At 69.3% G+C, this 227,791-nt stretch carries 200 protein-coding genes, 2 pseudogenes and 1 riboswitch (1 of these 203 only partly in view); of the genes and pseudogenes, 87 read left to right on the forward strand and 115 right to left on the reverse strand.

Features of this window, described 5'->3' with window-relative positions; translation table 11 throughout:
* Nucleotides 1–16 precede the first annotated feature (16 nt).
* Genes APAU_RS10155 through APAU_RS10175 form a run of 5 tightly spaced genes read left to right on the forward strand, consistent with a single transcriptional unit; the run spans nt 17 to nt 4,085 of the window.
* The gene (locus tag APAU_RS10155; protein WP_006301656.1) at nt 17–1,378 is read left to right on the forward strand and encodes an FAD-dependent oxidoreductase; all 1,362 of its coding nucleotides are present in this window, start codon (nt 17–19) and stop codon (nt 1,376–1,378) included.
* A 35-nt stretch (nt 1,379–1,413) separates the two neighbouring features.
* Nucleotides 1,414–2,475, forward strand: coding sequence for an FAD:protein FMN transferase (locus APAU_RS10160; protein ID WP_006301657.1), 1,062 nt, complete (start codon nt 1,414–1,416; stop codon nt 2,473–2,475).
* Nucleotides 2,472–2,858, forward strand: coding sequence for a NusG domain II-containing protein (locus APAU_RS10165; protein ID WP_006301658.1), 387 nt, complete (start codon nt 2,472–2,474; stop codon nt 2,856–2,858). Before APAU_RS10160 ends, APAU_RS10165 begins: the two co-directional genes overlap by 4 nt.
* A complete protein-coding gene (locus tag APAU_RS10170; RefSeq protein WP_006301659.1) occupies nt 2,842–3,387 on the forward strand; it encodes a Gx transporter family protein in 546 nt (181 codons plus the stop codon). Before APAU_RS10165 ends, APAU_RS10170 begins: the two co-directional genes overlap by 17 nt.
* Nucleotides 3,384–4,085 carry a B3/B4 domain-containing protein gene (locus tag APAU_RS10175; RefSeq protein ID WP_006301660.1) on the forward strand — a complete coding sequence of 234 codons (702 nt, stop codon included), beginning with the start codon at nt 3,384–3,386 and terminating at the stop codon, nt 4,083–4,085. The genes APAU_RS10170 and APAU_RS10175 overlap by 4 nt, the downstream gene beginning before the upstream one ends.
* A gap of 74 nt (nt 4,086–4,159) precedes the next feature.
* Here the strand turns inward: APAU_RS10175 and rnfB are convergent, their stop codons facing one another.
* The 10 genes from rnfB to APAU_RS10225 all read right to left on the reverse strand — a co-directional run bounded on the left by rnfB (nt 4,160) and on the right by APAU_RS10225 (nt 14,554).
* The gene (rnfB, locus tag APAU_RS10180; protein WP_006301661.1) at nt 4,160–4,975 is read right to left on the reverse strand and encodes an RnfABCDGE type electron transport complex subunit B; all 816 of its coding nucleotides are present in this window, start codon (nt 4,973–4,975) and stop codon (nt 4,160–4,162) included.
* Nucleotides 4,976–4,985: 10 nt separating this feature from the next.
* A complete protein-coding gene (locus APAU_RS10185; RefSeq protein ID WP_006301662.1) occupies nt 4,986–5,561 on the reverse strand; it encodes an electron transport complex protein RnfA in 576 nt (191 codons plus the stop codon).
* Nucleotides 5,558–6,286 carry an electron transport complex subunit RsxE gene (gene rsxE, locus APAU_RS10190; protein WP_006301663.1) on the reverse strand — a complete coding sequence of 243 codons (729 nt, stop codon included), beginning with the start codon at nt 6,284–6,286 and terminating at the stop codon, nt 5,558–5,560. Before rsxE ends, APAU_RS10185 begins: the two co-directional genes overlap by 4 nt.
* Nucleotides 6,283–6,849: an RnfABCDGE type electron transport complex subunit G gene (locus APAU_RS10195; protein WP_006301664.1), complete on the reverse strand. Its 567-nt coding sequence runs from the start codon at nt 6,847–6,849 to the stop codon at nt 6,283–6,285. The genes rsxE and APAU_RS10195 overlap by 4 nt, the downstream gene beginning before the upstream one ends.
* A gap of 1 nt (nt 6,850) precedes the next feature.
* Nucleotides 6,851–7,798 carry an RnfABCDGE type electron transport complex subunit D gene (locus tag APAU_RS10200; RefSeq protein WP_006301665.1) on the reverse strand — a complete coding sequence of 316 codons (948 nt, stop codon included), beginning with the start codon at nt 7,796–7,798 and terminating at the stop codon, nt 6,851–6,853.
* Between the two features lie 3 nt (nt 7,799–7,801).
* A complete protein-coding gene (gene rsxC / locus APAU_RS10205) occupies nt 7,802–9,133 on the reverse strand; it encodes an electron transport complex subunit RsxC (protein ID WP_006301666.1) in 1,332 nt (443 codons plus the stop codon).
* Nucleotides 9,134–9,266: 133 nt separating this feature from the next.
* Complete coding sequence (locus tag APAU_RS10210; RefSeq protein ID WP_006301667.1) at nt 9,267–9,944, reverse strand: protein-L-isoaspartate(D-aspartate) O-methyltransferase; 678 nt, start codon at nt 9,942–9,944, stop codon at nt 9,267–9,269.
* Between the two features lie 9 nt (nt 9,945–9,953).
* Nucleotides 9,954–10,757: an EFR1 family ferrodoxin gene (locus APAU_RS10215; protein ID WP_006301668.1), complete on the reverse strand. Its 804-nt coding sequence runs from the start codon at nt 10,755–10,757 to the stop codon at nt 9,954–9,956.
* Nucleotides 10,758–10,760: 3 nt separating this feature from the next.
* Nucleotides 10,761–13,406: an acyl-CoA reductase gene (locus APAU_RS10220; protein ID WP_006301669.1), complete on the reverse strand. Its 2,646-nt coding sequence runs from the start codon at nt 13,404–13,406 to the stop codon at nt 10,761–10,763.
* Nucleotides 13,403–14,554 carry a LuxE/PaaK family acyltransferase gene (locus APAU_RS10225; RefSeq protein ID WP_006301670.1) on the reverse strand — a complete coding sequence of 384 codons (1,152 nt, stop codon included), beginning with the start codon at nt 14,552–14,554 and terminating at the stop codon, nt 13,403–13,405. The genes APAU_RS10220 and APAU_RS10225 overlap by 4 nt, the downstream gene beginning before the upstream one ends.
* A gap of 173 nt (nt 14,555–14,727) precedes the next feature.
* On the opposite strand from APAU_RS10225, the gene pap reads away from it, so the two are divergent.
* Nucleotides 14,728–16,206, forward strand: coding sequence for a polyphosphate:AMP phosphotransferase (gene pap / locus APAU_RS10230; protein ID WP_006301671.1), 1,479 nt, complete (start codon nt 14,728–14,730; stop codon nt 16,204–16,206).
* On the opposite strand, the gene APAU_RS10235 is transcribed toward pap, so the two are convergent.
* Both APAU_RS10235 and APAU_RS10240 read right to left on the reverse strand, forming a co-directional pair.
* A complete protein-coding gene (locus APAU_RS10235; RefSeq protein ID WP_006301672.1) occupies nt 16,151–17,797 on the reverse strand; it encodes a Na/Pi cotransporter family protein in 1,647 nt (548 codons plus the stop codon). The two genes, pap and APAU_RS10235, sit on opposite strands and share 56 nt — an antisense overlap.
* Before the next feature lie 5 nt (nt 17,798–17,802).
* A complete protein-coding gene (locus APAU_RS10240) occupies nt 17,803–18,738 on the reverse strand; it encodes a Ppx/GppA phosphatase family protein (protein ID WP_006301673.1) in 936 nt (311 codons plus the stop codon).
* 95 nt (nt 18,739–18,833) lie between these two features.
* Between APAU_RS10240 and APAU_RS10245 the strand changes: the two genes are divergently transcribed.
* Both APAU_RS10245 and APAU_RS10250 read left to right on the forward strand, forming a co-directional pair.
* Nucleotides 18,834–19,490: a metallophosphoesterase family protein gene (locus tag APAU_RS10245; RefSeq protein WP_006301674.1), complete on the forward strand. Its 657-nt coding sequence runs from the start codon at nt 18,834–18,836 to the stop codon at nt 19,488–19,490.
* Between the two features lie 30 nt (nt 19,491–19,520).
* Nucleotides 19,521–20,525, forward strand: a complete 1,005-nt coding sequence (locus APAU_RS10250) for a hypothetical protein (RefSeq protein WP_006301675.1) — start codon at nt 19,521–19,523, stop codon at nt 20,523–20,525.
* Nucleotides 20,526–20,537: 12 nt separating this feature from the next.
* Here the strand turns inward: APAU_RS10250 and APAU_RS10255 are convergent, their stop codons facing one another.
* Together APAU_RS10255 and APAU_RS10260 are read right to left on the reverse strand one after the other, a co-directional pair.
* The gene (locus tag APAU_RS10255; RefSeq protein WP_006301676.1) at nt 20,538–21,929 is read right to left on the reverse strand and encodes an MFS transporter; all 1,392 of its coding nucleotides are present in this window, start codon (nt 21,927–21,929) and stop codon (nt 20,538–20,540) included.
* A 3-nt stretch (nt 21,930–21,932) separates the two neighbouring features.
* Nucleotides 21,933–22,904, reverse strand: coding sequence for a dipeptidase (locus APAU_RS10260; protein WP_006301677.1), 972 nt, complete (start codon nt 22,902–22,904; stop codon nt 21,933–21,935).
* 89 nt (nt 22,905–22,993) lie between these two features.
* Here APAU_RS10260 and APAU_RS10265 point away from each other — a divergent pair, with 89 nt between their 5' ends.
* On the forward strand, nt 22,994–23,350 hold the full coding sequence (locus tag APAU_RS10265) for a hypothetical protein (protein WP_006301678.1): 357 nt from the start codon (nt 22,994–22,996) through the stop codon (nt 23,348–23,350).
* Here APAU_RS10265 and APAU_RS10270 read toward each other — a convergent pair.
* Complete coding sequence (locus APAU_RS10270) at nt 23,319–23,975, reverse strand: class II aldolase/adducin family protein (protein WP_006301679.1); 657 nt, start codon at nt 23,973–23,975, stop codon at nt 23,319–23,321. The two genes, APAU_RS10265 and APAU_RS10270, sit on opposite strands and share 32 nt — an antisense overlap.
* 264 nt (nt 23,976–24,239) lie before the next feature.
* Between APAU_RS10270 and APAU_RS12675 the strand changes: the two genes are divergently transcribed.
* From APAU_RS12675 to APAU_RS10285, 4 genes are all read left to right on the forward strand, one after another.
* Nucleotides 24,240–24,713 carry an RrF2 family transcriptional regulator gene (locus APAU_RS12675; RefSeq protein WP_006301680.1) on the forward strand — a complete coding sequence of 158 codons (474 nt, stop codon included), beginning with the start codon at nt 24,240–24,242 and terminating at the stop codon, nt 24,711–24,713.
* 75 nt (nt 24,714–24,788) lie between these two features.
* Nucleotides 24,789–25,358 (forward strand): cache domain-containing protein, encoded by a 570-nt coding sequence (locus tag APAU_RS14830; RefSeq protein ID WP_232207733.1) that lies wholly within the window; start codon nt 24,789–24,791, stop codon nt 25,356–25,358.
* An 830-nt stretch (nt 25,359–26,188) separates the two neighbouring features.
* Nucleotides 26,189–26,860, forward strand: coding sequence for a methyl-accepting chemotaxis protein (locus APAU_RS14925; RefSeq protein WP_232207849.1), 672 nt, complete (start codon nt 26,189–26,191; stop codon nt 26,858–26,860).
* Between the two features lie 343 nt (nt 26,861–27,203).
* On the forward strand, nt 27,204–29,285 hold the full coding sequence (locus tag APAU_RS10285; protein ID WP_006301681.1) for a methyl-accepting chemotaxis protein: 2,082 nt from the start codon (nt 27,204–27,206) through the stop codon (nt 29,283–29,285).
* A 62-nt stretch (nt 29,286–29,347) separates the two neighbouring features.
* Here the strand turns inward: APAU_RS10285 and APAU_RS10290 are convergent, their stop codons facing one another.
* The 5 genes from APAU_RS10290 to APAU_RS12680 all read right to left on the reverse strand — a co-directional run bounded on the left by APAU_RS10290 (nt 29,348) and on the right by APAU_RS12680 (nt 34,495).
* On the reverse strand, nt 29,348–30,547 hold the full coding sequence (locus APAU_RS10290; RefSeq protein ID WP_006301682.1) for an MFS transporter: 1,200 nt from the start codon (nt 30,545–30,547) through the stop codon (nt 29,348–29,350).
* Nucleotides 30,548–30,761: 214 nt separating this feature from the next.
* Nucleotides 30,762–32,033 carry a phosphopyruvate hydratase gene (eno, locus tag APAU_RS10295; protein ID WP_006301683.1) on the reverse strand — a complete coding sequence of 424 codons (1,272 nt, stop codon included), beginning with the start codon at nt 32,031–32,033 and terminating at the stop codon, nt 30,762–30,764.
* Nucleotides 32,034–32,122: 89 nt separating this feature from the next.
* Complete coding sequence (locus tag APAU_RS10300) at nt 32,123–32,953, reverse strand: ADP-ribosylglycohydrolase family protein (RefSeq protein ID WP_006301684.1); 831 nt, start codon at nt 32,951–32,953, stop codon at nt 32,123–32,125.
* A complete protein-coding gene (locus APAU_RS10305; RefSeq protein WP_006301685.1) occupies nt 32,950–33,843 on the reverse strand; it encodes a nucleotidyl transferase AbiEii/AbiGii toxin family protein in 894 nt (297 codons plus the stop codon). Before APAU_RS10305 ends, APAU_RS10300 begins: the two co-directional genes overlap by 4 nt.
* Nucleotides 33,833–34,495, reverse strand: coding sequence for a type IV toxin-antitoxin system AbiEi family antitoxin domain-containing protein (locus APAU_RS12680; RefSeq protein ID WP_006301686.1), 663 nt, complete (start codon nt 34,493–34,495; stop codon nt 33,833–33,835). Before APAU_RS12680 ends, APAU_RS10305 begins: the two co-directional genes overlap by 11 nt.
* A 260-nt stretch (nt 34,496–34,755) precedes the next feature.
* Here APAU_RS12680 and APAU_RS10315 point away from each other — a divergent pair, with 260 nt between their 5' ends.
* The 5 genes from APAU_RS10315 (at nt 34,756) to APAU_RS10335 (ending at nt 45,959) form a co-directional block, all read left to right on the forward strand.
* On the forward strand, nt 34,756–37,686 hold the full coding sequence (locus tag APAU_RS10315; RefSeq protein ID WP_006301687.1) for a PD-(D/E)XK nuclease family protein: 2,931 nt from the start codon (nt 34,756–34,758) through the stop codon (nt 37,684–37,686).
* A complete protein-coding gene (locus APAU_RS10320) occupies nt 37,679–41,281 on the forward strand; it encodes a UvrD-helicase domain-containing protein (RefSeq protein WP_006301688.1) in 3,603 nt (1,200 codons plus the stop codon). The genes APAU_RS10315 and APAU_RS10320 overlap by 8 nt, the downstream gene beginning before the upstream one ends.
* Nucleotides 41,282–41,360: 79 nt before the next feature.
* Nucleotides 41,361–43,121: a sensor domain-containing diguanylate cyclase/phosphohydrolase gene (locus APAU_RS10325; RefSeq protein WP_269490173.1), complete on the forward strand. Its 1,761-nt coding sequence runs from the start codon at nt 41,361–41,363 to the stop codon at nt 43,119–43,121.
* Nucleotides 43,122–43,240: 119 nt separating this feature from the next.
* Nucleotides 43,241–44,938: a hypothetical protein gene (locus tag APAU_RS10330; protein WP_006301690.1), complete on the forward strand. Its 1,698-nt coding sequence runs from the start codon at nt 43,241–43,243 to the stop codon at nt 44,936–44,938.
* A gap of 103 nt (nt 44,939–45,041) precedes the next feature.
* Entirely contained in the window at nt 45,042–45,959 is a 918-nt protein-coding gene (locus APAU_RS10335; protein ID WP_006301693.1) for a hypothetical protein, read from the forward strand.
* 71 nt (nt 45,960–46,030) lie between these two features.
* Here the strand turns inward: APAU_RS10335 and APAU_RS10340 are convergent, their stop codons facing one another.
* The 7 genes from APAU_RS10340 to APAU_RS10370 are packed head-to-tail and all read right to left on the reverse strand — an operon-like array spanning nt 46,031 to nt 54,603.
* Nucleotides 46,031–46,462, reverse strand: a complete 432-nt coding sequence (locus tag APAU_RS10340) for a YkvA family protein (RefSeq protein ID WP_006301694.1) — start codon at nt 46,460–46,462, stop codon at nt 46,031–46,033.
* Between the two features lie 24 nt (nt 46,463–46,486).
* Nucleotides 46,487–47,449: a hypothetical protein gene (locus APAU_RS10345; protein ID WP_006301695.1), complete on the reverse strand. Its 963-nt coding sequence runs from the start codon at nt 47,447–47,449 to the stop codon at nt 46,487–46,489.
* Nucleotides 47,450–47,491: 42 nt separating this feature from the next.
* Nucleotides 47,492–48,844 carry a hypothetical protein gene (locus APAU_RS10350; RefSeq protein ID WP_006301696.1) on the reverse strand — a complete coding sequence of 451 codons (1,353 nt, stop codon included), beginning with the start codon at nt 48,842–48,844 and terminating at the stop codon, nt 47,492–47,494.
* 25 nt (nt 48,845–48,869) lie between these two features.
* The gene (locus APAU_RS10355; protein WP_006301697.1) at nt 48,870–50,420 is read right to left on the reverse strand and encodes a serine/threonine protein kinase; all 1,551 of its coding nucleotides are present in this window, start codon (nt 50,418–50,420) and stop codon (nt 48,870–48,872) included.
* Nucleotides 50,417–51,178, reverse strand: coding sequence for a PP2C family protein-serine/threonine phosphatase (locus tag APAU_RS13570; protein WP_006301698.1), 762 nt, complete (start codon nt 51,176–51,178; stop codon nt 50,417–50,419). The genes APAU_RS10355 and APAU_RS13570 overlap by 4 nt, the downstream gene beginning before the upstream one ends.
* A complete protein-coding gene (locus APAU_RS13575; protein WP_006301699.1) occupies nt 51,175–51,732 on the reverse strand; it encodes a hypothetical protein in 558 nt (185 codons plus the stop codon). The genes APAU_RS13570 and APAU_RS13575 overlap by 4 nt, the downstream gene beginning before the upstream one ends.
* Nucleotides 51,733–51,756: 24 nt before the next feature.
* Entirely contained in the window at nt 51,757–54,603 is a 2,847-nt protein-coding gene (locus APAU_RS10370) for a UPF0182 family membrane protein (protein ID WP_006301700.1), read from the reverse strand.
* Nucleotides 54,604–54,821: 218 nt separating this feature from the next.
* On the opposite strand from APAU_RS10370, the gene APAU_RS10375 reads away from it, so the two are divergent.
* From APAU_RS10375 to APAU_RS10435, 13 genes are all read left to right on the forward strand, one after another.
* A complete protein-coding gene (locus APAU_RS10375; RefSeq protein ID WP_040345073.1) occupies nt 54,822–55,946 on the forward strand; it encodes a hypothetical protein in 1,125 nt (374 codons plus the stop codon).
* Between the two features lie 54 nt (nt 55,947–56,000).
* Nucleotides 56,001–57,437, forward strand: coding sequence for a hypothetical protein (locus APAU_RS10380; protein WP_006301702.1), 1,437 nt, complete (start codon nt 56,001–56,003; stop codon nt 57,435–57,437).
* Nucleotides 57,438–57,605: 168 nt separating this feature from the next.
* A complete protein-coding gene (locus APAU_RS10385) occupies nt 57,606–58,037 on the forward strand; it encodes a GNAT family N-acetyltransferase (RefSeq protein WP_050792543.1) in 432 nt (143 codons plus the stop codon).
* Between the two features lie 115 nt (nt 58,038–58,152).
* Nucleotides 58,153–59,241 carry a pyridoxal-phosphate-dependent aminotransferase family protein gene (locus APAU_RS10390; protein ID WP_006301704.1) on the forward strand — a complete coding sequence of 363 codons (1,089 nt, stop codon included), beginning with the start codon at nt 58,153–58,155 and terminating at the stop codon, nt 59,239–59,241.
* A gap of 58 nt (nt 59,242–59,299) precedes the next feature.
* Nucleotides 59,300–59,410: riboswitch (TPP riboswitch) on the forward strand.
* Between the two features lie 66 nt (nt 59,411–59,476).
* Entirely contained in the window at nt 59,477–60,289 is an 813-nt protein-coding gene (gene thiD / locus APAU_RS10395) for a bifunctional hydroxymethylpyrimidine kinase/phosphomethylpyrimidine kinase (protein ID WP_006301705.1), read from the forward strand.
* Nucleotides 60,286–61,068, forward strand: coding sequence for a hydroxyethylthiazole kinase (locus tag APAU_RS10400; RefSeq protein WP_006301706.1), 783 nt, complete (start codon nt 60,286–60,288; stop codon nt 61,066–61,068). The genes thiD and APAU_RS10400 overlap by 4 nt, the downstream gene beginning before the upstream one ends.
* On the forward strand, nt 61,065–61,697 hold the full coding sequence (thiE, locus tag APAU_RS10405) for a thiamine phosphate synthase (RefSeq protein WP_006301707.1): 633 nt from the start codon (nt 61,065–61,067) through the stop codon (nt 61,695–61,697). The genes APAU_RS10400 and thiE overlap by 4 nt, the downstream gene beginning before the upstream one ends.
* Nucleotides 61,690–62,418 (forward strand): ABC transporter ATP-binding protein, encoded by a 729-nt coding sequence (locus APAU_RS10410; RefSeq protein ID WP_006301708.1) that lies wholly within the window; start codon nt 61,690–61,692, stop codon nt 62,416–62,418. Before thiE ends, APAU_RS10410 begins: the two co-directional genes overlap by 8 nt.
* A complete protein-coding gene (locus tag APAU_RS10415; protein ID WP_006301709.1) occupies nt 62,411–63,208 on the forward strand; it encodes an ABC transporter permease in 798 nt (265 codons plus the stop codon). Before APAU_RS10410 ends, APAU_RS10415 begins: the two co-directional genes overlap by 8 nt.
* Nucleotides 63,205–64,131 carry an ABC transporter substrate-binding protein gene (locus tag APAU_RS10420; RefSeq protein ID WP_006301710.1) on the forward strand — a complete coding sequence of 309 codons (927 nt, stop codon included), beginning with the start codon at nt 63,205–63,207 and terminating at the stop codon, nt 64,129–64,131. Before APAU_RS10415 ends, APAU_RS10420 begins: the two co-directional genes overlap by 4 nt.
* A 31-nt stretch (nt 64,132–64,162) precedes the next feature.
* On the forward strand, nt 64,163–64,675 hold the full coding sequence (thiW, locus tag APAU_RS10425; protein WP_006301711.1) for an energy coupling factor transporter S component ThiW: 513 nt from the start codon (nt 64,163–64,165) through the stop codon (nt 64,673–64,675).
* Between the two features lie 72 nt (nt 64,676–64,747).
* On the forward strand, nt 64,748–65,740 hold the full coding sequence (locus APAU_RS10430) for a DMT family transporter (protein WP_006301712.1): 993 nt from the start codon (nt 64,748–64,750) through the stop codon (nt 65,738–65,740).
* Nucleotides 65,737–66,300 carry a nitroreductase family protein gene (locus tag APAU_RS10435; protein ID WP_006301713.1) on the forward strand — a complete coding sequence of 188 codons (564 nt, stop codon included), beginning with the start codon at nt 65,737–65,739 and terminating at the stop codon, nt 66,298–66,300. Before APAU_RS10430 ends, APAU_RS10435 begins: the two co-directional genes overlap by 4 nt.
* Before the next feature lie 107 nt (nt 66,301–66,407).
* On the opposite strand, the gene APAU_RS10440 is transcribed toward APAU_RS10435, so the two are convergent.
* The 13 genes from APAU_RS10440 to APAU_RS10495 form a co-directional block, all read right to left on the reverse strand.
* The gene (locus tag APAU_RS10440) at nt 66,408–67,802 is read right to left on the reverse strand and encodes a uracil-xanthine permease family protein (protein WP_006301714.1); all 1,395 of its coding nucleotides are present in this window, start codon (nt 67,800–67,802) and stop codon (nt 66,408–66,410) included.
* A 63-nt stretch (nt 67,803–67,865) separates the two neighbouring features.
* Nucleotides 67,866–69,194, reverse strand: a complete 1,329-nt coding sequence (codA, locus tag APAU_RS10445) for a cytosine deaminase (RefSeq protein ID WP_006301715.1) — start codon at nt 69,192–69,194, stop codon at nt 67,866–67,868.
* A 28-nt stretch (nt 69,195–69,222) separates the two neighbouring features.
* Nucleotides 69,223–70,512: a cytosine permease gene (gene codB / locus APAU_RS10450; protein ID WP_006301716.1), complete on the reverse strand. Its 1,290-nt coding sequence runs from the start codon at nt 70,510–70,512 to the stop codon at nt 69,223–69,225.
* Nucleotides 70,513–70,592: 80 nt separating this feature from the next.
* A complete protein-coding gene (locus APAU_RS10455; protein WP_006301717.1) occupies nt 70,593–73,010 on the reverse strand; it encodes a xanthine dehydrogenase family protein molybdopterin-binding subunit in 2,418 nt (805 codons plus the stop codon).
* Between the two features lie 12 nt (nt 73,011–73,022).
* The gene (locus APAU_RS10460; protein ID WP_006301718.1) at nt 73,023–73,502 is read right to left on the reverse strand and encodes a (2Fe-2S)-binding protein; all 480 of its coding nucleotides are present in this window, start codon (nt 73,500–73,502) and stop codon (nt 73,023–73,025) included.
* Between the two features lie 12 nt (nt 73,503–73,514).
* A complete protein-coding gene (locus APAU_RS10465; protein WP_232207734.1) occupies nt 73,515–74,357 on the reverse strand; it encodes an FAD binding domain-containing protein in 843 nt (280 codons plus the stop codon).
* A gap of 78 nt (nt 74,358–74,435) precedes the next feature.
* The gene (locus APAU_RS10470; protein ID WP_006301720.1) at nt 74,436–75,239 is read right to left on the reverse strand and encodes a cyclase family protein; all 804 of its coding nucleotides are present in this window, start codon (nt 75,237–75,239) and stop codon (nt 74,436–74,438) included.
* Nucleotides 75,240–75,312: 73 nt separating this feature from the next.
* A complete protein-coding gene (locus APAU_RS10475) occupies nt 75,313–76,572 on the reverse strand; it encodes a YlbE family protein (protein ID WP_006301721.1) in 1,260 nt (419 codons plus the stop codon).
* 12 nt (nt 76,573–76,584) lie between these two features.
* Complete coding sequence (locus APAU_RS13370; protein WP_156789487.1) at nt 76,585–76,761, reverse strand: hypothetical protein; 177 nt, start codon at nt 76,759–76,761, stop codon at nt 76,585–76,587.
* Nucleotides 76,762–76,766: 5 nt separating this feature from the next.
* Nucleotides 76,767–78,299: a fatty-acid metabolism regulator protein gene (locus APAU_RS10480; RefSeq protein ID WP_006301723.1), complete on the reverse strand. Its 1,533-nt coding sequence runs from the start codon at nt 78,297–78,299 to the stop codon at nt 76,767–76,769.
* Between the two features lie 45 nt (nt 78,300–78,344).
* Nucleotides 78,345–79,067: a DUF2877 domain-containing protein gene (locus APAU_RS10485; protein WP_006301724.1), complete on the reverse strand. Its 723-nt coding sequence runs from the start codon at nt 79,065–79,067 to the stop codon at nt 78,345–78,347.
* Nucleotides 79,068–80,264, reverse strand: a complete 1,197-nt coding sequence (locus APAU_RS10490) for a CaiB/BaiF CoA transferase family protein (RefSeq protein ID WP_006301725.1) — start codon at nt 80,262–80,264, stop codon at nt 79,068–79,070. It lies immediately after the preceding gene.
* Between the two features lie 5 nt (nt 80,265–80,269).
* Nucleotides 80,270–81,157: a carbon-nitrogen hydrolase family protein gene (locus tag APAU_RS10495; RefSeq protein ID WP_006301726.1), complete on the reverse strand. Its 888-nt coding sequence runs from the start codon at nt 81,155–81,157 to the stop codon at nt 80,270–80,272.
* Nucleotides 81,158–81,526: 369 nt separating this feature from the next.
* Here APAU_RS10495 and APAU_RS10500 point away from each other — a divergent pair, with 369 nt between their 5' ends.
* Nucleotides 81,527–83,089, forward strand: coding sequence for a PucR family transcriptional regulator (locus tag APAU_RS10500; protein WP_006301727.1), 1,563 nt, complete (start codon nt 81,527–81,529; stop codon nt 83,087–83,089).
* Here the strand turns inward: APAU_RS10500 and APAU_RS10505 are convergent.
* Together APAU_RS10505 and APAU_RS10510 are read right to left on the reverse strand one after the other, a co-directional pair.
* A complete protein-coding gene (locus tag APAU_RS10505) occupies nt 83,086–84,327 on the reverse strand; it encodes an MFS transporter (protein WP_006301728.1) in 1,242 nt (413 codons plus the stop codon). The genes APAU_RS10500 and APAU_RS10505 overlap by 4 nt on opposite strands.
* A 40-nt stretch (nt 84,328–84,367) precedes the next feature.
* The gene (locus APAU_RS10510) at nt 84,368–84,847 is read right to left on the reverse strand and encodes a L,D-transpeptidase (RefSeq protein ID WP_083806819.1); all 480 of its coding nucleotides are present in this window, start codon (nt 84,845–84,847) and stop codon (nt 84,368–84,370) included.
* A 112-nt stretch (nt 84,848–84,959) separates the two neighbouring features.
* Here APAU_RS10510 and APAU_RS10515 point away from each other — a divergent pair, with 112 nt between their 5' ends.
* Nucleotides 84,960–86,939: an ABC transporter ATP-binding protein gene (locus tag APAU_RS10515; protein WP_006301730.1), complete on the forward strand. Its 1,980-nt coding sequence runs from the start codon at nt 84,960–84,962 to the stop codon at nt 86,937–86,939.
* Between the two features lie 13 nt (nt 86,940–86,952).
* On the opposite strand, the gene APAU_RS13095 is transcribed toward APAU_RS10515, so the two are convergent.
* The 9 genes from APAU_RS13095 to APAU_RS10560 all read right to left on the reverse strand — a co-directional run bounded on the left by APAU_RS13095 (nt 86,953) and on the right by APAU_RS10560 (nt 96,356).
* Nucleotides 86,953–88,326 carry a glycosyltransferase family 87 protein gene (locus APAU_RS13095; protein WP_083806820.1) on the reverse strand — a complete coding sequence of 458 codons (1,374 nt, stop codon included), beginning with the start codon at nt 88,324–88,326 and terminating at the stop codon, nt 86,953–86,955.
* A 14-nt stretch (nt 88,327–88,340) separates the two neighbouring features.
* The gene (locus APAU_RS10525; RefSeq protein ID WP_006301732.1) at nt 88,341–89,360 is read right to left on the reverse strand and encodes a glycosyltransferase family 2 protein; all 1,020 of its coding nucleotides are present in this window, start codon (nt 89,358–89,360) and stop codon (nt 88,341–88,343) included.
* 67 nt (nt 89,361–89,427) lie between these two features.
* Nucleotides 89,428–91,518: a hypothetical protein gene (locus tag APAU_RS10530; protein WP_006301733.1), complete on the reverse strand. Its 2,091-nt coding sequence runs from the start codon at nt 91,516–91,518 to the stop codon at nt 89,428–89,430.
* Nucleotides 91,515–92,465 (reverse strand): glycosyltransferase family 2 protein, encoded by a 951-nt coding sequence (locus tag APAU_RS10535; protein ID WP_006301735.1) that lies wholly within the window; start codon nt 92,463–92,465, stop codon nt 91,515–91,517. Before APAU_RS10535 ends, APAU_RS10530 begins: the two co-directional genes overlap by 4 nt.
* A 10-nt stretch (nt 92,466–92,475) precedes the next feature.
* The gene (locus APAU_RS10540) at nt 92,476–92,823 is read right to left on the reverse strand and encodes an SMR family transporter (protein WP_006301736.1); all 348 of its coding nucleotides are present in this window, start codon (nt 92,821–92,823) and stop codon (nt 92,476–92,478) included.
* Between the two features lie 80 nt (nt 92,824–92,903).
* A complete protein-coding gene (locus APAU_RS10545) occupies nt 92,904–93,248 on the reverse strand; it encodes a hypothetical protein (RefSeq protein WP_006301737.1) in 345 nt (114 codons plus the stop codon).
* Between the two features lie 4 nt (nt 93,249–93,252).
* Nucleotides 93,253–94,512 (reverse strand): DUF1576 domain-containing protein, encoded by a 1,260-nt coding sequence (locus tag APAU_RS10550; RefSeq protein ID WP_006301738.1) that lies wholly within the window; start codon nt 94,510–94,512, stop codon nt 93,253–93,255.
* Between the two features lie 246 nt (nt 94,513–94,758).
* Entirely contained in the window at nt 94,759–95,877 is a 1,119-nt protein-coding gene (locus APAU_RS10555; protein ID WP_006301739.1) for a pyridoxal phosphate-dependent aminotransferase, read from the reverse strand.
* Nucleotides 95,874–96,356, reverse strand: a complete 483-nt coding sequence (locus APAU_RS10560; RefSeq protein ID WP_006301740.1) for a hypothetical protein — start codon at nt 96,354–96,356, stop codon at nt 95,874–95,876. The genes APAU_RS10555 and APAU_RS10560 overlap by 4 nt, the downstream gene beginning before the upstream one ends.
* Before the next feature lie 120 nt (nt 96,357–96,476).
* Between APAU_RS10560 and APAU_RS10565 the strand changes: the two genes are divergently transcribed.
* Nucleotides 96,477–97,373: a DMT family transporter gene (locus tag APAU_RS10565; protein WP_006301741.1), complete on the forward strand. Its 897-nt coding sequence runs from the start codon at nt 96,477–96,479 to the stop codon at nt 97,371–97,373.
* 72 nt (nt 97,374–97,445) lie between these two features.
* On the opposite strand, the gene APAU_RS10570 is transcribed toward APAU_RS10565, so the two are convergent.
* The 5 genes from APAU_RS10570 to APAU_RS10590 all read right to left on the reverse strand — a co-directional run bounded on the left by APAU_RS10570 (nt 97,446) and on the right by APAU_RS10590 (nt 99,688).
* Nucleotides 97,446–97,649: a cold-shock protein gene (locus APAU_RS10570; protein ID WP_006301742.1), complete on the reverse strand. Its 204-nt coding sequence runs from the start codon at nt 97,647–97,649 to the stop codon at nt 97,446–97,448.
* 109 nt (nt 97,650–97,758) lie between these two features.
* A complete protein-coding gene (locus APAU_RS10575) occupies nt 97,759–97,968 on the reverse strand; it encodes a hypothetical protein (RefSeq protein WP_006301743.1) in 210 nt (69 codons plus the stop codon).
* Nucleotides 97,938–98,216, reverse strand: coding sequence for a hypothetical protein (locus tag APAU_RS10580; protein ID WP_006301744.1), 279 nt, complete (start codon nt 98,214–98,216; stop codon nt 97,938–97,940). Before APAU_RS10580 ends, APAU_RS10575 begins: the two co-directional genes overlap by 31 nt.
* 1 nt (nt 98,217) lies before the next feature.
* The gene (locus tag APAU_RS14725) at nt 98,218–98,556 is read right to left on the reverse strand and encodes a hypothetical protein (RefSeq protein WP_006301745.1); all 339 of its coding nucleotides are present in this window, start codon (nt 98,554–98,556) and stop codon (nt 98,218–98,220) included.
* A 49-nt stretch (nt 98,557–98,605) separates the two neighbouring features.
* Nucleotides 98,606–99,688: an A/G-specific adenine glycosylase gene (locus APAU_RS10590; RefSeq protein WP_006301746.1), complete on the reverse strand. Its 1,083-nt coding sequence runs from the start codon at nt 99,686–99,688 to the stop codon at nt 98,606–98,608.
* Between the two features lie 148 nt (nt 99,689–99,836).
* Here APAU_RS10590 and APAU_RS10595 point away from each other — a divergent pair, with 148 nt between their 5' ends.
* Entirely contained in the window at nt 99,837–100,469 is a 633-nt protein-coding gene (locus APAU_RS10595; RefSeq protein WP_006301747.1) for a nitroreductase family protein, read from the forward strand.
* A gap of 7 nt (nt 100,470–100,476) precedes the next feature.
* Entirely contained in the window at nt 100,477–100,674 is a 198-nt protein-coding gene (locus APAU_RS10600; protein WP_006301748.1) for a hypothetical protein, read from the forward strand.
* Nucleotides 100,675–100,734: 60 nt separating this feature from the next.
* Here the strand turns inward: APAU_RS10600 and nhaC are convergent, their stop codons facing one another.
* Nucleotides 100,735–102,117 (reverse strand): Na+/H+ antiporter NhaC, encoded by a 1,383-nt coding sequence (nhaC, locus tag APAU_RS10605; protein WP_332248373.1) that lies wholly within the window; start codon nt 102,115–102,117, stop codon nt 100,735–100,737.
* 439 nt (nt 102,118–102,556) lie between these two features.
* On the opposite strand from nhaC, the gene cbiM reads away from it, so the two are divergent.
* The 7 genes from cbiM (at nt 102,557) to APAU_RS13375 (ending at nt 108,078) form a co-directional block, all read left to right on the forward strand.
* Nucleotides 102,557–103,540, forward strand: coding sequence for a cobalt transporter CbiM (cbiM, locus tag APAU_RS10610; protein ID WP_006301750.1), 984 nt, complete (start codon nt 102,557–102,559; stop codon nt 103,538–103,540).
* 124 nt (nt 103,541–103,664) lie between these two features.
* Nucleotides 103,665–104,465 (forward strand): energy-coupling factor transporter transmembrane component T, encoded by an 801-nt coding sequence (locus APAU_RS10615; RefSeq protein WP_006301751.1) that lies wholly within the window; start codon nt 103,665–103,667, stop codon nt 104,463–104,465.
* Nucleotides 104,462–105,199 carry an energy-coupling factor ABC transporter ATP-binding protein gene (locus APAU_RS10620; protein ID WP_006301752.1) on the forward strand — a complete coding sequence of 246 codons (738 nt, stop codon included), beginning with the start codon at nt 104,462–104,464 and terminating at the stop codon, nt 105,197–105,199. The genes APAU_RS10615 and APAU_RS10620 overlap by 4 nt, the downstream gene beginning before the upstream one ends.
* A 194-nt stretch (nt 105,200–105,393) precedes the next feature.
* Nucleotides 105,394–106,803, forward strand: coding sequence for a sodium-dependent transporter (locus tag APAU_RS10625; RefSeq protein WP_006301753.1), 1,410 nt, complete (start codon nt 105,394–105,396; stop codon nt 106,801–106,803).
* Nucleotides 106,804–106,880: 77 nt separating this feature from the next.
* Nucleotides 106,881–107,336, forward strand: coding sequence for an L-2-amino-thiazoline-4-carboxylic acid hydrolase (locus APAU_RS10630; RefSeq protein ID WP_006301754.1), 456 nt, complete (start codon nt 106,881–106,883; stop codon nt 107,334–107,336).
* Nucleotides 107,337–107,432: 96 nt separating this feature from the next.
* Nucleotides 107,433–107,807, forward strand: a complete 375-nt coding sequence (locus APAU_RS10635) for a hypothetical protein (protein ID WP_006301755.1) — start codon at nt 107,433–107,435, stop codon at nt 107,805–107,807.
* A 121-nt stretch (nt 107,808–107,928) separates the two neighbouring features.
* Nucleotides 107,929–108,078 (forward strand): hypothetical protein, encoded by a 150-nt coding sequence (locus tag APAU_RS13375; RefSeq protein WP_006301756.1) that lies wholly within the window; start codon nt 107,929–107,931, stop codon nt 108,076–108,078.
* A gap of 216 nt (nt 108,079–108,294) precedes the next feature.
* Here the strand turns inward: APAU_RS13375 and APAU_RS10640 are convergent, their stop codons facing one another.
* The 8 genes from APAU_RS10640 to APAU_RS10675 form a co-directional block, all read right to left on the reverse strand.
* Nucleotides 108,295–108,873, reverse strand: a complete 579-nt coding sequence (locus tag APAU_RS10640; protein ID WP_006301757.1) for an indolepyruvate oxidoreductase subunit beta — start codon at nt 108,871–108,873, stop codon at nt 108,295–108,297.
* On the reverse strand, nt 108,866–110,638 hold the full coding sequence (gene iorA, locus APAU_RS10645; RefSeq protein WP_006301758.1) for an indolepyruvate ferredoxin oxidoreductase subunit alpha: 1,773 nt from the start codon (nt 110,636–110,638) through the stop codon (nt 108,866–108,868). Before iorA ends, APAU_RS10640 begins: the two co-directional genes overlap by 8 nt.
* An 85-nt stretch (nt 110,639–110,723) precedes the next feature.
* Nucleotides 110,724–111,626: a phosphate acyltransferase gene (locus APAU_RS10650; protein ID WP_006301759.1), complete on the reverse strand. Its 903-nt coding sequence runs from the start codon at nt 111,624–111,626 to the stop codon at nt 110,724–110,726.
* Between the two features lie 13 nt (nt 111,627–111,639).
* Nucleotides 111,640–112,704: a butyrate kinase gene (buk, locus tag APAU_RS10655; RefSeq protein WP_006301760.1), complete on the reverse strand. Its 1,065-nt coding sequence runs from the start codon at nt 112,702–112,704 to the stop codon at nt 111,640–111,642.
* A 205-nt stretch (nt 112,705–112,909) separates the two neighbouring features.
* The gene (locus APAU_RS14730) at nt 112,910–115,906 is read right to left on the reverse strand and encodes a diguanylate cyclase (protein ID WP_006301761.1); all 2,997 of its coding nucleotides are present in this window, start codon (nt 115,904–115,906) and stop codon (nt 112,910–112,912) included.
* A 15-nt stretch (nt 115,907–115,921) separates the two neighbouring features.
* Nucleotides 115,922–117,169, reverse strand: coding sequence for an HDOD domain-containing protein (locus APAU_RS14735; RefSeq protein ID WP_006301762.1), 1,248 nt, complete (start codon nt 117,167–117,169; stop codon nt 115,922–115,924).
* A gap of 39 nt (nt 117,170–117,208) precedes the next feature.
* Entirely contained in the window at nt 117,209–118,312 is a 1,104-nt protein-coding gene (locus APAU_RS10670) for a C45 family autoproteolytic acyltransferase/hydolase (RefSeq protein ID WP_006301763.1), read from the reverse strand.
* A 70-nt stretch (nt 118,313–118,382) separates the two neighbouring features.
* On the reverse strand, nt 118,383–119,213 hold the full coding sequence (locus tag APAU_RS10675) for a metallophosphoesterase family protein (RefSeq protein ID WP_006301764.1): 831 nt from the start codon (nt 119,211–119,213) through the stop codon (nt 118,383–118,385).
* A gap of 142 nt (nt 119,214–119,355) precedes the next feature.
* Here APAU_RS10675 and rsmG point away from each other — a divergent pair, with 142 nt between their 5' ends.
* Nucleotides 119,356–120,045: a 16S rRNA (guanine(527)-N(7))-methyltransferase RsmG gene (gene rsmG / locus APAU_RS10680; RefSeq protein WP_006301765.1), complete on the forward strand. Its 690-nt coding sequence runs from the start codon at nt 119,356–119,358 to the stop codon at nt 120,043–120,045.
* Between the two features lie 63 nt (nt 120,046–120,108).
* Here rsmG and APAU_RS10685 read toward each other — a convergent pair whose 3' ends face one another.
* Nucleotides 120,109–121,536 (reverse strand): NAD(P)/FAD-dependent oxidoreductase, encoded by a 1,428-nt coding sequence (locus APAU_RS10685; protein ID WP_006301766.1) that lies wholly within the window; start codon nt 121,534–121,536, stop codon nt 120,109–120,111.
* Nucleotides 121,537–121,777: 241 nt separating this feature from the next.
* Between APAU_RS10685 and APAU_RS12690 the strand changes: the two genes are divergently transcribed.
* The 6 genes and pseudogenes from APAU_RS12690 (at nt 121,778) to APAU_RS10715 (ending at nt 129,205) form a co-directional block, all read left to right on the forward strand.
* The gene (locus APAU_RS12690; RefSeq protein ID WP_006301767.1) at nt 121,778–123,724 is read left to right on the forward strand and encodes a transporter substrate-binding domain-containing diguanylate cyclase; all 1,947 of its coding nucleotides are present in this window, start codon (nt 121,778–121,780) and stop codon (nt 123,722–123,724) included.
* A 560-nt stretch (nt 123,725–124,284) separates the two neighbouring features.
* A complete protein-coding gene (locus APAU_RS10695; protein ID WP_006301768.1) occupies nt 124,285–125,640 on the forward strand; it encodes an alanine/glycine:cation symporter family protein in 1,356 nt (451 codons plus the stop codon).
* 231 nt (nt 125,641–125,871) lie between these two features.
* Nucleotides 125,872–126,051: pseudogene (locus APAU_RS10700) on the forward strand (DUF362 domain-containing protein); the annotation flags it as partial.
* Nucleotides 126,052–126,123: 72 nt separating this feature from the next.
* A complete protein-coding gene (locus APAU_RS12695; RefSeq protein WP_006301770.1) occupies nt 126,124–127,299 on the forward strand; it encodes a tRNA nucleotidyltransferase/poly(A) polymerase family protein in 1,176 nt (391 codons plus the stop codon).
* Nucleotides 127,300–127,395: 96 nt separating this feature from the next.
* Nucleotides 127,396–128,340: a CsgG/HfaB family protein gene (locus tag APAU_RS10710; protein WP_006301771.1), complete on the forward strand. Its 945-nt coding sequence runs from the start codon at nt 127,396–127,398 to the stop codon at nt 128,338–128,340.
* Between the two features lie 19 nt (nt 128,341–128,359).
* The gene (locus APAU_RS10715; RefSeq protein ID WP_006301772.1) at nt 128,360–129,205 is read left to right on the forward strand and encodes a hypothetical protein; all 846 of its coding nucleotides are present in this window, start codon (nt 128,360–128,362) and stop codon (nt 129,203–129,205) included.
* 85 nt (nt 129,206–129,290) lie between these two features.
* On the opposite strand, the gene APAU_RS10720 is transcribed toward APAU_RS10715, so the two are convergent.
* The 5 genes from APAU_RS10720 to APAU_RS10740 all read right to left on the reverse strand — a co-directional run bounded on the left by APAU_RS10720 (nt 129,291) and on the right by APAU_RS10740 (nt 134,062).
* On the reverse strand, nt 129,291–130,256 hold the full coding sequence (locus APAU_RS10720; protein ID WP_006301773.1) for an ABC transporter permease: 966 nt from the start codon (nt 130,254–130,256) through the stop codon (nt 129,291–129,293).
* Nucleotides 130,256–131,011, reverse strand: a complete 756-nt coding sequence (locus APAU_RS14740) for an ATP-binding cassette domain-containing protein (protein ID WP_006301774.1) — start codon at nt 131,009–131,011, stop codon at nt 130,256–130,258. Before APAU_RS14740 ends, APAU_RS10720 begins: the two co-directional genes overlap by 1 nt.
* 94 nt (nt 131,012–131,105) lie before the next feature.
* Entirely contained in the window at nt 131,106–132,092 is a 987-nt protein-coding gene (locus tag APAU_RS10730) for a sugar ABC transporter substrate-binding protein (protein WP_006301775.1), read from the reverse strand.
* Nucleotides 132,093–132,137: 45 nt separating this feature from the next.
* The gene (locus APAU_RS10735; protein ID WP_006301776.1) at nt 132,138–133,271 is read right to left on the reverse strand and encodes a double-cubane-cluster-containing anaerobic reductase; all 1,134 of its coding nucleotides are present in this window, start codon (nt 133,269–133,271) and stop codon (nt 132,138–132,140) included.
* A complete protein-coding gene (locus APAU_RS10740) occupies nt 133,268–134,062 on the reverse strand; it encodes an acyl-CoA dehydratase activase (protein WP_269490174.1) in 795 nt (264 codons plus the stop codon). Before APAU_RS10740 ends, APAU_RS10735 begins: the two co-directional genes overlap by 4 nt.
* A gap of 629 nt (nt 134,063–134,691) precedes the next feature.
* Here APAU_RS10740 and APAU_RS10745 point away from each other — a divergent pair.
* The 5 genes from APAU_RS10745 to APAU_RS10765 all read left to right on the forward strand — a co-directional run bounded on the left by APAU_RS10745 (nt 134,692) and on the right by APAU_RS10765 (nt 140,563).
* Entirely contained in the window at nt 134,692–135,579 is an 888-nt protein-coding gene (locus APAU_RS10745; protein ID WP_006301778.1) for a MurR/RpiR family transcriptional regulator, read from the forward strand.
* 77 nt (nt 135,580–135,656) lie between these two features.
* On the forward strand, nt 135,657–137,252 hold the full coding sequence (locus APAU_RS10750) for an amidohydrolase (protein ID WP_006301779.1): 1,596 nt from the start codon (nt 135,657–135,659) through the stop codon (nt 137,250–137,252).
* Nucleotides 137,253–137,410: 158 nt separating this feature from the next.
* Entirely contained in the window at nt 137,411–138,751 is a 1,341-nt protein-coding gene (locus tag APAU_RS10755) for an amino acid permease (RefSeq protein WP_006301780.1), read from the forward strand.
* A gap of 88 nt (nt 138,752–138,839) precedes the next feature.
* Nucleotides 138,840–139,223 carry a Rid family detoxifying hydrolase gene (locus tag APAU_RS10760; protein ID WP_006301781.1) on the forward strand — a complete coding sequence of 128 codons (384 nt, stop codon included), beginning with the start codon at nt 138,840–138,842 and terminating at the stop codon, nt 139,221–139,223.
* Nucleotides 139,220–140,563, forward strand: coding sequence for an L-serine ammonia-lyase, iron-sulfur-dependent, subunit alpha (locus APAU_RS10765; protein ID WP_006301782.1), 1,344 nt, complete (start codon nt 139,220–139,222; stop codon nt 140,561–140,563). The genes APAU_RS10760 and APAU_RS10765 overlap by 4 nt, the downstream gene beginning before the upstream one ends.
* A 20-nt stretch (nt 140,564–140,583) precedes the next feature.
* Here the strand turns inward: APAU_RS10765 and APAU_RS10770 are convergent, their stop codons facing one another.
* From APAU_RS10770 to APAU_RS14745, 4 genes are all read right to left on the reverse strand, one after another.
* The gene (locus APAU_RS10770; RefSeq protein WP_006301783.1) at nt 140,584–141,090 is read right to left on the reverse strand and encodes a GNAT family N-acetyltransferase; all 507 of its coding nucleotides are present in this window, start codon (nt 141,088–141,090) and stop codon (nt 140,584–140,586) included.
* A gap of 18 nt (nt 141,091–141,108) precedes the next feature.
* The gene (locus tag APAU_RS10775; protein ID WP_050792505.1) at nt 141,109–141,738 is read right to left on the reverse strand and encodes a hypothetical protein; all 630 of its coding nucleotides are present in this window, start codon (nt 141,736–141,738) and stop codon (nt 141,109–141,111) included.
* 167 nt (nt 141,739–141,905) lie between these two features.
* Complete coding sequence (locus APAU_RS10780) at nt 141,906–143,228, reverse strand: glycosyltransferase family 2 protein (RefSeq protein ID WP_006301785.1); 1,323 nt, start codon at nt 143,226–143,228, stop codon at nt 141,906–141,908.
* Nucleotides 143,229–143,366: 138 nt separating this feature from the next.
* Complete coding sequence (locus APAU_RS14745; RefSeq protein ID WP_006301786.1) at nt 143,367–145,250, reverse strand: LTA synthase family protein; 1,884 nt, start codon at nt 145,248–145,250, stop codon at nt 143,367–143,369.
* 226 nt (nt 145,251–145,476) lie between these two features.
* Between APAU_RS14745 and APAU_RS10790 the strand changes: the two genes are divergently transcribed.
* Entirely contained in the window at nt 145,477–145,794 is a 318-nt protein-coding gene (locus tag APAU_RS10790; RefSeq protein WP_006301787.1) for a NifB/NifX family molybdenum-iron cluster-binding protein, read from the forward strand.
* Nucleotides 145,795–145,857: 63 nt separating this feature from the next.
* Nucleotides 145,858–146,601 (forward strand): P-loop NTPase, encoded by a 744-nt coding sequence (locus APAU_RS10795; protein WP_006301788.1) that lies wholly within the window; start codon nt 145,858–145,860, stop codon nt 146,599–146,601.
* 80 nt (nt 146,602–146,681) lie between these two features.
* On the opposite strand, the gene APAU_RS10800 is transcribed toward APAU_RS10795, so the two are convergent.
* From APAU_RS10800 to APAU_RS10815, 5 genes are all read right to left on the reverse strand, one after another.
* Nucleotides 146,682–147,557, reverse strand: coding sequence for a nucleotide-binding protein (locus APAU_RS10800; RefSeq protein ID WP_006301789.1), 876 nt, complete (start codon nt 147,555–147,557; stop codon nt 146,682–146,684).
* A complete protein-coding gene (locus APAU_RS10805; RefSeq protein ID WP_006301790.1) occupies nt 147,554–148,432 on the reverse strand; it encodes a 4Fe-4S binding protein in 879 nt (292 codons plus the stop codon). Before APAU_RS10805 ends, APAU_RS10800 begins: the two co-directional genes overlap by 4 nt.
* Nucleotides 148,416–148,811, reverse strand: a complete 396-nt coding sequence (locus tag APAU_RS10810; protein WP_006301791.1) for a NifB/NifX family molybdenum-iron cluster-binding protein — start codon at nt 148,809–148,811, stop codon at nt 148,416–148,418. The genes APAU_RS10805 and APAU_RS10810 overlap by 17 nt, the downstream gene beginning before the upstream one ends.
* Nucleotides 148,808–148,960, reverse strand: a complete 153-nt coding sequence (locus tag APAU_RS13380; protein ID WP_156789492.1) for a hypothetical protein — start codon at nt 148,958–148,960, stop codon at nt 148,808–148,810. Before APAU_RS13380 ends, APAU_RS10810 begins: the two co-directional genes overlap by 4 nt.
* A 151-nt stretch (nt 148,961–149,111) precedes the next feature.
* A complete protein-coding gene (locus APAU_RS10815) occupies nt 149,112–149,657 on the reverse strand; it encodes a Fur family transcriptional regulator (RefSeq protein WP_006301792.1) in 546 nt (181 codons plus the stop codon).
* A 139-nt stretch (nt 149,658–149,796) separates the two neighbouring features.
* Here APAU_RS10815 and APAU_RS10820 point away from each other — a divergent pair, with 139 nt between their 5' ends.
* A complete protein-coding gene (locus APAU_RS10820) occupies nt 149,797–150,222 on the forward strand; it encodes an MOSC domain-containing protein (protein WP_006301793.1) in 426 nt (141 codons plus the stop codon).
* A 47-nt stretch (nt 150,223–150,269) separates the two neighbouring features.
* On the opposite strand, the gene APAU_RS10825 is transcribed toward APAU_RS10820, so the two are convergent.
* The 3 genes from APAU_RS10825 to APAU_RS13580 all read right to left on the reverse strand — a co-directional run bounded on the left by APAU_RS10825 (nt 150,270) and on the right by APAU_RS13580 (nt 152,264).
* Nucleotides 150,270–150,680 (reverse strand): pyridoxamine 5'-phosphate oxidase family protein, encoded by a 411-nt coding sequence (locus APAU_RS10825; RefSeq protein ID WP_006301794.1) that lies wholly within the window; start codon nt 150,678–150,680, stop codon nt 150,270–150,272.
* A gap of 68 nt (nt 150,681–150,748) precedes the next feature.
* Complete coding sequence (locus APAU_RS14750; protein ID WP_006301795.1) at nt 150,749–151,180, reverse strand: MarR family winged helix-turn-helix transcriptional regulator; 432 nt, start codon at nt 151,178–151,180, stop codon at nt 150,749–150,751.
* 46 nt (nt 151,181–151,226) lie between these two features.
* Complete coding sequence (locus tag APAU_RS13580; RefSeq protein WP_006301796.1) at nt 151,227–152,264, reverse strand: HNH endonuclease; 1,038 nt, start codon at nt 152,262–152,264, stop codon at nt 151,227–151,229.
* A gap of 142 nt (nt 152,265–152,406) precedes the next feature.
* Here APAU_RS13580 and APAU_RS10840 point away from each other — a divergent pair, with 142 nt between their 5' ends.
* On the forward strand, nt 152,407–152,712 hold the full coding sequence (locus tag APAU_RS10840) for a nucleotidyltransferase family protein (protein ID WP_006301797.1): 306 nt from the start codon (nt 152,407–152,409) through the stop codon (nt 152,710–152,712).
* The gene (locus APAU_RS10845) at nt 152,699–154,030 is read left to right on the forward strand and encodes an LTA synthase family protein (protein WP_006301798.1); all 1,332 of its coding nucleotides are present in this window, start codon (nt 152,699–152,701) and stop codon (nt 154,028–154,030) included. The genes APAU_RS10840 and APAU_RS10845 overlap by 14 nt, the downstream gene beginning before the upstream one ends.
* A 7-nt stretch (nt 154,031–154,037) precedes the next feature.
* On the opposite strand, the gene sugE is transcribed toward APAU_RS10845, so the two are convergent.
* Genes sugE through APAU_RS10865 form a run of 4 tightly spaced genes read right to left on the reverse strand, consistent with a single transcriptional unit; the run spans nt 154,038 to nt 157,101 of the window.
* Nucleotides 154,038–154,355: a quaternary ammonium compound efflux SMR transporter SugE gene (gene sugE / locus APAU_RS10850; RefSeq protein ID WP_006301799.1), complete on the reverse strand. Its 318-nt coding sequence runs from the start codon at nt 154,353–154,355 to the stop codon at nt 154,038–154,040.
* Nucleotides 154,352–155,086, reverse strand: a complete 735-nt coding sequence (locus APAU_RS10855) for a helix-turn-helix transcriptional regulator (protein WP_006301800.1) — start codon at nt 155,084–155,086, stop codon at nt 154,352–154,354. Before APAU_RS10855 ends, sugE begins: the two co-directional genes overlap by 4 nt.
* 30 nt (nt 155,087–155,116) lie before the next feature.
* Nucleotides 155,117–156,100 (reverse strand): ornithine cyclodeaminase, encoded by a 984-nt coding sequence (locus APAU_RS10860; protein ID WP_006301801.1) that lies wholly within the window; start codon nt 156,098–156,100, stop codon nt 155,117–155,119.
* A 44-nt stretch (nt 156,101–156,144) separates the two neighbouring features.
* Nucleotides 156,145–157,101 carry a sulfite exporter TauE/SafE family protein gene (locus tag APAU_RS10865; RefSeq protein ID WP_332248374.1) on the reverse strand — a complete coding sequence of 319 codons (957 nt, stop codon included), beginning with the start codon at nt 157,099–157,101 and terminating at the stop codon, nt 156,145–156,147.
* Nucleotides 157,102–157,174: 73 nt separating this feature from the next.
* Here APAU_RS10865 and APAU_RS10870 point away from each other — a divergent pair, with 73 nt between their 5' ends.
* Both APAU_RS10870 and APAU_RS10875 read left to right on the forward strand, forming a co-directional pair.
* Nucleotides 157,175–158,017 carry a helix-turn-helix transcriptional regulator gene (locus APAU_RS10870; RefSeq protein ID WP_006301803.1) on the forward strand — a complete coding sequence of 281 codons (843 nt, stop codon included), beginning with the start codon at nt 157,175–157,177 and terminating at the stop codon, nt 158,015–158,017.
* A gap of 34 nt (nt 158,018–158,051) precedes the next feature.
* On the forward strand, nt 158,052–158,453 hold the full coding sequence (locus APAU_RS10875; RefSeq protein ID WP_040345083.1) for a DUF2000 domain-containing protein: 402 nt from the start codon (nt 158,052–158,054) through the stop codon (nt 158,451–158,453).
* Here APAU_RS10875 and APAU_RS10880 read toward each other — a convergent pair.
* The 4 genes from APAU_RS10880 to glgB are packed head-to-tail and all read right to left on the reverse strand — an operon-like array spanning nt 158,446 to nt 167,308.
* Entirely contained in the window at nt 158,446–159,351 is a 906-nt protein-coding gene (locus APAU_RS10880) for a GGDEF domain-containing protein (RefSeq protein WP_006301805.1), read from the reverse strand. The two genes, APAU_RS10875 and APAU_RS10880, sit on opposite strands and share 8 nt — an antisense overlap.
* Complete coding sequence (locus APAU_RS14755) at nt 159,326–163,867, reverse strand: CHASE domain-containing hybrid sensor histidine kinase/response regulator (protein WP_006301806.1); 4,542 nt, start codon at nt 163,865–163,867, stop codon at nt 159,326–159,328. Before APAU_RS14755 ends, APAU_RS10880 begins: the two co-directional genes overlap by 26 nt.
* A 12-nt stretch (nt 163,868–163,879) precedes the next feature.
* Nucleotides 163,880–165,382 carry a 4-alpha-glucanotransferase gene (gene malQ, locus APAU_RS10890; RefSeq protein ID WP_006301807.1) on the reverse strand — a complete coding sequence of 501 codons (1,503 nt, stop codon included), beginning with the start codon at nt 165,380–165,382 and terminating at the stop codon, nt 163,880–163,882.
* Nucleotides 165,383–165,394: 12 nt separating this feature from the next.
* On the reverse strand, nt 165,395–167,308 hold the full coding sequence (glgB, locus tag APAU_RS10895; RefSeq protein ID WP_006301808.1) for a 1,4-alpha-glucan branching protein GlgB: 1,914 nt from the start codon (nt 167,306–167,308) through the stop codon (nt 165,395–165,397).
* Nucleotides 167,309–167,475: 167 nt separating this feature from the next.
* Here glgB and APAU_RS10900 point away from each other — a divergent pair, with 167 nt between their 5' ends.
* Both APAU_RS10900 and APAU_RS10905 read left to right on the forward strand, forming a co-directional pair.
* Complete coding sequence (locus APAU_RS10900) at nt 167,476–169,722, forward strand: ATP-binding cassette domain-containing protein (protein ID WP_006301809.1); 2,247 nt, start codon at nt 167,476–167,478, stop codon at nt 169,720–169,722.
* Between the two features lie 83 nt (nt 169,723–169,805).
* Nucleotides 169,806–171,233 carry an FAD-binding oxidoreductase gene (locus APAU_RS10905; protein WP_006301810.1) on the forward strand — a complete coding sequence of 476 codons (1,428 nt, stop codon included), beginning with the start codon at nt 169,806–169,808 and terminating at the stop codon, nt 171,231–171,233.
* Between the two features lie 60 nt (nt 171,234–171,293).
* On the opposite strand, the gene APAU_RS10910 is transcribed toward APAU_RS10905, so the two are convergent.
* Both APAU_RS10910 and APAU_RS10915 read right to left on the reverse strand, forming a co-directional pair.
* Nucleotides 171,294–172,775, reverse strand: a complete 1,482-nt coding sequence (locus tag APAU_RS10910) for an AMP-binding protein (RefSeq protein ID WP_006301811.1) — start codon at nt 172,773–172,775, stop codon at nt 171,294–171,296.
* A gap of 140 nt (nt 172,776–172,915) precedes the next feature.
* Entirely contained in the window at nt 172,916–174,493 is a 1,578-nt protein-coding gene (locus APAU_RS10915; protein ID WP_006301812.1) for an ABC transporter substrate-binding protein, read from the reverse strand.
* Nucleotides 174,494–174,745: 252 nt separating this feature from the next.
* Between APAU_RS10915 and APAU_RS10920 the strand changes: the two genes are divergently transcribed.
* Nucleotides 174,746–175,906: an HD-GYP domain-containing protein gene (locus APAU_RS10920; protein ID WP_006301813.1), complete on the forward strand. Its 1,161-nt coding sequence runs from the start codon at nt 174,746–174,748 to the stop codon at nt 175,904–175,906.
* A gap of 86 nt (nt 175,907–175,992) precedes the next feature.
* Here the strand turns inward: APAU_RS10920 and APAU_RS10925 are convergent, their stop codons facing one another.
* Nucleotides 175,993–177,090, reverse strand: a complete 1,098-nt coding sequence (locus APAU_RS10925; RefSeq protein ID WP_006301814.1) for a M24 family metallopeptidase — start codon at nt 177,088–177,090, stop codon at nt 175,993–175,995.
* 206 nt (nt 177,091–177,296) lie between these two features.
* On the opposite strand from APAU_RS10925, the gene APAU_RS10930 reads away from it, so the two are divergent.
* The 4 genes and pseudogenes from APAU_RS10930 to APAU_RS14935 all read left to right on the forward strand — a co-directional run bounded on the left by APAU_RS10930 (nt 177,297) and on the right by APAU_RS14935 (nt 181,851).
* Entirely contained in the window at nt 177,297–177,980 is a 684-nt protein-coding gene (locus tag APAU_RS10930; protein ID WP_006301815.1) for a response regulator, read from the forward strand.
* Nucleotides 177,981–177,990: 10 nt separating this feature from the next.
* Nucleotides 177,991–180,597 (forward strand): PAS domain-containing sensor histidine kinase, encoded by a 2,607-nt coding sequence (locus tag APAU_RS12710; protein ID WP_006301816.1) that lies wholly within the window; start codon nt 177,991–177,993, stop codon nt 180,595–180,597.
* A 201-nt stretch (nt 180,598–180,798) separates the two neighbouring features.
* A pseudogene (locus APAU_RS14930) lies at nt 180,799–181,302 on the forward strand (PocR ligand-binding domain-containing protein); the annotation flags it as partial.
* Between the two features lie 150 nt (nt 181,303–181,452).
* Complete coding sequence (locus APAU_RS14935) at nt 181,453–181,851, forward strand: methyl-accepting chemotaxis protein (protein ID WP_408626266.1); 399 nt, start codon at nt 181,453–181,455, stop codon at nt 181,849–181,851.
* Nucleotides 181,852–181,926: 75 nt separating this feature from the next.
* Here the strand turns inward: APAU_RS14935 and APAU_RS10945 are convergent, their stop codons facing one another.
* Nucleotides 181,927–183,975 (reverse strand): methyl-accepting chemotaxis protein, encoded by a 2,049-nt coding sequence (locus tag APAU_RS10945; protein WP_006301818.1) that lies wholly within the window; start codon nt 183,973–183,975, stop codon nt 181,927–181,929.
* Between the two features lie 226 nt (nt 183,976–184,201).
* On the opposite strand from APAU_RS10945, the gene APAU_RS10950 reads away from it, so the two are divergent.
* The 5 genes from APAU_RS10950 to APAU_RS10970 all read left to right on the forward strand — a co-directional run bounded on the left by APAU_RS10950 (nt 184,202) and on the right by APAU_RS10970 (nt 191,005).
* Nucleotides 184,202–184,663 carry a (2Fe-2S)-binding protein gene (locus APAU_RS10950; RefSeq protein WP_040345086.1) on the forward strand — a complete coding sequence of 154 codons (462 nt, stop codon included), beginning with the start codon at nt 184,202–184,204 and terminating at the stop codon, nt 184,661–184,663.
* A complete protein-coding gene (locus APAU_RS14765; protein WP_006301820.1) occupies nt 184,660–185,496 on the forward strand; it encodes an FAD binding domain-containing protein in 837 nt (278 codons plus the stop codon). Before APAU_RS10950 ends, APAU_RS14765 begins: the two co-directional genes overlap by 4 nt.
* Nucleotides 185,493–187,781, forward strand: a complete 2,289-nt coding sequence (locus tag APAU_RS10960; protein ID WP_006301821.1) for a xanthine dehydrogenase family protein molybdopterin-binding subunit — start codon at nt 185,493–185,495, stop codon at nt 187,779–187,781. The genes APAU_RS14765 and APAU_RS10960 overlap by 4 nt, the downstream gene beginning before the upstream one ends.
* Nucleotides 187,778–189,304 carry an HAL/PAL/TAL family ammonia-lyase gene (locus APAU_RS10965; protein WP_006301822.1) on the forward strand — a complete coding sequence of 509 codons (1,527 nt, stop codon included), beginning with the start codon at nt 187,778–187,780 and terminating at the stop codon, nt 189,302–189,304. The genes APAU_RS10960 and APAU_RS10965 overlap by 4 nt, the downstream gene beginning before the upstream one ends.
* Nucleotides 189,305–189,400: 96 nt before the next feature.
* Nucleotides 189,401–191,005: a BCCT family transporter gene (locus tag APAU_RS10970; protein WP_006301823.1), complete on the forward strand. Its 1,605-nt coding sequence runs from the start codon at nt 189,401–189,403 to the stop codon at nt 191,003–191,005.
* An 85-nt stretch (nt 191,006–191,090) separates the two neighbouring features.
* Here the strand turns inward: APAU_RS10970 and APAU_RS10975 are convergent, their stop codons facing one another.
* The 6 genes from APAU_RS10975 to APAU_RS11000 are packed head-to-tail and all read right to left on the reverse strand — an operon-like array spanning nt 191,091 to nt 199,499.
* The gene (locus tag APAU_RS10975) at nt 191,091–192,284 is read right to left on the reverse strand and encodes a CapA family protein (protein ID WP_006301824.1); all 1,194 of its coding nucleotides are present in this window, start codon (nt 192,282–192,284) and stop codon (nt 191,091–191,093) included.
* A 21-nt stretch (nt 192,285–192,305) separates the two neighbouring features.
* On the reverse strand, nt 192,306–195,356 hold the full coding sequence (locus APAU_RS14770; RefSeq protein WP_006301825.1) for an ATP-binding protein: 3,051 nt from the start codon (nt 195,354–195,356) through the stop codon (nt 192,306–192,308).
* A gap of 4 nt (nt 195,357–195,360) precedes the next feature.
* On the reverse strand, nt 195,361–196,350 hold the full coding sequence (locus APAU_RS10985) for a formimidoylglutamase (RefSeq protein ID WP_006301826.1): 990 nt from the start codon (nt 196,348–196,350) through the stop codon (nt 195,361–195,363).
* Nucleotides 196,335–197,543, reverse strand: coding sequence for a YbaK/EbsC family protein (locus APAU_RS12715; RefSeq protein ID WP_006301827.1), 1,209 nt, complete (start codon nt 197,541–197,543; stop codon nt 196,335–196,337). Before APAU_RS12715 ends, APAU_RS10985 begins: the two co-directional genes overlap by 16 nt.
* A 2-nt stretch (nt 197,544–197,545) precedes the next feature.
* Nucleotides 197,546–198,658 (reverse strand): histidinol-phosphate transaminase, encoded by a 1,113-nt coding sequence (hisC, locus tag APAU_RS10995; RefSeq protein ID WP_006301828.1) that lies wholly within the window; start codon nt 198,656–198,658, stop codon nt 197,546–197,548.
* A gap of 4 nt (nt 198,659–198,662) precedes the next feature.
* The gene (locus APAU_RS11000; protein WP_006301829.1) at nt 198,663–199,499 is read right to left on the reverse strand and encodes an HAD family hydrolase; all 837 of its coding nucleotides are present in this window, start codon (nt 199,497–199,499) and stop codon (nt 198,663–198,665) included.
* Between the two features lie 175 nt (nt 199,500–199,674).
* Between APAU_RS11000 and APAU_RS11005 the strand changes: the two genes are divergently transcribed.
* The 6 genes from APAU_RS11005 to hisIE are packed head-to-tail and all read left to right on the forward strand — an operon-like array spanning nt 199,675 to nt 204,832.
* Entirely contained in the window at nt 199,675–200,874 is a 1,200-nt protein-coding gene (locus APAU_RS11005; protein WP_006301830.1) for an ATP phosphoribosyltransferase regulatory subunit, read from the forward strand.
* Nucleotides 200,868–201,515, forward strand: a complete 648-nt coding sequence (gene hisG, locus APAU_RS11010) for an ATP phosphoribosyltransferase (RefSeq protein ID WP_006301832.1) — start codon at nt 200,868–200,870, stop codon at nt 201,513–201,515. The genes APAU_RS11005 and hisG overlap by 7 nt, the downstream gene beginning before the upstream one ends.
* On the forward strand, nt 201,512–202,084 hold the full coding sequence (locus tag APAU_RS11015) for an imidazoleglycerol-phosphate dehydratase (protein ID WP_006301833.1): 573 nt from the start codon (nt 201,512–201,514) through the stop codon (nt 202,082–202,084). Before hisG ends, APAU_RS11015 begins: the two co-directional genes overlap by 4 nt.
* Nucleotides 202,081–203,409, forward strand: a complete 1,329-nt coding sequence (gene hisH / locus APAU_RS14310; RefSeq protein WP_006301835.1) for an imidazole glycerol phosphate synthase subunit HisH — start codon at nt 202,081–202,083, stop codon at nt 203,407–203,409. Before APAU_RS11015 ends, hisH begins: the two co-directional genes overlap by 4 nt.
* Nucleotides 203,406–204,182, forward strand: coding sequence for an imidazole glycerol phosphate synthase subunit HisF (hisF, locus tag APAU_RS11025; RefSeq protein WP_006301837.1), 777 nt, complete (start codon nt 203,406–203,408; stop codon nt 204,180–204,182). The genes hisH and hisF overlap by 4 nt, the downstream gene beginning before the upstream one ends.
* Nucleotides 204,179–204,832 carry a bifunctional phosphoribosyl-AMP cyclohydrolase/phosphoribosyl-ATP diphosphatase HisIE gene (gene hisIE, locus APAU_RS11030; RefSeq protein WP_006301838.1) on the forward strand — a complete coding sequence of 218 codons (654 nt, stop codon included), beginning with the start codon at nt 204,179–204,181 and terminating at the stop codon, nt 204,830–204,832. Before hisF ends, hisIE begins: the two co-directional genes overlap by 4 nt.
* Here hisIE and APAU_RS11035 read toward each other — a convergent pair.
* The 11 genes from APAU_RS11035 to APAU_RS14330 form a co-directional block, all read right to left on the reverse strand.
* Nucleotides 204,829–205,581: a gamma-glutamyl-gamma-aminobutyrate hydrolase family protein gene (locus APAU_RS11035; protein ID WP_006301839.1), complete on the reverse strand. Its 753-nt coding sequence runs from the start codon at nt 205,579–205,581 to the stop codon at nt 204,829–204,831. The genes hisIE and APAU_RS11035 overlap by 4 nt on opposite strands.
* Nucleotides 205,578–206,021: a type VII toxin-antitoxin system HepT family RNase toxin gene (gene hepT, locus APAU_RS11040; protein WP_006301840.1), complete on the reverse strand. Its 444-nt coding sequence runs from the start codon at nt 206,019–206,021 to the stop codon at nt 205,578–205,580. Before hepT ends, APAU_RS11035 begins: the two co-directional genes overlap by 4 nt.
* Entirely contained in the window at nt 206,018–206,443 is a 426-nt protein-coding gene (mntA, locus tag APAU_RS14775; RefSeq protein WP_006301841.1) for a type VII toxin-antitoxin system MntA family adenylyltransferase antitoxin, read from the reverse strand. The genes hepT and mntA overlap by 4 nt, the downstream gene beginning before the upstream one ends.
* The gene (locus APAU_RS11050) at nt 206,440–208,146 is read right to left on the reverse strand and encodes a DEAD/DEAH box helicase (protein ID WP_006301842.1); all 1,707 of its coding nucleotides are present in this window, start codon (nt 208,144–208,146) and stop codon (nt 206,440–206,442) included. Before APAU_RS11050 ends, mntA begins: the two co-directional genes overlap by 4 nt.
* Nucleotides 208,133–208,663 (reverse strand): GNAT family N-acetyltransferase, encoded by a 531-nt coding sequence (locus tag APAU_RS11055; RefSeq protein WP_006301843.1) that lies wholly within the window; start codon nt 208,661–208,663, stop codon nt 208,133–208,135. The genes APAU_RS11050 and APAU_RS11055 overlap by 14 nt, the downstream gene beginning before the upstream one ends.
* Before the next feature lie 28 nt (nt 208,664–208,691).
* Entirely contained in the window at nt 208,692–210,224 is a 1,533-nt protein-coding gene (locus tag APAU_RS11060; protein WP_006301844.1) for a DUF342 domain-containing protein, read from the reverse strand.
* 5 nt (nt 210,225–210,229) lie between these two features.
* Nucleotides 210,230–211,720, reverse strand: coding sequence for a PAS domain-containing protein (locus APAU_RS14780; protein WP_006301845.1), 1,491 nt, complete (start codon nt 211,718–211,720; stop codon nt 210,230–210,232).
* 139 nt (nt 211,721–211,859) lie between these two features.
* Nucleotides 211,860–213,122 (reverse strand): class II fructose-bisphosphate aldolase, encoded by a 1,263-nt coding sequence (locus APAU_RS11070; protein ID WP_006301846.1) that lies wholly within the window; start codon nt 213,120–213,122, stop codon nt 211,860–211,862.
* 79 nt (nt 213,123–213,201) lie between these two features.
* Complete coding sequence (locus APAU_RS11075) at nt 213,202–215,046, reverse strand: aldehyde ferredoxin oxidoreductase family protein (protein ID WP_006301847.1); 1,845 nt, start codon at nt 215,044–215,046, stop codon at nt 213,202–213,204.
* Nucleotides 215,047–215,103: 57 nt separating this feature from the next.
* Nucleotides 215,104–215,580 (reverse strand): DNA-3-methyladenine glycosylase I, encoded by a 477-nt coding sequence (locus APAU_RS11080; RefSeq protein WP_232207735.1) that lies wholly within the window; start codon nt 215,578–215,580, stop codon nt 215,104–215,106.
* Nucleotides 215,565–215,690, reverse strand: coding sequence for a DNA-3-methyladenine glycosylase I (locus tag APAU_RS14330; RefSeq protein WP_232207736.1), 126 nt, complete (start codon nt 215,688–215,690; stop codon nt 215,565–215,567). Before APAU_RS14330 ends, APAU_RS11080 begins: the two co-directional genes overlap by 16 nt.
* Before the next feature lie 234 nt (nt 215,691–215,924).
* On the opposite strand from APAU_RS14330, the gene APAU_RS11085 reads away from it, so the two are divergent.
* Nucleotides 215,925–217,616 carry a C69 family dipeptidase gene (locus APAU_RS11085; protein WP_006301848.1) on the forward strand — a complete coding sequence of 564 codons (1,692 nt, stop codon included), beginning with the start codon at nt 215,925–215,927 and terminating at the stop codon, nt 217,614–217,616.
* A gap of 85 nt (nt 217,617–217,701) precedes the next feature.
* On the opposite strand, the gene APAU_RS11090 is transcribed toward APAU_RS11085, so the two are convergent.
* Entirely contained in the window at nt 217,702–218,886 is a 1,185-nt protein-coding gene (locus tag APAU_RS11090) for an NAD(P)-dependent malic enzyme (protein ID WP_006301849.1), read from the reverse strand.
* Nucleotides 218,887–218,956: 70 nt separating this feature from the next.
* Nucleotides 218,957–219,256 (reverse strand): (2Fe-2S) ferredoxin domain-containing protein, encoded by a 300-nt coding sequence (locus APAU_RS13595; protein WP_006301850.1) that lies wholly within the window; start codon nt 219,254–219,256, stop codon nt 218,957–218,959.
* Between the two features lie 184 nt (nt 219,257–219,440).
* Here APAU_RS13595 and APAU_RS11100 point away from each other — a divergent pair, with 184 nt between their 5' ends.
* The 5 genes from APAU_RS11100 to APAU_RS11120 all read left to right on the forward strand — a co-directional run bounded on the left by APAU_RS11100 (nt 219,441) and on the right by APAU_RS11120 (nt 225,826).
* Nucleotides 219,441–219,869: an FKBP-type peptidyl-prolyl cis-trans isomerase gene (locus tag APAU_RS11100; protein ID WP_006301851.1), complete on the forward strand. Its 429-nt coding sequence runs from the start codon at nt 219,441–219,443 to the stop codon at nt 219,867–219,869.
* Nucleotides 219,870–220,062: 193 nt separating this feature from the next.
* Nucleotides 220,063–221,574 (forward strand): threonine ammonia-lyase, biosynthetic, encoded by a 1,512-nt coding sequence (gene ilvA, locus APAU_RS11105; protein WP_006301852.1) that lies wholly within the window; start codon nt 220,063–220,065, stop codon nt 221,572–221,574.
* Between the two features lie 224 nt (nt 221,575–221,798).
* Nucleotides 221,799–224,321: a hybrid sensor histidine kinase/response regulator gene (locus APAU_RS12720; protein WP_006301853.1), complete on the forward strand. Its 2,523-nt coding sequence runs from the start codon at nt 221,799–221,801 to the stop codon at nt 224,319–224,321.
* 61 nt (nt 224,322–224,382) lie between these two features.
* The gene (locus tag APAU_RS11115) at nt 224,383–224,925 is read left to right on the forward strand and encodes a nitroreductase family protein (RefSeq protein WP_006301854.1); all 543 of its coding nucleotides are present in this window, start codon (nt 224,383–224,385) and stop codon (nt 224,923–224,925) included.
* Nucleotides 224,915–225,826 carry an EamA family transporter gene (locus tag APAU_RS11120; RefSeq protein ID WP_006301855.1) on the forward strand — a complete coding sequence of 304 codons (912 nt, stop codon included), beginning with the start codon at nt 224,915–224,917 and terminating at the stop codon, nt 225,824–225,826. The genes APAU_RS11115 and APAU_RS11120 overlap by 11 nt, the downstream gene beginning before the upstream one ends.
* Before the next feature lie 16 nt (nt 225,827–225,842).
* Here APAU_RS11120 and phnD read toward each other — a convergent pair whose 3' ends face one another.
* Nucleotides 225,843–227,582 carry a phosphate/phosphite/phosphonate ABC transporter substrate-binding protein gene (phnD, locus tag APAU_RS11125; RefSeq protein WP_006301856.1) on the reverse strand — a complete coding sequence of 580 codons (1,740 nt, stop codon included), beginning with the start codon at nt 227,580–227,582 and terminating at the stop codon, nt 225,843–225,845.
* A 203-nt stretch (nt 227,583–227,785) separates the two neighbouring features.
* Here phnD and APAU_RS11130 point away from each other — a divergent pair, with 203 nt between their 5' ends.
* A protein-coding gene (locus tag APAU_RS11130) for an RrF2 family transcriptional regulator (RefSeq protein WP_006301857.1) crosses the window boundary here: on the forward strand, nt 227,786–227,791 show its beginning. Its footprint extends 489 nt past the window's final position; 6 of the gene's 495 nt are visible here — the first part of the coding sequence; the start codon lies at nt 227,786–227,788; its stop codon lies off the right edge, out of view.

Here is a 227,791-nt window from a genome sequence, read left to right on the forward strand (position 1 = left end):
GAAGGAGGGGTTTGCAGTGGCGAAACGACGCATCGTGGTGGTGGGGGGAGACGCGGCGGGGATGAGCGCCGCCTCCCAGGCAAGGCGGCTGGACCGGGACCTGGAGATCCGGGTGTTCGAACGGGGACCCCACACCTCCTACTCCGCCTGCGGCATCCCCTACCTGGTGGCGGGGCTGGTGGAGGACCCGAGCCGCCTGGTGGCCCGCACCCCCGAGGAGTTCCGGGAGCAGGGCATCCACGTGTCCACCCGCCACGAGGTGACGGCCCTGGACCCTTCCTCCCGACGGGTGACGGTGCACGACCTGGTGGGGGGGCGCCTCTTCGAGGAGCCCTACGACGACCTGCTCCTGGCGACGGGGGCCACCCCCCTGCGCCCTCCCGTGCCGGGGATCGACGCGGCGGGGGTCTTCGGGGTCAGCACCCTGGTCAGCGGCGTGGCGCTGCTGCGCTTCGTGGAGGAGCAGCGTCCCCGGAAGGTGGTGGTGGTGGGAGGGGGTTACATCGGCCTGGAGATCGCCGAGGCCTTCAACTGCCACCGGGGCCTGGAGGTGAGCCTGGTGGAGCGGGCCCCCCAGGTGATGGGCACCCTGGACCCGGACATGGGGGCCCTGGTCTCCCAGGCCCTCCGGGAGGTGGGGATCCGTCTCTTCCTGGAGGAGACCCTCCAGGGGGTGGAGGTCCGGGACGGCCGGGCCGTGGGGGTCCGTACGGACAAACGGCTCCTGGAGGCGGACCTGGTGGTGCTGGGCCTGGGGGTGGTACCCCAGACGGAGCTGGCCAAACGGGCGGGGCTGGCCCTGGGGGTCCGAGGGGCCCTGGTGGTGGACTCCCGGATGCGCACCCCCACGGCGGGGATCTGGGGGGCGGGGGACTGCGCCCAGACCTTCAACCTGGCAAGCCGCCGCCCCTTCCACGTGGCCCTGGGGACGGTGGCCAACAAGATGGGCCGGGTGGCGGGGATCAACCTGGCGGGGGGGGATGCGGTCTTCCCCGGGGCCCTGGGCACGGCGGTCTGCAAGATCTGCAAGTACGAGGCGGCCCGCACGGGGCTGCTGGAGCGGGAGCTGACGGAGCTGGGCATCCCCTGGACGGGGGCGACCATAGAGGAGAGCACCCGGGCGGGGTACTACCCCGGGGCGGGGGACATGACGGTGAAGCTCCTGGCGGAGCGGCCCTCGGGGCGCATCCTGGGAGGGCAGATCGTGGGCATCGAGGGGGCGGCCAAGCGCATCGACGTGGTGGCCACGGCGATCCGGGGAGGCTTGACCGCCCAGGACCTGGTGGACCTGGACCTGAGCTACGCCCCTCCCTTCTCCCCGGTGTGGGATCCCGTGCAGGTGGCGGCCCGGCGACTCCTGTCCCTGCTGAAGGATTAGGCCCGAAGGGGAGCGGGGCGTGCTAGGATCGGACCATGAGACGGCGCCTCCACCCCCTGATCGCAAGCATCCTCGTCAGCCTCGCCTTCACTGCGGGGTTCCTCTTCTCCCACCACCGCCCCCCGGAGGCGGCGGAACGGCATTCCTTCGCCCTGGGAACCCTGGTGCACCTGAAGCTCTACGGCCCCGGGGCGGAAGATGCCCTGGACGGGGCCCTGGATCGGTTGAACGAACTGGAGGACGCCTTCTCCGTCCACCGGGTGGGATCCGATGTGGCCCGGATCAACGAGTCCGCAGGGAGAGAACCCGTTCCGGTCCGTCCGGAGACGGACCGGGTGCTCCGCCTGGCCCGGGAGGTGGCCCGGGCCTCGGGCGGAGCCTTCGACCCCACCGTGGGACCCCTGGTCTCCCTCTGGGGCATCGGGACCCCCGCCGCCCGGATCCCCGGGAAGGAAGAGATCCTCCGGACCCGGGGGCTGGTGGGCTGGCGGGACCTGATCCCCCCGGACGGGACGGAGAAGGGCTGGAAGCTGGCCCGACCCGGCCAGGCCCTGGACCTGGGGGGCATCGCCAAGGGATACGCGGGGGACGACCTGGCGGAGCGTCTGCGCCGCCGGGGCATCCTTGCAGGCCTTCTGGACCTGGGGGGGAACATCCTGGTCTTCGGCCCTCACCCGGGAGGGGGAAACTGGACCATCGGGATTCAGGACCCCCGCAAACCCCGGGGGACCCCCCTCGGATCCGTGACCCTGGAGGAGGGAACGGTGGTGACCTCCGGAGTCTACGAGCGGTTCTTCGAACAGCAGGGGGTCCGCTACCACCACCTCCTGGATCCGGCCACGGGCGTCCCCGCCCGTTCGGGGCTCCTGTCGGTGACGGTGGTGGCGAGTAGCTCCGCCCTGGCGGACGCCCTCTCCACGGCCCTCTTCGTCCTGGGACCGGCACGGTCCCGCTCCCTCCTGGCCCGCTACCCCGCAGAGGTCCTCTTCGTGACGGAGGATCGGAAGATCCTCCTCACCCCGTCCCTGAGGAGGCGCTTTCGCCTCACGGACCGGTCCTTCACCCTCCGGGACCTGCCCGGGGAGAAGGCCCCGTGAAGCCCCTGGACCGGTGGGTCTTCGGCCTCCTGGGGGCCTGCGCCCTGGGAGGGGCCCTGGCGTTCCTCCCGGGGAACCGGGAGAGAGGCTCCCTTCCGGTGGCGGAGATCCTCCAGGAGGGTCGGGTGGTGGAGCGGGTGGTCCTGGACCCCGCCGCCCCTCCCCGGGAATGGGTCCTCTCCTCCCCCGGCGGGGGGGTCAACCGGGTCCGTCTGGAGGGGGGGCGCATCCGCATGGTCGAGGCGAACTGCCCGGACCGGGACTGCGTCCGGGCGGGCTGGCTGGACCGTCCCGGCCAGGCGGCGGTCTGCCTGCCCCATCGGGTGGCCTTGAGGGTTCGGGGCACCGGGAAGGGAGAGGATCTGGATGGGATCTCCCAGTAGACGCCTCGTCCTGGACGGGCTGCTGGTGGCCTTGGGGTTGGCGGTGCACCAGGCGGAGGCGGCCCTCCCCCCCCTGCTTCCGGGAGTGAAGCCGGGGCTGGCCAACGTCTTCGGCCTGGTGGCCTTCGTGGCCCTGGGGTGGCGGGACGCGGCGGCGGTGACCCTGCTTCGGGTGTTCCTGGGGGGGCTTTTCTCCGGCCTGGGGCTGGCCTTTCTGTGCAGCCTCGGGGGAAGCCTGGCGGCCCTGGCGGCCCTGATCCTGCTGGGGCGGTTCGTCCCGGATCGCCTTTCCCTGGAGGGCTTGAGCGTGGCCCAGGCGGGGGCCTTCAACCTGGCCCAGCTCCTGGTGGTGGCCCTTCTGCTGGGGAGCTGGGGGGTGGCCCTCCCCTACGCTCCCCTTCTGGCCACGTCGGCCCTGGTCACGGGACTGGGGACGGGGCTCCTGGCCCGGATGCTGCTGCGGCATCCCTTCCTGGCGACGTCCCCCCTTCCCGGCGGATCCTGCGAAACCGAAAGGAGACAGCCATGAACCTTCGCATCGACGCCCCTCTCCTCGCCACCTTCCCGGAAGCCCGGGTGGGCTGGCTGGTGGCCTCCGTGGTCCCCGTTTCCTTCCATCCGGAGGTGGAACGCCTCAAATCGGGTCTGGAGGCCCACCTGAACGCCCTGGGGCTGGACGAAACGAACCTGCCCCGCCACCCCGACGTGGCCCGGTGGCGGGAGACCTACTCCCGCATGGGGGTCAAGCCCAGCAAGTACCGCAGCTCCCTGGAGGCCCTGGCCCGAAGGGTGCTGAAGCACCAGGGACTGTGGGACGTGTCCGACGTGGTGGACGGGTACAACGCCCTGTCGGTGCGCCACCTCCTTCCCATGGGGGCCCACGACGTGGACCTGCTTTCGGGGGACCTGACGCTGCGCTTCGGAAGGGAGGGGGAGGTCTTCCAAGGCCTGGGTGACCTGAACGAGACGGTAGACCCCCGGCAGGTGGTCTACGCCGACGAGAAACGCGTCTGCTGCTGGCTCTGGAACCATCGGGACTGCCGGGACGTGGTGGTGAGCTTCGACACCCGACGGGCCCTCTTCCTGGTGGATCAGGCCTTTCCCCCGGTCCACTCCTCCCCGGAGGCGATCCTGGGGGATCTGGAATCCCTGCTTCTCGCCCTGGGGCACCACCCGGAGGCCCGAGGGGTGCTCTCCGCCTCCTGCCCGGAGACGCCCCTCCCCTAGACCGGGAACAGAACGCGGCCCCTCCCCGCAGGATGGCGGAGAGGGGCCGCGTCTTCTCGTTTCCGCTCGTTTCCCTACCGGTCCACCCGGTGCTCCAGGAAGAGGATGGCCTTGGTGGGACACTTGTCCACGCACAGGCAGCACTGGGTGCACTTGTCCGGGTCGATGCGGGCCAGGTTGTTCTCCACGTGGACCGCGTCGTTGGGGCACGCCTTGACGCATAGGCCGCAGCCGATGCACCCCACCTGACAGGCCTTTTTCACGTCCGGTCCCCGGTGGGTGGAATGGCAGGCCACCCGCACCCGCTGGTCCAGGGGGACCAGCTCGATCAGCCCCTTGGGACAGAGGGTGACGCAGGCCCCGCAGCCCACGCACTTGGCCTCGTCCACCCGGGCCACGGAGTTCTCGATATGGATGGCGTCGAAGGGGCACACGGCCACGCAGGTGCCCAGCCCCAGACAGCCGAAGGAACAGGCCTTGTGCCCGCCCCCCGGGAGCACCACCGCCTCCCGGCAGTCCGCCGCCCCCTCGTAGAGACAGCGCCACCGGGCCACGTCGGGGGTCCCCTTGCACTTCACGAAGGCCACCCGGCGCGCCGAGGCCTCCACGGAGACCCCCATGATCTTCGCCAGAGCCTCCGCCAGTTCCGCCCCCCCGGCGGCGCAGAGGTTGGGCTTCGCCCCCTCCAGCACCACCGCCTCGGCGTAGGCGTCGCACCCGGGAAAGCCGCAGCCGCCGCAGTTCGCCCCGGGAAGGCGCTCCCGAACCTGTTCCACCCGAGGATCCGTCTCCACGTGGAACCGCTTGGAAGCATAGGCGAGGAGAAGGCCGAAGACCAGGCCCAGCCCTCCCAGGATCAGCGCCGGATAGAGAATGCCCTGCAGGTCCATGACGGCCCTCCTAGATCAGTCCCGTGAAGCCCATGAAGGCCACGGCCATGAGCCCCGCGGTGACCAGGGCGATGGGAAGCCCCCTCATGCACCGGGGCATGGTGTCGCTGGTTTCGATGCGCTCCCGAAGTCCCGCCATGAGGACGATGGCCAGGAGGAACCCGATGGAGGCGCCCACCGCGTTCACCAGGCTCTCCACCAGGCCGTAGTTCTGGTTCATGTTGATCACCGCCACCCCCAGCACGGCGCAGTTGGTGGTGATGAGGGGCAGGAAGATCCCCAGGGACTTGTAGAGCCCCGGCTGGGTCTTCTTCACCACCACCTCCACGAACTGAACCAGGGCGGCGATCACCAGGATGAAGGACAGGGTGTAGAGGTATTCCAGTCCCAGGGGGACCAGCACCAGGTTGTACAGCAGCCAGGTCATGAGGGAGGCCAGGATGATGACGAACACCACCGCCACCCCCATACCCTTGGCGGTGCCCACCTTCCCCGAGACCCCCAGGAAGGGGCAGCACCCCAGGAACTGGGAGAGGAGGATGTTGTGGACGAAAATGGCGCCGAAGAAGATCCCCAGCAGGCTCATCGTCCGTCGTCCTCCGGCCGGGTCATGCCGCAGGGCAGGGGACAGCCGGAACAGGCGGTCTGGTGCCGCAGCTGCTCCGCCTCCGCGTCCGCGTCCACCTGATCCCGCCGGGTGGCCCGGCGGTGGTGGCGCTTCCACTCCTTGTAGTGGTTGATGCCCCCCATCACCAGGCCCAGGGTCAGAAAGCCCCCGGGGGCCAGGATGAGGATGAGGGCGGGCTGGAAGGCGTGGGGCATCACGGGGATCCCGAAGACCGTCCCTGCTCCCAGGGCCTCCCGGATGATCCCCAGGACGACCAGCGCCACGGTGAAACCCAGTCCCATGCCCAGCCCGTCGAAGAGGGAGGGGATCACCCCGTTCTTGGAGGCGTAGGCCTCCGCCCGGGCCAGGATGATGCAGTTCACCACGATGAGGGGGATGAAGATCCCCAGGGACTTGTCCAGGGCCGGGGCGTAGGCCGCCACGAAGAACTGGATGAGGGTCACGAAGCCCGCGATGAGGACGATGAACGCGGGGATGCGGATCTCCGAGGGGATGAACCGCCGCAGGGCCGCCACGGCCACGTTGGACCCCATGAGCACCGCCGTGGCCGCCAGCCCCATGCCCACCCCGTTGACGGCGCTGGTGGTGACCGCCAGGGTGGGACAGAGCCCGATGACCTGCACGAAGGTGGGGTTCTCGTCCAGGACCCCCGCCCGAATTCGTTGGATCGCCGACTGGATCATGGTCTCGCCCCTTCCGCGAAGTGCTTCTTCCAGGCTTCCACCGCGTCGTTCACGCCCCCGACGAAGGCCCGGGAGGTGATGGTGGCTCCGGAGATGGCCTGGATGTCCTGGGGATCCGCCGGAGGGGTCTTCACCACCTTCAGGGGCTCCGCTCTCTTGCCGGCGAACTGCCCGGAGAAGGAAGGCTCCCCCGCGTTGGCCCCCAATCCGGGGGTCTCCCCCTGGCTCAGGATGCGGATGCCCCGCACCACCCCGTCCCGGGAGATGCCCACTACGAAGACCACGGGACCCGCATACCCCTTGGGCGCCACGGTGAACACGTGTCCCAGCACCGATCCGCCCTTGCGTCCCTCCTGCACCTCCCGGACCAGCGACCCCGGAGGCACCGGCAGGGAGGAGAAGGAGTCCGCCCCGGGCAGGGACGCCCGGAAGGCCTCCTGGCGCTGCCGCTCCTGGGTGGCCCGGATGGGTTCCAGAGTGATCTCGTGGGCCAGGCCCAGGATCAGGCCGGTGGCAGCGGTGATGGCCAGCAGGACGAGGCCCAGCTTCAGGTTCTTGCCCACGTCACTTCACCTCCTGCCCGAAGATCCGGGGCTGGAAGAACCGATCGATGAGGGGCACCGTGAGGTTCATGATGAGGATGGAGTAGGAGACCCCTTCGGGATAGCCCCCGTAGAGGCGGATCAGGGTGGTGAGCACCCCGCATCCGAAGGCGAAGACCATCTGTCCCGACTTGTCCATGGGGGAGGTGGCGTAGTCCGTGGCCATGAAGATGGCCCCCAGGAAGAGCCCCCCGGCGCACACCTCGTAGAAGGCGTCCGCGGGGATCCCCGCGCCCCGCCCCAGGATCCAGGAGAGGAGCCCCACGGTGAGGATGTAGGTCACGGGGATGTGCCAGGTGATGACCCGCTCCAGAAGCAGCAGCGCCCCTCCCAGGAGAAGGGCCAGGGCGGAGGTCTCGCCGATGCACCCCCCCACATGCCCCAGGAACACGTCCAGGAAGGGGGGCAGGGACGCCCCTGCGGCCTCCGTCCCCTTGAGGATCGCCAAGGGGGTGGGTCCCGTCACTCCGTCCAGGGTCCAGGTGGTCATAGGGACGGGCCAGCAGGTGAGCATCACCGCCCGGGCCGCCAGGGCGGGGTTGACCACGTTCTTCCCCAACCCCCCGTAGAGCTGCTTCACCACCAGGATGGCGAAGGCGCTTCCTGCGGCGGCCATCCAGAGGGGGATGGAAGGAGGCAGGTTGTAGGCCAGGAGGAGCCCCGTCACGGCGGCGGAGAGGTCCGAGACGGTGACGGGACGCCCGGTGAGCTTCTGCCACAGGGCCTCCGTCCCCACCGACGAGGCGGTACAGGTGACGATGACCCAGAAGGCGGGGACCCCGAAGGTGACCACCCCCATGAAGCCCGCGGGGAGCAGCGCCAGGAGCACCATCCTCATGATGCTCCGCACGGTCTGGGGGCCGTGAAGGTGCGGGGAGCTGGAAACCACCAGCAGCCGGTTCGTGGTCATGGCTCAGGCCGCTCCTTTCCGCCGTCGGGCCGCCACGGTGCGCTTCCCGTCCCGGCACGCCTGGGTAAGGTGCCGCTTGGAGGGACAGGCGTAGGCGCAGCAGCCGCACTCCAGACAGTTCATGCCCCCCTGGGCCTCGAAGGCGTCGTAGTCCCGCCGGATGACCGCCGCGTTCAGGGCGAAGGGCAGCAGCCCCATGGGACACACCTCCACGCACTTGCCGCAACGGATGCAGGCCGACTCGGGGGGCGTCATCGCCGCCCCCTCGGTGAAGGCCAGAAGGCCCGAGGTGCCCTTCACCACCGGCACGTCCAGGGTGCTCAGGGCCACCCCCATGAGAGGGCCTCCCGCCAGCACCTTAGCGGGTTCCGCCCGGAAGCCTCCCGCCCCGTCCACCAGGTCCAGCACCGAGGTGCCCAGGCGGACGTGGAGGTTCTTGGGCTCCCGGATCGCGTTGCCCGACACGGTGACGATGCGGTCCGTAACCGGACGCCCCAGGACCACGGCGTTCCAGATCTGGTGCACCGTGCGGACGTTGAGCATCAGGCAGCCCACGTCGGCGGGGAGCCCCCCGCAGGGCACCTCCTGCCCCGTGAGGGCGTAGATCATCATCTTTTCCGCCCCCTGGGGGTATTTGGTGCGCACCGGGAAGACTTCGATGTGGGCCTGACCCGTGACCACCCTCCCCAGGGTCTCGATGGCCTCGGGCTTGTTGTCCTCCACGGCGATGTGCCCCTTCACGCCTCCGGGGAAAAGGCTCAGGACGATGCGAAGCCCCTCCAGGATGTGGTCCGCCTCCTCCACCATGAGGCGGTCGTCGCAGGTGAGGTAGGGTTCGCACTCCGCCCCGTTGACGATGACGTGCCGGATGACCTTGTCCGGAGGGGGGGAGAGCTTCACTGCCGTGGGGAAACACGCCCCTCCCATCCCCACGATGCCCGCCTCCCGGACGATGCGCCGGATCTCCCCCGGATCCAGCAGGGAGACGTTGTCCCGAGGGTGGATCGACGGGTCCTGTTCGTAGAGCCCGTCGTTCTCCACCACCACGGACAGCTCCAGGTTGCCGGAAATGGCCAACCGGGGCGCCACGTCCCGCACCGTTCCGGACACGGAGGCGTGGATGGGGGCGGAGACGAAGGCTTCCGCCTCCCCGATCTTCTGCCCCACCAGCACGCGGTCTCCCCGCTTCACCAGGGGGACGCAGGGAGCACCGATGTGCTGCACCATGGGATAGACCAGCTCACGGGTGGGAAGAAGCGATTCGATGGGCTTGCACTCCGTGGCGCTCTTGCGATGGGGGGGGTGGGCCCCCTTCTTGAACGTGGGGAAGGGCATGGCATGACCTCCATCTTGTGGTTCTTGTCACAAATTTGGGGCATTCTACCACACAATGCCTCATCCTACCATGAACCCTCGGCCCCGGAGAAACGGAGACGAATTTTGAATAGGTTGACGAAACTCGGGTGTCCTACTTTCCCGCCGCTCCTTCGATCCCTTCCCTCAGGGGGACGAAGCGACAGTCCTCTCCCCATCGGTCCCGGAAGCCCTCGGAGGTCCGTTCCCGCACCAGGATCCGCTGGAAGCCCCGTCCCGTCTCCAGGGGCAGCACCAGCCTCCCCCCCGGGGCCAGCTGCTCCTGCCAGGGCAACTCCACCCGGGGGCAGGCCGCCGCCACGAGGATGCGGTGGTACGGGGCCCCGGGGGGCCACCCCAGGCGCCCGTCGGCACACCGGACCTCCACGGGGAGTCCCAGGTCCGCCAGGGTCCGGGCCGCCCGCTCTGCCAGGGAGGCGACGCGCTCCACCCCCACGACGGTGCAGCCCAGCCGGGCCAGCACCGCCGCCTGGTAGCCCGATCCGGTACCCACCTCCAGCACCTTCATCCCCGGCTCCGCCCCCAACAGCTCCGTCATCCGGGCCACCATGTAGGGCTGGGAAACCGTCTGTCCCCTGCCGATGGAAAGGGGAAAGTCCCCGTAGGCCGCCTCCAGCTCTTCCTCCGAGGGGGTCTCCCCCAGAGAGGGAACGAACCGATGCCGGGGCAGGGAGGCCAGGATCGCCAGGACGCCCTCGTCCCGCACCCCCCGGCGGCGGATCTGCCCCTCCGTCATGGCCTCGGCGAAGAGCCTCCAGTCCAGGACCTCCATGGGGTCCCCCTAGGCCCCGGCGGGACGGCCGTCCTCGGGAATCTCCGGGTCCGCCGCCCGATAGGGCACCGCCCCCTTGGGGAGGCGCACCGCATCGTGGGGGCACACGGCGGCGCAGCGCTGGCAGACCACGCACCGATCCTGCCACACCGGCAGCAGCCCCTCCTGCCAGGCGATGTTCCCCGCGGGACAGAGCCGGGCACAGCGGCCGCAGCGCACGCACCGGTCCGGGTCGGCGGAGAATTCGCTGAAGGAGCTGTGGGCCATCCAGTTCCAGACGAACCGGGATCGCCCCAGGCTCTGGAGGGGACCCGCCAGGCCGGAGCCCTTCCAGGGCTGCCGTCCCGTCCGCAGGGCCTCCCCGAAGGCCCGGGCCGCCGCCTCCCCCGCCGCCAGGATCTCCTGGTCCCGTTCCGTGGGGGCAGCCTCCTTGCGGAGGTAGTTGCTGGGCATGATAAACTCCCGATACCCGTAAGGGGTGTATCCCTTGCGACGCACCAGGGCCCGGACCGCGCCCCCGAGGCCCAAAGCTGCCCCTGCCATGGTGGCGAAGGCGAACAGGGGCTTCCCCCGCCCCGGAGGGAGGGCCTGAAGGGCCTCCCAGACGGGGGGATAGGTGGTGAAGGCCGCCACGGGGAACCCCACCCCCAGCAGATCCGCTCCCTCCAGGTCCTCCTCCCGAAACCCCCGCTCCAGGGGCGCCAGACGCACGGATGCCCCCGCCTCCACGAAGACCCCCTCCAGGGCCCGGGCCGCCCTCAGAGTGTTGCCGGTGCCGCTGAAGACGTACATCGCCACGCTGTCCCACGTCATGGGCTAGATCCTCCCGTCTCGAATCCTCCGGATCTTGCCGGTACGCTGCACCCGCTCCAGGGTCCCCGGGGCGGTCACCCGCACCGCCAGGTCCTCCAGAGCCCGGTTGCGGGGGTCCCGGTAGACCGCCGCCTCCTCCAGCACCGCCTCCAGGGCCCGGGCCTCCAGGGCCGGGTCCCCCACCCAGGGCCCCTCCCGGAGGGCCTCCACGGCGAAGGTGACCCCCGTGCGCCCTCCCTCCTTCGGGTCCACCTGCACCTGGAACGCCCCGGAAAGCTCCTCGAACCGTCCGAAGGCGGAGGCCACCTCGCTCAGGTGGAGCTTGCCGAAGTGCACCCGCACGTAGTCCCCCAGGCGGCCCCGAAGGCGAAAACGCGGGGAGGTGCGCCCGCAGGGGCAGGGCTCCTCCAGCCACTCCGCCGCGTCCCCCAGGCGGTAGCGGATGAAGGGGTGCAGGGTCCGCTCCAGGGCGGTGACCACCACCTCCCCCTCCTCTCCCAGGATCTCCTGGTGGCACCACTCGTCGCAGAGGTGGAAGGTGGTGGCGTCGCAGTGGGGACACTGGTACCCCTGGGGGCCGATCTCCACCGCCCCGTAGAGGGGAGAGGCCACCAGGGAACAGCGGAACACCTTCTGGAGGTACCGCCGGGTCACCTCCGACAGAGGTTCTCCGGTGAAGAAGATCCGCTCCACGGGGGTGTCGAACCCCCTCCGCTCCGCCGTCTCCGCCAGGGAGAGGAGGGCGGAGGACATGGCCATGATCCCGTGGGGGCGGAACTCCGCGAGAAAATCCAGGGTGTCCCGGTTGTCCTGGTTGAAGGTGAGGGAGAGGACCTGGCACCCCGTTTCCTCCAGCCCCCGGTTGAAGGCCAGGAAGCCCGTCCACAGGGCCCCCGCCCGCAGGAGGTTGGCCACCCGCATCCCCGAACGGATCCCCAGGGCCCGGAAGGCCCGGCCCGTCACCAGCCCCGCCCGGTCGAACTCCTCCGCTCCCCAGAGGGCGTACCGAGGCTTGCCTGTGGTGCCCCCGGAGGCGAAGACGTAGGAGCGCTCCTCGGAGCGGGTGAGCATGTCCCGGCTCGCCGGGGGACAGTGGGCCACCAGGTCCGCCTTCTCCAGGAGGGGAACCCGGGCGGAGAACTCCTCCAGAGAATCCAGGGGGCCGGAGACACCCGCGAGGCGCTCCCGGTAGAAGGGGCTCCTTCGGGCCTCGTCCAGCAGGGCGTTGAGCCGGGCCAGCACCCGACCCTCCCGCTCCTCCCGGGGACGCCACTCCAGTCCGAAGAGGTCCGGGGACAGGTCCTCCCGGTTCAGCAGGCGCACCAGGTCCAGGGGGATCTGGCGTCCGTCGTGAGCCCCCTCCACGTCTCCTCCCAGGCCCATGGTGCCGGCCCGGCAGAACCGCAGGACCCCCAGCCCCGCCAGGGCCTCCACGACCTCCTGCACTCGATTGTCGGGCCCGGCGATGCCCGCGGTGGACAGGTAGCCGTCCAGGAGGCTCAGGCTGCCGGAGAGGAGGTCTTCCGCCCGGCCCACCGCCTGCACGAAGAGGGTGCGGTTCAGGGGAGAGGGGATCACGTCGGTCCCCCGGCCCGCCAGGAGGGTGAAGTGGGGGTCCTCCACCAGACACCCCTGGCCGCAGTGCTCCCGCCAGGCCCCCAGTTCCCGCTCCACGCGCACCTCCACCGCCTCGTGGATCCCCAGGGCACCCCGGGGCAGTCCCGCCGCCAGGTTCCTCATGGCATCCTCCAACAGAGGGAGGAACCGGTCCATCAGGTCCTCTCCCTCCACGAAGAGGTTCTGGCAGCTGGTGCAGGCCCGCTGCTCCCACAGGGAGGCGTCCTTGGCGAAGCCCGCCGCCGCCGCCTTCAGGCCTGCGTCGTCCAGACCCCGGAGGAGCACCCCGAAGCTGATCTTGGGGCCGAAGGCCAGCACCTGGGTCCGGGGGCTCAGGCGTTGTTTGTAGGCCCGCACCGCTTCTTCCCCCCCGAAGAGGAGCACCGCGTCGCAGACCTCCCTCACCCGGTCGTCCACCTCCCCCGCGTCGTGGGGCCAGTAGGTGGCGGCCTGGAAGGGAGCCAGCTCCCCCTTGGGGTCCGCCTCCTCCAGGGCCTCCAGGAAGAGGAAGGGGAAGACCGGGTCCTGGCGGGAGACCTTGAGGATGTTCACGTTCTTGGTGATCATGCCGAAGAGCAGGGAGTCCACGGAGCCCAGGAAGATGTTCCCCGCGGCGATGTGGCACACCGTCCCCAGGGGAAGGGCCCGGGCCACCCGGCCGTGCCGCAGGGGCAGGAAGCCGTCCAGGACCCGAGGGGTTCCCAGGCAGGCCAGACGCCCCTCCAGGGTCCGCCGAGTGAGCAGCCGCTCCAGGATGGACAGGCCCAGCTCCACCCCCTGGAGGGAGTACCCCGTCACCCCCGGCATGGTCTCCAGGAGGATCCGCCGGTAGCGCCCCTCCGGACAGGTGAGAAGCCGCCCGGTGCGCTCCAGGATCCCCAGGATAGTGTCCAGGGGCGTGCGGCGGCAGAGGCGGCTGCGCTCCTCCAGGGCCCGCCGGTCGAAGAGCTTTGCCGCCTCCTCCTCCGGGAGCCGCTCTCCCAGATCCGCCCACCGGCCGAACAGATAGTGTCGCTTCCAGGCCTCGCTCATCGGGCCGTCCCTCCCCTTCGGTTCAGGATCTCCTGGGCCGCCACGGCGCAGCCCTTGTGCTGGTGCACCCCGCCCCGGCGCACCGACGCCAGGTAGTCCCCGGGCAGACCGCAGGGGCAGTCTCGTCCCAGCACCGCCAGGTCTGAGGAGAGCACCGCCTGGTTGGGCTGCGCCCCGTTGTAGGGGGTCAGAAGCTCCAGCAGCCCCTCCTGACCGTGAGGCAGGATCTCCAGGGTCAGGGGGTCCCGCACCAGCATCCGCCCGAAGACGGGCACGTGGTGGTGGCCGAAACGGCAGGCCCCGTAGGGGACCCCGTGTTCCGCCATGCCGAAGGTGTCCCGCACTCGTTCCGCGGGCAGGCCCACGGTCTCCTCCGCGAAGGCGGCGAAGGCCGCCGCGGTCATGGGGGTGCCCCCGTGGCTCTTCCAGCCTCCCCCCGCCAGGAGGAAACTCCGGGGGTGCACCTTCACCCCCGGGCTCAGCCGGGCGGCCTCCAGGAAGGCCCGGTGCATGAAGGCGGGGAAGCCCACCAGCCGCAGGGGGGCATCGTCCTTCCGTTCCAGGAGGTACCGGGCCGCCTCCTCCGGGTCGAAGTCGAAGGCTCCGGAGGGGTCCCGGCGGATGAGCCAGCGGACGCTCTTGGCGGGGGCGCAGGCCATCTTCTGGGCGGCGCTCCAGGAGGTGCCCACGTCGGAGGCCTCCGAGGGATCGTAGCCGAACATCAGGTAGTGGGCCGGCTCGGGATCGCAGAATCCCAGGGCCCGGAACACCGCCCGGCCCATGCCCTCCACCCGGGCCAGGCTGTCCCGGTCCAGGCAGAGCTGGGTCTTCTGCCCTCCCGTGCCGGAGCTGGTGAGGGTGAGGGCCACTTCCTCCTCCGGGATGCTCAGGAACCGGTGCAGCTTCATCACCCCCGCGAAGAGGGGGGGGAGGCGCCGCCAGTCCCCCGGCTCGGGGCTCAGGGGAGGATGAAAGCGGAAGCGCTGTGCCAGATGGTCCAGGTAGGGCTGCCGGGGACGGTGGAAGGCGTCGCACTCCGCCATGGCCTCGGCGAAGAGGCGCTCCGCCTCCGGGGAGTCCTCGAAGACCGCCGGGTGGGCCACCAGGGCATCCACCTGGGGAAGGTGCGGGAGCTGGGATTGCGGCATGGTCGTTTCCCCCTTCGCGGACGGGTTCTCCGTCTCTCGCGGAATGGCCCCATCATAGCGAAAGGGAGACCATCGGTCAGGGGGGATCTTCGCCATGGCGCCGGGCGAGGGAACCTGCTAGCATGAGAACGCTTCGGCGCGACATGGTTAGGCACTCTTCGGGAGGTGGTCTCGTGCTGGAGAAGGTGGATCTGAAGCGCAAACTGGAGAAGGGGACCTTCAAGACCCTGGCCCCGGACCTGCGGGAGCGGCTGGGGGAGCTGCAGCGCCGGGCCAAAGACCTGGACATCCCCGTGGGAGTGGTCTTCGAGGGATGGGACGGGGCGGGCAAGGGCACCCTGATGAACGAGCTGATCCTGGCCCTGGACCCCCGGGGCTTCCAGGTACACAACGTGGGGGGGCCCACGGAGGACGGACGCTTCTGGCCCCCCATGAGGCGTTTCTGGAAGCTCCTGCCTCCCCGGGGGCGGATGGCCCTGTACAACCGGAGCTGGTACCGCCGGGTCCTGGAGGACCCCCTGGAGGAAGGGGCCTTCGAGGAGATCCTCTCCTTCGAACGGCAGCTGGCCCAGGACGGATACCTGATCGTCAAGTTCTTCCTCCACATCTCCAAGAAGGAACAGAAGAAGCGCCTCCAGGCCCTGGAGGCGGACCCCGCCACCAGCTGGCGGGTGACGGATCAGGACTGGGAGCACCACAAGCGCTACGACCGCACGGAGACCCTGGTGGAAAGCATGCTCCAACGCACCGACAAGGGGCACGCCCCCTGGACGCTGGTGGAGGCCCACGACCGGGAGTACGCCACCGTCAAGATCCTCACCACGGTGATCCAGGCACTGGAGCAGCAGATCGCCCGGGTGGAGGCGGCCCGGGCACTGGGAGCTGCGCCGACGCCCCCGCTGGTCACCCGATCCACCCCGGACCCCCTCAAGCCCGCCATCCTCCGCAGCCTGGACCTGGACCTTTCGGTGGCCCAGAAGGAGTACAAGAAACAGCTCAAGGAGCTTCAGGAGCGGCTTCGGGACATCCAGTACGAACTCTACCGGGTCCGGCGCCCCCTGGTGGTGGCCTTCGAGGGCCCCGACGCGGCGGGCAAGGGGGGGTGCATCAAACGCCTCACCCAGGAGCTGGACCCCCGGGGCTACCAGGTGGTCCCCACCTCCGCCCCCAACGACTGGGAGCGGGCACACCACTATCTGTGGCGCTTCTGGACCGCCTTCCCCAAGGCAGGACACGTGGGCATCTTCGACCGGAGCTGGTACGGCCGGGTCCTGGTGGAGCGGGTGGAGGGCTTCTGCTCCGAGGGGGAGTGGCGCCGGGCCTACGGGGAGATCAACGAGATGGAGGAGCAGTGGGTCCGCAGCGGGGCCCTGATGGTGAAGTTCTGGCTCCACATCAGCCAGGAGGAGCAGCTCCGGCGCTTCGAGGAACGGGAGAAGACCCCCTGCAAGAACTGGAAGATCACCCCCGAGGACTGGCGAAACCGGGAGAAGTGGCCCCGCCACGAGGAGGCGGCGGAGGAGATGCTCCTGCGCACCAGCACCCCCGGGGCTCCCTGGGTGGTGGTGGAGGCCAACTGCAAGGAATACGCCCGCCTCAAGGTGCTCCGGAAAGTGGTGGAGACGGCGGAAGGGGGCCTGGGGAAGAAGTAGGTTCCGGCGAGGGGGCGGAAGGGGTGATCCCCCGCTCCCTCACCATTTCCTGGGCGTACCGGGCCAGGGACCCGAAGGCCTCCAGGAGCGACCAGGCCTCCTGCCGGGGGGTGCGGGACCCCGCCCCCGAGTCTCCCCCGGCCCACCCTCCGTTCCAGGCTCCCTCCTGGACCTCGTAGCGTCGGAAGGCCCTCCTGGCCCGCTCTGCCAGGGACTCGTCCCCCAGAGCGAAGGCTCCCAGGGCATCCCGCAGCAGCTCCTTGAGGGTCTCGTAGAGCCCCGACCAGCCGGGGGCACGGGAGAGGCTGACCCCTTCCCGGTGATGGAAACGCATCGCCGGACCGCTCAGGTCCTGCGCCAGGGTCCGGGCCAGTCCTCCCATGGAAAGGAGGGGAAACTCGTACTCCCCGTAGGCCCGACGCCGCGTCTCCGGATCCGGGAACTCCAGGGAGTCCAGGTACCCCACGCAGGACTCCGCCAGGTCCGGCAGTCCCCTGCGGAACCGCTCGATCCGCTCCTCCTCCTGGGGGCTCTCCGCTAGCAGGTAGAGGAAGGTCTCCAGCAGGTTGGCCAGACGGCTCATCTCCCGGTCCAACAGCTTCAGGGCCAGCCCGGGGACCCGGGCCAGGGTGTCGTCCAGGAACTGGGGCTCCCCCACCGCCTCCGCCCCGGCAAACCAGCGTCCCGCCAGGGACGCCAGGGCCCCCGCCAGGGGGATGCCCAGCAGGGCGTTGAGCCCCGTCACCCCCGCCCCGATCCAGGGCACCGCCTGGGCGGGGGAGATCCCCGCCCCCTCCAGGAGCTGCACCAGCCAGGGAACCAGGGGAAGGACCGCCAGGGCCCCGCAGAGCTTGTACAGGCAGGTGGCCGCCCCCAGGCGGCGGGCGTTGCGCTTGGCCCCCAGGCTGGAGAGCAGCACCGGGGCGGCGGACCCCACGTGGGCCCCCAGCACCAGGGGGACCAGGGCACCCAGGGAGAGGACCCCCGAGGAGGCCAGGGCGATCCCCAGGGCCAGGACGGCGGAGCTGCTCTGGAGCAGCGCCGTGACGGCCAGGGCTGCCCCTCCCAGGACCAGGGGCCACCGGGAGGCCCCGAGGATCAGCTCCCGGGCCTGGGAGGTGCGCATCAGGGGGTCCACCCCCAGCTTGATGAGGAACATCCCCAGGAGCACCAACCCCAGACCCCGCACCACCTGACCGGCGGTGCGCCACCGACCCCGACCCAGCAGGGCCGCCCCGGAACCCGCCGCCAGCACCGCCGGGGCCAGGACCCCCACGTCCAGGCTCAGGAGGAACGTCACCGCCGCGGCCCCCACGCTGGCCCCCATCATCACCAGCAGGGAACCGGCGAAGGGGAGGGCTCCCAGGTCCACCAGCCCCACGGCGAAGGAGGTGGCCACGGAACTGCTCTGGGAGAGGACGGACAGGAGCGCCCCGAAGCAGAAGGCCCCGGAGGTCCGGGAAGCCAGGCGCCCGAGAAAGGCCCGTTCGTCCCCCCCCAGGGCGGAACGGCTCGCCCGGGTGCTCTCCTCCACCCCGAAGAGGAACAGAGCCAGTCCCCCCAGGAGGGCCACCACCCCCGATACCACCACGGCGGCTAGATCCTCTCCCCCGCCAGCAGGGCCTCCAGCACCCCGTAGCGCAGCCCCCGGTCGCTGGCCACGAGGGCGGGGGCGTCGAAGGCATCCAGGACGGCCTCCACGATGCAGGCCCCCGCCAGGACGATCTCCGCCCGCTTGGGATGCAGCCCCGGGAGGGCCTTGCGCTCCTCCACCTTCAGGGACCGGTACAGGTCGATCTGGCGACGCACCTCCCGGGCCTCCAGGGAAAACCCCGTCACCCGATCCGGGTCGTAGGCGGTCAGGCCGAGGGCCACGGAGACCAGTGTGGTCACGGTGCCCCCCACCCCCACCAGGACGGGGCCCAGGGGCCGGGCTTGGGCGATCAGCTCCGCCGCCTCCGCCAACCCTTCCCGGGCGGCTCGGCACGCGGCCTCGCAGGAGGAGAGGGAGACCGGGTCCTCCCCCGCCAGGAAGCGGTCGTGGAGGAACAGGGCCCCCAAGGGAAGGCTGCGCCGGAGGGAGATCCCCTCCGGAGAGCCCAGGATGAACTCCGTGCTCCCCCCCCCGGTGTCGAAGACCACCCGGGGGCCCGGGATCCCCAGACGGGAGGAGGCGGCCCGAAAGGCCAGGCGGGCCTCCTCTTCCCCCGGAAGGACCCGCACCTCCACCCCCACCTCCGCCAGGAGGCGCGCCGCGAAGGCCTCCCCGTTTCGGGCGGTGCGAAAGCCCATGGTCCCCACCGCGGCGATCCGCCGGGCTCCCAAATCCCGAGCCTGCTTCGCCAGGACCCGGACCGCCCCCAGCCCCCGCTCCATGGCCTCCGGGGAGAAGACCCCCGTGGAGGTCAGGCCGTCCCCCAGACGGACGATCTCCTGCCGATCCAGGAGGGGCACCAGGCGTCCCCCTTCCTCCCGGGCCACCAGGAGTTTGATGGAATTGGTCCCCAGGTCCAGTACCGCCACGGGCTCCATGCCCCCACCTCCCCTTCGGTGCCCTAGTCTAGCACGGTCCTGACGAGACGCCGGAGCCCAGGGAGTATACTGAGGGACGAGGAAGGGGGTCTTTGATGGGACGGTTTTCTCCCCCCGACGTGACACCCTACGACGAGTCCGCGCAGAGAAGCCGGGAACGTCTGGACCGTCTGCTCACCCGGGTGGGCTTCCTGCCCCCGGCCCTGGACGGCAGCGGCTGCCTCCTTCACGTGTCCGACACGCCCTCGTCCACCTACGGATACCTGAGGCGGGTGCTCCAGAGGATTCGTCCCCTGTGGCTGGTGCACACCGGGGATGTGGCGGACGAGATCAAGCTGGAACTGTGGCCCAACTCCCGGGACTGCTACCGGGACCGGGTCCGGAAGCTGGCCCGGATCCTCCGGGAGGAGGACGTGCCCTGCATCGTGGCGGCGGGAAACCACGACGACCCGGAGATCCTGGAGGACCTCCTGCCCTGTCGCCGGATCATCCGCCGGGGGGAGACCCTGGATCTGGGACCCCTTCGGATCCGGTTGGGACACTACTACCGGGACGTGGCAGCGGAACCGGAGGCGGTGAACCTCTTCGGCCACGACCTTACCCGCCGAAGCGGGGAGGAGAACGGACGGCTCTACCTGAACGGCCTGGAGCACATGCACCTGGTGGACCTGGTCTCCCGGGAAGTGACCCGCCTGCCCTACCCGGGAGGGACCGACGACGAGCGGATGCTGAGACGCCGACGGCGCATGTAGCGCCGCGAGACCCGACGAGGAGGGTGACCCATGCTTTCCCTGGTGCGCGGAGGCCCCAAGATCCTGATGATCGAGACCACCCGCTCGGACCCCCGGCTGGAGGAGCGGCTGAACCGCTCCGGGACCCTCTCCGACACGGACCCCGCGGCGGCGGTGGACCTGGCGGGGGAGGAGGCCACGCTGGTCTTCCTCTTCCTCTCCGGGGAAGGGCAGGGACAGCTCAAGGTCCTCTCCACCCCGGAACCCCCGGAGACGGTGCTCTGCGACCTCATCAACCAGCACCTCACGGACCTGGTGGACCACGTGACCACCGCCCCGGGGATGGTGGTGATGCGCCTTTTGGGGAACCTGGACCAGGCCATCGACCGCATCCGGGAGGACCTCCAGGGAGAACCCAGCCAGAGGGGCTGGGGCTCCCGGTTGCGCTGCGCCGTGGAGACGGGGACGGTGGTGTACTTCACCACCCAGCCCCTGAACCGCCCCCTGACACCGGAGGACTTCCACCCGGAGGCCCTCATCGTCCACCAGCCCTACTCCACCGTGCTGACCCACCTGCGGGGCAAGGCCATGGACTACCTGGCCCTGGCCATGGGCACCCCGGACTGGAACGACATGGAGGTGCGCATCTATGACGCCGAGGACCGGTACGACCTGCACTATCGACGGCTGATGACCGCCGTGGAGGGGCTGGATCTGGGGGTGGTGCTGGGAGAGGGATGGGGGAAGGACCAAGCCATGCTCCTCATGAGCGTGCCGGTCTACCGGGTGCGCCTCTTCACCCCCCTGCCCCCGGAGGAGATCAAGAAGGTGGCCCTGGCCCTGGAGTACCGGGAGGACGGCAGCCGGTGCGTGGACCTGGACGTCTTCGCGAAGGGGAAGAAGGTCCCCTGGACCGGAGACCGGAAGGCGGACCGGGCCTCCTCCCGAAACGGCCTGGCCCTGGAATACCGCCGGGACCTCTTCGGACGACTCAGCCCGGAGACTCGGGAACGGGCCGCAGCCTTGGAGGAGGAACTGGCCCGCAAACCCTCCTGACCTTCCCGGCGCTCAGGACGCAGGCTCCTTCGCCCCCCGGGCCAGGGAGAGAAACACCCCCAGGACGCTGAGCCCCGCGAAGAGACCGAAGCACCCCCGCATGGCCCCCACCATCCCCAGGGGGTCCGCTCCGGTCGGGACGGCCCCCAGCCCCCGCAGGTTCAGCACCGCCGCCACCAGGGCCATGCTGGAGGACTGGCCCAGAACCCTCATGAGCGCCAGGGTGGCGGAGGCCTGTCCCAGGTCCCCCCTCCCCACGGAGCCCAGGATGGCGTTGGTGTTGGGGGAGGAGAAGAAGGCAAACCCCAGCCCCTGCACCGCCCCCGCCGCCGCCAGGAGGGCCAGGGAGGACCGGGTGTCCTGAAACAGCAGCAGCCCCAGACCCGCCCCCGTGAGCCCCATGCCCAGGGAGGCCAGACGCCCCGGATCGAACCGGTCGGAAAGCCGCCCCGCCAGGGGAGAAAAGAGGGTCTGCACCACCGGCTGCACCGCCAGCAGCAACCCCGCGTCCCGGGGAGAGAGCCCCCGGATCTCCTGAAGGAACAGGGACAGGAGGAACGTCACCCCGTAGGTGGCCCCGTAGTGCAGCAACGCCGCCAGGTTCGAGAAGGCGTAGGCCCGGCCCCGGAGGAAGAGCCGCAGGTCCAGCAGGGGGTTCGAGGACCGGAGCTGCCTTCGGGCGAAGACGCCCCACAGGATCGCCCCCGCCGCCAGGGCCGCCGCACCCCGGGGCTCCGGAAGCCGGGGAACCCCCCAAAGCAGCCCCGAAAGCCCCAGGCCGAAGAGGCCGCAGGAGACCCCGTCCAAGACCCCCCTCCCCGTCCCCCGGGGCAGCCCCCCGGGCAGGGTGGCCAGCAGCGCCAGGGTCGCCCCGCAGGGAAGCAGGGGGACCCAGAAGAGCAGCCGCCACCCCGCCAGGTCCACCAGCAGCCCCCCCAGGGTGGGCCCCAGGGAGATGCCCAGGTACACCGCCGCCACGTTGACCCCCAGCACCCGTCCCCGCTCCCCCGGGGGAAAGGCCTCCGTGAGGATCGCCACCCCTCCCACCGTCATGAGGGCTCCCCCCGCGCCCTGCAACCCCCGGGCCGCCAGCAGGAGGGGGAAGGTGGGGGCCAGGGCGCCCCCCAGACACCCCAGGGCGAAGACGCCGCACCCCGTCCCGAGCCCCCGGGCATGGCCGTACAGGTCCAGCCCCTTCCCCGCCGGGGCCAGACAGACCGCCAGGGCGAAGAGGAACACCGACGCCACGGCTCCCAGGGAGGAGGCTCCCTGGGCGAACTCCCGGCCCATGTCGGGCAGTCCCACGTTCACCGCCGACGCCATGAAGGGGGGCAGGAAGGAGGCGGCCAGGGAGATCCACAGAACCCACCTCTTCCGGCGGGAATCGGAAGGCGAGGGCTCCATGGTTCAGTCGGGCAAGGCGGCTTCCACCACCCGCACCAGATTGTCCCGGAGGATCTTCCGGGTCGTGTGGGGACCGAAGCGCTCCACCAGACGGCCGCGACACCGCGCCGCCTCCTCGTGGCTTCGGAAGAGATCCTTGGGCTGCTCCCCCGCCAGGGCGAAGAAGGGGTCGCACAGGTCCAGCCCCAGGGCCGCATGGTCCGGTCCCCCCACCTCCACCAGGTGCTCCAGGTGCCGCAGCATCCGATCGCAGGGATCCCCGTCTCCCCCCACAAAGGGGGCGTGGGCGTTGAACCCCACCACGCCGCCGGAAGCCGCCACCGCCCGGATCTGGGAATCCGTCAGGTTCCGGGGATGGTCCAGCAGGGCGCGACAGTTGGAATGGGAGGCCAGAAAGAGCCCCCCCAGGGCCGCCACGTCCTCGAAGCCCGGATCGTTGAGGTGGCTCACGTCCGGGACGATCCCCAGCCTTTGGGCCTCCCGCACCAGGTCCAGCCCGAAGGGAGAGAGCCCCCCCGGGCGCAGGGGAGAGGTCCCCTCCACCACACAGCCGTCCGCAGCCTCGTTGCGCCGACTCCAGGTCAGGCCCATCAGGCACACCCCCAGCTCCCGAAGGACCCGCAGCAGCCCGAGATCCCGTCCCAGGGGCTCCACTCCCTCCAGGGAGAGCACCAGGGCCAGCTCCCCTCGTTCCAAGGTCTCCCGCAGCTCCTCCCGACACCGACAGAGCCGGAACCGTCCGGGGGTCTCCTCCTGCTCCTCCAGAAGGGCTCCCACCTGGAGCAACGCCTCCTGGAGGGCCCGGGGAACCAACCGGTCCTCCACGAAGAGGGAACACACCAACAGGCGAAGCCCCGCGGACTCGTATCCCTCCAGGTAGCGAGAGGCCAGGACCTTCCGCTCCCCCCGAGCCCTCCTCACCGCCAGGTCCATGAGCACGTCCCCGTGGGCGTCCGCCCATCCCGTGCCTTCCATCTCCTCAACCCCTTCCCGAAACCTTGTCTGTCCCCGCCGGACAGCCGATCCTCAAACGGGCACGTCCCATTTCCAGGAGGTGATCCGCCATGCAAGGCATCGACCCCACCAGAAGGTTCGAGGAACCCCTCCTCCCCCCGGCCCGGGAGGCCTCCGTCCCCAAGGCGGAGAAGACCGAAGAGAACATCGCCGAACGGCTTCGGGAGGCGCTGGAATCCCTGGACCACACCCGCAACGACATGATGGACCGGCACCACGAACTGGTGGCCCGATCCCAGAAGCTGAACCTCCAGCGGCTCCGCAAGAAGCTGGCGGAACAGCGCATCCGCCAGGCGGAGGAACGGGAGGACCTGCTCCAGGAGCAGGCCCTGGTGGAGCGCCTCAACGCCCGAAGCCGCCTGGAGGCGGACGCCCTCAGGAGGAGCGGCCGGGACCGTACCCCCTGAAGGCCTCCAGGGCCTCCCAGGTCTCTTCCCGGGAGAGAAGCGCCGGTTCCCCCACGCAGCGGGCCCGCCAGGCGAGTTCCGCCACGAACTCCAGCTGCTCCGCCACCCCGAAGGCCTCCCCCAGGTCGGCCCCCAGGGCCAGCAGACCGTGGTTGGCCAACAGCACCGCCTTGCCCCGACGCCCCAGGGCCTGCACCGCCACCTCCGCCAGCTCCGGACTTCCGAAGGTCCGGTAGGGAGCCACGGGAACCAGCTCGTCCCCCGAAGCGGCCACCAGGTAGTGCACCGCCGGGATCTCCCACTTCAAGCAGGCCAGGGTCGTGGCGAAACGGGAATGGGTATGCACGACCCCCCCCGCGTCGGGCCGGGCCCGGTACACCCCCAGGTGCATCCGCCACTCGCTGGAGGGGGCGCATCGCCCCTCCACCACCCGTCCCTCCAGGTCCAGAAGGGGCACGTCCTCCGGGGTCATCAGGCCGTAGGGAACCGCACTGGGCTTGATGGCCACCAGCTCTTCCCCCTCCACCCGCACCGAAAGGTTGCCCCCGGTGCCCACCGTCAACCCCCGCTCCTCCAGCAGGCGACCGGTGCGCACCACCGCTTCCCGAGCCTCGTTCCGATTCATGGCATCCCCTCCCCCCGCATGGAACCCCATCCCGACCGGCCCGTCAAGACGAATCCCCTATTCACCGGAGCACAATAGAACTAAGGTTAAAGCCTTTGCATGAAATGACTTGCGTCGATTTTCTGTAATTTGTAACTTATAAAATGGGTCTTTTGGCAGGGTTGCGCAAAATGAAACGGCCTACTAGCATAATGTCATTCTAAGCGGCTTCATCGACGCGGTACGCGATCACGGCAATCCGGCAAATCGAAGGGGGATGATCCCATGGCCCACGTGATGAACCTGACGGAGACCCTGTCCCTGGCCTTCCACTCCATGGTGTATCTGGCGGAAAGGCGCGGCCCCCGGCCCTGCAGCGCCCGGGAGATCGGCGACCACTTCGGGGCCACGGAGCCCCTGGTCACCAAGACCCTCCAGAGGCTCCTCCGGACGGGGCTGATCCGCTCCTGCAAGGGGCCGGGAGGAGGCTACTCCCTGGTGGTCCCCCCGGAGGAGGTCTCCCTCCTCTCCATCGCCGAGGCGGTGGAGGGCCCCCTGAAGTCTCAGGGGTGCGCCCTCAAGGGCTGCAACCGCCCTCCCTGTCCGGTGAAGGGGCTGGTGGACGCGGTGACGGAGCGGGTCTCCCAGGAACTGGCGAGCAAGACCCTGGCGGAACTGGTGGAATGCTTCCACGGCGAGGAGGAAACGGCCACCGAATGCACCCTCAAGCACCGCAGGCGCAGGAAGAAGGCGGCCTGACCCGCCCCGCCCTCCACAGAGGCGCGACCCGGGGCACAGCCGCAGGGACATCAAGCACGAAGGGGGATGAGGACGATGACGATCAAGGCGAAACTGGGGCTCCTCGCCGCAGGAGTGGTAGGTCTTCTGGCCATCATGATCGGCCTGGTGTTCTTCCAGAGCCGGAGCATCCTGACCCGGCAGGTGGACACCGGAGGCCTCGAGGTGGTGCGGAGCAATGCCCGGGAGGTGGACGAATACTTCCACAAGCTGGGCATCGTGGCCCTGGGCATGCGGGACGTGGCCGCGGAGCTCCTGGAAACGGGGAAAGCCGTCACGGACGACGACCTGGAATCCCCCATGGCCCGGTTCTATCGCTCCTGCGCGAAGGACCTGAACATCGTGGACCTGTACGTCGGCCTGGAATCCACCGGCAAGGTGGGGACCGGGGGCGACTGGGTGGAGAAACCGGACTACGACGCCCGCAAACGCCCCTGGTACACCCTGGCGGTGCAGGAGGACCGGGTGGTGCTCACCGCTCCCTACGTGGACGCCAACACGGGCAAGCTGGTGGTCACCGTGGCCTCTCCGGCAAAGGGCGCCGACGGCCGCCTTCTGGGGGTGCGGGGATCGACGTGGACCTGGAGACCCTCTCCCGGATCGTGACGGGGTATCGGATCTTCGGCAAGGGCTACGGCTTCCTCCTGGACCCCCAGGGACTCGTCCTGGCCCACCCGGTCCCGGAGCTGGTGATGAAGGAGAACATGGCCAAGGCCGGATCCGACGTCTCCCCGGAAATGGCGGCGGCAGGGGCAAAGATGCTGACGGGGGGAGAAGGCTACGCCGATTACACCTTCCGGGGGGAGGAGTTCCGGGCCTTCTACGCCCCCACTTCCCACGGCTTCATCCTGGCCCTGGCCTTCCCCAAGTCCGAACTGTACGCCCTGGTGGCCTCCCTGGCTCTGCGACAGCTTGCCGCCGGCGCGACGGTCCTGCTCCTCCTCGGGGTGATGCTGGTCCTTCTGGCCAAGAGCATCGTGGGGCCCATCCACGGGGTCTCCCAGACCCTGGAGCGCATCGGCAGGCTGGACCTCACCCGGGACGAGGGCCTGAACTGGCTCACCGCCCAGAAGGCCCAGAAGACCGAAATCGGGCTCATGGTCCGCTCCCTGGAAAGCCTCCAGGAGGCCCTGAGGGACAGCGTCCGGAGCATCAAGGACGAGGCGGACCGCACCGCCGCCTCCGCAGAATCCCTGGCGGCCCTGTCGGAAGAGTCCGTGGCCTCCATGGAGGAGGTGAAGGCATCGGTGGACCACGTGGCCTCCCTCTCCGAGTCCAACTCCGCAGCCCTGCAGCAGACCAACGCGGGGATCGAGGAGGTCAGCTCCGGGGCCAGCACCGCCGCCCATGCCGCCTCCGACGGGGCCGAGGCCTCGGGCCGCACCACCAGCCTCTCCGAGGAGGCGGTGACCCAGGTGAACGGCGTGGTGACGGAGATGAACAAGGTAGGGGAGAAATCCCGCCTCAGCGCGGAGCGGCTTCGCAAGGTGGCGGAGTCCGTGTCCTCCATCTCCGGGTTCGTGGCCACCATCCGGAGCATCGCCGACCAGACCAATCTCCTGGCCCTCAACGCCGCCATCGAGGCGGCCCGGGCGGGGGAAGCGGGACGGGGCTTCGCCGTGGTGGCGGAGGAAGTTCGCAAGCTGGCGGAGGAGTCCGCCGGGGCCGCCAAGGAGGTGGAGACCCTCATCACCTCCCTCCAGACGGACACCAAGGGTTCCCTGGAGGTGACCGAGGAATCCGGGAAGGTCCTGGAAGGCACCATCGCCAAGGCCCACGAGGCCCAGGCGAAGCTCCAGGAGGCCCTCGGCCAGATCGCCCGGGTGAACGACGCCATGCAGAACATCGCCGCCACGTCGGAGGAGCAGGCTGCGGCCAGCGGGGAGATGGCCCAGGGCATCGACCAGGCCACCAAGTCCACCATCCAGGTGGTGGAGACCATCGAGAGCATCCGCCACTCCACCGAGGAGACCGCCCACGCCTCCGAGTCGGTGGCCCAGGAGTCCCAGAAGCTGGCGGAGGGGGCGGAACACCTCAAGAGGCTCCTGGCCCGGTTCATCCTGGACCAGGAAACGGGAACGATCAAGAGCCTCGGCTCCGGACGCTAGACCGGTACCGGAGCAAAGGGACACGAAGAAGCGGGGCCCCACCGGGGCCCCGCTTCTTCGTGCCCCCGATTCGGCATCCCATCCCGCACCAGAAGGCAGCACCCCGCCCAAGTCCCCCTCTCCTCCTCCGCATCTCCATTCCGAAAATTGCGAAATGAGCCCGAAGACAGGGTTGTCCCCCTCTAACTGGCCCTCTAGGATTCAGATATTGCCTTATTCATGATTCACTTTTATCCCCCGGGCAAAGCTCTCCTCTCCTTCTCTTGCGGGGAGGTGACACGAGGCGTCGGGACGCGAGGGAAAGCGGAAAGCCCCGGGGAGACGAAGGAGGAGACCGAAAGACGTGAGCAACCTGACCATCAAGGCGAGACTGACCCTTCTCGGCTCGGGGACCGTGGTCCTGCTGTCGGCGATGATCGGCCTGGTGTTCTTCCAGAGCCGGAGCATCCTGACCCGGCAGGTGGACACCGGAGGCCTCGAGGTGGTGCGGAGCAATGCCCGGGAGGTGGACGAATACTTCCACAAGCTGGGCATCGTGGCCCTGGGCATGCGGGACGTGGCCGCGGAGCTCCTGGAAACGGGGAAAGCCGTCACGGACGACGACCTGGAATCCCCCATGGCCCGGTTCTATCGCTCCTGCGCGAAGGACCTGAACATCGTGGACCTGTACGTCGGCCTGGAATCCACCGGCAAGGTGGGGACCGGGGGCGACTGGGTGGAGAAACCGGACTACGACGCCCGCAAACGCCCCTGGTACACCCTGGCGGTGCAGGAGGACCGGGTGGTGCTCACCGCTCCCTACGTGGACGCCAACACGGGCAAGCTAGTGGTCACCGTGGCCGCTCCGGCAAAGGGCGCCGACGGCCGCCTTCTGGGGGTGGCGGGGATCGACGTGGACCTGGAGACCCTCTCCCGGATCGTGACGGGGTATCGGATCTTCGGCAAGGGCTACGGCTTCCTCCTGGACCCCCAGGGACTCGTCCTGGCCCACCCGGTCCCGGAGCTGGTGATGAAGGAGAACATGGCCAAGGCCGGATCCGACGTCTCCCCGGAAATGGCGGCGGCAGGGGCAAAGATGCTGACGGGGGGAGAAGGCTACGCCGATTACACCTTCCGGGGGGAGGAGTTCCGGGCCTTCTACGCCCCCACTTCCCACGGCTTCATCCTGGCCCTGGCCTTCCCCAAGTCCGAACTGTACGCCCTGGTGGCCTCCCTGGCTCTGCGACAGCTTGCCGCCGGCGCGACGGTCCTGCTCCTCCTCGGGGTGATGCTGGTCCTTCTGGCCAAGAGCATCGTGGGGCCCATCCACGGGGTCTCCCAGACCCTGGAGCGCATCGGCAGGCTGGACCTCACCCGGGACGAGAGCCTGAACTGGCTCACCGCCCAAAAGGCCCAGAAGACAGAGATCGGGCTCATGGTCCGATCCCTGGAAAGCCTCCAGGAGGCCCTGAGGGACAGCGTCCGGAGCATCAAGGACGAGGCGGACCGCACCGCCGCCTCCGCGGAGTCCCTGGCGGCCCTGTCCGAGGAATCCGTGGCCTCCATGGAGGAAGTGAAGGCCTCGGTGGACCACGTGGCCTCCCTCTCCGAGTCCAACTCCGCGGCCCTGCAGCAGACCAACGCGGGGATCGAGGAGGTCAGCTCCGGGGCCAGCACCGCCGCCCATGCCGCCTCCGACGGGGCCGAGGCCTCGGGACGCACCACCAGCCTCTCCGAGGAGGCGGTGACCCAGGTGAACGGCGTGGTGACGGAAATGAACACGGTGGGAGAGAAATCCCGCCTCAGCGCGGAGCGGCTTCGCAAGGTGGCGGAGTCCGTGTCCTCCATCTCCGGGTTCGTGGCCACCATCCGGAGCATCGCCGACCAGACCAACCTCCTGGCCCTCAACGCCGCCATCGAGGCGGCCCGGGCGGGGGAAGCGGGACGGGGATTCGCCGTGGTGGCGGAGGAAGTGCGCAAGCTGGCGGAGGAGTCCGCCGGGGCCGCCAAGGAGGTGGAGACCCTAATCACCTCCCTCCAGACGGACACCAAGGGCTCCCTGGAGGTGACCGAGGAATCCGGGAAGGTCCTGGAGGGCACCATCGCCAAAGCCCACGAGGCCCAGGCGAAGCTCCAGGAGGCCCTCGCCCAGATCGCCCGGGTGAACGACGCCATGCAGAACATCGCCGCCACGTCGGAGGAGCAGGCTGCGGCCAGCGGGGAGATGGCCCAGGGCATCGACCAGGCCACCAAGTCCACCATCCAGGTGGTGGAGACCATCGAAAGCATCCGCCATTCCACCGAGGAAACCGCCCACGCCTCCGAGTCGGTGGCCCAGGAGTCCCAGAAGCTGGCGGAGGGGGCGGAACACCTCAAGAGGCTCCTGGCCCGGTTCGTCCTGGACCAGGCAGCGGGAACGATCAAGAGCCTCGGCTCCGGACGCTAGACCGAGGCCGGAGCAAAGGCGCACGAAACGGGAGCGGGGTCCCCTCGGGGACCCCGTTTCGCCTACCCGGGCAGGGTCACGTCCCGCCCCCGCAGGGCGAAATACACCGTCCCCACGGCGCCGAAGACACCGGCCACCAGGAAGTTGGCCTGGGGGGAGATCAGCCACAGGGGGGCCCCGGCAAAGGCCGCAGCGGAGACCACCACGTCCCGCACCAGGTAGTAGGCCCCGAAGGTGGCCGCCTTGGCCCCCGGAGGGGCCAGCTCCATGATGAGGGCCTTGCGGGTGGGTTCCCCGAACTCCTTCAGCCCCCGGAGGACGAAGGCCAGGGCGAAGGACCCGAAGCTGTGGCAGAAGAGCAGCGACAGGGGGAAGGCGGTGAAGAAACCGAAGGTCATCAGCACGAAGGGCTTCTTGCCGTACCGGTCCGCCAAGGCCGCCACGGGCAGATACACCAGCAGGGCCGTGACCATCTCGATGGCCGTGAGCACCCCGAACTGGGCCGCCGAGAGCCCCTGGACCTGCACCGCCCAGAGCACCACGAAGGCGTAGGGGATCTGCTCGGCGAAGCGGATCAGGATGTCCGACACCAGGAGGCTTCGCAGATCTCCGGAGAGGTTCCCCAGGGCGGCCCGCATCCCTCCGGGCTCCCCCTCCTCCCTCCGGTCGTCCAGAAAGCGCCACAGAAGCCCCAGGGCCGCCACCCCCAGGACCAGGGCCACCACGAAGGCGACCCGAACCCCCTTCTCCGTACCCCACAGGCCGATGAGCACCCCTCCCACCACCGGCCCCAGGGCCATGGGGATCCGGCGCACCAGGGAATGGAGGGACACCCCCATGACCCGCTTGTTCTTGGGCACCGAGGCGCTCACCAGCCCCATCACCGCCGGAAGGGTCACGGCGGTCCAGGCGATGAACCCCACCGCCCCCACCAGCACCGCCTGCCAGGTGGGCACCAGGATCACCACCAGGTACCCCCCCAGGGCCACCAGGGTGGACAGGGTCAGGGCCCGCTTGGGCCCCCACCGGTCGCTGGCCAGCCCCCCGGGAAGGGAGTAGAGGGCGGAGAGGAGGTTATCCAGGCCGTTCAAGGCCCCCACCGCCCAGGCGGATCCCCCCAGGGCCACCAGGTACAGGGGCAGGAAGCGTTCCGCCATCTTCTCCCCCAGCCCCACCAGAACCACCAAGCCCATGAGGGTCCCCAGGGTGCGGTTCAGCCCCAGGAACCCCCGGAGTCGCTCGCGAAACGACGGTGCGGCCACCCTGATCTCCCCCTTAACGGTTCTTCTCCGTTTCTCCAGAAAGACCCGGATTCCCGGCATCCATCCTATCCGATTCTCTTCTTCCGAAACGACCGTGAAGACCGAAGTGTCCTCGGTCGATCACGCCCCCCGCGCACACCCTTCTCAAAAGCGAAGGGCGGCCCCTCAGGGCCGCCCCCTACTGCATCTGGAACGCCTTGCAAACGCTCCGCCTTCAGCAGGCCCGGCCGAACCGGGCGCAGGCCCCCAGCTCCTGTTCGATCTCCAGCAACCGGTTGTACTTGCAGATCCGCTCGCTGCGGCAGGCGGAACCCGTCTTGATCTGCCCGCCCCCCATGGCCACGGCGAAGTCCGCCATGAAGGCGTCCTCCGTCTCCCCGGAGCGGTGGGAGATGACGTAGCCCCACCCCGCCCGGCGGCAGAGGTCGATGGTCTCCATGGTCTCCGTCACCGTGCCGATCTGGTTCAGCTTGATGAGCACCGCGTTGGCAGCTTTCCGCTCCATCCCCTGACGCACGAAAGCGGCGTTGGTGACGAACAGGTCATCCCCCACGATCTGGACCCGATCCCCCATCCGTTCGGTCATGGAGGCGAAGCCCTCCCAGTCGTTCTCCCCCAGACCGTCCTCGATGGAGGCGATGGGGTACTTCCGAACCCACTGGTCGAAGAGGTCCACCATCTCCGCGCTGGTCTTGCGCCCCTGACCGGACTTGGCCAGATCGTAGGCCCCACCCTCGAAGAAGGAACTGGCCGCCGGGTCCAGGGCCAGGAAGATGTCCTTGCCGGGCTTGTACCCCGCCGCCTGAACCGCCTCCAGGATCACCTCGCAGGCCTCGTCGTTGCTCTTCAGGTCCGGGGCGAAGCCCCCCTCGTCCCCCACCCCCACGGCGTAGCCCTTCTTCTTGAGGATCCCCTTGAGGGCGTGGAAGGTTTCCGCTCCCATGCGCAGGGCCTCGGAGAAACAGGGAGCCCCCAGGGGGAAGACCATGAACTCCTGGAAGTCCACGCTGTTCTCCGCGTGCTTCCCTCCGTTGAGGATGTTCATCATGGGGACGGGCAGGCGCACCGCTCCGGGCCCCCCCAGGTAGGCGTACAGGGGAAGATCGCAGAACGACGCCGCCGCCCGGGCCGCCGCCATGGACACCCCCAGGATGGCGTTGGCCCCCAGCTTGCCCTTGTTGGGGGTGCCGTCCAGTTCGATCATCCGCCGGTCCAGCTCCGCCTGCTGGCGGCAGTCCATCCCGGTGATCTCCGGGGCCAGGATCTCGTTGACGTTCCGCACCGCATTCAGGACGCCCTTGCCGCCGTAGCGGCCCTTGTCCCCGTCCCGAAGCTCCACCGCCTCGTTCTCTCCCGTGGAGGCCCCGGAAGGCACCGAGGCGTCCGCCACGATGCCGCACTCCAGCTCCAGCCGCACCCGGACGGTGGGGTTCCCCCGGGAATCCAGGATCTCCATGGCGCTGACGTTCTGGATCGCTGCGCTCACACTACATCCCTCCCTACAGATGGGGTCCTCCGTCTCTTTGGGGCGCTCTCGTCTCCTTGGAGGCCTCGGCCCGTGTGGGCCGGAACCCACTATAGGCGATCCGGGAGACGGGATAAAGGGGTGAGGGAACGCATGCCCAGACGGGGCTCCACGAAGCGCCCCCAGAACCGGTCGTGGAGGGCCAGCAGCTCCGGGGGCAGCAGGCCCCGAACCCGACGGGCCAGGGAATCGGGGACATCGAAGAACCCCTGGGCCGCAGCCCCGGCGATGGCGGCCTGGGTGTCCGCGTCCCCCCGAAGCCCCACCGCCCCCCGCAGGGCATCCTCGAAGGACTCCGCCTCCAAAAACGCCGTCAGGGCCTGGGGCACGGAGCCGGGGCAGGTGGCGTCGAACCGGGGGGACCGGGACAGATCCGCCAGGGAGCGGGACAGGTCGTAGCCGAACCGATCCGTCAGGGCCCGCCGGATCTCCCCCCGGGGGACCCCCGTGCGGGCCAGGAAAACCGAGGCCGCCGCCGCCTGGGCTCCCCGGACCGCCTCGGGGTGGCGGTGGGAGGGCCACGCGGAGGCCTCCGCCGCCACCAGAACCGACGTCAGGTCGTCGAAGGCCCAGGCCACCGGGGAGACCCGCATGGCGGACCCGTTGCCCAGGCTGTCCCGAGGCGTCCCTTGCGGGTCCCCCAACCAGGCCCGAAAGCGGGACCCGTACCCCGCGTCGGGGTAGGCTCGCCCCCAGCGAAGCAGGGAGGCCTCGTAGTCCCCCGCCTCCAGCAGGGCATCCGCCACCGCCAGGGTGAGCACCGTGTCGTCGGTAAAGCGCGCCTCCGACGGGAAGAGGTCGAAGTCCCCCGGCGGCGCAGGATCCCGCTCGTAGGCGGACCCCGCCGCATCCCCCGCCAAGGCCCCCAGAAGGGGGATCATCTCGGCACCCCTCCGGCGGCGAAGAGCCTCTCCTCCAGGGAAGCGAACAACGAAGGGCTCCACGCATCCATAACCCAAGGTTCCCGCACAAAGGGAAGAAGGTCGTTGCGAGCCTGTTTCACATCCAGACGCTCCACTCGCTCTCGATAGAGTCGACGAACATCCTCTGCTTGGAGCGGGCGCGCCTCCGCCCAATGGCCACTTTCCCGGAGCTTCTCCTCCAGAAAGGGGAGATGGAGAGGAACCCCCTTGCGGAGAAACCAAAGCAGGTCGTACCAATCCCTCCCCTTCACCCGGTTTCCCCATCCGCGGCAGAGGAGGGCGTGCATCTTGCCCGAGAACAGGCACGGGAGGGTCAGAACCCGCAGGGGAAAAGGGACGGGATAGAGGGCGTAGGATTCCTCGTCCTCGAACCCCCTGGCCCTTCCCGTATCCACCTCCACTTTGATGCGGAGGGTCTGGTTGCGGGGCAATCGCGCCACCACCTCCCCCAGAGCGGAGACCAGGGACACCGAGAGGATTCCCCGCAGCGGCTCCGTGCGTACCTGCGCCGCCACGATCCCCCCCGGAGAAACTTCCTCCCGGGGCTCGAAGGACGCTTCGATTTCAAACCGCCTCAAAGCCTCCTCCACGCTTCTCCCGAAGGTACGAAGCTCCAAGGTCTCCGCCCCGGGACGAAGACAGAAATCCAAATCTTCGGAGAACCGATCCAGCCTGTGGAGGATCCGAAGGGCCGTCCCTCCATAGAAGGCCACCGTGTCGAAAAAACCGCCCTCATAGAGACCGAACAGGACAATCTCCTGAAGCACCTCCCGAAGGGCATTGCGGGCCCCTTCAGGATCCTCCACGTCGTATCGGGACAACATCTCCCCCACCACCTCAACGGCCACGAGGTCTTCCTCCTCTCCATTTCTCGAAAAAAGACGCCAGAGACGACAGTTTGCGGGAACCGTAGGCTGCGGCGAAACGCCTCAATTCCTCCATGCGGGCGGAAGACCAGAATCCTTCGTCCAATCGGAGGTCCTCCACCAGGTAGACCTCCCAATCCACCGGCGTGGGCAGCCTTTCCGTCCAGACCTTGTCCGCCAGGGCCTTTTCCGGCGAAGCCAGGAAAAAACGCTCCTCCCCCAGGGAGGCGAGAGTCCGCCCGCAGGGAAAAGCCCTTGAAGGAATGGCAGTGTAGAGAAACGATCCCTCGGAGGTCTCGAATCCTCTCCCCCTCCGGGGGGTCACGGAAGTGAAGGTTCCCGTCGCTTCGGGGATCAACCCGTAAAACCCCAGGGCGTACTCCAGGGAAAGGGTGGAGGGCAGAAGCAACTGGTTGGCAAGCCAACGCAGGTGAAGGTTTCGCTTCCTCCAAAGGGTTCCCAGGACGAACCAGTCCCGGGTGATCCTCCGCACCACCCCCTGATTCGCGAGAAGAGCGATGCGATCGGAGACTCGGCAATAGCCCTGCCGCGACAATTCTTCTGCCAAACGGCTTCGAGGGAACTCCTCTCGCCCCAGGGCGGACACCAGTTCGGGGATGGACGAACCCGCCATGCTCCCACATCCTTCATGTTTATGCAATTGAATGTTGCAGAAAAATCTACCAAACGGCGTTTTTTAGTCCTTAGTAGATTATATGTCTATCAGCAAACTCCGGGGGCTCTCTCTCCTCTCTCTTTTTGAGGATCCCCTTCCCCAGTCCATCCGGGAAAGGGGATGCAAAGCCCCCTACCCATCCCGCGCCCCTTGCTCCGCCCCAGTCGCGGTGCTAGCGTGGGCTCATTCCATCAATGGCATCACCTGCGGAGGCCCCCATGGACCCACGGATCCTGGAATACCGGCATGTGCACGACCTGGCCCCGGAGCTTCGCCGCCTGGGGACGGACGAGACGGTCCGCTTCCTGGTCCCCTCCGGGGGGGACCGGGACCTGCTGCTGGACACCCTGGCGGGGGGACGGGCCTACTTCGGCCCCCGACCCCGGATCTGGCAGTGGACCGACCTGTACCGGGAGCTGGCGGCGGAGCTGGACCGATCCGGAACGCCCGTGCGGGTGCGTCGGCAGATCGACCCGCCGGACCACTTCCTGATCCTGCGCCACCTGGTGGAGGCCCTGCGGAAGGAGAGGGAGGACCGCCTCCCCCCCGGGGTCCTGCGCCGGGGGTTCCTGTCCCTCCTGGGGAAAGACCTGCGGGAGCTGCTGCGGGAGGAGGCCACGCCGGAACACCTCCGGGCCGCCCTGGGGTGTCCGGGATGCGGGGAGGGATGCCCCGATCCCTCCCATCCGGGACAGGTGCTCTGCCGCCTCTATCGGGACTACCTGTCCTACCTGGACCGCCACGGCCTGGCGGACAGCGCCTCCGTGGCCACCCGGACGAGGGAGCTGGCGGAGGGGTTGGAGGACCCTGGGGCCTGGGGGGTGCACCTGGTCTTCGTGGGCTTTCTGTCCTTCACCCACGGGCAGGGGGGCCTGGTGCGGGCGCTGCTGGCCCGGGGGGTTCCCTGCACGATCCTCAAGCCCTGGACGGGGCTGGAGGGGCTTCTGGACGCGGCGGATCAGTTCGGCGTCCTCCCCGCGCGGCTGGATTCCCCTCCCGCGACCCTGCGGATCCTGGAGGCGGGGGACCGGAGGTTCGAGCTGGAGACCCTGGCCCGGGAGCTGGCCCTCTGGGCCGCCGGGGACCCGGAGGCCCTGCTGCCCCCTCCCTTCCCGGGCTTCGAGGCGGTGGGGGTTTCGGTGGACCCCCATCAGGGGGAGGCGGCCGGCCTCGTCCTGGAACGGTACGGCATCCCCCACGTCCTGAGGGGGGGCGGATCGGTGGGGGAGACGGACCTGGGACGCCTGCCCCGGCTCTGCGCCGACGCGGCGGGAAGCGGCTGGCCCACGGAGAGGACCCTTCGGCTCCTTTCCCTGCCCTGCCTGGGGGGCGCCTCCTTCCCCGCCGCCCAGGCCCGGGGGACGGCTCCCTCGGGGGAGGAGGAATGGACGGCGTTTCTGAAGGGGTTTCCGCCCTTCCTGGACCGGTTCCGTCGCCTTCGGGGCTTCGCCCGGGACCTCCAGGGAGGGGGCACCCCGCCCAAGCTGCTGCGCCTCCTGCGCGACCTGGTGTCCCGCGATACCCCCTGGACCCGGGCCCTGGCGGACCTGGCGGGGGAAGGGGCGGAGCGGGACGGCGCGGTGCACCGTCTGGCCTCCGCCACGGCGGAGCTGGACCGGAAGATCCTCTCCCTGGAGGAAGCCACCCCTCCCCTGGGGGAGGCGGCCCAGAACCCCCTCTCGGGAGGGGATGCGGTGGCCTTTCTGGAGACCTGGGCGGAGGAGGCCCGGACCTCCCAGGCCCAGCCCCTTCGGGGGGCCCTGACGGTGTACCCTGGATCGCCCCCGGTGCTGGCGGACCACCGGTGGTTTGTCCTCACCGGGGCCACGGCCCCCGCCTGGCCCGGGGCACTGAAGGAATCCGCCCTCCTGGCGGACGGGGACCGGCACAGCCTCAACGGCCTGGAGGCGGAGACCCTGGGGCTGGAGCGCACCCACCTGCCCGTGCTCTCGGAGGTGCGGGTCCAGAGGGAGGCCCTGTTCCGCCGCCTGGTCCTCACGGGACGGGAGGGGTGTCTCCTGACCCGGCCCCTGCAGGACGACCAGGGGCGCCCCCTGCCCCCCACCCCCTTCGAGGCCCCCTTGGTGGACCAGCTCTCCCAGGAGGAGCCCCCCCGTCGCCGCCCCCTCTCCCAGCTGATCCCCCTCGCGGGCCCCCTCTTCGAGGACGCGGAGGGCCCCCTCCCCTCCCGACGTCTCCTCCGAGGGGTGAGGGGAAACGCCCCCCAGGAGGGGCGGGGAGAGCCCCGGACGCGGGGGACCTTCAGCGGCCTGGACCGCTTCGCCGGCTGTCCCTTCGCCTTCTGGTGCGAACAGGAACTGGGGCTGGCCCCCTTCCCGACAGGTCGGTTCGACCCCGCCCGGGTGGGGAATGCCCTCCACGAACTGTGGCAGCGGGCCTGGGACCCCCAGTCTCCCCAAAGGGCACAGGGGTTGGAGGCGGCGGCGGTGCGGCTCTTCGAGGAGGTGTTCCGGGACCCGGACCGAGGCTACCGGGAACTGCTCTGCGACCCCGCCCTGGCCCGGCACGCCCTGAGGCTGCGGGAACAGGCCCGGCGTCTCGGGGCGGTGCAGGACGCCCAGGAGGAACGCCTGCAGGCCCTCTTCCCTCGGGGGGGAGTCCTCCGGGAGACCCTGGAACCTCAAGCCGTCCTGGGATCCGTCTCCTTTCGGGGACGCTGCGACCGGGCGGACCTGTGGGAGACTCCCGCCGGCACCGTGGCGGTGCTTCTGGACTACAAGCTGGGCAGCTCGAAGCGGTATCAAACCCACCTGCAGCTTCCCGCCTACGTCGCCGCCCTGACGGAGTCCCCCCCGGAGGGGTTTCCGTTCCCCCTGGCGGGGTACGGCTACCTCTGCCTGGGAGACGGGGGCTTCGCGGGGCGTTTCGCCCAAGGACACGAGGACCTGGCGGAGGCCTATCGGGGGACCTCCCCGAGGAAGGGCAAGGTTTCCTTCGAGTCCCTTCAGGAACAGGCATGGAAGACCATGGGGGCCCTGGCGGAGGCCCTGGAGTCGGGGCGCTACCCCGCCCGGTACGACTCCCCTTCCTGCCCGGGCTGTCCCTTCGGGGGGCTCTGCCGGAGGGGGGAGGCCCGGTCGGAAGGGGTGACGGGGGAAGCCCCGGAAGGAGGGGAGGACCGTGACTGACCCGCACCGCCTCGCCGCGGAACCCTGGATGGAAAGGCTGCTGGGGGACCTGCGGCCGGAGCAGCGGCAGGGGGTGATCAGCCCTCGATCCCTGGTGGTGGTACAGGCCGGGGCGGGCACGGGAAAGACCCACACCCTGAGCAGCCGGTTCGCCTGGCTCCTGGCCTCGGATCCCACCTGCCGGGTGGAACAGATCCTGACCCTCACCTTCACGGAGAAGGCCGCCCGGGAGATGCGGGACCGCATCCGGTGCCGCCTGCTCCAGTGGCTGGAGGCGGAACCGGAGAAACTGGGACACCTGAGGGACGCGGCGGCGCGCATCGACGAGGGGTACATCTCCACCCTCCACGCCTTCGCCCTGCGGGTGATCCGGGAATCCGGACTGGTGCTGGACCTGGACCCGGAGTCCCGGATCGCCTCCCCCTGCGGAGAGGGGGCCCTCTTCGAGGAGATGGAGGGGGCCTTCGACCGGCTGGACCCGGCCTGGTTTCTGCGCCTTCTGGAGGACCCCTGGCGGGACCGCTGCCAGGACCTCTTCGGGGATCCGGCATTCCCCCGGCTGGTGAACGCCCTGTCCCCGAGGCGACTGGCGGAGCTGGTGCGGGAGGCGGCGGAGCTTCACGGTTCCCGGGACCACACCCCCGAGGACCTGTGGACCCGCGCCCCCTTCGACCCCGTCGCCGCGGCGGACCGCATCGCCCAGGCCCTGGAGCCCCGGCTTCGGGAGATCCGCAACCTCTGGGACGGGGACCTGCTCCCCTCCCTGGGGGCGGACCTGGACCGGGACGGGTCCAAGATGGGGGAGGCCCTGCGGGGCTTCCTGGCCCGGACCGCCAGCCTCCCCTGGGACGGGGAGGGAGACCGGCGCTTCGTCCGGGAACTCTTCGAGGGACCCCTGAAGCGCCTTCCGGGAACCTCCAAGCTGAAGGCCCTCCTGGAGGAGGGTCTGGGCTCCTCCCTGAAGGACTGGAGGGACGACCGCGCCTCCGAGGCGGAGCTGGCCCGATCCCTGGAGGAGGGGATCTCCCCGGAGGAGGACGCCCTGCTGGAACGGATCTGCCGGGTCTGCGCCCTGGGCTGGGCGGCCTGGGACGCTTCCCGGATGCGCTCCGGCGCCCTGATCTTCCGGGACCTCATCGCCCTGGCCCGACAGGCCCTGGAACGGAACCCGGCCTACGCCTCCCGGTTCCGCCACCTCCTGGTGGACGAGTTCCAGGACACGGACCCCCTGCAGGACCGGCTGGTCCAGGCCCTGTGGGAGGGCGGCAAGGGATCCCTCTTCGTGGTGGGCGACCTGAAGCAGTCCGTCTACCGGTTCCGCCACGCGGACCTGGCCCTCTTCGACGAGACCCTCCAACGGGCCCGGGCAACCGGCGGGGATCGCATCTCCCTGGACTGCAGCTACCGCACCCGGGGAAAGCTGCTGGAGGGGATCAACGGCCTCTTCGGCAGCCTCTGGGAGGAGGGGTTGGGGGCGGGGCTCTCCCTGGGCTACGACCCCCTCCGGGGGCCCGAGGAGGCCCCTTGGTGGAAAGAGCGCAACGCCCTGCCCGGGCCCGCCCTGGAGGTGCTCACCGCCACCCCCCGGGAGCCCGAGGAGGAGGAAGGGGAGCCGTCCAAGGAGAAGGTGGACGAGCTGCGCCTCCGCCTCTACGGAACCCTGGCGGCCCGATTCCGGTCCCTGGTGGAGACGGGGGCCCCGGTGTGGGACAAGGCCCAGAGGCGCCACCGCCCGGCGGCATACCGGGACCTGGCGGTGCTGGTGCCCACCCGGGCGGACTACCCCCTGCTGGAGGAGGCCTTCACGGCCTTCGGGGTCCCCGGGGCCTTCACCGCCGCGGTGGGGTTCTTCACCCGGGGGGAGGTGCGGGACCTGGCGGACCTCCTGGCCTCCCTGGCGGACCCCCGGGACCCCCTCGCCCTGGGGAGCTTCCTGGCAAGCCCCTTCTCCGGCCTGCCCCTGGACGGGGTGCTGCCCCGCCTGGGCCGGGGCGACCTGGGGGAGGACCCGGAGCTGGCGGCGGGGGTGGCGGAGCGGGACCGGCTGCGCCGCATCGCCCTGCTGGAGGGAGGGACGGCGGCGCTGGAGGCCCTGCTGGCTCGCCCCTCCTGGCTTGCGGCCTACCCCCCCGGGGCCCGGAGGCGGGTGCTGGGGAACCTGAGGACCGCCGCGGACCTGGCGGCGTCCTTCGAGGCCACCTTCGGCCCCAGCCTCCCCGGAACGGCGGCCTACCTGGGCCAGGCCCTGGCCCGGGAGCTGCCCCAGGCGGAACCGGAGCTGCTGGAGGACGAGGACGCGGTACGGGTGCTCACCGTCCACGCCGCCAAGGGGCTGGAGTTTCCCGTGGTGGCGGTGGTGCGTCTGGAGAAGACCCCGGAGGCCCGGGGCAAGGCCCGGGTCCTCCCCTCCCGTCACCTGGGCCTTTCCCTGGGCTCCTGGCCCCCGGACCTGGAGCCCCCGGAGGCGTCCCCCGTCCGTTCCGGCCTCTGGGAGGGGTTCTTCGAGGAGGCGGGGACCAGGGAGGAGTGGCAACGGCTCCTCTACGTGGCCGCCACCCGAGCCCAGGACCGACTCTGGCTTTTGGGCACCCAAAGGCGAGGCCAGGACGGGACGATCCGGGGGGCCGCGGGGTCCTGGATGGAGGTCCTGAGGAAGCACCCCCTGCCCGGTGCGGTCTGGGAGGAGGTGGAGACAGCGCCGGAGGGATCCTCTCCTCCTCCCCCTTCGGCCCCCGCCTCGCGCCTGCGCCCCCTGCCCCTGCCGCCTCGGGAGACGACCCCCTTGGCCCGCCTGTCCGCCACCGCCTACTCCCTGTTCCGCTTCTGCCCCCTGGCCTACCGGATGCGGTTCCGCCAGGGATTGGATCCGGCATGGGAGGGAGGCTCCCCCCTGGACGGGGACGCCGGGGGGGCGGACCTGGGGAGCCTGGCCCACTGGGTGCTGGCCCGTTGGGACGGGAGAGGCGCCAGCCTTCCCCGCTGGCTGACCTCCCCGGAGGGGGAACGGGGGAGGACCCTGCTGAACCTGCTCCCCCAGGACCTGCGCCCCCTTTTCCGGGACGCCTCGGTCCGGGAGACCCTGGAGCGCTGGCTGGGGGGCTTCTCCGAAACCCCCTGGGGAGAGGCGTTCCGCGCCGCCCTGTCCCTGCCCTCCTGCCGACGGGAGGTCCCCTTCCGGGTTCCCCTGGGGGAAACCTTGCTGGTGGGGGCGGTGGACCTTCTCTGGCAGGACGGATCGGGGTTGCACCTGCGGGACCACAAGACGGCCCGAAGCGCCGAGGCGGCGGAGACGCTGTACTCCCACCAGCTCCGGTTCTACGCCCTGGCGGCCCGCCGGGCCCACGGGGAGGCCCCGGACCTGGCCCTCTGGCTCCTGCGGCCCCGAAACGACGGCTCCTTCCCCCCTCCCCTGGAGGTCCCCCCCCCGGGGGACTGGGACCTTCTGGAAGAGGAGGTCCGCGCCGTGGCGGCCCAGGCGGCCCGGGGTCCCTACCCGCCGGAACGTTCCCGCTGCCCCTCCTGTCCCTGGAGAAACGGCTGTCCCGAGGGAACCGGGAAAAACGGCCCTTCGAAAGGGGACCGTGAGACCGTATAATCAGGTCGGCACCTGCCAGACGCCCCACCCCCGAGGGAGTGCCATGGCCGCGAAAAAAGCCCCGACCTTTCAAACCCCCGTGTCTCCCACGCCCCTTCAGGACCTTCTGGAGGGCTTCGAGGACTATGTCTTCGTCTTCGATCCCTCGGGACACATCCTCCACCGTTCCCCCTCCACGGGAACCCTGTCCTCCCAGGGAGACCCGGAGCACTTGGGTTCCTACCTGCCCCGGGGCTTCCTGGAGCGGGTGCTCTACCTGGCAGAGCGGGAATCCCCCCCCTTCCTCCCCCTGGACCTGCCCCTCTCGCAGGGAGGACAGCGGGTCCCCACGGAGGCGCTGATGGGGCGGACCCTCCTGGGAGGGCAGACCGCCTTCGTCCTGTCCTGTCGGGACACCCGGCACCACAGACAGAACGAAGACGTGCTGGAAAAAAGCGAGGAGCGGTACCACACCATCTTCGACCACTCCCCTCTGGGGATCGTGCACATCGACCACGACGGCATCGTCACGGACCTCAACGAGACTTTCGCCCAGATCATGGGCACCCAGAAGGAACGCCTCCTGGGGTTCAACATGATCGAAAAGCTGGTGAACCCCTGGATGCGCCGGGCGGTCCTGGACTCCCTGGCGGGCACCCCGGGGCTCTACGAGGGACAGTACACCTCCCTCACCGGGGGCAAGACCTCCTTCCTGAAGGCCCAGTTCCGCCCCATGACCTCCCGGAAGGGCACCTTCCTGGGGGTGGTGGGGGTGGTGGAGGACATCTCCGAGCGCCGGGAGGCGGAGGAACAGATCCGCTTCCTGAACATGCACGACCCCCTGACGGGGCTCCTGAACCGACGCTGCTTCGACCAGGAGCTGCAACGGCTGGACACCCCGGAACACCTGCCCCTGTGCCTCATCATGGGGGACGTGAACGGGCTGAAGCTGGCCAACGACGCCTTCGGCCACCCCGAGGGGGACATCCTCCTCACCACCATCGCCCGAATCCTCCAGCAGGACGCGGGACCGGACGAACAGGTCTTCCGCTGGGGGGGGGACGAGTTCATCATCCTCCTCCCCCGGGCGGACGCCAGCCGGGCACGGGAACGCATCGCCCACATCCACGCCCTCTGCGCCGCCTGGCAGGGGCGCGGCTTGGTGCGCCCCAGCATCTCCCTGGGTTACGGGATCAAGAACGCCCCGGAGGAGGACTACCGGGACGTCCTGCTCAAGACTTCCGAGGACCGGATGTACGAGGTGAAGATGCGGGAGGGCCGTCGGGCCCGGCTGCGCATCCTGGCCGCCCTGGAGGAGCGGCTCCACCGGGTCTCGGGCGGGGAGATGGGGCTCCACGTGAACCGCCTCCTGCGCTGGTGCGACTGGATCGGACCCCGCATGAGCCTGAAGGAGGGGGACCACAAGACCCTCCGGCTCCTCTGCCAGTTCCACGACCTGGGGCTGGTGGGATGCCCCCAGGACATCCTGGACCTCCCCGCCCCCCTCCAGGAAGAGGCCTTCTTTGCCCGGAAGGAACACCCCACCACGGGCTACCGCCTGGCCAAGAGCATCCCGGAGCTTTTGCCTGCGGCGGACCTGGTCCTCTCGCACCACGAACAGTGGGACGGCAGGGGCTTCCCCCAGGGGCTCTGGCAGGAGTCCATCCCCTTCCCGGTCCGGCTCTTCCAGCTTCTGGACGCCCTGGACGTGCTCACCCACCCCCGGCCCTACGATCCCCCCCTGTCCTTCCCTCTGGCCCTGGCGGAGATCCGCCGGAACCGGGGGAGCCTCTTTGACCCGACCCTGGCGGACCGCTTCGCCGCCCTCCTGGAGGCGGAAGGGATCGCCGACACCCCCTAAGGGCGGGGGGATGCCTCGTCCCCAAGACTCACCCTTGCACCCGGGACGACCGATGCCATAATACGGGTGGCCGCCCGATCGCTCGGGAGGGACCCCATTTCGATCCTGGAGGGATGACCATGAGACGATCCACACGACGCGCCTGGGTGGCCTTCGCCGGGGGCCTGGCCCTCTGGGGAACGGCCTTCCTGACGGGGACCCTGCCGGTGAGCGCCACACCTCGGAGCACCACCTACCCCTACCCCATCAACTCCCCCGCGGACCTCTTCGCCGCGGGCAGCGGCCTGGCCCAGGAGGGACAGGACGCGGTGGGGCAGGCGGACCACCCCACCCTGGACATCTCCTCCAAGGCCTTCGGCCTGCACCTGGGAAACGGCACGGGAACGGCCGTCAACCCCGCGGGGCTCACGGCCCTCCTGATCCGGGCCCAGCGGCCCTCCGGCACCCTGGCGGTCTGGGGGAACAACCAGGACACCAAGAAGGCAGTGACCCTCACCACCTCCGGCAAGGTGGCCACGGGATCCTCCGCCACCATCGCCGCCAAGACCAGCCAGGACTTCACCCTGGGATGGAACTTCGGCAACTCCCGGGAACGCATGTCCAAGCTCACCCTTCAGGCGGCCTACGACAAGGGCTCCCGCAGCCAGGCCTTCTACGTGGCCCGGCTGGACTTGGGGGACGCCTTCGACCTGAACTACGCCGTGGGGGGCACCCAGCCCGCAGCTTTCCAGACCGTCGCCCTCAACCCCGCCAACGGGTCGGAGGAAGACCTGGAGCTGGGGGTGCTGGCGGCCAGCGCGGACCTGCTCTGGCTGCGCGTGAACAACTGGGGCTCCAACCTGGTCACCGTGGAGGGCACCGGCGTCTCCAAAGACGCGGACCTCTTTCCGGGCACCAACGCGACGGTGACGGGGCACTCCTGGGTCTACCCGGGCTTCGCCCAGCAGCTCAAATCCGACGCCATCTCCGGAGACCCCACCTACGCCCTCACCCTTCGGGGAGCGGGGGGGTACACCTACTCCTCCACCCACACCATCACCCTCCTGGTGAAGCGCTACGCCGAGCGGTTCACCACCTCCCGGGTGGGGGGCGCCGAGATGACCGCGATCACCCTGGACCTGCCTGCGGACGTGACGGGGGAGATCCCCGAAAGCCTGGACGCGGGGACCCTGGAGCCGGTGAGCGACAAGTACCTTCCCCTGGTGAAGGACCCCATCGCCGCGGTGTCCCTGCGCATGATCCCCCAGGGAACCCCCACCGCCACGTGGGTGCAGCCGGTGCTGGTGAACTGGGAGATCTCCCGCACCATGCTGGAGAAGACCCTGACCTCCGCCGACGCCGCCGCCTTCCTGGAGGAGCTGGCCGCCTCCAGCGAGAAGCTCACCACCTTCTTCACCCGGGTGCGCCCCTACAAGCACTTCCCCTCTCAGGTGGTGGACCTTTTGACCCTGGCCAACGCCACGGGAAACCGGGAAGCCTTCTTCACCGTGGCCAGCGACCCCGCCACGGGGAAGGCCACCCTCTTCTTCCGCCTTCTGGTGGCCGACTCGGGCACCCCGGAGGTCACGACGATCCTGGAGGACGGCATCGGCTACTTCCTGGTGTCCGACGGGGTGGAGGACGGGGTCCTGGAAGACCCCCTCTGCCTGTGCGCCTCCAACGTCACCCCCCCCACGACGATCCCCACGACGGCACCCACAGGGACCCATCCCACGGGCGGGGGCGGCAGTTCCGGAGGCGGATGCACGGCGGGGCTTCTTTTCCCCTGGGGCTTCCTGCTGACCCTGCCCCTCTTCCTCCTGCGCCGCCGGGGTTAGCCCCGGGAACCGGCGAGGGGAAACCGAAGGCATCAGGTATAATGGGGGGCCGGTCCTCGCGACCGACCCCCATTTTGTCCATTTCTGGAAGGAGACCAAAGCCATGAGCGACACGCAGAACCTGGAACAGCTTCTCGAAGCCCTGATGGACGCGGAGGACCCCAAGGAGGTCCGCCGGATCGCCGGATCCATCCTCACCCTGGACGGGTCCCACCCGGCGGGTCACCTGGCCCTGTGGGAACTGATGGAGGAGGAGGAGTCCCTGAACTCCCTGGGACAGCTGGAGAAGGCCCTGGCGGAGACGCGGAAGCGCTTCGGCGGCGCTCCCGCAAGCCTGTACGACGAGAACCCCCTGACGGAGATCTACGGAGCCCTTCTGATGCACCTGGCCTTCGGCTTCCATGCCAAGGAGGAGCTGGAGCGGGCCCTGGCCTTCGCCCAGGACCTGGTGGCCTTCGACGACGAGGGGGTCTACCCGGGACGCACGGTCTTCTACCGGTGTCTGCTGGACCTGAAGCAGTACGACCGCATCCTGGAAGCCCTGGAGGAGGACCCCCTGGAGACCCCCGTGGGAGAGCACGCCCGGACCCTGGCCCTCCTGGAGACCAAGGGGGTGTGCGACGAGACCATGGAGGCCCTGCTCAACGCCCTGTCCCTGGACACGAACCTGCCCTTCCTCATCCTGGACCTGACGATCCTTCCGGAGGAGGACGAAGAGCTGGGGGCGGAGCTGGAGGAGACCTTCCACCAGGCGGTGTACCTCCAGACCCCCTGGACGGAGACGCAGGAGCGGGCGAGCTTCCTCGCTCTGCCCACCCTCATCCTGGGGTCTCTCACGGGGCGTCTGGAGCAGGAGGACCAGGAGGCGCTGGAGGAGATGCTGAAGGATTCGGGCCTGGAGGACGGGGTGGCCCGGCTTCAGGCGGAGGCGGCGGCGAGGGACGCCGACGAGGACCCGGACGAGCGGGACCAGTGGGCCATGGAGGAACTCATGAAGCTCCTCCTGCCCGAGGGTAACTGATCCCGAAAGGCGCAAACCGCGGGGGGCGGGACCGATCGGGTCCCGCCCCCCGTTTCGTCTCCTGGGGGTCCCTACAGCCCGTAGGTCTCCGGGGCCTCCCCCCGGGCTAGGGCGTACTCCCGCAGCTGATCCCCCGCGGAGGCCAGGCACAGCTCCACCATGAAAAGGTCGTCCAGATACCCCACCACGGGCAGGAAATCCGGGATCACGTCCAGGGGATCGCACAGGTACCCCAGGGTGGCTCCCAGGGCGGTCACCGCGCGCCAGGGAAGCTCCGCCTTCCCCCCACGCCAGGCCCGGAGCAGGTCCGCCATCAGCCGAAGTCGGAGGACCAACAGCCGCCCCCTCTCCCCGGGGACCTTCGCCAGGCTCCTCAGGTGCCCCTCCACCCGTTGCAGGACCTCGTCCAGCTCTTCCTCCCGAACCCGCCCCTGGTCCTTGTGGAACCGGGCCTCCAGCAGGGCCTTCTGATCCGAGGGAAGGGCCATTTCCCGTTCCTTCATGTCCCGTCTCCTCCCCTCGATCCCTCAGGCCGGGCAGAACAGCCGGTGCCCTCCCCGGGAGAACAGGTCCCAGAAGGACTCCTCCGGCTCCTTCACCCCCTCCAGGACTTCCCGGCTCACCAGCCAAAGGTCCAGGGGCAGGGAAGGTGCCGCCAGTTGCGCCCCCAGGGGGGTCCAGCGCGCCGCCAGCTCCCGGGCCTGTCCCTCTTCTTCGCAGCACCCCACCCACCAGGTCACCGCGTCCTGTTCCTGGGCGTCCCGGTCGAAGAGACGAGGAAGCAACAGACGCCGCTGGTGGAGGAGGAACAGGTGCACCTCCCCCAGGTGGGCCGCCAGGTCCTCCAGGGTGGTGTCCGCCCCCACGAAGTGGCACAGCAGCCGGTCGGTGTTGGCGAAGCCTCCCTCGTCGGTGGGCAGGGGAAGCTGGTCCTGGTAGCAGTGGAAGTCGTAGCGGAACAGCAGCAGCAGGTCCAGGGAGAGGCGCCCCCAGGGAAGGTCCCAGGGGGCGCGGAAGGCCTCCGCCTCCTCCCGGGAGGAAGGAACCGCCAGGGGACGATCCCGAAGGGCCCTCACCGCCGGGTGTTCCCCGAAGAGCCAGCGCACCCCCTCCGTCCCGCAGCGATGGCGTTCCTCCGGGGACAGCCCCGGCCAGAAGGACAGAACCGCGCCGGGCTGGAACTCCTTCAGCCCCCAGCGCCCCCGGAAGGCCCGGTCCAGCAGGAGTTGCCACCGGGTACGCCGCAGACTCTGCCGGCAGTCCTCCGGGAAAGGGCCTGGGGCGGCGTCCAGGAAGCACTCCGCCGCCTCGGCCCGGAAACCCGCCGTCCCCTCCTGCGTCAGGCTCCAGACTCCCTCCCGCTCCTCCACCAGGCCCCTTCGGGCCAGGAGGTCCAGGTCCTCCGGGGACTCCCCCGCCAGGACAAACAGCTCCCCCGTCCACACGGGGTGGTCCCGGTCGAACCGAAGCAGCGCCGTGGTTGCGGACATGCGGTTTCTCCTCTCCGGGCCCCGGAGGCCCCTCGGAACGCCCTACGGCGCCGGGGCCGCCAGCCGGTCCCCGTACACCGTCACCGCCTTCTCCCAGGTCCCCGCCGGGTAGGTCTTGGAACGGACCCCCTCGGGGAGGATCTTCGTCAGGGTCACGGGGGCTCCGCCGTTGCCGGAGAGGCGCAGCACCAGACGCTGCCCCGCCCGAAGGCCCACCAGGGTCTCCCGGGGCAGGGCAACCTTCGGTCCTCCGTAGGGAGCCCCTTGGGTGTCCAGGAGGCGGAGGGCCTTGAGCCCCCCCCGGTCCACCCGCACCAGGCCCCAGGGCCCTCCCCGAGCCCCCGTCAGGACTCCCTGGAGCAGACGAAGGTTCGTCTCCTCCCCCGGAGGGGCCGCCTCCAGCAGTTCCGCCGCGTTTCGCAGCAGGGCGCCCCCCGGATCCGCCCCCTCCCCCGTCAGGATCGGGGCCAGGGCCTTCCCGGCACCCCGGGGATCGGCGGGCCAGAACGCCGCAGCCTGGGCCACCGCGGCCAGGCTCCGGGACGGGGCCTCCCCCTCTCCCGGGGGGATCCTTCCGGCCATCCAGAGAAGCACCCCCGCGGGGGGCTCCCCCTCCACCGTCAGTTCCTGGATCCCTCCAGCCAGGGGGGACCGGGCGTTTCCCAGGATCAGGGCTCCCTGGACCTGGATCCGGACCCGTCCCCGATGGGGGGCCAGAAAGGCCGGAACCCCCGCCTGGGGCACCAGCTCGAACCGTCCGCTCCTCTCCCGGACGGAGCAGCGCTGGGTGCCCGTGGTGCGCAGACCGGAGGGCTCCGGGTCCAGGGACTGCCCCTCCAGGCGCAGCTCCAGAAATCCCTGCTGGGCGGCGATCCAGGCGGGCAGGTTGGCCCCGGGGTGGAACCGGTCCACCACCTCCACCCGCAGGGGAACGGGCAGTCCCGGAGACACCCGCGCCCCGGGAACGGGGGACACTTTCTGGACCTCCAGGGCCATGCCCACGTCGAAGCCCGTCCGGACGGAGCCCTCCGGCAGGGTCAGGTCCACCTCCTCCCGGAGGGGTTTGCCCTTCAGGTCCGGACCGGTGTACCGGTAGGCCACCGCCAGGGGAACGCCGGGGTCCAGCTCCACCTCCACTCGGGGTCCCTCCGCCCCACCGGGGACCGACAGGACTCCCAACCCGGAGGTGAGGGAAAGCACCCCCCGCTGGGGCCCCGAGGCGAGGTCGCCCTTCCAGTGCAGCCGAAGCTCGTTGCGGGCCCCGGGAAGGGAGGGGATCGCCGGGACGCGGGGAACCAGTTCCACCCGCGGGGCCCCCTGGGCGGTCCCCAAGGCGCTCCCCAGGACCCACAGGGCCCCCAGGATCAGCCCGCGAAGAGATCGGAATCGTCGCATCGAACACACCTCCACGTAGTTCCGTTCAGGGCAGGGGGTTTCCGGTCTCTCCGGGATCCCCCTGCCGAAGCCGTTCCCACAACGCCTGGGCTCCGGGGTAGGTGGCGTCCCGGGAGAGCAGTTCCTGCAGGAAGGACTGGGCCTCCTCGTTCCGCCCCTGTCCCTCCGCCGCCTGGGCGGCCAGGAAAAGGGCGGGGGCGTCCCGGGGAGCCAGATCCAGGGCCCGTCGGGCCTCCTGAGCTGCGGCGTCGAAGCGCCTCCGGGCCAGGTGGATCCGGGCCAACATCCGGTGCGGGCTCGGATCCCGGGGGGAGGAACGCACCGCCTCCTCCAGGATCGCCAGGGCCCCCGCCTCGTCCCCGGCGGACCAGCGCGCCTGGGCTCGGGCCAGCAGGTCCCCGGGAGGGGAGGGAGACGGGGCGGGGGAAGGGAAAGCCTGGGAGGGCTGGGGAGAAGGGCTCGGGACGCCCGAGAGCGTCCCCTCCTCTCCCCGGGACGAGGGGGAATCGGGACGCAGGTGCATCGCCGCCCCCGTGAGGGCTCCCGCCGCCAGCACCGCCAGGACCACCCACCGTTTCTTCGGAGAACGCCGAAGGGGCAGGGGGTGGGTCCGCCGCTCCCCCTGGATGAGGGCGTTTCGAAACGCCTCCACGGAGGGGTAGCGGTCCTGCGCCCGCACCGCCAGTCCCCGCAACAGGGCCGCCTCCGTCTGGGGCGGCAGGGGGACCTCCAGCAGGGAGGGGGCCACCAGGGTATCCTCGTGGAGCCGGTCCAGGGCATCCGGGGGAGGCTGGCCGGTGAGGCAGCGATACAGGGTGGCCGCCAGGCCGTACACGTCCGACCAGGGCCCCTGCTCCCCCCGGCTCCGGTACTGCTCCTCCGGGGCGTAGCCGGGCTTGAGGATCACCGAAAGGCTGCGGCTGCTGCGCCTCAGGGCGGAGCGGGCCGCGCCGAAGTCCAGGAGGGTGACGGTGCCCTTCCGAGGCACCAGAACGTTGTCGGGGCTCACGTCCCGGTGCAGCCACCCCACTCGATGGACCTCCTCCAGGGCGTCCATCACCGGATGGAGAAGCTCCAGCGCCTCCTCCAGGGGGATGCGCCCCCCCCGATCCTCCAGATAGGCCTTCAGGGTCCGCCCCTCCAGGTAGGTCATCACCATGTAGGCGGTGCCGTGAGCCCGGAAGGAATCCCGCACGGAGACGATGCCCGGCACGTCGTCGAACCGGGCCAGGGTCCGGGCTTCCTCCAGGAAACGCTCCAGCCCCTCCTGGTAGGCCTCCCCCTCCTCCCCCGCCGGGGGCACCACCCCGGGGCCCCTAGGGTCCCGGGCGACCAGCCCCAGGGGAAAGTACTCCTTCACCGCCAGCTTCCGCTCCAGGGAGCGGTCCCAGGCCAGGTAGGTGATGCCGAAGCCGCCCTGCCCCAGCACCGCCCCGATGCGGTAGCGGTCCTGCAGCAGGGTGCCCGGGGGCAGCCGGGAGGGGGAGGAGACCTCCACGGGGCCTCGCCCGCAGTGGGGACAGGCTTCGCCGGTCCAGCCCTCGCCGCCGCAAAAGGGGCACCGATCCTCGCTCACGTCTCCCGCCCCCCCTCCTCCACCGCCAGCACCACCGCCGTGGCGTTGTCCTGGGCGGCCTTTCCCTTCCGGGCCACCGCCTCCAGCAGGGCCGCCGCCGGGTCCTCCCCATGGGCGGACAGGGCCCGGGCCACCTCCCGATCCTCCAGGGTGCGGGTGACCCCGTCGGTGGCCAGGAGCACCCGGTCCCCGGGGCGAAGGGGCAGGGGATCCCCCGACCGGGCCACCTCCCGAAGCTCCTCAATGCCCAGGAAGCTCACCAGGGCATCTCGCTCCGGATGCCGGCGGGCCTCCTCCGGGTCCAGGCGGCCCGCCGCGGCGGCCCGCAGAAGCCGGGCCCCCACGGTGTGGTCCTCCGAAAGGAGCCGAAGCTCCCCGTCCCGCAGGAGGTACAGGCGGCTGTCCCCCACGGTGGACCAGTGGAGCCCCCCCTCGTCCAGGAGGGCCAGCACCAGGGTGGTGCCCACGTAGCCCGGGAAGCCCTCCCGGCGCCCCAGGGCGGACACGGCGGCCTGGGCCGCCGCCACCGCCCGCTCCAACAGGCGAGGGGACACCTCTTCCGCATCCTCCCCCTGGACTACCCCCCGCACCGCCTCCTCGGCGACCCGGGAGGCCCGGCCCCCCAGGGGGAGGCCCCCCATGCCGTCCGCCACCAGGGCGACCCATCCCCTCCCCCCTCGGGGAGGGAAAAGCCCCCACACGTCCTGCTGTTCCTCCCGGGAGCCCTGGATCTGCCCCCCCCAGCCCCGGACCTTCACGGGCGTCCCTCCGGAGGGTCGTCCCGGCGAGACCGTCCCGGCGGGGCGGGAGGCGCCGTCAGATAGCCCCCTCCCTCCCGTCCCGCCGGAAGGGAGTCGTCGAAGGCCAGCACCAGCAGGGGCAGCCAGAAGAAGGCCACCAGGATCCCCCAGAGCCAGAAGTCCTTCCCCAGCCTCTGGGCGATGCGCCCCCACAGCACCGTGTGGGCCCCCGCCGCGACCAGCCACGCCAGGGGGTGCAGCAGGGGCAGGAGGGCCACCCCCGCAAAGGGCCCCGTGAGGAGAATCCCCAGGAGCACCCCCGCCAGGGCCACCGCCCCCGGGGCCAGCAGCAGCACCACGTAGGCCCCGGGCAGGTCGGCGCACCGGCACAGGAGAATCAGATTGTACACGGGGATCAGGTACCGGGGGTAGCTGTCCCGGCGGAACTTCCTCCCCACCCGGTAGAGCACGTAGGCGAAGAGGGCGTAGACCCCCAGGCCCAGGCTCAGGGCCGACAGGGCCAGCCACACCGCCACCCCCGCAAGGCCCCACAGGCAGCCCATGGCTTCCATCCCCTTCTCTCCCTCCCCGGTCCCCTACCGGGGCCCCTCTCCGGCCTCCACCAGTCGGCGAAGGACCGCCTCCAGCTCCCGAAGCTTCTGGCCGTAGGCGGCCCAATCCCCGGCGCGGGAGGCCTGCTGGGCCTGCTCAAAGAGTTCCTGGGCCTTCCGGGCCAGGTCCTTCGTCCCCGGGGACGGGACCCCCCCCTCCCCTTCGGGGCGGGGCTCCGCCTCCCGGACCGCCGGGGCCGCCGGGGGCCGCCTCTTCGCGGCCTTGCCGCCCCCCAGCACGTCCTCCCCCACCAGCAGGGTCAGGGCCTCCCGGAAGGTCTCCGCCCAGACCACCCGTCCTCCCGTGGAGAGGATCACCCGCTTGAGTTCCGGCAGCTCCCCCCGCTCCGCCTTCAGGTACAGGGGCTGGACGTAGAGCAGGGACTTGCCGATGGGCACCACCAGCAGGTCTCCCCGGATCACGTCGGAGCCCCGCTGGCTCCACAGGGACATCTGGGCGGAGATCTCCGGGTTCTGGTCGATGAGGGCCTCGATCTGCGGGGGCCCGAAGATGAGCTTCTGCTTCGGGAACTGGTACACCACCAGCTCCCCGTAGTGCTCCGGGTCGCACCGTCCCGCCATCCAGCCGATGAGGTTGCTCCGCCCCACGGGCATGAAGGGCACGATGAGGGCGAACTCCGGCTTTTCCTTCCCCAACAGCTTCATGGTGACGTAGTTGGGGGAGAGGCGCTTCTCCCGGCCCGCCGGGGACACCTCCCACACGTCCTCCTTGTTGTAGTAGGTGTTGGTGTCCGTCATGTGGTAGACCCGGTACAGCTCGCTCTGCACCTCGAAGAGCCCCTCGGGGTAGCGCAGGTGGGCCCGCAGCCCCTCGGGCATCTCCGAGACGGGGCGGAAGAGCCCCGGGAAGACCCGGGCCCAGGTGGCCGCCAGGGGATCGGCGGGATCCATCAGGTAGAACCGCACCGTGCCGTCGTAGGCGTCCAGGGTGATCTTCACGCTGTTGCGCAGGTAGTTCACCCCGTTGAGCCCCTCCAGGGAGGGGTCCTCGATGGCCAGGGGCTTGGAGTAGGGGATCCGGTCCGTGGCGGTGTAGGCGTCCTGCACCCAGAGGATGCGCCCCCCCAGCACCACCGGATAGGGGTCGTCGTCGTAGGCCAGGAAGGGGGCCATCTCCCGCAGAACCTCCCCCAGGCTTCGGCGGAAGAGGACGCGGCTGTCCGGACGCAGGGAGCCCGTGAAGAGGATCTCCGTGTCCCGGAAGCGCAGGGCAAAGAGCAGCCGCCGCCACAGGGACCCCAGGGGCACCCCTCCGGTCCCCTCATAGGTGCTCCGGGCGTTGGCATCCCCCATGGGGTAGTCGAACTCCTTCACCTCCGTCCGCACCAGGGCGTAGGTGTTGGTCTTCTCCCCGAAGTAGACCTGGGGACGGCGGATGTCCAGGGAGACGGAGGCCTTGGGGGGCAGGTCCTTCACGAAGAGCACCGGCATCCCCCCGGGGGCCACCTCGTTCACCGGGTTCATCACCACCCCGAAACCGTGGGTGAACTCCAGGTGCCGGTTCACCCAGGTGGGGTTCTGGAGCTGACTGCTGTCCAGCTCCCGCACGGAGAGCATCACCTGCCGATGGACTCCCGACTCGTCGAAGTTATAGCGGTCGATGTCCACGTCGGAGAAGTCGTAGTAGGAGCGGATCTCCTGAAGCTGCTTGTAGGTCCGCAGCAGCGGGCCGTAGTCCCAGAGGCGGATGTTCCGCACCGTGTCCAGATCCGCCCTCAGGTCCTCCGGGGTGGTCTCCCCCGAGGGGGTGACGGAGAGGGCCCGGATCCGGTCCAGACCGTAGGCCTTGAGGGTGGCGTCCATGTGGAAGCGCAGGTAGGGCTTTTCCATCTCGTACTCGTTGGGCTTCACCACGTACTGCTGCACGATCCCCGGCACGACCACCCCCGCGATCCACCCCGCCCCCAGCAAGACCGCCAGGGCCACCAGGGAGGGACGCCACAGGGGACGGAAGAGGTTCACCGCCAGCAGCACCGCCGCGACGGCCGCCGCCCCCACGTTGAGGTACAGGGCGGGGAGCTTCACGTGCAGGTCCACGTACCCCGCCCCGAAGACGATGCCCCCGGGGGAGAGGAGCAGGTCGTAGCGGTCCAGCCACCACCCCGCCCCCCAGAGGAGCAGGAGGGAAGCGCCCAGGACCGCCAGGTGCCCCCGCACCGCCGGAGACACCCAGGGGCGCCCTTCCAGAAGCTGCACCGACCGCCCCAGGAAGTAGACCAGCAGGCAACCCGCCAGGGTGGTGAGGAGCAGCCCCGAGAACCACCCCTGGGCGAAGCGCCAGAAGGGCAGGGAGAAGACGTAGAATCCCAGGTCCCGGTGGAACACCGGGTCCGCGGTCCCGAAGGGCTGGGCATGGAGGAACCGCAGCACCAGCCCCCAGGCGCCCCGGGTTCCCAGGCCGTTGAGGACCCCCAGGACGAGGGAGGCCCCCAGGATCCAGCGCCCCGCGGGGTGGGGACCGGGGAGGTCCGCGAACCCTCGGGAGACGGCGAGACGCCAGTTCAGAAAGGTGAAGGCCGACGAGGCGACGAGGGCAACGGCGAAGAGCCCCCATTGGGGGAGGATCCGGGTCCAGAACACCGTCTCCTGTCCCAGGGACCGAAACCACCACAGATCCGTGACCCACCGGGCCAGCCAGGGCAGGCCGCTGAAGAGGACCAGCGCCGCCCCGGCCAGAAGGGGCAGCTTGCCCAGGCGGAAGGGCCTACGGGGAGGGGGCGGGGTCGACTCCAGGATCTCTTCCCCCTCGTTGTCCCCCTGTCCGGGGATCCACTCTTGGGCTCCTCGGGGAAACCAATCTCGAAACGTCATGGACCTTCCTCCTTCGCGGATGGGGACAAGGTCCCGGGGTGTGCCGTGACTTCGAGGAACGGCCGGGACAACCCGGGGAGTATAATCGGACCATCGTCCCCTTGGGGTACGATTGTAGGACCTATGCGGCGTCCAGGGAAACGTCCTCCTGAAGGCGCCTCCGAGAGGTGACTCCCGTGGAAGCTGCCACACCCTTTGAAACCCTAGCGGAAATCCCGGTGGACGAAGTCCTGACCCTCCAGCTCGTCCGGGGCAAGGGGCTCCCCCGCCTCGCCATCCTCAACCAGAGCACCGGCAAGAAGAAGCACACCTCCCTGGCCTGGGCGGAGGGACAGGAACGGAACCTCAAGATCAAGACGGGACGCACCTCCAGCCGGGAGTACCCCATGGAGGACGTGCGGGCCGCCGTGTCCCGGCTGGTGGAGCAGGCGGGACAGGATCTGACCCTCAAGGCCCTCCTCTGGAGGTCCGTGCAGGTGTTCGGCGACCTGATCCACCGGTCCCGGTCCGTGTACAGCGAGGCGGAGTGCCTCGCCGTGCCCGAGTCCAAGAGGGACACCCTGTGGCTGGCCTACGCCCCCTCTCCCCGGGACCCCCACCGGGTCCGCCCCTGCTTCGCCGAGACCCCCGAGGAGACGCAGCTTTTGGACGGACACCGGACCGAAGGAAGGCCCTGGCGGGGCATGGACCTCCCCGGTTCCCCCCCCTCCTCCCTGAGGAACCTGCCCTTCGTGCGGGACCTGTCCCACGCCAACCCCGACCGATGGGGGGTCCCCCTCATGACGGCGGCCCAGGCCATCCTCCTGGGCTTCCGGGACTGGTCCCCCGACGGGGAGCAGGACCTGGGGGAAGCCCTCTGGGCCCTCCTGCCCGGACCGGACTCCCGATCCGAGGAGACCCTCACCAACCTGGCGGGGAAGGGGCGGGAGTTCTGGACCCGCATGACCGCCTACCTGCGCCTCCAGCCCCTCCTGCACACCGTGGACCCCCGGGAGAGCGACGACGCCCCGGGAGAAGCGGAGGCGGAGGGCCTCAAGAAGCGGGAGCGCTTCTCCATGATGTCCCGCCCGGACCACTCCCGCATGTTCGTCGTCCAGCGCTACCTGGACGGGCAGGGACGCCTGGCCTTCAGCCTCGTCCCGGAAACCCGACTCCCCGGAGAGAAGGACCGCTTCCTGGTCCTGCAGGAGGAGGACTGGGAACGCATCCTCACCGCCTGCGCCCTGGGGGGAGAGCCAGATGGGCAGTACGCCACCTTCTCCCTGGTGCAGGCTCTGGAGATGGGCCGGTGGCTCGCCCTGGTCGAACCGATTCTGCGAGCCGGCTCCCCCAGCTTCCGTTGACCCGCGCCCGCGAGGCGCGATTCCGTTGCGATCTGACCCCGAAGAGGTGATCCCGTGAACAACCCGAGCCCCCTTGAGGCCATCCGTGCAAAGTGGAAGGACCACCCGGCGGTGCGCTCCGCTGCCGGAGAACTGACCAACATGGAGGACGACCTGGCCCGTCTCCGGGAAGCGGAGGACCCGGAGGAGCGCAAGGCCTATCGTCTTCTGTGGCAGCGCGCCGCCCACCAGTACTGGGAGCTGGTCTGGAGCCTGGTGGAGGCACGCATCGACGCGGAGAAGCTCCCCCCCGAAGCCCTGACCTTCGACGACGCGGAAAAGCTGGCCATCAACTTCGGCGTCCTCTCCTCCAAGGCCAATGTCCCCAACCCCCACTTCGCCGACGAACTGGACCAACCGGCCTGCCTGGACATCTACCAGTACGGACGCCTCACGGACTTCCTGGCGGAGAACTACGCCCTCCTCTTCGGGAAACCCTACGAGGGCCCCCAAGGGGGCACCACCCGGGAGGAAAAGCTGGCCCGCTTCGCCTCGGACCTGGGGGCCACGGAACAGCGCCGCCGCCTGGTGGTGTCCATGGTGCTCTCCCGCTGCGGCTTCATCACCCCTCCGGAGGTGGAGGAGATGCTCTCGCACCTGGAGGCGCACCTGCGCATCCACACGGAGGTGGAGATGCGCACCCGCCGGGTCCGGGAGGCGGACCCCTCGGACCGGGAGAAGATCCACGAGAACAGCAAGCGCTACGAGCTGGCGGAGCACGAGCTGCTGATCAGCCTGGAGCGGGCGGCCAAGGAGATCGAGACCTTCTCCGACCCGGAACTCCAGAAGGTGCTGGGCCTTCACGACCGCACCCGCTTCCTGGCCAACCTGGAGGTGCACGTGCGCAACGAGGCGGAGCGCTGGAAGACCCGGGTGGAGATGGCGGCTAGAAAGCACAAGGGCAAGGGCGTCCCCGCCCTCAAGGGGGAACTGCGGGAGGCCTTCAACCACAAGAAGGAGTTCATGACCCTGGCGGCGAGGAGCGCCCGCATGGACACTTCCCCCCTCAACGTGGACACGGGCAAGCCCGTGGGCTTCAAGCAGGCCGGGGAGATCATGATGGACCTCACCCCCCTGGATCCGGACATGCTCCGGGCCCCCCGGGTGCGCATGTACGGCATCCCCAAGGTGATCCTCACCCCCGGACGGGGCCTGGGGGTCTACGACTGGACGGACAACTCCCTCCTGATCCCCCAGTTCTCCCCCTACGGGGGGGTGCTCAAAAGCTTCTGCTTCGCCCTGGGGGCCTTCCGCTGGGACAACGACGAGGACCGGGTCCTGAAGGACTCCTACGGCCTCATCAAGGAGAACCGGGACAAGGGGATCCGAGCCCTCCAGGAGTCCTTCTGCCAGGACTACTTCATCTGGATGTCCAAGGAACGCCGGGGCTACCGGGTCCTCCCCAAGGAGACCTCCAAGTGGTTCCGGGTGCACTTCAAGAAACCCGCCTAGATCCGAAACGGGGGGGCGCGATCCCGGTCGGGGGTGCGGGGCTTCGTGCCGCACCCCCGACCTTTTTCGTCCTCCCGGAAGGCCCTCTTCCCGACCCGCTCCTTCCCCGCCGGAGGCAGACGTCCCCCTGCAAAAGGAGGTACCATGGACCCCCAAGGGGGGGGTGCCATGGAACGATGGATCGGGTCCTACCGCCTTTCGGACGATCAGGGCCTGCTTCGCCGCGACGCCATCTGCACCCTGGTGCAGGGAAGCTACTGGGGATGCCGCCGCACCCGGGAGACCATCGAGGCCTCCCTGGAACACTCCCTCTGCTACGGGGCCTACCTGGGAGAGGAGCAGGTGGCCTTCGCCCGGGTCGTGACGGACCGAGCGGTGATGTTCTGGCTGGCGGACGTCCTGGTCTGCCCGTCCCACCGGGGGCGAGGCCTCGGCAAGGGGCTGGTGGAACTGGTGCTGGACACCCCGGTCCTGCGGGGGCTCACGGGCCTCCTGGCCACCCGGGACGCCCCGGGGCTCTACGCCCGTTACGGCTTCGTCCGGGACACGGAGGGACGCTTCATGCGCCGCACCCCGCCGGAGGAGACCCCATCCCCCTGACCCGTCCGAGGCTCAAGGGGCCACACCCCCCCTCCTCCCGCCTCCTTCTGGACCTAGCCGTCCCGGGACTCCCGGGTTAGGTTGGGGCGGGAAGATTCCGGAAGGAGGACGAGAGATGGAACGCTATCCCGTGGGGCTGGTGCCCGGGCCGGTTCGGGTGCCCGAGGCCGCGGCGGCCCGATACGTTGAGGACTACGGCAGCCCGGACCTGGAGGGGGATTTTCTCTCCCTCTACCGAAGCTGCGAGGCGGGGCTGGCCCGGCTGCTGCACACGGAAAACCCCGTGGCCATCCAGTGCGGCGAGGGGATGCTGGCCCTCTGGGGGGCACTGAACAGCGTCCTGGCACCGGGGGACCGGCTCCTGGCGGTCTCCTCCGGGGTCTTCGGCTCGGGCTTCGCCGAGATGGGGCGGGCCCTGGGGCTGGAGGTGCGCCTCCTGGAGTTCCCCTTTTCCCGCCTCCCGGACCCCGAGGAGGTGCGGCAGGAGGCCCTGCGCTTCCGCCCCCGGATGATGACGGTGGTGCACTGCGAAACCCCCAGCGGGACCCTGACCCCCCTGGAGGACTACGGCCGCATCGCCCGGGAGGCGGAGGCCCTGCTGTGCGTGGACTTCGTGGCCAGCGCGGGAGGGGCCCCGGTGCGGGTGGACGACTGGGGCATCGACCTGGGCCTCCTGGGAAGCCAGAAGTGCCTCTCCCTGCCCCCGGACCTGTGCTTCACCTCCCTAAGCCCCCGGGCCCGGGAGGCGGTGCGCCTCCGGGGCTACCAGGGCTACGACGCCCTGGCCCCCTTCGAGGAGGCCCGCCTCACCGGGGCCTTCCCCTACACCCACCACTGGCGGGGGCTGGCGGCGCTGCGCCAGGCCCTGGACCTCTACGAGGAGGAGGGGCAGGAGGCGGTCTGGAGCCGCCACGCCCGAGCCGCGGCCCGCTGCCGAAGCCGCCTGGCGGACCTGGGGGTGGCGCTCTTCCCGGAGGAGGAAGCCTTCTGCTCCCCCACCGTCACCGCCGCCCGGGTGCCCGAGGGGTGGACCTGGGAGGCCCTGGACGGGGCCCTGCGTCGCCGGGGGGTGGTGCTGGGGGGCAACTACGGCCCCCTGGCGGGAAAGGTCTTCCGGTTCGGCCACATGGGAACCCAGGCCTCCCTCCCCCTGGTGGACCGGGCCCTGGACGCCCTGGGAGAGGTCCTGGCGAAGCGCCCTTGACGAAACCGCCCCCTTGGGGTGTACTGGGGACCACAACCCGCCCCTCCCGGGGCGGGACCATAGCTTCCGGGGGAGTCCCGCAGACGGGACTGAGAGGAAGGGCGAGGCCCTTCGACCCCTCGAACCTGATCCGGTTCATACCGGCGGAGGAAGGAAGATCCAGGGGCTTGACCCATCGTGGAGGATCCGCCGTCAGGGCGGGTCCTCTTTTTTTGTGGAGGAAGGAGAGACGCGGATGGGACTGTATCGAGGGGTGGCCCTCACCGTTGCGGGAAGCGATTCCGGCGGGGGGGCGGGGATCCAGGCGGACCTGAAGACCTTCGCGGCCCTGCGGGTCTTCGGCACCAGCGCCCTGGCGGCGGTGACGGTGCAGAACTCCCTGGGGGTCCGGGGGTTCCACCCGGTTCCGGAGGAGACGGTGCGGGGACAGATCGACGCGGTGTGCTCCGACTTCCCCGTGGGGGCGGTCAAGACGGGGATGCTGGCCTCCCAGGCCCTGGTGAGGGCGACGGCGGAGGCCCTGGAGGCGGCGGGGGTGCGAAACCTGGTGGTGGACCCGGTGATGGTCTCCCAGAGCGGGGACCCCCTTCTGGGGGAGGACGCGGCGGCGGCCCTGCGGGACCGGCTGCTTCCCCTGGCTCTCCTGGCCACGCCGAACCTCCCGGAGGCGGAGGTGCTCCTGGGGCGACGGATCCCGGGACCTGAGGCCATGGAGGAGGCCGCCCGGGACCTGCTGGCCCTGGGGCCGAAGGGGGTGCTCCTCAAGGGGGGACACCTGGAGGGGGAGGAGCTGGTGGACGTGCTGGCTCTCCCCGGAGACCTGCGGGTCTTCCGGCAGAGCCGCCTGCACACGGAGAACACCCACGGCACGGGGTGCACCCTGAGCGCCGCGGTGGCGGCGGAGCTGGCGGCGGGGTGCGACCTCCCGGAGGCGGTGGACCGGGGACGGCGCTACCTGCGCCAGGCCCTGGAGGCGGGGGTGCGGTACGGCCGGGGGCACGGCTGCCCCGGCCACGGGGTGACGCCCTCCTGGGTGGACCGGCGGTGAGCCGGTCGGTCTGGGCCCGGGTGGCAGAGGTCCGCCCCCTGCTGCACCACCTCACCAACCGGGTGGCGGCGCCCCTGCAGGCGGAGGTGGCCCTGGCCCTGGGGGCCTGCCCGGTGATGACCTGTTGGCCCCCCGAGGCGGGCTCGGTGGCCCGGGGGGCCGACGGGGTGCTGGTGAACGCCGGAACCCCGGAGACAGAGGCCCAGGCGGGTCAGGACGAGGCCCTGGCCGCCACGGAGGGCACGGAGATCCCGAGGCTGCTGGACCTGGTGGGCTGCGGCCTCTCCCTCCCCCGCACGGAGCGCCTCCGGACCCTGCTGGCCCGGCACCGGTTCGCCTGCGTGAAGGGCAACGGAGCGGAGGTGGCCGCTCTGGCGGGGCGCCCCGCCCTCCTCCGGGGGGTGGAGGGGACCACGGAGGTTCGGGAGGAGGATCTGGCGGACCTGGCCCGGAAACACCGCACCCTGGTGCTGGCCACGGGAGGGACGGACCGGTTCGCCGACCCCTTCCATACCGGACGCCTGGCGGGGGGACACGAGGCCCTGCGCTCCCTCCCGGGCAGCGGATGCGCCCTGGGCACCGCCCTGCTGGCGGCCTTGGCGGCAGGGGTGGAGCCCTTCGAGGCGGCGGGAGCGGCGGTGGGGCTCTTCGCCGCCGCCTCGACCCGGGCGGCCTCCCGAGGGTGCGGCCCCGGTTCCTTCCGGGTCGCCTTCCTGGACGCCCTGGGGGAGGCCCGCACGGGAGGGCTTCCCCTGCCGGAGGCGGAGGGGACGCCGTGACCGGGGACCTGCGCTCCCACCTGAAGCTGTACGTGATCCCGGACCTCCGGGCGGGGGCTCCCCGAAGCCTGATGGAACAGGCCCGGGCGGCCCTGGCGGGGGGGGCGGGGACGGTGCAGCTGCGCCACAAGACCGCCTCGGGGCGGGAGCTGTGTCGCCTGGGGGAGGCCCTGGCGGCCCTCTGCGACGATGCGGGAGCCCTCTTTTTCGTGAACGACCGGCTGGACGTGGCCCTGGCCTGCGGGGCCTCGGGGGTCCACCTGGGTCTGGAGGACCTGCCCGTGGCGGTCGCCCGCCGCCTGGCCCCCCCGGACTTCCTGGTGGGGGCCACCGCCCGCACCCCGGAGCAGGCCCTCCGGGCCTGGAAGGACGGGGCGGACTACCTGGGGGTGGGGGCGGTGGCCCCCACCCCCACCAAGGAGGACACCACCGTCATCGGGCCGGAGGGCTTCGCCGCCGTGGCCGCCTCAGTACCCCTGCCCTGCGTGGCCGTGGGGGGGATCACCGCCGCCGCCGTGCCGGACCTGCGGCGTCGGGGCGCCGCAGGGGTCGTGGTGGTGCGGGAAGCCGTGGGTGCCCCGGACCCGGCGGAGGCCTGCCGCAGGCTTCGGGAGCTTCTGGATGCTTGAGGTCCGGGCCCTGCGGAAGTCCTTCGGGGGGCGGCCGGTGCTGGGGGGGCTGGACCTGGACCTCCCCCGGGGGGGGTGCCTGGCCCTGGCGGGCCCCTCGGGGTGCGGCAAGAGCACCCTGCTGCACCTCCTGGCGGGGCTGGTTCCCCCGGACGGAGGGACGATGCGCATGGAGGGCCGGGAGGTTCCCTCCCTCCGAGGGCGCTGCGCCCTCATGGCCCAGGATGACCGGCTGCTCCCCTGGATGGACCTGCTGGACAACGCCCTCCTCCCGGTGCGGATGCGGGGGGAGGACCCGAGGCGCCGGGAGGGGGAGGCCCGGGAACTGCTGGACCGCTTCGGCCTGGGGGAGTTCCTTCGCTACCCTCCCGGGTCCGTCTCCGGGGGGATGCGGCAGCGGTGCGCCCTGGCGCGCACCCTCCTCTGGGGGTGTCCCCTGGTGCTTCTGGACGAGCCCCTCTCCGCCCTGGACGCCTTCACCCGCCGGACCCTCCAGGAGGAGGTGCTGCGCCTCCAGGGGGAGTGGGGGCGCACCCTCCTCTGGGTGACCCACGACCTGGAGGAGGCCCTTCGGGTGGGAGACCGGGTCTGGGTGCTGGGACCGGGGATGGAGGTGCGGGAGCGCCTCGTCCCCCCCGGCCCCAAGCCCCGGCCCGCCGACGGGGAACTGGCGGCCCTGCGGGAACGGGCCTTCCGGGCCCTGGAAGGGTCCCGTGGCTAGGCTCCGGGACCGGGCCCTGGGCCTGGGGCTCTTCCTGCTTCTCCTGGCGCTCTGGGAGGGAGTCTGCCGGGGGCTGGACCTGCCCCCCTATCTGCTTCCCTCGCCGGGACGGGTGGCGAGGGTACTGCTCTCCCAGGCCCCGGAGCTGCTGGCCCACGGGGCGGTCACCCTGGGGGAGATGGTCCTGGGGATCCTCCTGGGCCTGGGGGCGGCGCTTCTGGTGGGGGGAGGCCTCTTCGCCCTGCCCCAGGCGGAGCGGGCGGTGCTGCCCCTGCTGGTGGCCACCCAGGCGGCGCCGGTGTTCGCCCTGGCCCCTCTCCTGGTGGTGTGGTTCGGCTTCGGCATGGGACCCAAGGTGGCCCTCACCGCCCTGGTGGTCTTCTTCCCCGTGGCCCTGGCGTTCCTCCAGGGACTGAAGCACCGGGATCGGGGGCGGGAGGACCTGCTGCGCCTCATGGGAGGGGGGAGGATCGCCCGGTTTCGGGCCTTCCACCTCCCCGGGGCGCTGCCCCCCCTGATGGGGGGGCTCAAGACGGGGGTCTGCGTGGCCCCCATCGGGGCGGTGCTGGGGGAATGGTGCGGCGCCTCCCGGGGGCTGGGCTTTCTGATGCTCCAGGCCAACGCCCGCCTGGCCACGGACCGGGTCTTCGCGGCCCTGGCGGTGCTGGTGGTCCTGGGGACGGGACTCTACGGGGCGGTGGATCGGCTGGAGCGGCGTCTGGTGTGGTGGACCCGCCCGGAGGGGCGGGCCCGGTGGCTGGAACGAAGAGAAAGGAAGGGAAGGAAATGAGACGACTTCTGTGCGCGACGGTCCTGCTGGTCCTCCTGGGGGCCCCGGCGGGGGGGGCGGAGAAAGTCCGACTGATGCTGGACTGGACCCCCAACGTCGACCATGCCCCCCTCTACTGGGCCCAGGCCCGGGGGGCCTTCGCCCGGGAGGGACTGGAGGTGGAGATCCTGACCCCCTCGGACACGGCGGACCCCCTGAAGCTGGCGGCGGCGGGACGGACGGACCTGGCCCTGGGGTACATGCCCCAGGCCCTGGTGGCAGCCTCGGGGGGCATCCCCGTGCGGGTCTGCGCCCGCCTGGTGGCGCGCCCCTTGAGCACCGTGGTGGCTCTGGAGGACAAGGGAATCCGAAGCGTGAAGGACCTCTCGGGCAAGCGCATCGGCACCACCGTGCCGGGGATGATGGACGTGCTGGGGAAGGTCTTCGCCCGGCACCACGGGCTGAAGGACCTGGAGTGGGTCCACGTGGGCTTCCAGATCGTCCCGCCCCTGGCCTCGGGCAAGGTGGCGGCGGTGGTGGGGGCCTTCCGGAACGTGGAGGTGGTGCAGCTGCGCCGCCAGGGGCTCAAGCCCCGGGTCTTCCCCCTGGAGGAGGGGGGCGTCCCGGACTACGACGAGCTGGTGGTGCTGGCCTCCCCGGCCCTGAGCAAACGCCCCCGGGTCCTGGCGGCCTTCCGACGGGCCCTGGCGGAGGGACTGGAGGCGACGCGGCGACACCCCGAACAGGCCATGAGCGCCTACCTGCAGTCGGTTCCCGGGGCGGACCAAGCGGAAGAACGGGAGATGCTGGACGCCACCCTGCCCTTCTTCGCGAAGGACCAGAAGCTGGACCCCGCCCGGTGGCGGCGTTTCGCCGACTTCGCCCTCCGGGAGAAGCTGGTGGAAAAGCCGGTGGACCCCGCGCCCCTGCTCCTCCGTTTCTGACGCAACCAAACTTTATAAGGAGGTCGAGATCATGAACCGCGAACGCCTGCGCAACCTGGCCCTGGCGGGGCTCTTCGCCGCCCTGGGGGTGCTCCTCTCGGGGCTGTCCGTCCCCGTGGGGCCCACCCGGTGCTTTCCGGCCCAGCACGCCCTCAACGCCCTGGCGGGGGTACTCCTGGGGCCCTGGTGGGCCGCCGGGGCCGCCACGATCACCAGCCTGCTCCGGGTGAGCCTGGGCACGGGCACCCTCTTCGCCTTCCCCGGGAGCATCCCCGGGGCCCTGGCGGTGGGCTTCGCCGCCGCCCTGCTCCCGGACCGGCTGAAACCCCTGGGGGCCCTGGCGGAGCCCCTGGCCACCTGCACCCTGGGGGCCTGGATCTGCGCCGCCTGGCTGGGCCCCGCCATGGGCAAGTCCGTGGGGTACGCCTTCCTGGCGGGAGCCTTCGGGGCCAGCAGCGTTCCCGGGGCCCTGCTGGGTCTGGGGCTCCTGGCCGCCCTGAGGGCAGGGTTGCCCCTGCTTCGGGGACACCGGGGAACCCTGTAGAGCCGCCCCCGGTCCTGGGGTACACTGGAGGGACGGGATCCTCGTCCCTCCGGGTCCCGGGGGAGGCCTGCCATGACGGAAGGCCATCGAAGCCTGATCCGGATCCACCTGGCGGTGCTGCTCTTCGGCTTCTCCGGGCTCTTCGCCCGGCTCATCCACCTTCCCGCCTGGACCATCACCTGGGGGCGGGTCACCTTCGCCTCCCTCTCCCTCATGGTCCTCTTCCTCCTCCGAGGGGAGAGCCTGCGGATGCGCACCCCCCGACAGACCGCCCTGGCCCTGGGGGCGGGTGTCGTGCTGGCGGGGCACTGGTCCGCCTTCTTCCAGTCCATCCAGACCTCCACGGTGGCCGTGGGAACCCTCACCTTCGCCACTTTCCCCCTCTTCGCTGCCTTCCTGGAACCCCTGATCTTCCGGGAGCGCCTCCGCCTCCGCGATCTGACCACCGCCTCGGTCCTGATCCTGGGGGTGGCCATCCTGGTCCCCCGGGCGGACCTGGGGGACGCCATGACCCGGGGCATCCTCTGGGGGATGCTGGGAAGCCTCTCCTTCGCGGTGCTCTCCCTGATGAACCGCTCCCTGGTGCGGGACAACCGGGGAACCCTGGTGGCCTTCTACGAGCAGGGCGCCGCCGCACTGGTCCTCACCCCCCTGGTGCTCCTCCGGCGGGACCCCTTGCCCCTGCCGGACCTGGCCCTCCTGGCCCTGGTGGGGGTGGTGTTCACCGCCGGGGCCCACTCCCTGTTCATCGGGGGCATGAGGAAGGTGACCGCCCGGGCCGCCGGGGTCATCTCGGGGCTGGAGCCGGTGTACGCCATCCTGGGGGCCCTGGTCCTCCTGGGGGAAACCCCCAGCCTGCGGGAGTGCCTGGGCGGGGCGGTCGTCCTGGCAGCCGCAGCAGCCTCCTCCCTCCGCTCCGCCCGGGAGTCGGGGGGCTCCCCTTCCCCCGCCGTTTCCGCTACCCTATCCCCTCCATGGCGGCTTCCAACTCCGCCTCAAGGCTCCCCTTCCCCCGCCGTTTCCGCTACCCTATCCCCAAACGACCCTAAGGAGGGATCCCCATGAATCCTGTGCTTCAGGCCATCCACAGCCGCCGCAGCACCCGGGCCTACCGCCCGGAGCCCCTGAAGGCGGAAGAGCTGGACACCATCCTGGAGGCGGGGCTCTACGCCCCCAGCGCCTGCAACGGCCAGCCCTGGCACTTCACGGTGGTCCACGACCGGACTCTGCTGGACCACATGAGCGAGGTGTGCAGGACGGGCATGGCGGCCAGCGGGCAGGACTGGATGGTGTCCATGGCGAAGAACCCGGAGTTCCACGTGTTCTACCGTGCCCCGCTGGCGGTGGTGGTCTCGGGGCTCAAGGACGGACTGTGCCCCCTGGTGGACACCGCCGCGGCCATCCAGAACATGCTCCTGGCGGCGGAAAGCCTGGGCATCGGCTCCTGCTGGCTGGGGCTGGCCCGGTTCTTCTTCGCCTCCCCCCAGGAGGTACGCAAGCTGGACATCCCGGAGGGATACGACCCCCTCTACGCCGTGAGCCTGGGGTACAAGGCGGGACCCGACGCCCCCGCCCCGGCCCGGAAGGGACGCCCCATCCGGCACCTCTACGCCCCCAAGGCCTGAGGAAAATCCGGGAGAAAACACAGGACGAAGCGCAGCGCAAGGCCAGGGCCCCGGACGACCTCCGGGGCCCTGGCCTTGCGCTTTCCGCAGGTCTTCGAGAATGGGGCCTACTTCATCTGCACCCCGATGCCCCGCTCCTCCGGCGTGCCGGGGATGAGGCTGTCGCAGAAAGCGGCACAGATCCCCGCCACCGCCATGGGGGTCTTCAGGATGGCCCAGATCATGCCGCCGAAGGTGACCAGGGCCTGTCCGTAGGCGGGATTCATGAAGAGGGCCTGGTTCTTTTCGATCCACCCGGGAAGCCCCAGGGCCATGAGGAAGGCAAAGCCCACGATGACCACGTTGCGCTGCGATCCCATGTCCGCCCGCATGAGCACCTGGATCCCCAGGGCGCCGATGATGCCGAACAGGGAGATGTAGGCTCCCCCTATGACCGGGGAGGGCATGGTGGCGATGAGCCCCCCCAGTTTGCCGATGAAGGAGAGGAGGATGAGGATCACCGCTCCGGTGCGCACCACGTGGCGGCTGGCCACGCCGGTGAGGCCGATGAGCCCGATGTTCTCGGTGTAGGAGGTGGTACCCACGGAGCCGAAGATCCCCGACAGGGCGCAGTTGAAACCCTCCGCTCCGATGCCCCGGCTGATCATCTCCGGGGTGGGATCCTCCAGCCCGGAGACGTAGGAGCAGGAGTGGTAATCCCCGATGGACTCGATCATGACGGCGAAGAACCCCGCCAGCATGGCGCCGAAGGCCAGGAAGCTGAACTTGGGAACCCCCCAGGGCATGAAGACGTTGTACCGGATCCAGGGGGCGGCGGCCACCTTGCCCAGGTCGATGTAGGCGGGGTGGGTGGGACCGAAGATCCCCGCCAGAGAGGCGGCCAGGCAGATCAGGTAGGCGATGACGATGGATGAGAGGATCGCGAAGATGTTGGCGTACTTGTTCTTGCTCACCAGGCTGAAGAACATGATGAGGGCCACCACCAGCAGGGAGATGGGCCAGTAGTTGGCCGCGTTGAATTGGATGGCCACCGGGGCCAGGGAGAAGCCGATGGCCATGATGACCGGGCCGATGACCACGGGAGTGATGATCTTCCGGATATACCCCACGATCTTGCTGTACCCCAGGAAGGAGAGGAGCAGCCCCCCGGTGATGAGCCCTCCGCCCACGTACTGCATGATGACGTTGGGCCCCATCCCCTTGTAGGCGCCGATGACGGTCATGATGGAGGGGATGAAGCTGAAGCTGGAGCCCTGGACGATGGGCAGCCCCGTGCCCAGCTTGGGGGAGGTCTGGATGAGGGTGGCCACCCCCATGCCGAAGTACACGCAGGAGATGAACGCCCCGATCTGGAGGGTGTCCATGCCCATGGCGGGACCGAAAATGAGGGGCACCAGGGTGGTGGCCCCGAAGAGGGTGAGCACGTGCTGCGCCCCCGCGAGGATCATGATGGGTGTCGGGGGCTTGTCGTTCAGGCCGTACACGATCTGTTTGCGTGCCATGTCCGCACCTCCTGATGGATTGGGTGTTGTTCCCGAAAAGAAGAATCCCGATCCCTTGCCTTCCTACCGCCTTCTCTGGCCGGGCACCTCCCCTCCCCTGGGCTCCACCCCTCGGACGGGAACCCGAAGGTCCACGTCCCGGCGGAATCCCCCCAGGTCCAGGGACCGCACCGCCGGACGGGTCTTCAGGGCCGCGACGCCGCGCCGCACCGCGTAGAGGCAGTCGCTCTCCCGACGGATCGCGTCGAACTCGTCCTCCGCGTCCCACACCGCAAAGTTGGCGGGCTTGCCCGCCTCGATGCCGTACCGGCCCTCCACCTGCAGGGTCTTGGCGGAGTTGGCAGTGATCATGTCGAAGAGGGCGAAGATCTGCTCGTAGCCGCTCATGTGGGCGGTGTGGAGCAGCAGGTTCGCCGCCTGGAGCATGGACCCCTTCCCCAGGGGGTACCAGGGGTCCATGATGGAATCATGTCCGATGCACACGTTGATCCCCCGGGCATGCATCTCGTCCACCCGGGTGTGCCCCCTCCGGCGGGGGTAGCCGTCGGTGCGGTTCTGGAGCACCGAGTTGTCGAAGGGGTTGGTGATGAAGTTCATCTTCGACCGCTCGGCGATGCCCAGGAGCTTGAAGGCATAGTCGTTGTGGTAATTGTGCATGGCCGTGGCGTGGCTGGCGGTCACCCGTTCCCCCATGCCCGTGGACAGGGCCCGGGCCGCCATCACCTCCACGAACCGGGACTGGTCGTCCCCCGTCTCGTCGCAATGGATGTCGATGAGGGCGTCGTGCTTTCGGGCCAGCTCGAAGGCCAGCTCCACGTCCCGCACCCCGTCCTCCCGGGTGAGTTCGTTGTGGGGGATGCCCCCCACCACGTCCGCCCCCATGTCCAGGGCCCGGCGCATCAGGGCCTCCCCCTCCGGGAAGGTGAAGACCCCGTCCTGGGGGAAGGCCACGATCTGCACCTCCACCAGGTCCTTCACCCGGTCCTTCACCTCCAGGAGCGCCTCCAGTGTCAGGAGGGACGGGTCCGTCACGTCCGCGTGGGTACGAATAAACTGCACCCCCTGGGCGAACTCCCACAGCACCGCCTCCACCGCGTTGTCCACCAGTTCCTTGCGGGTGAGGCGGGGCTTGCGCTCCCCCCAGATCTGGATGCCCTCCAGCAGGGTGCCGGAGGCGTTGAAGCGAGGGTCCCCCACGGAGAGCACCGCGTCCAGGTGCAGGTGGGGGTCGCACAGGGGCGGGGTGGTGAGGTTCCCCTCCGCGTCGATCTCCTCCCGTCCCTGCTCCTCCAGGGCGGGACCGATCTTCCGGATGATCCCCCCGTCCACGGCGATGTCCGTCCGTTCCTCGGCCCCCCGCAGGCGAGCGTTGCGCACCACCAGGTCCAGCATGCCCTTCCTCCTCCTCCTTCTTCCGGGATCAGCAGCCCGGTTCTTCCGCCGGCACCGGAGCGGGGCCGTGGAGCAGCCGGTCCGCCGCCGCGTAGACCAGCGCCGCGACCACGATGGCGTTCAGGGGGGCGACGCTGAAGGTCCCCACCGGGGGGGAGAATTGGGACGCGGCGATGGCCACCCCCCAGGCGATCAGGGCGGCCCCGTTGACGGAGCGGAAGGGGTAGTCCTCCAGGGCTGGGTAGCGCCCTCGCCACTTGAGGAAGAAATCCCCGATGAGGATGCCCCCGATGGGGGGCAGGGAGACGCTTAGAAACACCAGCCAGTTCACGAAATGGTTGTAGAGGAAGTGGGCCAGCAGGGTCCCCGCGGCACCCGCCAGGATCGTGAGCCGCCTGCGCTTGCCCCCGGTGATGTTGGCCAGTCCCAGACCGGAGGCGTAGAGGGCGTTGTCGTTGGTGGTCCAGATGTTCAGGGCCAGCAGGGCGATGCCGCCCCCCAGAAGGCCCTGGGCAGCCAGGACCTCCGACGTGTCCGCCACCCCCGTGGCCATGGCCCCCAGGGCGCCGAAGAAGAACATGAGGCTGTTGCCGAAGGTGAAGCCCACGGCCGTGGCCCCCACCCCGCCGGTCCGGCTGCGGGAGAAGCGCACGAAGTCCGGGGTGAGGGTGGCGCCGCTGATGAAGGACCCCACCCCCAGGGCCACCCCCTTGGCGAAGGTGAGGGGCTTGGAGGGCTCCACGGCCAGGAGGGCCGCAAGCCCTCCCGCGTCGGCAAACGCCCGGGCCATGGACCAAAACCCCAGGAAGAGGATGGCGGGGACGGCGATCCAGCTGATCCACTCGATGGCCTTGAACCCGATGACCACCGTGCCGGTCATGAGGACGCCCCCCAGCAGGATCAGGGGCGTCAGGGGAACCCCCAGGAGCTTCTGGATGGGGTAGGCGAACATGGCCACCCCCACGCCGAACCAGCCGATCTGGGTGAGGGCCAGCATGAAGGAGGGCAGCTTGGAACCGAAGGTTCCGAAGGCGTGCCGGGCCAGGATGTGGGTGGACAGGTTGGTGGCGGAGGCAGCATACCCCAGAAAGGCCCCGTAGACCCCCAGGATCAGGTTCCCCGCGAGGACGACGACCACCAGGTCCGGCCAGAGACGGAACCCCGTCCCCAGCGCCCCTCCCGTCCACATGCTGGCGGCGAAGAAGGTGAACCCCAGCATCACCATGGACATGGAGAGGAAACCGCGACGCTCCCCCTCCGGCACCGGGGTCAGGGCATAGTCGTCGTGCACGCTCTCCCGGGTCTTTTGCGCGGACATCCCGCCACACCCCTTCCTTGGGTTCCCCACAAGCAGGCTCCGGGACGGGAGAGCCCCCGCCCCGAAGCCCGGAGTTCAGCTTACAGCCATTCCTTGATGGCGCTCTTGTAGCTCTGCTCCTGGGCGTAGGGATACTCCCAGAGGTCCGTCTCCCCCCTCTTGCCCATCTGCACGGCCTTGTACACCCGCTCCTTGGAGAAGGGATAGGTGTGGATCCGCACCCCCAGGGCGTCGAACAGGGCGTTGTCGATGGCCGGGGCCGGGGAGATCATGGAGTGTTCCCCGATGCCCCGGTTCCCGTAGGGGGACAGCTCCTCCGGGGTCTCCTCCCAGAAGGCGTCGATGTCCTCCGGCACGTCCATGGAGGTGGACATCTTATAGTCCGTGAAGTCCGGGGTCAGGAGACGTCCCTTCTCGTCGTAGTACATCCCCTCCATGAGCCCCGCGGAGATGCCCTGCACCGTGCCGCCCTCGATCTGCCCCCGCACGTTGATGGGGCTGATGGCGCGGCCCACATCATACCCGGCGCTCACCCGGTTGACCACCACTTCCCCCGTGGCGGGGTCCGCCTCGATGTCGATCCCCACGGCCCCCACGGTGAAGTGCACCACGCTCTTCCGGGACTGCCCCGTCTCCGCGTCCGGGTAGGTGATGTCCGGAGGGGTGAAGGAACCGGTCCCCACCACGGGCCCGCCGTGGAGGTTCCCGTCGGGCATGAGGAAACCGTTCTGGATCCGTTCGTCCAGGGGCTCGGACCGCCCCGCCTTGCGGCACTTCACCACCCCGTGTTCGATGGTGATGCTCTCCGGTTCCACCTGCCAACACTGGGCGTAGAGGGCGAGCAGCTTCTCCCGGGCATCCGTGGCGGCCCGCTTGACCGCCATGCCCATGGACCAGCAGGAGCGGCTGGCCACGGTCTGCCAGTCGTAGGGGTGGCTGTTGGTGTCCGGGAAGAGGCAGCGGATCTTCTCCAGGGGGATCCCCAGCTCCTCCGAGACCATCTGGGCGTAGGCGGTGTAGGCCCCCTGCCCCATGTCCATGGTGGCCGCCAGGACCTCCACGGTGCCGTCCCCCAGGATCTTCACCAGGGCGGAGGAGGAGGCGTCGGCGGGCATGGCGGGGGCCTTGATGGCCAGGGCGAAGCCCTTGCCCCGAACCCATCCGGGCCGGGTGGCCTCTTCCTTGCGCTTCAGGCCGATGCGGTCCACCACCTTGCCCACGATGGTGCTCAGGGCGTGGTTGTGCATGGGCATGCCCGTGCAGGTGGGAAGCCCCGGCTGAAGCATGTTCTTCAGGCGGAACTCGATGGGATCCATGCCGATCTTCCGGGCGGCGATGTCGATGATCACCTCCATGGCTCCCATGAGTTCCGGAAGCCCGAAGCCCCGGTAGGCCCCCCCGAAGGGCTTGTTGGTGTACACCGCGTAGCTGTCCGTCCACACGTTGGGGACGTAGTAGCACCCCGTGGAGGTGTAGCCCGCGCTGCGCACCGGGTTGGCCCCGTACTCCGCCGAGACCCCCGTGTCGAAGAAGAAGGTGTTCTTGATGGCCTGGATCTTCCCCTCCTTGTCGATGCCCAGCTTGATCTTCGCCACGTAGGCCTGGCGCACCCAGGAGGTGAGGAGCACCTCCTCCCGGGGGATGTAGAGCTTCACAGGGCGTCCCCGAAGGTCCGGATCCATGGCCCCGGCCAGACACAGGGACTCCACGGTCATCCCCGCCTTGCCCCCGAAGCCGCCCCCGATGGGAGGGGCCACGACCCGGATCTTGTGGAGGGGGTAGTTCAGTCCCTTGGCCACGATGTCCCGCACGGCGAAGGCGGACTGGGCGGCGGTCCAGATGGTGAGGTTCCCCGTGGCGGGGTCCTCCTTGCAGATGCAGCAGTGGGGTTCCAGAAAGCCGTGGGCGATCTGGGGGCAGTTCACCGCCTCCTCCACGATGTATTCCGACTCCGCGAAGGCCTTGTCCACGTCCCCCCGGCGGATGCGGAACCAGTTGGCGATGTTGGTTCCCGGCTGGGGGGTGAGGTAGGGGACCCGCTCGTAGGTCTCCAGCTCCGGGTGCACCAGCACTCCGTTGTCCGTGGCTGCCTGGATGGGGTCGAACACCGCCGGGAGTTCCCGGTACTTGGCGGTGATCTGGAGCATCCCCTCCTCCGCCGCCTCCTCCGTCTCCGCCACCACCAGGGCGATGGGTTCCCCCACGTAGCGCACCTTGCGGATGGCCAGGGGGGTGCGGTCCTGGAGGTAGAGGCCGAAGCGATGGACGAACTGATCTCCCGTGATGACCTTGACCACCCCGGGGACCTTCAGGGCGCCGGAGACGTCGATGGAGAGGATCTCCCCGTGGGCCACGGTGGAGCGGGCCGCCCGGGCGTGGAGCAGCTCCGAACCGAACCGAAGGTCATCGGTGAACTGCAGGGTCCCGGCGGCCTTCTCCACGTCGTACTGGCGGGGGACCCACTTGCCCACCCCGTCGTTGGTGATGGTCTGCTTCATGGCCGTCCCCCCTTATCCCTGTTCCTTCATCAGCGCCGCCGCCTTGCGCACCGCCCGGAAGATGCCCGTGTACCCGGTGCACCGGCAGAGGTTCCCCGAGAGCCCCACGCGAATCTGTTCGTCCGTGGGTTCCGGGTGGCGACGCAGCAGGTCCACCACCGACAGGATCATGCCGGGGGTGCAGAAGCCGCACTGGATGGCCCCCTCGTCGATGAAGGCCTGCTGCACCGGATGCAGCTCCCCCTTGGGGCCCAGGAGCCCCTCCGTGGTGACCACGGAGCGCCCCTCCGCCTCCAGGGCCAGGACCATGCAGGATTTCTGGAGGACGTCGTCCAGCAGCACCGTGCAGGTGCCGCACTCCCCCTCTTCGCAGCCCCGCTTGACGCTGGTGACGCCGTGCTCCCGCAGGGCCCGCAGCAAGGTGGTGCGAGGCTCCACCTCCAGGGTCACGGGCTTGCCGTTGAGGGTGAACGAAACGGATCGTTTCGACATGTTCAGGACCTCCTACAGCCTTTCCAGGCAGGCGCGGACCGCCTTCTTGGTGAGTTCTGCCACCATGGAGAGCCGATACTCCCGGCTGGCCCGCACGTCCGTGATGGGGTTCACCGCCCCCGCCGCCTCCTGGGCGACCCGATCCAGCAGGGCCTCGTCGGGGTTGCGCACCCCCCGCAGGAGGGCCTCCGCCTTGGCGGCCCGCACCGGGACGGGAGCCACGGCGCCGTAGGCCAGGCGGAACTCAAGCCCCCCGGGGGCGTCCACGACCAGACAGGCCACCCCCACCTGGGCCAGGTCCAGGGCGTTGCGCCGCCCCAGCTTGATGTAGCATCCCGCGCAGGGGCCAGAGGGCACGGGAAAGGTCGCCCGGGTGACGATCTCCCCCCGGGCCAGGACGTTGCGCCGAGGTCCGGTGATGAAGTCCCGCATGGGCACCTGCCGGGACCCTCCCGGGCCCGCCAGGTGCAGTACCCCCTCGTGGGCACAGGAGGGGGGGATCAGGTCCCCCGAGGGCACGGAGGCGCAGAGGTTCCCCACCAGGGTGGCCTTGTTGCGGATCACGTGGTCCGAGTGGGAGAGAGCGGCGTCCAGCAGGGCGGGGAAGAGCCCCGCCTGGGGGTGCTCCGCCAGCTCGTTCAGGGTGGCGCAGGCCCCCACGGAGAGCCCCTCCCGGGGGTCGAAGGCGATCCCCCGCAGCTCCGGGATGGCGGAAAGGTCCACCACCAGCCCCGGCCGCACCGCGTGTTTCTTCATCCACACCAGCAGGTCCGTGCCCCCCGCCTTGGCCATGGGGGCCCGCCCGTCCTCCGCCAGAAGCCGCACCGCTTCCGCCAGGGTCCGGGGTCGTTCCATCTCAAAGGAAAGCATGCACTCAACTCCCCCCAGCAACAAAAAAGGGGCGTCCCACGTGGAGACGCCCCCGCCGACCCTCTATTCCTCCGCGAAGGCCACGATGCGGCTGATGCAGGACTCCCCGCCCACGAACTTCCAGGGGAAACAGCCGATGGTGACCCGCTTGCCCGACAGGAGGTCGATGTCCCCGCCCAGGCACTCCGCGTGGATGATGTTGTGGGGGAACAGCTCGATGTGCATGAGCTGGTAGTCCTCGGGAGGGAAGAAGTCGTCCAGCCCCTTGCCGTACTTGCCCTTCAGGTGGGCGTCCGCCAGCTTGGCGTACTGGGGCATCCACTCCCGGATCTTCGTGTTCATGGGATGGTCCGCGGAACCGCAGTCCACCCCGAGCCACTTGATCTTGCGCTTCTCGCACCAGTGGGCGAACTCCAGGGTGGGACCGGGGTGCTTGATCATGTAGCGGATCTCGTCCGCCTCGGGCTGGTCCCATCCGTACTTGTGGTAGCCCGTGTTGATGATCAGGATGTCCCCGTCGTGCACCTCCGCCCGGTCCTCGATGTCCTTGCTGCCGTAGATGCCGTAGTCCTCCGCCATGTCGGAGAGGTCCACCACCACGCCGGGGCCCACCAGGTAGTTCTTCAGCTCCAGGCTGGCGATGTCTCCCCCGTGGGTGCAGAAGTGCAGGGGACCGTCCAGGTGGGTGCCCACGTGGTTGGAGTGGGTGAGCAGCTGGCCGTTGGCGCCGTTGGGAGCCAGGCGCTTGAAGAACTTGATCTGCAGGGGCTCATAGGTGGGCCATGCAGGGGTCAGGTGGCTGATGGGGATGGACAGGTCGTACACCTTCAGGTCGTTCCAGTTCTTCAGTTCCCAGTTGTTGCTCATGGCTTCGCGCCTCCTTAGTGGTTGTGTGGGGTCTTTCCCGAATCGGCGGGATCCCGCCGGAGTTACCGCGTTCTTAGTCCTCCAGGTACTTCTCCACGAAGGCCTCGGCAGCCTTGGTGAAGGCCTCGGCGGGCATGCGGACGATCCCCGCCCCCACCTGCCCCTTGCCGGGCTCCTTGTTGGCCGCCCCCGTGTCCAGCACCGGGGTGATGCCCGTCTCCGCCACCTTGAGCACGTCGATCCCCGTGGGGGTCCCCCGGAAGTTCAGGGAGGGGATGGAGTACATGGTGTTCTCCCCCAGGGTGATCTCGTACATCTCCAGGGTGTACTTCGCCGCGTCTGCGGGGGTGCCGCCGATGAACTGCACGATGGCGGGAGCGGCGGCCAGGGCGAACCCGCCCACCCCCAGGGTCTCCATGATGGCGCTGTCCCCGATGTCCCGGTTCACGTCGTCCTTGGTGAAGCCAGGGAAGAGGAGCACGTCCGGCAGGGCGGCCTGACAGGTGAACCACCGACGCCCCAGGCCGGAGACCTGGATGCCCATGTCCGTGCCGTTGCGGGCCATGATGGTGACCAGGGAGGAACCCTCCACGTCGTGGGCCGCCTCGGTGCTGGCCTTGGCGGCGGCCATGGCCAGGTTGAGGAAGAAGTGGTCGTTCTTGTCGATGAAGCGCAAGACCTCCGCCAGATCCCGGCAGTTGGGCACCGCCTCGATCAGGAAGGGGGTGAGGGCCCGGAGGAACAGGCTGGTGCCAGCCTTGTTCCGGTTGTGCATCTCGTCTCCCATGTGCAGGGCCTGGGCGATGAGGTTCTTCAGGTCGATGCCCCCCTGCACCTCCGCAGCCTTGCGGATCCCCGCGTGGAGGTTGGGGTAGAGGACGTGGAGCATCCACTTGAGGTGTTCGATCACCTCCGGGGCGAAAGCCCCCATGCGCATGACCTTCCCCAGCCCCTCGTTCATGCTGCAGTAGGCCTTGTTGCCCCGATCCCGGTTCTCGATGACGAACACGGGCATGTTGGGGCTGGTGACCCCCGCCATGGGCCCCACGGCGTGGTGGTGGTGGCAGGGGTCGAAGGAGATCTGCCCGCTCGCCGCCACCCTCTGGGCCTCCTCGGGATCCGCGGCCCACCCCTCGTAGAGGCACGCCGCCATCACCGCCCCCCTCATGGGGCCGGACATGCGCTCCCAGGTGATGGGGGGCCCCGCGTGGAGCAGGGTCTTCTCCCCCATGCCGGGGATCACGTCCTTCGCCAGCCCCATGTCCGTCAGCACGGGCTGGGCGGACAGAAGCCGGGACAACGCCTCGCGGTTCGCCTGTTCGATGTCCACCATGGTCGTTCCTCCTTACCCTCTCTTCAGCTTCCGCAGCTTCGCCAGCAGATCCGAACTGGCCTGGGGGGGGGTCCATTCCATCTGCACCACCCGGGTCTTCTGGGCCTCCAGGTCCGTGGCGAACTGCTCCACCCCGATGTTCACCACCACCGGCCCCTCCTTGAGCAGGGCCTTCAGCTTCTCGTGCACCGTCCTCACCCCTTCAGCAGGTACGCCGCCAAGCGGGCCGCCTGGGCGTTGCTGTGGCACACCGTCACCCCCGCCTCCTCCAGGATGCGGCGCTGCCGCGCCCCGTCCTGGGGATCCGCCTCGGTGCCGCAGATGGAGGCCACGAAGGCGATGCGGTCCTTCCCCAGGGCCCGGGCCTTGAGGATCCCCTCCACCAGCCCCGTGGCGGGGTCGGGGTTGCAGCCGTAGCCGATGACCACGTCGAAGAGGATCACCCCCACCTCCGGGTCCTTGGCCTCCTCCTCGAACCGGGCGGCCCGCAGGGACACGTCGATCATGGGATGCAGCCGCCCCTGGGTGAACTCGTCCTCCCCGAAGTCCACGATGGAGTGTTCCACCGAGGCCAGGCTGTCCTCCAGGCGCAGCTCCTTCTTCAGGGGGGTGTTGCTGTGGATGGGCCCCAGCAGGTCCTGGGCGATGAGCTGGGCCTCGTAGCACAGGGTGCCGCCGGAGTAGAGCCCCCGGAGCCACCCCTTGCGGGGGCCGATCTTCCCCGCCAGGGCCTTGAGGGCATCGTCCGCCTCCGCCAGGCTTCGGCGGGCGGAGGCCACGTCCTCCCCCTTGGCCAGGGCGGCGGCCACCGCGGCGGTCTCCTCCAGCTCCCGGCAGATGTACACCGGGGGCTGGTCCCCCCGAGCCTCCCCGCCGATGAACCCCAGGACGGCGGGTTTCCCCCCCGCCCGAACCTGGGCCAGGATCTTTTGCTCCACCTCCGGAGCCGGGGGCTTGCCCACCACCACCAGGACCTTCACCTCGTCGTCCGCCAGGAGGGTCTGGACCCCCATCTCCACCATGAGGCCCCCCACCTCGGCCTTCACGTCCCGGCCGCCGGTTCCGATGCCGTGGAGGGTCCCCACGCCCCGCTTGGCCAGCTGGACGTGTACCTCCTGGAGCCCCGTCCCCGCCGCGGCCACCAGGGACACGGGCCCGGTGGGACAGGCGTTGGCCATGCCCATGGCCACTCCCCGGACGATGATGGTGCCGCAGTCCGGCCCCATCACCAGAAGCCCCTTCTCCCGGGCCACCTTCTTGATCTCCACTTCCTTCTCCAGGGACACGTTGTCGGAGTAGAGCATCACGTTCAGGTCCCGCCCCAGACACTCCAAGGCCACGTCCCCGGCGTAGCGCCCCGCCACGGAGACGATGGCCAGGTTGGCCTCCGGCAGCACCGTCACCGCTCCGTCCAGACTTCGGGGCCGGTAGGTCCCTCCGTCGTCCTGGTTCTGCCGCCAGGGCGGGTTGGCCAGGTAGGCCTTGGCGGTGGACAGGGCCTCCTCCAGGACCGACTCCTCCCCGGCCACCGCCAGGATCAGGTCGTTGGGTCCGGCTTCCAGCCCCGTCAGGTCGAAGCCCCCCGCCGCCAGGATCCGCAGGTTCGCCTCCGTGCCCATGGACAGGGAGGCGCTCTTGACCCCTTCCCGAGCGGTGATTTCCTTGGCCACCCTCATGAGGGTGACGCTGTCGTAGTAGGTGCGGGCGATCACTTCCAAGCGCTGCAAGCGCGGTCACCTCCCGGTGCGGCCCCGAGGGCCGTCCCTTCCCCCCTAGCGGGGGGCTGTTGCGTCAAACCTCCCCAGTGCCCCGGCGAATCCCGCCAGCCAGGCCCTTCCGGAGGTGTGTCCCCAATCCGTCATGGCCGAGACGGCCCGGAGCACCGCCTCCCCGTCCTCCCCCTCCAGGGCGGCCGTCAGGGCCGCCGGACGGGCCCAGGCGAGCCCCTCCAGGGCGTCCCGGATCACCTCTCCCGCCAGCCAGGCGGTGCACCCCGGATCGAACCGTCTTCCCAGCTCCCCCCGGGCACGAAGGCTCTCGGGGGAACCGATCCACCCCAGGGCCACCAGCCACCCCGCGATCCAGTCGTCCCCCGCGGGGGTGTGCCCCGGCCCCAGGCCCGCCAGGGTCAGGGGGTCCTCCTCCCGCAGGGCTTCCCCCAAGACCCGAAGCTCCGGGTCCTCCAGGAAGACGGGCCATTCCTCCCACAGGGGCCGCCACCGGGGGCGGGGCCTCCCCGGACGGATGCGGGGGTCGAAGCGAAGCCCCTCCTCCCCCCTCGGGAGGTCCGGTCCCGGCTCCCCCTCCCGAAGCTCCGGCAGAAGGCTCAGCCAGGCTGTCCGGGGCCCCAGGTCCCTAGGGTCCGTCACCAGGCTGAAGCGCCTCCCCCGGGGGTCTTCAAGGTTCACCGCCCGGCGGTGCGCCTCCCGCACCCGAAGGGGCGGGGGAACGTCCGGCCAGTCGACGCTGACCCCCAGGAGGACCGGGGTGTCCACCTAAATGGCCCCCTCCTCCCGCAGCTTCCGGATCTCCTCCTCCGACATCCCCAGGAGGCCGCCGTAGATCGCCCCCACGTGCTCCCCCAACAGGGGAGCGGGACCGGCGATGGACGCAGGGGTCTCGGAGAACTTGATGGGCACCCCGGGCATCTTCAGTTCCCCCGCCACGGGATGAGCCACCGGGACGATCATCTCCCGAGCCAGCACCTGAGGGTCCGACACCACCTTGTCGATGGTGTTGATGGGGCCGCAGGGCACCTGCACCGCCATCAGGGCCTCCATCCACTGGGCCGTGGTCTTCCCCTGGGTCTGGGCGTTCAGGATCGCCTTGAGGGCGAGCCAGTTCTCGATGCGGTCCCGGTTCGTGAGGAACCGGGGGTCCGCGGCGGTCTCGGGGATTCCCAGGACCTCGCACAGGCGGGCCCACAGCACGTCGTTCCCCGCGGCGATGTTGATGAACCCGTCGGCGCTCTCGAAGGTGGCGAAGGGGCAGATGGAGGGATGGTCGTTCCCGATGGGGCCCGGAGCCACGCCGCTGGTCTCGTACCGGGCCACGGCGTTCTCCAGGGTGGCCACCAGGCAGTCCAGCATGGCCACGTCCACCATCTGGCCCCGGCCGGTGAGGTCCCGGTGGTGCAGCGCCGCCAGGATCCCCGTGACCGCGAAGATCCCCGCCAGGATGTCCGCCATGGAGGACCCCACCTTGAGGGGGTGCTTCGGGTCCGTCCCGGTGATGCTCTGAAGCCCCCCCATGCCCTGGACGATGAGGTCGTAGGCGGGGCGGTCGCTGTAGGGCCCCGTCTGGCCGAAACCCGAGCTGGCGGCGTAGATGAGCCGGGGGTTCACCCGGGAGAGAACGTCGTAGTCCAGCCCCAGCTTCTTCATGGTGCCGGGCTTGTAGTTCTCCACCAGGATGTCCGCCCGCGCCGCCAGTTCCTTGAGGATGCGCTTCCCCTCGGGGTGCTTCAGGTTGAGGGTGACGCTCTCCTTGCCCCGATTGAGGCTCATGAAGTAGGCGCTCTCCCCGTTTTGGAAGGGGGTGTAGGCCCGGGCGTCGTCCCCCCCCTGGGGGTTCTCCACCTTGATGACCCGTGCCCCCATGTCCGCCAGCATCATGCCCGCAAAGGGCCCCGCCAGCACCCGGGTCAGGTCCAGCACCACCAGTCCTTCCAGGGGCTTCTTCCTCTCCGTCATGGCCTCTACCTCCCGTAGGGGATGCGTCTTGCCGGCTCGAAGGCGCAGCGGCCTTCGTGCAGGATGCCCTCGTAGCTTCCCAGGTTCCGGTCCTCCACGTGGTCGAACCACTGCTCCGAGGAGCCGCAGGGGACCACCTTCCGCAAGGGGTCCGGGTCCAGCTCAGCCCAGATGTACTCCTCGCTGGCCCGGGCCTGGGCCAGCTTCACCGCCGTGGGGTGCACGATCATGGAACCGCCGAAGTAGAAGGACCCCGACTCGTCCCGCCCCACGGTGTTGGTGGCGATCCAGTACACGTGGTTGTCGTAGGCCCGGGCCCGGTTGGTCAGGTCCCAGTGGTCGAAGGTGCGCATGAACGCCGAGGGCCGGCAGATGACCTCCGCCCCCAGCAGGGTGGTGGCCCGGGCCAGCTCCGGGAAGTCCCCGTCGTAGCAGATCACGATGCCGATGCGCCCCAGGGGGGTGTCGACACAGAAGGGCCTGCACCCCGGGGTGGTCCAGCCGCCCCCCTCCAGGCGCTCCGTGGGAAAGGGGTGGGTCTTCCGGTAGACCCCGAGGATTCCGTCGGGGCCGATGAGGGCGGCGGAGTTGTACACCACCCCGCGCTCCTCCCCCCGCTCATAGGTGGGGTACACCAGGTGGATGCCGAACTGCCGAGCCCAGCGCACCCCCACATCCGTCAGGGGACCCGGGATGGAGGTCACCGCATCCCAGATGTCCGAGGCGGTCCCCCGGGGGGTGAACCCCGTGGTGAAGCTCTCCGGCAGTACCACCAAGTCCGCCTTGGATTCCCGAACGCAGGCGTCGATCCACCCCTCCGCCTTCTCCAGGTTGGCCCGCACATCCATGGGCTCAATGGCGAACTGGATCGCCGCCCCGATCATTCGTCGCATCAAGAACGTCCTCCTCGTGAATTGAGGTTCTTGTCACTCATCCACATCGACCCGGGCAACCCACGCCATCGTCCCGACGCGCCAGCCCCCGTGGAAGGGGAAAGGGGACTTCGTGCCGAACATTCCATGCCCCTTCGCCAGGTTACCCCTCAAGGCCGTGAAGCCGAAGGGGACAAAACCCCGATGAAGAGGCAGCACCGCGACGTTTCTCCCCCCTTACCGGCCACGGACCCGCTTGCGGATCCTCGCACCACACCTACAATACCCGTTAGGGAGAGGAGCGCACATGGCAACAGGTGACATGTTTCCACCGCGCCCCGGGCAACTCTCTCCATATTGGACCTGAATTCACATGAAGGAGGACAGGCCATGATCGCCGCAGACCTTCTGCGTCACCACCTCTTTCCGGACTTCGAGCTGCTGGGAGGAAGCGGGGGGCTCAACCGGGAACTCTCGTCGGTGTCCGTCATCGACGCCCCGGACGTGGACCGCTGGATGCGGGGGGGGGAGTTCCTCATCGGAAGCGGGTACATCTTCCGGGAGGACCCGGAGGGGTTCGCTCCCTTCCTGCGAAGGGTGGAGGAAAAGGGCATCGCCGCCCTGGGGATCAAGTTGGACCGCTACCACCACCAGCTTCCGGGAAGCATGGTGGCGGAGTCGGACTCCCTGAACCTTCCCCTGGTGGCCATCCCCCTGAACTACCGATGGACCGACGTCATCGAGGGGGTTCAGGCCTTCCTGTTCCAGGAAAAACGCCGGGGGGACCAGGCCCAGGAAGACCTGGGGAGCTTCTGGGAGGAGGGACTGGACCTGCGGCGCCTCCTCTCCGGCTTCGCCCTGCGCCTCGGGCTTCCCCTGGTGGTGCAGTCCACCCAGCTGGGGCTGAACCACCAGTTCCTCCCCGACGGCCGCATCGAGGGAGCCGACCAGGTGCAGGCCTTCCTGAAAACCCCGGTGGTGCAGGAGAAGGGACTCCCCCGGCGGGGGCAGATCCTGGAGAATCTGGAGCTGCGCAACAGCGGGGTGCTCCAGTGGTGCGCCGTGTACCGCTTCGTGGCGGACACCCCCCTGACCCTGCACCTGGGTCTGAGCGCCGGGGAGCAGACCCCCTCCACCCGGCAGGAGCGCATGGTCCTGCGCGCCCTCACCCTGCTTCGGGCGGCGGCCCTGGAAGTGGCCACCCTGTCGGACCGATGGGTGGTGAAGAAGGAGAAGTTTTTCGAGGGGCTGTGCCTGGAGATCTACAACGACCCGGAGATGGTCCGGGCCAATCTGGAGGAGCTGGGGGTCGCCCTGCCCCGCCGGGGGTGCATCGTGGTGGCCTCCTCCAGTCGGGAGGCGGAGCCCCCCCGATGGGTTCCCCCGGAGGCGGTGTTCAGCCACCGCCTGGGGGATCAGTGGACGGGGCTTCTGCCCCTGCCGGACCCGGACGGAGCCAAGCGGGACTGGGGACAGAAGGCGGAACGGGCGGGGGTCCACCTGGCCCTGGGGGGCACGGTGCAGACCCCCCTGGAGATCAGCCGATCCTACCAGGAGGCCAAGCGCACCTCCAACTGGCTTCGGGAGTTCTCCCTGCCCCCGGGGGTCTACCTCCACGAGGAGCTGTCCCTCTACGCCCTCCTGGACAGCCTGGCCCGCCTCCCGGAAGCCCGGGGGGTCTACCGGCGCTATTGGGAACCCCTGCTGGCGGAGCCGACGGGGGGAAGGCGGAGCCTGCCCCTGCGGGAGCTGGCGAAGGCCCTCATCCAGACGGACTTCAACGCCCGCCTCTGCGCCCAGAACCTGCACCTGCACTACAACACGGTGCGCAACCATCTGGAGGACCTGGAGGGCCTGCTGGACCTGGATCTGTCCAACCCCCACCACCGTCTGGGGCTGATCCTGGCCAGCCACATCCACGGCTCCTTCCAGAAGCGCGGGGGGGAAGGCTAGGGTCTCCCCCCCGCCCTCACCCGACGAAGCATCGCCATGCCCCCCAGGAAGAACAGACCCAGGACGGGCCCGCCCATCCGGAGAGACCCGGTGAGCTGGGCCAGCAGACCGAAGAGGAAGGGCCCCAGGACCCCCGCGAACTTGCTGGACAGATCGTAGAAACCGTAGAGTTCCGCGCTCCGCTCCTTGGGCACCAGGGAGGCGAAGAGGGATCGGGAGAGGGCCTGAGTCCCCCCCTGCACCACCCCCACCCCCAGGGCCAGGACCCAGAAATGCCAGGGCCGGACCACGAAGGGGATGAAGGCGCACAGGGCCAGGTAGCCCCCCAGCCCCGCCAGGAGAACCCGCCGATCCCCCCAGCGTCCGGCGAGTCGGCCGAACAGGATCGTGCAGGGGACCCCCACGAACTGGGTGGCCACCAGGGCTCCCAGGAGGGTCCCCTGTCCCAGCCCCAGGGAGCTGCCGTAGAGCACCCCCATGCGCATGATGGTGCCGATGCCGTCGTTGTAGAGCCAGAAGGCCCCCAGGAACCAGAGCAGGTCCGGCTGGTGCCGCAGCCCCAGGAGGGTGCGCCAGGGACGCCCGTAGGCCGAGGCTCCCCAGGTCTCTCCCGGTTCCCGCGGCGACGGAGGTGGCTCCCCCACGTGGCGCAGGAAGGGCAGGGTGAAGAGCCCCCACCAGAGGGCCACGGACAGAAAGGACAGGCGGAAACCCGCCTCCCCCCAGAAACCAGCCAGGGCGGCGTTGGCCACCAGCAGCGTTCCTCCCCCCAGGTAGCCCAGGGCGTACCCCGCCGAGGAGAGCCCCGCCCGCTCCTCCGGGGCCGCCAGGTGGGGCAGGAAGGAATCGTAGAACACGTTGTTGAAGGAAAACCCCAGGGAACCCAGGGCGAAGAGGGCCAACCCCCAGACCCAATGCCCTTCCCCCAGGAGGCCCATGGCGGCGGAGGCACCTACCCCCAGGGCCGTGGCGGCCAGAAGCGCCCCCTTGCGCCGCCCCGCCCCGTCCGCCAGCGCCCCCAGCCCCGGGGCCAGCAGGGCCGTGAGGAGCATGGAGAGGGCGGAGACGTAGCCCCACCAGGCCAGCACCGAGGAAGCCTCGGCCCCCGCCCCCAGCACCTCCCGATAGTACAGGGGGTACAGCACCGCCAGGATGGTGGTGGCAAAGGCGGAGTTCCCCACGTCCTGGAGGACCCAGGCCCGCCAGTCGAGGCGGCGAAGCAGGTCGCGGAGGATCACGGCGTCCGCCCCCGGGTGGACGATCTGCTCCGGGAGACCCTCAAGGGAGAACCGCCACTCGGGTGCCCCGTCGAACCAGGGGGCGCAGCTTCTGCAAGTCCGCGTTGCGGAGCCGGATGCACCCCTCCGTCACGTCCTTCCCGACGCTGGAAGGGTCGTGGGTTCCGTGGATGCCGATGCCGTCCCAACCCGTCTTCAGCCGGATGAACCAGGGACCGTAGGCTCCGGGGATCTCCCCCTTCCCGTCCCGGAAATCGTGGGTCCAGGCCCGGGAATCCTGGATCCGGACCACCGAGAACTCCCCCTCCGGGGTACGGCGGTCCCCCCGCCTCTGCTTCTGTCCCGGGTTCGACCCCAACGCCACGGGGAAGGCGTCCCAGACGGCCTGCCCCCGAAAGACGACGAGACGGTGCTGCCCCTTCTCGATCTTGAGCCAGACCTCGCCTGCGGGTTCCGCCGCCTCGGAGATCCCCCCCGCGCAGCACACCGCTGCCAGGAGAAACGCCAGCAACCGCACCATACCGCCTCGTCCCCTTCCTATTTCGGAGCCTTCGCCCCGCAGGCCCATCCTAGCGGCACCGGAAGGGTCCTCCAAGGGGAGAAACCCCCAAAAACCCTCCGAGAACGGTACAATGCCCTCGGTCCTCCACCGAGGACCCGCAAGGGAGGGAGCACCCCTGATCCGTCTGCACGACATCCAACTCCGCTTCGGGGAGCGGGTGGTCCTGGACAGCCTGGACTGGAACATCCCCGACCGATCCCGAGTGGCCCTGGTGGGGCCCAACGGGACGGGCAAGACGACGCTGCTGCGCATCCTGGCGGGGCAGGCGGAGCCCGACGACGGCTCCGTGGAGCTGCCCCCCGAGGCGGTGGTGGGCTACCTGCCCCAGGACCTGGTGGAACTGGGCGAGGACACGGTGGTGGAGTACCTGAAGGCCCGGTCGGGCATCGCGGAGGTGGAAGCCCGCCTGGGGGAGCTGGAGCACCGCATCGCCGCCTGCACCTCCGAGGACCCGGAACTGCGGGGACTGACTCTGGAGCACGACCGGCTCCACGGAAGGCTCCACTACGGGGACGGCTACGCCTTCGACGCAGAGGCCCGCAAGGTCCTGGTGGGACTGGGGTTTCGGGACGGAGACGGGGACCGGCCCTGTCCGGACTTCTCCGGAGGCTGGAAGATGCGCATCCTCCTGGCGGCGCTTCTGCTGGCCCGGCCGGACGTGCTGCTTCTGGACGAACCCACGAACCACCTGGACACGGAGAGCATGGAGTGGCTGGAGGGATACCTGCGGGACTTCTCCGGGACCCTGGTGGTGGTGTCCCACGACCGCCGCTTCCTGGACCGGACGGCGGGAAGCATCGCGGAGCTGGCCCGGGGGAAGATCGTCCCCTACTCCTACGGTTACGAGGCCTACCTGCGGGCCCGGGAGGCCCGGGCCGCCCAGCTGGAGAAGGAGCGCCAATCCCGGCAGGAGGAGATCGCCCGGGTGTCCGCCTTCGTGGAGCGGTTCCGGTACAAGGCCTCCAAGGCCGCCCAGGTCCAAAGCCGCATCAAGATGCTGGAGAAGCTGGAGATCGACCCGGAGCAGGAACAGGCCCGGTCGGTGCACATCCGCTTCCCCGAGGCGCCCCGGTGCGCCTACGAGGTGCTCCGGGGGGAGGACCTGGCGAAGCGCTACGGGGACCATCTGGTCTTCCGGGACGTGTCCGTGACCCTGCATCGGGGGGAAAAAGTGGCCCTGGTGGGGATCAACGGGGCGGGCAAATCCACCCTCCTGCGCCTCCTGAGCCAGGGGGAGGACCCCACGGAGGGGACCGTGGAGCTGGGCTCGGGGGTGCGCAAGGGGACCTTCTCCCAGGAGAGCGCCCAGAATCTGCGCTACGCCCACACGGTGTGGGAGGAGGTCTGCTCCACCGGCTCCAAGCTGAACGAACAGGAACGGCGCAACCTCCTGGGGGCCTTCCTCTTCTCCGGGGAGGACATCCACAAACCCGCAGGGGTGCTCTCGGGGGGGGAAAAGTCCCGTCTGGCCCTGCTGAAGCTCCTCCTGTCGGACACGAACCTGCTGATCCTGGACGAGCCCACCAACCACCTGGACCAGAACACCAAGGACCTGTTCCAGCGGGCCCTGCTGCAATACTCCGGGACCATCCTGCTGGTGTCCCACGACCGGTACTTCCTGGACGACCTGGCGGAACGGGTGTTGGAGATCCGGGACGGAAGGCTCTACGACTACCCGGGGAACTACTCCTACTTCGTGGAGAAACGGGCGGCCCAGCTGGCGGAGGAGGCGGGAGCCCTGGCGCCCCAGACCCAGGCCCCTCCCCGCAGCGTCCCCCGGGAGGCGAAACGGGCGGAGGCGGAGGAGCGCAACCGGCTCTACCGGCTGCGCAAGGCCCTCCAGGACCGGCTGGATCCGGTGGAACGGGCCATCGGGGAGGAGGAGGCCCGCAAAACCCAGGTGGAGGCCCTGCTCTGCGATCCGGCGGTGCTGGGGGACTCCTCCCGGGTACAGGACCTGATGAAGGAGCTCAGACTCCTCCAGGAGAGCCTGAAGACCCGCTACGAGGAGTGGGAGGCCCTGAGCCTGGAGATGGAAGCAATCGACTAAGGGGCAGAGGACGTTAGACCGGGTTGCTCTCCTCCAGAAGAGCAACCCGGCTCTTCTGCCTCCTACGAATACTCAAAAAAAGAATGTCAAATTTAAGCACCAGAAATGAAATATTTATCACTAGAACTCCAAGGATCTGCAGGACGTAGGGTAGATTTTGCCATTTTGGGATAATTTCTTGGAGGAACAAATCCATAGAAGTGGACTGAAATTGCGTCATTAGAATACCAAAAGCAATATACACATAGGACAGGACCTGGATGCGAGACTCACGTCGCAATCCCCTTGAAACAACAGGAAAGAGCAAAACCAGAAATACCAATTCGTAAAAGAAGGCCGTCACCGGAACCCATATCATAAGAGGTATGTACGACACAAAACAATCCATTTTATAAAACGAAACGGATTCGACTTTAGCATTATGTGCGTTAATCAAGTCCAACGCGGAATTCAGTACCAGAAATATCAAAAACATGGCCATTCCGTAGCATTTTATCAGTTCAAGATTCTCGTAATTCCCCAACCAAGGGAACCCCTTGAAGAGATAGTAAAATAAACAAAAAACACTTTGTGACGTTTTGTAGTCCAACATGCTGCCTCTCCATTTCAATTTATCAAAGAAATGCATCCACATGTCGGAACCATTCGTCAAGAAGAATAGGACAACAACCGTACCCACCATCGCCAGAGCAGCCTTGCCCTTCTTTGAAATAGCCAATGGCAAAACTAATAGAAATGGATACATTTTTATTGAAGCAGCCAATCCCAACAAGGTTCCCCCCAAAACCATTTCAAACCGATCTTTTCCGGATGATTCTCCATCTTTAAAAACGATACAAAAACCACACGCACACAGAGGAAAAATCAACCACTCTGCATTGAGTCGGTCTAGCAACATATAAAACGGTTGTCCTTCCACCACAAACCAGAAAATCAATACCGATACCAAAAAAGAAAAGGACCTATCAAAACTGGACCTGGCAACCCAATAGCCAGACAAGATGGTTAATATAATATAAGAAACAAAGACCATGTCCCTTGCGTGCTCGTATGTTGCCCAAGAAAATATTCCACCAATAACATAGAGCGAAGGAGGTGGCGTAACTAGCATGGAGATTGAATTATATGGATTTGCACTGCTGGATAATGACTTAAAACCATCCCAATATGCTGAAAAATCAAAAGCCTCTGGCCTCATGGGGTAGGCATAAACCATCCCCTTTTGCACCCATACACCAAAGATCTTAACTATAACGAATAGAAACGCACTTACTGCCACCATATACACTAAAAAAACAGCAAAATCTCGCTCTTCACTCCCAAGACACAACAACCTTCCGCGAACACCCGAAAACAACGCCCTGAGATCTCCCATCCGATTCACCATCTTCCCTCTCCGCCCTACGCGGGCATGCGCCCGTCCCCCCGGACCAGGTCCCCGTTGTCCCTGAAGGACCGGTCCTTCAGGTTCCCCGTCTCCGCCACCAGGTAGAGGGGACGGCCCTTCACCTCCTCGATGATCCGGGCGATGTACTCCCCCATGAGGCCCAGCATGATGAGGATCACCCCGTTGAAGAAGAGGCTCACCGCGATGAGGGAGGTCCAGCCGGGCTGGGTGATGTCCGTGAAGAGCTTCAGGCCGATGTTCACCAGCAGGTAGAGAAAGCTCAGGGCGGAGAGACAGAACCCCATCCAGGTGGCGATCTTCAGGGGCATGGTGAAGGCGGTGATGGCGTCCATGGCCAGGCGCACCATCTTCTTGAGGGGATAGTGGGTCTGTCCGGCGAAGCGGGCGTCCCGGTCGTACTCCACGTAGGTCTGCCGGAACCCCATCCAGGCCACCAGCCCGCGCATGTAGCGGCAGCGTTCGTTCACGTTCTCCAGGAGAATGCGCACGATGCGCCGGTCCAGGAGGCGGAAGTCCCCCGCGTCGGTGGGGATGTCCTGGTTCGCCATGGAGCGCAGAAACCGGTAGAACAGGGAAGCGGTGACCTTCTTGAACCAGGTCTCCCCGGCCCGCTTGAGGCGCTTGCCGTACACCACCTCGTAGCCCTCCCGCCATTTTTCGATCATCTTGGGGATCAGCTCCGGGGGATCCTGGAGGTCCGCGTCGATCACCACCACCGCCCGACCCGCGGAGGCATCCACCCCTGCGGTGATGGCGGCCTGGTGGCCGAAGTTCCGGGAAAAGCCGATGAAGCGCACGTGGGGGTCCCGGGCGGCGAGCTCCCTCAGGATGGCCCGGGTGGCGTCCCGGCTTCCGTCGTCCACGAAGAGCAGTTCGTAGGTGCCCTCCACCCCGTCCATGACCGTCTTGAGCCGTCGGTAGCTCTCGTGGAGCACCTCCTGCTCGTTGTAGGCGGGGATCACCACGGAAAAGTCGATGGTTTCCCGCTCCTGTCGTCCTTCCTGGCTCTGCATGGTCCACCCTCCCGATCCGGCCCGCCCGAGGGGGCCCTCCGCCCTCTCCTCTGCGGGAGCAGGCTTTCTAGCGTTCCTTCACGCCGTAAACCACCGTGTCTCCGTCGTCGTAGAGCTGTTCCAGACAGCCCCCGGGGGTGGAAGCCTCCCGCCGGAGGAGACCGTCGTTCACCCGGTACTCTCTCCGCGTATCCCTGTCCACCAGGACGTAGCGGATCCGGTTCTCTCGAAGCAGCGCCTCCAGGCGTTCCGGAACCGTTCCCTCCAGGACCTCCTTCACCACCCGGTCCCGCGTCGCCGTGTCGTACCCGGCACTCCAGGTGTAGTACTGCCAGCCGTTGAAGAGCTTCCTCCCCGCCGCCAGGACGGGGTGCATGTAGTAGTTCTTGGACAGGATGACCCCGTTGGGATCCAGGTGCTCCTGGGCCCAGAGCTTGAGGGGGGCCTTCTCCTGGATCGCTATGGCCCGTTCCGGGACGTTCTTGTTGTGCAGGGCCAACAGGTCCACCACCCCCGTGGAGAGGAGCACCGCCACCAGCCCCCATGCGGCAAACCACGTCTTCCGGAAGCGCATCATCTCCCCCAGGAGGAAAGCCACCAGAACGTTCCCCACCAGGACCGCGATAAAGAGGTATTTGTGGTTCACGTTGATGTCGGGGGTCAGGCTGACGGCGTTGGCGAAGACCAGGGGAGCCGCGGCGGCGAGGGCGAAACACCCCCGCCCGCGGAAGGGGGCGCAGAGCAGGGCAACCAACCCCACCGCCGGGAGGATGCCGAAAAGCTCCACGTAGTAGAAGATCAGCCCCTTCAGGGTCTTCTCCGGGGTCAGGAACCCCAGGTAGATCGACGGGTGGATCCCCGCCGCGCCCTGAAAGAAGAACGCCTTCTGGGCCTGGGCCAGAGCCAGGGCCACCCCAGCCAGCACCAGGTATTCCAGGCGATGGTCCGACCCCCAGGCCAGGACGAAGAGGATCAGCAGGGCCGCCAGCAGGGCCGCCCCGTTCCAGAACCCCGAGGCCCCGAGGAGCACCCCCAAAAAGAGCGGGCGCCCCCAACGCTCGGGCATCCAGGAAACCCCTTCCCCCCACGCCCCGCGAAGCAGGTCCCCCGCTCCCTCTCGACCTTCCCGGGAAAGACGGTCCCACAGGTCCGCGAAGAGGGGCAGCATCACCAGGACCACCAGCAGCAGGACCGCCACCCCCAGGGGGAGGTGGCGCTGGTTGACGAAGACGTTCTGGTTCCACAGGCCCCAGTCCTCGTGGGGCGTCCGGCCGATGAAGCGATCCACCTGAAGGATCGCCTTCAGTGCGGAGGTTCCGGGAGGAAGTTCCCAGAGGAAGACGAAGAGGGCGAAGGAACTGCGAAAGAAGCCCAAAAAGCAGGTCAGGAACCCCACCAGGCGGCTGCCGCTTGTGGCCACCGCCAGCTGGTACAGCAAGGCCGCCATGGCCGTGAAGGCCAGAACGCTCTGGAGGTTGTAGGCCCAGACCAGGGGCATCCCCAGGTATTCCAGGTTCCCACAGAGGAACTGAAAGAGGAAGTGGTACCGGATCGTGCCGTCGGCGAAGAAGACGTACTCCGTAGGGAAGTTGCGCCCCAGGGAGAAGGATCGGGCCTGGGCGATGTGGGTGGTGAAGTCCCCGAAGACCGTCATGCCCATGCAGATCTCGTCCCCTCGTCGGAAGAGGGTCAGGGAGCACAGCCCCCAGGACACCAGGACAGTAGCCCCCAGGAATACCAGCTCCGCCCGGTTCTCCCGGACCCAGGAGCCCATGCTCCGGGGAACCGGAAGGCTCGGCCTCCGCCGCAGGCCCTCCGCGATCAGGATCCCGGCCCCCAGGACGAAGGCCACCCCGTTACCCGCCCCCAGGGGGTCCCCGGTGCCGCGAAGGAGGTAGGCCCCCAGGTACGCCGCCCAGGTCACTCCGATGGTCCCGATGAGGTAGCTGGAGACCAGGACCAGCAGCCAGGGCCTCACCGCCACGTCCAGGGCCGCCCCGGCTCGGACCGCGTCGGGGTAGCGCTCTTCCCCCAGAAACCAGCGGGTGCCCAGGCGCCGGTGGACGTTCAGCTCCGGGGATCGAAGCTCCGGCAGGAAACGCCCCGTCAGCGCCCAACCCACGGCGAAGCACAGGAGGACGTACAGGAAACCCATCATTTCCGGGGGACCTCCTCCCGGTCCTCCCGCACCTCCTCGCAGACCAGGTACCGGGGACGTCCCTTCACCTCGTCGAAGATCCGGGACACGTAGACGCCGATGATGCCCAGGCTGAACATGAGGGTGCTGCCGATGACCAGCAGCAGGAGGATCACCGTGGTGAACCCGTCCACGGCGGAGCCGGCGAGCTTGCGGTACAGGGTCTGTCCTCCCAGCAGGAGGGCGAAGAGGAAGAACACCCCTCCCAGGGCGGTCACCAGGTGAAGGGGGGCGGAGGAGAAGGAGGCGATGGCGTCAAGGGCCAGGCGCAACAGCTTGAAGGGGGACCAGCGGGTGCCGCCCCCTTCCCGAGGGGACACCTCGAAGGGCAGGGAGGCCCGCCGGAACCCCAGCCAGGCGGTCATGCCCCGGAAGAAGGTGCGGCTCTCCCCCAGGCGCCGCCAGGCGTCCAGGACCCGGGCGTCCAGAAGCTTGAAGTCCGAGGCGTTGTCGAAGTCGCAGCCCGAAAGGGCCTTCATCAGCCGGTAAAACCCCACGGCGCAGAGGCGGTAGAGGAGGCTTTCGTCCCCTCGCCTCGCCTTGACCCCCTCCACCACGTCGTACCCCTTGCGGATCCAGAGATCCAGCATGGCGGGGATGAGCGCCGGGGGGTGCTGCAGATCCCCGTCCAGCACCAGACACCCGTCCCCGGAGGCCGCCTCCAGCCCCGCGCAGAGCGCCGCCTCCTTGCCGAAGTTGCGGGAAAGGCGCAGCCCCCGCACGTCTCCCCGGGCGGATTCCGCCCGGATGACCTCCCAGGTGTCGTCCCGGGAGCCGTCGTCCACCAGGACGAAGGTCCAGGAGAGGTCCTCCCGCACTCCCCCCAGGACTCCCCGGAGCACCTCCAAGGTCCGGGGGAGCTGGGATGCCTCGTTGTAGACCGGGATCACCACGGAGAGGGAGCGCACGGGAGAGAACCTACCGGGCCAGAAGCCAGATGCCCGCCACCACCAGGAAGATCCCCAGCATCTGCCAGAGGGTCAGGGATTCCCCGAAGCAGGCCACCGCCACCGCCGCCAAGGTGACGGCGATGCACCCCGTCATGAGGGGGTAGGCCACGCTCAGGTCCATCCGGGTGAGGAGGGCGCTGTAGGTGACGAAGGCCAGACCGTAGCAACCCACACCCAGCACCATGTAGGGGCTGCGGATCATGTACATCACCATGCCGCCCCCCACGCCCCCCGCAAAGCCGGTCATGCCCATCTTCACGAAGGAGTTGGCCAGCACGTTGAGCACCAGGGTCGCCAAAATGATCGCAAGAGTCATGAGGACACGTCCCTTCCGGACAGGGGCTTCTCGCCCCGGCCCGGAGGTTATCTTAGCATTTCCACCGGAAAGGAAAAGCCTCAGTCCCTTCGGCGCAGGCGGATGCGGGTGCCTTCCTCGGGGGAGGACTCCACCTCCAGCACCTCCGTGGCGTTGCCCACCACCTCCAGCTCCGTCCCCCGATGCTCCCCCCCCGCCAGACCCCAGTAGTATTCCCCGATCTCCCTCTGCTGGGGGTGGATGAGACGACGCCGGAGCCTCTGGAGGTCCTCCTGATCCACCACCAGGTCCTTCGCCAGGACGCACACCTCCAGGGATCCGTCGACGAACCGGTAGTGGTTGTCGATGTCCCGGGCTCCCCGACGGATGAAAAACGCCACCAGCTCCCCGGAGGCGTGGATGGCCTTGGCCCATTGTCCCTTCATGGCTTCAGTCCTCCCGGAAGGATTCCAGCACCGGGAGCAGCATCATGGCCACGATGCCCCCGGAGAATCCGTTGTTGTAGAGGTTCAGTCCCCCGTGGACGCTGGCCACGGACATGGCCACCACCAGGTGCAGAAACCCCGCCGCCACTCCCGCCAGGACCCCGAAGGCTCCCGCCACGGGGGCCAGGGTGGCCCCGAAGAGCGCCGCCAGCACCGCCCCCGGGCTGTCCACGGGCCACACGGAGAGGACCGCCCCCAGCCAGACCCCGAAGACCACCGGGACCGTGTTGCGCAGGTGCTGCCCGAACCCCCCGAACCCCGCCAGGGTCAGCAGCCCCCCCAGGGTGGGACCGTTCAGGTCTCCCCCCACCGCGATCAGGTAGGCCAGTCCGGCCAGGCCCAGGGCTCCCATGTTGACCAGGGAGGGGCCGAAGCCGGAGTACTGCACGAAATCCGAGACCAGACGACCGGAGGAACGGTACAGTTCCCGCAGCCCCGGGAGACAGCGAGGCTGGATCGCCAGCCCCGTGAAGACCATGGCGGAGAAGAAGCACCCCGTGGGAAGAAGCAGGGTGTCGTATCCCCCTTCCATCCAGTAGAAGCCCCCTTCCAGGGGGATCCCCAGGGCCCGAAGGAGGGCCATGCACACCAGTCCCAGGAAACCGCAGGCAAACCCCACGTTGTAGAGGTTGTAGCCCTGATGGGCGGACAAAAGGTGTTTCGCCAGGGGAGGAAGGAAGAACCCCGTCGCCACGCCCCCCAGCAGCCCCAGGAGGAAGGAGCCGGGGCCCGGGCCCAGGGGGGTCAGGGAGACCCCGAAGGTCAGCTCGCTCACCAGGGGAGCCAGGGCGGTGCCGAAGAGGGCGATGAGGAGGTGATCCCGGAAGGCCACCCCTCGGAGACGGCCGTAGAGCCACACTCCCAGGAGGATGGGCCAGACGTTGTAGAGGTTCTTTCCGAAGAGGCCGAACCCCGTGACGGTGAACACCGCTGCCAGGCCGGGCCCCGTGAGCCGGGCTCCCTGGGCGGCCAGAAGCCCCAGGACGCAGAGTCCCAGAAATCCCGCGTTGACGAAGGCCGCCGCCCCGCCCAGGAGCACGTAGTCCGTGATCAGGGTGGCGGGACTGGTCAGGATGCGGGACAGCCCCGCAAAAAGCTCCTCCACGTCCCCTCCGCAACGGAGGATCCCGAAGAACACCAGTCCCCAGAGAAACAGGGACACCACGCAGTAACGCCGGAACTCCCTTCTGCTCTCTTCATCCATGGGACGGGCTCCGGCGGTCTCTCATCGGGGCGGGGAAAGGGATCGAGTCGTACGCTTCATGGGACCACACCTCCTGGCACAAAGCCGTGGGATCGTCAGGGGGTCTTTTCTGGAGGGCCGCTTCGTCCGTTTGATCGGCTCATCGCGAAACGGGGATCGACCGAATCCTCCCCCTTTTGAACCAAATGAAGAAAGACATACCAAGCTCAGGGTAGCACGAAGCGGGCGTCCCCGCCAAGCAGGGCCTCACTCGGGGGAGGGCGACGGATCGGGCTCTTCCCACAGCTCCCGAAACCGGGCCAGGTCCCCTTCCCGGGGAACCCGAAGCCTCACGGCCCTTGCCCCGAGCCCGGGATAGGCCCTCCCCGATTCGGTCCGGATCCCCCGGCGCAGAAAGGTCTCGTAGAGGTCCTCCCCCGGATCCTCCGCCACCCCCAGGAGGAGGGGGACCTCCGGGTCCGTGGCGGCCGTCCGCAGTCCCGGTACGCCCCCCAGGACCTTCAGGACCTCCCGCTTGAGGAAAGCCACGGCGGCCCGGCTTCGGGCGGGGAAATCCCGTTCTTTCAGGGCCTCGCAGGCCAGCTCCGTCCCCAGGGCGCTCACCTCGAAGGGGGGGGTGGACCACCCCAGGACCTCCCGGAGCTGCGGGTCCCGCACCACCCCATACCCCACCCGAAGTCCCGCCAGTCCCCAGCCCTTGGAGAAGGAGCGCACCACCGTCACGGCGGGATGGTCCAGGTTCAGGGCGGACTCCGCCTCGGGGAGGAACTCCCCGTAGGCCTCGTCGACCAAAAGAGACGCCCCGCAGTCGCCGCACCGCTCCGCCAGCCGGGCCACGTCCCCCAGCGGAAGGACCTGTCCCGTGGGGTTGTGGGGGCGGTCCAGGTACACCGCCGAGTCCCCCGGGGCGACCTCCCGGAGGAGGCGTTCCGGCTCCAGGGCGTACTCCGGGAAAAAAAGGGGGAGGGAGCGGGCCTCCATCCCCGAGAAGCGGGCCTGGAAGGGAAAGTCGGGGAACTGGGGCGAAAGCCCCAGCAGGGAGGCGCCGGGACGAGCCAGCACCCGCAGGAGGGACAAAAGCACCCCCATGGAACCGCAGCCCAGAAGGACCTGCTCGGGGCGGAAGAGCCCGTCCCAGGCGGAGGACAGGGCCTCCGCCAATGGCCCCTCTCCCCGGGGGTAGGGGGCCAGATCCAACCCCGAAAGGGGCTCCCGGAGGCGTGCGGCCACCCGGGGGGACATCCCCAGGGGGTTGACCCCCAGGGAGCAGTCCACCTCGTAGGGACGAGGCTCCTGGTGGAGACAGTACAGGTCGGGGCGTTGGTCCCCCGCCGCCCCCAGCCGGTCCCGCCAGGTCCTCCTCACGACCCCGTCAGTTCCAGCAACCAGCGGTAGAAGTCCAGCTGGTGGGGGTAGAGGCAGAAGGAGGCGAACATGCCCATGGGGATGATGGAGCGCAGGGAGGCGGTGAAGGAGAGGCGCTCCTCCCGTCGGGCGATGCGGGCCAGGGGGATCTGGCAGGCCAAAAACCCCAGGACATAGAAGGGCACCCGGCTCCCCGCCGCGGGGTCAGCGGCGAAGCGAAGGGTGCGTTCGGCGCAGTAGGCGGTCCACCCCGTCTGGAGGAGGATCTCCCCGGACAGCACCAGGGCACAGAGCAGGGCGGCCAGGATCCGGGGGATGCGCTGCCCCTCCAGATCCCCGCCCCGGGCGGCGTCCTCGAACCCCCTGCGGACCCGGGCAAGCGGGGGCCCCACCCATCGCTCGAAGCTTACGGAGAAGATCACCCCCCAGGTGGCCAGACCCAGGAGAAAGCGCCCCAAGAGCACCCCGTCACCCCCCATTTCGACGTCCCGGCGGTTGGACCCGCCCTGCTTCCCATGATACACTCCTCGCCGTGCCCCTTCTCCTGCGGGCACCCCACAAAACGAAGGCTGTTTCCCCCTTCAAGGAGGCAAAACAACATGAAAAACTCCACAAGAACCTTCCTGGCGGACGGGGGGATCCTCCTGGCCGCAGCCCTTTGGGGCGTGGGCTTCGGGGTGCTCAAGGACGTGCTGGACTACCTGCCCCCCTTCACCCTCCTGGTTCTGCGCTTCCTCCCCGGCGGCGTCCTGCTGGGGCTTTTCTTCCTGAGACGTTTCCGGGAAACGGGATGGGACGACCTTCGCGACGGGGCACTGGTGGGGCTGCTGCTCTTCGGGGGGTTCGCCTGCCAGACCACGGGGCTTCAGTGGACCACCGCAGGCAAACAGGCCTTCCTCACCGCCACCTACGTCCTCCTGGTGCCCTTTTTCTCCTGGGGGATCCACCGGGCTTTCCCGGGAGGTCGAGTCTTCGCCGCCTCCGGCATCTGCCTGGCGGGGATGTCCCTCCTGACCCTCCGGGGGGCTTCGGGGATCAACCTGGGGGACGGGCTCACCCTGGTGTCTGCGGTGTTCTTCGCGGGGCACCTGATGGCGGTGGAGCGGTTCACCCGTCGACGGGACCCCCTGGTCCTGGCGTCCCTCCAGATGGTCGTCCTGGGGCTGTGCGCCCTTCCCTTCGCTCTCTTCGAACGACCGGACCTGGGGGGGATCCCCCTGCGGGGCTGGATCGGCTTCGGCTACATGTTGCTGTTCTGCACCATCGGGGCCTTCGCCCTGCAGAACCTGGCGCAGAAGTACACCCCCTCCACGCATGCGGCGCTGCTCTTCTCCACGGAGGCTCTCTTCGGGGCCGCCTCGGGGGTGCTGCTCCTGGGGGAGACCTTCACCCCTCCCATGGCCACGGGGGCGGCCCTGATGATGGGGGCCATCCTGCTGGTGGAACTCCCCATCCCCTTCCTCCGGAAGGGCCCTTCCCCCGAAACCCGATCCTGAAAGCCCGGGGAAGGACAAAAAAAGGGCGGCCTCCCGAAGGAGACCGCCCTGAAGGAATCGAAGCCGTCAGAACTACAGCTTCACCACGTTGGCCGCTTGTTCGCCCTTGGGCCCCATCTCCACGTCCAGGGAAACCCGCACACCCTCGTCGAGGGCCTTGTAGCCGTCCATCTTGATGGCGCTGAAATGGCAGAAAACGTCGCGCCCCTCGTCAGTGGTGATAAACCCATAGCCCTTCGTCGCGTTGAACCACTTCACGGTACCTTGAGTCGCCAAAGTGTTGCCTCCTGAATGAGTCCTTACTAGAGAAGGACGGTTTCGCCGGACCTTCACGGCCAGCTGCTGTACTGTACCTTCCCCGAAAGATTCCGTCAATCCCCCGGATTTACCACGTCAGCAAGCGAAGCAGCAACCGCACCGCCCCTCCGGGGGTCAGGCCGCGCCCCGCCGCAAACCCCGCGGCCAGGGATCCCCCCAGGGTGAACCAGGGGTGCCGACCCGCCCAGCGGAGGGGGTCCGCCCCCTGAGCCGCCTCCAGAAAGCGGGCCTTGGCCCGATCCGCCTCTAGCTTCGGATCCGGTTGTGCACGGTCCACCCAAGCCACCCCCCCAGGGCGACGAACAGCCCCCCCGTGATGCCCGAGGCGGCCACGGGGCCCCAGAGCCGGGCCAGGACGAGATACCCCCCCCGCCCCAGAAGGGCCAGGCCCAGGGCGACGCAGAACCCCGCCACCAGCACCAGGGTCGCCCCGGTGGCGGCCTCCACGGCCCGGCGTCGAAGGAGTTTGGCCTCCGCCTCCACCAGGTCGCAGAAGGCCACCACCAGGCGGGAAAGGGCCTCCATCCTACCGACGCCGCATCAGGGCTCCCAGCAGAAGCCCCGCCCCGAAGGCCAGGGCCGCCGTAGCCAGGGGAGACTCTCCCAGGGCGGACTCCACGCGCCCCACCGCCTCCCGGCTGGGGTCGCCCACCTTCTCCAGACCCCGGTTCCAGAGGTCCGCAACCCGCTTCCCCGCCGTCTCCAGGAGATCCTGGATCTTGCGGACGTCCGGGGACAGAGGCTCTTCCCCCTGCACCGCCCCCGTGTCCACCCGGCCTCGAAGCTGGGCCACCTCTTCCGTCAGGGCCTCCAGTCGCGCCAGCACCTCCGCCTCCCGGCTCTCCGGGGTCATCGCCTCGGCCATGCACGCCCCCTCCTTCCCCAGGTTCGGTGTTGGATCTCGATGCTTCATTCTAGCATCGGGGTGACTCGCCGTCCTCCCGGCGCAACCGTTCCAGAAGTTTGCGACACCCCGCGGAGGCGGGAAGCCCCGCCGCCTCTTCGGGGGTCCACCAGGTCCCCTGCCCCGGGGTGGACTTCCACCCCTCCGGCAGGTCCAGCAGGAACCCCAGCAGGCGGACCCGGGTGCGGAGGAAGGCGTGGCGGACCTCGCAGCAGGGTTGGGGGATCTCCACCTCCCCCAGGAGGGGCGCCAATTCCCGCCCCAGGGCCACTCCGGGGTCCTCCCCCTCCTCCAGGAGCCGCCAGGGGAACTCCCAGAACCCCGCCCAGAGACCCCGGGGGGGACGCCGCCGCAGCAGCAGCTTTCCCCGGTGACGCACCAGCCCCGCCACCCCCAGGGCCTGGACCGAGGCACCCCGTGAGACCTTTTCGGGACGCAGCGCCTCGGTGCCGCGCCACCGGGCCAGACAGCAGGAGACGAGGGGACAGACGGGGCACCGGGGAGAGGAGGGGACACAGACCAGGGCTCCCAGCTCCATGAAGGCCTGATTACAGTCCCGGGCCCTCCCGGGGGGGATGAGGGAAAGGGCCAGGGCCTCCAGCTCTTTGCGCCCCTTCCCCTGGAAGGTGCCGGGGAGGTCGAACCACCGGGCCAAGACCCGGACCACGTTGCCGTCCACCGCCGGGGCGGGGAGGTTGTAGGCGATGCTGCGCACCGCCCCCACGGTGTAGCTCCCCAGGCCGGGAAGGGACCGGAGAACCCCTTCGTCCTCCGGAGGTTCCCGGTACCCCAGGGCGTTCAGGCGGGCCGCCGCCTCCCGCAGGAAACGGGCGCGGCGGTAGTAGCCCAGGCCGGTCCAGAGGGCCAGGACCTCCTCCTCCGGAGCCCCCGCCAGGGCCTCCAGGGTGGGGAAGCGCTCCAGAAACCGGAGGAAGTAGGGCACCGCCGCCTCCATCCGGGTCTGCTGGAGCAGGATCTCCGAGAGCAGCACCTCGTAGGGACGATAGGTACGCCGCCAGGGGAGGTCCCGCCCTTCCCGGGCAAACCACTCCAGAAGGAGGGGCACGCCCCTCCGAGGATCCGAAACCCCCACCGTCCCGCCTCCTTCCCCCGTTCCGACGGTCCAGTCTACCAGTTCGGTCGGCTTGTGACCCCCCGGGGGACATGCTACCCTGGCCCTGCGAGATGCTGCCCAGACGCATCAACGCCAAGCTCGGACAATCGGATAAGGGGGGAAGATCATGAACGTGCTGGTGGCCATCCACGAACGGCGATCCATCCAGTTCTTCGATCCGCAGCGGGAGGTGGATCCCCATCTGCTGCGGGAACTCCTGGAGACGGCCAACCTGGCCCCCTCCTCCTTCAACCTGCAGCCCTGGGACGTGATCACCCTGCAGGACCGGGAGAACAAGAAGAAGCTCCGGGCCTGCGCCTTCGACCAGCCCAAGGTGGAGGAGGCGGGAGCGGTGCTCATCCTGGTGGCGAACCCCCGGGGGGTGGAGGAGCACATCGACCCGGTGCTGGACCGGATGATCGAACTGGGCTACCTGAAGCCCGAGGCCCGGGAGAAGACCCGGGGAATGCCCTTCGGCCTCTACGGTCAGGATCCGGACTCGGTCTCCCGCAAGCTCTTCGCGGTGAAGAACGCGGCGCTCTTCGCCATGAACCTCATGGTGGCCGCCCGGGGTTACGGCCTGGAGACCCACCCCATGGACGGCTTCCAGGAGGACAAGGTGAAGGAGGCCTTCGGGATCCCCCAGGACCGGCTGGTGCCCATGCTCATCGCGGTGGGACACCTCAAGCCGGGGACTCAGCTTCTGCCCCGGGGGTATCGGCGCCCCGTGGAGGACTTCGTCCACCCCGAACGCTTCTGACGCCTCCATGGACACCCTCTTCCGCCTCTCGGGCATCCTGGCCCTCACAAGCCTGGTCGTGGCGGCAACCACGGGGCTTTTCGGGGCGGCCCTGAGGCGACGGTTCCCGGGCCCCTGGGTCCTGCGGGTCCACAGAACCGCGGGGATCGCCGCCCTCGCCTCCGCCCTGCTGCACGGGGGGATCGTCCACCTGTACTACCGATAGAAAAAAGCGGGGGGCCGGCGCAAGCGCGCCGGTCCCCCGCAGTCCCTTCCCCGGCGGGGATCAGGCCTTCTCGGGCCGCACTCGGGTGGGACGTCCGTCCTTGCCCTTCCAGAAGACCCCGATGCCCAGGGCGGTGAGGGCGATGGCCATGAGCGGGTTGATCCAGTTCAGGAACGCATAGGGGGCGTACTGAAACGCCGAGATCCCCAGGGTGGAACTCATGAAGCCGCCGCAGGCGGTCCAGGGGATCAGGGGGGAGGTCAGGGTCCCGCAGTCCTCCAGGGTCCGGGAGAGCATCCGGGGCGCCAAGCCCATCTCCTCGTAGGCAGGCTTGAACATCCGTCCCGGCACCACGATGCCCAAGAACTGGTCTCCCAGGAACATGTTGCCGAAGAAGCTGGCCCCCACCGTGGAGGCCACCAGGGAGGTGGGGTTCCGGAGCATCCCCCTCATGGCCCCGAGGATGGTCTCCAGGTAGCCGCACCGCTCCACGATGCCCCCGAAGGAAAGGGCACACATGATGAGGGAGATGGTCCACATCATGCCCTGAAGTCCTCCCCGGGAGAGCAGGTCGTCCACCATCTCCATCCCCGTCTTGGACTCGAAGCCGTTCTGGGCCACCCCGAGCAGGTCCGTCACCGAGACCCCCTGGAAGCCCATGGCCACCAGCGCCCCGGCGAGGCACCCCAGGATCAGCCCGGGGATGGCGGGAAACCGCACCGCCGCGAAGACCACGATGAGGAGCGGGGGCAGCAGGGTGAGGAGGTTGAGGTTGAAGTGCCCCGAGATGGCCCCCTGGATGGCCTGGATCTGCTCCAGACTGCCCATCTGCCCCTGGAAGCGCAGGCCCAGGAACACGTAGATGGCGAACACCAGCACGTAGGTGGGGCCGGTGGTCCAGATCATGGCCCGGATGTGGTCGAACAGCTCGTTCCCCGCCACCGCGGGAGCCAGGTTGGTGGTGTCGGACAGGGGGCTCATCTTGTCCCCGAAGTACCCCCCCGAGATCACCGCCCCGGCGCACATGGGAGCGGGGATGCCCAGCCCCGCCCCGATGCCCATGAGGGCGATCCCCACGGAGCTCACGGTGGTCCAGGAGCTGCCCGTGGCCAGGGAGACCACGGAGCAGATGAGCAGGGACGCCGCAAGGAAGATGCTGGGAGACAGGAGCTTGAGGCCGTAGTAGATCAGGGCGGGGACGGTGCCGGAGCAGATCCAGACCCCCACCATGACGCCCACCATCATGAGGATCAGGATGGGCTGCAGCGCCAGGCTGACCCCCTGGAGCATCCCCTCCTCGATGGCCGACCAGGGCATGCGGAGGAAGAGAACCCCGCAGGTCGCCGCCAGGACCGCCGCCAGGACCAGGGGGAGGTGGGCGTCGGAGCCCAGCTTCAGCACCGAGAACCCGATGATCCCTGCGCTTGCCAGAATGACGCCCAAGGAAAGCCCCAAGGAGGGCTTTCGGGGAGAAGAGGAGGAAGGCTGTTGCGTCACGATGGATCCGCTCCTTTCGAAATAGTGAAAATGAAGTGCTCCGGCTCGTTGGTTTTTTCCCGAACCGACTCAAGCTTACCTTCCCCCGGCGCTTTCATCATGAAATTTGCGAAAAATCACGTAGGGGTATGCCCTTTTGGTGAATTAAATCTTTCACAGGTCTATGTTTTTCTACATTTATCAAACTCTTTATTTTGTACATCATTCTATTCCAAGGGGATGGAGACACAAACCCGTTGTCTCTCCCGTTGCCCTTCCCCAAAAAGGGAACTCCATCATGCAATTGGTTCTTTTTTCATGTTCCCTCATGCCCTGGACGGGTGTTACGAATGGCGTAAACTGTAACATGACCCATGGGGTCCATTCCGTTTCAGGAGGTGCTCCGATGCACATTCCCGAGAACTATCTCTCCCCCTCCACCTGCGCCGTCTTCGGCGTCGCCATGATCCCTCTGTGGACCCGCTCTCTCGCCAAGGTCCGGGAGGAACTCTCCCCGGAACGTCTGCCTCTCCTGGGCATCGGCGCGGCCTTTTCCTTTCTGGTGATGATGCTCAACCTGCCTCTCCCGGGGGGCACCACGGGACACGCGGTGGGGGCGGCCCTCCTGGCCATCCTGCTGGGCCCCTGGAGCGCCTCCCTGGCGGTATCCATGGCCCTCTTGGTCCAGGCCCTCTTCTTCGGCGACGGAGGGATCCTGCCCTTTGCGGCCAACTGCTTCAACATGGCGGTGCTCATGCCCTTCGCGGCCAGCTTTCTCTATCGGACCCTGAGCGGCGGGGCCGCCCCCGGATCGACCCGGGAACGGGGCGCCGCCTTCGTGGCCGCCTGGACCTCTCTCAACCTGGCGGCCTTCTCCACGGCGGTGATGTTCGGCATTCAGCCCCTGCTCTTCACGGACCCGGCAGGACAACCCCTCTACGCCCCCTACCCACTCTCCGTGGCGATCCCCGCCATGATGGTGCCCCACCTCCTGGTGGCAGGGGTGGCGGAAGGGATCGCCACGGTGCTGGTGCTGGAGTTCCTCCGCCGCACCGCCCCCTCTCTGGTCGCCCGCCGGTCGGAGGGTCCCTCCTTCCGGCCCGCCTACCTCCTGCTGGCCCTGCTGGTGGCGGCCAGCCCCCTGGGGCTCCTGGCGGCGGGAACCGCCTGGGGAGAATGGGGAGCGGAGGAGATCCAGGCGCTGGTGGGCTTCATCCCCCGGGCCTTCGAGACGGGGCTTCAGTTCGAGGCCCCCGCCCCGGACTACGCCTTCCCGGGGCTCTCCGAAGTCCTGGGATACGTGCTCTCCGCCGCCGCGGGGACATCCCTGCTCCTGGGCCTGTTTGCCCTGGCCCGCAGGCTCTGGAACCGGACCGCCCCCTCTCGGTGAGCCTTCCCCTCCCCGGGACCTCCCGTTTCCCCCGCGCCCGGAGAGGCCTCTCCGGGCGCGTTCTCTTTCCCCCCTCGGGAAGCTATGATGGATCCGGTCGGGAGAACGGAAGGGGGAAAGACCGGTGAAGGACTGGCTGGAACGGGAAGAACCCTTCGTCCCCTCCCCGAAGCGGGAGAACCCCTTCCTCGCCCGCACCCTCCGGGGACTGCGGGCCGCGACGGAACCTCCCGCCTCTTCCCCCTCCGGGAGGAGCCAGGCCTTTCTCACAGCCCTCCACCCCCGGGCGAAGCTCCTCGCCACCCTGGGGATCCTGGTGGCGGTGGGACTGACCGGGGATACGGGACGACTGCTCCTTCCGGGGCTCTGGACGGCGGCCCACGTGGCAGCCCTCCCCCGAGCCCCGCGACGCCGGGTCCTGGCCCTGGGGGCAGGGGCCCTGGGCTTTTCCCTCTTCCTCCTGCTTCCCCTTCCTTTCCTGGGGCAGACGGGGGCGATGCTTCGCTTCCTGGGCAAGGAGGCCGTCACGGTCCCCCTGGTGGCCGCCCTCGGGGCTTCCTCCCGGCGACATCAGCTCCAGCGGGAACTCCGAACCCTGGGGGTCCCGGCGGATCTGGTCTTCGCCCTGGATCTGACCCTGCGGGCCCTGCACCTCCTGGCCAGGGAGGGAGCCGCCCTGATCGAAGCCCTTTTCCTGCGCCGCCTCGCCCCCTCCCTTTCCTGGCGTCCCCTGGGAGGCTGGGTGGGGGTGCTGTTTCTTCGGACCCTGGAGATGGAGCGACGCACCCAGGAGACCCTGACCTGTCGGGGCTTCACGGGAACCCCGCCACCCCTTCCCCGTCGCCCCCTGGAAGCGGAGGACTGGCTGTACCTGGCCTGTGCCTTCGCCCTTCTGGCGGTCCTGGCGCTGGGGAGGACTCCATGAACACCCCCCTGTTCCGCCTGGATCGTGCGGGTTGCCGCTACGGCGACCACGTGGCTCTCCGGGAGGTCACCCTCGTCGTGGAACCCGGGGAATCCCTGGCCTTGCTGGGACCCAACGGGTGCGGCAAATCCACCCTGCTGCGGATGCTGGCGGGGCTCCATCCCCCCGATGCGGGAACCTGCCGCTTCGAGGGACGGGAGGTGAACCGGGAATCCCTTCGGGAAGGGGCCTTCGCCCGAAGGCTCCACCAGCGAGTGGGCCTCCTCTTCCAGAACCCGTCGGACCAGCTCTTCTGCCCCTCCGTGGAGGAGGAGATCCTCTTCGGCCCCTTGCAGCTGGGTCTGGGGGAGGAGGAAGCCCGAAGGCGCCTGGAGGATTGTCTGGAGCTGCTGCACCTGGGCCCCCTGAGGGAGCGCCCCCCCTATGCCCTGAGCGGGGGGGAGCGCAAACGGGTCGCCCTCGGGGCGGTTCTGTCCTCCAACCCGTCGGTGCTGCTGCTGGACGAGCCCTTCGGGGAACTGGATCCGAGGGGCCGAAGGGCCCTGCGGGATCTGCTGGTGCGGCTTCACGCCGCCGGGAAGACCCTGGTGGCGGCCACCCACGACCTGACCCTGGCGGAAGGGCTCTTCCATCGGGGGGTGGTCTTCCGGGAAGACCACCGCATGGGGGCGGACGCCCCCCTGGAGGAGATCCTCCGGGACCGGGAGCGCCTGGAGGCATGGAACCTGATCTGACTCTTGCGGGGGTTGACGCACCGGAAAGCAGCTTCTACATTCACCTTGGCATCGGGTACAGAAGAGAGATTCTCTAAGGCGACAGAGTCTTTTCCTTCATTTTTCTCAGAAAGGAGGGGCAGAGAACAGGTTTACGCGACGATTCTTTGCACCAACGCCCCACGGGGCGACATCTCCCAGAAGGAGTGACCAGCGTGAGCGAACCCAACATTAAACGGGAAGGCTTCTCCTCCGGTCTGGCGGTGTTCTTCGCCACCCTCGGATCCGCGGTCGGACTGGGCAACATCTGGAAGTTTCCCTACCTCACCGGCGCCAACGGCGGCGGCGCTTTCCTCCTCATCTACTTCATCTGCATCGTCTGTGTGGGCGTGCCCGTCATGGTCAGCGAGTTCTACATCGGCCGGCGCACCCGCAAGAACGCCGTGGGGTCCTTCAAGGTCCTCACGGGCAAACCCGGAACCCCCTGGAAGGGCATCGGCCTCATGGGGGTGGCGGCGGCCTACCTGATCATGTTCTTCTACTCCGACGTGGCGGGCTGGGTGTACTTCTACTGCTTCAAGGCCTTCACGGGGCAGCTGGCGGGGATCACCAAGGACGCGGTGGGCCCCCTGTTCGGCCAGGTCATCGGGGCGGGCACGGCGGGACAGCCCCTCTCCGCCGCCACCCTCTCCCCCCTGGTGTGGCAGGTCATCGTCATGACGGTGGTGGGAACCATCCTCTCCATGGGAGTCCGGGGAGGCATCGAGCGGATCACCAAGACCCTCATGCCCCTGCTGTTCCTGCTCATCATCATCTGCGACATCCGGGCCCTCACGCTGCCCGGGGCGGGCAAGGGGATCGACTTCCTCTTCCACGTGGACTTCTCCAAGATCACCGCGCCGGTGATCCTCTCCGCCCTGGGGCTGGCGTTCTTCAAGCTCTCCCTGGGCATGGGCACCATGATCACCTACGGCTCTTACTTCACCGACGACAACCACATGATCCAGACGGCGGGCAAGGTGGCCGCTTCGGACACCCTGGTCTCCATGCTGGCGGGCCTGGCCATCTTCCCCACGGTGTTCTCCTTCGGCATGGAGCCCTCCGCCGGCCCGGGGCTGCTCTTCATGACCATCCCCCTGGTGTTCAACCAGATGCCCTTCGGGGGCATCCTCCTGGCGTGCTTCTTCCTCCTCACCTGCTTCGCCGCCACCACCGCCATGCTCTCCCTGGTGGAGGTGCCCATCGCCTACTTCGTGGAGGAGCTGAAGGTCTCCCGGGTGAAGGCCACGGTCTTCAACTGCGTCCTCATCGCCCTGGTGGGGATCACCGCCACCCTTTCGGTGGACTCCTCCAGCTACCTGGGGCAGTACAAGTTCTTCGGCAAGGGGTTCTTCGACCTCTACGACTACCTCTCCTCCAACATCATCCTGCCCCTGGGCGGGCTGTGCATCGCCCTGTTCGTGGGCTACTGCAACAAACGGGAGGACATCGCCGACGAGCTGAGCAACCACGGGACCCTGGCCAACGCCTCCACCGTGGACGCCTACCGGTTCATCATCCGCTTCGTGTCTCCGGCCCTGCTGATCCTGGTCTTCCTCAACAGCGTGGGCATCCTCAAGTTCTAGGCACCCCACAACCCGTGGAACCGCGAAACGGAGGCCCTCGGGCCTCCGTTTCGCCTACCCGAAGGGAGGAAGCGCTCATGGACAATCCCCTGCTGACCCAAAGGGAGATCGAAGCCCGGATCCTGGAGCCCGTCCTGGAGGTCCTGACGGAACGGCTGGGACGGGAGGAGGCCCGGGCCCTTCTGGGCAAGGCACTCTGCGCCCAGTCCCGCCGCCAGGGAGCGAAGACCGCCCAGGACCTGGGGAGGAACGACCTGGAGGCCTTCAAGTCCGTCGTGGCCCGCTGGAACGAGGGCGGGGCGCTGGAACTCTCCTTCCGGAGGGACGACCCCGAAGCCCTGGAGTTCGACGTGACGCGGTGCGCCTTCGCAGAGGCCTACGAGCGCCTGGGTCTGGAGGATCTGGGAACGGTCCTCTCCTGCCACCGAGACTTCGCCTTCCTGGAGGGGTTCAACCCCGACCTGGTCCTGGAGCGGGAGACCACCCTCATGGAGGGGGGCGCGTGCTGTCCCTTCCGCTACCGCCGTCGTTAGGGAACGGTCAACCCCCCTTTGTCCCCATCCGATACTAGAAGCAGGACGAGCGGGGGCAGCCGGAACGGCGCGACCCCGGCGGAGGGGGGTGGACCCATGGACCGGAAGGTGGAACCCGTGGAGGCGACGAAGGCCGTCGAGCCCATTCGGGCGCGGCGCATTCTGCCCAAGGGATCGAAGGGGGAGGACGAACCGCCCCGGAAGAAGTGGAAGGACGTGCTTCGGGAGAACCTGGATGAGGGACAGGAGGAAGCCTCGGACCAGAGGGAGCGGGATCGCTACGAGGCCCACGAGGATCCCCAACCACCCCGCCCCTCCGGGGAACCCCCCAAGGAGTGGCGCCCGGAGCCGGTGGACCCGGCCCAGCGGCAGGCCCTCCTGCAGAACCTGAAGGAAAACCCGGAGACCCTGCTGGAGATCCACCGGTTCACCCGGGACCCCCAAGGGCGCCTTCTGGACTCCAAGGGTTAGCAGTGTCACGCTTTGACGGCCACATCACGAAAATGACAACCAATAGTTGACTTTTAGATGTCTGCCTGTTATCCTTCACCCAGTGACTCCCGGCAAGGGGGTCCCCAAGGAGGCGAAGGACATGGCGATCTTCCGGCGTTGGGCCCAGTCCCTGGGATGGAGGCGGATCTCCCCGGCCGAGGTGGCTCGGCTCTGCGACGGGGACCGGTTCGGAGGTGACGCCCGCAGTCGGGTGACCCTCCGGGACCTTCTGGAAACCCGACCCTCCTGACCTCCTCGTCGACGCAAATCGTTTCGCAAAGCCCCTTCCCCGTGAAGGGGCTTTGCGCTTTTCCCACCCCCGCGCCTCTCTCCTCCCCCCAACGGCTCCGATGAGAGTAGAATCGACCCCGACATTCCGACGCCTCCTTCCGGAGGAGCCCGCAAAGGGCATGAAGAAAGGGCGGCCCGGTCTCCCGGGCCGCCCTTTCTGGTCTATCGGTTCCCCCTACAGGGCCATCCCCGCCCGCAGGGCCTTCACGTTGAGGTCGAAGAGCTTCGGAGGCACGATGCCCCGGAGCACCTCCGTCCAGTCCAGGGAGTCCAGCCCCATGGCCTTGATGAGAGCCCCCAGAAGCACCACGTTCTGGGCCTTGATGTTCCCCAGCTCCTCGGCGATGCGCCCGGCGTTGAAGATCTTCACGTTCTGTACCGTCTCCCGGAGCCGCTCGTTGAGCCCCTGGGGGTAGACGGCACTGCCCAGCAACACCGGGAGGGAGTAGATCTCGTAGTCGTTCACCACCAGGGCTCCGGAGGGCTTGAGGTGGTCGATCCACCGGGCCGCCTCCACCTTCTCGAAGGCCACCAGCACATCCGCCTCGCCGGGGGAGATCACCGGAGAGGCCACCTGGTCTCCGTAACGCACGTGGGTGCTCACGCTCCCCCCCCGTTGGGCCATGCCGTGGATCTCCGACATCTTCACGTCGTACCCCATCTGCATGAGCCCCTCGGAGAGGATCTTGGAGGCCAGGATGGTACCCTGTCCCCCTACTCCCACCAGGAGGATGCTCTTCGTCTCCCTACTCATGGACCTCGCCCTCCCTCGAGATGGCCTGCTTGGGGCAAAGCTGCATACAGAGGCCGCAGCCGTTGCACTGGGCCGGATCGATGACGATGACCCCGTCCTTCATGGCGATGCCGGGACAGCCGGGACGCAGGCAGGACTTGCACTTCACGCACGTGCTCTGGTCCACGACGCAGCGCACCCCGGCGCGCTTCTTCTGCACGTCCTTGATGAGGGCGCAGGGCTGCCGGGTGATGATGACGAAGGGCTCCGGGCAGGCCTGGGCGGCCTTCACCGCCTCGTCGCAGGCCTTCAGGTCGTAGGGGTCCAGCACCACCAGATTCTCCCGCTTCACCCCGCAGGAGATGCAGAGGGACTCCAGGTCCAGGGCCACCGTCTCCTCCCCCATGAGGGTGCGCCCCGTCCCGGGATTCTCCTGGTGTCCCGTCATGGCGGTGATGCGGTTGTCCACGATGATCAGGGCCAGGGGGACCTTGTTGAACACCGAGTCGATGAGCCCGGTGATGCCGGAGTGGAAGAAGGTGGAGTCCCCGATGACCCCGAAGACCTTGCCGGTTCGCCCGGCGATCTGCTGGGTCTTCTGGAAGCCCACCCCCGCGGAGACGGAGGCGCCCATGCAGATCACCGTGTCCCCCACGTTCAGCGGAGCCAGGGACCCCAGGGTGTAGCAGCCGATGTCGCTGCTCACCACCTTGTCCTTCACCTTGCTCAGGGCGAAGAAGATGCCCCGGTGGGGGCACCCGGCGCAGAGCACCGGAGGCCGGGGGGGGATGGGCACGTCCAGGCGCAGGGGTTCCTCCTGGTCGTGGGCCAGGAAGGCCTTGCGCACCACCGAGGGAGAAAGCTCGTCCACCCCGGGCAGCAGGGCCCGGCCCACGCAGGGGATGCCCAGCTCCTTGACCTTGGACTCCAGGTAGGGCTCGTTCTCCTCCACCACGTAGACCTTGTCCACGCAGGCGGCGAAGGCCCGGATCATCTCGTCGGGCAGGGGGAAGGAGAAGCCGATCTTCAGGTAGCTGGCTCCGTCCCCGAAGACCTCCCGGGCGTGCTGGTAGCCGATGCCGCTGGTGATGATCCCGACCCGCTTGTCTCCCCACTCGATGCGGTTGAAGGGACAGCGGTTGGAGTAGGCCCGGAGGGCCTCCAGGCGATCCTCCACCAGGCGGTGGCGCACCTTCGCCGCCGCGGGGGTCATGAGGTTCTTGGAGGTGTTCCGGACGTACTCCCGCACGGGGACTTCCTGGCGGTCTCCCAGCTCCACCACTCCCTTGCTGTGGCAGATGCGGGTGGTGACCCGGAAGAGCACGGGGGTGTCGAAGCGCTCCGAAACCTCGAAGGCCTCCTTGATGAAGTCCAGACACTCCTGGCTGTCTGCGGGTTCGAACATGGGGACCTTGGCGTGGGGGGCGTACCACCGGTTGTCCTGTTCGTTCTGGGAGCTGAACAGCCCGGGGTCGTCGGCGGAGACCAGCACGAAGCCCCCGTTGACCCCGATGTAGGCCATGGTGAACAGGGGATCCGCCGCCACGTTGACCCCCACGTGCTTCATGGCCGCCAGGGACCGGGCCCCGGCGATGGAGGCCCCGGAGGCCACCTCCACGGCCACCTTTTCGTTGGGGGCCCACTCGGAGTAGACCTCTTTGTACTGGGCCATGTTCTCCAGGATCTCCGTGCTGGGCGTGCCCGGGTAGGCCGCCGCCACGTGGAGCCCCGCCTCCCAGGCTCCCCGGGCGATGGCCTCGTTGCCCGTCAGGATCTTCTTCGTCAAACCCTTCCCCTCCTTCGTCCTTCCTGCCTTCTCTGCCGTCTCTTCCGACCGCGCCCCCGCGGGACCCGGTCGCCAACCCCTCGGATCAGCCCTTCGCCGCGGCCAGGCAGGCCAGGGCGATGGAGATGAGCTTGCCCTGGGCCGTTTCGGCCCGGGAGGTGAGCACCACCGGCGCCGCCGCCCCCAGCACCAGCCCCGCCATCTGGGCCCCGGCGTAGTGCAGCAGGCTCTTGCCCGCCACGTTCCCCGCCTCGATGTTGGGCATGAGGAACAGATCCACGTCCCCGGACACGGCGCTTTCGATGCCCTTGTGCCGCGCCGCCTCGGGGGAGAGGGCCACATCCAGGGCGATGGGCCCCTCCACCACGCAGGGGACCTCGAAAGCCCCGGCCTTCCAGGCTTCCACCAGCCCCGCCGCGTCCACCGTGGCGGGCATCTTGGGGTTCACCTGCTCGTTGGCGGTGATGGCCGCCACCTTGGGGGCATCGTAGCCCAGAGCCGCCAGGGCCGCCAGAGCGTTGGCCAGGATGCCTTTCTTGGCCTCCAGGTCCGGAGCGATGTTGATGCCCCCGTCGGTGTGGAAGGCCAGCTTGGGGGTCCCGGGGATCTGGAAGACCGCCAGGTGGCTCAGGAGACGGCCGGTGCGGAGTCCCTTCTCGGGATGGAGCACCCCCCTCATGAAGTCGCTGGAGTTCACCAGGCCCTTCAGGAGCACCTGGGCCTCCCCCCGGTGCACCAGCTCCGCCGCCCGAACCGCCGCGGCGGCGGGGTCCGGCTCGTGGACCACCCGCAGGTCTCCCAGCCCCAGCTCCTCCGCCAGGGGACGGATCGTTCCCTCGTCCCCCACCAGGAGGCCCCGGGCCACGCCCTTTTCCCCCGCCAGGCGCACCGCCTCCAGGACCTCCCGGTCCCCCGCGGCGGCCACCGCAACTTCCCTTCCCCCGAGCTTCCGGGTCTGTTCGATCACTTCCTCGAAGTTCCGCAGCACCTGCCGTCCCTCCCTAGTAATCCTTCGCCGCTTCCTCGCCCCGGAGCACCCGCAGAGCCCCCAGGGCCAGGGCTTCCAGCTCCTCCTCCCCCGGCACCACCGCCACGGGGGCGATGAAGCTCACCCGGGCGATGACCTTCGCCATGAGTTCCTTGGAGTGGGCCATGCCCCCGGTGAGCACCACCCGGTCCACCTTGCCCTCCAGAACCGTGGCCTGGGCCCCGATCTCCTTGGCCACCTGGTAGGCGAAGGCGTCCAGCAGCAGCGCCGCCTTTTCGTCCCCCCCCCGGGCCCGGGCCTCCACCTCCTGGAGGTCCTTGGTGCCCAGGTAAGCCGCCATGCCCCACCGGCTCAGGAGGTTCTTCTTCATCTCGTCGAAGCTGTACCGGCCGGAGTAGCACAGGGCCACCAGTTCGTAGGCCGGGAGCCCCCCCGCCCGCTCCGGGGAGAAGGGACCCTCCTGCTTGGCGTCGTTCACGTCCACCACCCGTCCCCGACGGTGCGCCGCCACGGAGACCCCGGAGCCCAGGTGGGCCACCACCAGATTCAGGTCCTCGTAGGGACGCCCCAGCTCGGTGGCCACCCGGTGGGCTACCGCCTTGTGGTTCAGGGCGTGGAACATGCTGATACGCTCCACCTCCGGGGATCCGGAGATGCGGGCCACGGGCTCCATCTCGTCCACCGAGACGGGGTCCACGATGAAGCTGGGGATCCCCGCCCGATCCCCCAGGTCCAGGGCCAGCACGGCCCCCAGGTTGGAGGCGTGCTCCCCCCGGGCGGCGGCCTTCATGTCCCCCACCATGGTCTCGTTCACCCGGTAGGTGCCTCCGGGGATGGAGCGCAGGAGCCCCCCCCGTCCCACCACCGCCGACAGGTCCCCCAGGGCGATCCCCGCCTCCTCCAGGGCTGCCAGGATCAGATCGCGCCGGTAAGGGATCTGGTCCATGACCCGGGGGTAGCCCCTGAGGTCCTCCATGGAGTGGGGCACGGTCTTCTTGAACAGGGGGCGCTCGTCCTCGAAGATCGCGATCTTGGTCGACGTGGCGCCGGGGTTGATGGCCAGGATCCGAAAGCCCATCCTTTTCCCTCCTTGGGATACCTTTGTGTATGAAGTAGACCGAAAGGACGTTACGAGGCTAAACCTTGAGGGTTTCTTTGTCCAGACTCGAAGGGGCTCAAATAGCTAATCTTCAAAGAAAAGGACCATTTTTGCTTTAGCTTTTTCTTGCTGTTCTCCTTTTGGTCTTTGCCTTGTCGTTTTCCCAAAGGGAGGGATCGGAAACCTACCAGACCACCCGATCCCTCCCCGCTTCCTTGGCCCGATAGAGGGCCTCGTCGGCGGCGGCGTTGAGGGCGTCCAGGGAGCCGATGCGGTCGTACTCCGCCACGCCGAAGCTGGCGGTGAAGGCCAAGGACTGGCCCTGGTACTCCAGGGGGGCGTCGGCGATGCGGAACCGCAGGCGCTCGCACACCTGAGCGGCCTCGAAGGCGCTGGCTCCGGGGAAGACCAGGAGGAACTCCTCCCCTCCGTAACGGCCGCAGAGGTCGTACTCCCTCAGGTTGCACTGGATGAGCCGCGCCGCCTCCCGAAGCACCTCGTCCCCCGCCAGGTGGCCGTACCGGTCGTTGATGGCCTTGAAGCGGTCCAGGTCCATCATGGCTACGCTCACGGGCTCGCCGGTGCGCCGGGACCGGGTCAGCTCCGCCTCCTCCTGCTCCAGCAGGGCCCGGCGGTTCAGGAGCCCCGAGAGGGGGTCGTGGGTGGCGGCGTAGAGGAGCTGTTCGTGAAGCTCCACCACCCGCCGCCCCGAGGCGATGCGCATCTCCAGCTCCTCCGGGTCGAAGGGCTTGATGACGTAGTCGTCCGCCCCCGCCTCCAGGCCCTGGAGCAGGTGCTCCCGGGCACCCCGGACGGTGAGGAGGATCAGGTAGGTGTAGTGCTTGTCCCGCTGGTTGGCTCGGCGCACCCACCGCACCACCTCGGGCCCCTCCAGCCCCGGCATCATCCAGTCCAGCACCGCCAGGCGAGGGGGGTCGTCCTGCAGCAGCAGGTCCAGGGCCCGGCGCCCGTCCTCCGCCACCTCCACCTCGTAGCCCTTCTGCTGCAGAAACCCCGTCAGCATCATGCGGGAGGAACGGTTGTCCTCCGCCACCAGGATCCTCATGCCCTCTTGTCCTCCCGTCTGCCCGCCCTCCGTCGCAGGGGGGGTCCTCTTCCGTCCCTCGAAGGCTCGGGCCTGCTCCGCCAAGCTCTGCCGAAGCCTCCTCGTCCTTTCTTCGTCCTCCCCCGAGTCCTCCTCCAGGGCCGCCGCGGCGTCCCGGATCCCCGGGGCCCCCAGGTTGGCCGCCGCCCCCCGCAGGGCGTGGGCGGCCTTCCGCAGGGCCGGGCGATCCCCCGCGGTCAGGGCCTGGTCCATCGCCCCGGAGAGTTCCCGCAGGTCCTCCTCGAAGGCCGCCAGAACCTGCCCCGCCAGGGCCGCATCCCCCCCCGTCCGGGCCAGAAGCTCCTCCTCCCGAAAGACCGGGGCCGCCTCCGGAAGGGGAAGCAGGCGTCCCAGGACGCGGCTCAAATCCTCCGGCACCAGGGGTTTGGAGAGCACGTCGTCCATCCCCGCCTCCAGATACCTCTCCCGCTGCCCCGGCGTCACCGCCGCCGTGAGGGCCACCACGGGAACCTCCGGATCCCGGCACCCCGTCTCAGGGTCCCGAAGGGCCCGGACCGTCTCCACCCCGTCCAGGCCGGGCATCTGGATGTCCAGGAGCACCCCGTCGAAGCGCTCCCTTCGAAGACGCTCCAGGGCCCCCTCCCCGCTCTCCTCCCCCTGGGCCTCGAAGCCCAGGCGGCGCAGGAAGGCCAGGCCCACCAGGCGACTGGTGGGGTTGTCCTCCACCAGGAGGATCCTCCCCCGGGAGACCCGGGGGGGAGCCTCCTCCCGGAGGGCCTGGGGTTTCGTCGGGGCGGGGGCCGCCGTCAGGGGCAGGGAGAGGACGAAGCGGCTTCCTTCGCCGGGAGACGAAGAGACCTCCAGGGTGCCCCCCATGAGGGTCGCGAGGCTGCGGGAGATGGGCAGGCCCAGCCCCGTGCCCCCGTGTCGCCGGGCCACGGAGGGGTCCGCCTGGACGAAGGGCTGGAAGATCCGCTCCAGAGCCTCGGGAGCGACCCCCTCCCCCGTGTCCTCCACGGACCACACCAGCCGGTCCCCCGGGGCGTCCAGCTCCAGGAGCACCCGCCCCCGGGAGGTGAACTTCACCGCGTTGGACAGGAGGTTCCCCAGGATCTGCCGCAGCCGGTTCGGGTCCCCCAGGGCGCCGGGGGGCACGGAATCCCGCACCCGCACCTCCACAGGCAGGCCCTTCTCCGAGGCCCGGTGGGCGAAGGCCCGGCCCACGTCCCGGGTGAGCTGCCCCGGGGCGAAGGGGATGGACTCCACCTCCAGGCGTCCCGCCTCGATCTTGGAGAAGTCCAGCAGGTCGTCCAGGAGACGCACCAGGATCTGCCCCTCCAGGAGGAGGAGGGACACGTGCTCCTCCTGCTCCCGGGAGAGGTCCCCCTCCCCCAGGAGGCGGGAGAGCCCCAGGATGCCGTTCAGGGGCGTGCGGATCTCGTGGCTGATGTGGGCCAGGAAGGCGTCCTTGGTGCGGTGGGCCTCCTCCAGGGCCAGGCGGGTTTCCTCCAGGCGGCGCACCTGGTCCCGGAGGCGGGCGTTCAGGTCCTGGACGGTGTGCACCCGCTCCATGTCCTGGAGCACCCCGGCGGCGGCGTTGAGCACCACACGCAGAAAGGCCAGGGCGATGTCCGGGAGAGTCTGGGGGTCGCAGGAGGGTTCCCCCAGCAGCACCCCCAGGGTCCGATTGGGGGTGCTCAGGGCGTGGAGAAGCAGGGGACGGGAACCGTCGGCGGTGGTAACGAACACCGGGTGGGGGTGGTTCAGGGCCCAGGCCAGGGTGCCGTCCTCCACCAGGGGCTCCAGCTCCGCCTCGAAGGACTTCCCCGCACCGACGGGGTCCGTCAGGGCGGCCCGGAAGTCCAGACCGTCCTCGGAAAGGAGGTAGAACGCCAGGGCGCGCAGGGGCACCAGGGCGCGCACCTTCTGGGCGGTCTCCCGGAGCAGCCCCTCCCGCTCCTCCTCCGGAGAGGCCTGTCCGTTCGGGTCCGCCCCGTGGGCGCCGGGGGAGAAGTTCAGCGCCCCCACCGCCGCGTCCAGGATGCGGTTCACCGCGTCCCGCTCCTGATCCAGACGCCGGATCCGCTCCTCCAGTTCCGCCAGCCGAAAGGTCATGGTCCCCCTCCTCTCCTACAGCAGGAAGGCCCGACGGATCTCCGCCACCTGCCGCCTGGCCTGGGCCACCACGGACTCCAGGGCCTCCGGGGCCAACCCCAGCACCTCCAGGGCTCCCCGGTCCGCCTCGGGCACGTGGACGGAGCCGCTGGTGCCCCAGCGCAGCACCCCCGTCAGCAGGTCCGCCAGGTGCACCACCGCCGCCTCCCCGGGGTTCTCCCCCTCCGAGGGGCTGTGGTGGGCCCCCACCAGGGCCCGGATGGGCTCCGGGATGTTCCATTCCGCCATGAGGCGCTCCCCCAGGGCGGCGTGGTGGAACCCCAGGATCTGGGTCTCCACCTCGAAGAGGGGTCGCTCCTGCCACAGGGCCTGCTCCATGGCCCCCGTCAGGAGCCAGGGGACTTTGTGGAAGAGGATGAGCCGCCCGATGTCGTGGAGCAGCCCCGCCACGAAAAACCGCTCCTCATGGGGAAGCCGCAGGGCGAAGGCGATCACCCGGGCCAGGACGCCACAGGCCACGGAGTGCTCCCAGAAGGACTCCATGTCCACGAACTTCGCCGGAACCCCCTTGAAGACCTTCACCGCCGAGACGGCCAGGGCCAGGGCGGTGAGCTGGTTGGTGCCGATGATGGCCACCGCCCGGGGGATGGAATCGATGCGGGTGGGAAAACCGTAGAAGGAGCTGTTCACCAGACGCAGCAGGCGCACCGTGAGGCCCGGGTCCTTGCCCACCACCTCGGCGATGTGGGTGGCGGAACTCACGGGGGAGTCGATGATCTCCCGGAGCTTGAAGTACACCGCCGGGAAGGAGACCAGGCGCACCTGGTGGCGCACCAGCTCCCGCATCCCCCCGGCCCCCAGCTCCGCCCCCCGCTCCTCCGGGAGGGGAGGGGCCTTCTCCGGCCTTTGGGGCACCCAGGGGGCGGGGACGTTGCCCTCCTTGAGGAGCCGGGTGGCCATCTCCTCCGTGGCGATGCGGGTCACCTCCCGCAGGAAGGGGTCCTCCCCGGGAGGGGGGGCCCACCGGGCCACCAGGGCGGCCGCCCGGGCCAGCTGCTCCGACTTCAGGGCCTCCTCCGCCCGGAGGGACTCGTCCTCGAAGCCCTCTACCTCCGCGTCGGTGACCCCCCAGATCTTGAACATGCGGATGTGCTTGTCCGTCAGGGCGGCTCCCGCCCCCAGGATCACCCGCCCCTCCGGGGTCCGGAGGGGCGCTTCCAGCACCATGCCTTCCTTGAGGGAACGAACGCTCACGCGGCCCATCGAGGCTCCATCCTCCGGGGCGCGATGCGGGAGCCCCGCCTACCGGCCCGGCGGAGAGGCCAGGGCCTCCGCCAGGGGAATCTCCGTCCAGTCCTGCACCTCCGGGGCCTTCAGCCACAGGGTCCGGGTCTGGGGCACCGCCACCACCTGGTACACCGTGAGGTCCGACGTGGCTCCCAGGTCGGGGATGGAGGTGTCCAGGATCTCCCGCATCCGCAGGGGGCCGATGTCTCCCTTGAAGTGCTCCCCCAGGGCCATGAGGTTCTTCCGGCGGGTGGCGGTGAGCCAGAAGGCCCGGTCCTCCGGCTCCGGCAGGCCCCAGTCGGGATCGGCGAAGTGGTTGGTGGCCACCAGCAGCCCCGGGCGGTAGGAGGCCCGACGTTTCACGTCGAACACCGGCCACTCGTAGCACCGGGCCACCCGATCGTCCGCCACGGAGACGATGTAGGCGAAGTTGGAGCGCACCGTCTGGAAGTGCCCGTCCAGCTCCTCCAGGGTGGTGCTGTCCAGGAGAAAGCCCAGGAGGGAGGCGATGGTGGGGATGCGGCTCTCGTACCACAGGGCTCCCCCGGAGGGCATGCCGTTGTTCAGCTCCAGGAAGAGGCCGTCGGCGTTGAGGGCGGTGGTGACGTAGCAGGACCCGGCGTAGCCCACCGTGGCCACGGGGCGGGATCCGTCGGCGGGGTGCAGGACCACCACGCTCAGGTAGGGGGTGAACTTCCGGAACACGGGCAGGTAGTCGTAGTTGCGCCCGAACACCAGGGGGTTCCCGCCGGTGTAGTCCCCCCAGGCGGCGATGCCCGAACAGTGGGGGCGTACCAGGGATTCCGCCGCCGTCACCTCCAGGGCGTTGAGCAGCAGGTGCTGGGACAGGTCCAGGCCGGAGGTCTCCGCCATGCCCCGAAGGAATTCCTTGAACCGGTACGGGTACAGGGCGAAGAAGGACGCCGCCACCTGCTTCAGGTGCTCCGGGTCCTGCCCCTGCTCCCCCAAGAGGGTCTCCGTCACCGCCACCCGGTACAGGTCCCGCAGCTCCTGCCCCAGGAGTTCCCCGCACCGACGCCCCATGCCCCTCCAGGACCCGGAGAGGGTCACCAGGGAAAAGACGCCGTAGCTCCGCTTCGTTCCGCCGCCTTGGTCCATGTCCCTTGCCTCCTCGGCTCGCTCATCGCTTCTGCAAAGTGAAGTCATCGTATCGCCCGGAAGGACGGTGTCAACGGGTCGGCACCGGGAAGACGCGCACCGAAACCTCCGTCCCCGTCACGTCCACCCGGAGGAAATGGAAGAACCCGTGGGCGGGGTCCTTGTCGTACAGGTGCGCCCCTCCCCCTCCCGTGACGGTGAAGGGCACGCCGCCCCAGGCGCCGTCGTACCAGCCGTGCACGTGGCTGGCGAAGACCCGGGTCACCCGCCCCTCCCGGAAGACCTCCAGCAGCTCCCGGGCCCCTCGGGGGTCCATGCTGTGCCCCGAAACCTCCTGCCCCTTGCGGGGGTCGTAGAGGGGCTGGTGGCAGAACACCAGCCGAAAGCGAGCGTCCCGCCCCTCTTCCAGGGCGGAGCGCAGCCAGGCCAGGCGCTTCTCCCCCAAGGGGCGTCCGTCGGCGTTGTCGAGGAACAGGAAGAGCCCCCCTCCGTAGCGGAAGGCCCCGTCGAAGCTCTGGCCGAACCGCAGGGCGAAGCGTCCCCGCCCCCGGTCCACCAGCTCGTGGTTGCCCATCACCGCCAGCACCGGACGCCCCAGGGAGTCCAGGCTCCGCTGGACCTCCTCGTACTCCTTCGACGTGCCCCGATTGGTCAGGTCTCCCAGGTGGAAGACGAAGTCCCCCGACACGGGGCGCATCTCCTCGGCCACCTGAGGGAACCGGGAACGGGGGCCTCGGCTGTCCCCCACCACGAGGAAGGAGAAATCCCGGTCCCCCGGATCCCGCGCCCGGATCGCCTCCAGGGCCCGATCGTTGCTTCCCAGGGTCGCCGCCGAAGCGACGGCGGCCCATCCCAGCACCAACAGGAGCCCCCACCAGCCGACGTCTCGCCGTCTCCTCATTCCGTCCACTCTCCTCGCGGCTCTCCCGAACCCCCTGATCCTACCGCACCACGGCACCCGTGAACACCGCGGGATGACGGAAGCGCAAGCCCGGGGTATCCTGATGGATCAAGACCCAACCTGAGGAAACGGGAGGAACCCCATGGAGCTGGACCTGACCGAACCGCTGAACCTGCTGCGCCGCCACGAGGGGGAGGTACGTCACTTCGTGGCCCTCCTGGCCACCGCCAACACACGGGCCCGCCTGACGGGCCCCACGGACGAACTCGTCCTCTGGGAAGACCACGTGGTGGACTGCGCCGCCGCTCTCGCCCTGCTCCCCCAGGGGGGACAGGTGATCGACGTGGGCACCGGGGGAGGCCTGCCGGGGCTCGTATGGGCCCTCTGCCGCCCCGACGTGGCGGTCACCCTGCTGGACAGCGTGGAGCGCAAGTGCGCCCTGGTGGGGGAGATGGTCCAGGTCCTGGGGCTGCCCCCGGAACGGGTCCAGGTGGTGTGCGAACGCTCCGAGACCTTCGCCGCCCGCAACCGGGAGGTCTTCGACCTGGCCTCCGCACGGGCGGTGTGCGAGGCGGGGGTGCTGGCGGAGGTTCTCTCCCCCCTGGTGCGTCCGGGGGGACACCTGCTGGCCTTCAAGGGGCCAAGGGCGGAGGAGGAGCTGGAGGGAGGCCGGGAAAAGTGGGATCGCCTGGGCCTGGGGGAACCGGAGCGGCTGGGTTACGACCTGGGGGACAAGGTCCGGTGCTTCGTGCGATGGGAGAAGATCGCCCCCTGCCCCTCCAAGTACCCCCGTCGGCCGGGGATGGCGGAAAAACGCCCCTGGTACCGATAGAGGACGAGGCCCCGCCGGGACAGATCCGGCGGGGCCTCGTCCTTGCTGTTTTCTATTCCTGCCCTACCCCTGCCGCATGGCCTCCTGGGCCTGGAAGAGCAGCCCCAGATAGGGATCGTCCACCCCGTTGTGGGAGGGACTGTGGATGAAGTACCGGGCGAAGAGGTCCTGCACCGTCTCCCGCCGCGTCACCACGTCCACGAACCGCTCCGCCAGGTGCAGGGGGGAATCCCCCTCCGTCACCACCTGGAAGCCCAGGATCTGCCCCGGCGCGAGGCCCTCGTTCCCCGGAGCCGCCACGGTGAGCCGCCACACCCCGTCCCGACCCGCCATGAAGGGGTCCCGAGACCGCACGGGCTGGGACAGGGGGAAGGCCCGGATACCCGCCCGGGTCGCCGCCTCCAGGGTCCAGCCCACGCTGCCCCAGTGGAGGCCGAAGATCTCGCTGACCCCCCAGACCGTGGCGGGGGGCAGGGCCATGGGCATGCCCACCAGGTTCGCCGCCGCCACCAGTGCCTGCCTCATGGCCAGGGTCCCGATGAGAGGCAACAGGGAGCGCCCCGTAGCGGCGTCGGGGATCTGCGCCGCATCCCCCACCGCGTAGACCCCCGGGAGGTTGGTGGCCATGCGGGAGTCCGTGAGGATGCCCCGATCCGTCGCCACCCCCATGGCCCGGGACAGGTCCAGCCGCGGCCGGACCCCCGAGGCGAAGACCACCCCGTCCGCCTCCAGGAGCCTGCCGTCCTCCAGGCGCAGCCCCCCGGGCTCCACCGCCGCGGCCTTGACCCCCGTGAGGACCTCCACCTTCCGGCTCCACAGGGTGTTCTCCACCACCGCCGCCAGTTCCGGATCCAGGGCGGCCACCACGTGGTCCAGCACCTCCACCAGGGTCACCGCCACGCCCCGGTCCGCGAAGGCCTCCGCCGTCTCCAGGCCGATGGCCCCGGTACCCACCACCACGACCCGGTTCGCCCACCCCGCCAGCTCGTCCAGGTCTCGGGCGTCCCGGGCCCCCCGGAGGACGTGGACGTTCTCCCCCAGTGCCCCCCGAGGGACCAGGCGGTTCCCCACCATCACCGTGGGACCTCCCTCTCCGGGGGCGTCGCGAAGCACCCCGGGAAGCTCCGGAAGCCAAGGGGCGGCCCCGGGAGCGAGGATCAGGGACTCGTAGGAGACCCGCACCTCTCCGTCCCGGGTCACCACCTGAGCCGTCCTGCCCTGGGGGTCCACGGAGTGTGCAGTCCCCCAGATCACGTCCTTGGGCATGTCCTCCGGCAGACGGGGGGACCGGGCCAAGTCCACCACCACCTTCTCCGGCCCGTCAGGGACCAGGCGTCGCCCCACCCCGTAGGGGAGACTGCAGATCACCGTGGGCTCCTCGTCCGCCACCAGGGCGACGGAATCCACCCCCATGCGCCGCAGGGCCATGTAGGCCACCCTCCCCCCCGGACCGCCTCCCAGGATGAGGACCTTCGCCTTCCGTTCCTCCATGCCGTACCCCTCCTCGCGCTGTCTTGATTTTGTCAAGCATATACCACCATAGGGTATACGTCAAGACCCGAGGCTACCCTCGGACCGACGTGGATTGACGGAGGATTGACATAGAACATGGAAGATCGGTATGATTTTCCACAGTCCACTGTTTCGTTAAATTGTTAGCCCTACCCCGGCGGGAACGGCCCGTCGGGAACACCCCGGCCTAGACACTCCCCACGGAATCGAGGCGGTCCCCTTGCCCGAAGACCAGGAACGCCAGATCCACCGCCCCCGCGCCCGGGCGCTCCTCTCCCGGGGCGTTACCGCGTGGGCGAGGCTCCTGCTTCTGGTTCTGTGGGTCTGGACCTCCGGGGCGTCTGTCTCTCAGGGGGCGGAGGGCCTCCGGGTGGTGCGCTTCGGCGTGACGGAACACCCGCCGGTGTTCTTCCGGGATTCTTCGGGAGAGGCGGCGGGCTTTCTCCCGGACCTCCTGCGGGAGATCGCAGAGCGGCAGAACTGGAAGGTGCAGTTCGTCTTCGCCCACGGGGACAAGCTGGTGAAGATGCTCCAGGCAGGGGAGCTGGACCTGTTGAGCATGGCCCCCACCCCCCGGCTGGAGGAACGCTTCGACTTCGGGAAGGAACCGGTGTTCTCCACCTGGTACACCTTCTACACCCTCCCGAACCGAAGCCTGTCTTCCTTCCAAGATCTGGGGGGCAAGCGCATCGGCATCCAGGGGGGGTTCTACGCCCTGGTGGAACTGACGGAGATCCTCCGCCAGACCAAGACCGACGCCCGCATCCTCACCTACCCCACCATGAGGGAAGCCTTCCGGGCCCTCCTGGAGGGGAAGGTGGACGCCTGCGCGGCGGAGCAGCTGACCTCCCTGGGGGACACCCGGGAACTTTCCCTGAGACGGAGCCCCCTGGTCTTCGCCCCCGCTCGGATCTTCTTCGGTACCACCAAGGGAAAGAACGCGGACCTGCTTCAGGCGCTGGACCGGGAGCTTCACGCCCTGCGGGAGACCCCCGGGTCGACCTACGACCGCCTGCGGAGCCGCTGGTTCTACGACGAGAACCTGACCTTCTTCCCCCGCTGGGGGCTCTCTCTTCTCCTCGGCGCGGGGGGGCTCATCCTCCTGCTGATCGCCCTGATCGCTCTCTGGCACAAGAAGGACCAGCGCATCCGCCGGCAGGGACAGCTCCTCGCTCAAACCCTGGCCTTCGAGCAGACCCTGGCTGCCTGCGCCCGGGACCTGCTGGCCCGAACCGCCCCGGACACCCTGGAGCGGATCTGCCGCCACCTCCAGGAGGCCGCGGGAGCCCAGAACCTGATGGTCTGCCAGTGGAAGGCCCAGGGGGAGGAGGACTCGCCCCAGCCCCCCTTGCGGACCGTAACGGTGGCCACCTCCGGATCCACCCCTCCCCCCTTCCCCACCTGTCCCTTCTCCGTGGCGGGCCCCGAGGACGAGGCGTCCCAGGGTCTGTCCCTCCGCTTCCCCCTGAACGCCTCGGGAAGCTGCCTCTGCGTCCGTTTCGCCCCCTCTCCCTGTGGCACGGAGGAACCACCCATCCCCCCGGCTCTGGAGAACTTCCTGGCCGCGGGGGCCAGCCTGATCGACCTGTTCCTGCTCCGCCGGGACATGGAGGAACAGCTGCTCCACCAGGCCCAGACGGACCCGCTGACGGGAGCGACGAACCGCCGGGCCTTCTTCGAGGCCGTTGCCCGGGAGATGCACCGAAGCCGCCGCTACGGCGTGCCCCTGTCCCTGGTGGTGCTGGACGTGGACCTGTTCAAGAGGGTGAACGACCGTTTCGGCCACGATGCGGGGGACACAGTCCTGCAGCGCCTGGTCATCGCGGCGCGAAACACCCTCCGGCAGGAGGACGTGCTGGGCAGGCTGGGGGGAGAGGAGTTCGGGATCCTGCTCCCCGAGACCCCCCTGAAGGAAGCCTGCGCGGCGGCGGAACGGGTCCGGATGGCCGTGGAGAATCTGCGTCCCCTGCCTTCCGCCCCCTGCCCGGCGGGGAAGGGCACGGAGCCCCGGGTCACCGCCAGCTTCGGCGTGGCCTCCCACCGCCCCGAGAAGGACGAGGACGCCCAGTCCCTCTACCGGCGGGCAGACAAAAACCTCTACCGGGCCAAGGCCGCAGGGCGAAACCGGATCGTCTGGGACCCCGAACCCTCCGCCCCGAAGCGCTAGCCCCATTTCACGGGCTTCCGGAAACCCCGGAGCGCCCCATTCTCTCCGATCCACCCAAACCCCCGTTTCCCGCAAAAACAAAAGATGAATCCCCGTTAAAACACTGCACTTTCAAACCTTCTCGACGACTTCCTCGGGTATTTCTAAAATGGGAACAATCGCACAATCTCTTCCCACGGGAGAACCGAAGCAAGGGGGAGGGTTGCCCATGTCCCGCGGAACCGTTCCGATCACTTCGATCCCCTTTCGTCCCTGAACCGGAGCCCCACGGCCGAGTTCGGCCGGGTCTTCGTCGTCCTCCGTCCCTTGGGCGGCTGTCTCGCACCCCTTCCTTCCGCGTTCCCGGAGAAGGGGCATGATGGGTTTTCCCCTGTTACCCCAGCTCTGAACCGCCCCTCCTCGGCCGAGTTCGGCCGATCCGGGGGGCCTGCATCTTCTGCACCCTCTTCCGAGGGGAGACCCAGCGGTGCCTCGGACTCCCGCGGCACCCCTCGTGGTTCGATGCCCAGCTCCAAGCGCGGAACGCGGCATCGAGGTTTCCTCGTAAGGAGGCGCAGGTCATGGATCTTCTTTCCTTGGTACAGGACATCAACGGCATTCTGTGGAACTACGTTCTCATCTTCCTTCTCTGCGGCACGGGAATCTACTACACCTTTCGGCTCCGGTTCGTGCAGGTCCGGCTCTTCGGAGCCGCCTTCAAGAAGGCCTTCGGAGGCCTGAATCTCTTCGGCGAGCGGGCGGGCAGCGACGGCATGTCCTCCTTCCAATCCCTGGCCACCGCCATCGCCGCCCAGGTGGGCACGGGGAACCTGGCGGGGGCAGCCACGGCCATCGCCATGGGAGGCCCCGGGGCCATCTTCTGGATGTACCTGGCCGCGTTCTTCGGCATGGCCACCAACATGGCGGAGGCCATCCTGGGTCAGGTCTACAAGACCCGGGACGACCACGGACAGATCACCGGCGGCCCGGCCTACTACATCCGGGACGGCTTCGGCAGCCCCGCCCTGGCGACGTTCTTCTCCGTGGCCATCATCGTTGCCCTGGGCTTCATCGGGAACATGGTGCAGTCCAACTCCATCGCCGACGCCTTCCACACCGCCTTCGGGGTGCCCCACCTGGGAGTCGGGATCGCTTGTGGTCTCCTGGGCGCCTTCATCTTCATCGGGGGCATCGGCCGCATCGCCTCGGTGACGGAGAAGATGGTCCCCCTCATGGCAGGGCTCTACCTGGTGGGCGGTCTGGGCATCCTGGTGTTCCACGCGGGAAGCCTGATCCCCGCCATCAAGTCCATCTTCATCGGGGCCTTCGACCCCGTAGCCGCCACGGGAGGCATCATCGGCGCCACGGTGAAGCAGGCCATGCGGTATGGCATCGCCCGAGGCCTCTTCTCCAACGAGGCAGGCATGGGCTCCACCCCCCACGCCCACGCGGTGGCCAAGGTCCGCATGCCTGCGGAGCAGGGGCTCATGGGCATCGTGGCGGTGTTCATCGACACCTTCGTGGTGCTGAACATGACCGCCCTGGTGATCCTCTGCACCGGCGTGCTGGACGGAAAGACCACGGGCATCGCCCTGACCCAGGCGGCCTTCACCGTGGGCATGGGCGCCTTCGGCAACCCCTTCGTGGCGGTGTGCCTGCTCTTCTTCGCCTTCTCCACCATCGTGGGGTGGTACTTCTTCGGGGAAGCCAACGTGAAGTACCTCTTCGGCACCAAGGGGCTCATGCCCTACCGGATCCTGGTGGTGGGCTTCATCATCCTGGGGGCCACCCTGAAGGTGGACCTGGTGTGGGAGCTGGCGGACACCTTCAACGGCCTCATGGTGCTGCCCAACCTGGTGGCCCTCATCGGGCTGTTCAAGGTGGTGGCCAAAGCCGTCTCGGAATACGAGGAGGACGGCAAACTGAAGGCTCACTAGACTGCTTCGGCACCCCGAGGGACCCCGGGCCTGCGCCCGGGGTCCCTTGCGTTTCCCCCTGACGGAAGTCCTGGAGGACGGGGGAATCCGGCTGCTCTACCAAATCACCGGATGAACCACTTCCCGAAGGGGAGATGACCTCCCATTGTCCCTCCCCGAAAGACCGGGTAGAATGAGCGCGGGTTTCGCCGCGAGGCGAGACCGTCGAATCCAGACAGACAGAAGGAGGAGAGATCCATGGCCAAGGCCGTAGTGGATAAGGATACCTGCGTGGGCTGCGAGGCCTGCGTGGGCGTGTGCCCCACCAGCGCCATCAGCATGGAGGACGGGAAGGCTCAGGTGAACGCCGACACCTGTGTGGAGTGCGGCGCCTGCGTCGCCACCTGCCCCGTGAGCGCCATTTCCCAGTAGAGCCGCCCCTTTTTCGCTTTCCCGCAGGCCGGGCCTTGGGTCCGGCCTGCTCTCGTTTCGGGAGGGATTCCCATGGACCCGATCCGTTCCGCCCTGGAACTGGCCCGGACCCTGTCCCGCCTGGGGCACCCCGCCGTCCTGGTGGGAGGCGCCGTGCGGGATCTGCTGCTGGGAAGGACACCCCACGACGGGGACCTGGCCACGGCGGCCCCTCCGGAGGCGTTGGAAGCCCTCTTCCCCTCCCTCCGTCGCCTGGACCGCCCGGGAGGCACCACCTTCCTCCTCCCCGGCCCCGAGGGGCTCCTCCACGAGACCGTCTCCACCTTCCCCGGAACCCTGCAGGACGACCTGGCCCGGCGGGACCTCACGGTCAACGCCCTGGCCCTGGACCCCCGTGGACTTCTCCTGGACCCCACGGGGGGGCGGGAGGACCTGCTGGCTGGACGGCTTCGCTTCACCGGCGAGGGCGCGGACCGCCTCCGGGAGGACCCCCTTCGGGCCCTGCGCCTGGCGCGCTTCGCCGCCCAGATGCCCGGCTTCGCCCCCACCCCCGACGCCGTCCGCTGCTGCCGAGAGTTTGCCTTCCCCTTGGGGACCCTGCCCCCGGGCCGCAGGGGAGGAGAACTCTGGAGGGCCCTGGGGACGGACCCCGCCCGGTTCCTTCGCTGGGTCCGCCTGCTGGGGCTTCGGGACCCCTTTCCGGAGCTGCCCCCCCTCCCCGCCTCGGCTCCCCCGTTTCTGCGCCGAACCTGCGCCCGCACCTCCGACCCGGTGGCCCGGGCCGCCGCCCTGCTGGAAACCCTGCCGCCCCAGGATCCCCCCGCCCCTGCGGAAACTCTCCTCTCCCTGGGGTGGCCCCGGGGAGCCCTGCGAGACCTCCTGGCGCTTCTCTCCCTTCCTCGGGACGGGGAGATTCCGGACACCCCGGCGGCGCGACGCCCCCTGAGGCAGGCCTCGCCGGAGAACCTCCGACGCTGGCTTCTCCTGGACTCCCTCCGGGACGCCGCACCCTCCCCGAACCGCCGGGCACTGCGGGAAGCGGCGCTCCGTCGCCTGGCCCTGCCTTCCCGCCCTTCCCTCTCCCCGAAGCTGGCGGCCCACCTGGAGGCCCTTCCCCCGGACCTCCGGAAAGAGGCCGGAGAGGCCGCCCAGGACCGGGCCTTCCTGGAGCCGGGCATGGGCTTCGAAGAAGCGCTGGTGCATCAGCTTCGGGCCCTGTCGCCCCCCCGCGTCGATGCGATGGGATGATACAATGGCCCCACGATAGGGACCCTCCCGATCCGGGAGCGGGAAGCCATCGAAAGCCCCGTAGGGGGCGTGAATCCACAGGGAGGGATGGACCGCATGGTTCCAGGGAAGGATCGGAAGGGGCTTCGGGGACGCTTCCTCGTCGCGGCGATGACGCTGGCGCTGTTGGTCGTGGCCGTCGGGGCGGAGGCCAAGCCCCGGGTGGCGGTACTGGATTTTCAGGACAATTCCGGGTCCGGGGCCCCCGCCAAGGCCATCACGGACATGATGACCACGGAACTCTTCAACACGGGGATGTTCACGGTGGTGGAGCGAAGCCGCATGGACGCCCTGGCGACGGAGCAGCGCCTGGCGGGCCAGGGCCTGGCGGACAGCACCACGGCGGTGCAGATGGGCAAGGTGCTGGGGGTGGACTACCTCCTCACCGGCTCCGTCACCCAGTACAAGTACGAGGCCTCCGGCGGCGTGATCCCCCTGCCCTTCGGGAACTTCAGCGGCGTGGCGGTGGGCTCCGAGACCGCCTACGTCACCCTGGACGTGAGGATGATCAACGCCCAGACCGGGGAGGTGCTCCTCACCGCCAAGGAGGAAGGGGCGGCGAACCAGAGCCAGGGAGGCCTGGCCTACGACTGGGCGGTCTTCGGCACCGGCAAGGCCGGGGGCATCCTGGGACAGGCCACCTACAAGGCGGTCACCAAAGTGGTGACCAAGCTCAAGACCCAGACCGCCATGCGGGGAGGCGGGGACGTGTACAACGTCCTGGCCGAGGCGGCCAAGACCGTCACCCTGGACGCGGGGGCGGTGAACGCGGGAGCCCAGGTGGGACAGCTCTACCTGGTCTACGCGGAGGGCAAGGCCGTGCTGGGCATCAAGGGGGAGATCCTGGACGTGGAGAAGATCACCCTCGCCCTGGTGAAGCTCACGGACGTGCAGCCCAAGTACTCCCGGGGGGAGATCGTCAAGGGAGTGGACGTGCGCCGGGGAGACAAGGCGGTTCCCTTCCACGGGGACCCGGAGACGGTGAAGATCGGCATCCGCTGATCCGAAGGAGGCTCGTCCCATGAACGGTTCCACCAAGCGCGCTCTGGGCGTCCTGGCCCTCCTGGGAGCCCTCCTGACCCTGGCCGGGGCCGCCTCGGCGGCTCCCCTGCCTCCCCACAAGCGCATCGCCGTGGTGATCTTCGAGCAGGCCAGCGGGTTCTTCCGCCAGGGCCTGGGGGTAGGGGCGGCGGAGACCCTCATCACCCAGACCCTCATCGGCAACGGCTACCCGGTGGTCAACGCCGCCCAGGTGGAGAAGATCAAGAAGGACAAGCGGGCGGAGCTGCTGGCCCAGGGGAACAAGAAGGCCATCAGGGAGCTGGGGAAGATCTACGACGTGAAGATTTTCCTGGTGGGCCGGGCCACCCTGGCGGAGCCCATGAAGAACGACTTCGGCACCTACACGGGCACCGCCACCGTGGCGGTGCAGGCCTACTCCACCTCCGACGCCAAGTACCTGTTCAGCGACATGGCCTCGGGGAAGGAGCTGGGGGGCACCCCGGACGAATCGTCCCAGAAGGCCATCGAGGCGGCGTCCCGCATCATCGCCGCCAACCTCCTGGCGGGAGAAGGCAAGGCCGGGGGCGTCTCCGGCGGCGGGGCGGCCCCCGCCACGGCTCAGGAGGTGCAGATCCTCATCACCGACGTGACCAGCTTCCAGACCGTCAACGCGGTGCTGGAGGCGGCGCAGCACCTGGCGGGAGCCCGGGGGGCGGCGGTGACCTCCTACGCCGGGGGGGTGGCCACCCTCTCGGTGCAGTACATCGGCACCCCCAAGGACCTGATGGCGGGGCTCTCCCGCCAGGGCCTGCCGGTGCGCTTCACCGGCGTCTCGGGCAACAAGATCAGCGCCACGGGGCTGTAGGGCTCAGAACAACCGGCAAACGGCCAGAGGCGGGCGGGGAATCTCCCCGCCCGCCTCGCCCTTTTCTCTCGCGGCCTTTCTCCCCTCACCCCCGCCTTCGCTTGGCCATGAGGGCGTAGGCGGACACGGAAACCAGGATGACCAGGCCGTGGACCAGGCGGGTCCAGAAGCCCACGAGGCCCGCGGTGACGATGCCCGCCTCGATGATGCCGATGAGGATGGCCCCCACGAAGGAGCCGTAGATCGTCCCCTCCCCCCCGTAGGCGGAAGTGCCCCCCACGAAGACCCCTGCGAAGACCAGGAGCATGTATCCCTCCCCCTGGGTGGGCCACCAGTTGTTCAGCTCCAGGGTGGCCAGAAGCCCCGCGAAGGCCGCCAAAAGCCCCATGAGGGTGAAGGCCCCCACCCGGACCCGATCCACCGGGATGCCCAGGGAGGACGCGGCCCGGGGGTTGTCCCCGATGAAGAGGAGGGCGTCCCCGAAGGGGTGCCGGTGGAGCAGCAGGGCCAGCCCCACCCCCAGGGCCAGGGCCCAGAGGGATTGGGCGGGGATCTCCCAGGGTCCCAGACGCCCCACCAGGAGGGTGTGCAACCCCTGGCCCCGGAGAGCGTCCAGGGGGATGGCCAGGCCGTCTGCCAGCAGGAGGATCAGGCCCCGCCAGAAGAACTGGGTCCCGATGGTGGCGATGATGGAGGGGACCCCCACCTTCACCGTCAGGAGGCCGTTGAGAAAACCCATGGCGGCCCCCGCAAGGAGCGCCGCTCCCAGGGCCGCCGCCGGGGACCACCCCGCCTGGGCGTGGAGAAAGGCGAAGACGTAGGCCGCCGCTGCGGAGACGGAAGGGAAGCTCAGGTCCATCTCCCCCAGCACCACCAGAAGGGTCATGCCCAGGGTGAGCACCAGGGTGACGGGGATGGTGGAGAGGAAGGAGTTGTAGATGCGCCCGTCCAGGAAGGCCTCGGGGCTCGCCAGGACGAAGACGCCCCACACCCCCGCCAGGGCCAGGGTCACCAGGAGCTGGCGCCGGAAGCGTCCCAGGAGGAGGTCCATCACGCCCCTCCTCGGGAGCCCAGGAGGAGCCGGTCCGCCAGGGCCGAAAGGCTCGTCCGGGAACGCTCCAGCACCTCCGCCACCCGCCCCCGCTCCAGGAGGGCGAACCGGTCCGCCACCCGGTGGACGTGGTGCAGCTCGTGGCTCACCAGGAGACAGGAATGCCCCTCCTCCCGCAGGCGCTCCACGAAGGAGAGGACCTGCTCCGCCTCCCCCGCCCCCAGGGCGGTGGTGGGCTCGTCCAGCACCAGGATGGGGGCCCGGAAGTACAGGGCCCGGGCGATGGCCAGGCCCTGCCTCTCCCCCCCGGAGAGGGTGGCGGCCCGGGCGTCGGGGTGCATCCCCGCCCCTTTCAACCCGATCACGTCGGACAGGAGACGCTTCGTCTCCTCCCGCTCCCGCCTGGCGTCGATGAACCCCAGGGAGTTCTTCAGGTGGCGGCCCACGAAGACGTTTCTCCAAAGGGGCTGCTTCTCCCCGATGGAGCGCTCCTGGTGGACCGTCTCCACCCCCCGAAGTCGGGCCGAGGCCACGTCGTGGCGCCTCCAGTCCACCGGCTGCCCCTGGATCTCCAGGACGCCCCCGTCGGCGGGGTGCACCCCCGAGAGGATCTTCACCAGGGTGGACTTTCCCGCCCCGTTGTCCCCCAGAAGCGCCAGGACCTCTCCCCGGCGCAGGTCCAGGTCCACCCCCTCCAGGGCCCGCACGGGGCCGAAGGACTTGGTGATTCCCCTCATCCGGACTGCGGTCTCCATGGTCTTCCCCCTCCGTGGTGGGGCTGCGCCCCAAAAAGGGCGGGAGGAAGGATCCCCCCGCCCTCGCTTCGTCTCTTTCGTTGTGAGGCCGTCCCTACCGGATGCCCTTCTTGGCCAGGGGCGCCACGGCGGCGATGTTCTCCTGGGAGACGTAGCCCCCGCCGGTGTCCACGGTGAGGCCGCCGAAGCCGTACTTGGCGGTCTGCACGATCTGGAGCACCCCGAGGTAGCCCATGAGGTAGGGCTGGGCCTCCGAGACCAGGTTCAGGTAGCCGCTCTCGATGGACGCCGCCGTGGCGGGGTTGAGGCTGAAGCCCGTGGCGTACACCTGCCCCGGCTTGAGCTTCGCCGCCCGGAGGAAGTTCTGCATCTGCCCCGTGAGGGCTCCGTGGTCCACCACGATGAGCTTGCAGTCCTTGTTCGCCGCCAGGTAGCCCGTCAGCACCGGGGCCCCCAGGGAGGCGTCCTTGTTGATTTCGTCGGAGATCTCCAGATAGTCCACCTTGAGCCCCGCCTTCTTGAAGACCTCCAGCATGGCCCGGGCTCGCCGTCCCCGGCTCTCCAGCCTCTTGAGACCCCAGACGAAGGCCTTGTCCCCGGGTTTGAAGGCCTTGCGGCGCAGGATCTCCTTGGCCATGTCCTCTCCCTGCTTCCAGCCGTCGGGGCCCACGTAGCCGAAACCCCGGGCCTGGTACTTCGCCTGGAGCCCGGGCAGCTCCGTGTCCACGGCGGTGACGATCATGCCCTTCTTGAAGGCCTCGTCCACCAGGGGGCCGTAGGCCTTGTCCCCGGGGTGTCCCATGACCACGTAGCCCGTGGGCTTGGCGGCCAGGCCGTGCTTGAAGTTCTCCAGCATCTTCTCGGCGTTCCAGTCCGAGTAGACCACCGTCAGGTCCACCCCCAGGTCCGCCGCCGCCTGCTTGGCTCCGTTCACCACGATGGTGGTGTAGGGTTCCCCCGCCGCGCCACCCCCGTCGAACCACACCTTCATGCCCTTGCCGCTGGGGGGCAGGGGAGCGGCCACCGCCGCCCCCGCCGTCAGAAGAAGCACCGCGAGGATTCCCAAAAACCTCTTGATCATGTCGATTCATCCTTTCCCGTTTCGGGTCTTATGTGTCCGTGAGCCTCAGAGCATCTCCAGGAAGGCCCCCACCCGGGTGGCCATCTGTTCCTGATCCCCCGGGGAGTAGTCCGTCTCCAGGGCCAGGTAACCCTTGCCCAGGGAGTGGGTCAGCCGCCGCACGGAGGTGCTCTCCACGGCGTAGGTGTGGCAGGCGGTGAGGACGATCTCCACCACCCCGTCGATCCGGTAGCGCTCCGTCAGCCTCTTCAGGTCCTCCATGCGCCGGGGGTTGGGGCTCATGACGGAACACCCGATGGCCAGGTACTTCTCCGCCAAGGCGTCCATCACGTCTCCCTCCTCGTCCACGGAAAAGCCCGCGTCCTTCTGGCCGCCGCAGTTTTCGTAGCACACCACCAGTCCCCCCGCATCCTCCAGGAGCTGGAGCTTCTTCAGGACCCCCCCGATGGGACACCCCGTCACCAGAAGGCGGGGACGCCCGGAAAGGTCCCGTTCCGCCGGGGCCTGGGCCAGCTCCTCCGTGATCCCCTCCAGCCAGGAGATGGCGGCATCCTTGTCGAACCAGTACTGCACGCGCTCGGTGATCTCCTGCATCTCCAGCCCCGTAAGGGGCGGGTTCTCCCGCAGGGCCAGCTCCCAGAGGGCCCGCAGGGCTGCCCGCTCCCGATTCCGCAGGCGGATGGACGCGGCGATGTCCTCGTCCCGAATCCGCCGCCCCACCGCCTCCTCCATCCGCTCCCGGACCTTGAGGAACTCCGCCCGCATCAGGGCCAGGTCCTCCAGCCGGTCGGGCCTCTGGGGGATCTGGACGAGATGCACCGGCTTGATGTCGTTCAGAAGTTCGTACATCTTCTTCTTGCCGTCGCAGGTGGTCTCCGCGATGACGAAGTCGCAGAAGTGGAAATAGGGACAGCTCCCCCGAAGGGCGTGTCCGTAGCTGGCCTTGATGAGGGGGCACAGGTTCCGGGGCAGGTGTTCCTCCGCCGCCGGGATGGCCGCGTCGTTTCGGGCGCAGAGCCCCGCGGAGATCGCCCCCGCGGCGTCCACGATCTCCCAGGGCATGTAGCCGCAGTAGGTCCCCACGATGGGGACCCCCCGCTCGTGGGCCTCCTTGATCTCCAGGATCCCGTCCTGGGCGTGAATCCGAACCTCCTCCAGAATCTCCGCGACGGTTCTCATGCCTTCCGCTCCTCCCAACCGATCCGGGCCGCCCCCAGGGCCCCGGCAATCTGTCCCTCCGGGGAGGTGACCACGGGGCGCCCCAGCCGCCGCTCCAACAGCCGGACCAGGCTGGAGCTTCGGGAAACCCCGCCGGTAAAGGCCACGGGCCCCGCTCCTCCCAACCGCTGGAGCATGGAACAGGCCCGGCTGGCCACCGCATCCAGCAACCCCAGGGCCAGGGATTCCACGTCCACCCCCCGGGCCAGGAGCCCCACCACCTCCGACTCCGCGAAGACCGTGCACATGCTGGAGATGGGCTGGGGTGTCCCGTCCACGGGGAGGGAACCGAAGTCCTCCAGCTCCATCTCCAGGTGGGCCGCCATGACCTGGAGGAAGCGCCCCGTCCCGGCGGCGCATTTGTCGTTCATCAGAAAATCCCGCACCGTCCCCCGCTCTTCCAGGGCGATGACCTTGCTGTCCTGCCCGCCGATGTCCAGAACCGTGGTGACCCCCGGGTAGAGGAAGCTCGCCCCGGCGGCGTGGCAGGTGATCTCCGTCACCGTCCGGCCCCGTTCCTTCATGCTGTTCCTTCCGTACCCCGTGAGGACGGGAGGGAGGACGTCCGAGGGCTCCAGGCCGTTGCGGGCCAGGATCGCCCGAAGGGCCTTCTCCCCCGCCTCCCGGGGGTTCCAGCCCGTGGGCACCAGGAGGCGGTCCACCAGGGCCCCGTCGAAGAGGGCGACCTTTGTCCCCATGGACCCCAGGTCCACTCCCACGCCGAGCCTCTTCGCGCCCGGCCTTTCGGGCACGAAAAACCCCGAACCGGGACCTGGGCCTTGGTTCGTCTTGCGGCTATCCATCATGAAACGCACCTTTCGGGAACATGCCCCATCCGGTCTGCGCCCCCCAAGGGCGCAGGCCCGTCTTCGTGGGAGTAGGTATCCTGTCGGGGAAGAAACGGGAGGGTGGTTGGTTCAGAGCAGGCGGGAAGGAGGAAGAGAGAAGACCGACGGATCCGCGCCGCCCCGGCCGCCCGGGATCACCCCCGACGGGGATGCAGACCCTGCACCCCGGCTTCGGTCAGGTCAAAGACGTCCCGTCCGGATCATCGTCACTCCTCCTCTCCTCAAAGAAACCCCACGGCCTTGGATCATAGTCCGTCTCCCCGGAGAAGGGCAAGGGCTCCTCCCGCTCATGCCCCGGCCCGGACGGCGCAGAGGGACAGGGAGGTTCGGGACACCCTTCCAGGCCATAGGGCGGCGGACGCGGCAACCCGCAAAGGGGAGAAGAGGACTCGCTCCGCCGAAGGAGGGAGCACCGACAGGGATACAGTAGAAAGGAGCAGAAGACCTTGCGCTACCCGGCTCCGGACATCCTTGACAGGACCAAAGGCGAATAGTATTCTTCAAAAAAATCAAAGACGAAGGAGATTCTTCTTATGCCGATCCCCGACGATCTCCCTCTGGTGGAGCGGATCACGAACCTGGCGGGGACCCTGAGCCCCAAGCAGCACCGCCTGGCCAGCCACATCCTGGCGAATCCCCTGAAGGCCGCCTTCCTGACCTCCACCGCCCTGGCGGCGGAGGCGGGGGTCAGCGATTCCACGGTGATCCGCTTCGCCGTCCTCCTGGGATTCGAGGGATACCCGCAGCTCCAGAAGGAACTGCAGCGGGCCTTCCAGGACCAGGTGGCCCAGCTGGACCAGTACCCCCTGGGGCAGGAGAACGAAGCGGTCCCCCTGTACCGCAAGGTGTTCGCCCTGGAGGCCTCCCTGTTGGCCGCCACGGAGGAGGCCCTCTGTCCCCGGGATTTCGAGACGGCGGTGGACCTTCTCGCCCGGGCCCGCAGCGTCGTGGTGCTGGGCACTCCGCCGAGCGCCAGCGTCGCCAGTTACGCCGCCTTCTTCCTGGGGGTCCTGCGCCCCGACGTCCGCCTGGTCACGGACCTGAGCGTAGGGTCCTACACATCCCTTCAGGACGTGGGTCCCGACTCGGTGGTCCTGGCCTTCAGCTTCCCGCGATACGCCGCACAGACAAGCGTCCTGGCGGAACACCTGCACGGCAAAGGGGTCCCCATCGTGGTGGTCACCGACTCCAAGCTGGCCCCCCTGGCGACCCTGGCTTCGACCCTCCTGGTGGTTCCCATGCGTTTCATCAGCTTCGTCGATCCCCTGGCGGCCCCCATGGCGCTGATGCACGCCCTGCTCATCGGGGTGTTTCTGAAGGACCCGGAGCATTCCCGAAAACAGGTGAAGCTCTTCGAACATTTCTGGAAGGAAAACCGGCTGTTCCTGCGGGAGGATATGGACATCCTCGGCCTCCTGTAGCCAGGCCCCCGCATCCCGTCTTCCCCGGCGGGGCTGCCGCGAAGCGGCCCCGAAGACCCCAGAAGGAGGAACCCTCCATGACGAACCAGAACCGCTGCTCCGTCCCCGGTTTCGACGAACCGCCCCACCCCGTCCTGATTCGAGGAGGCCGCTGCTGGATCGCCGAGGCCGGTCGCCCCCCTCGGTTCGCCGAGGCCCTTCTCCTGCGGGAAGGGCGCATCGCCGCCGTGGGCTCCGACGAAGAAGTCCGCTCCCATCCCTCCGCGGCGGGGGCAGAGGTCGTGGAACTGCAGGGACAGACGGTCCTGCCGGGCCTCACGGACGCTCACGCCCACGCCCTCTACACCGCCCAGAACCGGAACACCCTGGACCTGTCGGACTGCGCCTCCCTGGAGGAAGCCCTGGGGCGAATCCGACGGGCCGCCGAATCCGCCCCTCGGGACCACTGGATCCACGGCACGGGCTTCAATGAGGCCTCGTGGCCGGAGAGCCGCGTCCCCACCAGACAGGATCTCGACCCCCTGGGGATCTCCCAGCCGGTGCTGCTGACCCGAAGCTGCGTCCACGTCCGGGTGGGCAACGGGGAAGCCCTGCGACAGGCGGGGCTTCCCCACGGTCCCGAAGCGACGGGGGTCCTGAAGGAGAACGATGCGGGCCCCCTGGTGCACGCCTACAACCGATGGGTCCGGGAAAGCGGAGCGGAGGAACAGGCGCTGGAGGAACAGCTCCTGGCCTGGGCCTCCTGCGGGGTGACGGAGATCCACACCTGCGGCGCCGAGGACGTGGGTGTCTCGGAGAACCTCCTGGCCTACCAGAAGCTCCGGTCCCGGGGACACCTGCCCCTGCGGGTGCTGCTCTACTCGGACCAGGAACCTTCCCTGGGCATGGCCAGCGGCTTCGGAGACCCCTGGCTCCGCTACGGGGGGTTCAAGTTCTTCCTGGACGGCTCCCTGGGAGGACGCACCGCGGCCCTTTCCGCTCCCTACGCCGACGACCCCGCCACCTGCGGGCAGCTGTGCTGGGAGGATGCCCCCCTCTTCAAGCAGGCCCGGGAGCTTCACGCCCGGGGCATCCAGCTTCAGGTCCACACCATCGGGGACGCGGCGCTGGATCAGATGATCCGGCTGCTTGAGGACCTTCGCCGGGCGGGGCCCCATCCCCTGGGCTTCCGTCACCGGGTGAACCACGCCATGTTCTGCCGGGACGACCAGATGGAACGCCTTGCGGAGCTGGACCCGGTGCTGGACATCCAGCCCGCCTTCGTCCCCAGCGATCTCCCCATGCTGGAGGACCGGGTGGGTCGGGACCGTCTGCCCTGGAGCTACCGCTGGGCGGACTTCGTCCGCCGGGGCTTCGTGGTCACCGGTTCCAGCGACTCCCCCGTGGAGCCCTTCTCCCCCTTCCGGGGCCTCTGGGCCGCCCTGACGAGGACGACCCTCCCGGGACTCCCCGAGGGGGGCTTCCAGCCCCAGCAGAAGCTGACCCTGGACGAAGCCTTGGGGCTCTTCACCCATGGCCCCGCAGAGGCGGCGGGGGAAAGGCGGGGGCGGCTGATCCCCGGGTGGGCCGCCGACGTGGCGGTCTGCGATCGGGACCTCTTCTCCTCGTCCCCCGAGGAGATCCGGGGTGCCCGGGCCTCCGCCCTTTTCGTGGGGGGGCATCGCATCCTCTAGCCCTCCGATCCCTCCGCGTTTCTCCGGAGGAAGCACCCTTCCCCAAGGACCTGGAACACCCTCTTTTTCCGGCCGGGAGGAGGGTGCTGGGTGGCTTTGTCCCTCGGGACGGAGCCGGATAGACAGGACAGACAAAACAGAATGGGAGTGAGCAAGCCTTGACCGAGAACAACCTGTCCCGAAAACTGGGTTTCTGGGCCGCCCTAGCCATCGGAGTGGGAACCACGGTAGGCTCCGGGGTCTTCGTGTCGGCCGGGGAGGTGGCCCGAGCGGCCGGCAGCCCCACCATGGCGGTGCTCTCCTGGCTCCTGGGAGGGATCATCATCATCCCGCAGATGCTGGTCCTGGGGGAGCTGGCCACGGCCTATCCGGAGAACGGAAGCGGCTACGTGTACCTCTCCGAGGCGGGCTCCCGCCCCCTGGCGTTTCTCTACGGCTGGGCCACCTTCCTGGCGCTGGATCCGCCCTCCATCTCCATCCTGTCCCTGGCGGCGGTGTCGTATCTGGGGTTCTTCATCCCCGGACTCGGCGGTCTGACGGGGAAATTCGTGGCCGTGGGGCTGGTGTTGGTCTTTACGGCCATCCATTACCGCAGCGTGCAGGGGGGCGGGTCTCTCCAGGTTCTGCTCACCGGGGCCAAGATCCTTCCCTTCGCGGTGGTGGTGGGGTTGGGACTGTATTACCTGAATCTGAACAACCTCTTCCACGTCCCCGCCGCCGTGGCCTCCTCGTCCCTGTCCGATCGGCTCTTCGGAGGGATCTCCGCCACCAGCTGGGCCTACGTCGGGATGACCTCCATCTGCTACATGACCGGAGAGGTCCGAGACCCCGGAAAGACCATGCCCCGAGCGCTGGTGGGAGCGGCGTTGGTGGTGATGGCCCTCTATTCCCTGGTCTCCCTGGCCGTCATGGGTGTCATGCCCTTCGACAAGGTCCTGGCCTCCGAGGCCCCCATCGCGGACGCTCTGAACTACATGCCCGCCTTTTCCGGGATGGGCCCCAAGTTCGTCTCCTGCGCCGCCGTGATCGTCATCCTGGGTTCCCTGAGCTCCTGCATCATGTACCAGCCCCGGATGCAGTACGCCATGGCCAAGGACGGCATGTTCTTCAAGATCTTCGAGCACGTGCACCCGCGATACGAGACCCCCGACCGATCCATCCTCATCCAGGTGGGGTACGGCATCCTCTTGGTTTTTCTCTCCGATCTGGTCACCCTGTTGGGGTACCTCACCCTGGTATACCTGCTGATGAACATGCTCATCTTCGGCTCCATCATCTTCTGCCGACGCAAAGCCGACTATCGTCCCGCCTTCCGCACCCCCGCGTGGCGGCTCATGACCGCCGTGTCCGTTCTCGGCTGCGGCTGGATGGCCTACGGGACCTTCCTCTGGGCTCCCGTCCAGGGCTTGGTGGCGGCAGCGTTGGTGGTGGTCACGGGACTCCCCGCCTTCTACTACTGGGACCGCAAGCGCACGAAAACCCTCACCCCCGCAGCATGAATCCCTCCGTCCCGCCGCTTCGGCGCATCCCCTTGGAGCGGCGGGACGGAGAGGGGGGAAGACCACAAGACGACAAGGAGGAACAGCCATGAGACGCACCATCCAGACCGACGGAGCCCCCAAGGCCGTGGGCCCCTACAGCCAGGCCTGCTGGGCCGGCGACACGCTCTACCTTTCCGGACAGATCGCCTTGGATCCGACCACCAACGCCCTCGTGGGAGACGGCAACCCCGCCGCGGAGACCGAGCAGATCCTGGACAACGTCGAGGCGGTCCTCCGCCAGGGGGGCATGGATTTCCGCCACGTGGTCAAGGCGGTGATCTACGCCGTGGACATCCGAGACTTCGGGGACATCAACGCGGCCTACGCCACGCGCTTCGACGGACCCCCTCCGGCCCGCTGCTTCGTGGAGGTCTCCCGGCTGGCCCTGGGAGCCAAGGTGGAAATCGACGTGGTCGCCTACCGGGCATGACGGACCAGCCGATACCGCACCGCTTTGGAGGGATCTCCCCCGCCGAAGCCCTCGGGCTTCTTCGGGAGCATGCTTTCCTCACCGTGGGGTGCACCGATCCGATCGCCATCGCCCTGGCTGCGGCCCACGCCGCCCGGGCGGGGCAGGGAAACCCCCTGTCCATCCGGGTACGGTTGGACAAGAACGTCTACAAGGACGCTCTGGAGGTGGGCATCCCCGGCACCTCCAGCCGAGGCCTCCCCCTTGCGGCCGCACTGGGCGCCCTGAAGGGAGACCCGAAGAAGGGACTGGCCCTCCTGGAGGACGTGACCCCGGAGCAGGTCCTTCAGGCGGAGGCCTTTCTCGCCCGGTCCTCCGTGACTCTGGAGCTTGACCCCTGGGCGGAGGGCATCTTCGTCCACGCCACGGTCCTCACGGATCGGGGGGAGGGGGAAGCCGTCCTGAAGGGAGGACACGACCGTCTGGAGGAGGTTCGCCGGAACGGAGAGCTGCTGTTCTGTCGAGCCGAGGGGGAGGAGGAAGGGGCCCCCCGGAGGTGCCCCCTGGCTCTTCTGGAGGACGCCTCCATGGAGGACCTGAAGGAGTTGGCGGAGGCGCTCCCCCCGGAGGCTACCCGCTTCCTTCTGGAGGGCGTCTCCCTGAACCGGAGAGCCGCCGAGGTGGGGCTGCGAAGGGGATCCGGACTGGGTCTGGGAAAACGGCTGGAATCCCTTGCGGCGAAGGGCTTCTTGGAAGACGACGACCTCCGGGGGCGCATCCGAAGGTTGACGGCGGGGGCCGCGGATGCCCGCATGGGGGGCGAGCAAGTCCCCATCTTCGGCTGCTTCGGCAGCGGTAACCACGGGATCACTCTGTTCCTCACCCTGGGGCTTGCGGCGGAGGCATGGGGCTCATCGCCGGACGACCTGGCCCGGGCCTTGGCCTTGGGGCTTCTGGTGGTGGGGAGCATCAAGGCCCAGACGGGCATCCTCACCCCCCACTGCGGATGCGCCGTCGCTGCGGGATGCGGCGCGGCGGCGGGGCTTGTCCTCCTGCGCCGGGGCACCGCGAAACAGGCGGAAAGGGCCGTACTGCTCCTGTTCGCCGATCTGGCGGGGATGCTCTGCGACGGCGCGAAGTACGGATGCGCCCTGAAGATCTCCACCTCCGCGGGAGTCGCCCTGGAAAGCGCCCTCCTGGCCCTGGAAGGGGCCGCCCTCCCCCCGGGAAACGGGCTGGTGGGAAAGGACTTCCGCGAAACCCTGAGGAACCTGCGGGAAGTCACGGAAAAGGGGATGAAGGACCTGGACCGTTCCTTGCTGGAGATCCTCCTCCGCCGGGAAACCTCCCCCTGCCCCTGACGGGGTCCCGTAGGCCGACATCAGTCGTCCCGTCGGTACAGTTCCAGCTGGGGTTCCCCCGGAACCAGGGACACCGTTCCCTCCCGAAGGAACCCCAGCTTTTCCAGAAGCCTGCGGGACCGTTCGTTGTCCGGGGTGACCACCGCCAGCAGCCGGGAAAGGCCCAGCGCTCGGGCATGGTCCAGGACGCCCCGGCCCGCCTCCAGGGCATAGCCCTTCCCCTCCGCCCCGGGCAGGAAGGCGTAGCCCAGGTCCGGGTGGTCCAGCCCCTCCCGTCGCACCAGCCCGCAGATCCCCAGGGGGACCTGCGTCTCCCTCTCCTCCACCAGGTACAGACCGAAGCCGTGGCGATCGTAGCTGGCCTGGGGCCCTTCCCGGACGTACCGGGCCGCGTCCGCCTCGGTTCGGACCTTCTTGTCCCCGATGTACCGCAGGAACGAGGGCTGGTTCAGCAGGTCCACCAGAAATGCCCCGTCCCCCTCCTCCAGATGCCGCAACACGAGCCGCTCCGTCACCAGAACCTGCATGTCCGTAACCTCCCCGTTTCAGGACACCCCCCGTGGGGGACGCCCCACGGCACCCGGTCTCGGGGCAGGAAGGCCCGTGCTGGCGCCCTGTTCCCCCGCCCCGAGAGGAATCCCCGAGAGGAGCATCGCCTCCCGCAGATCCTGGGCGATCATGGCCCGTTTGCTCTTTTCCACGTAGAAACAGGGCCCCGCCTGGAGGTAGGAGGGAAAAACCCGGGCCACTCGATAGAAGAACGCTCCTTGGCGAACCCTGTACGTGGAGCCCCGGGGCACTGCCGGGGTTCCCTGAGTCCGGATCGCCAGGGCGTTGAACCCTCGAATGGCCACGTCCCCCATGAGGAGATAGGCTTTCACCTCCGATAGTCTCTCCAGTTCCTCCTCCAGGAAACGCGAACAGGCCTCCGCTACCTCCCGGGGAACGGCAGGCTTGGGTTTGGGACAGCGCACCGCGTAGATACAGCCGATCCCCACGTCCCGAAGGTCCTCCAGGGAACCTACGTCCAGTCCCGCGTCCCGGAACGCCTCCAGGGTGGTGCGGAGGTGCAGCGGGTTCCCGGGGGCGTCGTATCGGTCCCCCGGATCCGCCGGGGGCGTCTCGGAGATCAGGACGACCCGGATCGTCCCCGGCTCCTTCGAAATCAGGGACATCCCCGGGCCGGGACAGGCGTCCCCCCCGCATTGCCATCCGTCAGGAAGTGCCATGCCTCTCCCCCCCTTGCGACGAAAGGATACGCCTCCGCAAACGGAAGGGCCACCATGAAAAAGGCCCCCGACCTTTCGGTCCGGGGGCCCAGGGATCGGGGGGGTGAAAAGGCTCAGTCCCGATGCCCCACCTGCTCCAGGGAGATGTCCCGGGTGTGCTCCGTCTTCACCCACACCGCCTGGCTGCTCGCCAGGAAGGCCGCCCGGAAGAGGATGGGGATCCAGGTGAGGCCGAACCAGAAGTAGCCGAAGGCATCCTTGGCGTAGCGGAAGGAGAGCTTCCGACGGTGCATGGAAGGCCCCACCACCACCACGAAGGCACAGTGGGCGAAGATGAGGAACAGGGGCATCCCCACGAAGGCCACCCACTCGAACATGGTCTGGGGGGTCTTGTTCTCCAGGGTGGGGAACAGGATGGCGTTGTTCACGATGGTGTAGATCATCCCCGCGAACATGGCCACCAGGGAGATGCAGGCCTTGGCGGGGGCCAGCAGGTACAGGAACAGGTCCAGGTACTGGATGCGCCTCGTGCGGAAGAAGCTCTTCAGGGCCTCCATGCCGTAGCGCCAGCAGACCCAGTAGTGCCCCTGCATCCAGCGGGTGCGCTGCCGCACCGAGACCCGGTAGTCCAGGGGCTTCTCGTCGTACACCACCGCGTGGTCGTTCCAGTGCACCCGGCTTCCCGAGAGGATCAGACGGGTGGACATCTCCAGGTCCTCCGTGAGGCTCTCCAGGTTCCAGCCGATGCGCCGCAGGGTGGAAGACCGGATCACCAGCCCCGTGCCCCCGAGGGTGCAGGAGAGGCCCCAGTTGCCCCGGGCCAGCTGCCAGAACCGGTTGGTGTACCAGTAGGCCAGGGCGTAGGCCCGGGTGAGCCAGTTGTCGTCGGGGTTCTTCACGTCCAGGACCCCCTGCACCGCCTCCGCCTCCGGGTGCTGCTCCATGTAGTCGTTCATGCGGGAGAGGAAGTTCCGCTCCGCCAGGTTGTCCGCGTCGAACATCACCAGGGCGTCCACCGCGTCCATGGGGAGCTGGGTGAGGGCCCAGCGGACGTTCCAGGTCTTGCCGCCCTTGGAGGTGTCCGTGCGGATCAGCGCCTGTGCCCCGTGGGCTCGGGCCACGTCGGCGGTGTCGTCGGTGCAGTTGTCGCAGGAGACGAAGACGGTGTAGCAGTTCTTCGGGTAGTCCTGGAGACGCAGGCTCTCCAGAAGGGAGGCGATGACCCGAGCCTCGTTGTGCGCCGGCACCAGCACGGCGAAGCGCCGATACCGGGTGGCCGCAGGCAGGGGCTTGGCGGACCACCATCCCCGGAACCCCACCACGAACTGGTAGATCCCGTCCAGGATGAGGACGCCGAACAGGGTGTACAGGCAACATTGAAGAATCCACCAGCTCCACCAGACGATCCAGTAGAACAGCTCTTCCGATCCGCTCATGCTAGCGATGCCTCCGCATACGAAGTCTTCGGGCGTCGCGCTGCGGCTCCCGGGTGGGCCCATCATAGGCGCAGGACCCCAAAAACACAATCCGCCCCCCCCGACAACGCAGGGAGGGGCGGGACACAGGTGCTTCGTTCAGGGCAGGACCCGGCAGATGCGGGGCAGCAGGTCCTGTTCCAGGATCAGGTCGCTGAAGCGCAGGGAGGTGCGCACCTCCTCCAGGATGGGGGCGTAGGCCTCGAAGGGCAGCTCCTGCCCCGTCTTGAGGCTTACCGCCCGCCCCTCTTCGGGCTGCACCCACACGTTCCCCTGGAGGAACGACCCGTTGCGGAAGACAGCCCGCCCGCTGCCCGCCGAAAGGAGGTCCTGGCCGAAGGCCACGGGAAGGCGCACCCCCAGCAGGGAGGCCACCGTGGGGGCGATGTCCATGTGCCCCGTGGCGATCTCCTTCTCCCCCCGGATCGCGCCTCCGGGCACCCAGATCATCAGGGGGATCTTCTGCTGGGCCTTCCAGGCCAGGGGGTCCATCATGTCCCCCTTCAGGAAGGTCCCCAGCTCTCCCTTGTTGGCGCTGGGGATGGCGGTGTGGTCCCCGTAGAGCACCACCACGCTCCGCTCCAGCAGGCCGCAGGCCCGCATCCCCTCCAGGAATCGCCCCAGCTGTCGGTCCGTGTAGTGGATGAACCGGAGGTAGTCCCCCACCAGGGTGCCCTGAAGGTCCCCCAGGGGCAGGTCCCCACGGTTCCCCAGCTCCGGGAAGTTGTAGGGGTAGTGGCTGGTGAGGGTCACCAGGAAGGCGTAAAAGGGCTGCTTCTCTTTGCGGAGGATCCGGAGGCTCTGATCCAGGAAGCTGCGGTCCGAAAGGCCCAGACCGATGACCTCGTCCATCTTGAAGTCGTTCTTGCTCACGTACCGGTCGAACCCCAGGGCGGGGTACATGCGGTTGCGGTTCCAGAAGCCCGGCCGGTCCCCGTGGAGGGCCAGGGTCCCGTACCCCTGGGAGCGCAGCACCGTCCCCAGGGAGACGTACCGGTTCCCGGCAAATCGCGTGTAGGCCACGCCCCGGGCGGAGGGGTAGAGGGAGGTGTTGGTCATGAACTCCGCGTCGGCGCTGTTGCCCAGGGCGGTCTGGTTGTAGGCGTTGGGGAAGTACAGGCACTCCCGGACGAAGCGGTTCAGGTTCGGGGTGATCTCCTGCCCCCCCACGGTCCGCCCCAGGACGAACTGCTGCAGCGCCTCCACCTGGATCATCACCAGGTTCTTCCGGGCGCCGATGCCCCATCCCTGGGGGCGGTCCTCCGGGGGCAGGTCCCGGTCCCGTCGGCTCACCCATTGGACCACCGCCTCCTCCTCCTGGGCCGCCACGGCCTCGGAGGTGACGAGATCCTTGGCCACCATGCCCAGGTCCGCCAGGTGGTACCCCAGAACCCCCATGCCCGTGGCCATGGCGGGACGGTCCCACATGGCCTCCACCACCGCGGGCATGTCCAGGCGGAACAGGCCCATCTGTCCCGCGAAGGGCAGCAGGGCCAGGAGGGAGCCCCCCAGGACCACCCCCACCCGACGACGGGTAACCGGAAGAGCCGATCGCCCCAGGGCCAGCATCGCCGCGGCCCCCGCCACCAGGGGCAGGTCCAGAAGGAGCAGGGCGTCCTCGGGACGCAGGAGGGCCAGCACCGAGTCGGCCACCTCTCCCACCTGACTGGAGAGACCCAGGTTGCGCAGGGTGAACAGGTCCGTGTAATAGCGGAAGGAAAGCAGGTCCGTGAGGACCAGGGCGGTGAGGAGCAGGTCCACCCCCAACAGTCCCACCCCCCGCAGCCTGCGGGGAAGCAGAAGGGGGAGCAGGACGAAGGGAAGAGCGGCTCCCAGGGTGGTGGCCAAAGAGGCGAGCTGAAGGTGGGATCCCGGCACCACCTCATCGTTCACCGAGAAGAACTTGAGGACCAGGGCCAGGTACACGAAGGCCGCCAGAACGACCTCCCCGAACCCGGGAAGGCGGGGGGAACGCAGACGCATGATTTTTTCCTCCATAGAGAAACATGGCTCCGCAGGGGTTCGCGCAACGGGGGGATTATACACCCTCCTTGCGAGCAGGTAACGGGAAGGTGACCAAACCCTTTCACCCGTCCTTCGGATCGCTTCCCATTCCCGGACGCTCCACGAGGCGGCCACCTCTCTCTTGACGGGGCGGACCGGGGGGACTACAAATTATTGAGAAACGATCTCAAAAGGAGTGGATCCCATGTTGACGGCACTGGCCGCGGAAGGGCCGACCCTGGACGCGGTCCCGGCGGAGCGTTTCGGAAGGGCACCCTATTTCGTTCTGGTGGAGGGCGGGAACCTGGTGGAGGCGATCCCCAATCAGGAGGCCCAGGGAAGTTCCGGAGTGGGGGGGCGCGTGGTGATGCAGCTCGCCCAAAAGGGAGTCCGGAGGGTCGTGGCCCCCCAGTTCGGCCCCAAGGCCCAGACGGCCCTGGACGCCGCGGGGATCGAGGCCCTGCCCCTCACCGGCGGCCCCACGCTGAAAGAGCTGGCGGCCTCCCTGGAGACCCGAGGATGAGCGGCTGCGCCGCCGCCCAGGGGGGGGCCCGCCTCCCTGCCGGAGCGGCACAACCCCGAGGGCGTGGCCCGGGTCCTGGCGGTGGGCAGCGGCAAGGGAGGCGTGGGCAAGAGCACCGTCACGGCCCTCTCCGCGGTGGCCCTGGCCCGGCGGGGCCTGAAGGTGGGGATCTTCGACGCGGACCTCACGGGCCCCTCCATCCCCAAGCTCCTGGGGGTCACGGAACGTCCCACGGGGTACGGGGAGGGGATCCTCCCCCCCGTCACCTCCACGCTGAAAATCTCCGTCCTGTCCATGAACCTCCTGCTGGAGGACCCCAGCCGTCCCGTCATCTGGCGAGGCCCCCTCATTGCCCAGGCCATCCGCCAGTTCTGGGGCGAGACCGTCTGGGGAAACCTGGACCTGCTTCTGGTGGACCTTCCCCCCGGGACCTCCGACGCCCCCCTCACGGTGTTCCAGACCGCCCGGTTGGACGGATTCCTTGCGGTCACCACCCCCCAGGGCCTGGCGGGGGAAGTGATGGAGAAATCCCTCCACCTGGCCCGAGAGCTGGACACGCCCCTGGCGGGGGTGGTGGAGAACCAGTCCTACGCCCTCTGTCCCTGCTGCGGCAAGACCTTCGAGCCCTTCGGGCCGGGGAACCTCCAGTCCATCCAGGACCGGTGGGGCATGGACGTGGGCATCCGTCTCCCCCTGGACCCGGACCTGGCAGCTCTGGGAGACCGGGGGAAGCTGGAGGAGTACCGCAACGACCAGGTCCTGACCCCTCTGGAGGAAGGGCTTCGGGCCATCTTCCCGGTGATGTAGCGATCCGCCACCGGAGGAATGCGCAAGGGGGAGGGACCGGGTCGGTCCCTCCCCCTTGTCCGTTTCCCGGCCCTCGTCCTCTACTCGGCTCGGGAAGCGACCTGGCGCTCCAGAAATTCCACGGCTCCTCGAAGGTGCGGGAACACGTGGTCCGAGGGAATCCGGCGGTGGGAAAGCCCCTTGGGGATCCCCGGATCGAAGGGGACCTCCCCCCAAAGGGGCCAGCCCCTCTCCCGCGCCAGGGCGCGAAGGGCCTCCGTCCCCTCGGGGGAGAGGTTCGCCTTGTTCACCACCAACCCCACGGGAACCTGGAAGCGGGCGCAGACGTCCCCGACCCGGCGAAGATCCTCCCGGGCCGTGGGGGTGGGCTCCGCCACCAGAAGGACCAGGTTCGCCCCCGCCAGGGACGACACCACGGGACAGGCCACTCCAGGCGGACCGTCCACCAGGACCAACCCCAAACCCTCCCGCTGGGCCTCCTCCGCCCCTCGCTCCAGAACCTGCTGCACCAGCTTCCCGGAGTTCTCCCCGCCGGGCTTCAGACGAGCATGCCACAAGGTCCCGGCGGCGCAGACCGAACGGAGGAGCTTCCCCTGCTCCGTGGGCACCAGGGAAAAAGCCTCCTGGGGACAAACATGGTGACACAGGGCGCACCCCTCGCACCGAGTCGCGTCGACCCGGGGCCCCTCCTCCCACGGGAGGGCGTCGAACCGGCACAGATCCCGGCAGGCACCGCAGCGGGTACAGCGCTTCTCGTCCAGCACCGCCACGGACTTGCCCACGAAGGGCCATTCTTCCGTGCTCTGGGGATCCAGGAGGATGCGAAGGTTGGGGGCATCCACGTCGGCATCGCAGAAGACCCCCCGTTTGGCGAAATGAGCCGCCAGCACGGAGGTCACGCAGGTCTTCCCCGTCCCCCCCTTGCCGCTCAAAACCACGCAGCGAAAGGGCCTCACGGGGCCACCTCTTTCCGGGCCACCTGCCAGATATGGGCCAAAACGGGTTCCCACCTCGGGTCCGCGTCCAGGGGAAGCTGTCCCCTGGCGTACCCTTGAGCCACCTGATCCGAATAGGGCAAGTATCCCAGGATGGGGACCTGATACCGCTCGCTCGTGGGCGTCAGATCCTCCGACCCCATGCCGGCGCGGTTCACCAGGATCCCTGCGGGAATCCCCAGGTCCTGCACCACCTCCAGGGTGGACTCCAGATCAGAAACCCCAAAGGGGGTGGGCTCCGTCACCAGCACCGCAAAGTCCCCGTGGCGCAGGGTGGCCACCAGGGGGCAGGCGTTTCCCGGCGGACCGTCCACCACCAGGGGACGACCGAAAGACTCCGCCGCCGCCAAGGTGGCCTCCAGGACCGGGATGGGGTTGGGTTCCCCCAGGAACAGCCGCCCCTCCAGACAGGAAAGCCGTCCCGCTGCGGCAAGCCGTCGCTCCCCCACGGGGACGGGCTCCTCCCGGATCGCCCCCCGGGGGCAGACCCGGGCGCAAAGGCCGCAGCCGTGGCACAGGTCCTCCAGCACCCGCACGGGCCCGGCCCCCAGGCAGAGAAGCGCCCCGAACCGGCAGGCCTGGGCGCACCTGCCGCAACGATCGCACCGATCCGGGTCCACCACGGGACGGAGGACCCGGACCAGATCACATTCCCGATACTCCGCCCCCAGCATCAGACACAGATTGGGGGCCTCCACGTCCGCGTCCACCCCCAGGGCCTCGGGGTGCAGACACAGCATCGAAGCGGCCACACAGGTCTTGCCGGTACCCCCTTTGCCGCTGACCACGACGAGGGAGAAGGGACGTCCCCCCGCAGGATCAGTGGGAACAGCCATTCCCGCAGGAACCGTGTTCCTCCCCGTGATCGTGTCCGTGGGAGGAACAGAGCGCTCCGGTGGAGCGAAGCTGTCCCCGGAGATACGACAGAAGCACGTCCTCCACGGGGCCCGAAACCCCGGAGATCAGGTCGATCCCCGCCTCCTCGAAGAGCTGGGCCGCCCGGGCCCCGATGCCCCCCGCCACCACCAGATCCACCTCGAAGCCCCGAAGCCACTGGGGGATCAGGCCGGGCTGGTGCTCCGGGCTGGGGTGGGTCTGCCGGGAGACTTCCTTGCCCTCCTGCACGTCCACCAGAAGAAACTCCGGGGCATGGCCGAAGTGCCCGGAGAGCTGGTTCCCCTCCACGGGGAAGGCGACGCGCACCAGGGCGCTCACTGGTTTCCCTCCTGCTGAGGCGCCGCCTTCAGGGCCTCAAGCCTCGCCACCTCCTGCTGGAGGTACGCAAGCCTCTGGTCCACCCAGGCCTGCTGCGAACCGGCGGCCAAGCCCCAGCCGCAAGGCCCCAGACCTCGGCCCGACCCCATGCCTCCGCGAAAACCCCTGGCGCCTCCGGGCCCGGTTCCTGGACCGCAATTCCCGGCGAAACGACCGCCAAAACCCCGTCCGAATCCCATGATGATCCCCCCTTATTGAGTTTAGTTCTCAATAAGAGCGTAGCGCCGAAGGGTCCCCCCGTCAAGCCGCTGGCCCCGTCCCCCAGCGCCCCTTCCGTCGGCCGCATCGGCAGCCCCCGCAAAGAGCGCACCGGGGCAGTTCCTGCCCCTCCCCCCGGCAGCGATCGCACACTCCCCGCAGGGAAATCCGCTGCCCCAGAAGGGAGAAATCCTGCTCCCGAGCCCAGGATCGTAGAGAATCCACCAGCTCCGCCGGGGCCTCCTGGGTCCGGCCGCAGCAGCGGCACACCAGCTCCAGCCGGGGACGGTCCTCTGTGGGGGCGAAGCGCTGCCTTCCCTCTTCCCCCTCCCGACGATGCACCAGCTCCAGATCCCCGAGAAGGTCCAAGGTCCTGTACACCGTGGCCAACCCCACGGACGGGTCCAGAGCCCGGACCCGGAGGAACAGGTCCTGGGCACCGACCCCGTCCCCCGCCTCCAGCAGAACCTCCACGATGCGCCGCCGCTGGGCGGTGATCCGACACCCCACCCCCCGCAGCGCCTCCAGGTATCGCTCCGTCTCCTCGGTCACAGAGGCCTTCCCGGCCTCGTCCCTTTCCTCACCCATGCCGCACCTCCCGGAAAACCCAAGAACCAGGAAAACGTCAAGGCCATTTTACCCTACCCAACCCTTGCCCCTTGACGGCCCTCGTTCCAGGACACTCAATAGGGGGAACGAAACCATCATCCTTGGGAGGTCGATCCCCATGGCCCGTCTGGTGGCGGTGTGTGCGAGCAAGGTGCGGCAGGAGCCAAAGGTGGAGCTGCCCGAAGGGACCTGCGTGGAGGGCAAGGGGTTGGAGGGGGATTCCCACTTCGGCATCCCCGGACGTCCCTTGAGCCTCCTGCGGAGGGAGGACGTGGAGCAGGTGGAGGTCCTGGCAGGCTTCCCCTTCCCCCCGGGCTCCCTGGCGGAGAACCTGGTGGTGGAGGGACTGCCGGATCTGGCGGTGGGGGACCTGCTGGAGATCGGGGGAGCGCTGCTTCGGGTGGCGGAGAAGGGCAAACGCCCCGAAGAGCCCCACAGCTACGACTACCGGGGCTGGTGCCTGCTGCCCACGGTGGGGTTCTTCTTGGAGGTGGAGCGGGGGGGAGTCCTGCGCCCCGGCGACGAGGTGACCCTGAAGAGGTAGGCCCTCCGGGTCCGGCGGCAGAGTCTCCGCCGGACCCGAAGCCTCCTCTAAGGCCGCACCACCCGGGTGGTGCCGGAGAAGTCCCAGAACCGAGCCTCCCAATCCTCCAGGCGGAAGACTTCGAAGATCGAGTTGTCCGGGGAACCGTACATCTCCTTCAGGGACGGGTTCTCCTCCAGGATCCGGGTTTTCTGTTCCTCCCCGGGGAAGAAGACCGCCCGCCCCCGGACCCGCAGGGTCACCGACCAGTCGGGGGAGCAGAACGCCACCTCGCACCGGGGATCCTCCTGAAGCTGCCGGAACACGTCTTTGAAGTTTGCGGTGCAGAACAGGGGACACCCGCCGTCCTCGAACTGGAACATGAAGGGCCGGACCCGGGCCCCCTCCGGCTCCTGGGTGGCCAGAAACCCGAACCGATTCTTCCCCAAAAACTCGAACACCTCTCGCACGCCTTCCATCTCGTTTCCTCCTTTGCCTCTCGGGACCCGATTTAGTTCGACATCGAACCAACAGCGCAAAAAAAGAGCTACTCCTCCCTCAGGTTCGCCCGGAGACGGTCCAGCATCCCCTCCAGTGCCCGGACCTCCTCCTCCCTGAAGCCGTCCAGGAGACGGCGGTTCAGCGCCTCGGACACCTCCTCGAAGGCGGGACGCAGGGCCTGCCCCCGCTCCGTGAGGCGCACCCGACAGACCCTGCCGTCCCCCCCGTCCCGCTCCCGGGCCACGAACCCCCGGGATTCCAGCTTGTCCACCAGGGTGGTGACGGTGGCCTTGGTGCGGCCGATGCGCCCCGCCAGCTCCGTCATGGGGAGCCGGTCCTCCACGAACAGGTGGTGCAGGATGTCCCCGTGGGAGGGGACCACCCCCTCCACCCCTCGAACCTCCAGCTCCCGGAGGATCAGGCGGTGGGCGCCTTCATGGATGCGGCTGATCTGGGCGACGACCTTCGAAGGGCTCATGGGGGGAATATAGTACGACGTCGAACTTCTTGCAAGGTCCCCCACCTCATCCTTCCGACTGGACCTCCTCCAGGTTGGATCGGCCCAGGTTGCACTTCATGCAGAGGGTCCGCAGGTTGTCCATTTCGTCGGTCCCCCCCTTGGATCGGGGCACGATGTGGTCCACGTGGAGCACCACCCCGTGCCTTTCCGCAGAACGCCCGCAGAGGCGGCAGGTGTACCGATCCCGGGAGAGGACCTGCCACCACTTTCGGGGCCGAAGGAACCGATAGGATTCCATCTCCGGGAGATCTGGCTCCTCCTCCGATGCCTCCGGGGGCTGGGTCAGGGGAGGGACGCCTTCTTCTGCCCACTGTGCCACGCTTGCTTTCAGACGACGCACCAGGATCCCCAGCCGCGAAGGTTCGCCCCTCGCCAGACGGAGGCCGCAATCCAGCAAAGGGTACAGGGCCACGAAGGGAAGCACCAGTTCACGCATCCATCCATGGGAACCGAAGGGAAAGGGAAGAGGCGGAGAGTCCCAGGTGACCCAGGGCTCCCCAAGGCTCTCCAGCAACTTGGCATCATAATAGTTCGGCGCTATCCGTGCCTGGACCAGGGCCGGGGCAAGTCCCTGCCAGGCGAGGCGCATCTCCCGGATCACCCGCCTTCGGTAAACCCCATCCACGTGGTAGACGAAGGGGCGGAAGGACACTCGCAGGGCCCCGGCGGGCTCCACCACCAGTAACAGTTCGCAGGGGGGATAACGGAACGGAGTCCCGTCGGGGTGGACAACCGCCAGCCCCTCCTCGTTCTTCCTTCCACAAACTCCCACGAAGACCTCCGCATAGTCCTTCACCTCCCGGGCGTCCTTGCGGTGGGAGGGACGACGGCGAAGCACCGTGTCCCCAAAGGGGTCGATCCCGTAAACCTCCCGAGTCCGCCCCAGGAGGAGCATCACCACGCGCTCCAGGCGGGGGAAGAAATAGCTCTGCAGAGCTTCCAGCCGGGTCTTCACGTCGGGGATGCGAAAAATCCCCGCATCCTGCGTTTCGAAACGGACCTCTTCCGTGGATGGACAAGCGAGGACAGAAGATCGCCCCATGGCAACTCCCTCCTGAAATAAAAATGAACTCCAATGAAGAATACCCATCTCCCTGCCGCCTCGCAAGGGGCCTATACTGATGGGGACCCGCTGGGACCAGGCGGGGCGAATCGAGAAACCCGCGCCCCAAGGAGGGAGACCCATGTCGTTGCAGACCTCTCCAGTCCCCGAAGAGCTGGCTGCCTTCTGCCGCCGCCACCACATCCGCCGGCTGGCACTGTTCGGCTCGGCGCTGGGCCCCGGTTTTCGCGAATCCAGCGACATCGACCTCCTGGTGGAATTCCGGCCGGAGCACATCCCCGGCCTCCTGGGAATGGCCCGACTGGAGCGGGAGCTCTCCGCCTTCTGGGGAGGACGTCGGGTAGACCTGCGTACCCCGGAGGACCTGAGCCCCTATTTCCGCCAGCAGGTTTTGGAGGAGGCGAAGGAGCAGTATGCGGAAGGATGACCACCTCGGGAGCCGCAGGCTTCCCTTTGGGGTCGCTTGGGTGTCCTTGGCCCTGATTCTGATCTCTCCCGCATGGGCGGCTCCCCTGGACGAGGCGGAGCTGCGGGGGTTCTTCGAGGCGCGATGGCGGGCCGCCGCGGAGGCCCCCTCCCCCCTTCGGGGGGCCTACGGGGGGTGCAATGTGGTCTCGATCCAGATCGAGTCCCTCCAGACCTTCCCCCTGCACAGGAGGCTGGAGGGAAGGGAGATCACCCCGGAGCTGAACCGGCTGGCGGAGCGGGGCCTGGAGTGGACCTGCTGCTTCGGCCAGACAGCGGGGGGCAACACCTCCGACGCGGAGCTGCTGGCTCTGTGTTCCCTGCTGCCCCTTCAGGAGGGGGCGGCGTTTCGGCGGTGCGCCGGGTGCGACCTGCCCTCCCTGCCCCGGGCGCTGAAGGCGGCGGGCTACCGCACCGCGGTCTTCCACGGCAACGAGCCGGAGGTGTGGAACCGCCACCGCATCTACCCCCGCCTGGGGATGGATCTGTACGTCCACGCCCGGGAGTTCGGCATGGACGAGCGCATCGGCCTGGGCCTTTCGGACCGGAGCTTCTTCGAACAGACCCTGCCCCGCCTCAAGGAGCTGCGTCGTCCCTTCTTCGCCCACCTCATGACCCTCTCCAGCCACCACCCCTTCCAGGTGGGGGACGCCACGGACTTCCATCCGGGCCCCTTCGCGGGAAACCCCTTCGGGGACTACCTGCGGAGCGTCCACTACGCGGACCGCTGCATCGGGGATTTCGTGCGGCACCTGGAGGCCTCGGAGCTGGGGGGCAACACCCTGGTGGTGCTCTACGGGGACCATCGGGGGATCACCCTGGAACAGAGGGGGGATCTGGCCCGGTTCTACGCCCTCACCGGGGGCGGAGGACCGACGGGGGAAAGGGAGGACGCCTTCTGGTGGCGCCAGACCCTGACGGTGCCCCTGATCCTTCTGGCGCCGGGAAGAGAGGGGGTCCCGACCCTTCAGGGCCGCATGGACGCGCCGGTGGGACAGGTGGACATCGCCCCCACCCTGGCGTCCCTGTTGGGGGTTCCCCTCCCCTGGGCCCTGGGGCAGGACCTGCTGAACCACCCCGACGGGCTGGTGGTGTTCCGGCGTCCCGAGCTGATCGACCGGGACTACTGGAGCGCCTTCGAGGGCCAGCGGGTGCGGGATCGGCACACGGGAGGAGCGGTGCTGTCCGTGGCGGTGCGCAGCGCCTGGCGGGAGGCGATGCGCCGCCAGGCGGCCAGCGACGCCCTGCTGGAGCGGGGGATCCCCTCCACCGGCCCTTGAGGGAGGTTCAGTGGGTGGTCAGCTTGAGGCCCACCAGACCCGCCAGCACCAGGCCCAGGGAAAGCAGCCTTCCGGGGGACGCGGACTCCCCGAAGAGCAGGATGCCCAAGAGGGCGGTCCCCACGGCGCCGATGCCGGTCCACACGGCGTAGGCGGTGCCCAGGGGAAGGCGGCGCACCGCCCAGCCCAGAAGCACCACGCTGGCGGTCATGACCGTCAGGGTGACGACGCTGGGGACCAGGCGGGTGAACCCCTGGGTGTACTTGAGCCCCACCGCCCAGCCGCACTCGCAGATCCCCGCCAGGAAGAGCACCAGCCAGCTCACGACGTGGCCTCCGGGACGCCGTTTCGGCGCAGCTCCCGCAGACAGCCGTAGAGGGTGAAGCGGCTCTTCCCGGTCTCCCGGGAAAGAAGCTCCACCGCCCCCCGAAAGGCAAAGAACCCCCGCTCCTCCAGCCGGGCAAGGAGGGTCATCCTCTCCCCCCGGTCCAGGTAGCGCAGGGGCTTGCCGAAGAGGGGACGCACCTCCTCCAGCATCCCCTCCAGCAGGTCCTCTTTGCGGGCGGCGAAGCGCTCCGCCTGGTCGCACCCCACCGGAAGGGGCTCCGTGCGGGTCTGGGCGTCGGCCCACTCCCGCACCATCCGGGCCCGGGTGGTGTCGTGGTTGAGGCACAGAAACCCCACGATGTGCCGGTGTTCGTCCCGGATGAGGGCCACGCTGGAGCGCAGGGACCGTCCGTCCGGGGCGGTGGAGGCGTAGTTGGCCAGGTGGTCCACCTCCCGGAACTCCTCCGCGTGGAGCAGATAAGCCCCGAAGTCCGTGAGGGGGGCGTCCTCGGTGCGCCCCGTGAGGGCGCCGTTCTCCAGGGCCACGATGACGTGGTCTCCCCCGGACACGTCGTGGAGCACCACCTCCCACTCCGGCCCCAGGGCGGCTCCCAGGGTGTGCACCACCGGGACGAGGGGCTTGAGCAGGGGATGACAGGATCGCTTGGGCAGGACCAACGCCTCCTCTCGAAGGAAACGGGCGGAGCGGGGATCCCCGCTCCGCTCCATCCCTTCTTCATGATACCTCTTGTCCGAGGCTTAGAGGGAGACGGGGCGTCCCACCCCCGCCGCGCGGGCCTTCTCCAGGATGCGGTGCCCCGCCACCACGTCCAGGGCGGCAAACCCCACGGTCTTCATCACCGTGATCTCCTCCCGGTCGCCTCGCCCAGGCACCTGCCCCAGGATCAGCTGCCCCAGCTCCCCGGCGAGGCGCTCCTCCCCGAAGCAGCCCTGGCGCATGGGGACGATCAGGTCCCCCGCCTCCGCCAGCACCGCCTCCCGGTTGTCCACGAACACCCGATCCGCCCGGGCCAGCAGGACCTCGTCCAACTCCTGCATCTGGGGGGTGTAGGAACCCACCCCGTTGACGTGGGCCCCCGGCTCCACCCGGTTCCCCGGGAACACGGGACGGGGGGAGGTGGTGACGGCGGTGACCACCTGGGCCCCCTCCAGCGCCGCCTCCGGGGAGGCAGCGGCCGCCAGCCGGGCGCCATGCCGCTCCGCCAGGGGGGAGACCCGCTCCAGAAAGGCCTTCACCCGCCCCGGATCGATGTCGTAGACCCGCACCTCCACCAGGGGGCGGACGGTGAGCAGGGCCTCCAGCTGGGCCTCCGCCTGTCCCCCCGTGCCGAAGAGGGCCCCCACGGAGGCGTCGGGAAGGGCCAACAGCTCCGTGGCCGCCCCGGCGATGGCGGCGGTGCGCATCTGGGTCAGCGTCGTCCCGTCCAGCAGGGCCTCCGCCTCCCCGGTGGCCCCGTCCAGGAGGACCACCAGGGCGGGCACCACCGGTTTGCCCCGGGCCGCGTTGCCCGGGAACACGGAGACGATCTTGATGCCCGGCCGGTCGATGCCCCCGGCGAAGGCGGGCATGAACAGACAGGTTCCCCCAGGAGCCTCCACCCCCGTCCGCAGGGAGACCTGGGTCCTCCCCTGGGAATGGAGGACGAAGGCCTCCTTGTCCGCCTCGATGGCGTCCCTCATGGTGAAGACCGACCGGATCTCCTCTCCCGAAAGCACCAGCATGTCCCGACCTCCCCTTTTTGGATGATCCAAACGTCGAAGCTGTCTCAAGCCCTTTCCGCGAAGGCGCTGTGCAGCAGGGTCAGGGCGGAATAGAGCACCACCGCCGCCACCACCCACTGAAGCATGGCCAGGTTGAGGCTCTTCACCACGAACACCGCCGCCAGGACCCCGACGATCCCGAAAAGCCCCACGAAGAAGGTGATCTTCCGGCCGTAGGCTCCCAGACGCACGAATTCCATGGCCCCCAGGGGCACGGAGAAGGTGCAGGCCCCCATCATGATGGGAAAGGCCACCGCGGGGCTCATGCCCAGGGCGTAGATGGTGGCCATGGTGGGGGCGTAGGAGCCGATGCCCACGTTGTTGAGGGCCCCGTAGGCGAAGAGCAGACCCAGGGCCAGGACCAGCTTGCCCCCGGAAAGCCCCGTGGCCTCCCCGCCGGAGGGGACCCAGCCGAACTTGCCCGCCACCACGAAGAACGCCGCCAGGATCAACCCCACCCCCATGCAGACCCGCAGGGTCCGCACGGGCAGCTTCACCACGAACCGGGGACCCAGGTAGGCCCCCGCCATCTGGGCGGCGATGCAGGACACCAGGGTGACGGGCTCCACCTGGATGGCGGAGATGTACGCCAGGGCCATCACCGCCACGGGGATGGCACACTGGGTGTTCAGGGTCCCGGGGAGCTTGGCGTCCTCCACCAGCTTGCGCATCCGGTAGAACACCGTGGACAGGGCGAAGTCGGAGATGCCGAAGGTGGAGAGGAAGAACACCACCGCCCCCCAGGCGCCCAGAAACGCCCCGCTGCCCGGCTCCGCCAGGGCCTCCTGCCGATGGGCCCGAAAGTCCTGAAAAAACCGCCACGCGAACAACCCGTTGACCAGCACGATGAGGACCAGAACCGCCTGCACCATGAGACACCACTCCTCGTTTGCGGCCTCGCCGCAGGATGCGAATCGTCTTGTGATTCCGAACGCATGTTTTCTGGACGCTTTGTACCCCATCGGCAATCACTTGTCAAGTTCACAAAAAGATGACCGCTCCGCTGTGGTACCCTGACCGAGAGGGGGCGATCCCATGGATTCCGAGAAGAAGGGGGCCGCAAGCCGCCGGGTGGTCTACCTCCGGGAGGAGGGAACCCTCCGTTTCGAGGTGCAGGTCTGCCGCTTCGATCCCCACGCCCGACACCGGCACTTTCACCCCGAGCGGGCCCTGGCCTTCATCCGGGAGGGAACCAGCCGCACCGTCCTGGGGACGACGGAACACCTCCTGGGTCCGGGGATGCTGGTGCACTTCCCGCCGGGCACTCCCCATTCCTGCGACCCCCAGGACCCCTCGTCGTGGCGCTACGACATGCTCTTCCTTCAGGGCCCGGAGGAACCCCTTCCCTTCGGGGGACCCGGAGCGGTGCTTCTTCCCCCGGAGGAGAGAAAGCCCCTGGGGCGGCTCTTCCGGGAACTGGCCTCCCTCCGCCTTTCCCCGACGGATCGGGAGCACCGGTTCTACGAACTGCTGGAGAGGGCCGCGGCCCTGCTGGGGGAAGGCATCCCCTTGGAACCCCCTCTCCGGGACCCCCGGATGCTTCCGGTGGAGGCCCTGCTTCGGGAACGGTTTCGGGAGGGGGTCTCTCTGGAGGAGCTGGCGGACCGGGCGGGGCTGAGCCGGTTCCACCTGGTGCGGGCCTTCCGGCGCCACGCGGGGATGCCTCCCCACGCCTTCCAGACGGCGTTGCGCATCAACGCCGCCAAGGATCTGCTCCGCCAGGGAATGGGGGTCCAACGGGTGGCCCAGGAGATGGGGTTCTTCGACCAGAGCCACTTCGCCGCCGCCTTCCGGGAGCGGTGCGGGGTCCGTCCTCGGGACTACGCCCGGGGGGAGCAAGTTTTTCCTATCCCCGAGGGGCCGAAGGGGGCATCCTGATCCTCAGGAAACATCCGCAGGAAGGGATGGGAACATGAAGGTGGTTCTGGTGGTGGATCAAGACCTGCCCCGGGGGCTTCAGGCCAACGCGGCGGCGGCGTTGGGGCTGAGCCTGGGGGCTCAGGAGGAGGGGCTGTGCGGCCCCGCGGTGACGGACCGGGCCGGAGGGGTCCACGGGGGCATCACCCGGGTGAACCTGCCGGTGCTGGCCGCCTCGGGGGAGCAGCTTCGGGAGCTGTACCGGCGAGCCCGAGAATCGGCGGACCTCCGGGCCCTGGGGTTCAGCTCCCTGGCCCAGCGCAGCCGGGATTACGAGACCTACCGCACCGCCATGGAGGGCACGGACCCGGGGGCCCTGGGGTTTTCGGGAATCTGCCTCTGGGGACCTCCCGGAGCGGTGAACGCCCTGGCGGGCTCCCTGAAGACCCTCAAGTAGCCTCACCCTCCGGAGAGGGGGCGAAGACCACCCGATCCCGCCCCTCCCTCTTGGCCCGGTAGAGGGCCTCGTCCGCCCGGGCCAGGAGGAGGTCCAGACGACCTCCCCCGCGCCCCCAGACCGCCCCGACGCTCATGGTCACCCGGACCTCCCCGGAACGGGTGGGCAGACCTCGGGACGAGAGATCCCGAAGAAGCCCCTCAAGCCTGGGACGGTTCTCCCCGGGGGAGGGGAACCCCAGCAGGAACTCCTCCCCCCCGTAGCGCCCGAAGAGATCCCCCTTTTCGAGGCGCTCCCCGATCCGGGAGGCGAAGGCCCGAAGCACGTCGTCCCCCACCAGGTGGCCGTGACGATCGTTCACCTCCTTGAACCGGTCCAGGTCGCAGAGGGCCACGACCACCCCGGTCCGCAGGAGAAGGCGCTCCAGCTCCTCCAGGACCGCCCGGCGGTTCAGGATCCCCGTGAGGCCGTCGTGTCGGGCCTGATGGATCAGGGCCGCCTTGGCCCCGTTCAGGGCCTCCTGAAGGGCCAGCATTCGTTCCCCCACCCGAAGCCGGGCCCGAAGCTCCTCGTTGTCGTAAGGTTTGGTGACGTAGTCGTTGGCCCCCGCCTCCAGCCCTTCCACGATACTCTCCTTCTCGCTCCTCCCGGTGAGAAGCACCACGTAGGGGGGGTCGTCGGGGTCCTCCCTCTCCCGAAGGCGCCGACAGGCCTCCACGCCGTCCACCCGGGGCATGGACCAATCCAGCAACACCAACCTCGCCGCCCCCGCCCCCTCCAGAAGCGCCAGGGCCTCCTCTCCGTCCTCCGCCACTACCGGCTCGAAACCCCACTTGCGGAGCACCGAGACCAGGAGGGTCCGGGAGGTCAGATCATCCTCCGCCACCAGAACCTTCACGGCCCATCGCCTCCACCCTCTCGCGGAACCGCAGGAACCGGACCCGCACCTCCGGGAGCCAGGAAGACAAGGCCTCCCCGTCGCCCCTTCGCCCCGCCTGCTCCATCTCCCAGGCCGCCTCCCGCAGGGCCTCCGCTCCCACGTTGGCGGCGGCCCCCTTGATGGTGTGGGCCCGAAGCCCCGCCTCCGCCGCCTCCCCCCGGTCCACCAGGTCCTCAAGCATCCGGAGCTGTCGGGGCAGATCCCCCAGGAAGGCTCGGTGGATCTCCGCCGCCAGGTCCTCGTCTCCCCCCAGGCGCCTCATCAGACCCTCCCGGTCGTAGTCCGGGGGGCTGGGAGTCTGCACCCCTTCCCCCGCCCCTTCCGCCCCCCCCGGCGAAACCTCCGAGGGGGCGTTATCCTCTCCCCCCAACCAGGGAGACAGGCTCTCCGCCAGGGTGGAAAAGTCCAGGGGTTTGGAGAGGAAGCCGTCCATCCCCGCCTCCAGGCACCGCTCCCGGTCCCCCTGCATGGCGTGGGCGGTCATGGCCACGATGGGGACCCGGGGGTTCCGGGCCCGGGACCCGGGAGCCCGGATGGCCCGAGTGGTCTCCACGCCGTCCATGCCGGGCATCTGCACGTCCATGAGCACCAGGTCGTAGTCCCCTTCCTCCAGCGCCCGAAGAGCCCCCAGCCCGTCCTCCGCCACATCCGCCCTCAGGCCCAGGCGACGCAGCATCCCCAGGGCCACCTGGCGGTTCACCTCGTTGTCCTCCACCAGGAGCGCCCGCCCCCGACGGCGCAGTTCCCGGATCCGATGGCGGGTCACCAGGGGCTGCTTCTCCCCCGCCAGCACCGCCGTAAGGGAGTCCCGCAGGTCCTGGTGGCGAAGGGGCTTGGTGAGGTAGGCGGAGAACCCGATCTCCTCCATCCTGTGGGCATCGCCTCTCTGTCCCATGGAGGTCATCATCACCAGCTTCAGGCCACCCAACTTCGGGTCCTCCCGGAGGATCCGCCCCAGGGTCTCCCCGTCCATGCCGGGCATCTGCATGTCCAGGACCGCCATCTCGAAGGGAACGCCCCTGGCCGAAGCGGCGCGGAGAACCTCCAGCGCCGAGGGACCGTCCGCCACCGCCTCCACCGCCATGCCCCATCCCGTCAGGCGGGCCAGGAGGATCTCCCGGTTGGTGGCGTTGTCGTCCACCACCAGGGCCCGGACTCCCTTCAGGTCCCGGGAGTCTCCTCCTCTGGCCCCCTCTCCCCCGGGCTGTTTGGCGAAGTCGAGGGTGAACCAAAACTCCGAACCCACCCCCTCCCGGCTGTGCACCCCAATCTCTCCCCCCATGAGTTCCACCAGGTTCTTGGAGATGGCCAGCCCCAGCCCCGTGCCCCCGTAGTGCCGGGTGGTGGAGGCGTCGGCCTGGGTGAACTTCTGGAAGAGAAGGTCCACCTTGTCCGCAGGGATGCCGATGCCCGTGTCCCGCACGGAGAACCGGACCTGCACCCGCTCCGGGGATTCGGAAACCCGCCGGGCCCGAACCACCACCTCCCCCCGGTGGGTGAACTTCACCGCGTTGCCCAGGAGGTTGGTCAGCACCTGCCTCAGCCTTCCGGGATCGCCCCGCAGGGCCGAGGGGACGTCGGGCTCCACGCTGCCCAGGAACTCCAGCCCCTTGGCCTGGGCCTGGGCAGCCAGGGCGGCGCCCACGTCGTCGAAGAGGGAGCGCAGGTCGAAGTCCACCTCCTCCAGGGCAAGGCGCCCCGCCTCGATCTTGGAGAGGTCCAGGATGTCGTTGAGCAGCCCCAGAAGGTTCTCCGCGCTGGCCTGGACGATCTCCCCGAAGTGGCGCTGTTCCGGGGTCAGGTCCGTGTCCAGGAGGAGCGCCGCCATCCCCAGGATGCCGTTCATGGGGGTCCGGATCTCATGGCTCATGTTGGCCAGGAAATCGCTCTTCGCCCGGTTGGCCTGGTCCGCCTGCAGGGCCATGCTCCGGGCCAGGGCTGTCTGTTCCTCCAGGCGGCGGTTCGCCTCCTGAAGGCGCGCTTCCGTTTCCACCCGGTCCGAGATGTCCCGGGCCACCGCGTAGATGAGGGTCCCGAAGGGGCGGGATCGCCATTCGATCCACCGATAGGTCCCGTCCTTGCAGCGGTAGCGGTTGACGAAGTCCAGCACCTCCTCCTGCCCTCCGAGGCGTCCCAAGGCTTCCAGGGTGGCGGGCAGGTCCTCCGGGTGCACCAGGTCCAGGAAACTCCGTCCCTCCAGTTCGCCCATGGCATAGCCCAACACCCGGGTCCATTCGGGGTTGAGGCGCACGAACCGCCCTTCGGTGGTGGCGATGCAGAGCAGATCCAGGCTGAGGGTGAAGTACCGGTCCAGCTCCTCCCCCGTGGCCCGCAGGGCCTTCTCCGCCTCCTTGAGGACCGTCTGATCCACCAGGTAGCCCCGAAGCCGTTCCACCTCCCCCGCCTCGTCCTTCTCCAGCACCGTGAAGTCCGCCACCCAGCGGTACTCTCCGTCCCGGCGCCGCAGGCGGTAGGACTGTTCGAAGTGGGATCGCCCCTGGTCGGCGTGGTCCCGGATCTCCCGGACCACCCGATCCCTGTCCTCCGGGTGAACCAGCTCCATGAAGAGAAAACCCTTCCGGGTCATCTCCTCCGGGGTGTACCCCCAGACCGCCTCCACGTTGCCGGAGACGTACTCCACCGTCCCCGTCTCGTCGGTCCCCCAGAGAAAGACCACCACGGGCCCCCCGGAGAAGAGGTCCCGCTCCCGGCGGATCGTCTCCAGGACCCGGCGGAGTTCCTCCGTGCGGGTCCCCACCTCCCGGGCCAGGAGAAGCCTGCGATTGGCCAGATACCCCGCGAAGACCGCCCCCGCCAGGGTGATCAGAAGCCCCGCCCCCAAAACCAGCCATCGCACCCAGGAAAGATGCTGGCCCCAAAAGGCCTCCCCCGGCGCGGGACGCAGGACGAAGGTCTTGCCGAAGGCGAACAGGGGGATCTGGTAGGCCTCCCAGGAAGGGGGAAGGGGACGGGAACGCCCCTGGGGGACCGAGGCCGCCAGGAGGAGAGGCTCCTTCCCCTCCCGAAGCTGCAACAGGGTCCACCGGACCCAGCTCCCCCCTCCGAAACCCCGAAGCACCGTCCGAAGCAGTGCCTCGTACCGGAACCAGGCGGCGGCATAACCCGCAGGATCGGGGGCCCCCGGGGCAGACACGGGGAGGTAGAGGAAGCCCACGGAAGGGTTCCCCCGTTCGTTGGCGGGGGTCAGGGGATCGGTGATGGTGGCGAACCCCGTCCGGGCCGCCTCCTCCAAGGCCGAGCGGCGTCGCGTCTCGGACCCCACGTCGAACCCCAGAACCGCCCGATTCCCCTCCTCCGGGAGGATCTGGCACACCGGGAAGAAGACCCGACGCCCCGAGGCGGGAATCGGCATCCCCCGCCCATCGAACTGCCAGACGCGGTAGTCCGGTCTCCCCTGGCGACGCATGGAGGTTTCGAAGGCCCGCAGGTCTCCCTCCCGCACCGCTGGCATCCAGAACAGTGCCTCTACGAAGGATTCCCGCACCAGAGGCTCCGCGTAACGGGCGAATCCCTCCTTCCCCACCTCGGGGTTCTGCTCCAAAAAGCGGGCCAGCCCCTCCAGGAGGAAACCCCGCAGGTCCCGGACCGCCATGGAGACCGCCGATACCTGGGGGGTCACGAAATGGAGAAAGGCCTTCTGGAGGGAGCGATCCTCCATCTGCCAAACCAGGGAGGCCGCCTGGAGGGAGAGCACCAGCCCCAGGACGCCCACGACCAGGGCCTCCTGGTGCCGAAGGGCCCGGGCAAGACGCACCGGGGACCGATCCCCTCGTCTCAGGAGGATCAGGGGGAGAAGGAGCAGAAGGAAGGAGAGGGGGAGGAGGGCGGCCCGGAACCGGTCCTTCTGCCAACCCGAGGCCATCCGGTCCATCCCCACCACCAGCATCACCTCGCCGGTTCGGGGGTCCAGCACCGGGGCAAAAGCGCTGACGAAGGATCCGTACTCGTCTCGAAAGGGCCCCGCCACCTCGGGGCGGGCGGTCTCGAAGACCCGCCGCACCTCGTCGGGGGGCTCCAGATAGGGGGTTCCGGGGGGAGAGGCCTGGGGGGCCCCCTCGTCGATGTTCTCCGGACCGAAGAGGATCCGCCCGCCCCGAAGGGCCATGGTGTAGATGCTCAGGTAGGAAAGGCCCTGGGAGGCATCGTCGGAACCGGCGCTTCGGTGGAGGGGATCCCCGTGGACGTGGCAGGGACGGAACAGCACCATCTGGGACCGCATCCGCAGGAAGGCGGGGTTGTCCCGATCCTCCGGGGAGAACCGAAGCCCCCGGACCAGCTCGGGATCCACCGCTGCCGCCAGCCAGAGGACCTGCTGGAGCAGATCCTCCTTCATGCGGGTTCCCGCAACCTGCACCGCCAGGGACACCAACACCAGGGAGACCGTCAGGAAGAGCCCCGCAAGCCCCCCCAGAAACCAGCGTCCTCTTCCTCGTCCGCGAAGGGCCTCCTCCACGGCGGCTTCCCCCTATCCCGGAAACTCCAGGCTCCGGGCCCGCCAGGCCCAGTTGCCCCCCTTCGACGCCGGACGGTTCATCCGGGCCGAACCGGGGAGGCCCTGGAGATCCTGAAGCGGCACCACCGCCAGGCGGGATGGGGACTGGAGGGCCAACCGGGTCAGCTCCCGCGGCACCTCCTCCGCCCCCACGGGGCGCCCCAGGTAGTCGAAGAGGGCCCGTTTCTCCTCCCCCGTGGCGTCGGAGGTCCACCAGCCCCGGGCGGTGTTGTTGTCGTGGGTCCCCGTGTAGACCACCCCCAGGGGCTCGTGGTTCGGGGGAAGGTGGGGGTTGTCCCCGTCGCCCCCGAAGGCGAACTGGAGCACCCGCATCCCCGGCAGACGGTAGCGGTGCATCAGGGCGATCACGTCCTCCGTGATGACCCCCAGGTCCTCCGCCACCAGGGGCAGGGGGGAGGGAACGCCGGGGGGCAGGTCCTCCACGGGAGGAACCCCGAAGGCGGCGTGGAGGGCGTCGAAGAAGGCCTTCCCCGGACCGGGGCGCCAACACCCCTTCACCGCCGTGGCCTCCCCCGCCGGGATGGCCCAGTAGCCGCAGAACCCCCGGAAGTGGTCGATGCGCACCGTGTCCAGCCCCCGCAGGGTCCAGCGCAGCCGGTCCACCCACCAGCGGAAGCCCTGGGCCTCCAGGACGTCCCACCGGAACAAGGGGTTGCCCCACCGTTGTCCCGTCTCGCTGAAGTAGTCCGGCGGCACCCCCGCCACCTCCACGGGCCGACCGGACGCATCCAGCTGAAAAAGCTCCCGGTGGGCCCAGGCGTCCGCCCCGTCGGCGGCCACGTAGATGGGCAGGTCCCCGAAGAGGTGCACCCCCGCCCCGGCACAGTGCCCCTTCAGGCGGTCCAGCTGCCGGTGGGCCAGAAACTGGACGAACCCCTCGAAGGCCATCCGTTCCCCCGCCGAGCCGTCCCGGTCCAGCGCCGCAAGGGCCTCGAGGCTGCGGTCCCGCAGAGCCTCGGGCCAATCGGTCCAGGGAACCCCGCCGAACCGCTCCTTCAGGGCCACGAAGCGGCACCAGTCCCGCAGCCACCCCGAGGCCTCGTCGGCGAAACGCTCCCGGTCCTCCCGGAAGCGCCCGTCCCGTCGGGCCCGGTCCCAGGCGGCGGCCAGCAGACGGTTCTTGGCGCGGACCGATCGTTCCAGCTCCGCCCGGTCCGGCCGGGCCGGGGCGATCCGGGCGGCGGCCTCCTCCCCCTCGTCGATCCATCCCTCTTCCCGGAGGTCTTCCGGGGAGACGAGGAGGGGGTTCAGGGCGAAGGCGCTGGGGGAGGCGTAGGGGCTGAACCCGAAGGCCCCCTCCACGGGCCCCAGGGGCAACACCTGCCAGACCGACCAGCCCCGGTCCCCCAGGGTCCGGGCGAACCCCCGGGCTCGGGGCCCCAGATCCCCCACCCCGTAGGGGCCGGGCAGAGAGGTCACGTGAAGCAGCACGCCCTTGCGTCGCCGGGAGAACACCCCATCCCCTCCTCAGGCAGGCTCGAAGAACGAAAAGGACAGCCCCGGCAGGTCCAGGCACAGGCTGTGGGGCCGACCGTGGCAGGGAACGTCCTCTCCCTGCCGCCCCCCCAGGTTGCCTCCCCCGGAACCGCCGTAGCAGGGCGCGTCGGAGTTCAGAAGCTCCCGCCAGAATCCCCCCCGGGGCACCCCCACCCGGTAGCCCCGCCGGGGCACGGGGGTGAAGTTCCCCACCCCCAGCACCGTCCCCCCGTCCCCGTCCAGGCGCAGGCAGGCCAGCACCCCTCCGGCGGAGTCGGTGCAGTCGATCCACTGAAACCCCTGGGGGGAGAAATCCAGCCGGTGCAGGGCGGGACGGCTGCGCAGCAGGGCATTGAGGTCCCTCACCCAGCGGCGCACCCCGTCGTGCAGAGGGTCCGTCAGGATGTGCCAGTCCAGGCTGCGGTCGTGGTCCCACTCCCCCTCCTGGCCGAACTCGTCCCCCATGAAGAGAAGCTTCTTCCCGGGATGGGCGAACATCCACCCGTAGAGGAGCCGGAGCCCCGCCGCCTTGTTCCAGGAATCCCCCCACATCTTGCCCCACAGGGAGCCCTTGCCGTGCACCACCTCGTCGTGGGACAGGGGCAGGAGGAAGTTCTCCGTGTAGGCGTACCACATGCCGAAGGTAAGCTCGTTCCAGTGCCATCGGCGGTGGATGGGGTCCCGGCCCATGTGGGCCAGCACGTCGTGCATCCACCCCATGTTCCACTTCATGCCGAACCCCAGCCCCCCCAGGAAGACCGGGCGGCTCACCTGGGGCCAGGCGGTGGACTCCTCCGCGATGGTCTGGATGCCCTCGTAGCGGCCGTAAAGCTCTCCGTTGGCATCCTGAAGGAACTTCACCGCCTCCAGGTTCTCCCGCCCCCCGTAGCGGTTGGGGACCCACTGCCCCTCCTTGCGGGAGTAGTCCAGGTAGAGCATGGAGGCCACCGCGTCCACCCGCAGGCCGTCGGCGTGGTACCGATCCAGCCAGAAGGAGGCGGAGCTGGCCAGGAAGCTGCGCACCTCGTTGCGCCCGTAATTGAACACCCCGGACTTCCAGTCCGGGTGGAACCCCTGCCGGGGGTCCGCGTGCTCGTACAGGCAGGTGCCGTCGAAGAAGGCCAGGCCATGGCCGTCCTGGGGGAAGTGGGAGGGCACCCAGTCCAGGATCACCCCGATGCCTCGGCGATGCAGCTCCTCCACCAGGGCCATGAAGTCCTGGGGGTCCCCATAGCGCCGCGTGGGGGCGAAGTACCCCAGGGTCTGGTACCCCCAGGAACCGTAGAAGGGGTGCTCCATCACCGGCAGGAACTCCACGTGGGTGAACCCCATCTCCTGGACGTAGTTCCCCAGGCGCGCACCCAGCTCCCGGTAGCCCAGGAAGCGGTTTCCCTCCTCCGGGACCCGCTGCCAGGAGCCCGGATGCACCTCGTAGACCGACCAGGGAGCCCCCAGGGCGTTGCGCTCCCCCCGGGAGGCCATCCACGCCCCATCTCCCCAGTCATAGTCCAGGGACCACACCCGGGAGGCGCTCTTGGGCGGGGCTTCCCAGGAGACGGCGAAGGGGTCCCCCTTCTCGAAGAGCCGCCCCTGCACCTGGGAACGAAGGCGGTACTTGTACAGCGCCCCGGGGCCCACCCCCGGGACGAAGCCCTCGTGGATCCCCGACCCGTCCCACCGGGAGGCCAGACGGTGCGCCCCGTCGTCCCACCCGTTGAAGTCCCCCACCACGGAGACCCACTCCGCGTTGGGAGCCCACACGGAGAAGAGGGTCCCCGGGACGCCCTCCACCGTCATGGGGTGGGCCCCCAGGACCTCGTAGAGCCTCGTGTGGTTCCCCTCCCGAAACAGGTAGAGGTCGTAGTCCGTCAGGAGGCTCACGCCATGCACCACCGATCCGGCCATCCCCTCGCCCCCCTCGTGTCGTGATGCCCCATTTTACCCTCTAACGGCTTCCCGGGGAAAAGTCGCCTCCCCCCGGTGCGTTCCATGGACTATACTGACCCTCCGAGCCCCACCCTGCGGCGCCCCTTCGGGGCCGCGCCGCCCCATCCCCCCTTGCGAGGTGCCCCATGGATTCCCACGATTACATCGGCGTCCGAGACGCCAGCGAACACAACCTGAAGCACCTTTCCCTGAAGATCCCCAAGAGGAAGATCGTCCTGTTCACGGGCATCTCCGGCTCGGGGAAGTCCTCCCTGGTCTTCGACACCATCGCCGCCCAGTCCCGAAGGGAGCTGCACGAGACCTTCCCCTCCTTCGTCCAGCACCTGCTGCCCCGGTACGACCGACCGGAGGTGGCGGCCCTGGAGAACCTGCCCGTCACCATCCTCATCGACCAGAAGCCCGTGGGGGCCAACATCCGCTCCACCGTGGGCACCTACACGGACACCCACGCGCTGCTTCGGCTCCTCTACTCCCGCATGGGCAAACCCTTCGTGGGCTACTCCGACGTGTTCTCCTTCAACCACCCCAAGGGGAGCTGCCCCTGCTGCGAGGGGCTGGGCTTCGTGGAGGACATCGACGAGTCCCTGCTCCTGGACCGGGACAAGTCCCTGAACGAAGGGGCCATCCGGTTCGTCAGCTTCGGGGTGGACACCTGGCGCTGGAAGCGCTACGTCTACAGCGGCCTCTTCGACAACCACAAGAAGGTGCGGGACTACACCCCCCAGGAGCTGGACCTGCTGCTCCACGCGCCGCAGCAGAAGGTCCCGAACCCTCCCGCCCGGTGGCCCAAGACGGCCCTGTACGAGGGCCTCGTCCCTCGCATCAAGCGGTCCATCCTGCACCAGAAGGAGGCGGACCACCACCGGGAACAGATCGCCCAGCTGGTCACCCGCATCCCCTGCCCCTGCTGCGGGGGCCTAAGACTCAACGCGGAGGTCCTTTCCTGCCGCATCGGGGGGCTCCACATCGCCCAGTTCACCGCCCTCTCCGTCGACGGGGGCATCGCGTTCCTGGAGGGTCTGGACCCCGGCCCTTTCCGGGATCTGACCGAGGCCCTTCTCGCGAGGCTGCGCACCCTCTCGGGCATCGGCCTGGGGTATCTGTCCCTGGATCGCCCCACCACCACCCTTTCCGGAGGGGAGGCGGCGCGGGTGAAGCTGGCCAAGTTCCTGGGAAGCAGCCTCTCGGACCTGGTCTACGTGATGGACGAGCCCAGCGCGGGGCTGCACGCCTACGACATCGAGCTGGTGAAGCGGGCGGTCCTGCGGCTGAAGGAGCGAGGGAACACGGTGCTGCTGGTGGAACACCATCGGGACTTCTTCGACATCGCCGACCTGGTGGTGGAGCTGGGGCCCGGGGCGGGGGAAAAGGGCGGAGAGATCACCTTCCAGGGAACCCCTTCGGAACTGCGGGGATCCGAAACCGCCACGGGTCGGGTCCTGCGGGAGGGGGCGGCCTTCCGTCGCCCGGGCCGGGAACCCAAGGGCTTCCTGGAGGTCCGGGCCGGAGGCCGCCACAACCTGAAGGGAGTGGACGCCCGGTTTCCCCTGGGCTGTCTGACGGTGGTCTCGGGGGTGGCGGGCAGCGGCAAGAGTTCCCTGGTGGAGGAACTGATGCGCCAGAACCCCGATCGCCCCTTCACGGTCATGGAACAGGGGGCCGTGGGGGTCCAGTCCCGATCCACCCCGGCCACCTATCTGGGGTTCGCCGACGCCCTCCGGGACCTCTTCGCCGCCCGAACCGGCCAGAGCAAGGGGCTGTTCAGCTTCAACTCCGCCGGGGCCTGTGGGGAGTGCAAGGGCAAGGGGTGGATCGAGACCAACATGGCCTTCATGGGGACGGTCTCCCACCTCTGCGAGGCCTGCAGGGGGAGGCGGTTCTCCCCGGAGGCCTGCGCCCATCTGTACCGGGGCCTCTCCATCGCGGACCTCTACGACCTGGACGTGGACCGGGCCCTGGACTTCTTCCGGGAGGAGGAAGATGCCCTGGCCGCCCCCCTGCGGCAGCTGCAGGAGGTGGGGCTGGGGTACCTGCGCCTCAACCAGGCCCTGCCCACCCTCTCGGGAGGGGAACGGCAGAGGCTGAAGCTGGCGGCCTGCCTCGGGGGGCGGAAGCAGATCTACGTGCTGGACGAACCCACCTCGGGGCTCCACCTGCAGGACATCCGGGCCCTCATGGCCTGCTTCGAGAAGCTCCTGGACCAGGGCAACGCCCTGGTGGTGGTGGAACACAACCTGGACGTGCTCCGCGCCGCGGACTGGGTGGTGGACCTGGGGCCCCACGCGGGGGACCGGGGGGGGGAGGTGCTCTACCAGGGGCCGCCGGAGGGGTTGGTGGCCTGCGACCGCTCCGTCACGGCGCGGTATCTGTAGGGCGGGACGGAGCGTTTCCGGGGAAAAGGGGGAATCGGTTGCTATAATCCTCCCAACTTGCACCCTTACAAGAGGTGACCCCCATGGAAGAGCGACAACCCTACGGGAGCGTGACGGCAAAAACCCTCCGGGACCTGGCGGAGCTGGTGGGGCCCCGCAACGTGAGCGGCGACCCGGAGAAGCTGGCGGCGTACTCCCACGACGAGGTGCCCTCCGCGTCCCTGCCCGAAGCCACCCTGGCCCAGGCCCTGGTGTTCCCGGAGAGCACGGAGCACGTCTCGCTGGTGATGGCCTACGCGGACCGACACCGCATCCCCGTGACCCCTCGGGGGGCGGGGACGGGGCTTTCCGGCGGGGCGGTGCCCGCCTGCGGGGGCATCCTCCTCTCCTTCGAGAAGATGAACCGCATCCTGGAGCTGGACCGGGAAAACCTCACCGTCACGGTGGAACCCGGGGTGGTGACGGCGGAGATCAACCGGGCAGCGGCGAAGCACCGGCTCCTCTACGCCGGGGACCCCTGCAGCGGCGACGCCTCCTTCATCGGGGGCAACGTGGCGGAGAACGCGGGGGGCAACAAGGTGATCAAGTACGGCGCCACGGGAGCCCAGGTCCTGGGGCTGGAGGCGGTGCTGGCGGACGGGTCCGTCACCTGGTTCGGGGGCAAGCGGCGCAAGGACGTGACGGGGTACGACTTCGTCCACCTCCTGGCGGGCTCCGAGGGCACCCTGGCGGTGATCACGAAGATCATCCTGCGCCTGCTGCCCCTGCCCAAGCACACCACGGACCTGCTGGCCCCCTTCGGCTCCGTGGAGGAGGCCCTGGGGTTCGTCCCCCGCATCGTCATCGAAGCGGGGCTGCTGCCCGCGTCGGTGGAACTTCTGGACCGGCGGGCGGTGGAGGTGGCCATGCGCTACCTGAACGCCAAGCTGCCGGAACCCGACGCGGCGGCCCACCTGCTGATCCAGCTGGAGGGGAACGACCCGGAGGTGCTGGCGGACGAGGTGGAGAAGGTGGGGGACCTGTGCCTGGCCCACGGGGCGCGGCAGGTGTACGTGGCGGACAACCGCACCGCCCGGGACAAGCTGTGGAAGGCCCGCAAGGCGGTGCCGGAAGCCATCGTGGCGTTCCACTCCCGCTACGCCAAGGAGGACGTGGTGGTGCCCACGGGTTCCGTTCCGACGCTCATGGTGGCCCTGGAGGAGGTGGACCGTGCCTGGGGGGTGGAACACATCGCCTACGGCCACGTGGGGGACGGGAACATGCACGTCACCCTGCTGCCCCCGGAGGGACCGGAAGGGCCGGAGAAGCTCCGCGAGGCTCGCCACGACCTGTACCGCCGGGTGGCGGCCCTGGGAGGCACCCTGTCGGGGGAGCACGGCATCGGCCTCAAGCGCCGGGACGACACCCCCCTGTTCCTGGACGAGGCCCAACTGGCCCTGATCCGTCGGGTGAAGGCCGCCTTCGACCCCAAGGGCATCCTGAACCCCCGCAAGATCGTCCCGGGGAACTGAGGGCAACGAAAAGGGGCCGGAGCGGATCGCCGCCCCGGCCCCTCTCCTCTTGCGGTACTCCTACGCCTCCAGGTCCCGGAGGGCCCGGCGCTGCACCTTGCCGGTGCTGGACAGGGGCAGCTCCGTCACGAAGCGCACCTTTCGGGGGACCTTGAAGTGGGCCAGCCGCTCCTTGCAGAAGTCCACCAGCTCCTTGGGGGTGACGGAGGCCCCCTCCTGGAGGATCACGAAGGCCTTGACGATCTCCCCGGTCAGGGGGTTCGGCTCCCCCGCCACGGCGGCGGTGTGCACCGCCGGGTGCTCCTGGAGAACCCGCTCCACCTCCTGGGGGTACACGTTGAACCCTCCCACGATGAGGATGTCCGTGGCCCGCTCCAGGACCGTAACGAAACCCTCGTCGTCCAGGCGCACCACGTCCCCCGTGTCGAACCACCCGTCCACGAAGCGCCCCTCGGAGTTCGCCGGATCCCGGAAGTACCCCGAGGTGACCGAGGGCCCCTTCACCCAGAGCACCCCGTCCTGTCCGGGAGGCAGGACCTGCCCCTCCGGGCCCCGCACCTGCACCTGGTAGCTGTCCAGCACCGTCCCCACGGTGCCCAGCTTGCGCCTCTCGTAGTCCGGGTTCACGGACACCACGGGGGAACACTCCGTGAGGCCGTACCCCTCCAGCAGTCCCGCCCCCAGGAGATCCCGGGCCCGCCGGTCCAGCTGGGGGTTCAGCCGGTCCCCCCCGGAGATGATGAAGGAGAGGGATTCCGGCCGAGCCCCTCCCCGGCCCACCGCCCCCAGGAGGAGGGAGATCATGGTGGGCACCGCCACGATCCCCGTCACCCCGGCCTGGCGGATGGCTTCCAGGGCCGCCTCGGCGGGGATGAAGGTGGGCAGAATGGCCTGTCCCATGGAGCAGAGAAGGGGCAGTACCCCCGCCACGCTGAAGCCCAGAGTGTGGAAGTTGGGCAGGGCGTTGAGAAGCACCCCCCCGGGGTTCAGATAGGGGATGTGGCGGGTCACCGCGGAGGTGTTGTCCAGGAGGTTGCCGTGGCTGATGGGCACCGCCTTGGGAAGCCCCGTGGTGCCGGAGGTGCTGAAGACCACCGCCGTGTCCGCCCCGTCCGGGGCCCCCCCCCGGCCGGTGAAGTCCCCCAGGGGCCCCTCGGCGGAGGCCGCCGTCCAGGGGAGGTTCAGGGGCGCCAGGGCGGAGGCCAGTTCGGGCTTCTCCGCAGGCACCACCGCGGAGTGGACGTCCAGCATCCCCAGGGTCCGCTGCATCCCCTGGATCCCCGCCTTGAGGTTCAGGGGAGCGATGGCCCCTCCCAGGCGCCAACAGGCAATGGACAGGGCCGTGAGCAACGGAGAGTTGGGCAGAGGGGCGGCCAGGCGCATCCCCTCCCCGAAGCCCGACCGCGCCAACGTGGACTCGCAGGACCGAACCAGCCGGGACAGGTCCTCCCGGCTCCACCAGGACCCCTTCCACCAGATACAGGGGGCTGCGGGGTCCTCCCGCAGCCGTTCGAGAAGGGCCTCCTCCAATCGCTCCGCCATGGGCGTCTCTCCTCTCTGTGAAAGGTCCCCCAGGAGATCGGACCTGCAAATCCAAGGCATCCCCCCGGTTTCCCTCGGGAACACCTTATTCTACAGGGGCCAAAGGACCTTGTCCCCGGCAAACATCGCGCCCCCGTTCCCTATCGGCGCATCCAGATCCGCTTCTGGAAACGCCCCATCCCGTCCAGGGCGTAGAGGAGAGCCGCCGCCTTGTTGCGCGGCCCGTGGGTGGCCGCGTCGATGGTGAGGGTCCCGTGGGCCAGGGAGAGATTGCGGGTGGCCGCCAGGGCGTGGCGGATCCCGTCGGGACGGTAGGAGGAGGCCCGCTCCAGGGCATCCGCCGCCCACTTCACCCCGTCGTAGGCCAGGACCCCCGGGACCACCAGGGATCGGGGCAGGGGATCCCGGTACTTCTGTCGGTAGGCCTTCAGGAAGGGTTGGAGCCCCGGGTCTCCCGGCGCCGCGTGGACCAGCCACCAGGTCCGGTTCAGGGCGCTCCCGCCCTGGGCCCAGAGGGAATCGTCGTACCCCGTGCCCCCGAGGACGGGCCCTTCGAACCCCGCCTCCCGGGCCTGAATCAGCAGCCGGGCCAGGATCCTGCCGGAGGCGGGGAACACCAGGACCTCCGTGCCCGCGTCCCTCACCACCCCCAGGGCGGGGGCGATGTCCTGCTCCGGCCCCTCCACCCCGAACCGGGCGGTCACCACCCCTCCCAGGCGCCGGTAGGCCGCCTCGAAGGCCCGGTCCACCGCCACCCCCCGGGGGTCCTCCAGGGGAAAGAACAGGGCCGCGGTGCGCCGCCCCAATCCCTGTCGGATGAAGTAGGCCAGGAGCTTCCCCTCGTAGGCGTCGTCGAAGACCAGCCGGAAGACGTAGGGATACGGGCGGTCCGGGGCGGCCAGGGTGATCCGGGAATCCCCCCCCTCCAGGACCACCAGGGGCACCCGGGCGGAGGTGCTCCAGGGGGCCAGCGCCAGCCCCCCCTCGTTGCCGCAGGCCGCCAGGATCAGGGAGGGCCGCAGGGACTGGGTGGCCTTGCGAGCCAGGGGAAGGACCTTCTGCGGGTCCGGCGCGTCGTACCCCAACAGCCGCACCCGGTACCCCCGGACTCCTCCCTGGGCGTTGATCTGGTCCACCGCCAGCTGGGCCGCCTTGAGGCGCGCCTGCCCCACCGGCCCCTGAGGGCCCGTCAGGGCGGTGAGGAGCACCAGGCGGAACTCCCCCCCCTCGGGGCGTCGGTCCGCCACGATCCGGTAGACCAGGGCCCCCATCATGAGCACCACCGCCAGGATCCCCATGCCCGCCCAGAACCGCTGTCGCGGGGACAGACGCCGAAGCGGCCGTCCCCCGGAACCGTCCAGGGGGGGCAGGTTGCCCGGTCGGGCCTCGATCCCCCGGCCTCCCTCCTCCGGGTACAGGGTCAGGAGGACCCGCTCCAGGGCGGAGAGAACCCAGATGGCGGACTCCCGGGAGACCCCCAGGCGTTCCTGAAGGTGCTCCCCCAACCCCAGCAGCACGTCCCGTTCCAGGGGACGGTCCAAGGGGACCCCCTCCTGCAGCGCCTCCCTCAGGGCGAAGGAGAAGAGGAAGTTCTCCCTGCGGTAATCGTCGCCGCAACGCTCCTCCAGGAGCTGGGAAAGCTGGTCCGGGTCCTGAAGCAGTCCCGGACCGAACTGGGACAGCACCTCCAGAATCCGCTCCACCGATCGATCGTTCATCCTCCAGCCCTCCTCGCCCCCGCTCTCAGGCGGGAAAAACCCGGGGTCATTGTAGCGCCCTCCCGGGGCCGCCCCAAGTCGCCCCTTCCCAAGGGCGAGGGGGAACCGGCGGGACGGGGTTCTGCCTCACTATCTTGAGGTTCTGCTATACTCTTGATTGCTCCCGGCTCAATGCTGGGCTGCAAAGTGTTTCTCCGTCAAGAGGAGGTGACCGGGGCATCCCGTCCTTGGGGAGGAGGGGGGCTCCACGCGATGAAGCGAACCCGGAAGTACCGCAAGATGGTCCCGGTGAAGGAAGTGCTCCAACACCCCAAGGCCTGCTTCGTCCAGAACATCTTCACCCCCAACGGCAGCGCCGTCCTGGTGCCCAACAAAGTCCCCATCTGCGACCTGGTGGCAAGCCTTCCGGAACCGGAACGGCTGATCCGCTCCCTGGAGAGCCAGGGCATCCGGGAAGTGGAGCTGGAGTTCCGTCACCCCCTGGACGTCCAGAAGACCAAGGCCCTCCTGGAGGAGATCGATTCCTCCTTCCGGGTGGTGGACGCCCAGCTGAGCAGCCAGGTGGTGGAGGACCTCTCGGACATCTACTCCCGCCTCACCATCGACCAGAAGTTCCACTTCCCCCGGGGAGAGGTGGAGCGCCTGGGGGGGATGCTGGCGGAGGAGGTGGGCAAGGCCACCCACATCCTGATGTCTCTGGTGAACCCGGAGACCGCGGACACCTACACCCAGACCCACAGCCTCAACGTCTCCCTCCTCTCGGGCTACCTGGCCAAGCGGCTCTGCGAACTCAAGGGTTTCCACCCCTCCCTGGTGGAGAAGGCCATCCAGGCGGGGCTCCTCTTCGACCTGGGCAAGGCGACGCTCCCCCGGGAGATCCTGGAGAAGCCGGAACCCCTGGGGGCGGAGGAACTTCGAATCGTCCGCTCCCACCCCGCCGAGAGCGTCCGCATCGCCCGGGCCTCGGGGGTCTCCGATCCGGACATCCTGGAGGGCATCCTGCACCACCACGAGCGATGGGACGGCTCGGGCTACCCCGACGGGCTGACGGAGAAGAAGATCCCCGTGATCGCCCGCATCCTGGCGGTGGCGGACACCTTCGACGCCATGACCTCCCAGAGGGTGTACAAGAACGCCGTGTCCTCCAAGGTCTCCTTCAACTTCATCATGAGCGCCAACGAGACCCACTTCGACCCGGACGTGTGCCGGGTCTTCCTGAGCGGCATGGGCATCTACCCGCCGGGCTGCGTGGTGGAACTCTCCGACGGCACCGTGGGCACCGTGGCGGCCTCCACGGAGGGCAACCTCCTCCAGCCCAAGATCCTCCTCCAGGAGGGGGACCAGACCCGAATCATCGAACTCTGCCGGGAAGCCCACCGCAATCTCTTCATCAAACGGGCACTGGACGTCTAAAGAGAGAGGGGGGGAGGCGCCAGCCTCCCCCCCTCTCTTTGGCGTCGCCTCTTCGCCCCAACCTGCGGGGCGCCCCGCCTCCGCCCTCAGCCCGCGACGGTGAGCTCCCGGGGGAAGGCGTTGAGAGGTTCGCACCCCGTCTCCGTCACCGCCACCAGGTTCTCGATGCGCACCCCGAACTCTCCGGGCAGGTAGATCCCCGGCTCGATGCTGAAGACGTTCCCCACCTCCAGGGGCAGCTCGCTCCCCTCGATGATGTAGGGGGCCTCGTGGACCGCCACGCCGATGCCGTGCCCCAGGCGGTTGAGGAAGTAGTTCCCGTAGCCCGCGTCGGCGATCACCTTCCGCGCCGCCCGGTCCACCTCCTGGGCGGGCACCCCCGGGCGCACCGCCGCCTCCCCTGCGACTTGGGCCTGTCGGACGATCTCGTAGACTTCCTTCTGCTTCGCCGTGGGCTCTCCCACGAAGAGGGTCCGGGTGGTGTCGGAGCAGTAGCCCCGGTAGCGGCACCCCAGGTCGAAGATCACCAGGTCGTTCTCCTGGATCACCCGGTCGCACCCCCCGTAGTGGGGCATGGAACCGTTGGGCCCCGAGGCCACGATGGGCTGGAAGGAGAGATCCTGAGCCCCCAGCTCCTCGAACCACTCCAGGATCTTCTTGGAAAGCTCCCGTTCCACCTGCCCGGGACGCAGGTACGCCGCCAGACGCCGCACCACCTCGTCGGCCATCTTGGAGGCCTGGCGCATCTTGTCCAGCTCCTCCGGGTCCTTGCGGCGGCGCAGGGGCTCCAGCAGCCGGGCCCCGTTGAGGTACGTCCCCGGCAGCGCCCCCTGGGCGTCCAGCAGGTCCACCGCCCGCATTCCGTCGTTGACGGCGATGCGTTTGCCCGCAAGCCCCAGGGCCTCGCACCCCCGGGTCCAGGCACCCAGGAAGCCCTGGTGGTCCTCCCAGACCTGGAGGGGCACGTCCGCCCCCAGGGTGCACCCCATGTCCTCCTGATAGAGCATGGGGGTCAGGGCGAAGAGACCGCTTCGGGAGACCATAAGCCCCTTGGGGCGCTCGTCGGGAAACAGCACCAGGCCGGACAGATATTCCAGGTCCGAAGAGGGCCCCAGATACACCGCATCCAGTCCCTCCTCCTCCAAACGTCTCCGAAGCCGCGCAACCCGCTGCTGCTGCAACATGGAATCGTTCCTCCTCCCACGATTTCAGACCGAAGCCGAAGCTGATATTTCTATTCCCTGTTTCCACTTTACTTTTTCTTCTTCGTTCGTCAATCCGCCTGCGCCACCTCTTACCCCCAATGGGAAACTTTTGGTATGATACGTACGTTACGCGCGTTACGCACGGCTCCCCAGGCAACCACCAAGCGCACAGGGAGGTCGACGGGATGAAGCCCATCCGGATCCTGATCACCGAAGACGACCCCATGGTCTCCTTCATCGTGGGGCGCATCGTGCACTCCCTGGGGGATTTCCTGGTGGTGGGACAAGCCGCCACGGGAGCGGAGGCGTTGGCCCAGATCCAGAGCCACACGGTGGACCTGGTGCTCCTGGACCTCTTCCTCCCGGGCAAGCATGGCGATCAGGCCTTGGCGGAGCTTCGCGCCCAGCGTTTCCCCGTGGACGTGATCGTCATCACCGCCGCCACGGACCGTTCCCGGGCACTGGACGCCCTTCGACTGGGGGCCTGGGACTACGTGGTCAAACCCTTCTCCTACGACCGCCTTCGGATCGCCTTGGAGACCTATCGGGACGCTTTCCGGTATCGGGAAAACCTCCCGCCCCAGCTCACCCAGGACCACCTGGACCGGCTTTTCTACCCCGAGGGACGGGAGTTTCTCTCCTCCCTGGGCACCTTGGCCCATCGCGGGGACATGACGGACCGCATCCTGGAGATCCTCAACCAGGAGAGCGAGTCCATGGCGGCGGGGGAAGTGGCGGAAAAGCTCGGGGTCTCCCGCATCACCGTGCGCAAGTACTGCGAGGCCCTGGTGTCCGCAGGCCGCCTGGTCTCCAAGAACCACTACCAGTCCAAGGGACGCCCCATCAAGAAGTACCAGGTCCTCGACTGACCTCCCTGCCATGACCGCCCCCGAACCTCCCTATCCAGGCCTGACCCTCTTCGTCCCGCAAAGGCCGCTTCCCCTGCTGGTCCTTCGCCAGGGGCGAACCGTCCTCTGCAACGAGGCGGCGGAACGGTTCTGGGAAGTCCCCCCCGGGGGGCTTTGCGGCCTGCCCCTGCCACCGGAGCTGGCGACCCCGCCCGCGGTCCCCTCCGTCTCCTCCGCGTGGCGTCGTCTCCTCCCGTCGTCCCCTCGGGACTCCGAGACGACGGGCTTTCGGTACGCCCTGCCCGACGGACAGGGCACCCACGTCCTCCTGCTGGTCCGCCGGTCCTGCTGTCCCTCCGGCTCCCCGATCCCCCCGGAGCGCTCCACGTCTCCCCCCCTCCTGGATCTGGTGGGGAACCCCCTTCTCCTCCTGGGGCTCGACGGGACCATCCTGGGGGCGAATCGCCCCGCCTGCAAGCGCCTGGGAATCCCCCTGGAGGCCCTGCGCCGCCGAAGCCTCTACGACGTGACCCCCCTCCCGAACCGGGGACAGACCGCAGCCCTCCACCTCCGCGCCCTCCTGGAAGGCTCCTCCCTGGGAAACGGAATCCTTGCCACCCAAGACGGCTTTCCCTTCCCCGTGCCCATGCAGCTCTTCCTCGGGTTCTGGGAGGGGTGCCCCCTGCTGTTCCTGGGAGGGCGGGATCCCTTCTGCTCCCTCTCCTCCGAATCCCCGGGGGACCGACGACGCCGGCAACGCACCCTCCGGGCCCTCCTGGGGGCCTTCCCGGAACCGGCCTTCTTCCTGGACGTGCAGGGGTTCTTCCGGGACTGCAACGGCGCCTTCGAAGCCCTCACGGGGCTGTCTCGGGATCAGATGACGGGACGCCTCTTCGCGGACCTCCCCCTGGACTCCCTCTCCCGGTTGGACCCCCTGGAGAGCCGCACCCTCTCCCTGGACTTCTCCGGCCCTTCGGGAACGCGCCAGTTCCTCCTGCGCCGTTCTCCCTGCAACGACGGCAAGGAAGAGGGCCTCCTGGGAATCCTCTTCGACGTCACGGAACGGGCCCGGGGGGAGGCGATCCTTCGGGAGGCCCGCAAGGCGGCGGAGGAGGCGGACCAGGCCAAGAGCGCCTTCCTGGCCCAGGTGAGCCACGAGATCCGCAACCCCCTGAGCACCCTCCTGGGGCTGTCGGAACTCTGCCTGGGGACCCCTCTCCAGCCGAGGCAGCGCCACTGGATCCAGAGCATCCACCAGGCCTCCACCCATATGCTGCGCATCGCCAACGACGTTCTGGACCTCTCCCGGGTGGAGGCGGGAAAACTGGAGCTGCAGCAGGTTCCCTACTCCCTGCCCCAGCTCCTCCGGGATGCCCTCAAGGCCGTTCTGCCACAGGGGGAGGCCAAGGGACTCGCCCTGGCCCTGCGGGAGGAACCGGGCCTTCCGGAACGCCTCCTGGGGGACCCGGGACGGATCCAGCAGATCCTGGTGAACCTGCTGACCAACGCGGTGAAGTTCTGCGATCGGGGACGGGTGGAGCTGCGCGCCCGGAAGGACCCGCAGGGACCCTGGCTGGAGCTGGCGGTGGAGGACACGGGGCAGGGCATCGAGCCGGAGGACCTTCGGCGGGTGTTCCAGCCCTTCTGGCAGGCTTCGCCTTCCACCTCCGCCCAGGGCATGGGGCTGGGGCTTCCCATCGCCCTCCAGCTGACCCGAAGCATGGGAGGAAACATCGAGGCGAGCAGCCTTCCCGGTTCGGGGACCACCTTCCTGGTCCGCCTGCCCCTGGAGGAGGCCGAGGCGGAGCCGTCCCCCTCCCTCTCCCCGACCTGCGCCCGTGCCCCGGAGGTGCCCGGCGAGAAGACCCCCGCGCCCCTGCGGATCCTCCTGGCGGAGGACAGCCCCATGAACCGGGAACTCATGGAGACGGTGCTGACCCTCTGGGGACACGGGGTGACCGCCGTCTCCAGCGGCCGCCAGGCCCTGGAGGCTCTGGAAAGGAACCCCTTCGACGTGGCGATCCTGGACATCCAGATGCCCGACGGAGACGGGCTGTCCACGGCCCGGCACATCCGATGCCGGGAGGAGGGGACGGGATGTCGGCTCCCCCTGGTCGCCCTCACCGCCTACGCCATGGAGGAGGACCGGATCCGCTGCTTGGAGGCGGGCATGGACTGCTACCTCGCCAAGCCCGTGAGCCTCCAGACCCTCCAGAAGACCCTGGAGGGTCTGATCCCCCCCACCGCCGACCTCGGGCAGCCCCCGGCCCCTCCCTGCGAAGCCCTCGATCCCGCCCCGGATCTGTCCGTCCTGGCGGACCTCACGGGGGGCCGGGAGGACCTGATGCGTCGGGCGGTGCACCTGTTCTTCCAGGGAACCCCCCTGATGCTGGAAAACCTTCGGGTGGCCCTGCTTCGGGACAACCCCAAAGGGGTGGAGGCGGCGGCCCACCGCCTCAAGGGCAGCCTGTCCCACCTGGGGGACCCCGAGGCCACCCGCCTGGCGGAGGAGCTGCACCACCTCCATCAGGAACCCCAGGAGGTGCTCCTGCCCCTCCTGGAGTCGCTGGAGAACCGGGTGGAGCGTCTCCACGCCCACTTCCGCGCCCGGGGCTGGCTGGGGGAGGAGGGGGAGTAGCCTCCGTTTTCCACCGGGACTCCTCCATCGGAAGGCCCGGCTCCCCGTCCGTCTCCGGAAAACCTCGACACCCTTTCGGGGGGTCTTCGTTTTTTTGACGGATCTCCCGTTCCCGACGCACCATAGGACCGCTGCGCCCAGATCCCCTATCATGACAGTGGGGGCCGATGCTCTCCGCCCCCAACCCAGGGAGGTGGAAACATGGCATCACATGCCGAGGTGCAACTCCAGGACGTGCTGGACCTGAACTTCCTCCAGAAGTTCCAGGACGCCTTTGCCCAGGCCATGGGCATGGCGGCCCTGGCGGTGGACACCCAGGGGAACCCCGTCACCCAACCGAGCAATTTCTCCGAGTTCTGCATGGAGATCACCCGAAAGAGCCCCGAGGGAGGCCGGCGGTGCAGCGAATGTGACGTCCGGGGCGGACAAGAGGCGGCCCGCACGGGAAAGCCTTCGGTGTACTTCTGCCACGGAGGGCTCATGGACATGGCGGCTCCCATCATGGTGGAGGGACGCCAGATCGGCAGCATGCTGGCGGGACAGGTGCTTCCCCAACCCCCGGACGAGGATAAGTTCCGCCGCATCGCCCGGGAGATCGGGGTGGACCCGGAGGCCTACGTCCGGGCGGTGCGGAAGGTCCGGGTGGTCCCGGAGGGGAGCATCCGGGCGGCGGCGGACCTGCTGTATCTGGTGGCCAACACCCTGTCCCAGATCGGCTTCGAGAAGTGCAAGAAGGCTCGCCTCAGCGGAGACTACGAGGACATCGCCGCCTCCATGGTGGGGGACGTGTCGGCCCTTTCCGATCGGGCCCGGGCGCTTCAGGAGCAGGTGGAATCCCTGGTGGAGACTTCCGGGATGCTCCTGTCCAGCTCTTCGGAGGCGAAGAAGAAGGTGGCGGAGACCGACGAGATCCTCCGGTTCATCCGCAACGTGGCAGGACAGACGAAGCTTCTGGGTCTGAACGCGGCCATCGAGGCGGCCCGAGCGGGGGACCACGGCAAGGGCTTCGCGGTGGTGGCCGACGAGGTGCGCAAGCTGGCGGAGGTGAGCGTGTCCGCCGCGGGGAAGATCGAAGAGATCCTCCAGAGCATCCACGGGGGCATGGTGGGGATCGAAGAGGGCATCCGGCGCACCGGTTCGGTGGTGGAGCAGCACACGGAGCACATGAACGAGATTCTGGAGGTCATAGACCGGCTCTCGGAGTTCTCCGGACGGCTCCGCACCGCCTCCGAACTGGCCCGCAAGGAGGCCTGACCCCGCACCGCAGCAGTCGGGGGAGGGGCTTTGCGCCCCTCCCCCGACCCGTTCCGGACGGTTCCCCCGACGCCCCTATCGGCCTCCCGAAAGGGCCAGGTCGGAGCCTCCCTCCACCTTGAAACGCTCCAGCAGCCCGTGCATCCGCTGGGCCCCCGTGGCCATGGACTGGGCCTCCTGGGCCACCCCTTCGGAGGCCTTGGTGGTCTCCACGGCAGACTTGCGGATGTTCTCGATGCTCTCCACCACCTCCACGGTCCCCTTGGTGACCTGGTCGATCCCCGTGGCCATCTCCGCGCTGGCGGCGGCCTGCTCCTGGGCCACGGAGGCGATGTTCTGCATCACGTCGTTGATCCTCCCGATCTCCTCCAGGGCGGTCTCCAGACCCGAACGGGCCTCCTGGGCCCGCTCCACCGTGGCGGCCATGATGGAGGAGGTCTGCTCCGTCACCCGGATGGAAGCCTCCGCGTGCCCCTGGAGCACCCCGATGATCTCCCCCACCTGTCGGGCCGCCCCGTTGGACTCCTCCGCCAGCTTGCGGACCTCCTCCGCCACCACGGCGAAGCCCCGTCCCGCCTCCCCCGCCCGGGCCGCCTCGATGGCGGCGTTTAAGGCCAGCAGGTTCGTCTGGTCCGCGATCTGGGAGATGGTGGCCACGAAGCCCGTGATGCCCTTCACCGACTCCGCCAGCTCCCGGATCTTGGCGGTGGTCTCCAGGGAACGCTGGTTCACCGCCTGGACCTCTTCGATGACCCCCTTCACGGTCTTCACGGCGGATTCGGAGACCTCCGTGACCCGGGAGGCCACCTCCGCCCCCTCCGTGGCGCTGTTCGCAGCGCTGGTGGCCCCGGAGGAGACCTCCTCCACCCCCGCGTTGGTCTCCTCCAGGGCAGCGGAGTTGGACTCGGAGAGGTGGGCCACCTGCTCGATGGCCCCTCGGACCTCCTCCATGGAGGCCACGGACTCCTCCGAAAGGGCCGCCAGGGATTCCGCCCGGGTGAGGGTCTCCTGGGCCTCTCCGCGGATGGCCCGAAGGGCCTCCCGGAGGGAGCCGAGCATCCCGTTCAGGCGTCCCGAGACCAGGGCCAGTTCGTCCCTCCCCCGGGCCTCGTAGGCCACGGTGAAGTCCCCTTGAGCCACTTGATCCGTGGTCTCGAAGAGGGAGCGGATGCTTCGGCTCAGCCCCAGAATGATGGACACCACGAGGCCCATCACCACCAGGAGCACCAGGGCGGAGATGAGGAGCTGGCTGTTGGTCATGGAGCGCACCACCCCGTCCCGCACCTCCAGGGGGTAGAGGATCCCCAGGATGAACCCCGCCTTGGTGGGGGCGAAGTAGATCCGCTTGTCCACCCCCTTGAGGGCGTAGTCCGAGAAACCGGGATGACCTCCCAGCATGGCCCTTCCCGCCGCCGTGGCGGATTCCTCCAGGGCGGCGGAGGTCTTGGTGATGTTCTCCTTCATGACCCATTCCGGGTTGGGAGCCGCCAGCACCAGACCCTCCCGGTCCACCAGGATCCCCGAGCCGTGGCCCAGCACCTTTTGGGCCACCACGAACTGGGAGAGGCTCTCCAGGTTGATGTCTCCCCCCACCACCCCCAGGACGCCCCCGGAGGGATCCGCCACGGCACAGGCGATGCTGATGACCAGCTTCTTGGTGATGCCGTCCACGTAGGGGGCGGTGTAGATCACCTTCCCCGGTCCCGCCGCCAGGGCGTCCTTGAACCAGGCCCGGTTCCGGGCGTCGTAGTCCACCGGCTCCTTCCACCCCGTGCCGTCGGCGAAGCGCCCCGATGCGGCGATCCCCATGAAGACGTCCTGGAAACCCATGTCCACGTTTCCCTTCGTGATCTGGGTCATGAGCTTTTCCAGCTGCTCCTCCGTCCGGATGTTCCCCTCCGTCCAGGCGTGCTGCACCGTCCCGGCGGCGTTGAAGACCACCTTCTCCATCCCCTGGAAGAGCAGGTCGATGTTCCGGGCGGAGGCTTCCACCGAGGCTAGCCCTGCCTGGTCGTACTGCTCGCTCATCACCGCGCGGCTCTTGAGGAACGTCGTCCCCGCCATGACCAGCGTCCCCACCAGAACCCCCAGTGCCAGGATCCACAGCCTCACCTTGATGGTCATCCCGATCCTCCCTTTCGGTACTGGCGTTCCCTACCTGTTACATTTTACTGAAGCAACGTTTCATGTCATTGCGAGGGAATTATGTTGCTTTTGTCCCCGAAAGGAAACGCAAGGGAACACCTGGGGAGGGACACAGATGCGACAGGGGAAGATTTGGCGGTGTTTTGACGCCCGTTGGATACTCTTCGCGCAAGTCCTGCGGGGCGAAGGAACGGAGGGGAACCCCTTGCTGCTGGAACTGACGGTGAACGACCGTAAGCGAAGCGTGGATGTGGATCCGAGCCTGAGGCTGGTGGACCTGCTTCGGGACGTGCTGGGGCTGACCAGCGTCAAGGAGGGCTGCTCCGAGGGGGAGTGCGGCGCCTGCACGGTCCTCCTGGACGGGGAGGCGGTGACCAGCTGCACCACCCTGGCGGTGCAGGCCCGGGGGCGGTCGGTGCTCACCCTGGAGGGCCTCGCGGCCCGGGGGGAGCTGCACCCCCTGCAGCGGGCCTTCGAGGAGCACGACGCGGTGCAGTGCGGCTTCTGCACCCCCGGCATGATCCTTTCGGCCTACGGGCTGCTGAAGAAAAACCCCCGACCCGACGAGGAGGCCATCCGCCGAGCCTTGGAGGGCAACCTGTGCCGGTGCACCGGCTACGTGCCCATCCTCCGGGCGGTTCGGGCGGCGGCGGAGGCCCTTTCATGAGGGTCGACGTCCCCGCCTCCCTGGAGGAGCTGAAGGACTGCGTCGCCCGGGCCCCCGAGGGCTTCCGCCTTCTGGCGGGGGGCACGGATCTGGTGGTGCACCTGCGGGCCCACCCCGAGGAGACCCCCCACCTGGTGGACCTCTGGGGGATCCCGGAGCTGCGGGAGGTCCGCCGGGAGGAGTCCCCCGAGGGGCCGTTCCTGCGCATCGGCGCCGCCGCCACCTTCGCGGACCTGGAGCGTCACCCCCTGGTGCGGCGCCACGCCGCCGCCCTGGCCCGGGCCGCCGCCTCGGTGGGGTCCACGCAGATCCGCAACCGCGCCACCCTGGGGGGCAACGTGGCCCACGCCTCCCCCGCCGCGGACTCCCTGCCCGCCCTGGCCTGCCTGGAGGCCCGGGCCCTGGTGGTCACCCCGGAGGGGGAGGAGGTCCGCCCCCTGGGCTCCCTGATCTCCGGCCCCGGGGAAAGCGCCCTGAGGCCCCGGGAGTTCCTCTCCGCCTTCCTGGTTCCCCTGGGGGAGGGATGGTCCTCCTTCCACAAGCTGGGAAGCCGCAGGGCGGTGAGCATCTCCCGGGTCAACCTGGCCCTGTGGACCCACGGCGAAACGGCCCGGCTCTTCCTGGGAGCCCTGGGGGCGCTGCCCGTCCCCTGCCCGGAGGGGGAACAGGCCCTGGCCCTTCGGGGGGTGGAACGACGCCTTGCCCTGGAGGAGGCCCTGACGGGGACGGTGGACCGAACCATCCCGGGGCGGTCCTCCCTGGCCTACAAGCGCGACGCGGTGCGGGGCCTGGGGGCGGACCTGTGCGACGCCCTGGAGGAGGCGGGACGATGAGCGGGAAACCGGAGGACCTCCGCCACATCGGCCGGGACGTGCCCCGCCTGGACCTGCGGGAGAAGGTGACGGGGCGCTTCCCCTACCTGGGAGACCGACCCGCCGGGGGCACCGCCCACGCCCGCCTCCTCACCAGCACCGTGCCCCACGGACGGGTGCGGTCCCTGGACCTGGAGGAGGCCCTGCGGGTCCCCGGGGTCATCCGGATCTTCACCCCCGAAGACGACCCGGGGCGCCCCGTGAACAGCGCCGTGTTCCTCCCGGACCAGACGGACCCAAGGGACGAGCGGGTCTTCACGGACCACCCCCTCTTCGTGGGGGATCGCATCGGGGCAGTGCTGGCGGACAGCGACGAGGCGGCCCGAAAGGCGGCGGCGCTGGTGCGGGTGGACTACGAGCCCCTCCCGGCGGTGACGGATCTCCAGGAGGCCCTGACCTCTCCCTCCCCGGTGGAGGGACGCCCTCCCTTCCTGGAGGGCCGCATCGCCTACGGCCCCGGCGAACCGGAACCGTCGGAAGACCTGGTGTGCCTGGAGACGGTGGTGCGCACCCCCAAGATCCACCACACCGCCCTGGAACCCCACCTCTGCTGCGCCCGCATGGAGGGGGATCTGCTGGTGGTGGAGTCCCCCTGTCAGATGGCCTTCACGGTGCGCTTCGCCCTGGCGGAGGCCCTGGGGCTGCCCTTCCGGCGGATTCGGGTGGTGAAGGCCCCCATGGGGGGCACCTTCGGGGGCAAGCAGGAGGTGATTCTGGAGCTTCCCTGCGCCCTCATGAGCCTGGCCACGGGGCTTCCGGTCCGTCTGGTCCTGGACCGACGGGAAACCATCCTCTGCACCCGCACCCGGGCGGCGGCGGAGGGTCGGGTGCGCACCGTGGCGGACCGGGAGGGGCACCTGCTCTTCCGGGAGACGGAGGTGCTCTGCGACAGCGGGGCCTACGCCACCGGGGGGCACCGGATCACCATGGCCATGGGGAAGAAGACCTCCCGGCTCTACCGCATCCCCTCCCAGTCCTTCCGGGGACGCACGGTCTTCACGAACACCACCCCCAGCGGGGCCTGCCGGGGCTACGGATCCCCCCAGATCCACGCCGTCACGGAGATCCACCTGGACCTGCTGGCCCGAAAGCTGGGGATGGACCCGGCGGAACTGCGGCGGCGCAACCTGGTCCACCCCGGGGACCCGGACCCCACGGGGGCACCGGACCTGGGGAACGCCCGAGTGCGGGAATGCCTGGACCGGGGGGCGGAAGCCTTCCGCTGGACGGAGCGCCTCGCCGCCCCCCCCGGGACGGGACGGTACCGCACCGGGGTGGGCCTGGCCTGCGCCACCCACGGCAACGGGTATTTCGGCTCCCCCTACCCGGACTTCCTCTCCCTGGCCCTGCGGGTGGCGGAGGACGGATCGGTGTTGTTGAATGGGGCCTTCCACGAGCTGGGCAACGGCACCCTCACGGTGATGGCCCAGATCGTGGCGGAGGCGCTGCACACGACGCCGGAGCAGGTCTGGGTCTCCGAGGCGGACACCCACCTCACCCCCTTCGACGTGGGGTGCGTGGCCAGCCGGGTCACCTACGTCTGCGGGGCCTGCGCCTTGGAACTGGCGGAGCGGGTCCGGGACCGGATGGTGGACGCGGCGGCCCGTCTGGCGGGGTGCCCCCGGGAGGACGTGGTCCTGGGGGAGGGGACCCTGAGGGCGGGGGACCGGACCTGGACCCATGGGGAGCTGGTCTGCGAGGCGGCCAAGGTCCTCCGGGAGGAGCTGGGGGACTACCTGCGCTTCGCCCCCCGGGGCAACCCCGCCTCCTTCGGGGTCCACTTCGCCCAGGTGCGGGTGGATACCCTCACGGGGCTGGTGCGGGTGACGGACTACCTGGCGGCCCACGATGTGGGGCGGGCCCTGAACCCCAAGCTCCTGCGGGGACAGATCTACGGGGGGGTCCAGATGGGCTTGGGAATGGGGCTGTGCGAGGAGCTGCGCTACGACCGAAAGGGGGTCCCCAGGTGCGCCTCCTTGAGCCGCTACCACACGGTGAACGCCCCGGACATGCCGGAGATCCGGGTGCTGCTGGTGGAGGAAGGGGAACCGGGGGGGCCCTTCGGGGCCAAGAGCATCGGGGAGATCGCCACAGTGCCCGCGGCCCCCGCGGTGGTCAACGCGGTGAACCGGGCACTGGGGACGGAGCTGACCCACCTGCCCCTGACGCCGGAGCGGATCCTGGAGGGGTTGCGGGAACGGGACGGGGAGGGCCGGGAGGCCCGGAAAGGACGTGAGGGAGCATGAAGCCGCTGGTGTTGGACGGAAGCAACCTGACCGTGGCGGACCTGGTGAGCGTGGCCCGGGAGGGCCGCAGGGTGGAGATCGCCCCGGAGGCGCTGGAGCGGGTCCGGGCTGCCTCCGCTTTCCTGCATCGCATCGCGGAGGCGGGAACCCCCAAGGTGTACGGCCTGAACACGGGGGTGGGGATCAACAAGGACCAGGCCGTCACGGCGGAGCACTACATCGAATACAACCAGAACATGCTCCGGGTCCACTGCGTGGGGGTCCCTCCCTACGCCACGGAGGCACAGACCCGGGCGGTCATGACGGCGAAGCTCCACAGCCTCCTGGGGGGGCACGTGGGGATGAAGCCGGACCTGGTGCTCCTGTACCGGGACTTCCTCAACGAGGGCATCCACCCCCTCATCCCCCTGCGGGGCTCCGTGGGGGAGGCGGACATCACCAGCCTGTCCCACCTGGGCATGGCCCTGCTGGGGGAGGGGGAGGCGGTCTACCGGGGACGCACCGTCCCGGTGGCGGAGGCCCTGGGGAAGGCGGGGCTGACCCCGGGGACCCTGGGATCCCGGGACGGGCTGGCCCTGGTAAGCTCCAACGCCCTGGGGGCCGCCCTGGGGGCCCTGGTCCTGGAGGAGTTCCGGGCCCTGGTGGACACGGCGGACCTGGCCTACGCCCTGACCCTGGAGGGGTTCCGGGGCAACGTGTCCCCCCTGGACCCGGCCACCTTCCGGGTGCGTCCCTACCGGGGGGGCATCGCCAGCATGGAGCACGCCCGGCAGCTCCTGGAGGGAAGCTACCTCTGGGAGGTCCAGGCGGAGCTTCAGGACCCCCTGTCCCTCCGCTGCTCCGTCCACGTGCACGGGGCGGTGCGGGACGCCCTGGACCACGCGGAGGCCCTGCTGTCGGTCCAGCTCAACGGGTGCGACGAAAACCCGGTGGTGCTCGTCGAGGAGGGGCGCCTGGTGCCCTGCGGCAACTTCGAGCCCCTCAACTGGGTGCTCCCCTTCGAGACCCTGGGGGTGGCGGCGGGACACCTCTCCCAGACCTCCGTCCGCCGGACCCTGCGCCTGGGTTCCCCCCGGTTCACCGGGCTTCCCCGGTTCCTGAACCCCCGGGAGGGGATCTGCCACGCCTTCGGGGTGATCCAGAAGACCTTCACCACCCTGGACGCGGAGATCCACCACCTGGCCCACCCCCTCTCCTGGGACACCACCCCCCTCTCGGAGGACCAGGAGGACCGGGGCTGCAACACCCCCTACGTGATGCTGAACCTGGGGAGGATCCTGGACAACCTGGCCTACATCCTGGGCATGGAGTTCCTCCACGCCGCCCAGGCGGTGGACCTGCGCCGTCCCCCCCGGCTGGGGCGGGGCACGGAGGCGGCACACCGACGCTTCCGGGAGTCCGTCCCCTTCCTGGACACGGACCGGGAACTCTCCCGGGACATCCGGGAGGCCCGCCGTCTGGTGGCCTCCCGGGAGCTTCTGGCGGCGGCCCGGGAAGCCCTGGGCTCCCCAGAGGGGAGGTGAGGCCCCCGTCCTCCCGCCCCTCCAAGCCCTCGTCCCCCCAACCCATCAGAGGCGCCCCGGCTCTCCGGGACGCCACGTGAAGGAGGTCGTTCCGCCGTGGAAGGATTCGACAAGCAGCGCGTGCAGATCCGCTGGTCCATCTTCGTGCCCATGAGCGTGCTCTTCGTGGGCGCGGTCCTGCTGGGCCTCTTCAAACCCGAGGCGTTCTACAACGCCGAGAACGCCGTCGTCCAGTTCGCCTTCCTCAATTTCGGCTGGCTCTTCCAGCTCTCCGGGGTCCTCTTCCTGCTCATCTGCCTCTACCTGGCCTACTCCCGGACGGGGAACATCCGCTTCGGCGGCCCCGACGCCAAGCCGGAACTCACGGACTGGCAGTGGTTCTCCATCCTCCTCTGCGCAGGCATCGGCACGGGGATCATGTTCTGGGGCGTGGCGGAGCCCATGACCCACTTCATGAGCCCCCCGGACAAGCTGGGCCTGGCCCCGGGCACCGAGGGGTCCGCCACCTTCGCCATGGTCACCACCTTCATCCACTGGACCTTCATCCCCTACGCCATGTACACCCTGGCGGGGGTGGGGATCGCCTTCGCGGCCCACAACATGAAGCTGCCCTACAACGTGAGTTCCTCCCTCTACCCCCTGTTCGGCAGGCGCATCCAGGGCCCTGTGGCCACCTTCGTGGACGGGATCTGTCTGTTCGCCATCGCCGGGGGCGTGGCGGCCATCCTGGGGGTGGGGACCATGCAGACCGCCAGCGGCCTCAGCCTGCTCCTGCCCGGGATGGTGACGGACCCCAAGGCGGTGTGGGTCTACGTGCTGGCGGCCATCATCACGGTCTACCTGGTGTCCAGCTACACGGGCCTCATGAGCGGCATGCGCCTCATGTCCGACGTGAACACGAAGCTGTACTTCGTCATGATGGTGTTCTTCTTCTTCGCCGGGGGCATCCCCATGACCCAGTTCATCCTGAACCTCATGACCCAGTCCCTGGGGGTCTTCCTGGGGGACTTCTTCGTGCGCACCACCTACCTGAGCCCCGTGGACGGATCCGAGTGGCCCCGGTGGTGGCCCGTGTACTACTGGGCCATCTGGCTGGCCTACGCCCCCCTCATGGGCATGTTCTTCGCCAAGCTCTGCAAGGGGCGCACCATCCGCCAGTTCGTGTCCTTCAACCTGATCTTCCCCGCCCTCTTCGGGATCCTGTGGTTTTCCGTCTTCGGGGGGGCCTCCATCTTCAAGGAACTCCACGGGGGGAGCATCTGGGCCATGCAGAAGAGCGGCGGCCTGGAGGTGTCCGTGTTCGCCTTCCTGAAGAACTTCCCCCTCTCCCAGATGTGGAGCTGGATCTTCATCTTCGTGCTGATCCTCTCCATCGTCACCCTCTGCGACTCCATGACCCGCACCATCGCCTCCCTGTCCACCACCATCGCCCACAAGGAGGGGGTGGAACCCCCGGTGTCCCTGAAGCTCTTCTGGGGGTTCGCCATGTCCTCCATGGCCCTGGTGAACATCCTGGCCCCGGCGGGGAAGATCAGCGGCATCGACGCCACCAAGCAGATCGCCACGGTGGCGGGGTTCCCCATCCTCTTCCTGATGCTCCTCATGGCCTACTGCGTGGTGCGCATGGTGGCCCGGCAGGACCGGTACGACCTGGCCAACTGCCCCGAAACCGCCCGGGTGGAGGAGATCGCGGACCTGTAGGCCCGACGGCCACCCCTCCCCCGCAAATCGGCGAAGGCCCCGGATCGCCCGATCCGGGGCCTTCGTCCTTCTCGAGGCCTACGCCCTACGGGGCCTTCGATTCGGGGGCCTCGAAGAGGACCCAGCTCCTTCCGTCGTGACGCAGGGGGGTCTGCCCCCGGGCGCCCCGGGTGAGCAGGTCCAGGACCTGGCGGCGCACCCGGTCCAGGCGCCCCGATCCCTCCGGGTCTCCCTTCTCCCGAAGGGGGAGCACCTCCACCCGGCGCCTTCCCCCGGGGCGGTCGAAGCGCACCCACAGGGGCACCGCCCCCACCCGGACGATCCGGGCCACCCCGTCGGCCCCCCGGAGGGCCTCCACCTCCAGCACCGCCCCCCGTTCCCGGGGCAGGGTGCGCTGGGAGGAGACGAAGTTCCCCAGGGACCAGGCCACCACCCGAGAGGTGCCCCCCGGACGGCCCGGGGGGAGCACATCCACCCGCTGGAGCACGTGGGGGTGCCCCCCCAGGATCAGGTCCGCCCCCGCCCCCAGGGCGGCCTCCACCGCCTCCTCCTGGGAGGGGTGGGGCTCCGTGCGGTACTCCGGCCCGTAGTGGAACGCCACCGCCACGAAGTCCGGGGACGCAGCCCGGGCGGACCGGACGTCCTCGGCCACCCGCTCCGGGTCGATGCGGTTCACCCGAACCCCCGGAGGCACGGGGACGCCGTTGGTGCCGTAGGTATAGGCAAGGAAGGCGAAGGAGATGCCCCTTCGGACCACCCGAAGGGATGCGGGGGCCTCCGCGGCGGCGAAGGTGCCCGTGTGGGCCAGCCCCAGCCGGTCCAGCGCCTCCAGGGTCCGCAGTGCCCCCGCCTCCCCCCGGTCCAGGCAGTGGTTGTTGGCCGTGAACAGCACGTCGAACCCCGCCCAGGCCAGGGCTTCCCCCAGGGCGTCGGGAGCGTTGAAGGCGGGGTATCCTGTGTAGTCCCCCGCCTCTCCTCCCAGGGGGATCTCCAGGTTCCCCACCGTCAGATCCCCCTCCCGCAGCAGCGCGGCCACCGGGGCGAAGGCAGGCCGGAAGTCCCACGAATCGGGCCCCCGCCGGGCCGCCTCCAGCTGGGGCTCGTGGACCAGCACATCCCCCACCGCCAGGAGGCGGACCCGGGGCAAGGGGGCGGCGGAAGCCGCCTGGAAACCCCCAGCCCCCCACACCCCGAGAAACGCCAGGGCAGCCAGGAAGAGAACCCTTCCCCCGAAACGACGGGATCTGCCCGAGTCCCTGCGCGTGTCCACCTCGCCCACGCTGTCGCCTCCCTGGGGACCCTACCGACCAGGGCGGGACAACGCCCGGTGCCGCCCCTCTCGGAGCCGCTCCAGCAGGGCCAGGCGGTGTCCCATCCCCAGATCCCGGCAAAGCCCCTCCGCCCGGGCCAGGGAAGCCTCCGGCGGGTCGGGGAGAAGGGGCTCCAGCTCCCGCATCCGGGGAAGGAGGCCCTTCACCAGCTCCAGCAGGGCTGTCCAGGAGCGCTTGTTCAGGGATTCGCAGAGCCGTGCCGCCCTGCCCAGGTGCTCCACGGCGGAGGCTCCGTCCCCCCGCCCCGCAGCCTCCCAGGCCGCCAGGGCGTAGGTGGGGGCGTCCCCCCGGCTCCAAGGCAACCCCGCCATCTCCCCCAGGGCTCCGGAGAGGTGGCGTGCCAGGCCTTCCCGGTCCCCCGCGTCGAAGGCCCCCTGGGCCCCCAGGCCGTGGAAGAACCCCAGTCCCCGGAAGAAGCCCTCCCGGCGGCACTCCTCCAGACAGGCGTCGTAGAGCGCCCGGGCCTCCTCCAGACGGCCCTGGCGGTGACGGCACTCCCCCAGGTACCCCCGGGCGGCCAGGACGTGGAACCGATAGGGTTCGTCCAGGGCCTCCAGGTCCCGGAACCGGTCCATGGAAAGCAGAAGGAACCGCTCCGCCTCTCCGTGGTCCCGAAGGAACAGGCGAGCCAGGCCCAGAAAGCGCAGGGCCATGCCCCTCCAAGGGAGGCCCCGGCTTCCCCCGCATAGGGGCAGGAGTCTTCGGGCGATCCCCTCCAGCTCCGCCCCGTCCTCCCGCTGGATGGCGTCGTACCCCAGGTGTTTGAGACAGTCCGCCTCCACCCTCCGGTCCCCGCCCTCCGAGGCCCGCTCCAGTGCGGCCTCCACCAGGGCTCGGCCCTGGTCGGACTCCCCCCACCAGAGGTGGAATCCCCCTCGGATGGCCCGATACTCCCGCTCCAGGGATTCCAGGGTCTTTCGATCCTCCTGGGAGCGCTTCAGATCCCCCAGCAGGGACCGGGTCTCCTCCAACCTCTCCAGGGTGGCGTCCCGCCCCCCGAAGAAGGTGCTGGAGCTGCGAAGCTCCTCGTCGCTCAACAGGGGGAACAGCTCGTAGTACAGGGCGATGTGCCGGCGGAGGCTGCGGATGCGGTGGGTCAGTTCCTCCCGCCGCAGGCCGCCCCTGCGACAGTGGTGGATCAGTCGGCCCTCCAGAAGACCGTCCCCGGGGTTCGCGGCGGCCCGCCGTCCCAGGGCCTCCGCGAGGCTTCGGTGCAACGACCGCCGACGCCCCTCCGGAAGGGTCCGGTAGAGGTGCTCCCGCACCAGAGAGTGCCCGAAGTCCACCGTCGTCTCCCCTCCCGTCCGGTCCTCCGTCAGGAGAGCCCGCTCGCGAAGGCATTCCAGGCGCCCCTCCAGGTCCTCCGTCTCCGGATCCGCCGTTTCCCGCAGGAGATCCAGGGCGGCGGGGCCTTCGAAGGCGGCAAGGCACTCCAGCGTCCGGCGATCCACCGGGGCGAGCCCCGCCAGAAATCCCTCCATGACCCCGTCCAGCTCCTCTCCCCCCGGGCACAAGGGACCCCGGGGGTCCCGAAGCAGCTCCGTCAGGAAGAGGGGGAGCCCCTCGGTGCGGCGGAACAGGGACTCCACCTCCCGAGGATCGAAGGGGCGGCAGGGCTGGAGAAAGGCGCAGAAATCCCGGGTCTCGGAGAGGGAGAAGGGGCGGAGGGTCAGGGACAGGAGGCGGATCCGGCCTCCCCGTTCCAGTCCCCGGTAGATGCGCCGGTCCCGCCTGTCCGGGGCGGGGCGGCTGGTGGAGAGGAGACGGATCCCCCCCGGGCCGTGGGCCAGCACGCTCTCCAGCACGTCCAGGGAAGGGCCGTCGAAACCGTGTAGGTCCTCCAGGAAGAGCGCCACGGGACGACGGGAGGAGAGGCGGTCGAACAGGGCCGCCAGCACCGCCCCCAGACGCCCCGGGTCGGCGGGCTGGAAGGAGGTGGACCGAACCCCCAGGGAGGGGAAGGTCTCCCCCAGGAGGGACCAGAGGGATTCGGGGAAGCCCAGGTCCCGGAAGTCCGTTCCCCCTCCCGGGCGGGCCAGCCCTCGGAGAAGGTCGTTCCAGGGCAGGAGGGGGAAACGCTCTCCCCCCTGCACCGCGTTCCCTCGAAGCACCAGGGTCTCCGGGGCCAGGGTTTCCAGGCAGGCCCGGGCAAGGCAGGTCTTCCCCACCCCCGCCTCCCCGTCCACGCACAGCACCCGGGGCAGGTCCCCGGGCTCCTCCAGAAACCGGACCGCTCGGACCCGCTCCTCCGTTCTGCCGAAGAAGCCCCGTTCCGGAGAGGAGGAAGGAGAGGGCTCCCCTCCCACCTCAAGGCCCCTTCGGCATCGGCCCAGTGCCTCCCGATAGGTCGCCTCCGTGGCCTCCTCCGGAGGGACTCCCAGGTCCTCCCGGAGCCGGCGCACCAGGGCCCGGTGCACCCCCTCCACCCCCCGGAGCTGTCCCAGGCGTCCCAGGCAGTCCATCAGGATCCGGGCAGCCTCCTCGTCTCCCCCGTCCGCCTCCAAAAGACGCCGGAGCGGCCCCAGGGCTCCCGGGGGGGAGAGGGCCGCCCTCCGACGGGCCAGGTCCAGCAGGGCCCTCCTTCCCCGGCTTTCCCACCGGCTCCGTACGGTCCGGAGCCACTCGTCGAACTCCGGGCTGTCGGGGAGGGAGAAGCCCTCCAGGACCGGGCGGACGCACCGGGCAGCCAGGTCTTCGTCCTCCCCCAGCCGGTCCAGCCCCTCCAGGTCCAGGTCCGTAGGATAGTCTCCCCGGACCACCCACACCCGGTCGGCCAGCACCACCCCCTCCGGCAGAACGAGACGAAGCTGGTACAGGGCGTTGCGCAGGTTCCGCGCCGCCAGGACCTCGTCCCGCCCCCCCCAGAAGAGGGACGCCAAGGACTCCCGAGAGGCCTTCCCCTCCAGAAGCACGTAGACCAACAGGGCCTCCACCTTCCGGAAGGGAAAGCTCAGCTCCCGTTCCCCCAGCAGGAACCGGGGCGGGCCGAGGAGGCGTCCCCTTAGGACCTCCGGCTCCAAGGGATCACCGCCGCTCGCACATGCCCTTGAGAAACCAGAAGAGGATGTCCGCCCCCAGGGAGGCGGTGCGGCCGTCCTGGTCCAGGGGAGGGCACGTCTCCAGGATGTCCAGGAGGCGCACCCGCTCGGTGCGTCCCGCCAGGTGGGCAATCTTGGCCACGTCCTGGGCGGACAGGCCGTTGGGGCTCCCTGCGGAAGCCCCGGGGGCGTCGGTGCTGCGCACCGCGTCGATGTCCACGGACACCGTCAGGACCCGGGGGCCCCGCCCCGCCAGCTGGAGGGACTTGAGGAAGGTCTCGATGGGACGTCCCTGCACCTCCCCCAGGGTCAGGATGGTGGCCCGACGCTCCATCAGCCAGTTGTAGTAGTAGGGGGAGTTGTGGGACTCCTGGACCCCGTACTCCACGAAGTTCTCCCCCCGCAGGGGTCGGCCGGGCAGCTCCTCCAGGGCGCGGTAGAAGGGGGTCCCGCTGGTGATGCCCCCGAAGGAGAGGTCCCGCACGTCCAGGTGCTGGTCCACGTTGATGACCCCCAGCTGCCCCTCCCCCAGCTTCAGACCGGTGCAGAGCCCCAGGAGGTCCGGGTAGGCCAGGTCGTGCCCGCCCCCCAGCACCAGGGGCACCACCCCCAGGGCGGCCACCTCCCCCACCACCGAGGCCAGGTCCTCGTGCACCTCCTCCAGGGTGCGCCCCTGGGTGCGGATGTCCCCCAGGTCCACCAGCTTCAGGTCGCTCAGGAACGGATTGAACCCCGGGGTCAGGCGGTAGAAGGCCTTTCGGATGGCCCGAGGACCCAGACGGGCCCCCTCCCGCCCCTTGTTGGCCAGGATGCCCCGATCCTCCGGCACCCCCAGGAGGGCCGCGTCCGCCCCCTCCAGGAGCGGGGCGTCCTGGGGCCCCCCCAGGCGGCGCACCACCTCCCCCAGCCGAGGGTCGTGGGGGTCCCCCTTGCTGAAGAACAGCCCCGGATCCGCCGGGATCAGGCGTTCCCACACGGGGACGTCCCCTCCTCCAGGGCCAGCTGCAGGGCCTCCAGGTCGATCCTTCCCCGCCAGAACCGGGGACGTTCCGTCTTCCCCTCCCGGTTGGCCGTCACCAGGGGCTTCTCCGGAGAGCGTCCCGGGTCGAAGAGTTCGAAGGCCCCCAGAACCCGAAGGGTTCCCTCCTCCAGGAGGGCGCCGCAGTCCGGGCAGGGGTCCCCGGCCTTCCAGGCCCCCAGGTCGGCCAGGGGAGGGGTCAGGTCCCGCCCCAGACAGACCCCCATCACATGGGTGTCCCGCCGGTTGGCCCCCGCCACCAGGTTCCGGGCCCCCTCCAGGTCCCGGTCCGCCAGGAGGCGGACCTCCGGAGGCAGCCCCAGGGGGCCGCAGTACCCCGCCACGTCCCCGAAGAACCGCACCAGGGCGTCGTGGGCCGCCCGCTCCGTGGGCTCCCCCAGGGCCCGCTCCAGCTTGGGGCAGGACAGTTCCCGGTCCCCCCGAAGCAGCGCCGCCGCCACCCCCGAGGGGGTCGAGTACACCAGGGTCTTGAGGGTGCGTCCCGCCTCGATGCCCAGCTGACGGCACAGCTCCGGGATGGTGGTGGCCCCGGGGGTGGTCACCTCCGCCAGGGTTCCGGGCTCCTCCCCCTCCTCCAGACGCACCGCCCCCTCCCGGGGGGAGTCCGCCCCCAGCAGGGTGCCGCAGGAAGGGCAGCGCAGCCCCGGCCGCCCCGCCCCGGCTCCCTCCGAGGAGGGGGCCGCCCAGAGGATGCGGATGCCCTGGGGGGTGGTCTCCGGGAAGGTCCGGAAGGCCCCGTTTCCCTTCTCCTCCTCCGTCAGAGCCACCAGCACCCGCTCCAGGCCGGAGGCGTCCTCCCCCTCCCGGCACCAGGCGGCAAGGCGGATCTCCCCCTGTCCCACGGAGGCCCAGGCGTTCCGGTCCGGGTGGTCCCGCAGGTACCGCTCCGCCAGGGAACGCAGGTGTCCTTCCTCCGTTGCTCCCTCCACGGGAACCGCCCCCGCCGACTCCAGGGCGAAGCACAGCTTCTCCCGCAGCACCGTCCGCTCCGCCCGGCCCTGGGGCAGGAGGAACAGGGCCCCGTCCTTGGCGTTGTAGGCCCCCCGCCCCCGCTCCACCAGGGCCGCCAGCCCCCGATCCCGCACCTTCCCCGGAGCGGCCTGCTCGGGGAGGAAACGACTGCTCTCCATGGTCATCCCTCCTTACGACCCAGGATCTCCAACAGGGCCCCGAAGGCTCGGTCGTTCTCCTGCGGGGTCCCCAGGGTGATGCGCAGGCCCCGGGGCTCTCCCTGGTGGGAGAGGGAGCGCACCAGCACCCCCCGCGCCATCAGGGCTTCGGCCACCCCGTCCGCCTCCCGGTCCGGCAGCACCAGGAGGAAGTTGGACTGGGAGGGGACGAAGCGCACCCCCCGGGAGGCCAGCAGGTCCCCCATCCGGCGGCGCTCCGCCGCCACGGTGCGCTTCGACCGCTCCAGGAACTCCCGGTCGTCCAGGGCCGCCAGGGCCCCCGCCAGGGCCAGGGCGTTGGAGGCGTAGGGCTCCCGGACCCGCAGGGCCAGGGCCACCAGGTCCGGGTGGGCGGCGGCGTAGCCGATGCGCAGCCCCGCCAGCCCCAGGATCTTGGAGAAGGTGCGCAGCACCACCAGGTTGGGGTGCCGGGCCACCAGGGGGACCGTGTCGGGGAACTCCGGGTCGTCGGCGAACTCCATGTAGGCCTCGTCGGACACCAGGAGCACCTCCTCCGGGACGCCCTCCAGGAGGCGCAGGAAGTCCCTCCGCCCCACCGCCGTGCCCGTGGGGTTGTTGGGGTTGCAGAGGAAGACCATCTTCGTCCGGGGGGTCAGGGCGGCCAGCATCCCGTCCACGTCGAACCCGTAGCCCTCCGTCATGGGCACGGGCACGGAGACCCCGTCCATGCGCCCGGCGATGCCCTCGTAGATGGGGAAGGTGAGGGCCCCGTGGACCACCTCGTCCCCGGGGTTGAGGAAGGTCATCCCCAGGACGGTGATCACCCCGTCCAGGCCGTTGTCCACCAGGAAGTGGTCCGGCGTGAGGCCCCAATCCGAGGCCAGGCGGCGGCGCAGCGCCCCGGCGGTGCTGTCGGGGTAGCGGTTCGCTCCTCCCTGGAGGGCGCGGATCATGGCGTCCAGGGCCCGGGGGGAGGTGCCCAGGCCGTTCTCGTTGGCCGAAAGGACCGTCAGGGGGTTGTCCCCGGCGATGCGGCGCACCTCCTCCAGGGGTTTGCCGGGGTAGTAGGCCTCCCTTCGGAGGATGCAGGGTCGGGCGATGCGGGAAAAGTCCATGGGATCACTCCTTCGTTCGGAATCGTCCCGGAGGCAGCAGGGCCTCCAGGGCCTGTTCGGTGGTGTCGAAGCGCCGAGGCGCCCGAGCCAGGGTGGGCCCCACGGCCACGAAGCTCCCCTGGCCGAAGGCCCGGTGGGTGGCGGCGTCGCTTTCCGCGTCGCCGAAGTAGAGGGGGCGTCGGATCCCCAGGCGGCGGCACAGCTCCCCGAGACCCTCCGGGGAGGGCTTGAGGATGCCGTCGTCGGGGGTCACCGCGTGGTCCGGGGGGAAGTCCTCCCACCCCAGGAGGGACAGGGCCAGGCGCAGCTCCCGCCAGGGGCGGCCCGTGTAGATCCCCACGGGGTACCCCAGGTCCCTCCAGGAGACCCGAAGCAGGGGACGCTCCAGACGATAGAGCCCCCACCCCCCGAAGCCCTCCACGTAGAGTCTATCGCAGAAAGACCGCACCGCGTCCCGGAAGGGGGTCCCGTCCCCTCCCGGGGGGAGGTCGCCGAAGCGCTCCCGCACCCAGGGCACCGGGTCGTCCCCGGCGAACCGGGACAGCTCCTCCTCCCACCTCCGGGGGGAGGGGAAGGCCCGGGAGAGGCGCCGCTCCCCCCCCGAGGCCGCCGCCGCCAGGAGGGCCCAGGCGATGTCGTAGTCGTCGTTGAAGGCCCGGTGGTTCTTGGTGACCCGCTCGTGCTCCCGGGTGTAGGCGGTGCGGTCCGCCACCCGCCCCAGAAGGCGCGCCCAGCCCCACTGCACCGCCGCCCGGATCACCGAGGGGTAGGAACGGGTCACGTCCACCAGGACCCCGTCCACGTCGAAGAGCAATCCGTCGAACTGTTCCGTCTCTTTCATGTCCCCCACCTCCGTTGCTGTCAAACGGTTTGGATGATATCATGCGGACCATGTCAAGGGATGACCCTTTATCCCGATAGCATGATGAACGGAGGGACCGCCATGACCGTCGCACCGCAGCGCCCCGCCTCCCCGTCCTCCCGCCGCGAAAGCGCGGAACCGGAGGTGGGGGGCCATGCTCCGAACCCCTAAGGGCTGCGCCACCCGGGGAGGCTCCCTGGCCTCCCGGATCGAACGGTGCCGCACCGAGGCCCTGGATCTCTTCTCCCGCCACGGCTACCGCCCCTTCTGCGCCTCCTCCCTCCAGCGCCTGGAGGACCTGCAGGGACGCCTCTCCCCCACACGGATGCGCCAGGTCCTGGCGCTGACCTCTCCCCACGGGGAACCCTGCGCCCTGCGGGCGGACCTGACCCTGGCGGCGGTGGCCTACCTGGCGGCGCACCACCTCCCCCAGGAGCGCCCCCTTCGGCTGTGCTACGCCGACCGGGTGTTCCTCACCCCCTCGCCCCCGGAGGAGACCTTTGAATCCTACCAGGTGGGGCTGGAGCTGTTGGGCTGGGAGGGGGAGGGAGCGGACGCGGAGGTGGCCCACCTGCTGCTGCGCCTCCTGGACCGGCTGGACCTGCCCGAAAGCGTCCTGGTGCTGGGGGACGCCTCCCTGGTGGCCCGCACCTTCCGGGGACTGCCGCCCCCCCGCGCCCGGGGGCTGGTGGAGGCCCTGCAGGAGGGCTCCCTCACCCGGTACGACCGGCTCCTGGAGGGGCTGGAGGAGGACCGGGCGGAGGCCCTGAGGCGCCTTCCCCGCCTGAAGGGGGGCCCGGAGGTGCTGGACCGGGCGGCCGGGCTCATGGACGACCCGGAAGGACTGGAGCCCCTTCGGCGCCTGGGGAGCACCCTGACGGAGCTGGGCTACGGACACCGGCTGCGCTACGACCTGGGCTTCATCCGGGACCTGGGCTACTACAGCGGCCCCCTCTTCCAGGCCTACGGGACCCCCGGAGGGACCCCCCTGGGAGGCGGGGGACGCTACGACCGCCTCCTGGCGGACCTGGGGCTGGTGGGCCAGGCGGTGGGCTTCGCCCTGGAGCTGGAGGCCCTGGGCCGGGCGGTGCCCCGAGGGCCCGCCCCCTGCGACGCCCTGGTGTGGTGCGGCACCGCCTCCCCCGCCTCGGGGCTGGCCTTCTCCCGGGAGCTGGAGGCCCGGGGGATCCGGGCGGAGCTGAGCTGGCATCCCCGACGCTCCGCCTCCCTGGAACTGGCCAGGCTTCGGGGGGTCCCCTGGTGGGTGGACCCCTCCGAGGGCTCGGCGCTGCGCCTGGGGGACGAGACGTCCCAGTCCCTGGAGACCTTCTACGGGGAGGTGGGATCGTGCTGACCCTGGCCCTGCCCACGGGACGCTCCCTGGAGGCCTGCACCGCCCTGCTCCTGGAGGGGGGGCTCCCCGCGGAGCCCCTGCTCCGGCCGGGACGGAACCTGGAGTTCCGCTGCGGGGACTTCCGCTACCTTCTGGCCAAGCCCACGGACGTGCCCACCCTGGTGCACTACGGGGCGGCGGACCTGGGCTTCGGGGGCACCGACGTGATCGTGGAGTCCGGGGCGGAGCTGCTGGAGCTGCTGGACACGGGGGAGGGCCGCTGCCGCATGGCCGTGGCGGGGCCCCCCGCCCTGGCGGAGCGGTTCTGCGGCCACGAGAGCGAGCGCATGGGCCTGCGGGTGGCCACCAAGTACCCCCGCACGGCGGAGCGGGAGTTCGCCCTCCGGGGCATCCAGGTGCGCACCGTGCCCCTCCACGGCTCCGTGGAGATCGCCCCCGCTCTGGGGATCGCGGACTGCATCCTGGACATCGTCCAGACGGGCACCACCCTCAAGGCCAACGGCCTGGTGGTGCTGGAGGAGTTCTTCCCCGTGTCCCTGCGCCTGGTGTCCAGCCTCGCCGCCTCCCAACTGGCCTGGGAGGCCCTGGAGGACGTGACGGAACGCATCGCCCGCGCCTGCGAGAGGAGGAGACGTCCGTGAGGATCCAACGCCGCCGGACCACTCGGGAAACCGACGTGGCCCTGGCCCTGACCCACCCCGGCGGGGGCACCTGCCGCCTGGACCTGCCCTGCGGTTTCCTGGCCCACATGCTGGAGCTTCTGGCCTTCCACGGCCGGTTCGACCTGGAGGTCCAGGCCCGGGGGGACGTGCAGGTGGACGCCCACCACCTCACGGAGGACCTGGGCATCGTCCTGGGGGAGGCCCTGGGAGAGCTGGCCCGCTCCGAGCCCCGGGAGCGGTACGGCTGGTGCCTGCTCCCCATGGATGGCTCCCTGGCCCGGGTGGCCCTGGACCTCTCCGGTCGGGGAGGGCTGTCCTGGGAGGGGACCTTCCCGGTTCCCTCCTGTGGGGACTTCGATCTGGAGCTGGTGCCGGAGTTCCTGACCGCCCTCGCCCGGGAGGGACGCATCACCCTCCACGCGGCCCTCCTGGCGGCGGACAACGGGCACCACGCCGCCGAGGCGGTCTTCAAGGGGCTGGGCCGGGCGCTGCGTCAGGCCCTGACCCCCTCCGAGGGCCCCGTCAGCAGCAAGGACGTGACCCCGTGATCGCCCTGGTGGACTACGGGGCGGGAAACCTGGAGAACGTCCGCCGGGGGCTGCGGCGTCTGGGGCGACCCTGCGAGGTGTTCTCCCGCCCCGAGGGGCTGGAGGGGGCGGACCTGATCCTCCTCCCCGGGGTGGGGGCCTTCGGCCCCGCCGTCGCGTCCCTGCGGGAGACGGGGTGGTTCGACGCCCTGGCCGCCTGGGCGGGGGCGGGGCGCCCCCTCCTGGGCATCTGCCTGGGGATGCAGCTTCTCTGCCAGGGAAGCCGGGAGGACGGGGACCACCGGGGCCTGGGGCTTCTGGAGGGCACCGTGGAGCCCCTGGGTACGGCCCGGTGCCCCCACATGGGGTGGAACCGCGTCCGCTGGACCCGGGACCTTCCCCCCCCTGGGGCGGACGGGGGAGGAGGCGGGGTGCTTCTACTTCGTCCACGGCTACGCCCTGCCCCCGGGACCGGACACCCTGGGGGAGTGCACCGAGGAGGACCGGACCTTCACCGCCCTGGCGGGGCGGGGACGGGTGCTGGGGTGCCAGTTCCACCCGGAGCGCAGCGGCCCCGAGGGGGCCCGGCTCCTGGGGGGCCTCCTGGACCTGCTGGAGGGACGGCCATGATCCTCTTCCCCGCCATCGACCTGGACGGAGGACGGGTGGTGCGCCTGGAGGGGGGGGACTTCGACCGCCCCACGGACTACGGGGGGGACCCGCTGGAGACGGCGCGACGCTTCCGGGACTGCGGGGCCACCCACCTCCACGTGGTGGACCTCCAGGGGGCCCGGGAGGGGGCTCCCCGGCACCTGAAGGTCCTGGAGCGCCTGGGGGGCCTGGGGTTCTTCCTCCAGTTCGGCGGGGGGCTGCGCACCCCCGAGGCGATCCGGGCCGCCCTGGACGCGGGGGCAGACCGGGTCCTGGTGGGCAGCCTGCTCTTCCGGGACCCGGACCAGCCCGCCCGGCTCCGGGAAACCTTCGGGGAGGCCCTGGTGCCGGCGGTGGACGTGAAGGGAGGCCGGGTGGCGGTGTCGGGCTGGCGGGAGACCACGGGCCGTACCCCCGAGGAGACCCTGGTGGACCTGGCTCTGGCAGGGTACGGCCGGTTCTTCGTCACCGCCGTGGACCGGGACGGCCTCCTGGGGGGACCGGACCTGGACCTGTACCGGACCCTGGCGAAGCGGCACCGCATCGTGGCCGCGGGGGGAGTCTCGGGGCTGGGGGACCTGCTGGCCCTCCGAGACCTGGGTGCCGAGGCCGCCGTGGCGGGTCGGGCCCTCTACGAGGGACGGCTGGATCTGCCGCGGGCCCTGGAGGCCCTGGAAGGGAGCGATGTCTGGTGAGCCTGGTGCGTATCCTCCCCTGCCTGGACGTGCAGGGGGGTCGGGTGGTCAAGGGGGTCCAGTTCCGAAACCTGATCGACGCGGGGGACCCGGCGGCCCTGGGCCGGGCCTACCGGGACGAGGGGGCGGACGAGCTGGTGTTCCTGGACATCTCCGCCAGCGCGGACCGGCGGCGCACCCGCACCGAGTGGGTGGCCCGGGTGGCGGAGGAGCTGGACATCCCCTTCACCGTGGGGGGGGGCATCTCGGACCCCGTCCAGGCCCGGGAGCTGGTGGCCCTGGGGGCGGACAAGGTGAGCCTGAACACCGCGGCGGTGCGGGATCCGGACCTGCTGGGGGGCTGCGCCCGCCTGCTGGGCCGTCAGGCGGTGGTGCTGGCGGTGGACGTGAAACAGACCCGACCGGGGGCCTGGGAGGTGGTGGTGGAGGGGGGCCGGACCCCCACGGGGCTGGACGCCCTGGACTGGATCCGCCGGGGGGTGGCCGCCGGGGCCGGAGAGGTGCTTCTCACCTCCATGGACCGGGACGGCACCACGGAAGGCTACGACCTGCCCCTCCTCCGGGCGGTGCGGGAGGCCGTTTCCGTACCCCTGATCGCCTCCGGGGGGGCGGGGAAGGCGGAGCACTTCCTGGAGGGGGCCCGGGCGGGGGCGGACGGCCTGCTGGCCGCATCGGTGTTCCACTACCGCCGCATCCCCCTGGGGGACCTGAAGGACTATCTGGCGGCGCAGGGCGTGGCGGTGCGCCCCGTCGGGAAAGGGGAGAGGGCATGAGCCGGTGGGAGGGACTGATCTTCGACGAACGGGGGCTCATCCCCGTGGTGGCCCAGGACGCCCGAACGGGGCGGGTCCTCATGGTGGCCTGGGCGAACCGGGAGGCCCTGGACGCCACCCTGGAGACGGGGCAGCTCACCTTCTACAGCCGCTCCCGGGGGCAACTGTGGCGCAAGGGGGAGACCAGCGGGAACACCCTGACCCTGGTGGAGCTGAAGGGGGACTGCGACGGGGACACCCTGCTGGCCCTGGTGGAGCCCGCGGGCCCCGCCTGCCACACCGGGGAGGAGACCTGCTTCTTCCGATCCCTCGCCGGAGAGGGGGGGGAGACGGGGCTCTTCCTGGGGCGGCTGGAGCGCATCCTGGCCGACCGGGCCGCCTCGGGAGACCCGGGAAGCTACACCGCCCGGCTTTTGGCCGCCGGGACCGCCCGGGTGGCCCAGAAGGTGGGGGAAGAGGGGGTGGAGACCGCCCTGGCCACGGCCCTGGAGGACCGGGAGCGGTTCCGGGAGGAGGCGGCGGACCTGCTCTACCACCTGCTGGTGGCCGCCCGCTCCCTGGAGGTGCCCCTGCGGGACGTGCTGTCCGTCCTGGAGGACCGGCACCGCAGGTCTCCCCGCCCCCAGATCCGGGAAGGGGCCCCGGCCTAGGAGCAGGCCCGGACGAAGGCGTCGAAGAGGCCCTGCTGGGCGGGGTCCTCCGCCGCCAGGCTTTCGGGGTGCCACTGCACCCCCAGGAGGAAGGAGGACCCCGTGCTCTCCAGGGCCTCCACCACCCCGTCGGGGGCCCGCCCGGTCACCCGGAGGCCCCGGCCGATGCGGTCCGCCCCCTGGTGGTGCAGACTGTTGGCCTCGAAGGAAGGCCCCAGGAGGGAGGCGGCCAGGCTTCCCGGCTCCAGGTCCACCCGGTGGACCCGTTTGTCCGAAGGGAAATCGCAGATCGGGTGGACGGCTGCGGGCCCCCCCACCGAGGCCAGGTCCTGGATCAGGGTGCCCCCCAGGACGGCGTTGACCAGCTGGAGCCCCCGGCAGATGGCGAAGACGGGCTTGCGCCGCTTCAGGGCCGCCTCCAGCAGGGCCGCCTCGAAGGCGTCCCGCCGGGGGCTGATGTTCCGGCTTCCCCCCATGGCCTGGCCATACCGTGCCGGGTCCAGGTCCGCCCCGCCGCTGAGGAGGAACCCGTCGAACCGGTCCGCCGCAAGGAGCGCGTCCTCGGTTCCGTGGGTGCAGGAGAGGCTGACGGGCACGCCCCCCGCCCGGGCCACCCCGTCGAAGATCCCCGCGTAAAGCTCCCACAGCAGCATAAACGTGGCCCCCCGATCCCCCTGGAGGGCCTCCATCCCCCGGGCCAGCTCCGGGGCGTCCAGTTCGTGACACGAGACGGCAATGAGAGGTTTCACGGGGTCTCCTCCTCTTTCTCCTTCCGGTCCTCTAACCGCAGGATCCAATCGGTGAACTCCAGCAGGTCCTCCAGCCGGTGCTCCACCACCTCGGTCAGGACCGCCAGGTCCAGCTCCTGGTACTGGTGCACCAGGACGTTGCGAAACCCCACCATCCCTGCCATCAGGGAGGCCAGGCGGGAGGGGATAAGCCCCTCCCGGGCCAGGAGGAAAAACCCCTCCCGGCTGTCCTTGGGGATGCCCAGGCGGCGCACCCGCACGGCGTGGTTCGCCAGGTCGATGCACTGTTCCGCCGCCCTCTGGAGGTTCAGGGCGATGGCGTCCTGCCGGAGATGGTCCCTCTCGAAGGGGACCTCAGAGGGCAGGGACCAGTAGTTCCGGATCTGGCGCACGCAGCGCTCCACGCTCTCCTTCTTGTTCAGCACCACGTCGTCGGTCATGGATGGAGCACCCTCCCGGTGCGGCGGATCTCCTCCAGGATCTCCCGCCGTTCCTCGTTGAGCTTCTGGTAGAAGGACAGGGTGAGCATCTCGAACTCCGCCGCCGCCCTCGGATCCCGGACCAGGAGGAGCCGCCCCGTGGAGACCACCTGGTGCCGGAACACCGTGTCCGCCCTCCGCAGGTCCACCAGATCCACGGGTCGTCCCAGGATCCCCTCCAGGCGGGCTCCGGTCTCCCCGAGTTTCCAGGGATCCGGGGGGAGACCTCCCGGGGGCAGGAGCAGCCCCAGGTCCACATCGCTGTCCTCCCTCGGGGCTCCCGAGGCGGCGGAGCCGAAGAGATAGACCCCCTGGAGGTCCGGAAAGGCCGCAAGCAACGTTTCCTCCAGGCGGGACCGAGCCTCCTTCAGCAAAGGGGTCACAGGCTGCCCGCCTCGTCGTCCTCGAAGGCCCAGGAGTCCTCGGTGACCTGAAGCCGCCGGAGCTTGTCCTCGAAGCCGAACACCGTGGCGTCCAGAGCGTCCACGGCCTCGTCGATGGCCTCCAGTCCCGTGAGGCGGTACTCCTCGGGCATGCGGTTGGCGTAGCGCTTCACCTTCAGGAGGGCCTGGAGGTAGTTGCGCTCCTCCCGGCGGAGGATCTGGGCCACGTCCAGGGCCTCAGGGGACTCTTCCCGCAGGAACAGGTGGGCCACGGCGATGTTGGCGGCCACGCTCATCTCGTCGAACCACAGGTCCGCCAGGGCCTTGCGGAGGCGGCGGCGGGTCTTGGGGTCCTTCACCAGGTTGATGGTGCGGTTCAGGAGCTGGATCAGGTCGTCCACCTCCTGGAGCACCTCCGGGTAGGGACGGGGGGGCAGGGAGCAGGTGGAGACCATCCGGGCCTCCTGCTCCGGGGTGCGCTCCTTGCGCAGCAGCATCCCCACGGAGGGACGCAGGCGGATGCGGGCGGGCTCCGGGGAGGCGGTGAGGATCTCCCGGTAGAGGGTCTCCGTGTCGAAGTCGAAGTGCTCGCAGCGGCTCTTGGGGACGAAGGTGACGTACCCCGTGTCGAAGAAACCCTTGCGCCCCGCCCGGCCGGACATCTGGAGGAACTCGTTGCGGGTGAGGGGGCCGTCCACGAACTTGGCCATCTGGCCGAACACCACCGTCTCCGCCGGGAGGTTCACCCCCAGGGAGAGGGCGTCGGTGCCCACCACCACGTCCAGGATGCGCTCCCGGAAGGCCATCTCCACCAGCAGCTTCTCCTTGGGCAGGAGGCTGCCGTAGTAGACCCCCACTCCCCGGAGGAGCACCTCGGGAACGCGGCGCACCTCCAGGATCTCCGCCATCTCCCGAAGCCGGGCCCGGTCCTCCCGGGAGATCTTCTTGCGGCTCTTGGCGATCTCCTGGGCCAGGAAGTCCACGCCCTTCTTGGAGAACACGAACACCAGGGCGTCGTGGATGTGGGCGTAGCGCACCCCCTTGCGGCGGAACACCAGCTTCGTGACCCGTTCCTTGGTCTCGTAGAGGACGAAGTCCCGCCGGGCCATCTCCTGGAGGTAGTTCTTCACGTTGTCGGGGTTGCCGAAGGTGGCGGACATGACGAGGAGTTCCGTGGAGGGCTGGGTGCCCCGGATGCCGTCGATGTAGGCCCGGGTGCGTTCGGAGTCGTTGAAGATGTAGTGGAACTCGTCCACCACCACCCGCTGGTGGGGGACGCGGCAGTACTTGAGGGTGTAGATCTCCTGGGTGCAGCAGAGGACCTCCGCCCCGGCGTTCTTCTTGAAGTCCCCCGTCTCCAGCCCCACGTCGAAGCCCATGCGTTTGAGGTCCAGGTAGCGTTCGTTGGATAGGGCCTTGATGGGGGCGGTGAAGATGACCCGTCCGGGGGGCATCTGGGCGTTCCCCTCCCGGTCCATGAGCCCCGCCCAGCGGTAGGCCACCCAGGTCTTGCCGCTTCCCGTGGGGGCGGAGAGGATGGCGCTCCTGCCCTCCAGGGCCTCCACCGCCCGTTCCTGCCAGGGGTAGAAGAGGGAGGAGCCTTCCGGAGCCTCGCAGACCGAGTCTCCCGTATGGAGGTCCTCCTCCGTCAGGGGGGGGAGAGAGGGCTCCGTCTCGGCGGGCTTGCGCCTACGCCGGGTCATGGGGAACGGGGTCCTCGGGACCCTCCGTGGTCAGCCGGAGGGAGAGGATGGGAAGGATGCGTTCGGTGCCGTCCACCACCGTGGTCTGCTGGTCGATGCGCACCGCCCCCATGTGCTTGTAGAAGCCCTCGGCGCTGGGGTCCGAGAGGATCCACAGGGAAGACGCCCCCAGAAGCTCCGCCTCCTCGCAGGCCCGGAGGAAGAGCCGGGCGCCGATGCCCCTTCCGATGGCCTCGGGGATGACCCACATGTGGTCCAGCTCCCAGCGGCCCTGGTCGCACAGGAGGGCGCAGAAGCCCAGGATGCGCTCCTCGTCGTCCTCCTCGTAGGCCACGAAGGTGGGGTTGGCCTCCAGGTACTCCTCGGTGACGGTCAGGGGCCCCGCCCATTGGTCCAGGGTCTCGGGGTTGTAGCCCCAGTAGCCCTTGGAGCGGTAGGCCACGTCGGAGAGGTCCTCCGCCTCCCCCGAGCGGGCTTCCCGTATGTGGATGGGGTCGTCGAGCCATTCGCTTGCCACGGCACAGCCTCCCGTTGTGGTGCGTTCTCTACTGGTAGGGACCGAAGGTGAGTTCCTGCTGGTCCTGGTCAAGATAGAAGCTGACGAAGCGCTGTTTGTCCAGGATCTCCCGCTTCTTGCCCCGGATCTCCACCAGGACGCCGGGGTACACGGTGCCCCGGATCTTGATGATCCCCTTGTTGGAGGTCTGGGGGCGCAGGAGTCCCTCCAGGGCGTGTCGCCGTCCCTCCAGGGCCCGGGCCTCCTCCACCAGTTTGTTGTAGTGGGCCAGGAGCTTCTCCATCCGATCCGCCAACTCCGGAGGCAGGGTAGGGCGACCGTCCCGAGTATACCGCGCCAGGGTGGTCTTGATCACCGAGCCGATCCTGGCGGTCTGAGCCTCCAGGTCCTCCGACCGCTCCCGGACGCCCCCGAGCTGCTGGCGGACCCGGAAGTGGGACCCCGCCAGGAGGTGGGTCTTGGTGCCCAAGGGGGTCCCGGCGGTGAAGACGTCGATGCGGTCGTAGGCCTCCAGGCTCCCCCCGATGACCCCTTTGCGTCCCTGGAAGAGGATGGAACCGCAGGCGAAGAGGGAACCGTGGAGGGCATACTGGGTCACCAGGATGTCCCGGTCCGCATAGACCTTGCCGTGCTCCACGTGGCGGGCCTTCACGTCCCGCCCCGCCTCCACGCTGGCGCCCTGCCCCAGGAGCCCCCCGTGGATCACCACGTCCCGGGCCGCCTGAAGCCTCGCTCCCTCCACGTTCCCGAAGACCTCCAGATCCACCCCCGCAGTGACCACGAAGCCCTCCCGCACGTTTCCCCGCACCAGGACGCTGCCCTCGAAGACCACGTTTCCCGTGCCCAGGTCCACGTCCGACGAGACCACGTACACCGGGTCCACCCGCAGCACCGCCCCGTCCAGCACCGGCTGCCCCGTCTGGGTGGCCACGAAGGTCTTCCCGTCCTCCCCCAGGATCACCCCCTTGCCGGGAAGGAGGCGGACGTCCTGGGGCGGCTCCACGGGGACGGGGATGCCGAAGACGTCCACCCCCGGAACGCCCGCCTCCGCAGGCTCCAGGATCGCCAGGGGGTCTCCCTCCCGGACCGCCAGGATGTGCCCCCGGTCCCGGTAGTCCACCTGGGAATCCTCGTCCTCCGGGGGTTCTTCCGTCTCCCGGGGCGCCTCCAGGGAGAAGAGGATCTCCAGACGAGCCTCCCGGGGGAGCTTGGGGGGGATGCCCTGAGCCACCAGGATGCCCTTCTGGGGTGCGCCCTGGTTGCACCGGTCCACCGCCTGGGACAGGGACTCCGCCAGGAGGGCCACGAAGCCCTGGCCGTTCAGTTCGTCCACCAGGGTGATCCAGTCCAGGGGTTTGCCCCCTCCCAGGGGGGGGAAGAGGTCCACGGTGGCAGAGAAGCGGTCCGGAGCCACCGAAACGCGATAGGTCCCCTCCACTCCCTCCGGAGGGATGAGATCCTTCGCCACCACCGGGGAGGAGGCCTCCAGGTTCTTCAGAAGCCGGTCGAGGTTTTCCTCCAGGAGCTTCTGTCGCGCCGCGTCGTCGCCCACCAGGGCCATGGGGATCACCTCGTCTCCGGGACACCCAGGCGCAGGAGGAAGCCCCCGGGTTCTCCCGCCTCGGGACGGCCAAGACGCCTCCAGCGCCCGGGTCGGACCCCCTCCTCCCCCCCCAGGGAGAGGGACAGGACCCCTTCCGCTTCCGGGGAGGCCTCAGGGAGGGATCCCGCCACTTCCGGGGCCACCTCGTCCAGGCGGCACCCCTGGATGCGCCGCAGCCCCTCGGGAAGGGCCCGATCCGGGAACTCCGCCTCCAGGACCCGTCCCTGGGGATCCAGGAGCAGGACCCCCGCACAGGGATCCCCCAGGAGAAGCCCCGCAAAGGCCAGGTCGCGCACCTGCTCGGCCCTCCGGATTTCCCGTTCCCGCTGCACCGTCTGGCCCAAAAGACCCGCCAGGGATCGGAGGAAGTCCAGCTCCTCCCGCAGGAAGCGCTCCTCCTGGTCCGGCTCCTCCAGGGTCCGGCGACAGACCTCCACCGCCCCCTCCAGAGCGCCTTCCACGAAGATCCCCTGGCTGGTGGACCAGGGGGTGTTCAGGAAGTGTCGGGTGGCATACTCCCGATCCCCCAGGAGGATCCGGGCCTCCAGGGTCTCGGGGGCCCGGAAGGCCCGGGGAACCAGCTCCGCCGCCCGGCAGAGCCGTTCGTCCAGGGCTAGAAAGGGTTCCTGCAGGGTCCGGGCGATCTCCAGCAGGGATCGGCACTCCCTCAGCCGCTCCGTCAGGTCCCGGGCGCTGCGCATGAGGGCCTCGGTCTGCCGTCGGAGGACCGTGACGTCCCGGAAGAGCACCCCCGCCTCCCCCGCCTGGAGGGGAAAGACGGCCCCCTCCCGCCACTGCACCCCCGTATCCTCTCGAAGGGGCAGGGAGAAGTCCTCCCCCTTCCCGGAGCGGACCACCCGATGAAGCCGCTCCCGCAGCCAGTCCCCCAGCTCCGGGAGGTACTCCTCGCAGGTCCGGCCCAGCAGGGACTCCCGATCCTCCCCCCTCCGGCGCTCCGCCGCTCGGTTCAGTTCCCGGAGGCGGAAGGTTCCCTGGGCATCCCGGCGGAACACCGCCACCTCCGTCTTCAGGTTGTCCAGGAAGGCCCGATGCCGGAGTTCCGTTTCCCGAAGCCGGGTCTCCAGGTCGCGACGATGGAGGGCCATGAGGAGGGCCGCCGCCAGCTCCCGATCCCGGACGGGTTTGCCGAGGTAGCCGAAGGAGTCCACTTCCTCCGGGTCCTCCTCCCCCCGCTCCCCCGTCCCCAGAAAGACCACCGGCAGGTCGAACCGCTCCCGCACGAGGCGGGCCAGGACCTTGCCCGAGAGGTCCCCTTGAAGGTCCAGGTCCAGAAGGAACAGGTCCGGCCGAACCCCTTCCTCCAGCTCCGCCAGGGCTTCCCGCACCGTGACGAAGGGCCGCGGAACCGCGTAGCCCAGTTCCCGAAGCCTTCCGGCCAGGTCGGAAGCGGTGTTTTCCTCCTCGCAGACCAGGAGAATCCGAGGTCCCTGCATGCTCTTCCCCCCTCGCGGCGAGGCGGTCGCACCCCGTCGATTCACCGCGTTGTCGAAGCCGCCTGCAACCAGTATAGCCTCCCTTGGAGGAAGGAACAAACCGAAACGGGGGAGGTCGCCCTCCCCCGTTTTCTCGAACCTAGTCGCTGTAGTCGCCCTCCCCCTTCACCCCGCCCCCCGGGGCCGCCCCGGGGCCGAAGGCATCCCGTCGGTGAAGGATCGTCCGCTCCGGCGCGGCGTTGTGGTCCGGCCTGCGGGCGACGATCTCCATCACCCGCTCCGCGGTGCCCGCGGCGCCGAAGGCGACCAGGAACCGCTCCGCCCACCAGGCGATCTCCTCCACGATGGGTTCCTGCACCGAGGGGGGCAGGTCCAGGATGGGGTCGTGGAAGGGCAGGTTGGCCTTCTTGTAGTCCCCGCTCTTGCGGCCGTAGCCCTTGGCGTCGCACCAGGCCACGATCTGGTTCCACAGGTCCGTGGGGATGCCCCGGCCCGGCTCCTTCACGTAGGACCCGTCCTGGATCACCGCGTTGCCCGTGGCGGGGTCCATCTTCAGGCCGAAGATCACGTTCTGGAAGAGGGTGGCCACGTTGCCCTTGCGGATGCCATAGTTCCGGAAGGTGCCCACCTTGTCCAGGGGGGTGCCGGAGATGCCGTGCTGGGCGATGGACACCCCGTAGGGGGCGATGGCGGCGGCGATCTCCACGGTCCGGGCCAGGTCGATGCCCTCCACCTGCCCCGCCGCGGGGTCGTAGGTGCCGTGGAGGCTGCCGTTGGAGATGGCCAGGTAGTCCGGGAAGACCCCCCAGGCGTTGAGTCCCCCGATGAAGTACAGCGCCTCCTCCACCGTGGAAAGCTCTCCCGCCCCCTTGATCTCTCCCACCTCCACCTCCAGGCCGAGGCCCGAGGGGATCCAGTCCGCCAGGTCCCGGGTGGCCCGCAGGTTCTCGTAGTCCGGCAGGTGGGAGGCATCCAGGGCCACGGAGGTGAAGCCCCGGGCCAGCACGTGCCCCAGGTGGGCGGCCCCCTTGAGGACGTCGTCGGGCCCCTTGATGCCGTAGTGGTCCACGTGGAGCCCGAAGACCACCCCGTGGCCCAGCTCGGCGGAATACTGCAGGGCGTAGTCCGGGATGTTCTCGTAGGTGGCGCCGCAGTAGGTGGATTCCGACTTGGCCAGTTCCAGCAGCACCGCCGCGTCGAGCTTCTTCGCCGCCTTGAGGACTCCCTTGATGACCAGGGCGTTGCGGGCGTTGGCCGCCAGCGCGATGGCTCCCGCCTCGTTCATGGCGGAGGCGATGTCCCGACCGCTCACCAGCCCCAGGGGCTCGTTGCCGAACCGGGCCCGGACGTTGAGGGGACGGCGCTTCAACAGGTTCTGGTATGCCTTGCTTGCCACATCCACGACGGGTCTCTCCCTTCTCTCGGGTGCTTCCAACCGGGCGCCCCGAAGGTCGGCGCCGCCCCCATGATACCCCGGAAGGTCAGAGGGGCAACCCCAGGTCCCGCCGGGTGGCCTCCGTGGGCAGCCCCGTCTCGTCCCATCCCTGAAGGGCGTAGAGAAGGCGCTTGGCCTCGTGGAAGGCCTCGGGGGAGATGGGCCGGTCCGCGAAGGGCCCCGAAGGCAGGGGCTGGAAGATCCGGTCCGGCAGGGTGTCGTCCCCTTCCGTCACCCCCAGCCTCCGGTTGAGGATCCGCGCCGCCCCGTGCCCCCGGGCTCCGAGGCGCACCAGCTCGTGGAGGGAGGTCTTCCAGCCCGTCCCCGCCTCCACCAGCTCCGGAAGCTTGTGCAGGGGGAAATAGCTCCGGGGGGCGAAGACGAAGTAGCACCCCCCCAGGTGGTTCAGGGCTCCCCAGAGGTTCCAGAGGGTGGCCAGGGCGGAGATCTTGGAGGGGGCGAAGCCCGTGAGGTCCATGGGGTCCAGGATGCCCAGGCACTTCACCGCCTCGCAGCCGAAGGAGTCCGGGTTGGTGAAGAGGGTGTCGTAGGGGACCTGCATGTGGTCCGCCCCTCCCGCCGCCAGGGCGTACCCCAGCCCCACCCCCACCTTGCCCCGGGGGTCGTGCATGGCCAGCTCCTGCCCCTTGATGGTCAGGACGAAGCGTTCGCTGCCCCGGCCCACCCGGGCGGCGGCCCGTTCCGTGCCCTCCGCCAGCAGGTCCCCCACCCCTTCCCGGGCGGCGATGCGGCCGATCAGGTCCAGCATCCCCGCCTCGTCCCCGAAACCCCGAACCCCCGCCTCGTCGGGAGAGAGGATCCCCTCCTCCACGCACTCCATGAGCCAGGCCACCGCCATGCCCGTGGAGATGGTGTCCAGCCCCAGGCGGTTGCAGAGTTCGTGGGCCTTGAGGATGGGGTCGAAGCGCCCCACCCCGCAGAGGGACCCGAAGGCGGCGATGGTCTCGTACTCCGGCCCCCCGTAGAGGGGGTCCGCTCCGTAGTCTCCCCCCGAGGCCACCCGCTTGCACCGCACCGCGCAGGCGAAGCACCCTCCCCGGTCCACCAGGAAGCGGGACTTGAAGGTCTCGTGGTCGATGTTCCCCGCCCCCTCGAAGACCCCCTCCCGGAAGTTCCGGGTGGGGAGCATCCCCAGGGCGTTGAGCCCCGCCAGGGTGGCGGAGGTGCCGTTCTCCCTCAGGCCCCAGGCTCCGGGGTGGTCCTTCCAGCCCGAGAAGAGCTTCTGAAGCTCCCCCAGCAGCGGGGCGTCCGCCGGGGGAAGGGCCTTGGGGGCGGGGCAGGCCACCGCCTTGAGGTTCTTGGAGCCCATCACCGCCCCCAGGCCGCAGCGCCCCCCCGCATGATGCAGGTCGTGAACCAGACAGGCGAACCGCACCCGCCGCTCCCCCGCCGGACCGATCATCACCGCCGTGGGGTTTTCGTGCCGGCCCTTCAGGGCCTCCAGAACCGGACCGGTCTCCTGTCCCCACAGGTCCGAGGCGTCCCGGATCTGGGCGGTCCCGTCCTCCACCCACAGGTACGCGGGTCGCTCGGCGCGCCCCAGCACCACCAGGGCGTCCACCCCCTGCCGCCTCAGGCCCGGGCCGAAGAAGCCCCCCATCTCCGTCTCCCCGATGCCCTTCCCCAGGGGGCTTCGGGCGTAGGCCCCGGTGCGGCAGGTGCCGTGGAAGGCCAGGCCGTTCAGCAGCCCCGCCGCCAGGACGAAGGGGTTCTCCGCCCCCAGGGGGTCCGTGTCCCCCCTCAAACGGTCCAGCAGCACCGGCAGGGCCAGGCCCTTTTCGCCCCCCCACAGCCGGGTGGTGCGCTCGTCCACCCGCTCGGTCCACACGCGACGCTCCGTCAGGTCCACCCATACCCGCACCGTCTCCATGCCCCTCCCCTTCCCTCGTCCCGCCCCGCCGGGCCCCCACCCGGTCGTTCGGGGCGGCTATCCCTGCCTGCGTCCGGTGTGGCGGAAGCACTCCACCGCGTGGTCGTCCACCACCCCCAGGGCCTGCATGGCGGAGTAACACCCCGTGGGCCCCACGAAACGAAAGCCCCGGCGCTTCAGTTCCCGGCTCAGGGACCGGGAGGCCTCCGTGTGGGGGGGCAGGGGCTCCCCCAGTCGGTAGGCGTGCACCTCCGGCACCCCTCCCACGGGGTCCCAGAAGAGCCCCGACAGGGACTCCCCCCGGTCCCAGAGGGCGAGAAGCGCCCGGGCGTTGTCCCGTACCGCCGCCACCTTGAGGCGGTTTCGGATCATCCCCGGAGCCTGGAGGGCCCGGGCCAGATCCTCCTCCCCCCAGGAGGCCAGGCGCACCGGGTCGAACCCCTCCAGGGCCGCCCGCAGGGCCTCCCGGCGCCGCAGCACCAGGATCCAGGAGAGCCCCGCCTGGAAGCCCTCCAGGATCAGGTGTTCGAACACCCCCCCTCGTCCCGCCGGGGCACCCCCCATTCCTCGTCGTGGTAGGCCCGGTAGAGGGGGTCCTCCCCGGGCCAGGGGCAGCGCACCGGATCCTCCGTCTTTCCCGTCAAGCCCTCACCTCCGGTTCTCGGAATAACAAAAGAAACAAAACAGAGCCGTTCCCCCTGACTCGCCCCCCATGGAAAGAACAAAGGGGCACCCAACCTTATGAAGGAAGACGGCCCTCGCGTTTTCCTTGCGATCCGTCACCACGGATTCTATACTCGCTCCGGGGAAGGTTCCCTTCCCCGGAGGGTGGGATCACCCGGTCCCCCTCCCCATCCCGGAAAGGAGGAGTTCGCATCATGAGCCACCGACCCTCTCCCATCTCCTGTCCCCGCCTTGCAGGAGCGGCCCTTTGCCTTCTGGTATGGGCCTTCCCCGCCTGGGCCTGCACCTCCGTCTTCGTGGGCAAGGACGCCTCCGCCACGGGGCACGTCCTGATCGCCCGCAACGAGGACTACCGGGCGGGCTGGGCGAAGCACTTCCTCGTGGTCCCGTCCCGTTCCGTGGCCTCCGGGGAGAAGCAGTCCTTCTGGAGCGGCATGGAGCTGGGCTACCCCCAGGACATGACCCGGACCTACCGCTACTTCTCCGTCCCCGACTGGATCTATGATCCCAAGGTAGCCCCCGGAGACCCCAGCCAGGAATACACCCCCATGGACGAGGTGGGGATCAACGAAAAGGGCGTGGCGGTCTCCGCCACGGAGACCCAGGGGCTCTCCGCCGCCGCCAAGGTCGCCATTCCCCTGGACGGGCTCATCGAGGAGGCCCAGATCCCCTCCATCATTCTCCCCCGGGCCGCCACGGCCCGCCAGGGGGTGGAACTCTTCGGCGCCGCCATCGAGGCCTTCGGATCCGGGGAGGCGGGGGGCTTCGCCGTCGCCGACCGGGACGAGGTGTGGTACGTGGAGTACCAGGGCCGGACCTGGGCAGCCGCCCGGGTTCCCGACGACCGGTACATCGTGGTGCCCAACCAGAAGGTGCTCTCCAACTTCAACCCCTACGACTCCGCGAACTTCCTGGGGACCGCCTCCCTGGTGGCCCTGGCCCGGGACCACCACCTCCTCCCGGAGGAGGAAACCACGGAAGCCTACGTCCGCGCCCACGGCCTGAACGTGGCCAAGGCCTTCGGCACCCAGACCTGGAAGACCAACGGCGTCCGGGTCTGGTGGGGACACCGCCACTTCTCCCCCTCCCAGGCCCAGGCCCCGGAGCAGGCCTTTTACCCCTTCTTCATGGCCCCGGACCGGAAGATCACCAAGAAGGACATCATGGCCTTCCTGAAGTCGGACAACTACACCGGGACCCCCTACGAGAACCCCAAGCCCGGGGTCACCTCCACGGCCCGGCCCATCGCGGTGCGCACCAATCTGGAGTCCCACATCGTGGAACTGGGCCAGAGCCCTCGGATCCCCGGGGAGATCGGCAACGTCCTCTGGCTGAACCTGGGCAACGGGGTCGACGGGGTCTACCTGCCCTTCTGCCAGGGACTCACCGCCCTGCCCGCCTCCTTCGCCCTGGGGACGGACCAGCCCGAGGCTCAGTCCCCCTACTGGTCCTTCTACGGCTCCTCCAGGAAGGCCCAGGAGCATGACGACACCCACGGCACCCACCTGGAGGCGGGGCTGCGGGGCTACTGGGATCCCTTCCAGGACGAGCTGACCCGGTCCTTCGAGCGCTTCCAGGACTCCGCCCTGAGGAAGAACGCCACGGGAGACGCCCTGGCTTCGTACCTCAACGACCAGGCCGCCCTCTTCTCCTCCCGGACCATCGCCCAGGCCCAGAAGCTCCAGGGCGATCTGGACGCGGCGCTTCCCGCAGGGGCCGCGGCGACCTTCGCTCCCACCTTCCATACCGGGGAGGCCCCCCGGGCGGAGGACGTGCCGGGCTACGTGGCCCCGGACAGCGGCAGCAGCGGCTGCTCCGTGACGGGGCTGGCGCCCTTCCTCCTCCTGCTGCTGATCCCCGCTCTGGGCCTCCGCAGGAAGCGCTAGGGCGGCGGGGGAAGGACCGCAACGGACGAGAAGGGGCGGGGCCTCCTGGGAGGCCCCGCCCCTTCTGCATCCTCGAAAACCGTTCCTACCTCCGGGCCAGGCCGGAGCGCTGGGCCGCCGCCCCCACCGCCGCGGCCACGGCGGGCACCACCCGGGGGTCCAGGGCGTCCGGAAGGATCCGATCCTCCCACAGCTCCCCCTGGGGGATCAGGGCGGACAGGGCCTCCGCGGCGGCCAGCTTCATGGCCTCGTCCACCCGCGTCGCCCGCACGTCCAGGGCTCCCCGGAAGATCCCGGGGAAGCCCAGGCAGTTGTTCACCTGGTTGGGGAAGTCGCTGCGCCCCGTGGCCACCACCGCCGCTCCGGCGGCCCGGGCGGCGTCGGGGAAGATCTCCGGGGTGGGGTTGGCCATGGCGAAGACCACCCCCCGGGGGGCCATGGAGGCCACCATGGCCTCCGTCACCAGCCCCGCCCGGGAGACCCCCACGAAGAGATCCGCCCCCCGAAGGGCCTCACTCAGGTCCCCCCGGATCCCCTCGGGGTTGGTGCGTCCCGCCAGGGCCCTCTGGGGCTCCGTGAGCCGGTCGTCCCGGGGGTCCATCACCCCGAAGCGGTCGCAACACACCAGGTTCCGGGCTCCCCCCGCCTCCAGCATGGCGGCGATGGCGCTTCCCGCCGCCCCCATGCCGTTCATGACCACCCGGACCCGGGAGAGGTCCTTGCCCACCAGCTTCAGGGCGTTGCGCACCCCCGCCAGGACGATCACCGCCGTGCCGTGCTGGTCGTCGTGGAACACCGGGATGTCCAGACGCTCCTGGAGCTTTCGTTCGATCTCGAAGCACCGGGGGGCGGCGATGTCCTCCAGGTTGATGCCCCCGAAGGAGACGGCGCACCGGGCCACCAGGTCCACGAAGAGGTCCGGGTCCCGCTGGTCCACGCACAGGGGGAAGGCGTCGATGCCCGCGAAGCGCTTGAAGAGACAGCACTTCCCCTCCATCACCGGCAGAGCGGCGGCGGGGCCGATATCCCCCAGCCCCAGGACGGCGCTGCCGTCGGTGACCACCCCCACCCAGTCCCCCTTGGAGGTCACCTCGTACAGCGCCTCGGGGTTCCGCTCGATCTCCCGGCAGGGCTCCGCCACCCCGGGGGTGTAGGCCAGGGCCAGGTCGTCCAGGGTCTCGATGGAGACCCGGCTCTCCATGCGGATCTTGCCGCGCTTGGCCCGATGCAGTTCCAACGACCGGGCGTAGACGTCCCGGGGTTCGCTCATGCTGGTCCCTCCCACAAGGTAAAGTCTCCCGTACCCTACCCCCCCGGGGAGGGAACCGCAACGTCGGGGCCTACAGCTTCGCCTTCCGGAGCAGGTCCTTCAGCTTCCCCTCGGTCATCCGGGAATACACCTGGCCCCGAAACTCCAGCACCGGAGCCCCCGCGCAGTCCCCCAGGCAGGAGGTCTTGGCCACCTGGACCTTCCCCGAAAGCCCCAGGTCCGCCACGGCCTTCTCCGCCACGGGGAGGAAGGATCGGGAGCAGGGCCCGCAGACCAGGAGCTTCTCCGCCCCGAGTGCCGCCCCTGCCAGGAAGATCCCCAGGGCCAGCGCCGCCAGCACCGCAACCCATCTTGTTTTTCGAGCATCCATGCCCTCCGCCTCCTTTTTTGAAAAGGTTCTTTGTGTTATCCTACGCCCCCCGAACCTCCCCCGCCTCGGTGGTTTTCCCGACCCCCGGGACCGGGAGTTCCCCCTCTGTGGCCCTGCGGGACCGATCCTGGTAGGATGGGACGTCGCCGGGAACCCACCGGCGCTTCCGAAGGAGAGGACATCCATGGCTCAGGCAAAGGCGGGAGACAAGGTGCGGGTGCACTACCGGGGAACCCTGGACGACGGGACCCAGTTCGACTGCTCCGAGGGGCGGGACCCCCTGGAGTTCGTGGTGGCCTCGGGACAGGTGATCCCGGGGTTCGACGAGGCGGTGACGGGGCTGGAGCCGGGACAGAGCCGGAGCGTGCACATCCCCTGCGAGAAGGCCTACGGGGCGGTGCAGGAGGACCTGCTGTTCCGGGTGGAGAAGGGGGCCTTCCCCTTCGAGCCGGAGGTGGGGATGCAGGTGCGCATGGGCCTGCCCACGGGACAGGGCATGGTGGTCACCGTGTCGGGCTTCGAGGAGGACCAGGTGGTACTGGACGGCAACCATCGCCTGGCAGGACAGGACCTGAACTTCCACGTCACCCTGGTGGAGATCCTCCAGGCCTGAGACCCCGATCCCCCGGACCCCTCCGGGGGTCTTTTTTTTTCGCTCCCCCCTCTGCCGTGGTATCCTGTTGGGTCAGTGGGTCCGCATCGCAAGGGAACCTCGAGCCCCTCACCGTCGATCCTCCCCCATGATCCCGGTCTCCCCCTGCATCATCTCCGCCCCGGATCCCCCGGGGCCAGAAGGAAGGGTTCCCATGCACGACGACTATCTGGAACGCATCCTCACCTCCCGGGTCTACGACGTGGCCCAGGAGACCCCCCTGGAGGAGGCCTCGTCCCTCTCCGCCCGGGTGGGCAGCCGCATCCTGCTGAAGAGGGAGGACCTGCAGCCCGTGTTCTCCTTCAAGCTCCGGGGAGCCTACAACAAGATGAGCCGCCTGTCCCCGGAGGAGCGGTCCCGGGGGGTGGTGGCCGCCTCGGCGGGCAACCACGCCCAGGGGGTGGCCCTGGCGGCCCAGGTCCTGGGCTGCGCCGCCACCATCGTCATGCCCGTCACCACGCCCCAGATCAAGATCGACGCGGTGACGAGGCGGGGGGGCCGGGTGGTGCTCCACGGGGACTCCTACAGCGACGCGGGGGCCCACGCCAAGACGGTGGTGGAGCAGACCGGGGGGGTTTACGTGCACCCCTACGACGACCCGGACGTCATCGCCGGCCAGGGCACCATCGCCATGGAGATCCTGCGACAGCACCCCGGCCCCCTGGAGGGGATCTTCGTCCCCGTCGGAGGGGGCGGCCTGGCGGCGGGGGTGGCGGCCTACGTGAAACGCCTCCGCCCGGAGATCCGGATCATCGGGGTGGAGCCCGAGGATTCCTGCGCCATGGCCCTGTCCCTGGAGAAGGGGGAGCGGGTGGCCCTGAAGGACGTGGGGCTCTTCGCCGACGGGGTGGCGGTGAAGCAGGTGGGGGAGGAGACCTTCCGGCTCTGCCGGGAGTACCTGGACGAGATCGTCCTGGTGGACACCGACGCCATCTGCGCCGCCATCAAGGACGTGTTCGAGGACACCCGATCCATCACCGAACCCGCGGGGGCCCTCTCCGTGGCGGGGGCCAAGGCCTACCTGGAGCGGGAAGGCCTGCGGGGGGGCACCTACGTGGCCATCCTGAGCGGGGCGAACATGAACTTCGACCGGCTGCGGTACGTCTCCGAACGCTCCGAGCTGGGGGAGCGGCGGGAGGCGGTGCTGGCCGCCCTGATCCCCGAGCGCCCCGGGAGCTTCCGCACCTTCTGCTCCCACCTGGGGGACCGCAGCGTCACGGAGTTCAACTACCGCTACGGGGATCCCGACACCGCCAACATCTTCGTGGGCCTCCAGATCCAGCGCCGGGAGGAACCGGCAGAGCTGGTGCGCCTCCTGAAGGAGAAGGGCATCGCCGCCCTGGACCTGTCGGACAACGAGACGGCGAAGCTCCACATCCGCCACCTGGTGGGGGGACACGCCCCGGCGGCGGACCACGAGCGCCTCTTCCGGTTCGAGTTCCCCGAGCGGCCGGGAGCCCTCATGCGCTTCCTGGAGCACCTGCGGAGCGACTGGAACATCAGCCTGTTCCACTACCGCAACCACGGGGCGGACTACGGCCGGGTGCTGGCGGGCATCCAGGTGCCCGAGGAGGACGGGGAGGCCTTCCAGGAGTTCCTGGAGCACCTGGGCTACCCCTACGTGGAGGAGACGGACAACCCCGCCTGCCGACTCTTCCTGGGATGAGGGGACCTGCCGGGGCCGAGGGACCGAGCCGCCCCACCGGCCTCGGCAGGCATCTCCCCGATCATCACTTTTCTGCGGCACCGAAATAACCTATACTTCTGAAAAGCCCGGCGCAGCTTCCCATCCGGAGGAGGGACCCCCATGGCGGTGATGGTCTCGATCCGTTCTTCCCTGTCGTTCCCCCGTCGTTTCCCCGGTCCGTCTTCCCGGGGAGGTCTGGGCTCGTGACGCGGCGATCCCGCAGGACCCTCGGCCTGTCGGTCCTCCTGGCCGCTCTCTGTGCCCTGGGCCTCTGGTTCTACCGCTCCCAGGAAGCCTCCTATTCCCGGCGAGTGGAGGACGAACTCCTCGCCGTGGCGAAGCTCAAGGTGGAGCAGATCGCCGCCTGGCGGGCGGAGCGTCTGGGGGACGGCGCCGTCCTGGGGAACAACCCGTTGTTTCGGAGGGATCTCTCCCGCTGGCTGGCTTCCGCCGCCCCCGAACCCCCCGAGGCGATCCGGATTGTCCTGGAAAACCTGCGGCGTGCCTACCGCTACGACAACATCCTGGTGGTGTCCCCTTCGGGTCGGGTCCTCTGGAGCCTGGAGCCGGAAAATCCCTCCCTGGACGCCACCTCGCTCCTCCTCCTGGAGCGGGCCTTCCGGGAACGCCGGGCCCAGCTCTCGGACCTCCACGAGGGCCCGCAGGGGGTCCCCCACCTGGGGCTGGTGGTTCCCTTCCTCGACCGGACCGGGACCGCCTCTCGCCCCGTCGCGGGGCTCGTGCTGGTCCAGCAGGCTCAAACCCACCTCTACCCCCTCCTGCGGACCTGGCCCGTGCCCAGCGCCACGGCGGAGGCCCTGCTGGTCCGGCGGGAGGGAGACCGGGCGGTCTACCTCAACCCGCTGCGCCACACCCCCCAAGGCCCCCTGAAGCTTCGCCTTCCCCTGCTCCGGCAGGATCTGCCCGCCGTCCAGGCGGTCCGCGGAACCACCGGCGTGGTTCGGGGGGTGGACTACCGGGGAGAAAAGGTCCTGGCGGCCCTTCTGCCCGTTCCCGATTCCCCCTGGTTCCTGGAGACCAAGGTGGACGTCCAGGAGGCCTTCGGGAACTGGCGTCAGGAGGCCCGGCTGATCCTGGCCCTCTTCGGAGCCCTCCTGGCCCTCCTGTGCAGCGCGGGGATCCTTCTCTGGCGGCGGGACCTCCAGGACCAGGCGTCCCTGCGGACCCAGGCGGAGGCGCAGCGGGAGAGCAGCGAGGAGCGCTACCGGAGCCTCTTCGAGGACCACCGGGCCATGATGTGGGTGGTGGACCCGGAGGACGGCTCCATCGTGGATGCCAACCCCGCAGCCGCGGCCTTCTACGGCTGGAGCCGGGAGGAGCTGTCCCACATGAAGGTGGGGCGGATCAACACGAGCCCCCCCGGAGCGATCCGGAAGGCCATGGCCGACGGCCTGGCGGGGTCCCCCATGCCCTTCCTCTTCCAGCACCGCCTGGCGGACGGGGAGCTTCGGGACGTGGAAACCTACACCAGCCCCATCTCCTGGGGGCACCGGAAGCTGCTCTTCTCCATCATCCACGACGTGACGGACCGGCTTCGCCTGGAGCGGGAGCACCGGGTCCTCCAGGACCGGCTGGTGCAGGCCCAGAAGATGGAGTCCGTGGGGCGCCTGGCGGGCGGGGTGGCCCACGACTTCAACAACATGCTCCAGGTGATCCTGGGGACCTGCAACCTGATCCTGGACCAGCTCCCCCAGGAGGACCCCCTGCGGGAGGATCTGCTGGAGATCCACAAAGCGGCGCTGCGCTCGGCGGAACTCACCCGGCAGCTTCTGGCCTTCGGGCGCCGCCAGCCCGCGGTGCTCCAGGTGCTGGACCTCAACGAGACGATCACGGATCTGGTCCCCTCGTTGCGCCGCCTGGCAGGGTCTTCGGTGGACCTTTCCTGGATCCCCGGGGAGGATCTGTGGTCCGTGAGGATGGATCCCTTCCAGGTGGAGCAGGTCCTGACGAACCTGACCACCAACGCCCGGGACGCCATCTCGGGCTTCGGCCGGGTCCGCGTGGAGACGCGCAACGTGACCCTGAACGAGGATTCCGCCCGCATGCTGGACAACCGGCCGGGGGACTACGTCCTCCTGTCCCTCTCCGACGACGGGCTGGGGATGTCCCCGGAGGTCCGGGAACACGCCTTCGAACCCTTCTTCTCCACCAAGGACGACCTGGGGACGGGGCTGGGGCTCTCCACCGTGGAAGGGATCGTGGTGCAGAACGGGGGATTCCTCCACCTGGACAGCGAACTGGGGGAGGGCACCACCTTCCGCATCTACCTCCCCCGTTGGGGAAGCTCGGCGTCCCCCCTCCGGGAGACCCCCCTGGATCCGAACCTGCCCCGGGGGCAGGGGGAGACCATCCTCCTGGTGGAGGACGAGGTCCCCATCCTGAGCCTGGAGAACCGGACGCTGGAGGCCCTGGGATACCGGGTCCTGGCGGCGGAGACCCCGGAGAAAGCCCTGACCCTGGCGGCGGAGCACGACGGTTCCATCCACCTGCTGGTCACGGACGTGGTGATGCCCGGGATGAACGGCCGGGAACTGGCGGAAAACCTCTGGGCCCTGGAACCGGGGATGAAGTGCCTCTTCATGTCGGGCTACACCGCAGACATCATCGCCCGGCAGGGCATCCTGGACGAGGAGGTGCAGTTCCTCCCCAAGCCCTTCTCCATGAACGACCTGGCCGTGAAGGTCCGGGAGATCCTTCGCTTCTGATCCCCCTCCGGAGGGGAGTTGATGCTACACTGCCGGTACTTCGATCTCCGGGAGGACCTTCATGACCTTTCTCGAACTGGCACGCCGCCGCCACAGCCTGCGCCGCTACGACCCCCGACCGGTCCCCCGGGAGGTGCTGGACCGATGCTGCGAGGCCGCCCGGCTGGCCCCTTCCGCCTGCAACGGCCAACCCTGGCGGTTCGTCCTGGCGGACCGGGACCCGCTGCGGGCCCGGTTGGGAGAGGCGGCCTTCTCCGGCCCCCACCGCATGAACCGCTTCGCCCTGGACGCCCCGGTTCTGGTGGTCCTCGCCGGGGCTCCCCTGCCCTGGACCGCCCGTCTGGGGGCCTTCTTCCAGGGGGTGCCCTTCTCCCTCTCCGACGCGGCCATCGCGGGGGAGCACTTCGTCCTCCAGGCGGAGGAGGAGGGGCTGGGGACCTGCTGGCTCGGGTGGTTCGACGCCTCCGGGGTGGCCCGGGTCCTGAACCTGCCCCGGTCGGAGCGCCCCCTCTTCCTCCTGGCGGCGGGCTACCCTCCGGAGGAGCACCGCCCGAAACCGCCCCACCGGATCCCCCTGGAGGAAATGCGCCGCTATGGGGACTGAAACCCGCCCGTCCCGGCTCCTGCTGCTTGCGGCCTACGGGGCCATCTACGGGGTCTGGGGCTCCACCTACCTGGCCATCCGCTTCACCGTCCGAACCCTTCCCCCCTTCCTCACCGGGGGGATCCGCTTCTTCCTGGCGGGGCTCCTTCTCTACGCCCTGGTGCGCCCCCGTACGGAGGCCCCCACCCCCCGAGGCTGGCTCCAGGCCCACAGGATCGGCTTCCTGGCGTTTTTCCTGAGCTACGGGGCCATCACCTGGACGATGGTTCGCGTCCCCTCGGGGGTGGTGGCCCTCATCGTCGCCCTGGAACCCCTCTGCTTCCTCCTCACCGACTGGTTCTGCTTCCAGGGCCCCCGGCCCGTGCGCATGGAGCTGTGGGGGCTGGCCCTGGGCTTCGGGGGGACCGTCCTGCTCCTGGCGGGGGACCCGAACGTGTCCTTCCACGGGACAGGGGGGGTCTACCTCCTCGGGGCACTGGCGGTCCTGGCGACCAGCTTCGCCTGGGTCTACGGAAGCCTCCTGACCCGCACCGCCCCCGTCCACCCCGACGGGGTGCTTGCGGCGGCCATGCAGATGATCGCCGGAGGGTCGCAGCTGCTCCTCCTGGGAACCCTGTGGGGGGACTGGAAACACCTGGGGGAGGCAAGCCTTCTTTCGGTTCTGTCTCTGGCCTATCTGGTGGTCTTCGGCTCCCTGGTGGCCTATACGGCCTTCACCTGGCTCCTGAAGGTGGAGCCCGTCTCCCGGGTGGCCACCCACGCCTTCGTGAACCCCGTGGTGGCGGTGTTTCTGGGTTGGCTCTTCGGGGGCGAGCGGGTGGGACCCGAGACCCTGGTGGCGGGGGGGCTCATCGTGGGGGCGGTGGTGCTCACCCTCTGGGCCCGCAAGCCGGAGCTGTAGGGAACAGAGGGAAAAGCTACCCCTTCTTCCTCATCCGTTTCTCCGCCTCCCTGGCGGCCCGCAGCACGTCGTAGAGCCGGTCCTCCCCCGGGACGAACCCGTCGATGCCCAACTCCCGCAGGGCGCCTCCCGCCGACGGGTCCGTCGGGGTCAGGTCCAGGAGGGCCTGCCGAAGGAGTTCGGCGGCCTCCGGGGGCGTCTCGCGCCGCACCGCCAGGGCGTCCTTGGGGATCTCCTCCGTCTGCGCCAGGATCTGCAGGGGGGACAGGTCCAGCACCTTCGCCGCCCCGTCCCACGCATCGGTGTAGGAGGCCCCTCCGTCCACCTCCCCCGCCAGGACCGCCCGGATCACCCGGTCATGGCTGCCCAGGAAGCGCACCTCTCCGAAGAAGGTCTCCGGGTCGAAGCCCCGCTGCTGGAGAAGCACCCGAGGGTAGAGGTAGCCCGAACCGCTGGTGGGGTCCACGAAGGCGAAGACCTTGCCCTTCAGGTCCCCCAGATTCCTGATGCCCCGATCCTTTCGGGCGAGGAGAAGCCCCCGGTAGGAGGGATGCCCCTTCACCCGAGGGATGGCCAGGACCTGCATGGGCACCCTCTCCGCCGCCACCACGTAGGCCAGGGGAGAGAACCAGGCCAGGTCCAGCACCCCTTCCCGGACCCAGTCCCCCAGGGCATGGTAATCCGAGGAGACGAAGACCCGGACCTTCCGGCCCAGGCGCCTTGCCAGGGCCTCCGCCGCAACGCCGTAGGTCTTTCGGATGTGCTCCGGCGCGGCAAAGGGGGTGAAGCCTACCCAGAACTCCTCCGGGGGGCGGCAACGCCCCACCCGGGTCTGGAGGGAGAAGACCTCCCCGCCCATGTCCCCCAGGGAGACGTTGAGAATCCCGGCGCTCTCCGCTTCCCGGGCCAGGGCTCCGTCCAGCTCTCCCACCTCCGAGGAGGCGGCCTTCGCCTCCTCCCCCAGGTTGCGGGCCTCTCCGGCGAGGCTCTGCGCCGCCTCCGCCTGGGCCACCACCCGCCGGGAAACCTCCTGGAGCCCTTCCCCCATGCGCAGGGCCAGCCCCCCCGCCCGGTCCACCGTCCGGGCGGTGTCCTGCACCGCCCCGGCGCCCCGGCGGAGCCCTTCCTGGGCCTGAGAGAGCCCTTCCACCATCCCTCCCAGACGCCCCCGAAGGTCCCCCATGGCGTGGTCGATGCGCACCGCGATGTCCTGGGTGGACACCGCCAGGTTCCCCACCTCCCGGGCCACCACGGAGAAGCCCCTCCCCGCATCCCCCGCCCGGGCCGCCTCGATGGCGGCGTTCAGGGCCAGCATCTGGGTCTGCCGGGTCACCTTGCCGATCTGCGCCAGGAGTCCCGACACGGTCTCCGCCGCCTCCAGCAGTCCCTGGGTCAGGGCTTCGTTGCTCGCCGCGGCCCGCTCCAGTTCCCCCAAGGTCCGTTCCAGGGCCCGGATCTCCTCCTGGGCGCCTCGGATCTCCCCCCGGGCCCTTTCCTCCTCCTCCGCCAAGGAGCGGGCCCGCTCCCCTAGGGCGACGCTTTCCTCCGCCAGACCCGCCACTCCCCGGGCCACACCGCCGATTCGAGGGACCTGGGAGGACAGGCGCTCCCGCACCTCCAGCACCTTCCCCCGCAGGGCCTCCGCCGCCCGGGCCTGCTCCTTTCCCACCCACAGGGTCTGCTGGAGCTTCATGCCCAACCGTTCCGCCGCATCCAGAAACACCCCGGACAGACCTGCCGCGTCCTTCGCCTCCACGGGTCAACCTCCTCCTTCGCCCCCTGCGGGGCCGGGTGAAGTCCCCTCTCTGGACTCTGGCGGGGATAGGGATTTTTCCGTATTGTAATCCATCTTCTCGGTTCATTGATGACAATCCCGTTCCATGGGGAAGGGAACCGGGGGTTGACGAACCGCCGGAGGACGAGTAATCTCTACTAAAACGATAGGGTTGGTGGGAAATCATGGCG

Origin of the sequence: Aminomonas paucivorans DSM 12260, from assembly GCF_000165795.1 — a bacterium.
Lineage (GTDB): Bacteria > Synergistota > Synergistia > Synergistales > Synergistaceae > Aminomonas > Aminomonas paucivorans.

What these genes read in the sequence shown, in the direction of transcription:
- APAU_RS10160 (WP_006301657.1), top strand. Translation starts at nt 1,414, where the DNA reads ATGAGACGGCGCCTCCACCCCCTGATCGCAAGCATCCTCGTCAGCCTC.
- APAU_RS10170 (WP_006301659.1), top strand. Translation starts at nt 2,842, where the DNA reads ATGGGATCTCCCAGTAGACGCCTCGTCCTGGACGGGCTGCTGGTGGCC.
- APAU_RS10175 (WP_006301660.1), top strand. Translation starts at nt 3,384, where the DNA reads ATGAACCTTCGCATCGACGCCCCTCTCCTCGCCACCTTCCCGGAAGCC.
- rnfB (WP_006301661.1), bottom strand. Translation starts at nt 4,975, where the DNA reads ATGGACCTGCAGGGCATTCTCTATCCGGCGCTGATCCTGGGAGGGCTG.
- APAU_RS10185 (WP_006301662.1), bottom strand. Translation starts at nt 5,561, where the DNA reads ATGAGCCTGCTGGGGATCTTCTTCGGCGCCATTTTCGTCCACAACATC.
- rsxE (WP_006301663.1), bottom strand. Translation starts at nt 6,286, where the DNA reads ATGATCCAGTCGGCGATCCAACGAATTCGGGCGGGGGTCCTGGACGAG.
- APAU_RS10200 (WP_006301665.1), bottom strand. Translation starts at nt 7,798, where the DNA reads ATGACCACGAACCGGCTGCTGGTGGTTTCCAGCTCCCCGCACCTTCAC.
- rsxC (WP_006301666.1), bottom strand. Translation starts at nt 9,133, where the DNA reads ATGCCCTTCCCCACGTTCAAGAAGGGGGCCCACCCCCCCCATCGCAAG.
- APAU_RS10210 (WP_006301667.1), bottom strand. Translation starts at nt 9,944, where the DNA reads ATGGAGGTCCTGGACTGGAGGCTCTTCGCCGAGGCCATGACGGAGGGG.
- APAU_RS10215 (WP_006301668.1), bottom strand. Translation starts at nt 10,757, where the DNA reads ATGACGTGGGACAGCGTGGCGATGTACGTCTTCAGCGGCACCGGCAAC.
- APAU_RS10220 (WP_006301669.1), bottom strand. Translation starts at nt 13,406, where the DNA reads ATGAGCGAGGCCTGGAAGCGACACTATCTGTTCGGCCGGTGGGCGGAT.
- APAU_RS10225 (WP_006301670.1), bottom strand. Translation starts at nt 14,554, where the DNA reads ATGCCGCAATCCCAGCTCCCGCACCTTCCCCAGGTGGATGCCCTGGTG.
- APAU_RS10240 (WP_006301673.1), bottom strand. Translation starts at nt 18,738, where the DNA reads ATGGAGCCCGTGGCGGTACTGGACCTGGGGACCAATTCCATCAAACTC.
- APAU_RS10245 (WP_006301674.1), top strand. Translation starts at nt 18,834, where the DNA reads ATGGGACGGTTTTCTCCCCCCGACGTGACACCCTACGACGAGTCCGCG.
- APAU_RS10250 (WP_006301675.1), top strand. Translation starts at nt 19,521, where the DNA reads ATGCTTTCCCTGGTGCGCGGAGGCCCCAAGATCCTGATGATCGAGACC.
- APAU_RS10255 (WP_006301676.1), bottom strand. Translation starts at nt 21,929, where the DNA reads ATGGAGCCCTCGCCTTCCGATTCCCGCCGGAAGAGGTGGGTTCTGTGG.
- APAU_RS10260 (WP_006301677.1), bottom strand. Translation starts at nt 22,904, where the DNA reads ATGGAAGGCACGGGATGGGCGGACGCCCACGGGGACGTGCTCATGGAC.
- APAU_RS10265 (WP_006301678.1), top strand. Translation starts at nt 22,994, where the DNA reads ATGCAAGGCATCGACCCCACCAGAAGGTTCGAGGAACCCCTCCTCCCC.
- APAU_RS10270 (WP_006301679.1), bottom strand. Translation starts at nt 23,975, where the DNA reads ATGAATCGGAACGAGGCTCGGGAAGCGGTGGTGCGCACCGGTCGCCTG.
- APAU_RS12675 (WP_006301680.1), top strand. Translation starts at nt 24,240, where the DNA reads ATGGCCCACGTGATGAACCTGACGGAGACCCTGTCCCTGGCCTTCCAC.
- APAU_RS14830 (WP_232207733.1), top strand. Translation starts at nt 24,789, where the DNA reads ATGACGATCAAGGCGAAACTGGGGCTCCTCGCCGCAGGAGTGGTAGGT.
- APAU_RS14925 (WP_232207849.1), top strand. Translation starts at nt 26,189, where the DNA reads ATGAACAAGGTAGGGGAGAAATCCCGCCTCAGCGCGGAGCGGCTTCGC.
- APAU_RS10300 (WP_006301684.1), bottom strand. Translation starts at nt 32,953, where the DNA reads ATGATCCCCCTTCTGGGGGCCTTGGCGGGGGATGCGGCGGGGTCCGCC.
- APAU_RS12680 (WP_006301686.1), bottom strand. Translation starts at nt 34,495, where the DNA reads ATGGCGGGTTCGTCCATCCCCGAACTGGTGTCCGCCCTGGGGCGAGAG.
- APAU_RS10315 (WP_006301687.1), top strand. Translation starts at nt 34,756, where the DNA reads ATGGACCCACGGATCCTGGAATACCGGCATGTGCACGACCTGGCCCCG.
- APAU_RS10330 (WP_006301690.1), top strand. Translation starts at nt 43,241, where the DNA reads ATGAGACGATCCACACGACGCGCCTGGGTGGCCTTCGCCGGGGGCCTG.
- APAU_RS10335 (WP_006301693.1), top strand. Translation starts at nt 45,042, where the DNA reads ATGAGCGACACGCAGAACCTGGAACAGCTTCTCGAAGCCCTGATGGAC.
- APAU_RS10340 (WP_006301694.1), bottom strand. Translation starts at nt 46,462, where the DNA reads ATGAAGGAACGGGAAATGGCCCTTCCCTCGGATCAGAAGGCCCTGCTG.
- APAU_RS10345 (WP_006301695.1), bottom strand. Translation starts at nt 47,449, where the DNA reads ATGTCCGCAACCACGGCGCTGCTTCGGTTCGACCGGGACCACCCCGTG.
- APAU_RS10350 (WP_006301696.1), bottom strand. Translation starts at nt 48,844, where the DNA reads ATGCGACGATTCCGATCTCTTCGCGGGCTGATCCTGGGGGCCCTGTGG.
- APAU_RS13575 (WP_006301699.1), bottom strand. Translation starts at nt 51,732, where the DNA reads ATGGAAGCCATGGGCTGCCTGTGGGGCCTTGCGGGGGTGGCGGTGTGG.
- APAU_RS10370 (WP_006301700.1), bottom strand. Translation starts at nt 54,603, where the DNA reads ATGACGTTTCGAGATTGGTTTCCCCGAGGAGCCCAAGAGTGGATCCCC.
- APAU_RS10385 (WP_050792543.1), top strand. Translation starts at nt 57,606, where the DNA reads ATGGAACGATGGATCGGGTCCTACCGCCTTTCGGACGATCAGGGCCTG.
- APAU_RS10390 (WP_006301704.1), top strand. Translation starts at nt 58,153, where the DNA reads ATGGAACGCTATCCCGTGGGGCTGGTGCCCGGGCCGGTTCGGGTGCCC.
- thiD (WP_006301705.1), top strand. Translation starts at nt 59,477, where the DNA reads ATGGGACTGTATCGAGGGGTGGCCCTCACCGTTGCGGGAAGCGATTCC.
- APAU_RS10410 (WP_006301708.1), top strand. Translation starts at nt 61,690, where the DNA reads ATGCTTGAGGTCCGGGCCCTGCGGAAGTCCTTCGGGGGGCGGCCGGTG.
- APAU_RS10420 (WP_006301710.1), top strand. Translation starts at nt 63,205, where the DNA reads ATGAGACGACTTCTGTGCGCGACGGTCCTGCTGGTCCTCCTGGGGGCC.
- thiW (WP_006301711.1), top strand. Translation starts at nt 64,163, where the DNA reads ATGAACCGCGAACGCCTGCGCAACCTGGCCCTGGCGGGGCTCTTCGCC.
- APAU_RS10430 (WP_006301712.1), top strand. Translation starts at nt 64,748, where the DNA reads ATGACGGAAGGCCATCGAAGCCTGATCCGGATCCACCTGGCGGTGCTG.
- APAU_RS10435 (WP_006301713.1), top strand. Translation starts at nt 65,737, where the DNA reads ATGAATCCTGTGCTTCAGGCCATCCACAGCCGCCGCAGCACCCGGGCC.
- APAU_RS10440 (WP_006301714.1), bottom strand. Translation starts at nt 67,802, where the DNA reads ATGGCACGCAAACAGATCGTGTACGGCCTGAACGACAAGCCCCCGACA.
- codA (WP_006301715.1), bottom strand. Translation starts at nt 69,194, where the DNA reads ATGCTGGACCTGGTGGTGCGCAACGCTCGCCTGCGGGGGGCCGAGGAA.
- codB (WP_006301716.1), bottom strand. Translation starts at nt 70,512, where the DNA reads ATGTCCGCGCAAAAGACCCGGGAGAGCGTGCACGACGACTATGCCCTG.
- APAU_RS10455 (WP_006301717.1), bottom strand. Translation starts at nt 73,010, where the DNA reads ATGAAGCAGACCATCACCAACGACGGGGTGGGCAAGTGGGTCCCCCGC.
- APAU_RS10460 (WP_006301718.1), bottom strand. Translation starts at nt 73,502, where the DNA reads ATGTCGAAACGATCCGTTTCGTTCACCCTCAACGGCAAGCCCGTGACC.
- APAU_RS10465 (WP_232207734.1), bottom strand. Translation starts at nt 74,357, where the DNA reads ATGGAACGACCCCGGACCCTGGCGGAAGCGGTGCGGCTTCTGGCGGAG.
- APAU_RS10470 (WP_006301720.1), bottom strand. Translation starts at nt 75,239, where the DNA reads ATGAGCAACAACTGGGAACTGAAGAACTGGAACGACCTGAAGGTGTAC.
- APAU_RS10475 (WP_006301721.1), bottom strand. Translation starts at nt 76,572, where the DNA reads ATGGTGGACATCGAACAGGCGAACCGCGAGGCGTTGTCCCGGCTTCTG.
- APAU_RS10490 (WP_006301725.1), bottom strand. Translation starts at nt 80,264, where the DNA reads ATGACGGAGAGGAAGAAGCCCCTGGAAGGACTGGTGGTGCTGGACCTG.
- APAU_RS10495 (WP_006301726.1), bottom strand. Translation starts at nt 81,157, where the DNA reads ATGCGACGAATGATCGGGGCGGCGATCCAGTTCGCCATTGAGCCCATG.
- APAU_RS10500 (WP_006301727.1), top strand. Translation starts at nt 81,527, where the DNA reads ATGATCGCCGCAGACCTTCTGCGTCACCACCTCTTTCCGGACTTCGAG.
- APAU_RS10510 (WP_083806819.1), bottom strand. Translation starts at nt 84,847, where the DNA reads ATGGTGCGGTTGCTGGCGTTTCTCCTGGCAGCGGTGTGCTGCGCGGGG.
- APAU_RS10515 (WP_006301730.1), top strand. Translation starts at nt 84,960, where the DNA reads ATGCCCTCGGTCCTCCACCGAGGACCCGCAAGGGAGGGAGCACCCCTG.
- APAU_RS13095 (WP_083806820.1), bottom strand. Translation starts at nt 88,326, where the DNA reads ATGGTGAATCGGATGGGAGATCTCAGGGCGTTGTTTTCGGGTGTTCGC.
- APAU_RS10525 (WP_006301732.1), bottom strand. Translation starts at nt 89,360, where the DNA reads ATGCAGAGCCAGGAAGGACGACAGGAGCGGGAAACCATCGACTTTTCC.
- APAU_RS10530 (WP_006301733.1), bottom strand. Translation starts at nt 91,518, where the DNA reads ATGATGGGTTTCCTGTACGTCCTCCTGTGCTTCGCCGTGGGTTGGGCG.
- APAU_RS10540 (WP_006301736.1), bottom strand. Translation starts at nt 92,823, where the DNA reads ATGACTCTTGCGATCATTTTGGCGACCCTGGTGCTCAACGTGCTGGCC.
- APAU_RS10545 (WP_006301737.1), bottom strand. Translation starts at nt 93,248, where the DNA reads ATGAAGGGACAATGGGCCAAGGCCATCCACGCCTCCGGGGAGCTGGTG.
- APAU_RS10550 (WP_006301738.1), bottom strand. Translation starts at nt 94,512, where the DNA reads ATGGATGAAGAGAGCAGAAGGGAGTTCCGGCGTTACTGCGTGGTGTCC.
- APAU_RS10560 (WP_006301740.1), bottom strand. Translation starts at nt 96,356, where the DNA reads ATGGGGGGTGACGGGGTGCTCTTGGGGCGCTTTCTCCTGGGTCTGGCC.
- APAU_RS10565 (WP_006301741.1), top strand. Translation starts at nt 96,477, where the DNA reads ATGAAAAACTCCACAAGAACCTTCCTGGCGGACGGGGGGATCCTCCTG.
- APAU_RS10580 (WP_006301744.1), bottom strand. Translation starts at nt 98,216, where the DNA reads ATGGAGGCCCTTTCCCGCCTGGTGGTGGCCTTCTGCGACCTGGTGGAG.
- APAU_RS14725 (WP_006301745.1), bottom strand. Translation starts at nt 98,556, where the DNA reads ATGGCCGAGGCGATGACCCCGGAGAGCCGGGAGGCGGAGGTGCTGGCG.
- APAU_RS10595 (WP_006301747.1), top strand. Translation starts at nt 99,837, where the DNA reads ATGAACGTGCTGGTGGCCATCCACGAACGGCGATCCATCCAGTTCTTC.
- APAU_RS10600 (WP_006301748.1), top strand. Translation starts at nt 100,477, where the DNA reads ATGGACACCCTCTTCCGCCTCTCGGGCATCCTGGCCCTCACAAGCCTG.
- cbiM (WP_006301750.1), top strand. Translation starts at nt 102,557, where the DNA reads ATGCACATTCCCGAGAACTATCTCTCCCCCTCCACCTGCGCCGTCTTC.
- APAU_RS10620 (WP_006301752.1), top strand. Translation starts at nt 104,462, where the DNA reads ATGAACACCCCCCTGTTCCGCCTGGATCGTGCGGGTTGCCGCTACGGC.
- APAU_RS10630 (WP_006301754.1), top strand. Translation starts at nt 106,881, where the DNA reads ATGGACAATCCCCTGCTGACCCAAAGGGAGATCGAAGCCCGGATCCTG.
- APAU_RS10635 (WP_006301755.1), top strand. Translation starts at nt 107,433, where the DNA reads ATGGACCGGAAGGTGGAACCCGTGGAGGCGACGAAGGCCGTCGAGCCC.
- APAU_RS13375 (WP_006301756.1), top strand. Translation starts at nt 107,929, where the DNA reads ATGGCGATCTTCCGGCGTTGGGCCCAGTCCCTGGGATGGAGGCGGATC.
- APAU_RS10640 (WP_006301757.1), bottom strand. Translation starts at nt 108,873, where the DNA reads ATGAGTAGGGAGACGAAGAGCATCCTCCTGGTGGGAGTAGGGGGACAG.
- buk (WP_006301760.1), bottom strand. Translation starts at nt 112,704, where the DNA reads ATGGGCTTTCGGATCCTGGCCATCAACCCCGGCGCCACGTCGACCAAG.
- APAU_RS14730 (WP_006301761.1), bottom strand. Translation starts at nt 115,906, where the DNA reads ATGACCTTTCGGCTGGCGGAACTGGAGGAGCGGATCCGGCGTCTGGAT.
- APAU_RS14735 (WP_006301762.1), bottom strand. Translation starts at nt 117,169, where the DNA reads ATGGGCCGCGTGAGCGTTCGTTCCCTCAAGGAAGGCATGGTGCTGGAA.
- APAU_RS10670 (WP_006301763.1), bottom strand. Translation starts at nt 118,312, where the DNA reads ATGGACCAAGGCGGCGGAACGAAGCGGAGCTACGGCGTCTTTTCCCTG.
- APAU_RS10675 (WP_006301764.1), bottom strand. Translation starts at nt 119,213, where the DNA reads ATGAGGAGACGGCGAGACGTCGGCTGGTGGGGGCTCCTGTTGGTGCTG.
- rsmG (WP_006301765.1), top strand. Translation starts at nt 119,356, where the DNA reads ATGGAGCTGGACCTGACCGAACCGCTGAACCTGCTGCGCCGCCACGAG.
- APAU_RS10685 (WP_006301766.1), bottom strand. Translation starts at nt 121,536, where the DNA reads ATGGAGGAACGGAAGGCGAAGGTCCTCATCCTGGGAGGCGGTCCGGGG.
- APAU_RS10695 (WP_006301768.1), top strand. Translation starts at nt 124,285, where the DNA reads ATGGATCTTCTTTCCTTGGTACAGGACATCAACGGCATTCTGTGGAAC.
- APAU_RS12695 (WP_006301770.1), top strand. Translation starts at nt 126,124, where the DNA reads ATGGACCCGATCCGTTCCGCCCTGGAACTGGCCCGGACCCTGTCCCGC.
- APAU_RS10710 (WP_006301771.1), top strand. Translation starts at nt 127,396, where the DNA reads ATGGTTCCAGGGAAGGATCGGAAGGGGCTTCGGGGACGCTTCCTCGTC.
- APAU_RS10715 (WP_006301772.1), top strand. Translation starts at nt 128,360, where the DNA reads ATGAACGGTTCCACCAAGCGCGCTCTGGGCGTCCTGGCCCTCCTGGGA.
- APAU_RS10720 (WP_006301773.1), bottom strand. Translation starts at nt 130,256, where the DNA reads ATGGACCTCCTCCTGGGACGCTTCCGGCGCCAGCTCCTGGTGACCCTG.
- APAU_RS14740 (WP_006301774.1), bottom strand. Translation starts at nt 131,011, where the DNA reads ATGGAGACCGCAGTCCGGATGAGGGGAATCACCAAGTCCTTCGGCCCC.
- APAU_RS10730 (WP_006301775.1), bottom strand. Translation starts at nt 132,092, where the DNA reads ATGATCAAGAGGTTTTTGGGAATCCTCGCGGTGCTTCTTCTGACGGCG.
- APAU_RS10735 (WP_006301776.1), bottom strand. Translation starts at nt 133,271, where the DNA reads ATGAGAACCGTCGCGGAGATTCTGGAGGAGGTTCGGATTCACGCCCAG.
- APAU_RS10745 (WP_006301778.1), top strand. Translation starts at nt 134,692, where the DNA reads ATGCCGATCCCCGACGATCTCCCTCTGGTGGAGCGGATCACGAACCTG.
- APAU_RS10750 (WP_006301779.1), top strand. Translation starts at nt 135,657, where the DNA reads ATGACGAACCAGAACCGCTGCTCCGTCCCCGGTTTCGACGAACCGCCC.
- APAU_RS10760 (WP_006301781.1), top strand. Translation starts at nt 138,840, where the DNA reads ATGAGACGCACCATCCAGACCGACGGAGCCCCCAAGGCCGTGGGCCCC.
- APAU_RS10765 (WP_006301782.1), top strand. Translation starts at nt 139,220, where the DNA reads ATGACGGACCAGCCGATACCGCACCGCTTTGGAGGGATCTCCCCCGCC.
- APAU_RS10770 (WP_006301783.1), bottom strand. Translation starts at nt 141,090, where the DNA reads ATGCAGGTTCTGGTGACGGAGCGGCTCGTGTTGCGGCATCTGGAGGAG.
- APAU_RS10775 (WP_050792505.1), bottom strand. Translation starts at nt 141,738, where the DNA reads ATGTCCCTGATTTCGAAGGAGCCGGGGACGATCCGGGTCGTCCTGATC.
- APAU_RS10780 (WP_006301785.1), bottom strand. Translation starts at nt 143,228, where the DNA reads ATGAGCGGATCGGAAGAGCTGTTCTACTGGATCGTCTGGTGGAGCTGG.
- APAU_RS14745 (WP_006301786.1), bottom strand. Translation starts at nt 145,250, where the DNA reads ATGCGTCTGCGTTCCCCCCGCCTTCCCGGGTTCGGGGAGGTCGTTCTG.
- APAU_RS10790 (WP_006301787.1), top strand. Translation starts at nt 145,477, where the DNA reads ATGTTGACGGCACTGGCCGCGGAAGGGCCGACCCTGGACGCGGTCCCG.
- APAU_RS10805 (WP_006301790.1), bottom strand. Translation starts at nt 148,432, where the DNA reads ATGGCTGTTCCCACTGATCCTGCGGGGGGACGTCCCTTCTCCCTCGTC.
- APAU_RS13380 (WP_156789492.1), bottom strand. Translation starts at nt 148,960, where the DNA reads ATGGGGTCGGGCCGAGGTCTGGGGCCTTGCGGCTGGGGCTTGGCCGCC.
- APAU_RS10815 (WP_006301792.1), bottom strand. Translation starts at nt 149,657, where the DNA reads ATGGGTGAGGAAAGGGACGAGGCCGGGAAGGCCTCTGTGACCGAGGAG.
- APAU_RS10820 (WP_006301793.1), top strand. Translation starts at nt 149,797, where the DNA reads ATGGCCCGTCTGGTGGCGGTGTGTGCGAGCAAGGTGCGGCAGGAGCCA.
- APAU_RS10825 (WP_006301794.1), bottom strand. Translation starts at nt 150,680, where the DNA reads ATGGAAGGCGTGCGAGAGGTGTTCGAGTTTTTGGGGAAGAATCGGTTC.
- APAU_RS14750 (WP_006301795.1), bottom strand. Translation starts at nt 151,180, where the DNA reads ATGAGCCCTTCGAAGGTCGTCGCCCAGATCAGCCGCATCCATGAAGGC.
- APAU_RS13580 (WP_006301796.1), bottom strand. Translation starts at nt 152,264, where the DNA reads ATGGGGCGATCTTCTGTCCTCGCTTGTCCATCCACGGAAGAGGTCCGT.
- APAU_RS10840 (WP_006301797.1), top strand. Translation starts at nt 152,407, where the DNA reads ATGTCGTTGCAGACCTCTCCAGTCCCCGAAGAGCTGGCTGCCTTCTGC.
- APAU_RS10845 (WP_006301798.1), top strand. Translation starts at nt 152,699, where the DNA reads ATGCGGAAGGATGACCACCTCGGGAGCCGCAGGCTTCCCTTTGGGGTC.
- APAU_RS10855 (WP_006301800.1), bottom strand. Translation starts at nt 155,086, where the DNA reads ATGGAGCGGAGCGGGGATCCCCGCTCCGCCCGTTTCCTTCGAGAGGAG.
- APAU_RS10860 (WP_006301801.1), bottom strand. Translation starts at nt 156,100, where the DNA reads ATGCTGGTGCTTTCGGGAGAGGAGATCCGGTCGGTCTTCACCATGAGG.
- APAU_RS10865 (WP_332248374.1), bottom strand. Translation starts at nt 157,101, where the DNA reads ATGGGGTACAAAGCGTCCAGAAAACATGCGTTCGGAATCACAAGACGA.
- APAU_RS10870 (WP_006301803.1), top strand. Translation starts at nt 157,175, where the DNA reads ATGGATTCCGAGAAGAAGGGGGCCGCAAGCCGCCGGGTGGTCTACCTC.
- APAU_RS10875 (WP_040345083.1), top strand. Translation starts at nt 158,052, where the DNA reads ATGAAGGTGGTTCTGGTGGTGGATCAAGACCTGCCCCGGGGGCTTCAG.
- glgB (WP_006301808.1), bottom strand. Translation starts at nt 167,308, where the DNA reads ATGGCCGGATCGGTGGTGCATGGCGTGAGCCTCCTGACGGACTACGAC.
- APAU_RS10900 (WP_006301809.1), top strand. Translation starts at nt 167,476, where the DNA reads ATGGATTCCCACGATTACATCGGCGTCCGAGACGCCAGCGAACACAAC.
- APAU_RS10905 (WP_006301810.1), top strand. Translation starts at nt 169,806, where the DNA reads ATGGAAGAGCGACAACCCTACGGGAGCGTGACGGCAAAAACCCTCCGG.
- APAU_RS10910 (WP_006301811.1), bottom strand. Translation starts at nt 172,775, where the DNA reads ATGGCGGAGCGATTGGAGGAGGCCCTTCTCGAACGGCTGCGGGAGGAC.
- APAU_RS10915 (WP_006301812.1), bottom strand. Translation starts at nt 174,493, where the DNA reads ATGAACGATCGATCGGTGGAGCGGATTCTGGAGGTGCTGTCCCAGTTC.
- APAU_RS10920 (WP_006301813.1), top strand. Translation starts at nt 174,746, where the DNA reads ATGAAGCGAACCCGGAAGTACCGCAAGATGGTCCCGGTGAAGGAAGTG.
- APAU_RS10925 (WP_006301814.1), bottom strand. Translation starts at nt 177,090, where the DNA reads ATGTTGCAGCAGCAGCGGGTTGCGCGGCTTCGGAGACGTTTGGAGGAG.
- APAU_RS10930 (WP_006301815.1), top strand. Translation starts at nt 177,297, where the DNA reads ATGAAGCCCATCCGGATCCTGATCACCGAAGACGACCCCATGGTCTCC.
- APAU_RS12710 (WP_006301816.1), top strand. Translation starts at nt 177,991, where the DNA reads ATGACCGCCCCCGAACCTCCCTATCCAGGCCTGACCCTCTTCGTCCCG.
- APAU_RS14935 (WP_408626266.1), top strand. Translation starts at nt 181,453, where the DNA reads ATGCTCCTGTCCAGCTCTTCGGAGGCGAAGAAGAAGGTGGCGGAGACC.
- APAU_RS10945 (WP_006301818.1), bottom strand. Translation starts at nt 183,975, where the DNA reads ATGACCATCAAGGTGAGGCTGTGGATCCTGGCACTGGGGGTTCTGGTG.
- APAU_RS14765 (WP_006301820.1), top strand. Translation starts at nt 184,660, where the DNA reads ATGAGGGTCGACGTCCCCGCCTCCCTGGAGGAGCTGAAGGACTGCGTC.
- APAU_RS10960 (WP_006301821.1), top strand. Translation starts at nt 185,493, where the DNA reads ATGAGCGGGAAACCGGAGGACCTCCGCCACATCGGCCGGGACGTGCCC.
- APAU_RS10965 (WP_006301822.1), top strand. Translation starts at nt 187,778, where the DNA reads ATGAAGCCGCTGGTGTTGGACGGAAGCAACCTGACCGTGGCGGACCTG.
- APAU_RS12715 (WP_006301827.1), bottom strand. Translation starts at nt 197,543, where the DNA reads ATGGAGAGCAGTCGTTTCCTCCCCGAGCAGGCCGCTCCGGGGAAGGTG.
- hisC (WP_006301828.1), bottom strand. Translation starts at nt 198,658, where the DNA reads ATGGACTTTTCCCGCATCGCCCGACCCTGCATCCTCCGAAGGGAGGCC.
- APAU_RS11000 (WP_006301829.1), bottom strand. Translation starts at nt 199,499, where the DNA reads ATGAAAGAGACGGAACAGTTCGACGGATTGCTCTTCGACGTGGACGGG.
- APAU_RS11005 (WP_006301830.1), top strand. Translation starts at nt 199,675, where the DNA reads ATGCTCCGAACCCCTAAGGGCTGCGCCACCCGGGGAGGCTCCCTGGCC.
- hisIE (WP_006301838.1), top strand. Translation starts at nt 204,179, where the DNA reads ATGAGCCGGTGGGAGGGACTGATCTTCGACGAACGGGGGCTCATCCCC.
- hepT (WP_006301840.1), bottom strand. Translation starts at nt 206,021, where the DNA reads ATGACCGACGACGTGGTGCTGAACAAGAAGGAGAGCGTGGAGCGCTGC.
- APAU_RS11050 (WP_006301842.1), bottom strand. Translation starts at nt 208,146, where the DNA reads ATGACCCGGCGTAGGCGCAAGCCCGCCGAGACGGAGCCCTCTCTCCCC.
- APAU_RS11060 (WP_006301844.1), bottom strand. Translation starts at nt 210,224, where the DNA reads ATGGCCCTGGTGGGCGACGACGCGGCGCGACAGAAGCTCCTGGAGGAA.
- APAU_RS14780 (WP_006301845.1), bottom strand. Translation starts at nt 211,720, where the DNA reads ATGCAGGGACCTCGGATTCTCCTGGTCTGCGAGGAGGAAAACACCGCT.
- APAU_RS11075 (WP_006301847.1), bottom strand. Translation starts at nt 215,046, where the DNA reads ATGGAGACGGTGCGGGTATGGGTGGACCTGACGGAGCGTCGCGTGTGG.
- APAU_RS11085 (WP_006301848.1), top strand. Translation starts at nt 215,925, where the DNA reads ATGAGCCACCGACCCTCTCCCATCTCCTGTCCCCGCCTTGCAGGAGCG.
- APAU_RS11090 (WP_006301849.1), bottom strand. Translation starts at nt 218,886, where the DNA reads ATGAGCGAACCCCGGGACGTCTACGCCCGGTCGTTGGAACTGCATCGG.
- APAU_RS13595 (WP_006301850.1), bottom strand. Translation starts at nt 219,256, where the DNA reads ATGGATGCTCGAAAAACAAGATGGGTTGCGGTGCTGGCGGCGCTGGCC.
- APAU_RS11100 (WP_006301851.1), top strand. Translation starts at nt 219,441, where the DNA reads ATGGCTCAGGCAAAGGCGGGAGACAAGGTGCGGGTGCACTACCGGGGA.
- ilvA (WP_006301852.1), top strand. Translation starts at nt 220,063, where the DNA reads ATGCACGACGACTATCTGGAACGCATCCTCACCTCCCGGGTCTACGAC.
- APAU_RS11115 (WP_006301854.1), top strand. Translation starts at nt 224,383, where the DNA reads ATGACCTTTCTCGAACTGGCACGCCGCCGCCACAGCCTGCGCCGCTAC.
- APAU_RS11120 (WP_006301855.1), top strand. Translation starts at nt 224,915, where the DNA reads ATGGGGACTGAAACCCGCCCGTCCCGGCTCCTGCTGCTTGCGGCCTAC.